207 protein-coding genes, 1 pseudogene and 1 riboswitch (2 of these 209 only partly in view) are annotated in these 224,492 nt (G+C 66.6%); of the genes and pseudogenes, 102 read left to right on the plus strand and 106 right to left on the minus strand.

The window, feature by feature from the left end; all coding sequences use genetic code 11:
• A protein-coding gene (locus AC3ANU_RS03940) for an FAD-binding monooxygenase (RefSeq protein WP_488315492.1) crosses the window boundary here: on the plus strand, positions 1-1,393 show its 3' portion. Its footprint begins 530 nt before the window's first position; only the last 1,393 of its 1,923 coding nucleotides appear in the window; its start codon lies beyond the left edge, outside the window; the stop codon is at positions 1,391-1,393.
• On the opposite strand, the gene AC3ANU_RS03945 is transcribed toward AC3ANU_RS03940, so the two are convergent.
• The 7 genes from AC3ANU_RS03945 to AC3ANU_RS03975 form a co-directional block, all read right to left on the minus strand.
• Positions 1,366-2,220 (minus strand): prephenate dehydratase, encoded by an 855-nt coding sequence (locus AC3ANU_RS03945; RefSeq protein ID WP_018770019.1) that lies wholly within the window; start codon positions 2,218-2,220, stop codon positions 1,366-1,368. The genes AC3ANU_RS03940 and AC3ANU_RS03945 overlap by 28 nt on opposite strands.
• A 53-nt stretch (positions 2,221-2,273) precedes the next feature.
• Complete coding sequence (locus tag AC3ANU_RS03950; RefSeq protein ID WP_377204805.1) at positions 2,274-4,187, minus strand: amylosucrase; 1,914 nt, start codon at positions 4,185-4,187, stop codon at positions 2,274-2,276.
• Between the two features lie 62 nt (positions 4,188-4,249).
• Entirely contained in the window at positions 4,250-5,068 is an 819-nt protein-coding gene (ppgK, locus tag AC3ANU_RS03955; RefSeq protein WP_478222774.1) for a polyphosphate--glucose phosphotransferase, read from the minus strand.
• The gene (locus tag AC3ANU_RS03960) at positions 5,056-6,771 is read right to left on the minus strand and encodes a glycoside hydrolase family 13 protein (RefSeq protein ID WP_488315493.1); all 1,716 of its coding nucleotides are present in this window, start codon (positions 6,769-6,771) and stop codon (positions 5,056-5,058) included. The genes ppgK and AC3ANU_RS03960 overlap by 13 nt, the downstream gene beginning before the upstream one ends.
• 46 nt (positions 6,772-6,817) lie before the next feature.
• On the minus strand, positions 6,818-7,708 hold the full coding sequence (locus AC3ANU_RS03965) for a carbohydrate ABC transporter permease (protein ID WP_018770023.1): 891 nt from the start codon (positions 7,706-7,708) through the stop codon (positions 6,818-6,820).
• Positions 7,705-8,643, minus strand: a complete 939-nt coding sequence (locus AC3ANU_RS03970; protein WP_166673104.1) for a carbohydrate ABC transporter permease — start codon at positions 8,641-8,643, stop codon at positions 7,705-7,707. Before AC3ANU_RS03970 ends, AC3ANU_RS03965 begins: the two co-directional genes overlap by 4 nt.
• 43 nt (positions 8,644-8,686) lie before the next feature.
• Positions 8,687-9,964, minus strand: coding sequence for an ABC transporter substrate-binding protein (locus AC3ANU_RS03975; protein ID WP_196804766.1), 1,278 nt, complete (start codon positions 9,962-9,964; stop codon positions 8,687-8,689).
• A gap of 194 nt (positions 9,965-10,158) precedes the next feature.
• Here AC3ANU_RS03975 and AC3ANU_RS03980 point away from each other — a divergent pair, with 194 nt between their 5' ends.
• Entirely contained in the window at positions 10,159-11,259 is a 1,101-nt protein-coding gene (locus tag AC3ANU_RS03980) for an ROK family protein (RefSeq protein ID WP_488315494.1), read from the plus strand.
• A gap of 20 nt (positions 11,260-11,279) precedes the next feature.
• On the opposite strand, the gene AC3ANU_RS03985 is transcribed toward AC3ANU_RS03980, so the two are convergent.
• Complete coding sequence (locus AC3ANU_RS03985; protein ID WP_082581758.1) at positions 11,280-11,939, minus strand: GntR family transcriptional regulator; 660 nt, start codon at positions 11,937-11,939, stop codon at positions 11,280-11,282.
• Between the two features lie 135 nt (positions 11,940-12,074).
• On the opposite strand from AC3ANU_RS03985, the gene glyA reads away from it, so the two are divergent.
• The 7 genes from glyA to purU (AC3ANU_RS04020) are packed head-to-tail and all read left to right on the plus strand — an operon-like array spanning position 12,075 to position 20,930.
• The gene (glyA, locus tag AC3ANU_RS03990) at positions 12,075-13,415 is read left to right on the plus strand and encodes a serine hydroxymethyltransferase (protein ID WP_018770028.1); all 1,341 of its coding nucleotides are present in this window, start codon (positions 12,075-12,077) and stop codon (positions 13,413-13,415) included.
• Positions 13,412-14,632, plus strand: a complete 1,221-nt coding sequence (locus AC3ANU_RS03995) for a sarcosine oxidase subunit beta family protein (protein ID WP_018770029.1) — start codon at positions 13,412-13,414, stop codon at positions 14,630-14,632. The genes glyA and AC3ANU_RS03995 overlap by 4 nt, the downstream gene beginning before the upstream one ends.
• A gap of 29 nt (positions 14,633-14,661) precedes the next feature.
• Positions 14,662-15,033: a sarcosine oxidase subunit delta gene (locus AC3ANU_RS04000; RefSeq protein ID WP_018770030.1), complete on the plus strand. Its 372-nt coding sequence runs from the start codon at positions 14,662-14,664 to the stop codon at positions 15,031-15,033.
• Positions 15,030-17,972 (plus strand): sarcosine oxidase subunit alpha family protein, encoded by a 2,943-nt coding sequence (locus AC3ANU_RS04005; RefSeq protein ID WP_488315495.1) that lies wholly within the window; start codon positions 15,030-15,032, stop codon positions 17,970-17,972. Before AC3ANU_RS04000 ends, AC3ANU_RS04005 begins: the two co-directional genes overlap by 4 nt.
• Positions 17,965-18,603 carry a sarcosine oxidase subunit gamma gene (locus AC3ANU_RS04010; RefSeq protein WP_144600129.1) on the plus strand — a complete coding sequence of 213 codons (639 nt, stop codon included), beginning with the start codon at positions 17,965-17,967 and terminating at the stop codon, positions 18,601-18,603. The genes AC3ANU_RS04005 and AC3ANU_RS04010 overlap by 8 nt, the downstream gene beginning before the upstream one ends.
• Positions 18,603-20,030: an L-serine ammonia-lyase gene (locus AC3ANU_RS04015; protein ID WP_488315496.1), complete on the plus strand. Its 1,428-nt coding sequence runs from the start codon at positions 18,603-18,605 to the stop codon at positions 20,028-20,030. Before AC3ANU_RS04010 ends, AC3ANU_RS04015 begins: the two co-directional genes overlap by 1 nt.
• Before the next feature lie 3 nt (positions 20,031-20,033).
• Positions 20,034-20,930, plus strand: coding sequence for a formyltetrahydrofolate deformylase (gene purU, locus AC3ANU_RS04020; protein ID WP_056391878.1), 897 nt, complete (start codon positions 20,034-20,036; stop codon positions 20,928-20,930).
• 87 nt (positions 20,931-21,017) lie between these two features.
• On the opposite strand, the gene AC3ANU_RS04025 is transcribed toward purU (AC3ANU_RS04020), so the two are convergent.
• A complete protein-coding gene (locus AC3ANU_RS04025) occupies positions 21,018-21,599 on the minus strand; it encodes a TetR/AcrR family transcriptional regulator (protein WP_056391876.1) in 582 nt (193 codons plus the stop codon).
• 168 nt (positions 21,600-21,767) lie between these two features.
• Between AC3ANU_RS04025 and AC3ANU_RS04030 the strand changes: the two genes are divergently transcribed.
• The 3 genes from AC3ANU_RS04030 to AC3ANU_RS04040 all read left to right on the plus strand — a co-directional run bounded on the left by AC3ANU_RS04030 (position 21,768) and on the right by AC3ANU_RS04040 (position 25,034).
• Positions 21,768-22,112 (plus strand): cupin domain-containing protein, encoded by a 345-nt coding sequence (locus AC3ANU_RS04030; RefSeq protein WP_056391874.1) that lies wholly within the window; start codon positions 21,768-21,770, stop codon positions 22,110-22,112.
• 8 nt (positions 22,113-22,120) lie between these two features.
• Positions 22,121-23,455, plus strand: coding sequence for a flavin monoamine oxidase family protein (locus tag AC3ANU_RS04035; RefSeq protein WP_488315497.1), 1,335 nt, complete (start codon positions 22,121-22,123; stop codon positions 23,453-23,455).
• A 103-nt stretch (positions 23,456-23,558) separates the two neighbouring features.
• Positions 23,559-25,034: an APC family permease gene (locus AC3ANU_RS04040; protein WP_018770038.1), complete on the plus strand. Its 1,476-nt coding sequence runs from the start codon at positions 23,559-23,561 to the stop codon at positions 25,032-25,034.
• Here the strand turns inward: AC3ANU_RS04040 and AC3ANU_RS04045 are convergent.
• Entirely contained in the window at positions 25,027-25,656 is a 630-nt protein-coding gene (locus AC3ANU_RS04045; RefSeq protein WP_488315498.1) for an AmiS/UreI family transporter, read from the minus strand. The genes AC3ANU_RS04040 and AC3ANU_RS04045 overlap by 8 nt on opposite strands.
• 203 nt (positions 25,657-25,859) lie before the next feature.
• Between AC3ANU_RS04045 and gdhA the strand changes: the two genes are divergently transcribed.
• Positions 25,860-27,197, plus strand: coding sequence for an NADP-specific glutamate dehydrogenase (gene gdhA / locus AC3ANU_RS04050; protein ID WP_018770040.1), 1,338 nt, complete (start codon positions 25,860-25,862; stop codon positions 27,195-27,197).
• A 41-nt stretch (positions 27,198-27,238) separates the two neighbouring features.
• On the opposite strand, the gene AC3ANU_RS04055 is transcribed toward gdhA, so the two are convergent.
• Positions 27,239-28,210: an AraC-like ligand-binding domain-containing protein gene (locus AC3ANU_RS04055; RefSeq protein ID WP_488315499.1), complete on the minus strand. Its 972-nt coding sequence runs from the start codon at positions 28,208-28,210 to the stop codon at positions 27,239-27,241.
• 185 nt (positions 28,211-28,395) lie between these two features.
• Between AC3ANU_RS04055 and AC3ANU_RS04060 the strand changes: the two genes are divergently transcribed.
• Together AC3ANU_RS04060 and AC3ANU_RS04065 are read left to right on the plus strand one after the other, a co-directional pair.
• Positions 28,396-29,070, plus strand: a complete 675-nt coding sequence (locus AC3ANU_RS04060) for a DUF1345 domain-containing protein (protein ID WP_223992878.1) — start codon at positions 28,396-28,398, stop codon at positions 29,068-29,070.
• 36 nt (positions 29,071-29,106) lie between these two features.
• A complete protein-coding gene (locus tag AC3ANU_RS04065; protein ID WP_018770043.1) occupies positions 29,107-29,544 on the plus strand; it encodes a DUF1003 domain-containing protein in 438 nt (145 codons plus the stop codon).
• 54 nt (positions 29,545-29,598) lie between these two features.
• On the opposite strand, the gene AC3ANU_RS04070 is transcribed toward AC3ANU_RS04065, so the two are convergent.
• Together AC3ANU_RS04070 and AC3ANU_RS04075 are read right to left on the minus strand one after the other, a co-directional pair.
• Positions 29,599-29,775, minus strand: a complete 177-nt coding sequence (locus AC3ANU_RS04070) for a CsbD family protein (RefSeq protein WP_018770044.1) — start codon at positions 29,773-29,775, stop codon at positions 29,599-29,601.
• Between the two features lie 85 nt (positions 29,776-29,860).
• Positions 29,861-30,466, minus strand: coding sequence for a TetR/AcrR family transcriptional regulator (locus AC3ANU_RS04075; RefSeq protein ID WP_056392088.1), 606 nt, complete (start codon positions 30,464-30,466; stop codon positions 29,861-29,863).
• 124 nt (positions 30,467-30,590) lie between these two features.
• Between AC3ANU_RS04075 and AC3ANU_RS04080 the strand changes: the two genes are divergently transcribed.
• Positions 30,591-32,534 carry a primary-amine oxidase gene (locus tag AC3ANU_RS04080; RefSeq protein WP_018770046.1) on the plus strand — a complete coding sequence of 648 codons (1,944 nt, stop codon included), beginning with the start codon at positions 30,591-30,593 and terminating at the stop codon, positions 32,532-32,534.
• Complete coding sequence (locus AC3ANU_RS04085; RefSeq protein ID WP_478222781.1) at positions 32,518-32,982, plus strand: hypothetical protein; 465 nt, start codon at positions 32,518-32,520, stop codon at positions 32,980-32,982. The genes AC3ANU_RS04080 and AC3ANU_RS04085 overlap by 17 nt, the downstream gene beginning before the upstream one ends.
• 20 nt (positions 32,983-33,002) lie before the next feature.
• On the opposite strand, the gene AC3ANU_RS04090 is transcribed toward AC3ANU_RS04085, so the two are convergent.
• The 8 genes from AC3ANU_RS04090 to AC3ANU_RS04125 form a co-directional block, all read right to left on the minus strand.
• Positions 33,003-33,989, minus strand: a complete 987-nt coding sequence (locus AC3ANU_RS04090; RefSeq protein WP_478222782.1) for an NAD-dependent epimerase/dehydratase family protein — start codon at positions 33,987-33,989, stop codon at positions 33,003-33,005.
• Between the two features lie 104 nt (positions 33,990-34,093).
• Positions 34,094-34,468, minus strand: a complete 375-nt coding sequence (locus tag AC3ANU_RS04095) for a cupin domain-containing protein (protein ID WP_018770049.1) — start codon at positions 34,466-34,468, stop codon at positions 34,094-34,096.
• Between the two features lie 171 nt (positions 34,469-34,639).
• Positions 34,640-36,391 carry a glycoside hydrolase family 35 protein gene (locus AC3ANU_RS04100; RefSeq protein WP_488315500.1) on the minus strand — a complete coding sequence of 584 codons (1,752 nt, stop codon included), beginning with the start codon at positions 36,389-36,391 and terminating at the stop codon, positions 34,640-34,642.
• Complete coding sequence (locus AC3ANU_RS04105) at positions 36,388-37,107, minus strand: hypothetical protein (protein ID WP_488315501.1); 720 nt, start codon at positions 37,105-37,107, stop codon at positions 36,388-36,390. The genes AC3ANU_RS04100 and AC3ANU_RS04105 overlap by 4 nt, the downstream gene beginning before the upstream one ends.
• Positions 37,108-37,112: 5 nt before the next feature.
• A complete protein-coding gene (locus tag AC3ANU_RS04110; protein ID WP_082581756.1) occupies positions 37,113-38,039 on the minus strand; it encodes a carbohydrate ABC transporter permease in 927 nt (308 codons plus the stop codon).
• Positions 38,039-38,965, minus strand: a complete 927-nt coding sequence (locus AC3ANU_RS04115; protein WP_056391847.1) for a carbohydrate ABC transporter permease — start codon at positions 38,963-38,965, stop codon at positions 38,039-38,041. The genes AC3ANU_RS04110 and AC3ANU_RS04115 overlap by 1 nt, the downstream gene beginning before the upstream one ends.
• A 7-nt stretch (positions 38,966-38,972) precedes the next feature.
• Complete coding sequence (locus AC3ANU_RS04120; protein WP_488315502.1) at positions 38,973-40,253, minus strand: ABC transporter substrate-binding protein; 1,281 nt, start codon at positions 40,251-40,253, stop codon at positions 38,973-38,975.
• Positions 40,254-40,307: 54 nt separating this feature from the next.
• Positions 40,308-41,321, minus strand: a complete 1,014-nt coding sequence (locus tag AC3ANU_RS04125) for a hydroxyacid dehydrogenase (RefSeq protein WP_488315503.1) — start codon at positions 41,319-41,321, stop codon at positions 40,308-40,310.
• A 160-nt stretch (positions 41,322-41,481) separates the two neighbouring features.
• Here AC3ANU_RS04125 and AC3ANU_RS04130 point away from each other — a divergent pair, with 160 nt between their 5' ends.
• From AC3ANU_RS04130 to AC3ANU_RS04145, 4 genes are read left to right on the plus strand one after another with little or no spacing between them, the layout of a single operon-like run.
• The gene (locus AC3ANU_RS04130) at positions 41,482-43,437 is read left to right on the plus strand and encodes a heparinase II/III family protein (protein WP_488315504.1); all 1,956 of its coding nucleotides are present in this window, start codon (positions 41,482-41,484) and stop codon (positions 43,435-43,437) included.
• Positions 43,434-44,582: a LacI family DNA-binding transcriptional regulator gene (locus AC3ANU_RS04135; RefSeq protein ID WP_056391843.1), complete on the plus strand. Its 1,149-nt coding sequence runs from the start codon at positions 43,434-43,436 to the stop codon at positions 44,580-44,582. Before AC3ANU_RS04130 ends, AC3ANU_RS04135 begins: the two co-directional genes overlap by 4 nt.
• Positions 44,579-45,292: a ThuA domain-containing protein gene (locus AC3ANU_RS04140; protein WP_478222784.1), complete on the plus strand. Its 714-nt coding sequence runs from the start codon at positions 44,579-44,581 to the stop codon at positions 45,290-45,292. The genes AC3ANU_RS04135 and AC3ANU_RS04140 overlap by 4 nt, the downstream gene beginning before the upstream one ends.
• Positions 45,293-45,309: 17 nt before the next feature.
• Entirely contained in the window at positions 45,310-47,223 is a 1,914-nt protein-coding gene (locus AC3ANU_RS04145) for a DUF2264 domain-containing protein (RefSeq protein WP_488315505.1), read from the plus strand.
• Between the two features lie 10 nt (positions 47,224-47,233).
• Here the strand turns inward: AC3ANU_RS04145 and AC3ANU_RS04150 are convergent, their stop codons facing one another.
• From AC3ANU_RS04150 to AC3ANU_RS04160, 3 genes are all read right to left on the minus strand, one after another.
• Positions 47,234-47,983, minus strand: coding sequence for a ThuA domain-containing protein (locus AC3ANU_RS04150; protein WP_488315506.1), 750 nt, complete (start codon positions 47,981-47,983; stop codon positions 47,234-47,236).
• Positions 47,983-49,152 carry a Gfo/Idh/MocA family protein gene (locus AC3ANU_RS04155; RefSeq protein WP_488315507.1) on the minus strand — a complete coding sequence of 390 codons (1,170 nt, stop codon included), beginning with the start codon at positions 49,150-49,152 and terminating at the stop codon, positions 47,983-47,985. Before AC3ANU_RS04155 ends, AC3ANU_RS04150 begins: the two co-directional genes overlap by 1 nt.
• A gap of 96 nt (positions 49,153-49,248) precedes the next feature.
• On the minus strand, positions 49,249-50,244 hold the full coding sequence (locus AC3ANU_RS04160) for a LacI family DNA-binding transcriptional regulator (protein ID WP_223992860.1): 996 nt from the start codon (positions 50,242-50,244) through the stop codon (positions 49,249-49,251).
• A 242-nt stretch (positions 50,245-50,486) separates the two neighbouring features.
• Between AC3ANU_RS04160 and glnT the strand changes: the two genes are divergently transcribed.
• From glnT to AC3ANU_RS04200, 8 genes are all read left to right on the plus strand, one after another.
• On the plus strand, positions 50,487-51,887 hold the full coding sequence (gene glnT, locus AC3ANU_RS04165; protein ID WP_488315508.1) for a type III glutamate--ammonia ligase: 1,401 nt from the start codon (positions 50,487-50,489) through the stop codon (positions 51,885-51,887).
• 30 nt (positions 51,888-51,917) lie between these two features.
• Positions 51,918-52,826: a class II glutamine amidotransferase domain-containing protein gene (locus AC3ANU_RS04170; protein WP_488315509.1), complete on the plus strand. Its 909-nt coding sequence runs from the start codon at positions 51,918-51,920 to the stop codon at positions 52,824-52,826.
• A complete protein-coding gene (locus AC3ANU_RS04175) occupies positions 52,814-53,545 on the plus strand; it encodes a GltB/FmdC/FwdC-like GXGXG domain-containing protein (RefSeq protein ID WP_134165052.1) in 732 nt (243 codons plus the stop codon). Before AC3ANU_RS04170 ends, AC3ANU_RS04175 begins: the two co-directional genes overlap by 13 nt.
• A gap of 24 nt (positions 53,546-53,569) precedes the next feature.
• Complete coding sequence (locus tag AC3ANU_RS04180) at positions 53,570-54,907, plus strand: FMN-binding glutamate synthase family protein (RefSeq protein WP_056392081.1); 1,338 nt, start codon at positions 53,570-53,572, stop codon at positions 54,905-54,907.
• A complete protein-coding gene (locus tag AC3ANU_RS04185; protein WP_488315510.1) occupies positions 54,907-56,067 on the plus strand; it encodes an FAD-dependent oxidoreductase in 1,161 nt (386 codons plus the stop codon). Before AC3ANU_RS04180 ends, AC3ANU_RS04185 begins: the two co-directional genes overlap by 1 nt.
• Before the next feature lie 10 nt (positions 56,068-56,077).
• Complete coding sequence (locus tag AC3ANU_RS04190) at positions 56,078-57,364, plus strand: allantoate amidohydrolase (RefSeq protein WP_488315511.1); 1,287 nt, start codon at positions 56,078-56,080, stop codon at positions 57,362-57,364.
• Positions 57,365-57,402: 38 nt separating this feature from the next.
• Entirely contained in the window at positions 57,403-58,026 is a 624-nt protein-coding gene (locus tag AC3ANU_RS04195; RefSeq protein WP_018770059.1) for a helix-turn-helix domain-containing protein, read from the plus strand.
• A 246-nt stretch (positions 58,027-58,272) separates the two neighbouring features.
• A complete protein-coding gene (locus AC3ANU_RS04200; protein ID WP_018770060.1) occupies positions 58,273-59,565 on the plus strand; it encodes an ammonium transporter in 1,293 nt (430 codons plus the stop codon).
• A gap of 150 nt (positions 59,566-59,715) precedes the next feature.
• Here the strand turns inward: AC3ANU_RS04200 and AC3ANU_RS04205 are convergent, their stop codons facing one another.
• Both AC3ANU_RS04205 and AC3ANU_RS04210 read right to left on the minus strand, forming a co-directional pair.
• Positions 59,716-60,762 (minus strand): family 43 glycosylhydrolase, encoded by a 1,047-nt coding sequence (locus AC3ANU_RS04205; protein WP_018770061.1) that lies wholly within the window; start codon positions 60,760-60,762, stop codon positions 59,716-59,718.
• Positions 60,763-60,886: 124 nt separating this feature from the next.
• Positions 60,887-64,372: a DEAD/DEAH box helicase gene (locus AC3ANU_RS04210; RefSeq protein ID WP_488315512.1), complete on the minus strand. Its 3,486-nt coding sequence runs from the start codon at positions 64,370-64,372 to the stop codon at positions 60,887-60,889.
• A gap of 213 nt (positions 64,373-64,585) precedes the next feature.
• Between AC3ANU_RS04210 and AC3ANU_RS04215 the strand changes: the two genes are divergently transcribed.
• The 4 genes from AC3ANU_RS04215 (at position 64,586) to AC3ANU_RS04230 (ending at position 67,456) form a co-directional block, all read left to right on the plus strand.
• Positions 64,586-65,167: a DMP19 family protein gene (locus AC3ANU_RS04215; RefSeq protein ID WP_488315513.1), complete on the plus strand. Its 582-nt coding sequence runs from the start codon at positions 64,586-64,588 to the stop codon at positions 65,165-65,167.
• Positions 65,168-65,254: 87 nt separating this feature from the next.
• Positions 65,255-65,950 carry a protein tyrosine phosphatase gene (locus AC3ANU_RS04220; RefSeq protein WP_488315514.1) on the plus strand — a complete coding sequence of 232 codons (696 nt, stop codon included), beginning with the start codon at positions 65,255-65,257 and terminating at the stop codon, positions 65,948-65,950.
• A 182-nt stretch (positions 65,951-66,132) separates the two neighbouring features.
• Positions 66,133-66,711 (plus strand): RNA polymerase sigma factor, encoded by a 579-nt coding sequence (locus AC3ANU_RS04225; RefSeq protein ID WP_018770065.1) that lies wholly within the window; start codon positions 66,133-66,135, stop codon positions 66,709-66,711.
• Complete coding sequence (locus AC3ANU_RS04230) at positions 66,704-67,456, plus strand: hypothetical protein (protein WP_488315515.1); 753 nt, start codon at positions 66,704-66,706, stop codon at positions 67,454-67,456. Before AC3ANU_RS04225 ends, AC3ANU_RS04230 begins: the two co-directional genes overlap by 8 nt.
• Before the next feature lie 23 nt (positions 67,457-67,479).
• Here the strand turns inward: AC3ANU_RS04230 and AC3ANU_RS04235 are convergent, their stop codons facing one another.
• Positions 67,480-68,037: a COG4315 family predicted lipoprotein gene (locus tag AC3ANU_RS04235; protein ID WP_488315516.1), complete on the minus strand. Its 558-nt coding sequence runs from the start codon at positions 68,035-68,037 to the stop codon at positions 67,480-67,482.
• 233 nt (positions 68,038-68,270) lie between these two features.
• Between AC3ANU_RS04235 and AC3ANU_RS04240 the strand changes: the two genes are divergently transcribed.
• Together AC3ANU_RS04240 and AC3ANU_RS04245 are read left to right on the plus strand one after the other, a co-directional pair.
• Positions 68,271-68,771: a sigma-70 family RNA polymerase sigma factor gene (locus AC3ANU_RS04240; RefSeq protein WP_134165059.1), complete on the plus strand. Its 501-nt coding sequence runs from the start codon at positions 68,271-68,273 to the stop codon at positions 68,769-68,771.
• Positions 68,768-69,421 (plus strand): anti-sigma factor family protein, encoded by a 654-nt coding sequence (locus AC3ANU_RS04245; protein WP_488315517.1) that lies wholly within the window; start codon positions 68,768-68,770, stop codon positions 69,419-69,421. The genes AC3ANU_RS04240 and AC3ANU_RS04245 overlap by 4 nt, the downstream gene beginning before the upstream one ends.
• Here AC3ANU_RS04245 and AC3ANU_RS04250 read toward each other — a convergent pair.
• Entirely contained in the window at positions 69,418-69,897 is a 480-nt protein-coding gene (locus tag AC3ANU_RS04250) for an SRPBCC family protein (RefSeq protein WP_144600144.1), read from the minus strand. The genes AC3ANU_RS04245 and AC3ANU_RS04250 overlap by 4 nt on opposite strands.
• Before the next feature lie 29 nt (positions 69,898-69,926).
• Entirely contained in the window at positions 69,927-70,745 is an 819-nt protein-coding gene (locus AC3ANU_RS04255; RefSeq protein ID WP_043425048.1) for a DUF1206 domain-containing protein, read from the minus strand.
• 285 nt (positions 70,746-71,030) lie between these two features.
• On the opposite strand from AC3ANU_RS04255, the gene AC3ANU_RS04260 reads away from it, so the two are divergent.
• Positions 71,031-72,605 carry a fimbrial protein gene (locus AC3ANU_RS04260; protein ID WP_018770072.1) on the plus strand — a complete coding sequence of 525 codons (1,575 nt, stop codon included), beginning with the start codon at positions 71,031-71,033 and terminating at the stop codon, positions 72,603-72,605.
• Positions 72,606-72,610: 5 nt separating this feature from the next.
• Entirely contained in the window at positions 72,611-73,057 is a 447-nt protein-coding gene (locus AC3ANU_RS04265; protein ID WP_018770073.1) for a hypothetical protein, read from the plus strand.
• A gap of 17 nt (positions 73,058-73,074) precedes the next feature.
• Here AC3ANU_RS04265 and trmB read toward each other — a convergent pair whose 3' ends face one another.
• Together trmB and AC3ANU_RS04275 are read right to left on the minus strand one after the other, a co-directional pair.
• On the minus strand, positions 73,075-73,998 hold the full coding sequence (trmB, locus tag AC3ANU_RS04270; protein WP_018770074.1) for a tRNA (guanosine(46)-N7)-methyltransferase TrmB: 924 nt from the start codon (positions 73,996-73,998) through the stop codon (positions 73,075-73,077).
• Between the two features lie 44 nt (positions 73,999-74,042).
• Entirely contained in the window at positions 74,043-74,477 is a 435-nt protein-coding gene (locus tag AC3ANU_RS04275; protein ID WP_488315518.1) for a hypothetical protein, read from the minus strand.
• 149 nt (positions 74,478-74,626) lie between these two features.
• Here AC3ANU_RS04275 and AC3ANU_RS04280 point away from each other — a divergent pair, with 149 nt between their 5' ends.
• Together AC3ANU_RS04280 and AC3ANU_RS04285 are read left to right on the plus strand one after the other, a co-directional pair.
• Complete coding sequence (locus tag AC3ANU_RS04280; protein ID WP_488315519.1) at positions 74,627-75,973, plus strand: MFS transporter; 1,347 nt, start codon at positions 74,627-74,629, stop codon at positions 75,971-75,973.
• An 8-nt stretch (positions 75,974-75,981) separates the two neighbouring features.
• Positions 75,982-77,388: an MFS transporter gene (locus AC3ANU_RS04285; RefSeq protein ID WP_018770077.1), complete on the plus strand. Its 1,407-nt coding sequence runs from the start codon at positions 75,982-75,984 to the stop codon at positions 77,386-77,388.
• Here AC3ANU_RS04285 and AC3ANU_RS04290 read toward each other — a convergent pair.
• Positions 77,385-78,143, minus strand: coding sequence for an SAM-dependent methyltransferase (locus AC3ANU_RS04290; protein WP_223992840.1), 759 nt, complete (start codon positions 78,141-78,143; stop codon positions 77,385-77,387). The genes AC3ANU_RS04285 and AC3ANU_RS04290 overlap by 4 nt on opposite strands.
• Before the next feature lie 316 nt (positions 78,144-78,459).
• Between AC3ANU_RS04290 and AC3ANU_RS04295 the strand changes: the two genes are divergently transcribed.
• Positions 78,460-80,352, plus strand: a complete 1,893-nt coding sequence (locus AC3ANU_RS04295; protein ID WP_018770079.1) for a DEAD/DEAH box helicase — start codon at positions 78,460-78,462, stop codon at positions 80,350-80,352.
• Positions 80,353-80,423: 71 nt separating this feature from the next.
• Here AC3ANU_RS04295 and AC3ANU_RS04300 read toward each other — a convergent pair whose 3' ends face one another.
• From AC3ANU_RS04300 to AC3ANU_RS04330, 7 genes are all read right to left on the minus strand, one after another.
• Positions 80,424-81,074, minus strand: coding sequence for an MBL fold metallo-hydrolase (locus tag AC3ANU_RS04300; protein WP_018770080.1), 651 nt, complete (start codon positions 81,072-81,074; stop codon positions 80,424-80,426).
• A 21-nt stretch (positions 81,075-81,095) separates the two neighbouring features.
• The gene (locus AC3ANU_RS04305) at positions 81,096-81,398 is read right to left on the minus strand and encodes a putative quinol monooxygenase (RefSeq protein ID WP_018770081.1); all 303 of its coding nucleotides are present in this window, start codon (positions 81,396-81,398) and stop codon (positions 81,096-81,098) included.
• Positions 81,399-81,443: 45 nt separating this feature from the next.
• A complete protein-coding gene (locus tag AC3ANU_RS04310; RefSeq protein ID WP_018770082.1) occupies positions 81,444-82,457 on the minus strand; it encodes an aldo/keto reductase in 1,014 nt (337 codons plus the stop codon).
• Positions 82,458-82,496: 39 nt separating this feature from the next.
• Positions 82,497-83,123, minus strand: a complete 627-nt coding sequence (locus tag AC3ANU_RS04315; protein ID WP_018770083.1) for a nucleoside/nucleotide kinase family protein — start codon at positions 83,121-83,123, stop codon at positions 82,497-82,499.
• 22 nt (positions 83,124-83,145) lie between these two features.
• The gene (locus AC3ANU_RS04320; RefSeq protein ID WP_056391787.1) at positions 83,146-83,523 is read right to left on the minus strand and encodes a DMT family transporter; all 378 of its coding nucleotides are present in this window, start codon (positions 83,521-83,523) and stop codon (positions 83,146-83,148) included.
• Positions 83,523-83,846, minus strand: a complete 324-nt coding sequence (locus AC3ANU_RS04325) for a DMT family transporter (protein ID WP_056391785.1) — start codon at positions 83,844-83,846, stop codon at positions 83,523-83,525. Before AC3ANU_RS04325 ends, AC3ANU_RS04320 begins: the two co-directional genes overlap by 1 nt.
• Positions 83,847-83,856: 10 nt before the next feature.
• Positions 83,857-83,922: riboswitch (guanidine-III (ykkC-III) riboswitch) on the minus strand.
• An 87-nt stretch (positions 83,923-84,009) separates the two neighbouring features.
• The gene (locus tag AC3ANU_RS04330) at positions 84,010-85,191 is read right to left on the minus strand and encodes an ROK family transcriptional regulator (RefSeq protein WP_056391782.1); all 1,182 of its coding nucleotides are present in this window, start codon (positions 85,189-85,191) and stop codon (positions 84,010-84,012) included.
• Between the two features lie 126 nt (positions 85,192-85,317).
• Between AC3ANU_RS04330 and AC3ANU_RS04335 the strand changes: the two genes are divergently transcribed.
• Genes AC3ANU_RS04335 through AC3ANU_RS04360 form a run of 6 tightly spaced genes read left to right on the plus strand, consistent with a single transcriptional unit; the run spans position 85,318 to position 92,225 of the window.
• Positions 85,318-86,646 (plus strand): ABC transporter substrate-binding protein, encoded by a 1,329-nt coding sequence (locus tag AC3ANU_RS04335; protein ID WP_144600152.1) that lies wholly within the window; start codon positions 85,318-85,320, stop codon positions 86,644-86,646.
• Entirely contained in the window at positions 86,646-87,560 is a 915-nt protein-coding gene (locus AC3ANU_RS04340) for a carbohydrate ABC transporter permease (protein WP_018772144.1), read from the plus strand. Before AC3ANU_RS04335 ends, AC3ANU_RS04340 begins: the two co-directional genes overlap by 1 nt.
• The gene (locus AC3ANU_RS04345) at positions 87,557-88,441 is read left to right on the plus strand and encodes a carbohydrate ABC transporter permease (RefSeq protein WP_018772143.1); all 885 of its coding nucleotides are present in this window, start codon (positions 87,557-87,559) and stop codon (positions 88,439-88,441) included. Before AC3ANU_RS04340 ends, AC3ANU_RS04345 begins: the two co-directional genes overlap by 4 nt.
• Before the next feature lie 23 nt (positions 88,442-88,464).
• Positions 88,465-89,553, plus strand: coding sequence for an ABC transporter ATP-binding protein (locus AC3ANU_RS04350; protein WP_144600155.1), 1,089 nt, complete (start codon positions 88,465-88,467; stop codon positions 89,551-89,553).
• Positions 89,550-90,905 carry a glucosylglycerate hydrolase gene (gene ggh / locus AC3ANU_RS04355; RefSeq protein WP_488315520.1) on the plus strand — a complete coding sequence of 452 codons (1,356 nt, stop codon included), beginning with the start codon at positions 89,550-89,552 and terminating at the stop codon, positions 90,903-90,905. Before AC3ANU_RS04350 ends, ggh begins: the two co-directional genes overlap by 4 nt.
• Before the next feature lie 3 nt (positions 90,906-90,908).
• Positions 90,909-92,225: a Gfo/Idh/MocA family protein gene (locus AC3ANU_RS04360; RefSeq protein WP_488315521.1), complete on the plus strand. Its 1,317-nt coding sequence runs from the start codon at positions 90,909-90,911 to the stop codon at positions 92,223-92,225.
• Here AC3ANU_RS04360 and AC3ANU_RS04365 read toward each other — a convergent pair.
• Complete coding sequence (locus tag AC3ANU_RS04365) at positions 92,209-92,778, minus strand: HutD/Ves family protein (RefSeq protein WP_488315522.1); 570 nt, start codon at positions 92,776-92,778, stop codon at positions 92,209-92,211. The two genes, AC3ANU_RS04360 and AC3ANU_RS04365, sit on opposite strands and share 17 nt — an antisense overlap.
• Before the next feature lie 105 nt (positions 92,779-92,883).
• Here AC3ANU_RS04365 and AC3ANU_RS04370 point away from each other — a divergent pair, with 105 nt between their 5' ends.
• Together AC3ANU_RS04370 and AC3ANU_RS04375 are read left to right on the plus strand one after the other, a co-directional pair.
• Positions 92,884-93,495, plus strand: a complete 612-nt coding sequence (locus AC3ANU_RS04370) for a phosphoribosylanthranilate isomerase (protein WP_018772138.1) — start codon at positions 92,884-92,886, stop codon at positions 93,493-93,495.
• 84 nt (positions 93,496-93,579) lie between these two features.
• On the plus strand, positions 93,580-93,996 hold the full coding sequence (locus AC3ANU_RS04375; protein WP_134165067.1) for a YccF domain-containing protein: 417 nt from the start codon (positions 93,580-93,582) through the stop codon (positions 93,994-93,996).
• Here the strand turns inward: AC3ANU_RS04375 and AC3ANU_RS04380 are convergent.
• From AC3ANU_RS04380 to AC3ANU_RS04390, 3 genes are read right to left on the minus strand one after another with little or no spacing between them, the layout of a single operon-like run.
• Positions 93,993-94,376 carry a VOC family protein gene (locus tag AC3ANU_RS04380; protein WP_488315523.1) on the minus strand — a complete coding sequence of 128 codons (384 nt, stop codon included), beginning with the start codon at positions 94,374-94,376 and terminating at the stop codon, positions 93,993-93,995. The two genes, AC3ANU_RS04375 and AC3ANU_RS04380, sit on opposite strands and share 4 nt — an antisense overlap.
• A 56-nt stretch (positions 94,377-94,432) precedes the next feature.
• The gene (locus AC3ANU_RS04385) at positions 94,433-95,242 is read right to left on the minus strand and encodes a 2-phosphosulfolactate phosphatase (RefSeq protein WP_134165068.1); all 810 of its coding nucleotides are present in this window, start codon (positions 95,240-95,242) and stop codon (positions 94,433-94,435) included.
• Positions 95,239-96,108, minus strand: a complete 870-nt coding sequence (locus tag AC3ANU_RS04390; RefSeq protein WP_134165069.1) for a DUF4031 domain-containing protein — start codon at positions 96,106-96,108, stop codon at positions 95,239-95,241. The genes AC3ANU_RS04385 and AC3ANU_RS04390 overlap by 4 nt, the downstream gene beginning before the upstream one ends.
• Positions 96,109-96,226: 118 nt before the next feature.
• Here AC3ANU_RS04390 and AC3ANU_RS04395 point away from each other — a divergent pair, with 118 nt between their 5' ends.
• The 5 genes from AC3ANU_RS04395 (at position 96,227) to clpB (ending at position 102,309) form a co-directional block, all read left to right on the plus strand.
• Positions 96,227-96,637, plus strand: a complete 411-nt coding sequence (locus tag AC3ANU_RS04395; protein ID WP_018772133.1) for a TOBE domain-containing protein — start codon at positions 96,227-96,229, stop codon at positions 96,635-96,637.
• Positions 96,634-97,524: a molybdate ABC transporter substrate-binding protein gene (gene modA / locus AC3ANU_RS04400; protein ID WP_134165070.1), complete on the plus strand. Its 891-nt coding sequence runs from the start codon at positions 96,634-96,636 to the stop codon at positions 97,522-97,524. The genes AC3ANU_RS04395 and modA overlap by 4 nt, the downstream gene beginning before the upstream one ends.
• A 38-nt stretch (positions 97,525-97,562) precedes the next feature.
• Positions 97,563-98,423, plus strand: a complete 861-nt coding sequence (locus AC3ANU_RS04405) for an ABC transporter permease (protein WP_134165119.1) — start codon at positions 97,563-97,565, stop codon at positions 98,421-98,423.
• The gene (locus AC3ANU_RS04410) at positions 98,420-99,505 is read left to right on the plus strand and encodes an ABC transporter ATP-binding protein (RefSeq protein ID WP_134165071.1); all 1,086 of its coding nucleotides are present in this window, start codon (positions 98,420-98,422) and stop codon (positions 99,503-99,505) included. The genes AC3ANU_RS04405 and AC3ANU_RS04410 overlap by 4 nt, the downstream gene beginning before the upstream one ends.
• A gap of 161 nt (positions 99,506-99,666) precedes the next feature.
• A complete protein-coding gene (gene clpB, locus AC3ANU_RS04415; RefSeq protein WP_018772129.1) occupies positions 99,667-102,309 on the plus strand; it encodes an ATP-dependent chaperone ClpB in 2,643 nt (880 codons plus the stop codon).
• Between the two features lie 46 nt (positions 102,310-102,355).
• Here the strand turns inward: clpB and AC3ANU_RS04420 are convergent, their stop codons facing one another.
• The gene (locus AC3ANU_RS04420) at positions 102,356-103,033 is read right to left on the minus strand and encodes a septum formation family protein (RefSeq protein WP_488315524.1); all 678 of its coding nucleotides are present in this window, start codon (positions 103,031-103,033) and stop codon (positions 102,356-102,358) included.
• 272 nt (positions 103,034-103,305) lie between these two features.
• Here AC3ANU_RS04420 and AC3ANU_RS04425 point away from each other — a divergent pair, with 272 nt between their 5' ends.
• Both AC3ANU_RS04425 and AC3ANU_RS04430 read left to right on the plus strand, forming a co-directional pair.
• On the plus strand, positions 103,306-103,539 hold the full coding sequence (locus AC3ANU_RS04425; RefSeq protein ID WP_018772127.1) for a DUF3073 domain-containing protein: 234 nt from the start codon (positions 103,306-103,308) through the stop codon (positions 103,537-103,539).
• Between the two features lie 126 nt (positions 103,540-103,665).
• Positions 103,666-104,439, plus strand: coding sequence for a VOC family protein (locus AC3ANU_RS04430; RefSeq protein ID WP_488315525.1), 774 nt, complete (start codon positions 103,666-103,668; stop codon positions 104,437-104,439).
• Between the two features lie 47 nt (positions 104,440-104,486).
• Here the strand turns inward: AC3ANU_RS04430 and purM are convergent, their stop codons facing one another.
• Genes purM through AC3ANU_RS04445 form a run of 3 tightly spaced genes read right to left on the minus strand, consistent with a single transcriptional unit; the run spans position 104,487 to position 107,671 of the window.
• Positions 104,487-105,632, minus strand: coding sequence for a phosphoribosylformylglycinamidine cyclo-ligase (gene purM, locus AC3ANU_RS04435; protein WP_018772125.1), 1,146 nt, complete (start codon positions 105,630-105,632; stop codon positions 104,487-104,489).
• The gene (purF, locus tag AC3ANU_RS04440) at positions 105,629-107,299 is read right to left on the minus strand and encodes an amidophosphoribosyltransferase (protein ID WP_018772124.1); all 1,671 of its coding nucleotides are present in this window, start codon (positions 107,297-107,299) and stop codon (positions 105,629-105,631) included. Before purF ends, purM begins: the two co-directional genes overlap by 4 nt.
• 57 nt (positions 107,300-107,356) lie before the next feature.
• The gene (locus AC3ANU_RS04445) at positions 107,357-107,671 is read right to left on the minus strand and encodes a hypothetical protein (protein WP_018772123.1); all 315 of its coding nucleotides are present in this window, start codon (positions 107,669-107,671) and stop codon (positions 107,357-107,359) included.
• 321 nt (positions 107,672-107,992) lie between these two features.
• Here AC3ANU_RS04445 and AC3ANU_RS04450 point away from each other — a divergent pair, with 321 nt between their 5' ends.
• From AC3ANU_RS04450 to AC3ANU_RS04460, 3 genes are all read left to right on the plus strand, one after another.
• Complete coding sequence (locus AC3ANU_RS04450) at positions 107,993-109,099, plus strand: S-(hydroxymethyl)mycothiol dehydrogenase (RefSeq protein ID WP_144600167.1); 1,107 nt, start codon at positions 107,993-107,995, stop codon at positions 109,097-109,099.
• Positions 109,096-109,716 carry an MBL fold metallo-hydrolase gene (locus tag AC3ANU_RS04455; RefSeq protein ID WP_488315526.1) on the plus strand — a complete coding sequence of 207 codons (621 nt, stop codon included), beginning with the start codon at positions 109,096-109,098 and terminating at the stop codon, positions 109,714-109,716. The genes AC3ANU_RS04450 and AC3ANU_RS04455 overlap by 4 nt, the downstream gene beginning before the upstream one ends.
• A gap of 140 nt (positions 109,717-109,856) precedes the next feature.
• Positions 109,857-112,205: an FdhF/YdeP family oxidoreductase gene (locus AC3ANU_RS04460; RefSeq protein WP_488315527.1), complete on the plus strand. Its 2,349-nt coding sequence runs from the start codon at positions 109,857-109,859 to the stop codon at positions 112,203-112,205.
• Between the two features lie 77 nt (positions 112,206-112,282).
• Here the strand turns inward: AC3ANU_RS04460 and AC3ANU_RS04465 are convergent, their stop codons facing one another.
• The 9 genes and pseudogenes from AC3ANU_RS04465 to purU (AC3ANU_RS04505) all read right to left on the minus strand — a co-directional run bounded on the left by AC3ANU_RS04465 (position 112,283) and on the right by purU (AC3ANU_RS04505) (position 125,687).
• Positions 112,283-112,501 (minus strand): hypothetical protein, encoded by a 219-nt coding sequence (locus AC3ANU_RS04465; RefSeq protein WP_056391747.1) that lies wholly within the window; start codon positions 112,499-112,501, stop codon positions 112,283-112,285.
• 134 nt (positions 112,502-112,635) lie between these two features.
• Positions 112,636-114,114, minus strand: coding sequence for an HNH endonuclease signature motif containing protein (locus AC3ANU_RS04470; RefSeq protein ID WP_488315528.1), 1,479 nt, complete (start codon positions 114,112-114,114; stop codon positions 112,636-112,638).
• A 499-nt stretch (positions 114,115-114,613) separates the two neighbouring features.
• A complete protein-coding gene (locus tag AC3ANU_RS04475) occupies positions 114,614-117,121 on the minus strand; it encodes a GcvT family protein (RefSeq protein WP_488315529.1) in 2,508 nt (835 codons plus the stop codon).
• Between the two features lie 256 nt (positions 117,122-117,377).
• Positions 117,378-118,790: an MFS transporter gene (locus tag AC3ANU_RS04480; protein ID WP_488315530.1), complete on the minus strand. Its 1,413-nt coding sequence runs from the start codon at positions 118,788-118,790 to the stop codon at positions 117,378-117,380.
• Positions 118,791-119,174: 384 nt separating this feature from the next.
• Positions 119,175-120,549: pseudogene (locus AC3ANU_RS04485) on the minus strand (molybdopterin molybdotransferase MoeA).
• A 157-nt stretch (positions 120,550-120,706) separates the two neighbouring features.
• Positions 120,707-121,612: a bifunctional 5,10-methylenetetrahydrofolate dehydrogenase/5,10-methenyltetrahydrofolate cyclohydrolase gene (locus AC3ANU_RS04490; protein WP_018771781.1), complete on the minus strand. Its 906-nt coding sequence runs from the start codon at positions 121,610-121,612 to the stop codon at positions 120,707-120,709.
• Positions 121,609-122,235: a cyclodeaminase/cyclohydrolase family protein gene (locus tag AC3ANU_RS04495; protein WP_018771780.1), complete on the minus strand. Its 627-nt coding sequence runs from the start codon at positions 122,233-122,235 to the stop codon at positions 121,609-121,611. The genes AC3ANU_RS04490 and AC3ANU_RS04495 overlap by 4 nt, the downstream gene beginning before the upstream one ends.
• A gap of 4 nt (positions 122,236-122,239) precedes the next feature.
• Complete coding sequence (locus AC3ANU_RS04500; RefSeq protein WP_018771779.1) at positions 122,240-124,732, minus strand: GcvT family protein; 2,493 nt, start codon at positions 124,730-124,732, stop codon at positions 122,240-122,242.
• Positions 124,733-124,781: 49 nt separating this feature from the next.
• Positions 124,782-125,687 (minus strand): formyltetrahydrofolate deformylase, encoded by a 906-nt coding sequence (purU, locus tag AC3ANU_RS04505; protein WP_018771778.1) that lies wholly within the window; start codon positions 125,685-125,687, stop codon positions 124,782-124,784.
• A gap of 122 nt (positions 125,688-125,809) precedes the next feature.
• On the opposite strand from purU (AC3ANU_RS04505), the gene AC3ANU_RS04510 reads away from it, so the two are divergent.
• Both AC3ANU_RS04510 and AC3ANU_RS04515 read left to right on the plus strand, forming a co-directional pair.
• Positions 125,810-126,490 (plus strand): GntR family transcriptional regulator, encoded by a 681-nt coding sequence (locus AC3ANU_RS04510; protein ID WP_018771777.1) that lies wholly within the window; start codon positions 125,810-125,812, stop codon positions 126,488-126,490.
• A gap of 132 nt (positions 126,491-126,622) precedes the next feature.
• Entirely contained in the window at positions 126,623-126,904 is a 282-nt protein-coding gene (locus tag AC3ANU_RS04515) for a hypothetical protein (protein ID WP_018771776.1), read from the plus strand.
• A 28-nt stretch (positions 126,905-126,932) separates the two neighbouring features.
• Here AC3ANU_RS04515 and AC3ANU_RS04520 read toward each other — a convergent pair whose 3' ends face one another.
• Positions 126,933-128,249, minus strand: coding sequence for a helix-turn-helix transcriptional regulator (locus AC3ANU_RS04520; protein WP_134165084.1), 1,317 nt, complete (start codon positions 128,247-128,249; stop codon positions 126,933-126,935).
• A gap of 130 nt (positions 128,250-128,379) precedes the next feature.
• Here AC3ANU_RS04520 and hxlB point away from each other — a divergent pair, with 130 nt between their 5' ends.
• The 3 genes from hxlB (at position 128,380) to AC3ANU_RS04535 (ending at position 130,737) form a co-directional block, all read left to right on the plus strand.
• Positions 128,380-128,979 carry a 6-phospho-3-hexuloisomerase gene (gene hxlB / locus AC3ANU_RS04525; protein WP_488315531.1) on the plus strand — a complete coding sequence of 200 codons (600 nt, stop codon included), beginning with the start codon at positions 128,380-128,382 and terminating at the stop codon, positions 128,977-128,979.
• A 54-nt stretch (positions 128,980-129,033) separates the two neighbouring features.
• A complete protein-coding gene (gene hxlA / locus AC3ANU_RS04530; RefSeq protein WP_018771773.1) occupies positions 129,034-129,657 on the plus strand; it encodes a 3-hexulose-6-phosphate synthase in 624 nt (207 codons plus the stop codon).
• 102 nt (positions 129,658-129,759) lie between these two features.
• Positions 129,760-130,737 (plus strand): glucose-6-phosphate dehydrogenase assembly protein OpcA, encoded by a 978-nt coding sequence (locus AC3ANU_RS04535; protein WP_488315532.1) that lies wholly within the window; start codon positions 129,760-129,762, stop codon positions 130,735-130,737.
• 65 nt (positions 130,738-130,802) lie between these two features.
• Here the strand turns inward: AC3ANU_RS04535 and AC3ANU_RS04540 are convergent, their stop codons facing one another.
• The 8 genes from AC3ANU_RS04540 to AC3ANU_RS04575 all read right to left on the minus strand — a co-directional run bounded on the left by AC3ANU_RS04540 (position 130,803) and on the right by AC3ANU_RS04575 (position 138,844).
• Complete coding sequence (locus tag AC3ANU_RS04540) at positions 130,803-132,722, minus strand: BCCT family transporter (protein ID WP_488315533.1); 1,920 nt, start codon at positions 132,720-132,722, stop codon at positions 130,803-130,805.
• 385 nt (positions 132,723-133,107) lie between these two features.
• Positions 133,108-133,917 (minus strand): IclR family transcriptional regulator, encoded by an 810-nt coding sequence (locus tag AC3ANU_RS04545; RefSeq protein WP_056391708.1) that lies wholly within the window; start codon positions 133,915-133,917, stop codon positions 133,108-133,110.
• Positions 133,918-133,998: 81 nt separating this feature from the next.
• Complete coding sequence (gene uraH, locus AC3ANU_RS04550; RefSeq protein WP_018771769.1) at positions 133,999-134,337, minus strand: hydroxyisourate hydrolase; 339 nt, start codon at positions 134,335-134,337, stop codon at positions 133,999-134,001.
• Positions 134,334-134,831, minus strand: coding sequence for a 2-oxo-4-hydroxy-4-carboxy-5-ureidoimidazoline decarboxylase (gene uraD, locus AC3ANU_RS04555; protein ID WP_056392068.1), 498 nt, complete (start codon positions 134,829-134,831; stop codon positions 134,334-134,336). Before uraD ends, uraH begins: the two co-directional genes overlap by 4 nt.
• Positions 134,832-135,026: 195 nt before the next feature.
• A complete protein-coding gene (locus tag AC3ANU_RS04560) occupies positions 135,027-135,452 on the minus strand; it encodes an ATP-binding protein (RefSeq protein WP_018771767.1) in 426 nt (141 codons plus the stop codon).
• A complete protein-coding gene (locus AC3ANU_RS04565) occupies positions 135,445-135,777 on the minus strand; it encodes an STAS domain-containing protein (RefSeq protein ID WP_018771766.1) in 333 nt (110 codons plus the stop codon). Before AC3ANU_RS04565 ends, AC3ANU_RS04560 begins: the two co-directional genes overlap by 8 nt.
• On the minus strand, positions 135,777-137,735 hold the full coding sequence (locus tag AC3ANU_RS04570; RefSeq protein WP_488315534.1) for a glycosyltransferase family 2 protein: 1,959 nt from the start codon (positions 137,733-137,735) through the stop codon (positions 135,777-135,779). The genes AC3ANU_RS04565 and AC3ANU_RS04570 overlap by 1 nt, the downstream gene beginning before the upstream one ends.
• Positions 137,732-138,844, minus strand: coding sequence for a PP2C family protein-serine/threonine phosphatase (locus AC3ANU_RS04575; RefSeq protein ID WP_488315535.1), 1,113 nt, complete (start codon positions 138,842-138,844; stop codon positions 137,732-137,734). Before AC3ANU_RS04575 ends, AC3ANU_RS04570 begins: the two co-directional genes overlap by 4 nt.
• Positions 138,845-139,088: 244 nt before the next feature.
• Here AC3ANU_RS04575 and AC3ANU_RS04580 point away from each other — a divergent pair, with 244 nt between their 5' ends.
• On the plus strand, positions 139,089-139,370 hold the full coding sequence (locus tag AC3ANU_RS04580) for a hypothetical protein (RefSeq protein WP_223992807.1): 282 nt from the start codon (positions 139,089-139,091) through the stop codon (positions 139,368-139,370).
• Between the two features lie 172 nt (positions 139,371-139,542).
• On the opposite strand, the gene AC3ANU_RS04585 is transcribed toward AC3ANU_RS04580, so the two are convergent.
• A complete protein-coding gene (locus tag AC3ANU_RS04585) occupies positions 139,543-140,115 on the minus strand; it encodes a GNAT family N-acetyltransferase (protein ID WP_018771761.1) in 573 nt (190 codons plus the stop codon).
• Positions 140,116-140,186: 71 nt separating this feature from the next.
• On the opposite strand from AC3ANU_RS04585, the gene AC3ANU_RS04590 reads away from it, so the two are divergent.
• Positions 140,187-141,581, plus strand: a complete 1,395-nt coding sequence (locus tag AC3ANU_RS04590) for an MFS transporter (protein WP_488315536.1) — start codon at positions 140,187-140,189, stop codon at positions 141,579-141,581.
• Positions 141,582-141,648: 67 nt separating this feature from the next.
• On the opposite strand, the gene bcp is transcribed toward AC3ANU_RS04590, so the two are convergent.
• The 7 genes from bcp to AC3ANU_RS04625 all read right to left on the minus strand — a co-directional run bounded on the left by bcp (position 141,649) and on the right by AC3ANU_RS04625 (position 149,144).
• Positions 141,649-142,128 (minus strand): thioredoxin-dependent thiol peroxidase, encoded by a 480-nt coding sequence (gene bcp / locus AC3ANU_RS04595; RefSeq protein WP_018771759.1) that lies wholly within the window; start codon positions 142,126-142,128, stop codon positions 141,649-141,651.
• 81 nt (positions 142,129-142,209) lie between these two features.
• Complete coding sequence (locus AC3ANU_RS04600) at positions 142,210-142,854, minus strand: winged helix-turn-helix domain-containing protein (RefSeq protein ID WP_223992806.1); 645 nt, start codon at positions 142,852-142,854, stop codon at positions 142,210-142,212.
• A gap of 9 nt (positions 142,855-142,863) precedes the next feature.
• Entirely contained in the window at positions 142,864-144,207 is a 1,344-nt protein-coding gene (allB, locus tag AC3ANU_RS04605; RefSeq protein ID WP_488315537.1) for an allantoinase AllB, read from the minus strand.
• Entirely contained in the window at positions 144,200-145,393 is a 1,194-nt protein-coding gene (locus AC3ANU_RS04610; RefSeq protein WP_488315538.1) for a glycerate kinase, read from the minus strand. Before AC3ANU_RS04610 ends, allB begins: the two co-directional genes overlap by 8 nt.
• 2 nt (positions 145,394-145,395) lie before the next feature.
• Positions 145,396-147,186 (minus strand): glyoxylate carboligase, encoded by a 1,791-nt coding sequence (gene gcl / locus AC3ANU_RS04615; protein WP_488315539.1) that lies wholly within the window; start codon positions 147,184-147,186, stop codon positions 145,396-145,398.
• A 166-nt stretch (positions 147,187-147,352) separates the two neighbouring features.
• On the minus strand, positions 147,353-148,231 hold the full coding sequence (locus AC3ANU_RS04620) for a 2-hydroxy-3-oxopropionate reductase (protein WP_488315540.1): 879 nt from the start codon (positions 148,229-148,231) through the stop codon (positions 147,353-147,355).
• A gap of 112 nt (positions 148,232-148,343) precedes the next feature.
• On the minus strand, positions 148,344-149,144 hold the full coding sequence (locus AC3ANU_RS04625; RefSeq protein ID WP_056391687.1) for a hydroxypyruvate isomerase family protein: 801 nt from the start codon (positions 149,142-149,144) through the stop codon (positions 148,344-148,346).
• Positions 149,145-149,333: 189 nt separating this feature from the next.
• Here AC3ANU_RS04625 and AC3ANU_RS04630 point away from each other — a divergent pair, with 189 nt between their 5' ends.
• From AC3ANU_RS04630 to AC3ANU_RS04665, 8 genes are all read left to right on the plus strand, one after another.
• Positions 149,334-150,206: a hypothetical protein gene (locus tag AC3ANU_RS04630; protein ID WP_488315541.1), complete on the plus strand. Its 873-nt coding sequence runs from the start codon at positions 149,334-149,336 to the stop codon at positions 150,204-150,206.
• 182 nt (positions 150,207-150,388) lie between these two features.
• Positions 150,389-151,672 (plus strand): ABC transporter substrate-binding protein, encoded by a 1,284-nt coding sequence (locus AC3ANU_RS04635; RefSeq protein ID WP_488315542.1) that lies wholly within the window; start codon positions 150,389-150,391, stop codon positions 151,670-151,672.
• Between the two features lie 66 nt (positions 151,673-151,738).
• The gene (locus tag AC3ANU_RS04640) at positions 151,739-152,626 is read left to right on the plus strand and encodes a carbohydrate ABC transporter permease (protein ID WP_026266149.1); all 888 of its coding nucleotides are present in this window, start codon (positions 151,739-151,741) and stop codon (positions 152,624-152,626) included.
• Entirely contained in the window at positions 152,626-153,576 is a 951-nt protein-coding gene (locus AC3ANU_RS04645; protein WP_018771750.1) for a carbohydrate ABC transporter permease, read from the plus strand. Before AC3ANU_RS04640 ends, AC3ANU_RS04645 begins: the two co-directional genes overlap by 1 nt.
• 68 nt (positions 153,577-153,644) lie before the next feature.
• On the plus strand, positions 153,645-154,688 hold the full coding sequence (locus AC3ANU_RS04650; RefSeq protein WP_018771749.1) for a LacI family DNA-binding transcriptional regulator: 1,044 nt from the start codon (positions 153,645-153,647) through the stop codon (positions 154,686-154,688).
• 39 nt (positions 154,689-154,727) lie between these two features.
• Entirely contained in the window at positions 154,728-156,311 is a 1,584-nt protein-coding gene (locus AC3ANU_RS04655; RefSeq protein ID WP_134165097.1) for a glycoside hydrolase family 32 protein, read from the plus strand.
• Positions 156,312-156,345: 34 nt separating this feature from the next.
• A complete protein-coding gene (locus AC3ANU_RS04660; protein ID WP_134165098.1) occupies positions 156,346-157,293 on the plus strand; it encodes a carbohydrate kinase family protein in 948 nt (315 codons plus the stop codon).
• A gap of 26 nt (positions 157,294-157,319) precedes the next feature.
• On the plus strand, positions 157,320-158,657 hold the full coding sequence (locus tag AC3ANU_RS04665) for a NosD domain-containing protein (RefSeq protein ID WP_134165099.1): 1,338 nt from the start codon (positions 157,320-157,322) through the stop codon (positions 158,655-158,657).
• A gap of 60 nt (positions 158,658-158,717) precedes the next feature.
• Here AC3ANU_RS04665 and AC3ANU_RS04670 read toward each other — a convergent pair whose 3' ends face one another.
• Complete coding sequence (locus AC3ANU_RS04670) at positions 158,718-160,007, minus strand: MFS transporter (RefSeq protein ID WP_026266147.1); 1,290 nt, start codon at positions 160,005-160,007, stop codon at positions 158,718-158,720.
• Between the two features lie 45 nt (positions 160,008-160,052).
• Entirely contained in the window at positions 160,053-161,321 is a 1,269-nt protein-coding gene (locus AC3ANU_RS04675; RefSeq protein WP_018771744.1) for a M20 metallopeptidase family protein, read from the minus strand.
• 137 nt (positions 161,322-161,458) lie between these two features.
• Between AC3ANU_RS04675 and AC3ANU_RS04680 the strand changes: the two genes are divergently transcribed.
• The 6 genes from AC3ANU_RS04680 (at position 161,459) to AC3ANU_RS04705 (ending at position 166,997) form a co-directional block, all read left to right on the plus strand.
• Positions 161,459-162,478 carry an Lrp/AsnC family transcriptional regulator gene (locus tag AC3ANU_RS04680; protein WP_134165100.1) on the plus strand — a complete coding sequence of 340 codons (1,020 nt, stop codon included), beginning with the start codon at positions 161,459-161,461 and terminating at the stop codon, positions 162,476-162,478.
• A 195-nt stretch (positions 162,479-162,673) separates the two neighbouring features.
• On the plus strand, positions 162,674-164,125 hold the full coding sequence (locus AC3ANU_RS04685) for a cation:dicarboxylate symporter family transporter (protein ID WP_488315942.1): 1,452 nt from the start codon (positions 162,674-162,676) through the stop codon (positions 164,123-164,125).
• A gap of 40 nt (positions 164,126-164,165) precedes the next feature.
• The gene (locus tag AC3ANU_RS04690; protein ID WP_488315543.1) at positions 164,166-164,465 is read left to right on the plus strand and encodes a putative quinol monooxygenase; all 300 of its coding nucleotides are present in this window, start codon (positions 164,166-164,168) and stop codon (positions 164,463-164,465) included.
• Positions 164,466-164,557: 92 nt separating this feature from the next.
• Positions 164,558-165,436 carry a Rieske (2Fe-2S) protein gene (locus AC3ANU_RS04695; RefSeq protein WP_134165102.1) on the plus strand — a complete coding sequence of 293 codons (879 nt, stop codon included), beginning with the start codon at positions 164,558-164,560 and terminating at the stop codon, positions 165,434-165,436.
• A gap of 88 nt (positions 165,437-165,524) precedes the next feature.
• Positions 165,525-166,160, plus strand: coding sequence for a GyrI-like domain-containing protein (locus AC3ANU_RS04700; RefSeq protein WP_488315544.1), 636 nt, complete (start codon positions 165,525-165,527; stop codon positions 166,158-166,160).
• A 3-nt stretch (positions 166,161-166,163) separates the two neighbouring features.
• Complete coding sequence (locus AC3ANU_RS04705) at positions 166,164-166,997, plus strand: MBL fold metallo-hydrolase (RefSeq protein ID WP_018771738.1); 834 nt, start codon at positions 166,164-166,166, stop codon at positions 166,995-166,997.
• Between the two features lie 86 nt (positions 166,998-167,083).
• Here the strand turns inward: AC3ANU_RS04705 and AC3ANU_RS04710 are convergent, their stop codons facing one another.
• From AC3ANU_RS04710 to AC3ANU_RS04730, 5 genes are all read right to left on the minus strand, one after another.
• A complete protein-coding gene (locus tag AC3ANU_RS04710) occupies positions 167,084-168,556 on the minus strand; it encodes an HNH endonuclease signature motif containing protein (RefSeq protein WP_488315545.1) in 1,473 nt (490 codons plus the stop codon).
• An 81-nt stretch (positions 168,557-168,637) separates the two neighbouring features.
• Positions 168,638-169,837 (minus strand): N-acetylglucosamine-6-phosphate deacetylase, encoded by a 1,200-nt coding sequence (locus tag AC3ANU_RS04715; protein ID WP_488315546.1) that lies wholly within the window; start codon positions 169,835-169,837, stop codon positions 168,638-168,640.
• A 3-nt stretch (positions 169,838-169,840) separates the two neighbouring features.
• A complete protein-coding gene (locus AC3ANU_RS04720) occupies positions 169,841-170,644 on the minus strand; it encodes a copper homeostasis protein CutC (protein ID WP_488315547.1) in 804 nt (267 codons plus the stop codon).
• A complete protein-coding gene (gene nagB / locus AC3ANU_RS04725; protein ID WP_268002043.1) occupies positions 170,629-171,408 on the minus strand; it encodes a glucosamine-6-phosphate deaminase in 780 nt (259 codons plus the stop codon). The genes AC3ANU_RS04720 and nagB overlap by 16 nt, the downstream gene beginning before the upstream one ends.
• Before the next feature lie 55 nt (positions 171,409-171,463).
• Positions 171,464-172,714, minus strand: a complete 1,251-nt coding sequence (locus AC3ANU_RS04730) for a PTS transporter subunit EIIC (RefSeq protein ID WP_018770723.1) — start codon at positions 172,712-172,714, stop codon at positions 171,464-171,466.
• Positions 172,715-172,945: 231 nt separating this feature from the next.
• Between AC3ANU_RS04730 and AC3ANU_RS04735 the strand changes: the two genes are divergently transcribed.
• Together AC3ANU_RS04735 and AC3ANU_RS04740 are read left to right on the plus strand one after the other, a co-directional pair.
• The gene (locus tag AC3ANU_RS04735; RefSeq protein WP_018770722.1) at positions 172,946-173,176 is read left to right on the plus strand and encodes a PTS sugar transporter subunit IIB; all 231 of its coding nucleotides are present in this window, start codon (positions 172,946-172,948) and stop codon (positions 173,174-173,176) included.
• Entirely contained in the window at positions 173,176-173,634 is a 459-nt protein-coding gene (locus tag AC3ANU_RS04740; RefSeq protein WP_018770721.1) for a PTS sugar transporter subunit IIA, read from the plus strand. The genes AC3ANU_RS04735 and AC3ANU_RS04740 overlap by 1 nt, the downstream gene beginning before the upstream one ends.
• 10 nt (positions 173,635-173,644) lie before the next feature.
• On the opposite strand, the gene AC3ANU_RS04745 is transcribed toward AC3ANU_RS04740, so the two are convergent.
• Positions 173,645-174,397: a GntR family transcriptional regulator gene (locus AC3ANU_RS04745; RefSeq protein WP_478222836.1), complete on the minus strand. Its 753-nt coding sequence runs from the start codon at positions 174,395-174,397 to the stop codon at positions 173,645-173,647.
• A gap of 111 nt (positions 174,398-174,508) precedes the next feature.
• Complete coding sequence (locus AC3ANU_RS04750) at positions 174,509-175,903, minus strand: MFS transporter (protein ID WP_478222837.1); 1,395 nt, start codon at positions 175,901-175,903, stop codon at positions 174,509-174,511.
• A 59-nt stretch (positions 175,904-175,962) separates the two neighbouring features.
• Between AC3ANU_RS04750 and AC3ANU_RS04755 the strand changes: the two genes are divergently transcribed.
• Both AC3ANU_RS04755 and AC3ANU_RS04760 read left to right on the plus strand, forming a co-directional pair.
• A complete protein-coding gene (locus AC3ANU_RS04755; RefSeq protein WP_488315548.1) occupies positions 175,963-176,844 on the plus strand; it encodes an IclR family transcriptional regulator in 882 nt (293 codons plus the stop codon).
• A gap of 127 nt (positions 176,845-176,971) precedes the next feature.
• Positions 176,972-177,850, plus strand: coding sequence for a hypothetical protein (locus AC3ANU_RS04760; protein ID WP_488315549.1), 879 nt, complete (start codon positions 176,972-176,974; stop codon positions 177,848-177,850).
• Between the two features lie 84 nt (positions 177,851-177,934).
• On the opposite strand, the gene AC3ANU_RS04765 is transcribed toward AC3ANU_RS04760, so the two are convergent.
• The 3 genes from AC3ANU_RS04765 to AC3ANU_RS04775 all read right to left on the minus strand — a co-directional run bounded on the left by AC3ANU_RS04765 (position 177,935) and on the right by AC3ANU_RS04775 (position 181,660).
• Positions 177,935-179,422, minus strand: a complete 1,488-nt coding sequence (locus AC3ANU_RS04765) for a cation:dicarboxylate symporter family transporter (RefSeq protein ID WP_488315550.1) — start codon at positions 179,420-179,422, stop codon at positions 177,935-177,937.
• The gene (locus AC3ANU_RS04770; protein ID WP_488315551.1) at positions 179,419-180,114 is read right to left on the minus strand and encodes a dTMP kinase; all 696 of its coding nucleotides are present in this window, start codon (positions 180,112-180,114) and stop codon (positions 179,419-179,421) included. The genes AC3ANU_RS04765 and AC3ANU_RS04770 overlap by 4 nt, the downstream gene beginning before the upstream one ends.
• Positions 180,115-180,277: 163 nt before the next feature.
• Positions 180,278-181,660: an SLC13 family permease gene (locus tag AC3ANU_RS04775; RefSeq protein ID WP_478222840.1), complete on the minus strand. Its 1,383-nt coding sequence runs from the start codon at positions 181,658-181,660 to the stop codon at positions 180,278-180,280.
• 116 nt (positions 181,661-181,776) lie between these two features.
• Here AC3ANU_RS04775 and AC3ANU_RS04780 point away from each other — a divergent pair, with 116 nt between their 5' ends.
• Both AC3ANU_RS04780 and AC3ANU_RS04785 read left to right on the plus strand, forming a co-directional pair.
• Positions 181,777-182,052 (plus strand): hypothetical protein, encoded by a 276-nt coding sequence (locus tag AC3ANU_RS04780; protein WP_488315552.1) that lies wholly within the window; start codon positions 181,777-181,779, stop codon positions 182,050-182,052.
• A 2-nt stretch (positions 182,053-182,054) separates the two neighbouring features.
• Positions 182,055-182,987 (plus strand): threonine/serine dehydratase, encoded by a 933-nt coding sequence (locus AC3ANU_RS04785; protein ID WP_478222841.1) that lies wholly within the window; start codon positions 182,055-182,057, stop codon positions 182,985-182,987.
• An 80-nt stretch (positions 182,988-183,067) separates the two neighbouring features.
• Here the strand turns inward: AC3ANU_RS04785 and AC3ANU_RS04790 are convergent, their stop codons facing one another.
• Positions 183,068-183,418, minus strand: coding sequence for a hypothetical protein (locus AC3ANU_RS04790; RefSeq protein WP_018770711.1), 351 nt, complete (start codon positions 183,416-183,418; stop codon positions 183,068-183,070).
• A gap of 156 nt (positions 183,419-183,574) precedes the next feature.
• Here AC3ANU_RS04790 and AC3ANU_RS04795 point away from each other — a divergent pair, with 156 nt between their 5' ends.
• The gene (locus AC3ANU_RS04795) at positions 183,575-184,492 is read left to right on the plus strand and encodes an SMP-30/gluconolactonase/LRE family protein (protein WP_488315553.1); all 918 of its coding nucleotides are present in this window, start codon (positions 183,575-183,577) and stop codon (positions 184,490-184,492) included.
• Positions 184,493-184,545: 53 nt separating this feature from the next.
• Here the strand turns inward: AC3ANU_RS04795 and AC3ANU_RS04800 are convergent, their stop codons facing one another.
• The 3 genes from AC3ANU_RS04800 to hisC form a co-directional block, all read right to left on the minus strand.
• Positions 184,546-185,187: an NADPH-dependent F420 reductase gene (locus tag AC3ANU_RS04800; protein WP_056391642.1), complete on the minus strand. Its 642-nt coding sequence runs from the start codon at positions 185,185-185,187 to the stop codon at positions 184,546-184,548.
• A gap of 70 nt (positions 185,188-185,257) precedes the next feature.
• Positions 185,258-185,890 carry a YitT family protein gene (locus tag AC3ANU_RS04805; protein WP_018770708.1) on the minus strand — a complete coding sequence of 211 codons (633 nt, stop codon included), beginning with the start codon at positions 185,888-185,890 and terminating at the stop codon, positions 185,258-185,260.
• Positions 185,891-185,940: 50 nt separating this feature from the next.
• Entirely contained in the window at positions 185,941-187,059 is a 1,119-nt protein-coding gene (gene hisC, locus AC3ANU_RS04810; RefSeq protein ID WP_478222843.1) for a histidinol-phosphate transaminase, read from the minus strand.
• A 92-nt stretch (positions 187,060-187,151) separates the two neighbouring features.
• Here hisC and AC3ANU_RS04815 point away from each other — a divergent pair, with 92 nt between their 5' ends.
• Entirely contained in the window at positions 187,152-187,625 is a 474-nt protein-coding gene (locus AC3ANU_RS04815) for an Lrp/AsnC family transcriptional regulator (RefSeq protein ID WP_018770706.1), read from the plus strand.
• A gap of 244 nt (positions 187,626-187,869) precedes the next feature.
• Positions 187,870-189,870, plus strand: a complete 2,001-nt coding sequence (locus AC3ANU_RS04820) for a rhamnogalacturonan lyase (protein WP_478223406.1) — start codon at positions 187,870-187,872, stop codon at positions 189,868-189,870.
• Between the two features lie 388 nt (positions 189,871-190,258).
• On the opposite strand, the gene AC3ANU_RS04825 is transcribed toward AC3ANU_RS04820, so the two are convergent.
• The 3 genes from AC3ANU_RS04825 to AC3ANU_RS04835 all read right to left on the minus strand — a co-directional run bounded on the left by AC3ANU_RS04825 (position 190,259) and on the right by AC3ANU_RS04835 (position 193,081).
• The gene (locus tag AC3ANU_RS04825; RefSeq protein ID WP_134165512.1) at positions 190,259-190,798 is read right to left on the minus strand and encodes a hypothetical protein; all 540 of its coding nucleotides are present in this window, start codon (positions 190,796-190,798) and stop codon (positions 190,259-190,261) included.
• A gap of 59 nt (positions 190,799-190,857) precedes the next feature.
• Complete coding sequence (locus AC3ANU_RS04830; RefSeq protein ID WP_224084126.1) at positions 190,858-191,679, minus strand: hypothetical protein; 822 nt, start codon at positions 191,677-191,679, stop codon at positions 190,858-190,860.
• A gap of 523 nt (positions 191,680-192,202) precedes the next feature.
• On the minus strand, positions 192,203-193,081 hold the full coding sequence (locus AC3ANU_RS04835) for a MurR/RpiR family transcriptional regulator (protein ID WP_488315554.1): 879 nt from the start codon (positions 193,079-193,081) through the stop codon (positions 192,203-192,205).
• A 101-nt stretch (positions 193,082-193,182) separates the two neighbouring features.
• Between AC3ANU_RS04835 and AC3ANU_RS04840 the strand changes: the two genes are divergently transcribed.
• From AC3ANU_RS04840 to AC3ANU_RS04850, 3 genes are read left to right on the plus strand one after another with little or no spacing between them, the layout of a single operon-like run.
• Positions 193,183-194,577 (plus strand): MFS transporter, encoded by a 1,395-nt coding sequence (locus tag AC3ANU_RS04840; RefSeq protein ID WP_026265988.1) that lies wholly within the window; start codon positions 193,183-193,185, stop codon positions 194,575-194,577.
• Positions 194,574-195,065 (plus strand): GAF domain-containing protein, encoded by a 492-nt coding sequence (locus tag AC3ANU_RS04845; protein ID WP_018770699.1) that lies wholly within the window; start codon positions 194,574-194,576, stop codon positions 195,063-195,065. The genes AC3ANU_RS04840 and AC3ANU_RS04845 overlap by 4 nt, the downstream gene beginning before the upstream one ends.
• Entirely contained in the window at positions 195,062-196,300 is a 1,239-nt protein-coding gene (locus tag AC3ANU_RS04850) for a metal-dependent hydrolase family protein (RefSeq protein ID WP_018770698.1), read from the plus strand. The genes AC3ANU_RS04845 and AC3ANU_RS04850 overlap by 4 nt, the downstream gene beginning before the upstream one ends.
• 70 nt (positions 196,301-196,370) lie before the next feature.
• Here the strand turns inward: AC3ANU_RS04850 and AC3ANU_RS04855 are convergent, their stop codons facing one another.
• The 3 genes from AC3ANU_RS04855 to AC3ANU_RS04865 form a co-directional block, all read right to left on the minus strand.
• Positions 196,371-197,339: an SRPBCC family protein gene (locus AC3ANU_RS04855; protein ID WP_056391636.1), complete on the minus strand. Its 969-nt coding sequence runs from the start codon at positions 197,337-197,339 to the stop codon at positions 196,371-196,373.
• Positions 197,340-197,516: 177 nt separating this feature from the next.
• Complete coding sequence (locus tag AC3ANU_RS04860) at positions 197,517-200,174, minus strand: exo-rhamnogalacturonan lyase family protein (protein ID WP_488315555.1); 2,658 nt, start codon at positions 200,172-200,174, stop codon at positions 197,517-197,519.
• A gap of 143 nt (positions 200,175-200,317) precedes the next feature.
• Complete coding sequence (locus AC3ANU_RS04865) at positions 200,318-200,473, minus strand: hypothetical protein (RefSeq protein WP_018770695.1); 156 nt, start codon at positions 200,471-200,473, stop codon at positions 200,318-200,320.
• 227 nt (positions 200,474-200,700) lie between these two features.
• Here AC3ANU_RS04865 and AC3ANU_RS04870 point away from each other — a divergent pair, with 227 nt between their 5' ends.
• A complete protein-coding gene (locus AC3ANU_RS04870; RefSeq protein ID WP_018770694.1) occupies positions 200,701-201,312 on the plus strand; it encodes an NADPH-dependent FMN reductase in 612 nt (203 codons plus the stop codon).
• 93 nt (positions 201,313-201,405) lie between these two features.
• Here the strand turns inward: AC3ANU_RS04870 and AC3ANU_RS04875 are convergent, their stop codons facing one another.
• Positions 201,406-201,882, minus strand: coding sequence for a sensor histidine kinase (locus AC3ANU_RS04875; RefSeq protein WP_018770693.1), 477 nt, complete (start codon positions 201,880-201,882; stop codon positions 201,406-201,408).
• A gap of 169 nt (positions 201,883-202,051) precedes the next feature.
• On the opposite strand from AC3ANU_RS04875, the gene AC3ANU_RS04880 reads away from it, so the two are divergent.
• On the plus strand, positions 202,052-202,804 hold the full coding sequence (locus AC3ANU_RS04880; protein ID WP_056391631.1) for a ZIP family metal transporter: 753 nt from the start codon (positions 202,052-202,054) through the stop codon (positions 202,802-202,804).
• 12 nt (positions 202,805-202,816) lie between these two features.
• On the opposite strand, the gene AC3ANU_RS04885 is transcribed toward AC3ANU_RS04880, so the two are convergent.
• Both AC3ANU_RS04885 and AC3ANU_RS04890 read right to left on the minus strand, forming a co-directional pair.
• Positions 202,817-203,521, minus strand: a complete 705-nt coding sequence (locus AC3ANU_RS04885) for an ABC transporter ATP-binding protein (RefSeq protein WP_488315556.1) — start codon at positions 203,519-203,521, stop codon at positions 202,817-202,819.
• A gap of 26 nt (positions 203,522-203,547) precedes the next feature.
• Positions 203,548-204,651 (minus strand): FtsX-like permease family protein, encoded by a 1,104-nt coding sequence (locus tag AC3ANU_RS04890; RefSeq protein WP_488315557.1) that lies wholly within the window; start codon positions 204,649-204,651, stop codon positions 203,548-203,550.
• Positions 204,652-204,817: 166 nt separating this feature from the next.
• Here AC3ANU_RS04890 and AC3ANU_RS04895 point away from each other — a divergent pair, with 166 nt between their 5' ends.
• The 4 genes from AC3ANU_RS04895 (at position 204,818) to AC3ANU_RS04910 (ending at position 208,754) form a co-directional block, all read left to right on the plus strand.
• Entirely contained in the window at positions 204,818-206,137 is a 1,320-nt protein-coding gene (locus AC3ANU_RS04895) for a sensor histidine kinase (protein WP_488315558.1), read from the plus strand.
• Positions 206,130-206,789, plus strand: coding sequence for a response regulator transcription factor (locus AC3ANU_RS04900; protein ID WP_018770688.1), 660 nt, complete (start codon positions 206,130-206,132; stop codon positions 206,787-206,789). The genes AC3ANU_RS04895 and AC3ANU_RS04900 overlap by 8 nt, the downstream gene beginning before the upstream one ends.
• 86 nt (positions 206,790-206,875) lie before the next feature.
• Positions 206,876-208,489: an AMP-binding protein gene (locus AC3ANU_RS04905; protein ID WP_488315559.1), complete on the plus strand. Its 1,614-nt coding sequence runs from the start codon at positions 206,876-206,878 to the stop codon at positions 208,487-208,489.
• Between the two features lie 79 nt (positions 208,490-208,568).
• Positions 208,569-208,754, plus strand: a complete 186-nt coding sequence (locus AC3ANU_RS04910) for a hypothetical protein (RefSeq protein ID WP_018770686.1) — start codon at positions 208,569-208,571, stop codon at positions 208,752-208,754.
• Between the two features lie 189 nt (positions 208,755-208,943).
• Here the strand turns inward: AC3ANU_RS04910 and AC3ANU_RS04915 are convergent, their stop codons facing one another.
• Positions 208,944-209,462 carry a GNAT family N-acetyltransferase gene (locus tag AC3ANU_RS04915; RefSeq protein ID WP_134165506.1) on the minus strand — a complete coding sequence of 173 codons (519 nt, stop codon included), beginning with the start codon at positions 209,460-209,462 and terminating at the stop codon, positions 208,944-208,946.
• Between the two features lie 127 nt (positions 209,463-209,589).
• Between AC3ANU_RS04915 and AC3ANU_RS04920 the strand changes: the two genes are divergently transcribed.
• Entirely contained in the window at positions 209,590-210,828 is a 1,239-nt protein-coding gene (locus AC3ANU_RS04920) for an ATP-binding protein (RefSeq protein WP_134165505.1), read from the plus strand.
• Between the two features lie 59 nt (positions 210,829-210,887).
• On the opposite strand, the gene katG is transcribed toward AC3ANU_RS04920, so the two are convergent.
• Positions 210,888-213,182, minus strand: a complete 2,295-nt coding sequence (gene katG, locus AC3ANU_RS04925) for a catalase/peroxidase HPI (RefSeq protein WP_488315560.1) — start codon at positions 213,180-213,182, stop codon at positions 210,888-210,890.
• Between the two features lie 273 nt (positions 213,183-213,455).
• Here katG and AC3ANU_RS04930 point away from each other — a divergent pair, with 273 nt between their 5' ends.
• The 4 genes from AC3ANU_RS04930 (at position 213,456) to AC3ANU_RS04945 (ending at position 218,803) form a co-directional block, all read left to right on the plus strand.
• A complete protein-coding gene (locus AC3ANU_RS04930; RefSeq protein WP_134165503.1) occupies positions 213,456-213,653 on the plus strand; it encodes a hypothetical protein in 198 nt (65 codons plus the stop codon).
• Between the two features lie 102 nt (positions 213,654-213,755).
• On the plus strand, positions 213,756-214,865 hold the full coding sequence (locus AC3ANU_RS04935; RefSeq protein WP_488315561.1) for an SDR family oxidoreductase: 1,110 nt from the start codon (positions 213,756-213,758) through the stop codon (positions 214,863-214,865).
• 156 nt (positions 214,866-215,021) lie between these two features.
• A complete protein-coding gene (locus AC3ANU_RS04940) occupies positions 215,022-216,770 on the plus strand; it encodes an ABC transporter ATP-binding protein (RefSeq protein WP_056391598.1) in 1,749 nt (582 codons plus the stop codon).
• On the plus strand, positions 216,767-218,803 hold the full coding sequence (locus AC3ANU_RS04945) for an ABC transporter ATP-binding protein (RefSeq protein WP_488315562.1): 2,037 nt from the start codon (positions 216,767-216,769) through the stop codon (positions 218,801-218,803). Before AC3ANU_RS04940 ends, AC3ANU_RS04945 begins: the two co-directional genes overlap by 4 nt.
• Before the next feature lie 114 nt (positions 218,804-218,917).
• On the opposite strand, the gene AC3ANU_RS04950 is transcribed toward AC3ANU_RS04945, so the two are convergent.
• From AC3ANU_RS04950 to AC3ANU_RS04975, 6 genes are all read right to left on the minus strand, one after another.
• Entirely contained in the window at positions 218,918-220,294 is a 1,377-nt protein-coding gene (locus AC3ANU_RS04950) for an MFS transporter (protein ID WP_223992760.1), read from the minus strand.
• Positions 220,295-220,381: 87 nt separating this feature from the next.
• A complete protein-coding gene (locus AC3ANU_RS04955; protein ID WP_488315563.1) occupies positions 220,382-220,834 on the minus strand; it encodes a MaoC family dehydratase in 453 nt (150 codons plus the stop codon).
• A complete protein-coding gene (locus AC3ANU_RS04960) occupies positions 220,835-222,028 on the minus strand; it encodes a thiolase family protein (RefSeq protein WP_488315564.1) in 1,194 nt (397 codons plus the stop codon).
• Positions 222,028-222,804 carry a 3-oxoacyl-ACP reductase FabG gene (gene fabG / locus AC3ANU_RS04965; RefSeq protein ID WP_018770673.1) on the minus strand — a complete coding sequence of 259 codons (777 nt, stop codon included), beginning with the start codon at positions 222,802-222,804 and terminating at the stop codon, positions 222,028-222,030. The genes AC3ANU_RS04960 and fabG overlap by 1 nt, the downstream gene beginning before the upstream one ends.
• A 63-nt stretch (positions 222,805-222,867) precedes the next feature.
• Complete coding sequence (locus tag AC3ANU_RS04970; protein ID WP_488315565.1) at positions 222,868-224,064, minus strand: acyl-CoA dehydrogenase family protein; 1,197 nt, start codon at positions 224,062-224,064, stop codon at positions 222,868-222,870.
• Positions 224,061-224,492 carry the 3' portion of an acyl-CoA thioesterase gene (locus AC3ANU_RS04975; RefSeq protein WP_488315566.1) on the minus strand. The gene runs 33 nt beyond the window's last position, so 432 of the gene's 465 nt are visible here — the last part of the coding sequence; the start codon falls outside the window, past its right edge; its stop codon occupies positions 224,061-224,063. The genes AC3ANU_RS04970 and AC3ANU_RS04975 overlap by 4 nt, the downstream gene beginning before the upstream one ends.

A 224,492-nucleotide genomic window follows, 5' to 3' on the forward strand; every position in this document is an offset into this window, starting at 1 on the left:
CCCGGTCACTGTGACGCTGCTTCACACCGCCGGACCCAATGAGGGCCAGGAGCGGATTGTCCGTGCAAAGTACGTGGTGGGGGCCGACGGCGCGCGCAGCAAGGTTCGCCAGGCGATCGGCTGCACGCTGGCAGGGGACCAGGCCAACCACGCCTGGGGCGTCATGGACGTCCTGGCCGTCACCGACTTCCCTGACATCCGCACCAAGTGCGCCATCCAGGCCGAGAAGGGCAGCATCCTGCTGATTCCGCGGGAAGGCGGCTACCTGTTCCGCATGTACGTGGACCTGGGCGAAGTGGATCCTGCCACCCACCACGCCGTCCGCAACACGAGCATCGAGCAGATCATCCACAAGGCAAACGAGATCCTGCACCCCTACACCCTGGATGTACGCAACGTGGCATGGCACAGCGTGTACGAGGTGGGCCACCGCCTCACGGACAGGTTCGACGACGTCCTGCCCGTGGACCGCGGCACCCGCACCCCGCGGGTGTTCATCACCGGCGATGCCTGCCACACCCACAGTGCCAAGGCCGGCCAGGGCATGAACGTCTCCATGCAGGACGGGTTCAACATCGCCTGGAAGCTGGGGCATGTGCTGGAGGGCCGCAGCCCCGAGAGCCTGCTGACCACCTACTCGGAGGAGCGGCAGGTGGTGGCCAGGAACCTGATCGACTTCGACAAGGAGTGGTCCACCATGATGGCCAAGAAGCCCGAGGAGTTCGAGCACCCCTCGGACCTTGAGGACTTCTACGTGCGGACCGCCGAGTTCCCGGCAGGTTTCATGACCCAGTACGCGCCGTCCCTGATTGTTGGCGGCACCGACCACCAGGACCTGGCCGCCGGCTTCCCCGTGGGCAAGCGTTTCAAGTCGGCACCGGTAGTCCGCGTGGGCGACACCAACCCCATCCACCTGGGCCACCACGCCACGGCTGACGGCCGCTGGCGGATCTATGTCTTCGCGGATGCGGCCCAGCCCGGAACGGACTCCACCACGGACAAGCTTGCCGAGTGGTTCGCGCACTCGCCGGAATCACCCCTGGCAGTAACACCCGCGGACGCCGACCCGGACGCGTGGTTCGATCTGAAGGTCATTTACCAGCAGCCGCACACCGCCGTCGACATCAATGCCGTCCCCTCCGTCTTCAAGCCGCAGGTGGGCCCGTTCAAGCTCACCGACTACGAGAAGGTGTACGCAACCGATCCCACGGCGGACATCTTCGACCTGCGCGGACTGGACCGCAACGGCGTCGTCGTGGTGGTCCGCCCGGACCAGTACGTGGCCAACGTCCTGCCGCTGACGGCAACCGCCGAGCTCGGCGCGTTCTTCGCGCCGCTGCTCAAGGCCGCGCCCGCACAGCCACGTCAGGCGGTGGCTGCCGCCGCCCGGTAGTCAGCCGCGGGGTACACGCCGAGGATCCGCACCTCGGTGGTGAAGAAGGCCAGTTCCTCGAGGGCCAGCTTCAGCGGCAGGTCCTCGGGGTGGCCCTCGACGTCGGCCATGAACATGGTGGCGGCAAACTCGTTGCCCACCATGTAACTCTCCAGCCGCGTCATGTTCACGCCGTTCGTGGCAAACCCGCCCAGCGCCTTGTACAGGGCGGAGGGGACGTTGCGGACGCGGAACACGAAACTGGTGACTGCCGGTCCGGGAAGATCCTGCCGGGCCGGCAGTGCCGTTTCCCGGGCAAGGACCACGAAGCGGGTGGTGTTGGAGGGGTCGTCCTCCACGCGCGAGGCCAGCACCTGGAGGCCGTAGATCTCCGCGGCCAGCGGAGGAGCCAGCGAGAGCTTGCGGGGGTCATTCCACTCGGCCACCTCCCGGGCGGACCCGGCGGTGTCACCGGCGATGACCGGCTTGAGGCCGTGGTCGCGGATCAGCTTCCGGCACTGGCCCAGGGCGTGGATGTGGCTGTGCACCTCGGTGGCGCCCTCAATGGTGCTGCCCGGAATGCCCAGCAGGTCGAAATGGATGGGCAGGAAGTATTCGCCCACGATCTGCAGGTTGGACTGCGGCAGCAGGATGTGGATGTCCGCCACCCGGCCCGCGATGGAATTCTCGATGGGGATCATGGCCAGGTCCGCTTCGCCGCCGGCCACCAGTTCGAAGGCGTCCTCGAAGCTGGCGCACGGGACGCTTTCCATGTCCGGGAACATCTGCTGACACGCGATATTGGAGTTGGCGCCGGGCTCACCCTGGTACGCAATCTTGGAGGCCATGGTCCGTATGCTTTCACGCGCGCGGGCCCGTTGCGAAAACGGGCCCGCGAGTGCTACGCGGGGGTGACGCGCAGCCAGAGGTACTGCCGGGGGAGGAGGGTGATGCCGTCGTCCAGTTGCAGGGTGGCTTCGGAGAGAAGGTCGACGGCGGCAGGGGAGTACCCGCCAAAGGTTTCCGCCGGGAGGGTCTGGGCGGAGTCGCTGAAATTGGCGAGGGCCAGGACGGTGCTGCCACCGTCCGGACCGCCCGGGCGCTGGTAGCCGAGCACCGAGCGGTTGTTCGTACTGAAATCCACCAGCGTGGTTCCGGCAAATTCAGGAGTGCCGGCCCGGACCTCGATCATGCGCTTCAATCCGGCGTAGACGGCCCCCTCGGGGGTGGAGGGATCGGCACGGCGGGCGTATTGTTCGGCGGGAAAGTGCGGCCGGTGCACCCAGCGGCTGTCCTCCTCGTGGCCGGGCTCGGACGCGTAGGAGTAGTCGTTGACCTGCCCCACTTCGTCACCCAGGTACAGCAGCGGGATGCCGCCGGTGCTGAAGGGCACCGAATGGGCCAGGAGGATCCGTTCCACCGCCTCCGCCGGGTCAACCTCCATCCCGCACAGGGACGCCGTCGTGCCGGAAATCCGGCAGTCACCCGTCTTGGGGTTGTCCTGGAAGGGGACGCCGCGGGCGAAGCTGCCCGGGAACCGGTTGACGTAGAAGGAGTTCAGGAAGCGGCGGTGGTCAAAGCCGTTGATGCCCAGCTCGGCCGCGTCCTCATCGGCGAAGGTCCAGCCGATGTCGTCATGGCTGCGGACGTAGTTCACCCATGCCGTACCGTCGGGGATGTTGTGCCTGCGCTCCAGCGCCTGTGACAGCAGGGACACGTCCCTGGTGGCCAGGGACTCCCAGATCAGGGCCATCTGCAGCGGGTTGTAGGAAAGCTGGCATTCCGCGGGGTCGATGTACAGTGCCACCTCGTCGGGGTGCACGATGGCCTCCGACTTGAACAGCAGCGACGGTGCCGCCAGGCGGCAGACCGCGTTGAACGCCCGGAGCAGCGTGTGCGCCTGGGGGAGGTTTTCGCAGGGCGTCCCCAGCTGCTTCCAGATGAAGGCGACAGCGTCCATGCGCAGGATATCCACCCCCTGGTTGGCCAGGAACAGCATCTCGGCGGCCATGGCCCGGAAGACGCCGGGGTTGGAGTAGTTCAGGTCCCACTGGTAGGTGTGGAACGTGGCCCACACCCACCGGCCGTCCGCCATCTGGATGAAGGACCCCGGATGGTTCTCCGGGAAGATCTCGCGGACATTCGCCTCAAAGGCGTCCGGCATGGTCCGGTCCGGGAAGATCCAGTAGTAGTCGCTGTACTCGGGATCGCCCGCGGCTGCCTTCCGGGCCCATTCGTGCTCGTCCGAGGTGTGGTTGAAGATGAAGTCCACCACCAGGCTGATCCCGTTGGCGCGCAGTTCGGCCGCGAGGGAGCGCAGCTGTTCCATGGTGCCCAGCTTGGGGTTGACCTCCCGGTAGCTCGACACGGCGTAGCCGCCGTCCGAATGCGGTTCGGGCGCCAGGAACAGCGGCATCAGGTGCAGGTAGGTGAGGCCCAGCTCCTTGAAATAGGGAATGCGGCTGCGCACTCCCTCCAGGCTTTCGGCGTAGCGGTCCACATAGCAGACGCCGCCCAGCATGCCGTTGGACTGGAACCAGTCCGGCGCCTCCTCGCGTTCGGCGTCCAGCGCCTTCAGCTCCGGGGAGCGCTCCTGCCACGACCGCGCGCTCTGCACCACCAGGGCGGACAGCTGCTCCAGCCAGTCCTGCCGGGCGCCGTAAAGCGAGTGGAACAGGCTGCGGAGGGTGGGGAAGTGCTCATCCAGCCGCCGGTCAAAGTCCGGATCCGCAGGGAGGCCGAGGTCCCGTTGCCGGGCGAGTGAAGCGATGACGGCCTGGCGCGCCTCTTCGTCCTCGTTAACGGTTTCCTGCATGCCACTGCCCCTTCCAGCCGCCGCCGAGATGTCCGGCCGCACATGTACTGAAGTATTCCATGTCACACATACTGAGCCTGTCCATCCTTGAGCCGCCTGCCGGCAAGGGCGGCGCCCACAACGCCCGCGGCGTTCTCGAGGCTGGCCGGAATGACCGGGGTGCGCAGTGAGAGGCGAGGGAGGTATTCGGTACTGCACGCTGAAATGCCCCCACCGATGATGATGAGGTCGGGCGAGAAGAGGAACTCCACGTGCGACAGGTACTGCTGCAGCCGGTCGGCGTACTCCACCCAGGTGAGGCCTTGGTTCTCCCTGACGACGGCCGATGCCCGGGACTCTGCTTTGCAGCCGCCGATTTCCAGGTGGCCCAGCTCGAAATTGGGAACGAGCCTGCCGTCCACCAGCAGTGCGGATCCGATGCCCGTCCCCAGGGTCAGGACCAGGACAACGCCGCGCTGGCCTTTCCCGGCGCCGTACAGGGCTTCCGCCGTACCGGCAGCGTCTGCGTCATTCACGACGCAAACGGATCGTCCAAGCCGGGACTCCAGGTAGGACTGGACATCAAGTCCCACCCAGCTGCCGTCCATGTTTGCTGCCGACAGCGCCACTCCGCGCTGGACAATCGAGGGGATGGCGACGCCGGCAGCCAGGTTCCCGTGCCCGGGGCTTTCGGATTCGAGCTCACTGATGAGCTGGTCCAGGGTGTCTGCCACGTCATCCACCCTGCCGCTGGACGGGGTCCGCAGGCGGCGGACACCGCCGGCCGGGATGCCGCTGCCCAGGTTGACGAGTGCACCCTTGATCCAGGTCCCGCCAACATCGATTCCTATTCCGAAATCCGGTCCGGAGCCGGCGTCGGCAGGGGCGCTCACCGCAGCCACGCCGTGGCAGCGCCGGGCAGCCGGCCGGCTTCGAGTGGCGAGCTGGAGACCAGCAGCTGGCCCGCGGGCAGCTCGAAGGGTTCGGTACCGAAGTTCGTTATGGAGGTCCAGCCGTTGGGGCGCCGGAAGGCCAGGACGTCATCCCGGCCGGTTTCCAGCAGCTCCAGCGCTTCTGTTGTTTGCAGCTGCGACCGCAGGGCGAGTGCCCGGCGGTAGAGGGACAGGGTTGAATCCCCCTGGCCCTCCTGGGCCTCCACTGAGCTGCCCGCGAACCATTCCGGCTGCGGCAGGTGGGAGCCGCCGGGGCCGAAACCGAATGAGCTGCCCGCCGAGGTCCACGGCAAGGGGACGCGGCAGCCGTCGCGGCCGATCTCCACGCCCTTGTTCCGGAAGAAGGCCGGATCCTGCCGGGCGGAGTCCGGGATTTCATTGCCGACTTCCTGCAGTCCCAGTTCCTCGCCTTGGTACAGGTACGCAGAACCCGGAAGGGCGAACATCAGCAGGGACGCGGCTCGGGCGCGGCGCAGGCCGAGTTCGGCGTCGACATCTGCCTGCCTGCCGCCGGCCAGAAGCCACCGCTTGCCCGCCTGCCCGGCCATGATGTCACCTCCGGCCGAAGGCTCGGACGCGGGGAGGCCGTAGCGCGTGGCATGCCGGACCACATCGTGGTTTGAGAACACCCAGGTGGACGACGCGCCGGATGCTTTGGCCTCTGCCAGGTTCTTGATGATCGTCTTCCGGAACTGGGCGGCGTCGAAGTCCGCCTGCAGCAGGTCGAAGTTGAAGGCCTGGCCCAGTCCCTCCGGGCTGGCGTAGCGGGCGCGGCGGTCGGTATGGACCCAGGCTTCGGCGACGGCGGTGCGCGGCGGGTTGTATTCATTGAACACGCGGCGCCACTCGGCGTAGATTTCGTGGACCTCGTCGCGGTCCCAGTACGGGTGCTGCCCCGTGAGGTACAGCGCCTCGCCCTGGGCCTCGAGGTCCGCCTTGGTGGGCAGGGTTTCTTCCAGGTTCTTCGTCAGGGCGTGGGCGACGTCGATGCGGAAGCCGTCCACGCCCCGGTCCGACCAGAAGCGCAGGGTTTTCAGGAAGTCTTCGCGGACTTCGGGGTTGTCCCAGTTGAAGTCGGGCTGTTCCTTGGCAAAGATGTGCATGTACCACTGCCCGGGGCTGCCGTCGGGTTCGGTGATGCGCTCCCAGGCGGGGCCGCCGAACACCGAGTCCCAGTCCGACGGCGGCAGCTCGCCTTTTTCGCCCAGCCCGTCGCGGAAGATGTACCGGTTGCGCGCCGCGGACCCCTTGGGCGAGGCGAGGGCTTCCCGGAACCACTGGTGCCGGTCCGACGAGTGGTTGGGCACGATGTCCACGATCAGCTTGAGGCCGGCGGCGTGCAGGGCGTTGGCCATCGCGTCGAAGTCCTCCAGCGTGCCCAGCAGCGGGTCCACGTTGCGGTAGTCGTCCACGTCGTAGCCCCCATCGGCGAGTGCGGAGGGGTAGAAGGGGCTCAGCCAGACGGCATCGATGCCCAGGTTTTTCAGGTACGGTACCTTGGCGGTGATGCCGTTGATGTCGCCGATGCCGTCGCCGTTCGAGTCCGCAAAGCTGCGGGGGTAGATCTGGTACACGGAGGCCTGGCGCCACCAGTTGGGGTCGGCCGTGGGGGCGGGATGGCTTTGGGTTGCCTGGGTGGCGGTGGTGGGCAAGATTGCTTCCTTCAGTTTCAGCTGTATCAGGTGTGTGGGTCCGGAGTTACTTGACGGCGCCCTGGGTGAGGCCGGACATGACCCAGCGCTGGGTAAACAGGTAGACGATGATGGCGGGGGCCATTGCCATCAGGTAGGAGGCGAAGGCCACGTTGTAGCTGTTGCTGAACTGCGTCTGGAAGATCTTTTGCAGCACGGGGATGGTCTGCAGTTCAGGATCGGAAATGATGAGTGACGGCATCATGAAGTCGTTCCATGACGCGATGAAGGCGAAGATGCCCACGGTTGCGCTCATGGGCCCCAGCAGGGGGAAGATGAGCTTCCAAAACACCTGCCACGTTCCCGCGCCGTCCATCCGCATACTTTCCTCCAACTCCAGGGGGATCGAGCGGAGGAAGGCGGTGAAGAGCATGGTGTTGAAGGCCAGGGCGAAAACGATGTGCAGGATGGCCACCCCGAGCGGGTTGTCGAGTCCGACGAGTCCCGTGAGCTGGATCTGCGGCAGCGCCACCACGGGGAACGGGATGAACATTGCCGCGAGCAGGTAAAAGAAGGACCAGCGGAAGAGCGGACGGTCCCAGTTGCGGACGATGGCGTAGGCGGCCAGGGCCGAAACGATGATCTCCCCTGCAACGGCGATCACCGACACGAACACGGAAATTCCAAAGCCGCGGGGGAAGTTTGTGAGCGTCCAGGCCTGGGCAAAGCTGTCGAAGGTCAGGGGGCTTGGCAGGGAGAAGGCGTTGCCGTCCACTGCCTGGCCAGTGGTTTTGAAGGCCATGCTGACCGTGACGTAGAGCGGGACGAGCACGCTGAGCGTGCAGACAATGAGGATGATGGTGGCGGGCCACTGGATGCGTTCGGGCCCGGCGGGTATCCGGCGGCCCTTGGCGGCCGCCGTGGGTTCTACCTGGATGATGCTGGGTGCGCTGCTCATGCTGCGATCCCTCCCTTGCCACGTGTGAAGCGAAGTTGGACGAGTGCGATGACGATGCTGATGAGGAAGAAGATCACGGCGTTGGCCATCTGGTAGGCATAGTCGCCGCCTTCGAAGCCGCGGAAGATCGACATCGCGACGCTTCGTGTGGCCACGCCGGGCCCGCCGTCGGTGAGGCCGATGATGATGTCGTAGGCGTTGAGGTAGTTCTTGAAGCCGAGGACCGTGTTGATCACGGCGTACCCCGCAATGAGCGGCAGGGTGATGTGCCGCAGGTTCTGCCAGGGCGATGCCCCGTCGATGGAACTCGCCTCGTAGACCTCGGCGGGGACCGTGAGGAGCCCCGCGATGTAGATCAGCATGGCACTCGGGATGGACTGCCACGCCGTGACGAAGACGATCGCAAGCCACGCGAGCTGGGGGTTTGCGAGAAGGCTGGTGGCCAGCGGCTCGATTCCCATGCTTTTGCCGGCAAGGGGCAGCGAGTTCGAGAAGAGGTACTGGAACACGAACGCGATGACGATGCCGGAGATCACCATGGGGATGACGAAGACGGTGCGAAGCGCGGCACGGAAACGGACGCGGGACGTGAGGCCCAGGGCCAGGAGGAAGGCCACGGCATTCACGACGATGACGGTGACCAGCGAGAAAACGAGTGTGAAGCCGTAGGCGCCGAGGACTCCTTCATCACGGAACACCGCGATGAAGTTCCGGATGCCGATGAAATCGAAGTCACCGAAGCCCACGGAGTTCGTGAAGCTGTAGATGAACCCGAGAACGGCGGGCAGCGTGACGGCCAGCGTGAAGATCACCAGCGAGGGCAGGAGGAAAACATAGTAGAGCGGATCAATGCGGCTTTTGCGCACGCGTGTGGTTCCAGTCGCTGCCGGGGCCGTCACCTCCACCCTGGTGGAAGGTCTCGTCATTGATGACATGGATGGTCCTCGTTTCGTGCTTTGAGAGATCGAAAGTGTGGGTCTAAGCGCGGAAAGCCAGGCGGGCCCAGTCGGCGTCCATCCTGCGCAGCGTGCTCTCGGCATCGGCGCCGCCGATGATCGACTGGATGTAGTTGGCGGCCGGAATCGAGTTCGGAATGAACTGTGAGGCGCCCATGTAGAAGCGGCCCTCGTCGTAGTACTTCTGCATCTCGACGATTCGTGGGTCGGTCACCGGTGGCGCGTCCTTGGTCGTCCCGAAACCCAGGAATTTGGCGTTGTAAGGGTTCTGGATCTCCGGCCGCATCAGGTACTGCAGGAAATCGCGGGCACCCTGCTGCCCGTTGGCGACCTCGGGAACCCAGAGCGAGAGGTCGATGTTGACGCGGACTTTGAGATCTGCAGGATCGCCGGTCATGGGCAGCGGGAAAGTTCCCAGATCCAGGTCTTTGCCGGCCTTTTCGATCTCGCCAAAGGCCCAGGGTCCCTGGAAGTACATGGCGGCCTGGCCCTGGGCCATTGCCGTGTTGCCGTCTCCGTAGCCGCGGCTTGCCGCATCGGGATTGACGTATTTGGTCAGTTGGACCATGCGCTTCACCGGCTCGAGCATCGTTTTCTGGAACGAAACTTCCGAATCCGGTCCGACGTTTTCGCCAATCCCATGCATTTTCTGATAGAAGTCGCGCACGTTGACCATGCCGCCCACCGTGTAGTCGAACAATCCCTGTGCCACGGTCCAGGGGTCGCGGAAAGTGCCGTAGATCGGCGTGATGCCTGCTGCCTTGAGCACCTCGCACACCTCGATCAGTTCATCCCAGGTTGTTGGGACGGCCACCCCGTTCTCTTCGAAGATGCGGCGGTTGTAGATGACCGAGGCCGCCATGACCGAGTAGGGGATGACGCTGGTGCGGCCGGCATAGGTTGGATACCAGTTGGTGAGGTCCAGTACGTCGTCCCGGATGGAGGCCGCTGCCGGGAGGTCGGAGAGATCCGAGAGCGCCCCGCGCTCCATGAACCGCGCCATCTCCAGGTTGTAGTTGAGGCATCCGAGGTCCGGGGGACTGCTGCGGACGAAGCTGGCAGAGAGATTTGTGGCCATGTCATGCAGGACGCGCACCCGGTCCTGCGAGTCGGTGAACTTCGCAGCCAGGTCCCGGAAGTATGGAACTGCCTCCGGCTTTGACTGGTGGAACGTGATGGTGGGCCTGGCACTGGCCGGGGCGCAGCCGGCCAACCCGAAAGCGGTGAGCGCACCTCCCGCAGCGGCAAGGAAAGTGCGCCGGGAAACGTGTCTCCCGGCGGACGTCAAAGGTGGCAACATCGGCTCCTCTTGGACTCTCGGATAATTTATATGGGTCTTATATTTAGGACCTATATGAGGATGGGGGACGCAGGGGCTATCGTCAAGGGGTGGACGGAAATACGGCGAGCTCGACACAACTGTTACGGCAGATCAACTCGGAGGCGCTGTTGCGCTTTGCCCTCCAGGAACAGGTGTTTACTGCCGGAGAAGCCATGGCTGCCACCGGGCTTACCCGCGCCACGGTGCTCGGGGTTTGTGACGGCCTGGTTGATGCGGGCTGGCTGGAGGAATTGACTGACGCCCGTACCGAGGCCGGCAGACTCAAGGGCAGGCCGGCGCGGCAGTACCAGCTGCGCGAAGCTGCGGGTGTGGTTGTGGGCCTGGATGCCGGGGAGGGCTACTTCACAACCATCGTTGCCGACCTGCGCGGCCGCGAGCTGGGCAAGCGCCGCCAAAGCATTGATTCGCACGCGCTGGGACGCGCCGGCCGCGTGGCGAATGCACGGGAGCTGATCCGCCTGACCCTTGAGGATGTTTCATGCACCCCGGAGGATGTCCTGCTCACGGCCGTCGGCGTCCCGGCGCCCATTGACGCGAACGGCGCGTCTCCCGCCGGAGGAGAATTCTGGAAGTTGATGAATTCCGGCTTCGCAGGGCACCTTTGGGGCACTGTCATCGTCGAAAATGACGCCAATCTCGCCGCCATCGCGGAGCAGGCACAGGAGCCGTCAGCCAACGTGGCCACCTTGCTGTCGGGTGAGCGGTTTGGTGCCGGCCTGATTGTCGATGGGCGCCTGCTGCGGGGTCGCCAGGGGGGCGCGGGGGAGATGCGGTTCCTGGATGAGCTGGACAGCAAGTTCGTGCCGGATGAGGGGAGCTCGGACGGGTTCGGAGCACTTGCGCGGAAGTGGGCGCGTGCCCGCATCCATTCCTACGATGGCGAGACGGTGCTGCGGCAAATACCCGAGGAGGACATCAACGCCGAAGATGTCTTCCAGGCGGCCCGCGCGGGAGACCCGCTGGCACAGGACATCATCGCCAGGCTCGGGGTGCGGCTGGCGCGAATCGCTGTGGTGCTCTCCAGCCTTCTTGACATTGAGCGGGTGGTCATCGCCGGCGCGATCTCACGCGCCATCGAACCGGTCCTGGAGCGCGCCCGCAGCCTGCTGCCCACGGATTCCGGCCTGCCGCTGCCGGATCTGGTTGCGAGCACTCTCGGGGCGGAATCCGTAGTCCGGGGTGCCATTGAGTCGGCGCTGATGCGGATCAGGCGTGAACCCTCAGCGTTCATTCCGCGGGCGCCCCGTTCCTGAAAGGCGGGCGGGCGGACAGCCTAAAGCACGCTGCGGATGGCCTGCTCGAAACTGGTCACGTGCTCAAGGGCCAGCTTGCCCGCCCGGTCCGAGTCGCCGTCGGCCACTGCCTCCAGCAGTTCCACGTGTTCGGCGATGTGCTCCGCCACTGACGGCACCTTTTCCAGCACCATGCACCAAATGCGGGTGGCCAGGTTGTCGTAACGGATCAGCACGTCCTCGAGGTGGGTGTTGGCGGCGGCCCGGTAGATGAGGCGGTGGACCTTGATGTCATACCGCATGAGGTCATAGGGATCGTCATCCGCCCCCATCCTGGCAATTGCCGCCGCGGTTTCCCGTATTTCCTTGCGCAGGGCAGGGGTTGCCAGCTTGGCGGCCCGGCGGGCTGCCAGGGGTTCCAATGACTCCCGGAGTTCGGAGACGTCCGCGAGTTCGGTGATGTCGACGACGGTGGCGAACGTTCCACGGCGGGGGTACGACACGACGAGGTGGTCACCTTCCAGGCGCTTGAGCGCTTCCCGGACCGGCGTGCGGCCGATCCCGAGCTCGGCGGCGAGCTTGCCGTCGTTGATGGCCTCACCCGGCCGGATGTCGAGCATGATGAGCCGGTCCCGAAGGTGCCGGTAGGCCTGCTCGGCGAGCGAGAGGTCGCCTTCTCCGGCCAGCTGGTTCTCTGTCATTACGCTCATTCCGAGCTCTCCCAAGGTAGCTATTGACTGCCGCGTGATCTACAACATACTATTACGTCAGTTCTAATATATCAGTTACAGATCAGTTATGGATCAGTAACTTCGAAGGGCCCCAGAAGGAGAACCATGCAGGATGTACTGAACGCCTCGCTCGCCACGGTTGACGCCGACGTCGCCGCCGCTGTGGCACGGGAACTGCACCGCCAGCAGTCCACCCTTGAAATGATCGCGTCGGAGAACTTCGCTCCGTCAGCCGTGATGGAAGCCCAGGGCTCGGTCCTGACCAACAAGTACGCCGAAGGCTACCCGGGCAAGCGCTACTACGGCGGCTGCGAGCACGTGGACGTCATTGAACAGCTCGCCATCGACCGCGTCAAAGCCCTCTTCGGCGCCGAATTCGCCAACGTCCAGCCGCACTCCGGCGCGCAGGCCAACGCCGCCGCAATGTTCGCCCTGCTGAACCCGGGTGACACCATCCTTGGCCTCTCCCTGGCCCACGGCGGCCACCTGACCCACGGGATGAAGATTAACTTCTCCGGCAAGCTCTACAACGTGGTCCCCTACCACGTCCGCGAATCAGACCTCCGCGTGGACATGGCCGAGGTGGAAGCGCTGGCCCTGGAACACAAGCCCAAACTGATCGTGGCCGGCTGGTCCGCCTACTCCCGCCAACTGGACTTCGCCGAATTCCGCCGTATCGCCGACCTCGTGGGCGCCTACCTCATGGTGGACATGGCCCACTTCGCCGGCCTGGTGGCTGCAGGCCTGCATCCCAACCCCGTCCCGTACGCCGACGTGGTCACCACCACCACCCACAAGACCCTTGGCGGACCCCGCGGCGGCGTCATCCTCGCCAAGGAGGAATACGCCAAGAAGATCAACAGCGCCGTGTTCCCCGGCCAGCAGGGCGGACCGCTGGAGCACGTGGTTGCCGCCAAGGCGGTGGCCTTCAAGCTTGCCGCTGCTCCTGAATTCAAGGAACGCCAGGAGCGCGTCCTGCAGGGAGCAAAGCTGCTGGCAGAGCGACTCCTCCAGCCGGACGTCCAGGCCGCAGGCATCTCCGTGGTGAACGGCGGCACCGACGTCCACCTGGTCCTGGTGGACCTGCGCCACTCCGAACTGGACGGCCAGCAGGGTGAAGACGCCCTCCACAAGATCGGCATCACCGTCAACCGCAACGCCGTCCCGTTCGATCCCCGCCCGCCGATGGTTTCCTCCGGCCTCCGGATCGGCACCCCCGCCCTGGCCGCCCGCGGATTCGGCGCCGCCGAGTTCACCGAAGTGGCCGACATCATCGCCTCCGCGCTGATTGCATCGGCCGGCACGGGCACCCTGCCCGGGGACACCGCCGTCGAACTCCGCGAACGCGTGACGGCCCTGGCCGAAAAGTTCCCCCTTTACCCGCACCTCACCGCCGACGCCGGCCTGGCCGACGCTGAAGCAGACCTGATTGGAGCCGCCCAGTGAGCACCCAGCACCTTCCGGAGCACCCGGACTTCCTCTGGCGGAACCCGGAACCCAAGTCCTCCTATGACGCCGTGATCGTGGGCGGCGGCGGGCACGGCCTGGCCACCGCCTACTTCCTGGCCAAGAACCACGGGATGACCAACATTGCCGTCCTGGAAAAAGGCTGGCTGGCCGGCGGCAACATGGCCCGCAACACCACCATCATCCGCTCCAACTACCTCTGGGATGAGAGTGCGGCCATCTACGAGCACGCCCTCAAGCTCTGGGAGATCCTGCCCGAGGAACTCGAGTACGACTTCCTGTTCAGCCAGCGCGGCGTGATGAACCTGGCCCACACCCTGGGCGACGTCCGCGAAAGCATCCGCCGCGTGGGCGCCAACAAGCTCAACGGCGTGGACGCCGAATGGCTGGACCCGCAGCAGGTCAAGGAACTCTGCCCCATCCTGAACATCCGCGACAACATCCGCTACCCCGTCATGGGCGCCACCTACCAGCCGCGCGCCGGCATCGCCAAGCACGACCACGTGGCCTGGGCCTTCGCCCGCAAATGCGACGAAATGGGCGTTGACATCATCCAGAACTGCGAGGTGACCGGCTTCCTGAAGGAGGGGGACCGCGTGGTGGGCGTCAAGACCAACCGCGGCACCATCAACACCGAAAAGGTGGGCCTCTGCGCCGCAGGCCACAGCTCGGTCCTGGCCGAAATGGCCGGCTTCCAGCTGCCCATCCAGTCCCACCCGCTGCAGGCGCTGGTGTCCGAACTGCACGAGCCCGTCCACCCCACGGTGGTCATGTCCAACCACGTCCACGTCTACGTCTCCCAGGCCCACAAGGGCGAACTGGTCATGGGCGCCGGCGTCGACTCCTACAACGGCTACGGCCAGCGCGGCTCCTTCCACGTCATCGAGCAGCAGATGGCGGCCGCCGTCGAGCTCTTCCCCATCTTCGCCCGGGCCCACGTGCTCCGGACCTGGGGCGGGATCGTGGACACCACCCTGGACGCTTCCCCGATCGTGGGCCTGACCCCGGTGGAGAACATGTTCGTGAACTGCGGCTGGGGTACCGGCGGGTTCAAGGGCACGCCCGCCGCCGGCCTCACCTTCGCGCACACCATCGCCACCGGCGCCCCGCACGCACTGAACAAGCCGTTCTCGCTGGAGCGCTTCGAAACCGGCGCCCTCATCGACGAACACGGCGCCGCCGCCGTGGCCCACTAGCCGCCGCCACCAGAAAAGGACTAACGCACATGCTGCTGATCCCATGCCCCAACTGCGGCCCGCGGGACGAAACCGAATTCCACTACGGTGGCCAGGCCCACGTTCCGTACCCGGAGAACCCGTACGAGCTGAGCGACACCGAATGGTCCCGCTACCTCTTCTACCGCGAGAACCCCAAGGGCATCTTCGCCGAACGCTGGGTCCACAGCACCGGCTGCCGCCAGTGGTTCAACATGCTCCGCGACACCGTGAGCTACGACATCCAGGCCGTGTACCCGATGGGCGTGCCGCGGCCGGCCGCGCCCGTCCCGCCTGCAGCCGATACCGGCACCGCAAGCACCGGCCCGGCGAGCACCACCCCCCTCAGCCCCAGCACCGCCCCGGAAGGAGCGACCAAGTGACTTCCCAGAACGCCCGCCTGGCAACCGGCGGCCGCATCGACCGCACCATTTCCTGGCGCTTCACCGTTGACGGCGAGGAGTTCACCGGGCACCCCGGCGACAACCTGGCCTCGGCACTGCTGGCCAACGGCCACATCGCCGCAGGCAACTCGCTCTACGAGGACCGCCCCCGCGGCATCATGTCCGCCGGCGTCGAGGAAGCCAACGCCCTGGTCCGCGTGGAGGCCCGGTTCCCCGGCCACGTCGCCGAGTCCATGCTCCCTGCCACCACCGTCTCGCTGGTGGACGGGCTGCAGGCCACCCTGCTGAACGGCCTGGGCAAGCTGGATCCGGAAGATGACCGCGCCGAGTACGACAAGAAGTACGTCCACACCGACATCCTGGTCATCGGCGGCGGCCCTGCCGGCCTGGCCGCGGCCCGCGAGGCAGTCCGCAGCGGTGCCCGCGTGATGCTCCTGGACGACCAGCCCGAGCTCGGCGGCTCCCTGCTCTCCGGCTCCACGGCCCCGGGCGTGGCAGAGACCATCGAGGGCAAGCCCGCCCTGGAATGGGTGGCCGACGTCGAAGCCGAGCTGGTGTCCGGCGCGGAATCCACCGTGCTGAACCGCACCACCGCGTTCGGCGCCTACGACGCCAACTACGTCATCGCCGTCCAGAACCGCACCGACCACCTGGGCAGCCCCGCGGCTCCCGGTGTGTCACGCCAGCGGATTTGGCACATCCGTGCCAACCAGGTGGTCCTGGCGCCCGGCGCCCACGAACGTCCCCTGGTGTTCGAGAACAACGACCGCCCCGGCATCATGCTGGCATCGGCCGTCCGCACCTACCTCAACCGGTACGGCGTGGCCGCCGGGAAGCGCGTGGTCATCAGCACCACCAACGACAGTGCCTACGCCGCCGCAGCCGATCTCGCCGCCGCCGGCGTCAAGGTTGCCGCGGTGGTGGACGCCCGCCCTGCGCTGACCGCCGTGGCAACTGCCGCCGTCGAATCCGGGATCCGGGTGCTGATCGGCAGCGCGGTGGCCAACACCTCTGCCGACGCATCCGGCCGGCTGGACGGCGTCACCGTCCGCAGCATCAACGACGACGGCGCGCTCACCTCCGGCATCGAGCAGATCGCCTGCGACCTGCTGGCGGTGTCCGGCGGCTGGAGCCCGCTGGTCCACCTGCACTCGCAGCGGCAGGGCAAGCTGCGCTGGGACGACGAGCTGGCAGCCTTCGTGCCCAGCACCGAAGTGCCCAACCAGCAGACCATCGGCTCCGGCCGCGGCTCCTTCGCCACCGCCGACTGCCTTGCCGAGGGCGTCTCCGCCGGCGCGCGGGCCGCCATCGCCGCGGGCTTCGAATCCGCCGTCGAGCCTTCCGTTTTCGCTGAGCCCAAGGCCGCCGCCCCCACCCGCCAGCTCTGGCTGGTGCCGGGGGAGAACGGCACCCCCGACGACTGGCACCACCACTTCGTGGACTTCCAGCGCGACCAGTCCGTGGCTGATGTGCTGCGCTCCACCGGGGCCGGCATGCGTTCCGTGGAGCACATCAAGCGGTACACCTCCATCAGCACCGCCAACGACCAGGGCAAGACCTCCGGCGTCAACGCCATCGGCGTGATCGCGGCGGCCCTCCGCACGGCCGGCGAGGCCTCGCGCGGCATCGGCGACATCGGCACCACCACCTACCGTGCACCGTTCACCCCGGTGGCCTTCGCGGCACTGGCCGGACGCCAGCGCGGTGAACTGTTCGACCCCGCCCGCATCACCTCCATCCACCCCTGGCACGTCGCCAAGGGCGCACTGTTCGAGGACGTTGGACAGTGGAAGCGGCCCTGGTACTACCCCCAGGGCGGGGAGGACATGGACGCTGCCGTGCTCCGCGAGTGCGCCGCCGTCCGCGAATCCGTGGGCTTCATGGACGCCACCACCCTGGGCAAGATCGAGATCCGCGGCAAGGACGCGGGGGAGTTCCTGAACCGGGTTTACACCAACGCGTTCAAGAAGCTCGCCCCGGGTTCGGCGCGTTACGGCGTCATGTGCACGCCGGACGGGATGATCTTCGACGACGGCGTGACCCTCCGCGTGGACGACGACACCTACTTCATGACCACCACCACCGGCGGCGCCGCGAAGGTCCTGGACTGGCTGGAGGAGTGGCTGCAGACCGAGTGGCCCGAACTGGACGTGCACTGCACCTCGGTGACGGAACAGTGGAGCACCATCGCCGTCGTGGGACCCAAGTCCCGCGAAGTCATCGCGAAGGTGGCTCCGGAACTGGCTGCCAACGGTGGCCTGGAGGCCGAGGCGTTCCCGTTCATGACCTTCCGCGAAACCATCCTTGCCTCCGGCGTGCGGGCCCGGATCTGCCGGATTTCGTTCTCCGGTGAACTGGCCTACGAAATCAACGTGCCGGCCTGGTACGGACTGAACACCTGGGAAGCCGTGGCCGCCGCAGGTGCTGAATTCAACATCACCCCCTACGGCACGGAAACCATGCACGTGCTGCGCGCCGAAAAGGGTTACCCGATCGTCGGCCAGGACACGGACGGCACCGTCACGCCGCAGGATGCCGGGATGGAATGGATTGTCTCCAAGGCCAAGGACTTCATCGGCAAGCGCTCCTACTCCCGGGCCGATGCCCAGCGCGAGGACCGCAAGCACCTGGTGAGCGTCCTGCCCGTCGACGGAACGCTCCGGCTGCCCGAAGGCACCCAGCTGGTGGAAAAGGGCCGCTCAACCAACCCGGCCTACGGCCCGGTGCCGATGGAAGGCTTCGTGACTTCCAGCTACCACAGCGCAGCGCTGGGCAGGTCCTTCGGCCTGGCCCTGATCAAGAACGGCCGCAACCGCATCGGTGAGACCCTGGTGGCCGCCGCCGGCGACCAGCTGGTTGACGTGGTTGTTGCAGAAACAGTGCTTTTTGACCCAGAAGGGACCCGTAAAGATGGCTGAAACAGCAGCATCCCCCACCGCCGCAGACAAGAATCTCGCAGCCCGCGTCAGCCCCGCCAGGCAGCTCGCGGAGGCCTTCGCGGCAGGCTCCCTGGCCGGCACCGTCGAACTTAAGGAGCTGCCCTTCCTCACCATGGTGGGTCTCCGGGCCCAGGCAGGATCGGACACCGCGCAGCGCCTGGCCGCCGTCACCGGCGGACTGCCGGCCGGCGTCGGCGCCGTGGACAGCTCCGGCGACACCTCGGTCCTCTGGCTGGGACCCGGTGAATTCCTGGTGGTGGCACCCACCGAGGCACACGAGTCCCTGGGCGGCGGCCTGATCCCCGCCCTCCGGGACGCGCTGGGCGACGGCGCGGGCCAGGTGGTGGACCTGTCCGCCAACCGGACCACGTTCGAACTGTCCGGCCCCCGTGCCCGGGCGGTCCTGGAAAAGGGCTGCTCGCTGGACCTGCACCCCCGGGTGTTCAAGGCCGGCACCGCCTACTCCACGGAGATCGCCAACATCCCCGCCATCCTGTGGAAGACCGGTGAGGACTCCTTCCGGATCTTCCCGCGGGCATCGTTCGCCGAGTTCCTGGGCCGGTGGCTGCTGGACGCCATGCGGGAGTACGCCTCGCCAGAGGTCCCCTGATGGCGCTCAGCGTCCTGGACCTGTTCTCTGTTGGCATCGGGCCCTCGTCATCACACACGGTGGGCCCGATGCGGGCGGCCAAGCTCTTCGCCGATGGCCTGAAGGGCGACGGCCAGCTGGCATCCACCGTGCGCGTCCAGTCGGAACTGTTCGGTTCCCTGGGCGCCACGGGGCGCGGCCACGGCTCCGACAAGGCGGTGGTCCTGGGACTGCAGGGCCTGGAACCCGAAACGGTGGATACGTTCACCGCGGACGACCAGGTGGCGGCCGCGGCCCTCAACGCTGAACTGCACGTCGCCGGCTCGCACCGCGTGGACTTCAACTGGGAAGAGGACGTGGTGCTCCACCGCCGCAAGTCCCTTCCCGCGCACCCCAACGGCATGACCTTCCGGGCTTTCGACCACACCGGAGCCGTGCTGAGCGAGCGGAGCTTCTACTCGATCGGCGGCGGGTTCGTGGTGGACGGCGACGCGGAAGGCGCGGACAAGGTGGTGGCGGACGACACCGTCCTGCCCTACCCGTTCTCCACGGCGGACGAGCTCCTGCAGATCTGCAGCCGCGAAGGCATGTCCATCTCCGACGTCATGCTGGCCAACGAGCTCACCTGGCACAGCGAAGCCGAACTGCGGGAGAAGCTGCTGGGCCTGTGGGCCGTGATGCGCGAATGCGTGGAGAACGGCTGCAACGCCGAGGGCATCCTGCCGGGCGGCCTCAAGGTACCCCGGCGCGCACCTGCGCTGTTCCGCACGCTGACTGCCTCCGCAGCATCGGCGGAGGCGTCCGCAAAGGCGGCGGCAGCAACGCCGTCGCCCGTCCAGGCGCCGGCGGACCCGCTGCTGGCGATGGAATGGGTCAACCTGTTCGCGCTCGCCGTCAATGAGGAGAATGCCGCCGGCGGGCGGATCGTCACCGCGCCAACCAATGGCGCTGCCGGGATCGTGCCTGCCGTGCTGCACTACTACGTGAAATTTGTTCCGGGAGCAGACGACGACGGCGTGGTCCGCTTCCTGCTGGCGGCTGCCGCCGTCGGAATCCTGTTCAAGACGAACGCTTCCATCTCCGGTGCCGAAGTGGGCTGCCAGGGGGAGGTGGGCTCCGCCTGCTCGATGGCGGCGGCCGGGCTCTGCGAAGTGCTCGCCGGAACGCCCGCCCAGGTTGAGAACGCCGCGGAGGTGGGGATCGAGCACAACCTGGGCCTCACCTGCGATCCGGTGGGCGGCCTGGTGCAGATCCCCTGCATCGAGCGGAACGCGATCGCCAGCGTGAAGGCGATCAACGCAGCCCGCCTGGCCCTGCACGGGGACGGCAGCCACAAGGTCTCGCTGGACAAGGCCATCAAGACCATGCGCGACACCGGAGCCGACATGAAAACCAAGTACAAGGAAACCTCCAGAGGAGGACTCGCCGTGAATGTGATCGAGTGCTGAGCCATGACTGTTACTGAAACCCAGATGCCCGCCCCGAAGGCGCCCACCACCGTGGAACACGTCCTGACCCTCGACTGCGCCGAGGGCCCCGGCATTGTGCACGCCGTCTCCGGCTTCCTGCTGGAACACGGGTGCGACATCATCGACAACAAGCAGTTCGGTGAGCGCTCCGAGGGCCACTTCTTCATGCGCGTCCACTTCGTGTCCGAGGGGGACGAGTCCACGCTGGATACCCTGCGGAAATCGTTTGCTCCCGTGGCGGACAAGTTCGGCATGCGGTGGCAGCTGGAACGCCACGGTTCAAAGCGCAGGGTGCTGATCATGGTGTCCAAGTTTGGGCACTGCCTCAACGACCTGCTGTTCCGGGCCCGCATCGGCGAACTTCCCGTTGACGTGGTGGCGGTGGTGTCCAACCACCGTGACCACCAGGCCCTGGTGGAGTGGCACGGCATCCCGTTCCACCACATCCCGGTCACGGCTGACACCAAGCCCGACGCCGAGGCCAGGCTCATGGAACTGGTTGATGGGCTGGAGGTGGAACTGGTGGTGCTGGCCCGCTACATGCAGGTGCTCAGTGACGACCTGACCCGGAAGCTGGACGGCCGCGCCATCAACATCCACCACTCGTTCCTGCCAAGCTTCAAGGGCGCCAAGCCGTACCACCAGGCCTATGCACGTGGCGTCAAGACCGTGGGCGCCACCGCCCACTACGTCAACGCCGAACTGGACGAGGGACCCATCATCGCCCAGCAGGTGGTGGAGGTGGACCACACCTACGGGCCCGAGGACCTGGTGGCCGCCGGCCGCGACACGGAATGCAAGGCCCTCTCCAACGCGGTGAAATGGCACTGCGAGGGCAGGGTCCTGCTGCAGGGCAACCGGACCGTGGTGCTGCGGTAGGCCGGTACAACTAAACATCACCGGCGCGGCCGGCTGCCCCCAAGGGCGGCCGGCCGCGCTTTGGCGTGCCCGGGCGGTGGCGGCCGCTCACGCCTCCCGCCGCGAAAGCACAACCCGGTGTACCTCCTCAAGGGCCGCGGCAATCTGGTCCCGCCCAACCCCGGCCAGGTACTGCAGCACCAGTCCGTCCAGGGCCGCGAAGAGCGTGCGGGCAACGATGCGGACGTCGCCCTGGACGCCAAAAGCCTGCAGCCCCTCGGCAAGTGCGTTGACGTAGTTTTCGTACAGTTCCGCCACCGGGCCGGCCAATTCGGGGCGCCTGCGTGCTTCCAGGATCATCTCGTACTGGAATACCTGCAGTCCGGGATCCTCCAGCAGCAGCTCCAGCAGTGCTTCGGTGAAGCTTCCCTCCTGCTCCGCTGCCTCCCGCAACCTGGACGCGGCGATGGATTGCTCCGAGGCCCATCGCAGCGCGGCGGCAATCAGCGCATCCCGGGACCCGAAGTGGTGTGCCACCAGGGAATTGTTCACGCCCGCGGCCTCCGCCACTGCCCGGTAGGTAAGCCCGCGCAGGCCCTTTTGCGCCACCACGTCCACCGCGGCCCGCAGCAGGGCTTCACGCCCTTTGCCGTACCCAGGTGTCGCCGCGGGGGCAGTTGAAGCAGTCATGACGACGAGTCTAGCCAGCACCAGGCCGGTTCAAATCCCCTATTGACTTAAAACTAAGCAATTGCTTAGATTGCTTCCATCGGGTGATGCCCATCACAGGCGAACCTCTTCCGTCCCGTTTTCCGGTGACCGCCCCGGCAACAAGCCGGCCCTTCCCTTGGAGCACTTATGACCACAACGACTGCATTCACCACCTCGTCCTCCTTTGACCCCGCCAGGAATGAGCCCTTTGAACTTGGCCGCGTCCAGTGGATCCGCCGCTTTGGCGAGGGCGGCCGGCCTGCCCTCGCCTGCGGCTACTGGCACGTCGACCCCACAGAGGCGCCCGAGCCTTTCGATCTCGTTATGGAGGCGGACGAGACCATCCACATCATCGAGGGCCACCTCCGCATCGAAGTGGAGGGCGGGGATGTGTATGAGCTCACCGCCGGCGGTGCCGCATCCTTCAACAAAGGGGCACGCACACGCTGGGCCGTGCTGGCGCCCACCGTCGAATTCTTCGTCTACTCCTAGGCCGCCCCATGGATCAGGAACGCAGCGCCGTGGAAAACGACGGCCTGGACGTCATTATCGTGGGGGCCGGGTTCGCCGGCCTGACCGCTGCCCGGGAACTGAGCCGGCAGGGGTTGTCCGTGCACATCGTGGAAGCCCGGGCCCGCATAGGAGGCAGGACCTGGCTGGACCACCGGCTGGGCCGGGACCTTGAGATCGGCGGAACATGGGTGCACTGGACCCAGCCTTACGTTTGGGCCGAACTGAAGCGCTACGGCATCGGCACGGTTCCGAGCCCGGAGCCGCAGCAGGCCTTGTGGTGGGCCGACGGCGCCCGCCGGGCAGGTGCCCCCGCCGACCTTCTGGAACTGATCGGCACCTGCAATGCGCAGTTCGTCCAGGACTCGTGCCGCTACTTCCCCGAGCCCTTCAGTCCGTTGGCCAGCGATGACTTCGAGGAGATCGACCACATCGCGGTCCAGGACCGGATCCGGGAGCAGTTCCCCGCGGGGACTGCGCGGGACATCCTGGAATCGTTCTGGGCATTGAACTTCAATGGTCCGCTGGAGGACGCCGCCCTGACCCAGGCGCTGCGTTGGGTGGCCCTGACCAACGGTGACTGGGCCGTCAACTTCGAAGCCTGCGCCACCTACAAGATCCAGGGTGGAACCGCGGCCCTGGCCAACGCCATCCTCCAGGACACGCAGGCGGGCATGGACTTCGGCTTCACGGCAGCGGGGATCGTCGACGACGGACATTCCGTGACCGTCCGCAGCACCGGCGGCCGGACGGTGACCGCAAAGACGGCCATTGTGACGGTGCCTATGCATGTCCTCCCGGGAATCGTGTTCGAGCCGCCGCTGCCACCGGCCAAAACAGACGGCGCCCGGCGCGGGCAGATCTCCAAAGGCGTCAAGGTATGGATCCGGCTCCGGGGCGAACGTGCACCCTTTGTCGCACTGGGGAACGCCGACTGGCCGTTGAACTTCTTCCAGGCTGAATACACGCTCGACGGCGACACGATCGTCGTCGGCTTCGGCCCGGACGCGTCGAAGATCGACGCCGCTGACAGGGCCGCAGTGCAGGCTCAGCTGGCCCGGCTGGTGCCCGGCGTTGAGGTGCTGGAGGTGGCCACCCACGACTGGGTGGCGGATCCGCTGGCAGGGGAGACATGGCCGATGCACAGGACAGGCTTCCTGGCCAACCACCTGGCCGCCCTGCAGGCGGGGCACGGAAACGTCCTCTTTGCCGGCTCTGACATCGCCAACGGCTGGGGCGGCTTCATTGATGGTGCCATCGAGAGCGGCATGGAGGCCGCGCTTGAAGCAGCATCGATTGTCAGCGGACGGCCGGCACTGCGCTGACGGACAACAACTCATCGCTGGTGGACAAAGCAGCAGCGGGCGCCGCTGCCAAGCTGGATCCCACAGCAATTTTCCCGAACTCATGACCGTTAAGAAGGATCCAATGAGTATTTCGAATTCCGAGGCCCGGACCACTGACGCTCCGGCAAAGGAGCATTCCACGGCCCTCCGCGCCGGCAGCATCGGCGTGCTGGGCATCCTGTTCTTCGTCCTGTCCGCCCAGGCACCACTGACGGGGATCGTCGGCGCAGCGCCGCTCGCCGCAGCGCTGGGCAACGGCGCCGGCGCCCCGGGTGCCTACCTGATCGTGGGCATCGTCATCGTGATCTTCGCCGTGGGTTTTGTGGCGATGAGCCGGAAGATCCAGGCCAACGGAGCCTTCTACGCCTACGTGACGGCGGCATTCGGCAGGCGGACCGGAGCCGGCGCGGCCTGGCTGGCACTGCTGGCCTACAGCACTGTCCAGGCTGCCATGTACGGGCTCTACGGTGCGGCCTTCTCCGGGCTCCTCGCCTCTGCCGGGCTGGACATTCCCTGGTGGTTGCTGGCCCTGGCCACCATGGCCGGCGTCCAGGTACTGGGCTCCCTCAACATCGAACTCGGCGCCCGCGTGCTGGCCGTGCTGGTGGGGCTGGAGGTGGCCATCCTCCTGATGTTCGGCTTCACCGTGCTGTTCCATGGCGGCGGCCCGGAAGGCATCAGCGTGGCCGCGTCCTTCTCCCCGGAAGCCATCGGCGCAGGAGCTCCCGGTGTTGCCATCATGTTCGCGGTGGCCTCCATGTTCGGCTTCGAGTCCACGGCCATCTACTCCGCCGAGGCCAAGGATCCGCACCGCACCGTGGCCCGGGCAACCTACCTGTCCGTCGGCGTGATCTCGGTGTTCTTCGCCTTTATTTCCTGGATGCTGGTCAGCTATTACGGCCCCTCGCAGGTGATGGACGCCGCGGGCGCCGCGCTCGAATCAGGGGATGCCACGTCCTTCGTCCTGGGCCCGCTCGTGGAACTGTTCGGCCCCTGGGCGGGCATCGTGGCCGGCATCCTGCTGGTCACCTCGCTGCTCGCCGGCATCATCGCCTTCCATAACGGCATCAACCGCTACCTCCACTCCCTGGCGCTGCGTGGTTCCATGCCCGCCGTCCTCGCCCGGACCAACCGGCACCGGGCACCTGCCGTGGCAGCCTGGGTCCAGTCCGCCACCGCCGTCGTGCTGGTGGTGCCCTTCGCCATCCTGGCCCTGGATCCTGTCCTGACGCTGTTTTCCTGGTTCAGCGGCCTGGCCGTGGCGGCACTGCTGGTGCTGTACATGCTGTGCTCCGCGGCCGTCGTCGCGTTCTTCCGCCGGGAAAGCGCCGGCGCCCAACTGTGGCAGACCCGCGTCGCTCCCGTCCTGGCGGCGGTCCTGCTGGCCTGGGTTTTGTCCCTGGTGGTCAGCAACTTCACCGCCCTCATCGGCGGCAGCGCCGAGACTGCGACGGCCCTGCTGGTGGCGGTCCCGGTGGTCTTCCTGGCCGGCGTCCTGGTGGAATCGGCCATCCAGCGCCGCCACCACATTGCCACCCTGGGCCACGCGCTCACTTAGCCGGCAGGGACTTCCCGGCACCGGCCCGGCGCGGAACATTCTGTCCGCGCCGGGCCAGTGTGCGTGCCGCCACGAACAGGCCCGCCAGGAGCAACGCGGCCAGCCACGCAACGGCGGCCGATCGCGGCCAGAGACCGGCCAGGCCAAGAAGCGCCGGAACCGTGGCCGACGCCTGGCTGGTGAGCACCAGGGCCCAGCCCGTGAAGGGTTCGAGCCGCACTGCGTCGAGGGCCATGCCGGCGAACAGCAGTGCCCAGAGCGCGGACCAGCACAGCCAAAGAACCGCGAGCAGCGGGTCAACGGTCAGCCAGGCGGCCGCCAGCACCAGCCCGCAGAATGCCACCATCCCGCAGAACCAGCCCAGGCCACGGCCCCCGAGTGCCAGCAGCAGGTCCAGTCCCGAGTACAGGTAGGTCACCGCGAACAGGAACATGCCGGCGGCCGTCAGGAGCATCGGCGGAGCGTCCCCGGACGAGGAAAGCTGGACGACGCCGAGCGCCAGTTGGGTGCCCCCGACGACGAGGCTGAGGACGGCGGCGTCGCGGCGGGGGAGGTGCCCAAGGGTGGCGAGGCCGTTGACCAGCAGGGCGGCGCCCGAAAGGAGGAGGCAGACGTACGGCATCAGGGCATCCTGTCCCGGCCACGCGGCTGATTGAATCTCATATAGCGGAAGGTTTCTGTCACAATGTGGAGATTAGCGCACGAGGGGGCGCCCGGCTAACGGCGCCCGGTCGCAATCCGATAGGTTGAAACGTAAACCTATCGGGGCGATGTTGCCTGCCTGGCGGCCGCTCCTGCCCCGGCGCAACGGTAAGGAAAAAGTTCATGGACGCACGGCTGGAAGCCATTAGGGACACCGTCCTGGCACGGAACCCGGGGGAAACAGAATTCCACCAGGCGGTGGTGGAGGTCTTTGAAAGCCTGGGCCCGGTGCACGACCGCCACCCCGAATTCCTGGAAGCCGCGATCCTGGAGCGCCTCTGCGAGCCCGAGCGCCAGATCATCTTCCGGGTCCCCTGGACGGACGACTCCGGCCGCGTGCGGATCAACCGCGGCTTCCGGGTGGAGTTCAACTCCGCCCTGGGCCCGTACAAGGGAGGCCTGCGCTTCCACCCTTCCGTATACCTCGGGATCGTCAAGTTCCTCGGCTTTGAGCAGATTTTCAAGAACGCCCTGACGGGAATGCCCATCGGCGGCGGCAAGGGCGGTTCCGACTTCGATCCCCGCGGCCGCAGCGACGCCGAAGTCATGAGGTTCTGCCAGTCCTTCATGACCGAGCTCTACCGCCATATCGGCGAATACACCGACGTCCCCGCCGGCGACATCGGTGTGGGCGGCCGCGAAATTGGCTACCTCTTCGGCCAGTACAAGCGGATCACCAACCGGTATGAGTCCGGCGTTCTCACCGGCAAGGGCATCTCCTGGGGCGGATCACTGGTGCGGCCGGAGGCCACCGGATTTGGCACTGTGATCTTCACAGAGCAGATGCTCCGGACCCGCGGGACGTCCTTTGATGGCCAGCGCGTGGTTGTCTCCGGATCCGGCAACGTGGCCATCAACGCCATCGCCAAGGCGCAGTCGCTCGGCGCCACCGTGGTGGCCTGCTCCGATTCCTCCGGTTATGTGGTGGATGAGGCGGGCATCGACGTCGGACTGCTCCGCGAGGTGAAGGAAGTGCAGCGGGCGCGGCTCAAGGACTACGCCGAGCGGCGGGCGGGCGTTGCCTACGTGGACGGCGGCTCGGTCTGGGACGTGGACGCTTCGGTGGCGCTGCCGTGCGCCACCCAGAATGAGCTCGACGGCGGTGCTGCCGCCCGGCTGGTGCGCGGCGGCCTGATGGCCGTCGGGGAAGGTGCCAACATGCCGTCCACGCGCGACGCCGTGGCGGTGTTCCAGGACGCCGGGGTGCTCTTCGGTCCCGGCAAAGCGGCGAATGCGGGAGGGGTAGCCACGTCGGCCCTGGAAATGCAGCAGAACGCCAGCCGGGACGCGTGGTCCTTCGAGCATACCGAGGCGCGGCTGACGGACATCATGGTGGGCATCCACGACCGGTGCGCGGCAACCGCCGAGGAATACGGCGAACCGGGCAACTACGTGCTCGGCGCGAACATCGGCGGCTTCATCAAGGTGGCCGACGCCATGTTGGCGCAGGGCTTGATCTAGCAGGGCTTGATCCGGGAGGGCTTTTTCCAGCAGGGCTTGATTTAGCCGCCGCGGCGCCACTGGGTGGGGGAGACCCCGAACGCGTCCCGGAACGTGCGGCTGAAGTGGGCGGCGTCCAGGAATCCCCAGGCGGCGGCCACGGCGCCCACGGACTTTCCGGCGTGCAGCGGGTCCCGAAGGTCCCGCCGGGCACCGTCCAGGCGCTGGCTCCGGATGAAGCCGGCAACTGTGCTGCCGGACTCGTGGAAGACGTTGTGCAGGTGCCGGGTGGAGATGAAGTGCGCCGCGGCGATTCCCGCCGGTGACAGCAGCGGCTCGGAGAGGTTGGCCTCGATGTACTCCCGGATCGACACGGCCAGGAGTGCCTGCGGCTTCATCCTGTCCGGGGAGATGTCCATTTCCGCATGCAGCATGGTGGACACCAGGTCCAGGGCATTCGTGGCCAGCCTGGATCCGCTGGGCCCGTTCAGGACATCCAGGTTCGACGACAGCTGCCGGATGAACTGGCCCACAATGCCGCTGAGGCCGCTGCTGCCCATCCGTACCGCCGCAAGCTGGCCGACGTAATCCGTGGGCAGGGACAGCGCGTCGCAGGGAAACATGAGCACCATGATCAGGGTATTTTCCTCGAAGGCGAGGGTATAGGGCCGGTTGGTGTCGTAGATGGCAAGGTCCCCGGGGTGAAGCACCGCTTCCCGGTTGTCCTGGATCAGCAGGCCCGTTCCCTCCAGCTGCAGGTTCAGCTTGAAGTAGCGCTCGTGGGCCTGGGCGATCAACGCCGGCGTGCGGTGGACCTCGTGGGAGCTGGCGGTGACTTCAACGATGGACATCCGGTCCAGCACCCGCGAACGCATCTGTCCCCGGAAGCCGTCCACGTCGTCGGTCCGCGCTGTGAGGGGCACGAAGGATTCGGCCACCAGGTGCTTCCAGTGGTCGAACGAGCCGGCCACCCTGGAAACAAGGTCCTGCGGTGCATATCCGGACGTTGCCCGGGTTGGAGCTGTTGCTGGCATGGTGTTCCTCGTTACGTATGCAGCGTGACGTTCCCCCGGCTGTGTCGTGGGACACAGTGAGTCCAGATTAACCCCGGCTCCGTCTTTTTTCAACAGTTGGCGAAAATAAAACTGCGGCTCCGCGCTGGGTAAATCCGGCGCGCGCTTCACAGGTGGGCTGCAGCCTCCCGTGGCAGGATCGAGCCATGGACGGAGCAGCTGCCCCCGGGGGCATCAAGCGGAACTTTAATTCCCCTGCGCACCACTCGCGGCTCAGGATGCTGGTGATGCTGGGCGTGGGCCTGGCTGCCGCCCTGCTGGTGGGCTTTTGGGGCAATTGGGCATACGCACCCGCTCTTGGCTGGGCTGCTGCGTCCGTGACGTACCTGCTGTGGGTGTGGATCGTCATTGGGCGCCTGGGGCCCGCCGCCACCGCGGCCCATGCGTTGCGTGAGGACCCGGGCCGGGTCTTTTCGGATGCGCTGGTGCTCACGGCCACGGTGGCCAGCTTTGCGGGCGTGGGGCTGATCCTGGCGGATGCCTCCAATGCCCAGGGCTACACCAAGGACGCAACCGTGGCCATGGCCCTGGGCAGCATTGCCTTGTCCTGGTTCCTGGTCCACACCCTGTTCACCCTGAGGTATGCGGCCATTTACTACCGGGACGGGACCGGCGTTGATTTCAACGAGGAGACCCCTCCCCGGTACGCGGACTTCGCCTACCTGGCCTTCACTGTGGGGATGACGTTCCAGGTGTCCGATACCGACCTCAAAACCAACGCCATCCGTTCCACCGTCCTGCGGCAGGCACTGCTGTCCTACCTCCTTGGTGCGATCGTGCTGGCCACCACCATCAACCTCGTGTCGGGTCTTATCCACTAGCCGCGCCGCCGGGCTGGCGGGACATAGTCTGGGTCCATGGCGGACATCAGAGTCAACTGGCACCGGCGGCACAAGGAAGGGCTCACCCCTGGCGAAAGGGCCGCGGACACCCTCCGGAACGGGATGGGCAGCTGGCCCTTCGTGGGCATCTTTTTGGCTTTCATGATGCTGTGGGCTGCCCTGAACTCCTACGTCCTGGCAACCAGTGCGTGGGACCCCTATCCCTACATCCTCCTGAACCTTTTCCTGTCCATGCTGGCCGGCCTGCAGGGGGCCATCCTGCTGATCGCGGCCAAGCGCCAGGATGCCATTGCCTCGGCGATGGCGCAGCATGACTATGAGACGGACGTGAGGGCGGCGGCGCAGATAGAAATGCTCATGAACATCAATGCCGAACAGTTGAAGCTGCTGCAGGAACTGCGGGACATGAGGAACGGGCCGCCCGCCGAAGGCGCCGGAGCCGAATTCCCCTGAAAACGACAATGGGTGCAGCTCCTGCTGGAGCTGCACCCATTACGCGAGCGTCGATTAATCCTTCTTGAACGCATCCTTGACGTGCTCGCCGGCCTGCTTGAGGTCCGACTTTGCCTGGTCTGTCTGGCCTTCGGCCTTCAGGCTTTCATCGCCTGTGGCGTTTCCGGCAGCTTCCTTGCCCTTGCCGCCGAGCTTCTCTGCTGCGTTGCCAATCTTGTCATCCAAACCCATGGAGATGCTCCTTACAGTTCGTGCTCGCTCCGGTGTGAACCAGAACCTGACCCCTCAATAGTAAGCATACTTTCGAGTATGGCGCTCATTTGCCCGCGGGATTTTTGCCGAGCAGCGCAAGGTAGCCCTCAAGCTGGGCGGCGTGTCCAAAGTCCGTCCTGCCCTCCGGCGCAAGGGCAGCCTCAATCTGCGCGCCGAGGAGCATGTTCAAAAGTTGGCCGGCCAGGACGTGGTCGTCGACGGCGGCGGTCACGTCCCCGCTGTCCCTCGCCTCCGCCAGGTAGCGCCGGATGGCAGCCAGCCATTCGTCCATGGAGCGCTGGTGGATCCCGGCTTTTTCGGCATCGTTGACCGCCCTCTGCCAGAACGGGATAACAATCCGTGCCTCGTTGACGCGCTCCTCATCCAGGGGGAGCACTTCAAGGCAAAAGGCCCGGAGTGCGGCGAGGCCGGACTTGCCCTGCGTGACCTCTGCAATCCGCTGGTTGGTGCGGTTGAACACATGGCTGAATGCGAACTCCAGCAGTGTGTCCTTGGTGGGGAAGTAGGGTTTCAGTGCGCCGTTGGCGAATCCTGCCTCCATGGCAATCTCCCGCATGGTGGCGCCTTCGAGACCCTGCCGGGCAATGATCCGCCAGGTGGCATCCACCAGTTCCAGGCGCCGCTCGTCATGGTCAACAATCTTGGGCACTGCGGCCACTCCCCGAAAAAATATTGGTCCAGCCTCTTGTGAGCCATGTTACGGACGTTTATTCTCTACAACTATAGAAAATAAACCCAGTGGCCGGAAACGGCCCGGACAAAGGTTCACCCCCATGACGCTTGCCCCAACCGAAACTGTCTCCGCCTTTGGCCTGGCAACCGCCGCCGAAATCCTGCAGGTTCGGGCCATCCTGCAGGCGGAAGGCCACCTGGGCCCGCAGCACAGGATCGCCTACCTTGGCCTGCTCGATCCCGCCCGCGGCGCGGCTCCGGAAACCGCGGACCGCCGCTTCCGTGTGTTCATCCACGACGTCTCCGGCGCGGCCCCACGCGACGTCATTGTCTCCGCCACGCACCAAAAGGTGGCCTCCGCCGTCGAACTCGACACCGCGGTGACCGGCGAACTGCCGGTCCTGGAGGAGGAATTCGAAGTGGTGGAGTCCCTGCTGGCCACCGATGAACGGTGGCTCAAGGCGCTGGCGGACCGCGGTCTCGCCGTGGAGAAAGTCCGCGTGGCTCCGCTGTCCGCCGGTGTCTTCGAATATGCCGGGGAGAAGGGCCGGCGCATCCTGCGCGGGCTGGCATTCGTCCAGGAGTTCCCGGAGGACAGCGCCTGGGCGCACCCCGTGGACGGCCTGGTGGCCTATGTGGACGTGGTCAGCAAGGAGGTCACCCAGGTGATCGACCTCGGCGTGATGCCCATCCCGGCCGAGCACGGCAACTACACGGACCCGGAACTGACCGGGCCGCTGCGGACCACCCAGAAACCCATCAGCATTACCCAGCCGGAGGGGCCCAGCTTCACGGTGACGGGCGGCAACCACGTGGAGTGGGAAAAGTGGAGCGTGGATGTGGGGTTCGATGTCCGCGAAGGCGTGGTCCTGCACAACCTTGCCTTCCAGGACGGCGGCCGGAAGCGGCCCATCATCAACCGGGCGTCCATCGCCGAGATGGTGGTCCCGTACGGTGACCCGTCACCGGTCCGGTCCTGGCAGAACTACTTCGACACCGGCGAATACCTGGTGGGCCAGTACGCCAACTCCCTGGAACTGGGCTGCGACTGCCTGGGCGAGATCACCTACCTGAGCCCCGTCATCTCCGATGCCTTTGGCAACCCCCGGGAAATCCGCAACGGCATCTGCATGCACGAGGAGGACTGGAGCATCCTCTCCAAGCACTCGGACCTCTGGAGCGGCGTCACCTACACCCGCCGCAACCGGCGCCTGGTCATTTCCTTCTTCACCACCATCGGCAACTACGACTACGGCTTCTACTGGTACCTCTACCTGGACGGCACCATCGAATTCGAGGCCAAGGCCACCGGCATTGTCTTCACGTCCGCCTTCCCCGAGGGCGGCTCGGATAACATTTCGCAGCTGGCACCCGGGCTGGGCGCGCCCTTCCATCAGCACCTCTTCAGTGCCCGGCTGGACATGGCCATCGACGGGTTCACCAACCGCGTGGAGGAGGAGGATGTGGTCCGCCAGGCCATGGGACCCGGCAATGAGCGGGGCAATGCCTTCTCCCGCAGGCGCACCGTCCTGGCCCGTGAATCACAGGGTGTCCGGGAGGCCGACGCGCGCACCGGCCGGACCTGGATCATCTCCAACCCGGACTCCCGGAACCGGCTGGGCGAACCCGTGGGCTACAAGCTGCATTCCCACAACCAGCCCACCCTGCTGGCGGATCCCGGTTCCTCCATCGCCCGCCGGGCCGCGTTCGCCACCAAGGACCTGTGGGTCACCCGCTACGCGGAGGACGAGCGCTACCCCACGGGCGACTTCGTGAACCAGCACGCCGGGGGAGCGGGCCTGCCGGCCTACGTGGCGCAGGACCGCGATATCGACGGGCAGGACATCGTGGTGTGGCACACCTTTGGCCTCACCCACTTCCCCCGCGTGGAGGACTGGCCCATCATGCCCGTGGACACCGTGGGCTTCAAGCTCCGTCCCGAGGGCTTCTTCGACCGCAGCCCGGTGCTGGATGTCCCGGCCAATCCGAACATGCAGGCTGCGGCCTGCCACACCGAGGGCGGCAGCGGTGGCTCCTGCCACTGACCTCCTTGCGCCGGCAGGGAGCACGACGGCGGCAGGACGGGCCGGTGCCAGGGGTCCGGTCCTGCATCCGCGGCTGGTGGCCGTGGTCACCGCCGTCTGCTGCGCGGCACACCTGTGGCTGGCCGCTGCCGGCCGTCATGGGGTGTGGCTGAGTGTACTCATGCTGGCACTCGCCGCCATCTGCATGCCGTGCGCGGTCCACATCTGGCGGCACAACCGCGTGGGCGCCCTGCACCAGGTCACCGCCGCTGCAGTGGCCATGGCCGCCGTGCACGCCGTCCTGCTGCTGGCCGCCGGCGGTGCGGGGCACGCCCATGCCGGCGCCCCGCCGTCGTCCGTTGCCCCTGCGGACGGCGCGGCGGAACTGCTGCTGGTCATCGCACTGGAATTGGCGACAGCCTTGCTGGCCGCCGCGCTGGTGGCACGGCTCCGGCGGGTGCCCGTTTAGCGGGTGCCGCCCGGCCGGAGTCAGCCCGCGGGGACGCCCAGGGGCCGGGCGACGTGCAGCCGCTCATGCTCCACCAGCCATTGGATGGATTCGAAGACGGCCTGCTCCGGCTCATACCGGGGCGCATAACCCAGCACGGACGCGGCCTTTTCAATGCTGAAGCAGTGGCTGCGGTAGAGGTGGCCCCAGCTGGACTCGGCGTAGTCCCGGGAGGTGTTTTCGCGGAAGCGGTCCCACGTCACCGTCTCCAGCACGGCGGCGTGCCCGAACCAGGCGGCCGCGATGTCCGCGTAGCCACGCACGGTCAGGGCCGTCGGGGCCACGATGTTGAAGTCCTCGCCGGCGGCCGCCTCCCGCTGCGCGATGGCCTTTTCGAAAGCCTGGGCGACGTCGTCGGCATGCACGTGGTGCATCAGTTCCGCGCCGCTGCCGGGGATCCGGAGGGGTTGGCCGGCGGAGAGCGTCTGCCAGACGGACGGATCCAGGTTTCCGAGCGGGCCAACGGGGTGCCACCCCGGACCGACGATGTGGCCGGGGTGCAGCGACGTGGTTGCCAGGCCTCCGCTGGCGGTCTCTTCCTTGAGCATCAACGCGATCCGGTTCTTCTGGATGCCGTAGTCGCCAAAGGGTGCTGCGGCGGAATCCGAACCTTCCCGGATGGGCAGCTTCAGGCTTTGCCCGTAGCGCCAGATGGAGCCGCAGTGCAGCAGGTGCCCCACCTCGCCGCGCAACCGGTGCACCAGCGCCGCCGCAGATTCGAGGGTGAAGCAGACCAGGTCCACCACGGCATCCGGCTTGAGCGCGGACACCCGCTCGGCGAACGTTCCGTCCCGGTCTTCCTCCTGCCGGTCCGCGGTGACCTGGTGGACCTGTTGCCATTCGGGCGTGTCCGTGTAGGGGGCGCTGGTGCCGCGGCTGATGTTGGTGACTTCGTGGCCTGCGCGGACCAGCCGGGGGACCAGGAACGAACCGATGTGGCCGCTGCCGCCGATGACGGTGACTTTCATTGCTCTCCGATCGTCGTGTTCCCCTCAACGGTAGGGCCCCGGCGGCAGGAAAGGGAGGTCTGGGGGACCTCCCTTTCCTGCCGGTTCGCCGTGCTTCCGCAGAATCAGGCGGGCTTGGCGTACTCGGCCGCGCTGATGACTTCATACCCAACGAACGTCTCGCCGCCCTCCACCCAGGCGTCGTGCCCGGCCGGGATGGAATAGGCGTCACCGGCGTGGATGGTCTTCTGCGTTCCATCGTTGAGCTGCACCGTCAAGGTGCCGCCGGTGCAGAAGCCCAGATGGTTGTTCTGGCAGCTGTCCGTCTTGACCACCGTCTTCACGGTTTCAGACCAGCGCCAGCCGGGCTCGAAGGTGAACCGGCCAAGGGTGGCGCCGCCAATGCTGACCACATCCACCTGGGTCTTGGGTGGGCGGCGCTTCTCATCGGGTTCGTCGAAAGATTTGGTTGCAAGGTCCGTGACCGTTACTGCGGGCATTTCTGGCTCCTTCATAAGGAGTGGTTATTGAGTTCGTCCGGGGCTGTGTGCGCCGGGAAAGGGGACCGGCAGGGCGGGATGTGCCCGTCCAGAACCTGCCGGCCCCGTGTGCGACGCTCCCAATGTGCTCCCGGACGGACCCGATGTCAATGACGCTTCTCGCAGATCAACCTACTTTTCGCCAGGGCCCAGGTCCGGGCCGCCGGCGAACCCCACCAGCCGTGTGGAGCTGCCGTGCAGTTCCAGGATGGCCAGCTCATTGAGCCCCTGCCGGACGAGCGGCCCGGGTATGTAGAGGGTGCGCTGCGGGCCGCGGCTCCAGTAGCGTCCCAGGTTGACCCCGTTGATAAAGGCGTTGCCCTTGGTCCAGCCGTCGAGCCGGAGGTATCGGTCGCCGGGACCGTCGGCAGCAAACGACCCGAAGGACACGGATGGGCCCGCAACGCCGCCGGAACCTTGGAGTTCCCCGGCTTCCTGCCGGAAGTCACCCAGCGGGGCAAGGTCCACCGGCCGGAGGGCCCAGTCCAGAACCTCTGCGCCATCCAGTAGCGCCGGTGCGATCAGGCCCTTCGCTTCGCCGAGCCTGGGCCCGTAGTTGACCCTGCCCTGGTCCTCTACAAGCACCTGCAACAGCCCTTCCCGGGGGATGACGATGGAGCCCTCGCCGAGTTCGCGGCTCAGCGTTCCCAGCGGAAAGCCGTCCAGGAAGAACTGCGCCCGGTCACGTACGTCGGTGAAGGAGAGTACACCGCTGCGGGCAAGGACCTTTTCGTAAAGGAAGAATCCGCGGTATTGGCCGGTGGCTTCGGCGGCTGGAACCGCTCCGGCCACCACCTGGGCCGGACTGCCCAGCCATGAGACATCCAGCAGCGGTACGCTTTCCGTCAATTCCACCCCGGCCTGGGCGGCAACAGGCCGGCGGCCTGGTACTTCGGCCGGAACCGGGAAGTGCTTGGCGATGACACTGCGGAACGCGAAGTACTTTTCCGTAGGGAAGCCGTCTTCGGCCAGGGGGGCGTCGTAGTCGTAGGACGTAATGGTGGGCTCGTAGATGCCCTTGTCATTGGCGCCGTTGGTGAAACCGAAATTGGTGCCGCCGTGGAACATGTAGATGTTTACCGATGCCCCGGCGGACAGCAGGGCGTCCAGTTCCGCTGCAGCGGCGGCAGCATCGGTGGTGTGGTGGTGGGTTCCCCAGTTGTCGAACCAGCCGTTCCAGAACTCGGCGCACATCAACGGCCCCGTGGGCTGCCGCTCCCGCAGGAAGGCCAGCCGTTCATCCGCCCTCGAGCCAAAGGTGCCGGTCTTGTGCAGCCCGGGGAGCGAACCGTCCTCGATCATGGTGCCGAAAGGCTGGTCACAGGTGAACAACGGCACCTCCACGCCCGCCCGCTTGGCAACGTCCACGAGGTGCTGGAGGTATTCCTTGTCCGCGCCGTAGGCTCCGTACTCGTTTTCTATCTGGAGCAGGATGACGGGACCGCCGGTGGTGACCTGCCGTTCCACCACGATGGGCAGCAGCTGGTCCATGAAGGCATCCACGGCGGCCAGGTAGCCGGGCTCACTGCTGCGCACGCCGATGGTGGGATCCGTGAACAGCCACGCCGGCAGCCCGCCGTTGTCCCATTCTGCACAGATATACGGGCCGGGCCGGACGATGGCACGCATGCCCTCGGCCGCCACGAGGTCCAGGAAGCGGCCAAGGTCCAGGCTGCCGTCAGTCCGGAAAACGCCTGGGCTGGGGGCGTGTTCATTCCAGGCCACATACGTTTCGATGGTGTTGAGCCCCATCAGCCGTGCCTTGCGGATCCGGTCTGCCCATGAATCCGGGTGCACCCGGAAGTAGTGGATGGCGCCGGAAAGGATTCGAAACGGCTCGCCGTCCAGGAGGAAGTCGCGCTCGCCGATGGCAAAAGAGGTCAATGGGTATCCTGGGGAGTGCGGAGTGCAGCGGAGAAGGCATAATCGGAGTTGCTCCACACCACGAACAGCAGCGGCGCCGGGGCCAGCGCCACGCCGAGGACCGGCTGGAGCAGGGCGGCGGCAGCGATGATTCCCAGAAGCACCAGCATGGCCAGGCTCAGGTACCAGCGCTGCACGGACACGTATAAAGCGGCCTTGACCAGGCCCTTGAGGCCGGCGGCCGGGAAGAGTGCGACGCCGGCAACCGCCATCACGGCAATGGCCACCGTTAGGGCTGCGGCCACCGCGATCACCGGCACCAGCAGCGCCGCGGCCGGCATGGACTGAACGATGGCCAGGTCCACGCCAAGGAACAGCAGTGCCGCCACGGCGGCCAGGCCCAGCAGGGCCGAGCGCCGGAAGCCGTGCCGGTAGCCCCGCAGGAAGGAGGCGACCGGCTTGACCGCAATACCGTCGTCGTTCAATGCCTTGAAGGCGGCGAACAGGCCGGAGAGAGACGGCGGGACGGTGGCCGAAAGTGCCAGGAAGAACGGCCATGCGGCAACAGGGTCCGCTACCAGGGCCAGGCACAGCACCAGCGGGGCGTTGGCCGCAGCCATCAGCACGTTCCCGGCCAGGAACGTATAAACGAACCCGAAGATGCTCCCAAAGGTGTCAAACCCGGGACTCGGAATCCGCCCGGCCAGTCCGCGCCGCGGTGCTGCTTGCTCCCGCAATGCACTCAACCCTTCATGCCGCTCGTTGCGATGCCTTGGATGAAGTACCGCTGGCCAACCAGGAAGATCGCCAGGATGGGGATCACCGAGATGACCGAGCCGGTCATGATCATTGCGTACTCCGCGTCGAACTGTCCTACGAATGAACGCAGTCCCAGCTGGACCGTCCAGAGCCGGTTGGACGTGAGGTAGATGAACGGCCCCATGTAGTCATTCCAGGTGTTCACGAACGTCAGCAGTGCCAGGCTGGCGAGCGCCGGCTTGGACAGCGGCAGGATCACCCGCGCCCAGATGCCGTACTCGCTCAGGCCGTCAATCCGGGCGGCCTCGCACAGTTCATCCGGGATGGTCATGTAGTACTGGCGCATCAGGAACACGCCGAACGCGCCGAACGCCTGCAGCAGGATCAGGGCGTTAAAGCTGTTGGTGAGCCCCAGGTTCTGCATCATGATGTACTGCGGCACCATGTAGGCCTGCCACGGCACAGCGATGGTGCCGATGTAGGCCAGGAACAGGACATCCCTGCCTGGGAAGCGGACCTTCGAGAACCCGTAGGCGGCCAGGGAACCCGTCAGCACCTGCAGGCACGTGATGATCACGGCCAGGTACAGCGAATTCTGCAAGTAGCCCATCATGGGAATGCGGGTCCAGATGTCCGTGTAGTTGCTCCACACGAATTCGCTGGGAATCCACTGGATGGGAACCGTGAGGACCTGGTTGTTCTCCTTCAGCGACGAGGAGACCATCCAGATAAACGGCACCATGAGTGCCACCACCAGGACGGCGAGGACGGAATAGATGACCAGGTCACTGGTGCGCTTTTCCCGCTCCCGGGTCGAGCGTCTGCGGTCAATCCGACGGCGGTCTTCCGTGGCAGGTGCCAGGCCGGCGAGGGGAGCTTCGGTCTTGAGGTCTTCGGCCATGTTGGTCATCAGCGTTCCCTCCGCTGTTGGATCTTGAACTGCAGGACGGTGACCGTCAGGACGATGAGGAACAGCACCAGGGAGATGGCGGACGAGTAGCCGAACTTTCCTTCACCGATGCCTTCCTGGTAGATGAGCTGGGACAGCACGGTGGTGGAGCGTCCCGGTCCGCCGTTGGTCATGACCACGATCAGGTCGAAGACCTTGAAGCTGGAGACTGTCAGCATGACCACCACGAAGAAGGTGGTGGGCCGCAGGGACGGGATGGTGACGTTCCAGAAGCGCTGCCACGCACTGGCGCCGTCCACCTCTGCCGCTTCATACAGTTCGGTAGGGATGGCCTGCAGCCCGGCCAGGTACAGGACCATGTAATAGCCCATATCCCGCCAGACGCTGGTGATGATGACTGCGGGCAGTGCCCAGTCGGAGCTGGAGGTCCAGCCCGGCGCATTGGCGATGCCAATGGCGTGCAGGAACTGGTTGATGGGGCCGTTGTCCGGGCTGAACAGCATGTTCCAGACCACTGCCACCGCCACCAGGGAGGTGATGTAGGGGAAGAAGATGGCCACCCGGAAGAAGCCAATGCCCTTGAGTTTGCGGTTCAGCAGCATGGCCAGCAGAAGGGCCAGGGCCATGGTGAGCGGAACGTGCCCGATGGCGTAGACCACGGTGTTCCGCAGTGCCACCCAGAAGGAATCGCTGGCGAACATCCGCTGGAAGTTGGCCAACCCCACCCATTTGGGGGCGGTGAAGGAGGTCCACTCCATGAAGGAGAGGGCGAATGCTGCCAGCACCGGAATGAGCGTGAAGGCCAGGAACCCCAGGAAGTTTGGCAGGATGAACGTCCAGCCGATCAGGGTGTTGCGCCTGGCCTGCTTCCGGTTGCCCCGGCCGGCGGCCGGGGCAACCTTCGAAGGAATGGTTTCAGTAGTCATGCTGCTGTTACTGACCGAGGACTTCGCTCTTGACGCGCTTGCCCATCTCGGCAATAGCGTCGTCCACCGGGCGTTCACCCACCATGATGAGGTCGTGCTCCTGGTTCAGGACCTTGTCTGTCGCAGCGGACTTGTCGCTGACCGGCATTTCCAGGGCAATCTGGTCCGGGGTGAAGGCCTTCTTGGACAGGTCGTCCGTGGGCATCCCCTCGAGCTTGAAGTAGGCGTCCTTGACGGCATCGTTCTGCAGGGCCGGAACAACGCCGATCCTGGAGATCGCCTTGGCGCCCTCCTCACCGGCTGCCCATTCAATGAACTTCCTTGCCTCGTCCGAGTGCGCAGCGTTCTTGTTTACGGCGAAAGCCGTGGGGGAGCCGAACGTGGTAACCTTCCCGCCCTCGCTCTTCTGGGGCATGGGAGCCAGGCCCCAGTTTACGTTCGTCTTTCCGTCCTTCTTAGCCTGCAAAATTCCTGCGATGTACCAGGTGCCCATGGGCATCATGGCAGCCTGCCCACTTTCAAACATGGTGCGGTAGCTGGTCTTCTGGCTCTTGGCCGTCCCGAAATCCAGTGTGGCGCCGCTCTTCTGGAGGTCCAGTGCCGTGTTGTACTGGTCCTTGAAGAAGCTGTAGTCGCCGCTGTTCTGGTCGGCGTTGTTCTGTGCGGCGGCGATGGCCTGCACCACGGAACGCCAAATGTGGTGGTAGGTGCCGTACACCTTCTTGCCGCCCGCTTCGGTGGTGAGTTTCTTGGCAAGCGCGGTGTACTCGTCCCAGGTCAGGTCCGCCGGGTTCTCCACGCCGGCGGCCTTGAGCAGGTCCTTGTTGTAGTACAGCAGCCAGAAGTCCCGCCGGTACGGCGCGGCGAAGTACTTGCCGTTGATATCGAACGCATCAATGCCGGCCAGGTTGTCCTTGCCCACCTTGTCCACCACAGTGTTTATTTCCTGCAGCTGGCCGTTGTTGGCGTAGCGCGCGTAATCAATGACGTTCTTCATGGTCAGGACGTCCGTGGTGTCGCCGCCGGCCAGCATGGTGGTGACCTTCTGGGGGTAGTCGTCCGCCAGGATGTCCACGGGTTCAATGTCCACCTTGGGGTTGGCGGCCTCGTAGCTGTCGAACAGTGCCTTGAATTCGGGGGTGCCTTCGTAGTTCCACACGGACACGGTAAGGCGGGTCTTTCCGTCCTGGCCTTGGGGTTCGGCCGGGCCGGCTGCCCCGGCGCAGCCGGTGAGTCCAAGGCCGGCAGTCACTGCCAGGGCGATGGCGGCGAGGGTTGTGCGCTTCATTGCGGTCTCCTTACTAGGTTTTCAAATGGGCCGCGGGCTGCGGCGGTTACGTTGTCAGGCGCTGAGTGAAAGGTCCGCGGACACCACTTGCGCGGCCAGCTGTTGTCCGGTGAGGTACCGTTCGAGGTCGTTCAGGGCGGCGTCGGACATGCGGCGGGTTTCGGTGCCCAGCGACCCTGCAATGTGGGGGGTGATCTGGACATTCGGGAGGTCGTACAGCACCGAATCCGCCGGCAGCGGTTCGGGCTCAGTCACGTCCAGCAGGGCCTGGATGCGCCCGGTAGCGCACTCGGCTTCGAGGGCCTTCGTGTCCACGAGTGAGCCCCTGGCCGTGTTGATCAGCGTTGCGTTGTCCTTCATGGCCCGTAGTTCGGCCGCGCCGATCATGTGTTTGGTCTCGGGTAGGGCAGGTGCATGCACCGTCACCACGTCCGATGCGGCCATCAACTCCGGGAGGGACACCAGCTGCCCTCCCTCCGCGGCCACGGCGGCGGGTTCCGCGTAGGGATCGCTGACTAGGCAACGGACATCCTGCAGTTGCTGGACCAGGTGCACTACCCGGCGTCCAATGCGGGAGAACCCGATGACGCCAATGACCCGTCCAATGTTGCCCAGCTCACCCCGTTTCGTGGTGTAGTTCCAGTCGTCCCGGAAGACCCGGGCATCATTGGCCAGCACGTGTGCCTTCTTTCCAGCCAGCACGATGGACGCAAAGGTGAACTCCGCTACCGGGATGGCATTGGCGTCTGCCCCGTTGGTCACCAGGATGCCCCGCTCCCACAGTTCCGGAGTGACAAAGCTGCGCACGGTGCCTGCGCAATGGAATATTGCACGAAGCTTTGGCATGCGTGCGAGGGCGGCACCGTCGAGCCGCGGCACGCCCCAGCTCGTCAGCAGGATTTCAACATCGGCCAGGCGCCCGGCAAGCGCAGGCCGGTCAAGGGACGCGGTCCAGGGTTCCGGGCCTAGATCTACCAGGCGCGCCAAACGGTCAAGCCGTGTGGAATCGAACTGGTCAGCAAATGTTTTCTGGTTCATGACCAGCAGGGCCTTGGGTTTCCGCGCCACTCGGGCCTCCTTTCCTCCGTGAAGTGAAATGCGGGAATCCGCGTTCCATGTCTTGCATCACATCTAACAATCAGTAGATACTCATGAACAAGACAGAACATTCAACGTGGTCATGGTCGTCCTAAAACGATCGTATTCGAACAAGAGAACCGGTTTCTGCATGACAACCACCACAGGCCATTCCGACGCGGAGCGTCCGGCACCGCTCATCTCCGCATGGTGCCAGGCCGCCACCGCTGCGGAGTTGGTCACGTCACTTCAGGGCGCAACTAAGCGACTGTCCGTCCCGCCCGCTGAGGCGTCCGCATGGAGTGCAGTTCCGGCTGACGCCCTACGCATGATCAGGGAGCAGGCCGGCACGGAACGGGGAACTCCGTGGCCGCAGCCCCTGGTGTCCCATTACGCGCGCTTCTTCCGCGACGGGAACCGTACCGCGTACGAAAGCCTGGTGCGTGCACGGCAGCAAAGGCTTACCCGCGCGGTGGTCATGGCCCTGACGTCAGCGGACCGTGAGGCCACCGACCTCTGGCTCGACGAATCTATCGACGGTGCCTATCTCCTGTGCGAACAGAGTTCCTGGAGCTGGGCGGCCCACGATGATGTCTACAGCCGCTCTGGAGAAGTTGTCCCGGACCTGGCCCGGCCCTTCCTGGACCTGGGCGCCGGCGAGGTGGCTGCCCAGCTGGGCTGGCTGGACCACGTGCTGGGCAGTGAACTCGACGCGCGAGCCCCTGGCCTGCGGCGGCGCCTGCGCGATGAGGCGGCTGCACGCGTCTTCCAGCCGTTCCTTGAACGGCTGGACTGGCACTGGCTGGGCCTGGACGGGGACGTCCACAACTGGAACCCGTGGATCCACTCGAACCTGGGCGCCGCCGCACTGTTCCTGGTGGAGGATCCCCACCTCCAGGCACGGATCATGGAACGGTGCATCGAGGGCCTGGACCGCTTCCTGGCCTCAATCCCGGTTGACGGCGCCATCGATGAAGGATTCGCCTACTGGTGGAACGGCGCGGGGCGGGCGCTGGAGGGGCTCAAGCTGCTGGAGGAGGCCACCGGAGGAGCCGTCGACGCCGGACTGCCAGTCGTCCGTGAACTGGTGGCCTTCCCGCACCGCATGCACATCGGAGGTTCCTGGTTCCTGAACGTGGCAGACGGGCCGGCGCGGGCGGCGGACGCCCTCCCCTGGGACATGCTGCACGGCTGGGCGGACCGGCTGGGGGACCAGGATGCAGCGAACCATGCCGCGTCGATGCTCGCCCGGGAGCCGGATGCCGCTGCCGGGCTGGGCCGCGTCCTGCACTCGCTCCTCGCCACCTCACCGAGGCCCGCAGGGACCCCGCCACTGGTTTCCTTCAGCTATCTCCCGTCCGTCGAGATCATGGTGGCCCGCCAGAAGGCCGGGTCTACGGAGGGGCTGCTCCTGGCAGCGAAGGGCGGCCACAATGGCGAGCACCATAACCACCAGGATGTGGGTTCTGTGGTGGTGGCGGTGGATGGTGTTCCCCTCCTGGTGGACGCCGGCCAGCCCACCTACACGGCGAAAACCTTCGGCCCGGAGCGCTACGGCATCCGCGCCATGCAGAGCGCATGGCATAGCGTCCCGGCGCCATGGGGGCTTGAGCAGGGCACGGGCAGCGAATTCACCGCCCAGGTCCTTCGGCAGCCCACGGTCCACCAGCCCCGCCTGGAACTTGCCCTCGGCGCAGCCTATGGCCTCGATCCCGGGCAGTGGGTTCGCACTTTCGATCTCGACAGAAACACCGGCCGCGTCACCATCGGGGACCGCTGGGAGCTTCCGGAGTCCGCGGCACCGGGGACGCCCGACGTCGACATCACCTACCTCACGGCCGGTACCCTGCGCCGTGGACCGGACGGGGCGGCCACTGTGCATCCCGCCGGAATCCCCACCGCCGCAATCCCGGGAAAACCATCGGGCCGCGGAGCCGTGCTGCGCTGGGAGCCGGCCACCGCCGTCGTGCTGGTGGATGAATGGCACCTGGATGATCCGCTGCTGGCGGACATCTGGGGACAGTCCCTGACCCGGCTTCGCTTCCGCATGCCCGCAACAACCGGTGCCGACGGCGCATTCACCCTCACCGTGGAGGCAGCATCATGAGTCCTGACCAACCCGCCGAGCCCGCAGGAAAATCCCTCTTCTCGCTTCAGCGCAGGGAGCGGCTCATGGAGGAGCTGCGCGCCCACGGCGCCATCACCGTCCGGGACATCGCCGGCAAGCTGGGCGTCAGTGAACTCACCATCCGCCGCGACGTTAATCTCCTGGCAGATGAGGGCCTGGTGTCCCGCGTGCACGGCGGGGCCACGCTTCCCAGCCCGCTGGACCGGACCGCCGCCGGGCGCGCAGTAACCCACAGCTACTCAATCGGCATGGTGGTGCCGTCCCTGGATTACTACTGGCCGCAGGTCATCAGCGGCGCCCGTGCCGAAGCGGAAGAGCAGAACCTGCGGATCATGGTCCGGGGTTCCACATATGACGCCGCGGACAACCGCCGCCAGGTACAGGCCCTGCTGGACACCCAGAACATTGACGGGCTGATCGTGGCACCTGACATGGGAGGGGAACGCGGCCAGGAACTGCTGCGGTGGCTGAACGCGCTTCCCATTCCCGTGGTGCTGGCCGAACGGCGCGCACCCGCAGAAGTCCCCGCCCACCGCCTGGAATGGGCGGCAACGGACCACGCGTTCGGTGCCGGCATGGCCGTGCGCCACTTGTGGCAGGAAGGGCACCGGCGGATCGGCTGCCTGACCGACTCGTCCAGCCCCACCAGCCCGCACGTGGTCCGCGGTTGGCAGCAGGCCCTGGCGGCGCTGAAAATCCCACTCCAGGAAACCGTCCACGAGGATTCGGTCAAGCAGGGGGACGGCGGGCGCAGCGCCCACTTCGATCATGTCCTGGAGCTCTGCCGCAAAACCGGCACCACGGCCATGCTGGTGCATTCAGACACCCAGGCGGTGGCGTTCGTGCAACATTGCGTGGACCGGGGGCTGGCAGTTCCGGGCGACATCGCGGTAGTGGGCTACGACGACGAGGTAGCCTACCTGGCAGAGCCGGCCATCTCTGCCGTCCGTCCGCCCAAGCACTACGTGGGCAAGGTGGCTGTGCAGCTCATGGCAGCTCGGCTTGCCGAGGGGCGCATGCGCCCGGTGCACCGTGTGGAACTCAACCCCGAACTGATCCTGCGGGACTCCTCAATAGGCGCTCCGCGGCTGCCTGCCATGGGCGTACTCGAGGATTCCCGGTGACCGCCCCGCTGGGCGGTGCGCCCACCGCCCTGCTCCTCACCGGCGAGGGACGGTATGCGGATCCGTGGCACCCGTTCGCTGACACCTCGCATGCGTTGGCAGGCCTGTTGCGGGACACGGGCTTCGACGTCGTCATTTCCGGCGATGTTGACGAAGCGCTGGCCGACCTTGCACATGCGGACGCCGCTGGCCTTCCTTCGGTACTGGCCGTGAACGTCGGCCTGCCCCGTGACGGCCGCCCGTCGCCGGGAACGCCGGATGCCTCGGCAGGGCTAGTGCGGTGGCTGGGCTCGGCCCGGCCAATGCTGGTGACCCATTCAAGCTCCACCAGCTTTGTTGACCTGCCTGCCTGGGAGGACGGGCTGGGCGGCCGCTGGGTCAGGGGCACGTCCATGCACCCGGATTATGGGCCGGCTGCCGTCCGTCTCCTTCATGACTCCGGGCCGGTGGTTGCCGGCATCCCGGATTTCGTGCTGCCGGATGAGCGCTACAGCTATCTCAGCACCTGCCCGGACATCACCGTTCACGCCACCCACAGGCACGACGGACGTGACCATCCGCTGATGTGGTCCCTGCACCGGGGGACCGGCACGGGCGGCAGGCGGGGCCGGACCTTCTATGACGCCCTGGGCCACGACGCCGCCTCGTATTCGTCCCCTGAACACCGTGCCATCCTGCTGCGGGCCATCGCCTGGCTCGGTGGCAACTGAGACAACCCAAGGAATCCATGACCACCTCTGCACTCCCTGCTGCCCTGGTCCTTCCGCCACTGGACCGCGAACTCTCCCCGTTCACCGGCTTGACCCGTGAGCACTGGTGCGCCTGCGCCGACCACCTGCTGCGGTCCGCTCACCGTTACTCCACCGGTGATCACGCCAACTTGTACCTGCCCGGCGCCACCAGCAACTATGGCCCTCGCAGCGACTCCCTGGAGGCCTTCGCCAGGACATTCCTGCTGGCGTCTTTCCGGATCGCCGGCAGCCCGGAGGACACCGGATGGCTTGTGGATTGGTACGCGCAGGGGCTTGACGCCGGAACCGACCCGGCCAACCCTGACCGCTGGCCCACGCCGGGGGAGCTGGGCCAGGCGAAGGTGGAAGCCGCCTCGCTCGCGGTGGGCCTGTCGCTTACCCGGGAGCTGCTGTGGGACAAGCTGCCGCAGCGGGTCCAGGAGCAGCTCATTGCCTGGTTCGAGACCGTGATCGGCGGCCAGTACCCGCCCATCAACTGGGTGTGGTTCCAGATCGTCGTGGAGATGTTCCTGGCCAGCGTGGGAGGCCAGTTCTCCAACGCCGACATCGACGCCGGCCTGGCCATCCACGACTCGCTGTACCGGGGCCATGGCTGGTTCGCCGACGGCCCGGAGCGGGCTTACGACCACTATGTGGGCTGGGCATTCCAGGTCTATCCGCAGCTGCTGCAGCTGATGGTACCGGAGGACCCGCGTGTCCAGGCCAGAACTGCTGTTGACGGGGAACGGCTTGCCGATTTCCTTGATGACGCCGTGCATCTGGTGGGGGCTGACGGCGCCCCGCTGGTCCAGGGCCGGAGCCTGATCTACCGGTTTGCGGCGGCTGCGCCCTTCTGGTCAGGGCAGCTCTTGGGCCATACCCGGCTCAGCCCTGGCCTCTCGCGGCGGGCCGCGTCCGGGATCCTGGGCTATTTCCTGGAACGCGGGGCAGTGAACCGCGACGGTTTGCTGACTATCGGGTTCCACGGCGAGTTTCCCGGCATGAAGCAAGCCTACTCCGGGGCCGGCTCGCCCTACTGGGCGGCCAAGGGGATGATGGGCCTGGCCCTGCCGGCGGACCATCCCGTTTGGACCGCGGTGGAGGAGCCGTTGCCGGTGGAGGTTGGAGACACGCAGCGCTTCATTGTTGCGCCGGGCTGGCAGGTGGACGGGACTGTGGCAGACGGCATCGTCCGGGTCCTCAACCATGGGACCGACCACGCCAACCCCGGCGTCCAGGTGGCCGATTCGCCGCTGTATGCCCGCTTGGGCTATTCCACGGCCACCTTTCCGGACTTGGAGCCGGAGTCGCTCGATAACGCGGTGGTCTTCGAAGATGCCGGCGGCCGGCTGACGCACCGCACGGGATTCGAATTCTTGGGGCACTTCACGCTGGACGGTATTCAGGTGGGAGCCTCCCGGACCGCCACCAGCTGGATCGCCATTGATCCCGACTGCGGTCCCGACCACGGCAGCGGCGCCGCCGGGACCGCAACTCCAGGCCCCGAGGCCACAGTGGTGTCCCTGACGCGCGGTGCCGTAGAGCTGCGGCTGGTCCGCGTCCGTGGCGGGTCCAGCCTTGCCGCCAGGATGAGGATCGGCGGGTGGCCCATCGAGGCAGGCTCCGCGCTTGCCTCCGAGGTCAGGCCCGTCCCCTGGGGAGGGAAGCTCGACGACGGCGGAACCTGGGGACGGCAGGCGCCGTACCCTATGGGATCACACCTGACCATCCCCTGGATCGGCACGTCGGGTGGGGTTGCAGACGGCGACTATGCCGCCGTCGTCGGACTGGGAGGGCAAGGCCTGCATGTGGAACTGGACGGCTCGCACGTCCTGCCGGACGGCCGTTTTGCCTTCGTCGACGGCAGCACAGTGGATCCCATCGACGTCTGGGCCCGGCTCGGGCTGTAGCCGTTTGCGCCTACTGCTCCTGGAACCACTCCCGGGCAGGGTTGGTCACCGCCGGGGCTGAACGGGCCAGCTCCGGCTGGGCGGCCCACTTCACGCCGTTGGCCAGGACCCGCTGGATCTGCGGGTGGTGGTACACCGGGTACTCCTGGTCGCCGGGGCTGAAGTAGAAGATGCGGCCCTTGCCCCGGGTGAACGTAACGCCGGAGCGGAACACCTCGCCGCCCGCGAAGGAACTGATGAAGATCAGGTCGTCCGGATCCGGGATGTCGAACAGTTCGCCGTACATCTCCTGTTCGGGAATGACGATGGGACTGTCCACGCCTTCGGCGATGGGATGGGACGGCTTGACGGTCCAGACCAGTTCCCGCCCGCCGTCGTTGCGCCAGGCGAGGGAGCAGCTGGTGCCCAGGAGTTTGGTGAAGATCTTCGCGAAGTGCCCCGAATGGAGCACAATCAGTCCCATGCCGCCAAGCACGTGCCGGTGGACGCGTTCGACGACGGCGTCGCCCACCTCGGCGTGGGCCATATGGCCCCACCAGAGCAGGACGTCCGTCTCCGCAAGCACCTCCTCGTCAAGGCCGTGCTGGTCGTCGGTAGCCAGGACCGCCGTCGTGATGTCAGCGTCCGGGAAGTAGGAACGAAGTCCTGCCGCAATGGCACCGTGGATGCCGTCAGGATAGATCTCCCCGATGTGCGACGGCTCGTTGATGGCCTCGTGGACGCCCTCGTTCCACACCCGGATCCTCAGTTTGCCGTTCATTAGAGACGAACCTCCCTCTGCTCAAGTGCGGACTGGTAGCACGCGTCGATGATCTGTGCACGGTAGAGCGCGAGGGAGCCGTCATGCCCGGCCCAAACGGCGTCGCCGCCGCGCACTGCCGTAACGAAGTCTTCCACCACTGCGTCATGCGCGCGGCCCGGGAGCACAGTTGGCACGTAGTCTGCGGATTCGCCGTCCTTGTCGGTAAACACCCGGAGCTGGCCGACCGGCGGGAAGGGTGCGCCGTGCACCTTGAGCTCCGCGCCGCCGTCGGTGCCGTAAACCGTGAAATCGAGCAGGTCGTCCTGTTCCCGGTAGGTGGCCCAGCCCGCCTCGATCAGCAGTGTGCCGCCGCCCTCAAGCCGGAGGAACGCTGACGCGAAGTCTTCCACCTCGAACGCGTGGCTGGTGGCCAGGGCCGTATACCGGCTGCCGCCACCCCTGCCCTGCGGGCCAAGCTCCGAGTGGGTGGCGGCGGAGACAGCCAGCACCTTCGGTTCGCCCAGGAGGTGGAGGGCGTAATCCAGCGCGTGCACCCCGATGTCCGCCAGCGGTCCGCCGCCGGCAAGTTCGGGGTTGGTGAACCAGCTTCCCAGCGTCGGGATGCCGGAGCGGCGCAGCCAGGAAGCCTTGGCGTAGTAGGGCCGGCCCAGCCCGCCGTCGTCGATCACTTCCTTCAACGCCTGGATGTCGCCGCGCCGGCGGTGGTTGAAGGCGACGTCCAGGACACGGCCTGCCTTGCGGGCGGCGTCCACCATGGCCTGGCCCTCGACGGCGTTGCGCGCGATGGGCTTCTCGCTCAGCACGTGGATTCCCCGCTCCAGGGCGGCGACGGCGATGGGTGCGTGGAGGAAGGTGGGCACTGCCACACTGATGGCGTCCAGGCCGCCGTGGTCCAGCATCTCTTCCCATCCGGCGAAACCGTTGGGAATGGCGTACTCGGCCTGCAGGGAGTCACGGAGCTCCTGCTCCATCCCGGCCAGCGACACGATGCGGACACCGTCCAGCTCGGAATAGGCCTTGAGGTGCTGCTGGCCGGCCCAGCCAATGCCCACCACACCCACGCGCAGTTCCGGGTTTCCTCCTGGCGCTGGCGGCTGCTGGACGGGGGTTTGCTGGTTGTTCACGAGGTTCTTTCCTTTTCCGGGCGGCGTTGGGGTGAGGGTCATGGAATCGATTCCAAAGTGGTTTGAATGGTGGATCGCAGAGGTTTTGGAATCGATTCCAAAATCCTTTCAGGAACTGCCCCGGGGAGTCAACCCCTGTCAGTTCTTTGTGGAATCCCGGATGACGAGCTCGTGCGGGAGGAATGTCCGGCCGCGGCGGTGGGCCGGGCCGGTCATCCGTTCGAGGAGTGCTTCGAAGGCCACGCGGCCCAGGTCGTAGGCCGGTTGCCGGATGGTGGTGAGCTCCGGGATGCACATCTCCGCCTGGATGGAATCATCGAAGCCGGCAACCGCCACATCGTCCGGCACCCGCAGGCCGGCGTCGATGATTTCCCGGACGCAGCCCGCCGCCACCGTGTCGCTGCCGCAGAACACGGCATCGGGCAGGCGGTCCATGGCCAGCAGTTCCCTGGTGAGGCGGCGGCCGGCGTGGAAATCGAAGTCACCGTTGGCGAACAGGCCCTGTTCCGCGGCCAGGCCCGCCTCGGACAGGGCCTCCCGGAACCCCTGTTCGCGCAGCCTGCCGGAGCGGGCAGCCCGGTTGCCGATGATGGCAAGCCGCCGGGCGCCTGTCCCGATGAGGTGCCGCGTAATGTCGTAAGCGGCCTGCCGGTCGTCAATGGATACACCGAACGCTGCCTCGGAATCGACGATCTCGCAGACCTGGACAACGCTCAGCTGCTCAGCCAGCGCTTCAACGTCGCCGTCCGGCATGGTGGGGGAAAACAGGATCAATCCGTCCACGGACCCGTTGCGCAGCATATCCACGAGCTGCTGTTCCCGCTCGAGGTCGCCGGACGTCGGGGCGATCAGGCTGACATAGCCGGACAAGGCCGCGGCGTCACCGAAGCCACGGAACGCTTCGCTGATGACGGGGGACTCGAGGTTTTTCGAGAGCGCCAGGATGCGCATGGTGCGGTCGCGGCGCAGGTCGCGTGCGGAGGCGAGCGGGCGGTAGTTGAGCTGCCGGATGGCACCGGCCACCTTTTCCCTGCTTGACGCGCTCACGGCCGGGCTTCCATTCAGCACGCGCGATACCGTGCCGACGGACACTCCCGCCGTTTTGGCGACGTCCTGCACAGTTGCTCGAGCCATTCCGATTCGTCCTTCCGCGGCCACTGGCCTAAGCCGCCCTCCACCCCGTGGTTGCGATTTTCAGCTTAGCCGCCGTTGCGGGTGCGGCGGGCCGGCTGCTGCGGCCACCATCATGCCCATCCCTTCCCGTCGGCTGAAACATGCATTTAACGTTCCTGTCCGACGCACGAAATCACCCCTTGGCTAATCTGGTGCAACAAGGTTTACTGATAGCTAACGCCAACCCTGACAGGAATGTTTCGATGACGAGTGTCGCAACCCCTGCTGTGACCCCAATGCCAGAAGGCGGCCTGAAGGCGCCCGCGCCGGCCGAAGAACCAACCATCTCCCTGGCCGATATTGCGCGGGCCCACAACGTCCGCTTCCTGCTGGCCACGTTCGTGGACATGACCGGGAAGCCCTGCGCCAAGCTGGTCCCGGTGGAGGCCGCGGCTGAACTCGAGGACGGCGCCATGGGGTTCGCGGGCTATGCCGCGGGCCTGATGGGGCAGAAGCCGCAGGACCCGGACCTGATCGCTGTTCCCGATCTGGCGTCCTTCACCCCGGTCCCCTTCATCAAGGAAGGCCTGGCCATCATCCACTGCGACCCGCATGTGGGCGGGAAGCCCTGGCCCTACGCCCCGCGCGTCATCCTGAAGAACACGTTGGCCGGCCTGGCGGAGAAAGGCATGCAGGCCAAGGTGGGCGCCGAGGTGGAGTACTTCCTGGTGAAGAAAAACGACGACGGGACGCTGAGTACCGCCGACGACAGGGACGATTCGCCCCGCCCCTGCTACGACGCCCGCGGCGTCACCCGGATGTACGACCACCTCACCTCCATTTCGGAGGCGATGAACTCCCTGGGCTGGGGCAACTATGCGAACGATCACGAGGACGCCGCCGGCCAGTTCGAGCAGAACTTCAACTTCACGGACGCGTTGACCACGGCGGACCGCGTGGTGTCCCTCCGCTACATCCTGAATATCCTGGCCGGGCAGCGCGGCATGACCGCCACCTTCATGCCCAAGCCGTTCACCGACCGCACCGGCACCGGCCTGCACTTCCACTTTTCGCTGTGGGCAGGTTCCGATCCGCTGTTCCCCAGTGAGGGAACGGACGACGGCGGCCGCGGCCTCGGGCTTTCCGGCCTGGCTTGTTCGTTCATCGCCGGGATCCTGGAACATGCTCCTGCGCTGCAGGCCTTCCTCGCCCCCACCGTGAACTCCTACAAGCGGACCGGCGCCACCACCAGCTCCTCGGGTGCCACCTGGTCGCCGCGGAAGGCATCCTTCGGCGGGAACGACCGCACCCACATGATCCGGGTGCCGGACAACAAACGGATCGAGCTCCGCTCCGGCGACGGCTCCGCCAACCCGTACCTGGCCATCGCCACCGCCCTTGCCGCCGGGCTGGACGGCGTGGAGAAGTCCCTGGATCCGGGTCGGCCGTCCGGGCCGGGAGAGTCCAAACCCGACGCGCATCTCCTTCCGGCCACGCTGCTCCACGCCGTGGAAGCACTGCGGAAGGACCCCGTGATCCTGGCCAGTCTCAGCGGGGATCCTGCCGTCGGCGGCTACTACGCGGACGCCAAGGAAGAGGAATTCCTCAGCTGGCACAACCAGGTCAGCGACTGGGAAATCCGCACGTACCTGACCTCGATTTAGCAACCCACACATCCAAGAAAAGGACTTTCCATGTGCGGAATCGCCGCGCTGCAGCTGCGCAATCCCTCGCTGCACCCCCAAATGGGCGCCCTGCTGTCCTCCATGCTCTGCCAGATCGTGGACCGCGGACCAGACTCGGCCGGCCTGGCCGTCTACAACACCCCGGGCCTAGTTTCCCCCGGAACCTCCACCCTCAGCCTCCTGGGCAAGGACCAGGGAATGACGCCGGCGGCCATCACCGCCGGCGTGGCCGTCCTCCTCCCGCTGGACGCGGCAGCAGCCGTCCGCGTGGTGGGTGACACCACCCTGGTGAGTGCCGGCGTCGGGACGGACCTCCTGGTGAAGGCCGTCGGCGAAACCCTGCCCGCCGCCACCATCATTGGCCGTGGCGAACACGTGGCCGTGATGAAGAGCGTGGGCCATCCCATGGAGATCGCCGCCGAGCACGGACTTGAGGCGATGGCCGGCAGCCAGGGCCTGTCCCACACCCGGATGGCCACCGAGTCAGCCGTCACCGCCGGGGGCTCGCACCCCTTTTCCGTGGCCGACGACCTCTGCCTGGTGCACAACGGCTCCTTCTCCAACCACGCCACCGTCCGCCGGGAACTCAAGCGCGAAGGCGTGGTGTTCGATTCCGAGAATGACACCGAGGTGGGCGCCCGATACGTAGCCTCCCGCCTGCAGCAGGGCGACACCCTCGAGGAAGCCCTGGTGAACCTGGGTAAGGTCCTGGACGGCTTCTACACGCTGGTGGTCACCACGGCGGACAGCATGGCCGTGGTCCGCGACCCCATCGCCTGCAAGCCGGCCATCATCGCCGAAACGGACGACTACGTGGCCATGGCCTCCGAATACCGTGCCCTGGCCGGGCTGCCCGGCATCGACAACGCCCGCATCTTTGAACCGGAACCCGGAAAGGTCTACACATGGTCACTCTGACGGCCCCCGAAACTTTCGCCCCGACGGCCGCCCCCGATGCCGGGCAGGTAGTGGTTGACCTGGCCATCAGCTCTGTCCGGGAACTGAACCAGGCCATCCACGACGCCGAAGACGGCCAGTCCTGGACCGTCACCAACCCCGGCGGGAAGCACAGCCTGGCCGTTGGCATCGACGCGGACATCGCGGTGGCCATCGACGGCCATGCCGGCTACTACGCAGCCGGGATGCACCAAAAGGGGAGCGTGGCCATCAACGGCAATGCCGGCGTCGGGCTGGCGGAAAACATCATGTCCGGGAAGGTCCATGTGACGGGGGATGCGTCCCAGTCCGCCGCGGCCACCGGGCACGGCGGCCTGGTGGTCATCGACGGCAACGCCGGAGCCCGCTGCGGGATCTCCATGAAAGGCGTGGACATCGTGGTGGGCGGCAACATCGGCCACATGTCCGCCTTTATGGCCCAGGCCGGCCGGCTGGTGGTCTGCGGCGACGCCGGTGACGCCCTGGGCGACTCCATCTACGAGGCACGGATCTACGTCAAAGGCACGGTGGCCTCCCTCGGCGCGGACTGCGTCGAAAAGCCGCTGCGAGATGAGCATCTGGCCGAGCTCGCGGAACTGCTCGCCGCCGCCGGGCGTACCGACAACCCGGCCGACTTCAAGCGCTACGGCTCAGCCCGGAACCTCTACCACTTCCACGTCGACAATTCGACTGCCTACTAGGAGGCTACCGTGACCATTACCTCCATGCCCGCCCCTGACATCGCTGAGCTTGGCCTGCGCGAGTCCGCCACCTTCGACCGCGCCACCATCGCCGACATCCAGCGCGCGGCCGCCACCGGCGTGTACGACATCCGCGGCTGGGGCGCCAAGCGCAAGGTCCCGCACTTTGACGACCTGCTCTTCCTCGGCGCCTCCATGTCCCGCTACCCGCTGGAGGGCTACCGCGAAAAGTGCGATACCGACGTCGTCCTCGGCGACCGGTACGCCAGCCGCCCGCTGCACCTGCAGACCCCGGTGACCATCGCCGGCATGAGCTTTGGCGCCCTCTCCGCCAACGCCAAGGAAGCGCTGGGGCGCGGCGCCTCCGAGGTGGGAACCTCCACAACCACGGGCGACGGCGGCATGACGCCCGAGGAGCGCGGCCAGTCCAGGCACCTGGTGTACCAGTACCTGCCGTCCCGGTACGGCATGAACCCTGACGACCTCCGCAAGGCGGACGCCATCGAGATCGTGCTGGGCCAAGGCGCCAAGCCCGGCGGCGGGGGCATGCTCCTGGGCCAGAAAATCACCGAACGCGTCGCCGGGATGCGCACCCTGCCGGTGGGCATCGACCAGCGCTCCGCCAGCCGCCACCCGGACTGGACCGGCCCGGACGACCTGGAAATCAAGATCGGCGAGCTGCGTGAAATCACCGACTGGAAAACCCCCATTTACGTCAAGATCGGCGCCTCCCGGCCGTACTACGACACCGCCCTGGCAGTGAAGTCCGGCGCGGATGTGGTGGTGGTGGACGGGATGCAGGGCGGGACCGCCGCCACGCAGCAGGTGTTCATCGAGAACGTGGGCATCCCCACCCTGGCCGCCATCCCGCAGGCCGTCCAGGCCCTCCAGGAACTCGGCGTCCACCGCAAGGTCCAGCTCATCGTCTCCGGCGGAATCCGGACGGGGGCCGACGTCGCCAAGGCCATGGCCCTGGGTGCCGACGCCGTGGCCATCGGCACCGCGGCGCTGATCGCGCTGGGCGACAACGATCCCCGCTACGCTGCCGAATACTCCGCGCTGGGTTCCGCCGCCGGCTTCTACGACGACTTCCAGGACGGCCGCGACCCCGCCGGCATCACCACCCAGGACCCCGAATTGTCCTCCCGGCTCGACCCGGTGGTTGCCGGCAAGCGCCTGGCCAACTACCTGCGCGTCCTGACCATGGAGGCCCAGACCATCGCCCGGGCCTGCGGAAAGTCGCACCTGCACAACCTGGAACCGGAGGACCTGGTGGCACTGACCATCGAGGCGGCCGCCATGGCCCGGGTGCCGCTGGCCGGGACCAGCTGGATCCCGGGGGCAGGCCAAGGGGGCTTCTGATGACCGAGGCTTCCGACTATGTGGTGGTGGGTGCCGGCCTGGCCGGCGCCGCCACCGCCTGGCAACTGGCATCCCGCGGCCACCAGGTCACCCTGCTGGAACGCGACATCCCCGCCGCGCACGACGGCAGTTCCCACGGATCCGCCCGGATCTTCCGCTACGCCTACCCGGACCCGTTCTACACGCAGGCGGTGCTGGACTCGAAAGTCCTGTGGGACAGGCTCGCCCTGGATGCCGGCACGGAGCTGATCACACCTTTCGGGGCGGTGGACCACGGGTCCAGGCGGCAACCGGACCTGCTCGCCAAGGTGCTCGCCGACGTCGGAATTGACCACGAACTCCTCTCCGCCGCGGACGCCCGGAAGCGGTGGCCGCAGATCGCCTTCGACACGGAGGTCCTCTGGCACCCCGGCGCCGGCGTGATCGACGCCGAAACCGCGGTCAACGCCATGGTGTCCCTCGCCGTCAGGAAGGGGGCGCGGCTACTGACGGGCTGGCACCTGGAGAGCATTGAGGGGGACGGCACCGGCTACCGCCTCTTCTCCTCCACCGAGGAAACGTTCGACGCGGGCCACGTGGTGGTCAGCGCGGGCGGCTGGCTGCCGGAGCTGCTGGGCTCCCTGTCACTTCCGGCGGGCTTCCTGGCCGCGCTCCCGGCGATCACCGTCCGGCAGGAGCAGGCGTTCCACTTCCGGTACAGGGACCACGACGGCGGCGCAGCCCCGGGTGCGGGCCCCTGGCCGACGTTCATCCACAAGGCGGCGGACATCCAGGCCTACGGTCTGCCCGGGGGCCGGGATGCCGGGTTCGCGGGCCAGAAAGTCGCCGAATACAACGGCGGCAGGCTCATTCCTTCCGCGGCAGGCCAGACGGGCCGGGTGGACCCGGCCAACCGCGCACGGGTGGTGGACTACGTGCGCCGCTGCCTGCCCGGCCTGGACCCGGAACCGTACGCCGAAACCACCTGCCTGTTCACCAACACTCCAAACGAGGACTTCCTCATCGACCGCGTGGACAACCTCACCGTCGTCTCGCCGTGCTCCGGGCACGGGGCAAAGTTCGCACCCCTGATCGGCCGGTGGGCAGCGGACGTGGCCACCGGCAGCGGGAATGTTCCGGACCGGTTCCGGAGCGCCTCTTCCACAGCATTCACCACCTAGAACGGACACCGTGAGCATTTCCCAGACAGCACCGGCGGCGGAGGCCCTGCCCTCCGCCGCAGCCGGCACATCCACTGTTACCGGCCTCCTGCAGGACATCTCCACCGTCGGCAGGGATGCCTCCCGCGGCGGCTACTCCCGCCCGGTATTCTCCACCGCCGAGACGGACCTCCGCAGTTGGTTCATTGAGCAGGCGGCCCGGCGCGGGCTGGACGTGCACACGGATGCCAACGGGATTATCTGGGCCTGGTGGGACACAGCAACGGGAGTGCGGAAAGACGCCGTCGCCACCGGAAGCCACCTCGATTCCGTCCCCGGCGGCGGGGCGTACGACGGCCCGCTGGGGGTCGCCTCGGCACTGGTCGCCGTCGACCTCCTCAAAGCGCGGAACTTCCGGCCGCGGCGGCCGCTGGCGATCGCCGTCTTCCCGGAAGAGGAGGGGTCGCGGTTCGGCGTGGCCTGCCTGGGCTCACGGCTCCTCACCGGGGAACTGGAGGCCAACAAGGCGCGCAACCTCAAAGACCCGGACGGCAACACGTATGCGGATGTCGCCGCGGCAAACGGCCAGGACCCGCGGCTTATCGGCGCGGACTACAAGACCCTGCAGCAGCTGGGGATGTTCGTGGAACTGCACGTCGAGCAGGGGCGGGGGCTGATCGACCTCAACCAGCCGGTGGCCATCGGCTCGTCGATCCTGGGCCACGGCCGCTGGAAGCTGAGCATCACGGGGGAGGGGAACCACGCCGGCACCACGCTGATGAAGGACCGCCGGGACCCGATGATCGCCGCGGCCAAGGTGATGGTTTCCATCCGGGACACTGCCCGCAAATACCGTGACGCCCGTGCCACCGTGGGCCGGCTGCAGCCCGTTCCCGGCGGCACCAACGTCATCGCCTCCCGCGTGGACCTGTGGATCGACGTCCGGCACCCGGAGGACTCGGTCACCGCGGCCCTGGTGGAAGCCATCGGGCTCAACGCCCAGGTCCTTGCCGCCGAGGAAAACTGCACGGCGAGCCTGGGCACGGAGTCCCTGAGCCCCACAGTGCATTTTGACGGCGGGCTGCGGGACCGGCTGCGGGAACTGCTGCCTTCCGCGCCGGTGCTGGACACCGGCGCCGGCCACGACGCCGGCGTGCTGGCCGCGCACCTGCCCACCGCCATGCTGTTCGTCCGGAATCCCACGGGCGTCTCGCATTCACCGGACGAACTGGTGGAGAACTGGGACGCCGAAGCCGGCGCGCTCGCCCTGGCGGACTCACTCTCCGGCCTGCTGGGTGAGGCACGGGCGATCGGCTAGCGCCGCCGTCGTCCGTCCACCCGCCTAAGATGGCTGACATGACCGAACAGGCCCGGGACCGCGCAGAAGACCAGCACGCCGGCGACGGATCTGCAGAGGTAGCCGGGCGCCTGGAACAGGTCATCGCGGCGCAGGTGCGGCACTACCGCACGGCCGCAGGCCTGTCGTCCGCTGAGCTTGCCGCCCGCACCGGCCTGTCCAAAGCCATGATTTCGCGGGTGGAAACAGCCACCACATCCTGCTCGCTCACCACTTTGCAGCGGCTGGCGGACGGACTGAAGGTTCCCGTGACCGCGCTGTTCCGCGGCGCGGACACGGACCGGGACGCCACCTTCACCAAGAGCGGCCAGGGAAGCCTCACCGTCCGCAGCGGAACCCAGCATGGCCACGAATACCGTGTCCTGGGCACGCTGAAAGGGCGCACCGACGCCATCGAACCCACGCTGGTCACCCTCACCGACGCCTCCGACGTGTTTCCCCTCTTCCAGCACCCGGGCACCGAGTTCATCTACATGCTCTCCGGCAGGATGGTGTACGGCCACGGCTCCTACGAATACGCCATGGAAGCGGGCGACTCGCTGCTGCTGGACGGCGAAGGCCCTCACGGACCGCTGGAGCTGCTGGACCTGCCCATCCAGTTCCTGGCGATTTCCGCCAAATAGCTTCCTGTTGCCGGCTGTTTCTGCAGCAACTCCTGCGTGCGGCGGGACGCCTGAAACTCGGTGGCGGATGACCGAAACGATCATTTAACACGCCGGAAACCCACCCAGAAACAGCCGCCATACAGTTGGAACCAGACGGCAACAGCCGCCCCTCCGCTGAACGTGGTCTCTCCATCCGCGTCCCTCCACGGAGCGGCTCTGACGGCAACTTACCGTTCTCTCTTCGCATCTTGAAAGGGGTTTCCCATGGATTCGGGAAATGTCGCTTGGATTTTGGCCAGCTCGGCGCTGGTTTGCATGATGATCCCCGCCCTGGCCCTGTTTTACGGGGGCATGGTGGGGTCGCGGCGCATCCTCAACATGATGATGATGTGCTTCGGCGGCGCCAGCCTGGTGGCCGTGCTCTGGGCATTGTTCGGGTACTCGATGGCGTTCGGCAACTCGGTTGGGGGGCTGGGGCTGATCGGTGACGTCACCGAGTTCCCCGGCATGGGGCAGATGCTGGCAAAGGATGACGCAGCGTCCATCCCGGTCATCCTGTTCGCCGCATTCCAGCTGTTCTTCGCCTGCGTCACCACGGCACTGGTTGCCGGCGCGGCGGCCGGGCGCATGAAGTTCGGCGCCTGGATGCTGTTCGCAGGCATCTGGGCCACCGTGGTCTACTTCCCCATCGCGCACTGGGTGTTCGCATTCGACTCGGCGGACGGCAGCACGGCTGGCGGCTGGATCGCCAACGGCATCAAGGCCATCGACTTCGCAGGCGGCACCGCGGTCCACATGAACGCCGGTGCGGCCGCCCTGGCCCTGGCCCTGGTCCTCGGCAAGAGCTCCGGCTGGCCCAAGGTGGAACACGCCAAGCCGCACAGCCGGCCGCTGGTCCTGGTGGGCGCAGGCCTGCTGTGGGTGGGCTGGTTCGGCTTCAACGCCGGTTCCGCCCTCTCCGCCGGCCAGTCGGCGTCGGTGGTCTTCCTCAACACCGCTGTGGCCGCATCCGCCGGTCTGCTCGCCTGGGCCCTGGTGGAGCGCGTCCGCCACGGTGCCGCCACCAGCATGGGCGCCGCCTCCGGCCTGATCTCCGCTCTCGTGGCCATCACCCCCGCCTGTGGTGCCGTCAGCCCATTGGGCGCGGTGGCCATCGGCGCCATCGCCGGCGCTGTCTGCTCCCTGGCCATCGAGCTGAAGTTCCGGCTCGGCTTCGACGATTCCCTCGACGTCGTCGGTGTCCACCTAGTGGGCGGCATCCTGGGCACCCTGCTCATCGGCCTCTTCGCCACCGACGCAGCACCCAACGCCGTCAGCGGCCTGTTCTACGGCGGCGGGGTTGAACTGCTGGGCGTCCAGGCCCTCGCCACCGTCACGGTCCTGGTCTACTCCTTCGGCATCACCTGGGTCCTGGCAAAGATCCTGGACAAGACCATTGGCCTGCGCATCAAGCCCGAGGACGAACTGCGCGGCATCGACCTCGCAGCCCACTCCGAGCTGGCGTACCTGACGGACGAGGACCCGGTGGAACTGGGCTCGCCGCAGCGCGTCTCATAAAAGCTGCCGGGCGCCCGCCTGCTGGGGGCGGCGCCCGGTGCAGTGTTCACACGGAGTGTCCCACGCGCCCCAGCGCACGAGTCAGGGCCAAACCTTGGACCGGTGCCGGCAGCCGCCGGCTTATAGTTCCGGGGTTTGGCCCTTCTGTGTTCAGTGTTCCGTGCAGACCAGGATGCCGTCGCGCACCTCAAGCATCGCGGCCCGTATGTGGCTCAGCCGGGTGCGCGGGTCCGGCGCCATGGTGCCGATGTCCTCGCCGTTCCAGTGCGGGTGCGTGAAGTAGACCAGCAGTGCCCGCTCCGCGCCGCCGTCGCCAGAGTCCCCACCCTCAAGCGAGACCACGTCCGCGTGGCGTCCGACGACGGCCCGCCCGTCCACCGATTCCGGCGCCGTGAGGATCAGCCCGTCCAGGTGCTCCTGCCGGGTCCAGTTTCCGGTAGCGTCGCGGGAGCGGTAGACGCCCTGGCCTCGCCATTCGTCCACGATCATCCAGTACCAGCCGCCCAGCCGGAAGACCTTGGGCCCTTCGTGCGGCCGGCCAGGGATCGCGACGCCCTCGCGGACCCAGGATGCTGGATCCGCCGGGGTCTCCGTCACGGCGCTGTAAGTATTTGAGCCTCGGGTTTCGTCCTTGTACCAGAGCCGGTACCGGCCGTCCCCGCACCGTGCCACGGCGGCGTCGATGACCCGCGGTGAGGCCAGGTCCACGGCGCCCAGGTACTCCCAGTGCTCCAAGTCGCGGCTGGCAAGCTGGACGATTCCGGCCGTCCCGGTCCAGTCGGTGCGCCTGCCGCCGAGGACCGAGAGGTACATGATCCACCGGTCGCCGATGCGTACGACGTCGGGCGCCCAGAGGGTTGCCGGAAGGTCCGTTCCGGGCGGGATAAGTCCCCCGGCGGTGCCTTCGTAGCGCCAGGTGGCGCCGCCGTCGGACGACCGTGCGACGCCGATCCCGGTGCCGTGCACCCATTCAACCCCCGTCAGCCCCGGAGCGGTGGCGCGGCGCTGCGTGTAGAAGAGGACCCACTCGTCCCGCAGGTGGTCCGCCACCAGGACGGGATCTGTGGGGCCGTCCCACACCGGGTCGCGGTACGGGTTGGCAAAGGCGTCAGGACGCAGGTGGGGGAGGGTCGGCGGTGCAGTCATGTGCTGGGACACAATTTCTCCAACGTTGTAGTTTGCGTTGGGCACCAGCATAGGCTGCGATTTTCGACGCGCAAACGCACTTGCGCTGCGCGGATTCCCTGGCGCTACCAAGATGTGGGCCGCGACAGTGAAGATGCGCGTCGAAAACCAGGATGCGCGTCGGTAACGACGGGACCTACTCCTTGAACAGGCCCGCCAGGTCCTCGGCCGTGATGGCCCCGCCGGCCAGGGCATCGCCCTCCATGACGTCGGCAAACAGCTGCGACTTCCGGGTCTTCAGCGCCATGACCTTCTCCTCGATAGTGTCCTTGGCCACCAGCCGGTACACCATCACGTTCCGGGCCTGGCCGATCCGGTGCGTCCGGTCAACAGCCTGCGCCTCGGACGCCGGGTTCCACCACGGATCGAGCAGGAACACGTAGTCGGCCTCCGTGAGGTTGAGCCCAAAACCGCCGGCCTTCAGCGATATCAGGAACACCGGCGCGCTGCCGTTCTTGAACTCACTGACCACGTCGGCGCGGTTCCGCGTGCTGCCGTCGAGGTAGCAGTACTCGATGTCCTCCTCGTCCAGGCGCTCCCGGACCTTGCCCAGGAACCCGGTGAACTGGCTGAAGATCAGCGCGCGGTGCCCCTCGGCCACCAGGTCCTCGAGCTGTTCGAACAACACATCCAGCTTGCTGGACCGCACCGCTGACAACGCCGGGTCCACCAGCGACACGTCCAGGCTCAACTGCCGCAGCAGGGTCAGCGACTGGAAGATGGTGAACCGGTTCTTGTTGACGTCCTCGATCAGTCCCAGGATCTTCTGCCGCTCGCGCTGCAGGTGCGTCTGGTACACCTTCTGGTGCCGCGGGTTCAGCACCACTTCAAGGATCTGTTCCTGCTTGGGCGGCAGGTCCTTGATCACCTGGTCCTTGGTTCGGCGCATCATCAGCGGGCGGACCCGGCGGCGGAGTTTTTCCAGCTGCCCCTTGTCGCCGTTCTTTTCCACCGGCTTCTGGTAGTACTCCGCGAAGCGCTTGGGGCTGGAGAACAGGCCCGGGGCCACGATGGAGGTCAGCGCCCAGAACTCCATGAGGTTGTTCTCCAGCGGAGTGCCCGTGATGGCGAGCTTGAACGCGGCCGGCAGCTTCCGTGCACACTGGTACGCCTTGGACTGGTGGTTCTTGACGAACTGCGCCTCATCCAGCACCAGCCCGTTCCAGGTGCGGGAGGCGTAGGCCTCGTAATCGATGCGGAACAAGGCATAGGAGGTGATGACGATGTCGGCACCGTCAAGGGCCTCCGCCACCTCCTGGCCGCTCTTGGCAAAGGTCTCGCCGACCGTCCGAACGGTCAGCCCCGGCGCAAACCGGGCCGCTTCGAGGGCCCAGTTGCCCACCACGCTGGTGGGCGCCACCACCAGGAAAGGCGCGACGGCGGCGGGCCGGCTTTCAGCGGCAGCGGCAGCACCGGCGTTGGTATTCCCGTCGTCGGTATTCCCAAGGGACGAAGCAGCCGCGGCGGCCAGCTCCTTGGCGGCGCACATCAAGGCCAGGGCCTGCACGGTCTTGCCCAGGCCCATGTCGTCGGCCAGGATGCCGCCCAACCCGTGCTTGTACAGGAAGCTGAGCCAGTTGTAGCCCTCCAGCTGGTACGGCCGCAGCTCCGCGTTCAAGGTGGGGGGCAGCGGCAGCCCGTCCGTGCCGCCCTCCAAGAGACCGCCCACGGCGGACCGCCAGGCCGCGGCCTGTTCGTCCACGATTCCCAGCTGTGCCAGTTCATCCCAGAGCCCCGCCTGGAACCGGCTGATCTGCAGCGGCGCATCCTTGTTGTCCTGCAGCGCCCTGGCTTCCTCGATCAGGGCCCGCAGCTGGTGCAGTTCCGGGAGGTCAAGGGAGAAGTAGGCGCCGCTGGGCAGCAGCATCTTGGTCTGTCCCGCGGCCAGGGCGGAGAACACGGCGGCGAAGGAAACAGGCTGGCCTTCCAGGGAAATCTGGATGCCCAGGTCGAACCAGTCGCGCTGTTCGGTTGCCTTGGTGGAGATGGACACCACCGGGGCTTCTTCAGCCTCGCGGTAGTCGGCGATGTCGCCCACCGTCTCCACGTCAACGTCCGGCGCCTCCCGCAGCCGCGGCAGCACTTCCTCGGTGAAGGCCAGCGTGTCCAGGCCCGTCAGTTCGGCCGACGCGGCCAGCCGGGGAGTGCCCCAGCCGCCCGTGGCGGACTCGCCCAGCGCGGGCACCACGTCCCACGGACGGCCAATGCCCTCAAGGATGCGGGACTCAGCCGTGTCATCGCGGTAGCCCGCATCGCCGGGGTGCCGCCACAGAGGTTGCGCGGTGACCAGCTTGCCGGTCTTGTAGTGCCACTCCCAGTGCAGCCGCACCCGGTGGTCCGCCCCGTAATTGGCCAGCAGCGACAGGGTGGGGACGGCCAGTTCGGGCAGTTCCACCGACTCGTCGCGGGCCGTCACCCGGGCCGCCTGCTTGAGCTTTGGATAAAAGCCCGTGAGGAAGCGTGACTCGTCCCTGGCCGGTATGAGCAGGGTGCTTGCCGCCGTGACGAACGCCAGCAGTTCCTCGCTGAGCCCGTTCTCCAGCGGCGCCAGGGTGATGGTTCCGTCGGGGTCGGGAACGCCGGGCAGCGCGGCCTCGCCGGATGTGAAGAACAGCCCGTGCGCCGGCCGGCCGATGGTGCCCACCGACGCCGGATCAACCTCAGCGCCCTCCACGGTGATGGTGGGCGACAGCTCCAGCCCGCCGTCGGAGGTCCCGGCGGTGGTGCCGGCCTCAGCGGCGTCCGCCACCGGAGTGCCGTACCGGCTCAGCGAAAGCCCGACGGCGGCAGGGGCTTCGGCCAGCCGGACCGGCCCGGTGCCGCGCGAGTGGACCAGGGCGAGCCCGATCTTCCCGGCCTCGGACAGCAGGCTCCACAGGTTCTTCCCCGAGTAGGAGTTCAGGCTCAGCCACAGTCCCGCGGAGTTGTGCATCCGGCTGGCGGTAGAGGAGTGGCCGGCGAGGAACTCCTGCAGCCATTCCACGTGCGCCTGGTTGGATTCGCGCCGGAAGTTCAGGTAGTTCAGGGTGTTCCAGGAAACGTCGCCGCGGATCCACTTGCCCTTGGCCCCCATGATGACGGGCCGCGCCTTGAGCTGCCGCACCCCGCGCACCGGGTCCCGGCGCCCCGTGTAGGAGAAATGCGGCGGCGGTTCCTCGATCTCGAATTGCAGGGCCAGGGGAACGCCGCTGGTGGAAGGGGCTGAACCGGGCTGGGAAATCAGCGGGCTGAGGGCCTGTTCCCAGTCGGACAGGACCGCCGAGGGTGCGCGGGATACCTGCGTGGAGGTGGACGGCGCCAGCAGCTGCACCCGGATGGACGGGTTGTCCTCCGCCGCGAACAGCAAGGCCGCCACGTGCTTGCAGTCCTTGCGGACCGGGCAGCTGCACACTCCCACGGTGCAGCTCCAGCCGCCCGCCTTCCGGACCAGCTTGGCCGTGGTGGAATAAGGGACCTCCGCACCGCCCCGGACCTTTCCCAGCATGAGGCCGGTGCCGCCGTCGAACGATATTCCCGAGACCCTGCTCGCCATGGCATAGGCCAGCCCGGCCGCCAGCGAGCGGTCGTTGATGGCGGGTGTCTGTATTGCCAGTTCCGCACTTTCGTCCGGTTGGGATGGCATGTACGCGCTACTTTCGGCAGGTCACGGCGGGGCCGGGTCCGGTGGGTGGTTATCTGATCCATCTTAGTTCGCCCCGCGGCACGCCCATGCCGGGCGCCTTCCCGGCCGGCCCCGAAAACTTCGCTTGACGTTCATTTGTCCGCCGATCCTGCCGTGGCCCGGCCGCCGTAGCGTGAAGGCGTCCGGCGTACCACCACCCCAGCAAGGAGTGCCATGACCACCAGCCAGCAGCCCGTCGTCCTGACCAGCAGCAGCATCGAAGGCAGGGACGAGGAGGTGGTGGAGGCCAACGTGGCCATCATCGATGCAATGCACAACGCCCTGCTGGCCGCGGAGGACATGTCCCCCGTGGCCGTCCGCAGCTATTTTGTGGACTTCTACCTTTGCCAGGCCCTGGAGGGCGGGTTCGCGCAATACGCCGTCGTGGCGGCCGCACGGTCCACCATGGACACGCTGGTCCGGGAGGGGATGGCCGGAATGGGCGCAGGCGCGCACCTGGACCTGTTCAACCGCGCCGTGGACGCCTACGACGCACTGACCGCCGAAACAGCTGCCGCCTACCTGGACGGCATCGATGGCATCGGTGCCGTGCCCGACGGCGTCTTCCGGATGGAGGAGCTCGACGGCGAGTTTGAAGAGCTGCTGGAACGCGAAAACATCACTGCCCTCAATGCCCGCTGGCTGCGCGGCCAGGCGGACCTTCTGGTGCTGGACGATGAGGAAGTGGGCCCGTATATCCAGCGCCTCGCGGCAACCCTGGTTCCCAGGGAGAAAGAAAATTCGAGGCGCCCGTAACCTTTCCGCAACCGGAGGCGATGTAGTCCGTGATGGGTCCGCCCGGCGGACCCGATCCGATGTGTTGTCTAGGTTTGGAGAAGTTAGATGTCTGTGTTCACCGTTCTCGCCACCAGCAAAGTCGCCGCCGGAGTCCTGGCTGCAGGGACCCTGGCAGTGGGAGGAACCGGCGCCGCCGCCGTCTCGGGCGTCCTTCCCACCCAGGCCCAGCAGACCGCCCACGAGCTCTTCGGCGCACCTGCCCCCAAGCTTGCAGCCGAAGCAGCGGCTGACGCCCAGGCCACCCCGGCGCCCACGGCGACCGAAGCTGTGACCGGTGCCCTGAAGACCGCCGACGCCGATGCTTCCGCCACGGCTTCCGGTTCGGCTGCGGCCTCCGACGACAAGGTCACCGCCGATGCGACTGCTTCCGCGGCAGCCAACACCGCCGTTGACGCCGCCGGTCCTGCGGCCCTGGGCCTGTGCACCGCCTACACCCACGGTGGCGTGGACGCTTCCTCCAAGGCGTTCTCCTCGCTGTCCATCGCAGCCCAGGGTGAGGCGAACATCGAGGGCTACTGCACCGACGTCGTGGCCAAGGCCGATGCCGCTGCCAAGGCTGCGGCCGAGGCCAAGGGCTCCGCTGCCGTCGAGGCTGAGAAGCCTGAGCTTCCGTCCGCTCCCGCCGTTCCGGCAGTTCCTGCCGTCCCGGGTGCCGACGGCGCAACCGCTGTTCCTGCCGTTCCTGCCGTTCCCGCCGTGGGCGGCGACACCGTGCACGCTCCGTCGGTTTCCACCCGCTAAGGCAGGTTGGCTAGTCTGGACTGCGGCCGCCGCTCCGGCTGCGGCCGCAGTCCAGGCAGCCGGCCGGGCGCGCACGCCTTTGGAAGTGCACCCCCGCCAGGCCTGCAAAGAGGCAGCTGGAAGGCCACGGAGACTGGCAGTCCGTACCGGAAACCGGGACAGGGCGCGGGCCGGATCCCGGGATGGAGGAGCCGCTGGTGCTAGACACTTTGGTCCAGGAAGAGATCGACATATTCGACAACGCGGCCGGAACCGATCCGGCCGTGTTGTTCGCGGCTGCCTATCGAACCTTCGCGGGGCCGGTGCACGGCTACCTCAAGGCCCGCGGCCTGGATGATCCCGAAGCCGTCACCCAGGACGTCTTCCTGGCCTTTTATCCCAAAATCGGCAGCCTCACCGGCGGTCTGGCGGGCGCCAAGTCCCTGCTCTTTTCCATCGCGCATGCCCGCATGGTGGACCACTACCGCCGGCTGGAGCGCAGGCCGCAGCTGACACCGTACGATCCCCAGCAGGACGGCCGCACCTCGCCGTCCGCGGAGGACCACGCCGTGGAACTGACCGCCGGGGCCGCGGCGATGCTGGAAGGCCTCAGCGCGGAACACCAGGAAGTGCTGGCCCTGCGCGTCGTGGCGGACCTGTCCATCGACCAGGTTGCCGACATCATGGGCAAGAGCGCCGGAGCCATCAAACAGCTCCAGCGCCGCGCCCTGCAGAACCTCAAGGCCCAAACGCTCAAGAGAAACCAGGCGAACCATGAGTGACACCGCAGGATCCCGCAACGACGGGACCGTTGACCAGCTACTGCTGGAGGCCGGCGTGGACGACGACGGCCAGCTCCGTGATGCCCTGGTCAACCTGCGCGCCCTCGCGGCAGGCGCCCCTGAGCCCTCCGCCGAAATCGCGGCCCTGATGGCGGGAACTTCCGCTGCCGGCCCCGCCCCCACCACGGTGCTCTCCGCCGCCGAACCTGCGGCACCGTCCCCGCGTCCGGCCGGCCGCCCGGCCGATGAACTCGCCGCGCGCCGCAAGGCCAAGCGCCGGGTCACGCTCACCACCTTGTCTGTTGCCGCTTCGCTCGCGGCAGGTGGTGCCGTTGCCGCTGCTTCGGACCAGGGGTTCCGGGAATCCTTCACCCAGCTGAACCACGCCGTCACGTCATTCGTGACAGGGTCCAGTGCGGCACCCACCGGCCACGACATGCCGCAGGTGCCCGCGCCACAGCCTGCGGCGCCTGCCCCGCAGGCAACCAGCGGCCCGGACGCCGTCCCGGCGGCACCGGCCCCGGCTTCGGCACCTGCCGGTGCGGCGCCGTCGGGTGTTCCGGCACACGGAAACACGCCGAGCCATGGGGCTGCCACGCAGCAGCCCGCGGCTACGGAGCCGTCACTGCCCGCCACCGTTACGGAGGATGTCAGGAAGGGCCTGGAACCAAGCTCCAAGCTGCCCGTTCCCGTGCCCACGGAAGTCCCCCTCCCGGGCAAGGTCCCGGACGTTCCCCTGAAGTAGGCCGGACCGGTGGGCCTGCAGGCCTAGTAACCCTGGCCGGCTGCCTTGATCATCGCGCCCGACGGGTCCGACAGGTACCAGACGCCGCCCACACCCTGGCCCAGGATGTGGCCCGGCTTGGTGTCCTTTGCGAAGTAATAGAGTGGCATGCCGTTCAGTGTCACCTGCTTCTTCCCGTCAGGGGTGCTGATGGTGCCCAGCTTGCCGGTCACGCCTTCGCCCGCGGGGGAGCCCGAGGTGGTGGTCAGCGGCGGCCACTGGACCAGGCAGGAGCCGGTGCAGGCGCTGGTGCCGGAGTCCTTGGTGTCCTTGGTGAAGAAGTAGAGGCTCATTCCCTTCGCATCCACCACAATGCTGCCTGCGGATGAGGATGCCGTTTTGAGGTCGACGGCGGCGCCCGCCTGGGTCGATGACGCGGAGGCTGAGGCGGTGCCGGACGAAGAAGCCGTGGCGGACGCGGTGCTGGAGGCACCCGTGGCCGGGCTGGTGGCCGACGGAGTGGTCCCGGTGCTGCTGCCGCAGCCGGTGAGGGCTGCCGCCAGGGCCAGGATGGCAAGGCCTGGCCCGACATGGTGCTTCATGATGTGCTCCTTGGCTGGTGTTTCCTGCTGATGCTGGTGCAGGCGCCCGGAGCTGAATTGCCGGACGCTAACCCCTACGACGCTTCCAGGTAAAGAATGGTTCACAGGCGCGCTCCGGAGCCACCCGGTTGAACCTTTTCCTGCTGCCCAACGTGGTAACAGCCGGGAGCGCAGGATGCCGTGGCGTTCCACGCTGTGCAGTGATGTGAACGGGCAGGGACGGGGGAAGCGGGATGCCGCTTGACGACAAGGTGGTGGAAGCCATCTACCGTGAACACGGCAGCGCCCTGCGCCGGTTCGTGCTCAGCGCTATCCGGGATCCGCAGCTCGCGGAGGACGTGGTGCAGGAAACCGTGCTGCGCGTCTGGCAGCATGCGCCGGACATCAACGGCAGCTTCCGCAGTTATCTGTACCGCACGGCCAGGAACATCATGATCGACAACTACCGCCGGAGCCAGCGCCGGCCGAACGAGGCGCTGGAGAGCAGCCTTACCGACCCCGCCGCAGTGATGGGCCGCGTTGACGAGATGCTCAACCGGGTCCTGATGGAGGAAGCGCTGCTGCGGCTGAGCAAGGAACACCGGGACGTCCTGGTGGCCCTGCACTACCGCAGGTTCACGGTCAACGAGGCGGCCGTCCAGCTCAACATCCCCAGCGGAACGGTCAAATCCCGCGCCTTCTACGCGCTTCGGGCACTGCGCACCATCCTGGACGAGATGGGGGTGGAGCGGTGAACACCGACCTCCACCACCTGCTGGGTGCTTACGTCCTGGGCGGCCTGGATCCCGACGACCTCGCACTCTTCGAGGCACACCTCCAGGACTGCGGCGCCTGCCGCAGGGAACTGGCGGTGCTGGAGAAGGTGCCCATGCTCCTTGACTCCCTTCCGGTCCCCGACGCCGTGGCGCTGACCGCCGTCCCCGGCGGCAGCGGGGGTGCCGGCGCCACCCCCGCCCGCCTGCTCGACGAACTGGGCCGCCGGCGTCGGACATTACGACGGCGGTGGGCGGCGCTGGCAGGTGCCCTTGCCGCCGCGTGCCTGGCCCTGGGACTTGCGGTGGGTCCCATGCTCGCCAGGCCGCCGCATCCGGACGCCACCTACTCGGTGGCATCCGGGGGAGGGCTGCAGGTCAACATCGACATGGCCCGGAAGACGTGGGGAACCGAGCTTGCGGTGAGCGGCAGCAGCCTCCCGGCGGAAGGGACCCTTTCACTGTGGGTGCGCGACCGCGCCGGCGGGGAGGACCGTGCCTGCGCCTGGACGGCCACCCCGAGCGGGAAGGTCAAGGTCACCGGGGCAACCCCCATCCAGCTGGGCAGCATCTCAAGCGTGGAACTGCGCGACGGCGCCCAGCACGCGGTGGCGGTCATTACCGTTCCCTAGGGTGTGAGTCCCCTGAACTCCGCGACCAGTGACTCGTCCTCGCAGGCGCGGGCGAAGGCCTCGATCCGCCGTTCGATCTCGTAGCCCAGCAGCCGGCTGCCGATCCGTTCCATGAGGGGCCGGAGCGCAGCCGGGCGGCACGAAAAGGTGTATTTCCAGACCGCCCGGGTGCCGCCGTCGTCCGCCGTGAAACGCCAGCCGCCGCCGAAGTTGGTGAAGAACCAGGGGCCGGAGACCATGGTCATGCCCACGTTGCGGGGCGGCGCATAGGAGACATACTGGCTCACCATCGCCAGGCCAAGCCGGGACCTGGTGCGGGTGCGGACGCCTTTTCCTGGCGCCCGGGCGCCGTCAAGGAAGCCCTGGGCGGAGATGAAAGGGTCCCACTTGAGCCGGAAGTCCCCGGTGGTTTGGGAGATGGCGAAGGCAGTCTCCGGATCGATGCGGATCAAGCGTTCGGCACGTACCTGGGGCATGCCTCTACCTAACCATGCTGATTGACGGCTTACTTGGTCATTTTGGCCAGCCGCGCGCGCATGATCATGTATGCGCCGTAGCAGACCAGTCCGGCTCCCACCGCGGCCAGCAGGTAGGGGCCCAGCGGCTGGTCGCGGAGGGCCCGCAGCCCGCCGTCCAGGCCGGTGGAATCCTCAGGGTGCTCCTTGAGCGTGGCGATGGCGATAAGCAGTCCGGCCAGCAGCAGCACGGTTCCCTTGGCCAGGTAGCCCGCCACCCCCAGGGCCGTCACCGCTGTCCTGGCCGGGCCGGGGGAAGGCATCCGCAACTGCTTCTCAAACGATTTCTTTGGTCCCCGGATGCCGTACGCCACGCCCGTGACTGCCACCGCCACGCCGATCAGGACGAGCAGCGCCACCCCGCCAGGGGCCTGCATCATGGAAATGGTGAAGTCGCTGGCGGCCTTCCGGTTGTCATCGCCCGTCCCCGTGCCCATGGCGAAGTGCCACAGGGTCAGGGCCAGGACGGCGTACACGATCGCCTGCAGGGCGGCCTTGGCCTTGTTCTTGATCTTCTTCCTGGTGGGCTGGTGGTTGAAGTCGAAGATGGCGTCGCCGGTCTGCCAGAGGGACAGTGCGGCGCAGGCGGCGAAGCTTCCCCACAGCAGGAACGGACCCACGGGCATGGTGGCAAGTTCGGCAACGGCGCCGCTGAAATCGGCGTGGCCCGTCCCGCCCATGGCCAGGCGGATGGCGATGGCACCCACCAGCAGGTGCAGGATGCCGCTGGCTGCGAATCCGGACCGTGCCAGGATCTCGAGGACGCGCGAATTGGTGACGTCCTCTGCCGTGTCGACGGCCTGTTTCAGTTCTTCTTTGATCGTCGTTCCTTTGGACAGGCGCGTTGTGCGCCGCTGTGCGTGCCCTTCTTACACGGGTAATCGTGCCATGCCGGCCGGGCCCCGAACAGCCGGCCCGGAACAGCCGGCCTCGAGCAGCCCGCCCGGCACGGCTCCACAGGAGACCGGCCACCCGATGCCCGGTTGCACAGGCAGCCGCGGGCGATGGGGAGGGATCCCCATCGCCGGGCCCCGGCAGCCTGTGCAACCATAAGGACCAGCGATTGACACGTACCGCACTTTCCCGGGGGAACCATGACTTTTTACGGCGCAGACACCAGCCAGTTGCGGGCGCTGGCCAAGGCGGCAGACCAGGCAGCGTCGCTGCTGAGCAGCCGGGCAGGGTCACTGCACAGCCAGATCCAGTCCGCGCCGTGGAGGGGCCGGGACGGGGACCGCTTCCGCCAGGAGTGGAGTGCCAGCCACCGGCCCGGCCTGGACAAGGTGGTGGCCAGCCTGCGGGAGAACTCGAAAATCCTGATGAAGCATGCCGACGAGCAGGAAAAGGCGTCGGCCGCCGGCGGGTCCGGCACCAGCGCTTGGGACCGGCTGACGTCGCTGGCCGCGCAGGCCAGGGAATGGCTCAGGGAAAAGGCCGAGGCAGCCAGGGCGGCGGCGGAACACCGCCGGGAGCTCGAGTCGGGGCTGGACCGGATGCTTAACGCCAGCCCGGAAGAGCAGGCGAAGTGGTGGGCCGCCCTCTCCGACGCGGACCGGAAATACCTGATTGAGGGCGAAGGCAGCGACGGCCCTTTCGCCGAGGACCTGATGCGCATGGATGGCGGCATTCCCGCCGCCGCCCAGCAGCTGGCCAAGCAGCACCTGCAGGAGCTGGCAAAGGCGGACATTCCGGTTTACTCGGAGACCGGGAAGGCCTCCATCGAGGCCCGGGTGGCCTGGGTCCATGGCGGTGCCGAGGTGGGGACCGAAGTGGTGGAGAACGCCGATGGTTCCGCCACGATGAAGGTTTACGGAAACATGGGCCTGGGCGTCAACGACACCACCGGTACGGCGGGGGCAACACTGACCGGGGAGGTCTCCCGCGAGTACACGTTCGCCAGCGTTGAGGAAGCGATGGCGGCGCGCCAACAGATGTACCGCGACCTCCCGCCGGACAGCATCGGCGAGATCAAGGACGTGGCGGGCAACCCGCCCGGATACATCCTGGACACCATCAATGATGCGGCGAAGGACAACGGCTCCACAGGGCAGACGGACAAGGCCAAGGGCACGTTTTCGCTGGCTGCCGAGGGTGAGGCCGGCACCGCGTCCGGCGGGGCAAAGCTTGACCTTGCGTACGAGCGGAACCTCACGGACGGTACCTCCACAGCCAGCGGCGAGGTCTCGGCGCAGGGCAAGCTCAACCTGGACGGCAGGGTCTTCGAGGCCTCCGGCAAGGGCGGGCTGCAGGTCACCATGGACAAGGGCAACAACATCGAGTCAGTCTCCGTATCCATGGACGGCACCGTGGCCCAGGGGGTGACCTCCGGCGTGAAATCCGAGGCCGCCAAGTTCGATTCCACCGTGACTGCCGGAACGCAGGGGACGGTGAAGATTGATGTGGACTACTCACCGGAGAACCGGCCCGTCATTGACAGCTACCTTCGCAACGTCGCCCTGGGGAATGAGGCGGGCGCCGCCCGCGACGCCGCCCGCCTGTACGAGGCCGGCTCCGCCACCATCCAGGTGAACTCCGTGCTGACGGCCACCAACGAGGCAGGGTTCGACGTCAAGGTGGGTGAGGTGGAGGTCAAGACCGAGAACCAGTCCACCACCAACGTGTCCACATACTACAAAGTCCCCAATGACACCAAGCTCGAGAGGCTCTGAAACCAATGTCAGTGCACATCGAATCCCCGCTGGGCTTCACCGCAGACTTTCCCGAGCACACCCAGGTCCTGGATGATTCCACGGCCGGGCCCAACAGCGAGCAGTACGGCCTGCTGGGCGGCGTCCTGGTCACGGTGATCAAGGACGATACCTCGGTGCAGGATGCACCGCAGGCCACCGGCTGGGCGCACCTGATGTCAGGGTTCTACCTTGAGGAACGCGGCGGCACCCTCCTGGCGGAGGGCGGGCTGAACCTGCCCGGCAAGGCCGCCTATGCGGTGGTTGTGGGATATGACGACGACGGCGGGCCGGCCAAGGTGGCGGCCACCGTGGGCGTGTGGGAAAGCGGGCGGTTCATTGGCGTGGTGGTCATCTGGCCCTACCTGAACCCGGAGGCCGAACCCCGGCTGGATATGCTCAAGGAGATCGTGGCCTCGATCAGCGTGGCCTGACTGCCGCCCGGCACCCCTCAGCGGCGGCGGTAGCAGAGATCGAAGATCAGGCGGCCTGCCTCGTGGGCCTTCGACTCGAAGCTGGTCCGGATCCTGCCCTCGAAGCGGGGAGCCCAGCCGCCCGTTTCATCCACGCCTTCGTTGGGACCGGTGTGCTCCGTGCTCACCGGTGCGCGTCCCTCGCGGACGGGGGCGCCGCCCACCACCGATTCGACGCCGGACTGCCATACCTGGGTGAGCGGGCTTTCGGGTCCGCGGCGCTCTCCGGTGTGCAGGTTCTCGAAGTCCGCTGAGCCTGCCATGACGTCCCGGACGTGGACGGCATAGTTGGACCAGTCGGTGGCGATCCGGAACAGGCCGCCGGGCTTCAGCGCCCGGGCCGCCAGCTTGGCGAACTCCGGCTGGATGAGCCGGCGTTTGTGATGCCGCGACTTATGCCAGGGATCGGGGAAAAAGACCCACAGTTCGCTGACCGAGCCTTCGGGCAGCATGGTGGCCAGCACCTCCGGGGCATTTGCCTCCACCACCCGGACGTTGTCCAGGCCGCGGCTGTTGATCTTGATGATCGTGTTGGCCAAGCCCGGGGTGTAGACCTCGACGGCCAGGAAGTTGGTGTCCGGGTTCTGTTCGGCCGCATGGCAGATGGCGTCGCCAAGGCCGGAGCCGATTTCGACGATAAGCGGGGCCTCCCGGCCGAACTCTGCGGCGGCGTCGAAGGTGTAGTCGGGGTGGACCGAGGTGTTGGCCACGTGACGTGGAACGTTGACGGCCCAGCGCTCGGCGTGCTCTGCCCAGGCAGCCTGCCGCCGCCCCTGCAGCCTGGTGCCGCGGCGCACGAAGCTGACAGGCCGGCCGCCGTAGGTGCCAAAGGAGGCCTGGGTCCCGGGCGTAACGGGCCTGGGGACATGCGGCTGCTGGGGGTTTTCAGGGGATTCGCTCATCCCTTCCAGAATAGCGCCGCGGGGGCAGCGGAAGATCAGGGCGGTCAGAACAGGCCAATAGCGTCGAGTGCCGGGCCCAAGGCCAGGGCGAAGACCAGGCCGCAGATGCAGAGGGAAACTGCCGCGGCAGACCAGTTGCCCGATCCCCGCGGGGACCCCTTCAGGGCAGGCAGTGCCAGCCGCAGCGCCAGTACGGCGAAGAGGAGAGGCAGGCTGAACAGCACCATGGGGGTTACCCACGGCCTTGGGGACGGCCCTTCGTCCGGGTAGGTCAGCAACATGGCGAACATGGACAGCGGCCCGGTGAGGAACATGCTCGCGGGGGCAAGAATCGCCAGGACCAGGCTGTTCGTTCCCTTGTTGCCTGGCCCTGCATTTCCTGTTCCTCCGTTGCCTGTTCCTCCGTTGCCTGGCCCTCCATTGCCGTGCACGCCCGGGGGCAGGGGAGGGTGGGGGTCCTGTGATGGCGTCGTTTCCATGATGCTCCCTCAAGTTGGTGCGGCTTGTTGGTCCAGCCATTTGCCGGCCTGCGGCTGCTTACAACCTATGAAGCTGCAGGGGGTGCGGGAAGGCGCCCGGCGTCGTATGTGGAAAACTCCCGGCGGCGCTTCCCTGCAAGAATGGGCGCATGACGGACGCAACGAATGCCGAAGCGAAGAAGCAGCGGCGGGGGGATGCCTCCGCCGACGCCCGGGGAAGGGCCCGGACAGGCAGCAGCGTGGTGGACACCAGCACCCTCGTGGACGCAGAAATCGATGAGCTTCCGGCAGCGGAGCCCACCCGGGTGGGCAGCCGCCGTGCCCTTGCCTACCTGGGGGTGTGCCTGGTCCTGATCGGGCTGAACCTGCGCAGCGTCTTTTCCAGCCTTTCCGCGGTCCTTCCGGAGGTGACCTCGCAGGCAGCGCTGCCGGGTTGGTCCGTGGTGGTGCTGACCACCGTTCCCGTCACCCTGCTGGGGGTGTTCGCGCCGCTTGCGCCGGTCCTGGCCCGCCGGTTCGGTGCGGAGCGGGTGCTGCTGGGGGCCATGGCCCTGCTGACCGCGGGGCTGCTGCTGCGGCCAGTGGGCACCGGTGCTGCCCTGGGCGGCGCCGGCCACCTGCCTGCCCTCCTGGTGGGCACGGCAGCCTGCGGCGCGGCCATCGCATTGTGCAACGTGCTTCTTCCGGGCCTGGTGAAGCGCGACTTCCCGCACCGGCTGGGACTTATGGGCGGCCTCTACACCACCGCGATTTGCGCCTCCGCCGCGCTCGGTGCCGGCTTTACCTACCCGGTCTACACCGCGACGGGGGAGTGGACCAGGGCGCTGTGGGTCTGGGCGGTGCCCGCCGCCGTCGTCCTTCTGTTGTTCCTTCCCGTGGCCGTTCGGCAGGGGACCGTCCGGCACCAGGCGGTCAGGGACGGGGTCAACGTGTGGCGCTCACCCGTCGCCTGGCAGGTGACCATCTTCATGGTGCTGCAGGCCATGATGTCCTTCAGCGGCTTCGCCTGGCTGGCCCCCATCCTCCGCGAGAGGGGTGTTGACGGGGCCACCGCGGGGCTGATCGTTGCCGTGTGCATCGTGCTGCAGATGCTGGGTTCCCTGTTCGCCCCCGCACTGGCCGCCAGGTTCCGGGACCAGCGCGCCATCAACACGGTGGTGGCGCTGATGACCGGCAGCGGGTTCGTGCTGAGCATCCTGGGCCCGCTGGACCTGGTCTGGGTGGGGGCCGGGCTGCTGGGGCTGGGGCAGGGAAGCCTTACCGCCTGCGCGCTGACCCTGATCATGCTCCGCACGCGCGACGGGCATACCGCCGCGCATCTTTCGGGCATGATGCAGGGTGTTGGCTACGGGGTGGGCTCCACGGGAACCCTCATGGTGGGCCAGCTGCACCAGGCCACCGGGTCCTTCATTCCCGCCGGAGTCCTGTTCATGGTGGTCGGCCTGCTCGCGGCGGTCTTCGGCTACCGCTCCGGCCGGGACCGGTACGTGGGCTAGGGAACGCTGTGCGCGACTCCACCCTCCCGGCCGCCCATCCCGCCACCGGGATCTTCCGGCCCCCGTACTTCTGGGTCACCATCGGCACCTGCGCCCTGGTGTTCCTGGCCGCCTTCGAATCCCTTGCCGTGACCACCATCATGCCCCTGGTCAGCCGGGAACTGAACGGCGGAAGCCTCTACGCCCTGGCCTTTGCGGGACCCCTGGCAACCGGCGTGATCGGCATGGTGGGCGCGGGCAACTGGTCCGACCGCCGCGGCCCGGCCATGCCGCTCTACACCTCCGTGGCACTGTTCGTGGCCGGCCTGCTGATCGCGGGCACCTCAAGCTCCATGCCCGTGCTGGTTGCCGGCCGGCTGGTCCAGGGGCTCGGCGGCGGCGCCCTCACCGTGGCGCTTTACGTGCTGGTGGCGCGGTTCTTTCCCGGGCCGCTGCACCCCAGGATCTTCGCCGCATTCTCGGCCGCCTGGGTGGTTCCCTCGCTGGTGGGGCCCTTCGCCGCCGGCGTCGTGGCCCAGGTCTTCAGCTGGCACTGGGTGTTTCTGGGTGTGGTTGGCCTGGTCATTCCGGCGCTGGCAATGATCGCCCCGGTACTGCGGGGGCTTGCAGAGCGCGAAAAAACAGGAGCGCCGGATAACACTGCTCCGCCCTGGGCCCCCGGACGCCTGGGGTGGGCGGCGCTGGCCGCGCTCGCCGTGCTGGGCCTGAACCTTTCCGCCGACGTCAGCATCCCCGCTTTTCCCGCCGCCACGGCACTCCTGGCGTCCGCCGCCGTCGTCCTTGCCTTGGTGGCTGTCCGGCCCCTGGTGCCCGCCGGTACCCTCACAGCCCGCCGCGGGCTGCCGAGCGTGATCCTGGCGCGGGGCCTCGCCTCGGCGTCGTTCTTCGGCGCCGAGGTCTATCTGCCCTACCTGCTGATCGACCGGTACGAATTCCCGCCCACCCTGGCGGGCCTGACCCTCACCGGGGGTGCGCTGGCCTGGGCCGGTGCCGCCGCTGTCCAGGGCCGGCTGGGCTCCCGGCTCCCGGATCTCCGCGCCGTCCGGGTGGGGTCGCTCATGGTCCTGGCGGCCGTGCTCCTGGCCCTGGCCACCACCGCGCTGCACTGGCCGGCCGCCGTCGCCATCGCCGGCTGGGTCCTGGCGGGCGGCGGCATGGGCCTGCTCTACCCGCGCCTGAGCGTGATGACCCTGGCGCTGTCCACCAAGGAGAACGAAGGCTTCAACAGCTCCGCCATGTCCATCTCCGATTCCCTCGGCGGGGCATTGTCGCTCGCCACCACAGGGCTCGTCTTCGCAGCCTTTACGACGGCGGCCCAGTCCTTCGCGGGCGTCTTCGCCTTCACCGCGGCCATCGGCGTCGCCGCGGCATTGGTGGCACCCCGCGTCACCGCCGGGAAGCCCGCGGGGAACTAGGGCAGGCGGGTGGCGCGCAGGACGACGTCGGCAATGGTCGCTTCCTGCCCCTCCGGCCCGGTCACCGGCCGCTCCCTGCTGGTGAGGACCTCGATCTGCCACCCGGGGCCGTTGAGCTTCAGTTCGCGGACCACGTCATCACCCGTGTAGAACATGTCCAGGTGCTGGTGGTGGTCGTTGCCCCAGGGCGGCAGCCGGTGCGGGTGGTGGCCCACCACCAGCAGGGTTCCGCCGGGCTTGACGGCGGAGGCAGCCGTGCGCAGCGGGATCCGCCAGTCCAGTTCCTGGGAATGCAGGAACTGGGACGTCACCAGGTCATAGGAAGTGCCGGGTTGCCACTGCGTCAGGTCCGCCAGTTGCCAGGTGATCCGGCTGGCGATGTCGCCATTGGACGCGCGTACGCTTTCCCGCGCCAGCTCCGCCAGTTCGTGGGAATGCGCCCGTTCCAGGGCGACGGCGGAAACGTCGACGGCGGTCACGGACCAGCCCTGCTGGGCAAGCCAAATGGCGTCGGCGCCTTCGCCGCATCCCAGTTCCAGCGCCTTGCCCGGACGCAGTCCGCCGGCTTCCCGGACCAGCTGCGGGTTCGGCTTTCCGCTCCAAAGCCGCGCCTTGGTGCGGTACCGCTCGTCCCATGCCGCTGCGGGATCGATGCCGCCGCCGCCCCCTTCCGGCGCGCCGCCGCCGTCGTTCCCGTGATGCCGGTGGGTCTCCTCGTGCTGCGTCTCCTGGCGTCGGCCCGGCTGTTCGCTCATGCCTCAACAGTGCCCCGCCGGAGCCCCGAAGGCAACGCCGGGGTCGGTTACAGGGCCGCGGGGTGCTAGACTGGAGGAACTTGATGTGCAGTGATGCCGCCTGCTCCTGATCTGGAGAACCTTTCCAGGGAGTGGGCTTTCTTCATGTGAGAGGCACATCCTGCGTCGATGAACGCGTTCCATTTGGTCCCTGCCGGCTGTCCTTATTTGCAGCGGCACGGTTGATCACCTGACTTTTCTTCGGCGAACCCCTGGTCCAACCGGCATCGGGGGCCGATATCCGCATGGATACCGCCTGAAAGACCGTAAAAACTACATGACAACTTTTGCTGCCCTCGGTACTCCCAAGGCCCTTGCAGACACCCTTTCCGCCCAGGGAATTGTTGAACCGTTCCCCATCCAGGTGAAGACCCTTCCGGACACGCTGTCCGGTCGTGACGTCCTGGGCCGCGGCCGGACCGGATCCGGCAAGACCATCGCTTTCGCCATCCCGCTTGTAGCAAGACTCGCTGAGCGGGAAGCCAAGCACTTCCGCAAACCCGGCCGCCCCATGGGCCTGGTCCTGGCACCCACCCGTGAACTGGCAACCCAGATCAACGCCACCATCGAGCCGCTGGCCAAGGCCGCCGGCCTGAACACCACCGTGATCTACGGCGGCATCTCCCAGGCCCGCCAGGAAAAGGCGCTGCGTGCCGGCGTCGACATCGTCATCGCCTGCCCAGGCCGCCTGGAGGACCTGATCCGCCAGCGCATCCTGACCCTGGAGGCAGTGGAGATCACGGTCCTGGACGAGGCCGACCACATGGCCGACCTCGGCTTCCTGCCCGTGGTCAAGAAGCTCATGGACATGACCCCCAGCCAGGGCCAGCGCCTGCTCTTCTCCGCCACCCTGGACAACGGCGTGGACAAGATCGTCCAGCGCTACCTGTCCAACCCGCTCACCCACTCTGTGGACGACCCGCAGGCCGCGGTGACCACCATGGAGCACCACGTGCTGGTGGTCAACGACCAGACCGTCAAGAAGCAGCTGATCGTTGAGCTCGCTTCGGGTGCCGGCCGCCGCGTCCTGTTCATGCGGACCAAGCACCACGCCCGCAAGCTGGCCAAGACCTTGACCGACGCCGGCATCCCCGCCGTCGACCTGCACGGCAACCTGTCGCAGAACGCCCGCGACCGCAACCTCGCCGAGTTCTCCAACGGCGACGTCCGCGTCCTGGTGGCCACCGACGTCGCTGCCCGCGGTGTCCACGTCGACGACGTCGAACTGGTCATCCACGTGGACCCGCCCACCGAGCACAAGGCGTACCTGCACCGTTCCGGCCGCACCGCGCGTGCCGGCTCCGACGGCACCGTGGTCACGCTGACCCTCCCGGAGCAGCAGTCCGACGTCAAGAAGCTCATGAAGGCTGCCGGCGTCGACGTGAACTTTGAGCGCGTCACGGCAAACTCCCCGCTCGTGGCCGACCTGGTGGGCGAGATCGCCGACAAGGTCGACCCCCGCACCCGCGCCGCTCTGATGGCCGCCAAGGCTCCCCGCCAGGGCGGCGGCACCTCCACCGGTGCCAATGCTGAGCGCAAGCGTGCACGCCGCCAGGCTGCACCGTCTGCCGGTGGGCGCGGCGGCCGGGGCGGACGCGGCAAGGTTTCGGCCGAACCGGCCCGCACCGATGTTCCCCGCGCCGAGCGCCGGGCCGTGGCCTTCGAGGGCCGCACGGAAGCCCGCGCGGCATTCGACCGCAATGCCGAGCAAAATGAGGACCGCGCGGTGGCAGCAGCCGCTGCCCGCCGCAACGCCCGTGGCCGTGGTACCGCTTCGACCCACCGCAACGACGTCCCCGCAGCAGGTGGCCGCTCATCGGCCGGCCGCGGTTCGGACGGCCGTGCAGCAGAGGGCCGGGGCGATTCCCGAATCACCCGCAGCGACGCACCGCGCGGCGGCACCGGCCGTCCGGCTTCAGGCGGACGCCCCGCCGGCGGCGGCCAGCGCAGCGGCCGCCCCGCAACCGGCCAGCGTGCAGCAGCGGGGGCATCCGGCCAGCGCTCAGGTGCGGGCGCAACCGGCGGCAGCAAGGCTGTCTGGTCCTCCAACACCGGTGGAACCTCAGGCGGCTCCTACAGTGCAGGCAATGGCGGCGGCTCCGGCCGTCCGGCCCGCAGCGGCCCGCGCCGCGCGTCCGCCCCGGCGTCGAACGAACGCCGCGGCCGCTAGCCAATGAACTAGCCAATGAAAATGGCGGGCTCAACCACACGGTTGAGCCCGCCTTTTTGTGTTTGACGTACCTACCAGCCGCGGGCGCGCCACTCTTCCAGATGCGGCCGCTCGGCGCCCAGCGTGGTGGGCTTGCCGTGCCCCGGGTGCACCACGGCGCTGTCCGGGTAGGCGTTGAACAGCCGCTCCGTGACATCGGACAGGAGCTGGGTGAACCGGCCGGGATCCTTCTGCGTGTTGCCCACTCCGCCCGGGAACAGCGAGTCGCCGGAGAAGATGTGGGCGGGGCCGTCCGGATCCTGGTAGACAAAAGCGATCGAGCCGGGCGTGTGCCCGCGCAGGTGCACGGCGGTCACGTCGAAGCCGTCGAAATTGCCGACGTCCCCGTGGCCAAGCCGCACGTCCACGGGAACCGGCAACGCATCGGCGTCGTCCGCTCCGGCGGCTGTCCGCGCGCCGGTGGCCTCCACCAGCCCCTTGAGCGCCCGGACATGGTCCCAGTGCTGGTGCGTGGTTGCGACCAGCGCCAGGCGCGGAGTGGCCGATGTGTCCGCAGCGCCGTCCGCGAGCAGCTGCTGGATGGCAGGGAGATCGTCAGCGGCGTCAATCAGCAGCTGTGCCCCGCTTTCCTTGGCGGTCAGCAGGTACACGTTGTTGTCCATCGCACTGACGGAGATGCTGCGGATGGTCAGGGCCGGCAGGTCGTAGCGAAGTGATTCCATGGGCTTTGTTCCAGCCACGGGCTACAGGTCGAGCGGCAGGGTGGTCGAGTAGACCTGCTTGGATGGCGGCGCGGCCAGGACCTCATGCAGCGCGCTCTTGCCTTCCGGTGTTCTCCGCCAGGCGGCGTAGTCGTCATGGTCCTGCGTGGTGGCCCAGGTTTCCACCACCAGGATGTGGCAGGGGTCGGCGTCATCCACCAGCGCTTCGATGCCCTGGTTGCCGGGCCACGCCCGGGTGGCGGCCAGCGTTTCGGACAGGTACTTCGCGGCGTTCTCGCGGTGGGCGGGGTCGATCTGGACTTCGAAGTGGACGATGGCAGGCATGGGGCTCCTTGGGTTGGGTGAGGGACGGGTTTTTGGAGAGCGGCTTTATTCCCGGCCTTCGGACACCCAGGCGGGGTCCGCTGAGCGGGAGCCGACGACGGCGTCCGACGCTGCGTCGAGGGCCTCCAGGTGCGCCGGGGTGAGGTCCAGGGCAAGCGCGCCAAGGTTTTCGTCGATGCGTGCGGCCTTGCGGGTGCCGGGAATGGGGACGACCGGCAGGCCGAGCCGCTTGCCCTGGGCGAGCAGCCAGGCCAGGGCCACCTGCGCCGGCGTGGCGGCCAGCTGGTCCGCCACGGCCCGGACGGCGTCCACCACGGCCTGGTTGGCGCTTGCGGCGTCCGGCGCAAAGCGGGGGATGTTCCGCCGGAAGTCCTTCTCGCCCAGGCTTGCGGTATCGACGGTTCCGGTGAGGAATCCGCGGCCCAGCGGCGAGTAGGGGACGAATCCCACTCCCAGGGCGGCTGCGGCGGGAACAACATTGCGTTCCACGTCCCGGCTCCAGATGGACCATTCGCTCTGGACCGCGGCGATCGGGTGGACCGCTGCCGCGTCCTGCAGCTCCTGCGCCGTCACTTCTGACAGGCCCAGGTGCTTGACCTTGCCCTGCTGGACCAGTTCCGCCATGGCGCCCACGGTTTCCTCGATGGGCACCCTGACGTCCCGGCGGTGCATGTAGTACAGGTCGATGGCGTCGGTGCCCAGCCGCTGCAGGCTCCGCTCAACCGCCTGGTGCACGTACCCGGCGTCGCCACGGATGTCCGTGTAGCCGTCAGTCGGCGTGCCCACCAGCGCGAACTTGGTGGCCAGCTGGACCTCGCCCCGTCGGTCCTTGAGCAGCCGGGAAATCAGTTCCTCGTTGCTGCCGCCGCCGTAGATGTCCGCGGTGTCGATGAAGCTGACGCCGGCGTCAACGGCGTGATGCAGTGTCCGCAGTGCCTCGGCGGGGTCAACCTCGCCGTATACGGGGGTAAGGGCCATGCCCCCGAATCCAAGGGGGCTGACGGCCAGGCCGTCGCCAAGCTGGACGGTGCCGCGGCGGTCGGTGGGTGCGTTTGCCATGGGTGCTCCTGTTCGTTTCCTGCTCTTGGAATTGGTTGTCTAAAGCCAGGGGATGATGCGGTCCGCGGCCGGGCGGGTGGCCTGGATCAGCCGGGCATTTGCTTCATCGGGTCCGCCGGCCCAGGCCACCGCAGCCTCCCGGTCCATCCCGAAGGATACGTGCCGGTCCACCAGCCGCTGCAGCCGCAGCGCGGGCGGGGTCTCGAGGAACCAGACCTGGTCCAGTTGCGCCCGTACCTCCTTCCACGGTTCCTGGTCCGCCAGCAGGTAGTTGCCCTCCGTGATGACCAGCGGGACGTCCGCCGGCACGGCAATGGAAGCCGCCACCGGCTCGTCCAGGGCGCGGCGGAACTCCGGTGCGTAGACGACGGCCTCGTCCCGGCGCACCAGGCGGCGCAGCAGCGAAAGGTATCCGCCGGCGTCGAACGTATCAATGGCGCCTTTACGCTGCCGCAGCGGGGTCCCCTCGATGATGGCGTTGCCCAGGTGGAAACCGTCCATGGGAACCACAACCGACATTCCCGGGCCGAACTGCTCCTGCAGCCAGGCGGCAAAGGTGGACTTCCCGGAGCCCGGCGCCCCGGCGATGCCCAGGATGGTCCGCGTTCCGGGCGCTACCCGGTGCCGCAGGGCGTCCAAGGCGTCAGTGATCTCGGGGGAGTCCATGGCAAAAGCCTAACCGCCGGGATCAGCGGCGGCTCGACTCCACGGGATAGTCAGCGGCGGCGTGGTCCCTGGCCGGCAGCGCCTTGAGGCCGGCCGCGCAGCCCACGATGCCTGCGATGAACAGCAGTTTCACCACGCTGAACGGTTCCACCCCGGTGGCCATCGCCCAGCCCACCGTCAATGCGGCGCCAATGCCCACCCAGATGGCGTAGGCGGTGCCGAGCGGAATGCTGCGGATGGACATGCCCAGGCCCAGCATGCTCAGGGCGGCCGTGACGGCGAAGACGAGCGTGGGCAGCGGCCTGCTGAAACCGTCGGACAAGCCCAGCGCCGTGGCCCACACGGCTTCCAGGACAGCGGAGGCCAGGAGCACCAGCCAGGGAAACGGGCGCTTCATCATCACGCCACCACCTTCAGGCCAACCACGCACGCGGCGATGCCGGACAGCAGCAGCAGGCGCGCCGCCGTCGGACGTTCAACCTTGCTGGCCATCGCATAGGCGGAGGTCAGGACCACGCCCACCCCCACCCAAACCGCGTAGGCAGTGCCGGTGGGAATGGACTGCATGGCCACGGCCAGTCCGCCGGTGCTGGCGGCAACGGCCACAAGGAACAGGGCGGCAGGGGCCACGCGCCGGCGGCCGGAAGCCCGGGAGGCGTTGTGCAGGGCGGCTGCCCAGACGGCCTCCAGCGCGCCGGAAAGAAGAAGGATTAACCACGCCATGACCAGATCCTTTGGCCAGTCTTGTCGCGTGCCGGGTACTGAACCGTCGTCCGGAGGCTCGGGGTGGAGCCTTGGATCCCAGCGTAGCAACGCACGACGGCGGGCGGCCACGTTGGTGCCCAACCTCACCACCCGCGGTGGCCGGCCGGATCAACCGGCGCTCTCAGCCGGCGCGTTGCGCCAGCAGCTGTTCCACCCGCTCCGGCGCGTAGAGGCTCTCCTCCACCAGCCGGCACAGGCCCACTGCGGTGGCCTTCCGGCTGTCAGCAGGGACGATCTCCAGATCCACCAGCGAGGGTTCGAAGGCATCGGCCAGGATTTGCTGCCGGCAGGCCTGCAGGAAACCAGGGAGGACCCCCACCAGCCCGCCCACCGCCACCCGGCCGGGGTTCAGCGTTCCCACGATGGCGGCGAGGACGCGTCCGAGCACCCTTCCGGCGTCTGCGACTGCGGCACGGACGTCCGGATCGTCGTCGGCCGCGTCAACGAGCCGCCGCAGCGACCCGTAATGCGCAAATTGCGGGGCGGCAAGCAGCGCGCGCCCGGAGGCCACCGCCGCCAGGCAGCCGTCCCTGCCGCACCGGCACCGGCAGCCGGCGGCTTCCGGGATGCGCACATGCCCGATGTCACCGGCGGCCCCGTGGGCGCCGCGCACCAACGAGCCCCGGACAATGATGCCGGAGCCGATCCCGGTGCTGACCTTCACCGCGACGAGGGAGTCGAGCGGGCCGCGGACCTCCCCCACCGCCATTGACCGGGTGTCGTTTTCCAGCAGGACCGGGCAGTCGAGCCTGGATTCCATGGCCTCCTGCAAAAGCTGCAGGTCCCAATGGGCAAGGACGGTCCGCTCCAGGCCCAGGCGGTGGAGGGGGTCAACGGGGGCGGGCAGTCCCACTCCTGCCCCTACGGGTTGCCGGCCGTCCAGCAGCCGCAGCGCCTCACCCACCACCTGGTCCACCACCACCTCCTGCGCATTCCCGATCTCCACAGGGATGCGGACGGAAGCCACCACCTCCCTGCTCAGGGACAGGAGATGGATTCCGGCGTGCGTATGGCCGATTTCCAGGCACACCACCAGCTTGTCGCGGTCATCGAACCGGAGGGAGCGGGGCGGCCGGCCCCGCTGGGCGCGCAGGGGAGTGGACTCGTAGACAAGGCCCGCCGCGAAAAGTGCATCGAGCCGCTCGTAGAGGGTGGATCGCGCCATTCCGGTGATCTCCAGCAGGTCCGCCCGGCTGTACCCCGCGGTGTTGGAGCGCAGGAGCTGGAGAAGATGCCCGGCGCTGGTGGCCGGCCCCGGCGACGGCTGGGCGGTCTCGCCCACCAGCGTCCTCTGCTCCGTCATGCGGCAGGCTTCCTTTCAACTGCGGGCGCGGGCGTGGCCCGTCCATCATTGACGCGATCTGTATCACACAATTATGATCGATCATCAGACAAAATACCTAGCAGCCCTTCACCCCAGGAGGCTCTAATGTCCGTTTCCGCCCACCACGACGTCAGCCGGCGAGCATTGCTGAAGGGGGGCCTGACGGTTTTGGCGGCCGGTCCGGTCCTTGCAGCCTGCGGGGTGAATACCAGCGGGAGCGGAGGCAAGGGTTCGGTCAGCTTCCTCTCCACGCAGTTCTCCCCGGTGGAGGAACGCCAGAAGTACGAGGCCACACTCAAGAAATTCGCGGGGGACATCAGCGTGGCCTACAACCCCGTTGACACGGGCGTATTCAACACCACGCTGAAATCCCAGCTGGCAGCGGGGAAAGTCGAGGTGGGAATCGCAGGCGGACTGCACGGTGACCTGGCCCCCTTCGCCTCGCAGCTTGAGGATCTCAGCTCGCTCATGAGCGACCTCTCCTCGGCGGGCTACTCCAAGGATGTGACCGAGCTGGCCAAGCTGGGCACCGACGTCCCCCGGTACATCCCCTGGATCCAGGCCACCTACGTGCTGGCCATCAACAAGAAGGCGCTGCAGTGGCTGCCGTCGGGAGCTGACGTCAACAAGCTCACCTACGACCAGTACCTTGCGTGGGCCAAGGCGGCCAAGGACGCCAACGGCCGGCCCGTCTTCGGCCTTCCCGCCGGCCCCAAGGGACTCCACCACCGCTTCTACCAGGGCTTCCTGCTGCCCAGCTTCACGGGCGGGCAAATCACCACCTTCCGCAACCAGGACGCCGTCAGCGCCTGGACGTACATGCGCGAGCTTTGGGCCAACACGAATCCGGCGTCCACCAACTACGACTTCATGCAGGAGCCGCTGGCCAACGGCGAGGTCCTGGTGGCCTGGGACCACGTGGCGCGCCTCATCACGGCCGTCAAGGACAAGCCGGACGACTGGCAGATGGTTCCGGCCCCGTCCGGGCCCAAGGGCAGGGGCTACCTCCTGATCGTGGGTGGCATGGCAGTGCCGAAGGGTTCCCCCGAGAAGGACAAAGCCTTTGAGCTCATCAAGGCCCTGTCCAAGCCCGAGGCGCAGATCGAGACACTGAAATCCAACGCATTCTTCCCTGTGGTGAAGACGGACATCGGCGGCGACCTGCCAGGCGGCATCGCCCTTGAAGCGAAGGCCGTCAAGGCGCAGCAGGAGGCTTCCGACGCCCTGCTCGCCCTGCCGCCCGTGGGCCTGGGCGACAAGGACCCCCAGGTCTCCCAGCTGTTCAAGAACTGCTTCCAGGAGATCTGCCTGAACAACTCGGACGTCAAGGCCACGCTGGACAAGCAGGGCGCGGAACTGGCCAAGATCATGGACACCCTCAACGTCCCGTGCTGGGCGCCGGATCCCAAGACATCCCCCTGCAAGGTCGCGTGATGGCCGCACCGGACGCGCCGGCGGCAGCCAGGCCGCACGTTCCCCCTGCGGGGCCCAAGGTCCGTGCCCCCAGGAGGAGGGGAAGCTCCGCGGCCCTGCTCCTGATTGCCCCGTCGATCGTGTTCATGACGCTGCTCTTTGGCTGGCCGATGGTCAGCGGCGTCCTGCAGGCATTCGGCGGCCCCGAAGGCTTGACGACGGCGAACTTTACCCGGATGTCCCAGGACCCGTACTTCTGGTCCTCGGTGGGCAACACCCTCCTGCTCATCGTGGTGATGATCCCCATCCAGTTCGTCCTCGCCCTGGCGATGGCCCTGCTGATCCGGGCCAAGCCCCGGGGGGCGTCTGCCTACTTCTACATCTGGGCCATCCCGCTCGCGGTCAGCGACCTCGCCGCCGGCCTGGTGTGGCTGACGGTCTTCACGGACCGCGGCTACCTCAACTCGCTCCTTGCATCCATGGGCCAGCAGCCCGTCTCCTGGCTCGCCTATGACAACTACCCCTCCATGTTCGCGGCGGTGCTCATTGCGGAGGTGTGGCGTGCCACGTCGCTGGTGTTCGTGATTGTCGTGGCCGGCCTGCAGTCCATTCCCAAGGATTACGAGGAAGCCGCCGGGGTCTTCGGGGCCAGCTTCTGGAACCGGCTGTGGCACGTGACCCTGCCGCTGCTGCGTCCCAGCCTGCAAACAGCGTTGATCCTGAGGACCATCCTGGCCTTCCAGACATTCGCCGTTGCCCTTGCCCTCACCGGCCAGAACTTTCCGCTGGTGGTGGGCGAGACCTACCGCTGGTACACAGGCCTGCAGGATCCCAACGTGGCATCGGCGCTGGCGCTGGTGGTCATGTTCGTCTCCATGGTCACGGCCGTGGGCTACCTGAAACTCCTGAGGGACCAGACGGAGGCGGCGCGATGAGCCATGCAACGACGGCCAGGACCACTGCCGGTGCCGACCGGCCCGAACCCGCGGTGGACCGCCGGCCCCTGGCCCGGCAGCGCCGCAACCGGGTGCTCCTCCAGGTGGCCTGCATCCTGATCACGCTCTTCATGGCACTGCCCATCTACCTGATCGCCCTGGCCGCGATGTCCAGCCGGCAATCGCTGCAGAAGTTCCCGCTCAGCTTCATCCCGGACAACTTCTCCACCGAGACCATGCAGACATTCCTGCAGTCCACCGGCATCCTGGGCGGCCTCATCAACTCCGTCCAGGTGGGCGTGTTCACGCTTGTGCTGTCGCTGCTCATCGGCGTTCCGGCAGGATACGCCGTGGCGCGCTTTGCCTTCCGGGGCAGGGAGCCGTACCAGCTCTTCCTGCTGTTCACCCGCGCCCTGCCGATCGTGGTGCTGTCCGTGCCGCTGGCCCAGCTCTTCCTGCAGACGGGGCTGTACGACAGTGCGCTCGCCGTCGTCCTGCTCCACTCGGCGCTGGCCCTGCCCACCACCATCCTGATTACGGCCTCGGTGTTCCTCGGTGTTCCGCGGGACGTGGAGGAAGCGGCGCGGATCTTCGGCTGCAGCCCGGTGCAGGCCTTCCTCAAAGTGGTGCTGCCCATGGCCATACCCGGCATCGCGGCGGCCTCGATCTTCACGTTCGTCATGTCCTGGAACGAGGTCCTGGGCGCGTCGATCCTGACCCTGAACCAGCGCACCCTCCCTGCCCAGGTCCTCAGCAGCCTCGCCGAATCGCCACTTGCCTACCGCTTCGCCGGCGGCTTCCTGCTGGTGGTCCCGGCCCTTGTCTTCATCTTCTTCATGCGCCGCTACCTCACCAACATGTGGGGCTCCACCATCCGCTGATTGCGTCCCAGAGAGGCCGTCCCATGGCTGACATCTCCATCAAGGGTCTGCACAAGACCTACCCGGGCAGCACCGAGCTGGCCACGAACAACGTCTCCCTCGAGGTTGCCGAGGGCGAGTTCATGGTGCTGCTGGGACCCTCCGGCTGCGGGAAGACCACCCTGCTGCGCATGGTGGCGGGCCTGGACTTCCCGGACCAGGGCAGCATCTCCATCGGCGGGAGGGACGTGACTTACCTGCCCCCGCAGGACCGCAACCTGTCCATGGTCTTCCAGTCCTACGCCGTCTTCCCGCACCGGAACGTCCGCACCAACATCGCGTTCGGGCTGATGATGAAGAAAGTCCCCCGGGAAGAGCTGGAACGGAAGGTGGAATGGGCGGCGGACCTGCTGCAGCTGAGCCCGTACCTGGACCGCTACCCCGCCAACCTCTCCGGCGGCCAGCGGCAGCGTGTCGCCGTTGCCCGGGCCATCGTCATGGACGCCGATGTGCTGCTGATGGATGAGCCCCTGTCCAACCTGGATGCCCTTCTTCGCCTCGACTTCCGCGCCGAGTTGAAGAAGATCGTCCAGCAGCTCGGTTCCACCACGCTGTACGTCACCCACGACCAGGTGGAGGCGATGAGCCTCTCGGACCGGGTGGCGGTGATGAAGAAGGGCCAGATCGCCCAGCTCGGCCACCCGATCACGGTGTACGAGGAGCCGGCCGACCGGTTTGTGGGCGGTTTCATCGGATCCCCGCCCATGAATTTCCTGGACGGCCGGATCACCCCGCAAGGAGGCCTGGAAGTGGGCGGCCAGAGCATCGCGGCGCCCGAATTCCTGGCCCGGGCAGCGGCCCGTACCGGCGGCACGGCGGTCATGGTGGGCATCCGGGCCGAGAACATTTCGCTGGAGCAGCGGGGCGCGGAGGGTTCCCTGGATGCGGCCGTGGAGGTAGTGGAACCGCTCGGACACGCCACCTTGCTGACCGTGGACCTGGGTGGGCAGACCGTCAAGGTCCAGGTTCCCTCAACAGCGCGGGTTTCGGCGGGGGACACGGTGGGACTGCGTTTCGAGCAAAGCGCCCTCCGCTTTTTCGACACGGAAACCCAGTTGGGGCTGACGGCGTGAGCGCCGAAGCGGACGCGACTGGTTTTCCGCTTCGGGACCTGGCGGACATGAGGCAGCGGGCCAGGGATGTCCTGGCCGCCAATGACCTGGGCACCATGGTCACCGCCGCGCCGAATCTCTACCCGCACATGTGGAGCTGGGACGCGGCCTTCGTGGCCACCGGCCTGTCCACGGTGAGCGTGGCCCGGGCGCTGCAGGAGCTGGACTACCTTCTCGCGGCGCAGTGGAAAAGCGGGATGATTCCGCACATCGTGTTCTCCGACGTCCCCGGCTACTTCCCGGACGTGGAGCGGTGGGGAACGCGCGGAGCATCGCCCGAGGGGGTGCAGTCCAGCGGCATCTGCCAGCCGCCCGTCCATGCGACGCTGCTGCGCCGCATCGTGGAGCGCGCGACGGCGGCGGGCGGCGAGGACGCCCGGCTCGCCGAAGAGTTCACCCGGCGGACGCTGCCCCAGTGGATCCGCTGGCATGCGTGGCTGCGCACCAGCCGCGGTGGCGACGGCTCGGGCCTGCTCACGATCTACCATGGCTGGGAGTCCGGCATGGATAACTCGCCGCGGTTCGACGGACCATACTCCAGGGTCCATCCCGGGCCGATGGAGCCCTTTGTCCGGACGGACACGCAAAAGGTCACCGACCGGAGCCAGCGGCCCAGCGACGAGGAATACAGCCGCTACCTCTGGCTGGTGCAGCAGATGGCCGACGTCCGGTTTGACGACGCCCGGCTGCCGGAAGTGATGGACTTCCAGGTCAAGGACGTCTTCATGTCGGCGATCTTCGCCGCGGCCAACAAGGACCTGGCCGTGTTGGCTGAACACATCGGCCTGCGCGGGGATGTGGCCCGGTTGCGGGAGTGGGCGGAGGAGTTCCGGGAGGGCGTGGACGCCACCGTGGATGACCAAACCGGGCTGGCGCGGGACCGCGATGTGCTGGCCGGTGAATGGATCGGGCTGCCCACGATGGCCGGGTTCGCCCCGCTCATCTCCACGGCGGATGACTCCCTGTTGCGGCGGCAGCTGGACATCTTCGAAGGACCGGACTGGACCGGCGACCCGCGCCTGGCCTTCCCGCTGCCGGCATCAACCTCCACCACCTATGAGGGCCTCAAACCCCGGCAGTACTGGCGCGGACCGGTCTGGCCGGTGATGAACTGGTTCCTGGCGGGCTGCCTGCGCAGGCGCGGTGACGGGGAACGGTACCTGCGGCTGCGGGACGCTTCCCTTGCCCAGCTGATGGAGGGCCACTTCGCCGAGTACTACGAACCGTTTACCGGCGAGCCGCTTGGCAGCATGGACCAGTCCTGGACGGCGGCCGTTGCCCTGGAATGGCTCGCCGATCCTGACGCCGGCTGACCCGTGGAGGCGCCGCCGTCGTCCATTCCAGTCACCGCACCACCGGTGCGCCTCCTCATTGCCGGCGCCGGTGCACGGGGTTCCGCCTATGCCCGTCTTGCCGTGGACACGGGCCGGGCCGCCGTGGTGGGGATCGCGGAGCCGCGACGGCACCTGCGCGAAGCCATCGCGGCGGAGCTCCACGTGCCGGCGGAGCGTGTCTTCGAGGACTGGCAGGCCATGCTCCGCACCCGGCTGCCTGCCGACGGCATCATCATTGCCACCCCGGACCGCGACCACGGAAGGCCTTTTGCGGCCGCCGCAGCCCACGGCTACCCGGTCCTCCTGGAGAAGCCCATCGCGCCCGACCCTGCCGGCTGCGCGGAGCTGGCGCGCCTGCAGCAGGAATCGGGAATCAGGGCAGCCGTCTGCCACGTCCTGCGCTACACGCCGCTGACCACCCTGCTGCGGCAACTTCTCTCCGCCGGGGCAGTGGGCCGGGTCATCTCCGTCCAACACCTGGAACCCGTGGGCTTCTGGCATTTCGCGCACTCCTACGTCCGCGGGAACTGGCGGCGTGAGGCAGAGTCCAGCCCCTTCCTGCTGGCCAAGTGCACGCACGACGTCGACTGGCTCTCCTTCATCATTGGAAGCCGGCCCCTTCGGGTGTCCTCCTTTGGCAGGCTGTCGCATTTCCGTCCGGAGGAAGCGCCGGAAGGCGCGTCAGGGCGCTGCACGGACTGCCCGGCGGAAGCCCGCTGCCCCTATTCGGCCCTGCGCATCTACGCGCCGGGCCGGCCGCCGGACGGTGCCCCTGCGGACCCCGGCAGGGCCTATTTTGCCGACGTGGTGGACCCGGGCGGCACACCGGAATCGCTGTGGAAGGCGTTGGCAACGGGGCCCTACGGGCGGTGCGTCTACTCAGGAGGCAACGACGTGGTGGACCACCAGGTGGTGAACATCGACTACGAGGACGGCACCACCGCCGCCTTCACCGCCACGGCCTTCACCGCCGCAGGCCCGCGCCGCACCAGGATATTCGGGAGCCACGGAGAAATCTCCATCGAGGCAGGCAGCATATCGGTCCATGACTTCCTGACCGGGACCACCACCGCCTACCCCGCCCCCGCCGCTGACCCCACGGTGCCCGGCGAAAAGCATGAAGGCGGCGACCGGGGACTCGTGCAGGCCTGGGTCGCTGCCCTGGCCGGCGGTGACTGGTCCGGAGTGGTGTCGGGGCTGGAGGAGTCATTGGTCAGCCATGCGGTGGTTTTCGCGGCTGAGGAGGCGCGCCGGAGGGGCGCCGTGGTACCGGTGGAAGGGTTCAGTTCCCGGCTGTAACCGGATCGAGCGACACCACGGCCAGGAAGCCGCGGCCCAGGACCTCGGGCGAGTCGGCGTCGGAACCCACCACGGCGTCGTACCTGCCCAGCTCCAGCGGCTCGGTTCCGCTGTCGCTGACCGTCGCCTGCCCCTGCAGCAGCACCGCAAGCTGGCCCTCAAACACTGGGTGGGCGCGCTTCTTGGACAGCTCGATGATGGACGTGTAGCCCTTGAAGGCGGCTGCTCGCGTGATGACGTTCAGGTCCCGGATGTCCCCGGTGGGCAGTTTGGCCGCGGTGGCGGCGCCGCCGTCGAACCTGAAGGGACGGTACTTCTCCAGGGGCTGTTCCGCCCCGTCCACGGTGAGCAGCAGCAATTCCCCCTCGATGACCGTCAGGACCCGCTCCATGCCGGGGAACGCGGAGAAGTCCCCGGCCTTGGCCACGTCTGCGATGCTCACACGCCAGTCCCAGCCGCCGTCGGCCGCGCCCTGGCGGGCGATTTCCCTGGTCACCCCGCCGCCGTTGCGCCATGGTTCGGCCTTGAGTTCAGCGAAGCGGATGATCTGCATCAGCCCAGCCTAGTTCGCTGCGGTGGTCACGCGTCGCAGCCCGTACCCTGTCCCTGCTACTCTCCTGCGGGGGGTCATCACGAAAACAGCCTGAAGGAGCCGGGAATGTTCGTTAAAGTGTGTGGTCTCAGCACGCCCGAATCGGTGCGTGAAGCGGTGGATGCCGGCGCGGACGCCGTGGGGTTCGTCCTCACCGCGAGCCCCCGCGTTGTCTCGCCGTCGCAGGTGGCCTCCCTGCTGTCAGGGGTCCCCAAGGGTGTTTCCCCGATCGGGGTCTTCCGGGATGAGCCCGTGGCGGACGCCATCGCCATTGCCCGGGCCGCAGGCCTGGAATGGATCCAGCTGCACGGCCAGCGGTCGCGTGCGGACGTGGCAACAGTGCACGACGCCGGCATGAAGCTGGTCAGGGCCGTCACCATGGGTGCCGGCCAGGATGAGTTCGACGACTGGGGCGAGGACCTGCTCCTGATTGACGCCGCGGTGCCGGGCTCAGGGGAATCCTGGGACTACGCCTCCGTGGCGGACCTGCCGGTGCTGCAGGGACGGAACTGGCTGCTCGCCGGCGGACTGGACGCTGCCAATGTTGGCCAGGCATCAGCGGCCGCGCATGCCTGGGGAGTGGATGTTTCCTCAGGCGTGGAGGCATCCCGGGGCGTGAAGGACCCTGCCAAGATCCGCGCCTTTGTCCACGCCGCAAAGTCGGCCGCCACGGTGTAGGCGCCGCAGCCCGGCCGGGGATCAGGGCAGGATCAGGGGAGTCCCCCAGCGCCGCGTGGCAGGGGCTGGGGGCAGAATGGGTGCATGAAGACACTTCTGAACATCATCTGGCTGGTTTTCGGCGGCCTGTGGCTGGCCCTGGGCTATTTCCTCGCGGGCGTGGTCTGCTGCCTGCTGATCGTCACCATCCCCTGGGGCATCGCCTCGTTCCGGATCGCCGCCTACACGTTGTGGCCGTTCGGCCGGATGGTGGTGGACAAGCCCGGCGGCACCGGTGTCTTCTCGCTGCTGGGCAACGTGATCTGGCTGCTCGTGGCCGGCATCTGGATCGCCATCGGCCACGTGGTGACCGCGTTCGCCATGGCCGTGACCATCATCGGGATCCCGCTGGCCATCGCCAACCTCAAGCTCATCCCGGTATCCCTTATGCCGCTGGGCAAGCAGATCGTGCCCACCAATACGCCGTTTGTGAGCAACTACCCCGTCAGCCGCTACCGCTAGGCGGATCCGTCCGGGCGCATCGCCCGCAGCACGCAGAACTCGTTGCCGTCGGGATCAGCCATGACAACCCAGGTTGCCGCTGCCCCCTGTCCCACCGAGATTTGCCGGGCGCCCAGCTCTTCCAGCCTGGCCACCTCCGCGTCCTGGTCCTCCGGGCGGAGGTCCAGGTGAAGGCGGTTCTTGAGTTCCTTCTGCTCCGGGACCCTGAGGAAAAGCAGGTCCGGCAACACGCCGTCCCCGGCGCTGCCTGCCGGCGGCTCCACCACGATCTCGTCGTCCTCTTCATGGGTGCGGCGCCAGCCAAGCGCTTTTTCCCAAAAGGCAGCAGGAACCCGGGGGTCGGTGGAATCAATGGCAAGGGCTTGGATGCGCAGGCTCATCCGTGCAGTTTTGCATCCGGTTCCGGCATCCGTAAACCCGTGGAAGCCGCAGCCCCTTAGAGCGGCCGGAACGCCCCGTTGCGCAGGAGGGCCACCGAATCGCTTTGGTCCAGTTCCGCGGCGATGTCCACGTCCTCTGGGTAGCCGGCCCCGGTCAACTCGCGGCCGCTGGAACACAACTGGAGCATCTCACGCAGCCGAGGTTCGGCGGCTTCGAAAACGGCCATGGCAGCTACGGCCTCCGGCGCGTAGCCGTGCCTGCCGTCCCCGGCTTCGTAGCCGCCCCTGCCGGCGGCCGCCAGCCCGGCGATGAACGCGCCCGCCCCGATCTGGTCCTCCACCGCAGGCCGCAGCGTGCCGTCCGGCCAGCGCTCCCCGGCAGCAACCACCGCCAGTACCGCGTCCTCCGGAAGGTTCGCCGCCACCCAGTCGGCCGTGGCTGCGGCGTTCCGGAGGCACACTGCGGCCACCAGCGGTACGTCCCCGGCCAGCGCGTGGCAAAGTTCCGACCCGTTGGGGGAGGGCAGGACCACTTTTCCCAGGGCTTCTGCCGCGCGGAGGCTTGCGGGGGAGAGGCTCAGCCCGCCACCGCCGCGCGGGCCGGCCAGCTGCGCCTGGTGGTGGGCGGCGAAGTCTTCGGCGCTGGTGTCCCGCCACGGGTAGGGAAACACCTCCGCGCCGCGGTCCAGCGCCACACTGACGCAGGTGCTGAAGGAAAAGACATCCACCACCACCGCAATGTCGGCGCCGGACGCCACGGTCCCGGCTCCATCAAGGCCCCAGTCCAGCCTGACCGTGAACGGAAGCTGGCGGTGCGCGGCATTGGCGGAGTGCGTGTGCCGTGAACCGGAGCCCGGAACGTTCATGCCAGTTCACCTTTCAGGTTCAGGTGCGCGGCGTCCTGCCACAGTTCCCGGGCCCGTGGGTGGTGAAAGAGCGGGTCCAGTTCCAGCAGGTGGCGCACGACGGCGGCCCTGCCGGCTGCGAAGTCGGCGTCACCGATGTGCGCGTAGTCTTTGCGGACAGCGGCAAGGTAGCGGGCGTATTCCTCAGGATCGCCGCCGAGGACCGAGAGGTCCGCGTCGCAGAGGAGGGCGCCGTCGTGGTCCCCTGGTTCGGGCCGGTGGTCCGACGTGAGGCGGACCAGCCGCGCCACTTCCGCCACCTCGTCCGGCGGCAGTCCGGTCCCGGCCAGCCGGCTTTCCGCCAGCCGGGCGGACTCCTCCTCGTCCCTGCCCGCCGCGCCGCGGTACACGGCATCGTGGAACCAGGCCGCCAGCAGCACGGTCCGCGGCGCCTCGCCCGGTTCGGTGAGCAGGTCCAGTGCCTCCAGGACGGAGAGCAGGTGGGTGCAGCCGTGGTAATGGCGGTGTGGTTCGCTCCATCGGTCCAGCAGGTCCAGGAAGAGTGCGTCACGGCCCGGCATGATGGCTTCCCAGCGGGACAGCAGTGGGACCTTCAGCGACTTGTTCCGCCGGCGTGCCGGGATCCGGAGCCCGCTGGCGATCAGTTTGCGGACCAGCACCCTGCCCTCCACCCGGACCGCGCCTGCCGCCACCAGCTCCTCAATGCGGCGTTCCGGCACATCGTAATGGTCGCCGTCGAACGCCCGCTCCGGGATCCCCGCGGCAGCTGCGAACGCATGCAGCTCATCCAGCGAAGAGTCCGAGACCAGGTGCGAGAAATGTGTTCCGTGTGCAGGCCACAGAGGCGGGTCAATGTAGATGGCCATGGAAGGAGTCTAGTGCCGCCCTTCGGGCAGGGGACGCGCAGCCACGGGGCACGCAGTCATTTTGCATATGCTCCCAGAAGCGGAGGCCTAATCCGCATCTGCGGACTAGAATCAAGAAATGACCCTTATCCGCGTTTCTGAAGCTGCCCGTCTCCTGGGCGTAAGTGACGATACCGTCCGCCGCTGGACGGAGCACGGAACACTTACCCCGCTCCGGGACGGTTCCGGCCGGCTCGCCGTCGATGGACTCGAGCTGGCGACGCATGCGCAAAAGCTGGCCCAGCTGCCCGATGACCCCAAGAGCGGGAGCAGCTCCGCCCGGAACCGGTTCGTGGGCCTGGTCACCAACGTCATCACGGACAAGGTGATGGCACAGGTGGAACTGCAGTGCGGGCCGTTCCGGGTGGTCTCGCTGATGAGCAGCGAGGCCGTGCGGGAACTGGGCCTGGAACCGGGCTCGGTGGCCACGGCGGTGGTCAAGGCAACAACGGTCATCATCGAATCCCCGAAGGGCAGGGCCGCCGCATGACCCGGACCTCCACGCGTACCGCGGCGTCCGCCTCCCTGGCGCGGCTCCTTTCGCTTGCTGTCCTGCCGGCCGCCGTGCTGCTGCTGGCCGTCCTCACCGGCTGCGCTGCGGGCGGAGCGGCCCAGGGCACAGGCCCTGGCGAGGAGAACAGCGCGGGCAACAGCGCAGCCGGCTCAGGCGCCAAGCCGGAAGGCACCATCACCGTTTTCGCGGCCGCCTCCCTCAAAGGCACCTTCACCGAACTCGCCCGCACCTTCGAGGCGGAAAACCCCGGCACCACGGTTGCCCTGAGCTTTGCAGGGTCCTCGGACCTGGCCAGCCAGATCAGCCAGGGGGCGCCGGCGGATGTCTTCGCGCCGGCGGACCTGGCCAACATGAAGAAGGTGCAGGACGCCGGGCTGGTGGACGGCGCCGCCAGGAACTTCGCCACCAACACCCTCGCCATCGCAGTAGCGCCGGGCAACCCGGCAGGAATCACCGCACTGAAGGACCTTGCCCGGCCGGGCCTCAAACTGGTCACCTGCGCAAGGCAGGTTCCCTGCGGGACTGCCGCGGCCACGGCCGCGGAGGCGGCCGGAGTGGCGCTGAATCCGGTCAGCGAGGAGAACGCGGTCACGGACGTCCTGGGCAAGGTGGCCTCCGGGGAGGCCGACGCCGGGCTGGTCTACGGCACGGACATCAAGTCCGCCGGGTCCAAGGTGGCCGGGATCCAGTTCCCGGAATCAGGGAGTGCGGTCAACACCTACCCGATCGCCGGCGTCGCCGGCGGCCGGAACAAGGCCGCCGCCCGGGCTTTCCTGGACCTGGTCACCGGTCCGGAAGGCCGGCGCGTCCTCGCTGCAGCGGGGTTTGGGCCGGCCGGCGCCGGTGACGGAAGCGTCAAGTGACCCGGAAGCAGGCAGCAAGGCGGCAGCCCTTTCTGCCCATGGTGCGGCCACGCACCCCAAGCCCGGCCTACTCCGGCATCCCCGGCTGGGTCCGCGCGCTGGCCGTCCTGGCCGCCGTCGTCGTCGTGCTTCCGCTGCTGGCGATGGTGCTCCGCGTGGACTGGCCACGGTTCCTCCCGCTGGTGACCTCCGGGCCGTCGCTGACCGCGCTGGGGCTGAGCCTGCGGACGTCGGCCGCCAGCACCCTGCTGTGCATTGTGCTGGGCGTGCCGCTGGCCCTGGTCCTTGCCCGGGACACCTTCCGCCTGCAGGGGCTGCTGCGCTCGCTGGTGCTCCTGCCGCTGGTCCTTCCTCCTGTGGTGGGCGGCATCGCGCTGCTCTACACGTTCGGCCGGCAGGGGCTGCTGGGGCAGGCGCTGAACGTGCTCGGCCTGCAGATCGCCTTCTCCACCACCGCGGTGGTCCTGGCGCAGACGTTCGTGGCGCTGCCGTTCCTGGTGGTGAGCCTTGAGGGTGCCCTGCGCACGTCGGGCTCCCGGTATGAGGCGGTGGCGGCGACACTGGGTGCCCGGCCCGGCACGGTGTTCCGGCGCGTCACGCTTCCGCTGGTGCTCCCGGGGCTGGCGTCCGGCGCGGTCCTCGCCTTCGCGCGGAGCCTGGGCGAGTTCGGCGCCACGCTGACGTTCGCGGGCAGCCTGCAGGGGGTGACCCGGACCCTGCCGCTGGAAATCTACCTGCAGCGCGAAACGGACCCGGACGCCGCTGTCGCCCTGTCCCTGGTACTCGTGGCCGTCGCCGTGGCGGTGGTTGCCCTTGCATACCGGCGCCCGGCACCGGGCCGTTCCGGGTCAGGCAAAAGGACGACGGCGCCGGCCCCGGCAGGAGGGGGTGTCCGGTGACATTGTCCTTCCGCGCAGTGGTGGCCGGGCGCAGCTTCGACGTGGCCCTGAGCGTCCGACCGGGCGAAACCGTGGCCGTCATGGGGCCCAACGGTGCCGGTAAATCAACCCTGCTGGCCGGCATCGCGGGCCTCCTGCGGCCGGACAGCGGCCGGGCCGAACTCAACGGCAGGACCCTCTTTGACCTCGACGGCGGAAAACGTACGTGGGCGGCTCCGCACCGCCGCGGCACCGCCCTGCTGGCCCAGGAACCGCTGCTCTTCCCCCACCTGAATGCCCTGGACAATGTCTCGTTCGGGCCCCGCAGCGCCGGAGTTTCCAAGCGGAATGCGGAGGAGCAGGCGCTGCACTGGCTGGCCGAGGTGGAGGCCGGAGAACTGGCCGGGCGGCGTCCCGCCCAGCTGTCCGGCGGCCAGGCCCAGCGCGTGGCCGTGGCCCGTGCGCTCGCCGCCGACCCCGCCCTCCTCCTGCTCGACGAGCCGCTGGCAGCCTTGGATATCCACTCCGCGCCGCTGCTGCGCCGCCTGTTCAAGCGCGTCCTCGCAGGCCGGCAGGCCATCATCGTGACCCACGACGTACTGGACGCGCTGGTGCTCGCGGACCGGGTGGTCATACTGGAAAACGGCCGGATCGCGGAGGAAGGCCCCACCCGGGCGGTGCTGGAGCGGCCGCGCAGCTCCTTTGCCGCCGGGCTCGCCGGGCTGAACTTCATTCCGGGCATCCTCGACGGGGCGGGGGTGCGGACCAGCCACGGCCTGCGGATTGCCGGCCACGACGAGGAAGCCGTCCCCGCCGCGGCGTCCGGGGAGCCTGGCCCGCTGCCCAGGGCGGGCGGTCCCGGCGTCGCCGTGTTCCCGCCGTCGGCCGTTTCCGTGTTCCTCGACGATGCGCACGGCAGCCCGCGGAACTCGTTTGCCGTCACCATCACGGACCTCGAGCCGCACGGCGACCAGATCCGCGTCCGGGCCGGCGGCCTGGCCGCGGACATCACCCCTGCCGCCTCCGCCGACCTGGGCCTTGTCCCCGGCATGACGGTGCACTTCGTGGTCAAGGCTGCGGCCGTGTCCGTGTACGGGACCTAGGCGGAGTATGTCCCGGCAGCCGATTGTCCAAGCAGGCCCGGCGGGACCTCCGGCTCTGGACAGCCGTTTCGCCGTGGGCAAACATGGCTAGTGGACGTCGCCGTCCAAAGTTGAGCGTAGTAGACTCAACTTAGTCAACAAGCCCCCGAAAGGAGCTCTCTTTGGACGTCAAATTCACCACCAAGAGCCAGGAGGCTCTTTCCGCCGCGGCAATGAACGCCTCGACGGCCGGCAACCCCCAGGTGGAACCGGCCCACCTCCTCAAGGCGCTGATGGACCAGCGTGAGGGCGTCGCCGTCGCGCTGCTTCGCGCAACCGGCGCCGATCCCGATGCCGTCAGCGTCCAGGCCAGCAGTGCCATCAAGGCACTGCCCGCCACGTCGGGCGGCTCCAGCCAGCAGGCGCAGCTGTCCCGGCCCGCACTGCAGGCCATCCAGCACGCCAAGGAGGAAGCGGACCGTCTGGGCGACAGCTTTGTCTCCACCGAGGTGCTCCTGGTGGGCCTCTCCACCGGCAACGATGCCGCCGCCCGCCTGCTGCGCGACGCCGGCGCCTCCCGCGAGGCACTCCTCGCCGCCCTGCCGGGCGTCCGCGGCGACCGCAAGGTGGACAGCCCGGACCCCGAAAACACCTTTCAGGCGCTCGAGAAGTACGGCACCGACCTCACCGCCATGGCCCGCGCCGGCAAGCTGGACCCCGTGATCGGCCGGGACGCCGAAATCCGGCGCGTTGTCCAGGTCCTGTCCCGCCGCACCAAGAACAACCCGGTGCTCATCGGCGAACCCGGCGTGGGCAAGACCGCCGTGGTGGAAGGCCTGGCCCAGCGGATGGTGGCCGGCGACGTCCCGGAGAGCCTGCGGGGCAAGACCCTCATCTCCCTTGACCTCGGCTCCATGGTGGCCGGCGCCAAGTACCGCGGCGAATTCGAGGAGCGGCTGAAGGCGGTCCTCGAGGAGATCAAGGGCTCAGACGGCCAGATTGTCACCTTCATCGACGAGATCCACACCGTGGTGGGCGCCGGCGCCACCGGCGATTCCTCCATGGACGCCGGCAACATGCTCAAGCCCATGCTGGCCCGTGGCGAGCTGCGGCTGATCGGCGCCACCACGCTGGACGAGTACCGGGAGAACATCGAGAAGGACGCAGCCCTGGAACGCCGCTTCCAGCAGGTGTACGTTGGCGAGCCCAGCGTGGAGGACACCATCGGCATCCTCCGTGGCCTGAAGGAGCGCTACGAGGCGCACCACAAGGTCTCCATCGCCGACTCCGCGCTGGTGGCGGCAGCCACGCTGTCCAACCGCTACATTTCGGGCCGCCAGCTGCCGGACAAGGCCATCGACCTGGTGGACGAGGCCGCGTCCCGGCTGCGCATGGAGATCGACTCCGCCCCGGAGGAGATCGACCAGCTGCGGCGCCAGGTGGACCGGCTCACCATGGAGGAGCTCGCGCTGGAGGGCGAGACCGACGCTGCCTCCGTGGAGCGGCTGGCTGCGCTCCGGGCCGACAAGGCGGACAAGGAGGAGGAGCTCTCCGCGCTCAACGCCCGCTGGGAGGCTGAAAAGGCCGGCCTGAACCGGGTGGGTGACCTGAAGGCCAAGCTCGATGAGCTGCGGTCCGCCGCGGACAAGGCCCAGCGCGAGGGTGATCTGGAGACCGCCTCGCGGATCCTCTACGGGGAAATTCCGGCGCTGGAACGCGAGCTGAACGCCGCTGCCGAAGCGGAGGCCGCCGTGACGGACAAGTCCGCGCAGATGGTGGCGGAGGAAGTGACGGCAGAAGACATCGCGGAGGTCATTTCCGCGTGGACCGGCATCCCGGCCGGCCGCATGCTGCAAGGTGAAAGCCAGAAGCTGCTGCACATGGAGGAGGAGCTCGGCAAGCGCCTCATCGGCCAGGGCAAGGCTGTAGCCGCAGTCTCAGACGCCGTCCGGCGCGCCAGGGCGGGCATCAGTGACCCCAACCGGCCCACGGGTTCCTTCCTGTTCCTGGGCCCCACCGGCGTAGGCAAGACCGAGCTGGCCAAGGCCCTGGCGGACTTCCTGTTCGACGACGAACGCGCCATGGTGCGGATCGACATGTCCGAGTACGGCGAGAAGCACAGCGTCGCCCGGCTGGTAGGGGCGCCTCCGGGATACGTGGGCTACGAGGAAGGCGGGCAGCTGACCGAGGCCGTGCGCCGTCGTCCCTACTCGGTGGTGCTGCTGGACGAAGTGGAGAAGGCGCACCCCGAGGTGTTCGACATCCTCCTGCAGGTGCTCGACGACGGCCGCCTCACCGACGGGCAGGGCCGTACCGTGGACTTCCGCAACGTGATCCTGGTGCTCACCTCCAACCTGGGCAGCCAGTTCCTGGTGGACCAGACGCTGGACGCCGAGGCCAAGCGCAATGCGGTCATGGCCACGGTGAACGCGTCCTTCAAGCCGGAGTTCCTCAACCGGCTCGATGAAGTGGTGCTGTTCGATGCCCTCACGGTGGAGGAGCTGGCGCACATTGTGGAACTGCACGTGGCGGAACTGGGCCGCAGGCTGCACGAGCGCCGGCTCACCCTCGATGTGACCGACAGCGCCAAGGCCTGGCTGGCGCTGTCCGGCTACGACCCCGCCTACGGCGCCCGGCCGCTGCGCCGCCTGGTGCAGCGCGAGATCGGCGACCGGCTGGCCAAGTCCATCCTCGCCGGTGAAATCAGCGACGGCGACACCGTCCTGGTTGATACCGCGCCGGACTTTGGGGAACTGACCGAAGGCAACGTGGACGCGTTGACGGGCGCCCCCAGTTCCGGACTGTCGGTGCGGCGGAAGGACTAGCCGCAGGGCCTCTGAAGCGGGCCGTGCTGCCCTGGCGGGCTGACCGTCAGGGCAGCACGCTCGCGTTAATCACATTGCCGGTGTCTGCCGTGACGTAGCAATCAACCCTGCGGTCGCCGGATTCCCAACTGGTGCTGCTGGGGAAGCTGCGCTGGTAGTTGAGCTGGAAGTTTTTCGCCGCCGGGCCGAGTTTCGCCGCCTGGCAGACTTCCAGTGCCTTGGCCTTGAGCGGCTCCGCCCCCGGGTACTTGGCGCTTTCCGGATATGTCAAGGTGGCCACCAGCTGGGCCGAATGGCCCGTATCGCAGGGCACCAGCGTGGACGTCAGGGCCTGGGGATCGAAATCCTTGAAGCAGTCACCCAGTGCGTACGCCGGGGGTGCGACCCCTTCGCGGGGAAGGGGTTGGGGAGTGGCCGGCGGCGTGACCGTGGTTTGCAGCACGCCCTGTGCGTCATTCTTTGCCGCATCGGTGCCGGGCGAGGAGTTCAACCAGACGGCAAGCCACACCAGTGAGCCGGCAACGGCGAGGATGACGACGACCAGAAACGCCTTCCACAGGGCAGGCTTCCTGTTGGTGTGTTTTTCCGGCGCAGGATCATGGCGCGGCTGGGACCAGGTAACGGATTCCGGGGCGGGGGCTGAACCGGTCCCACTGTGGATCTTCGGCAGGCTTCCGGTCCGCGGAGGCGAAGCGGGTTTCGGCGGGATGTCCTGGTGGTTCACGGGTGCGCATCCTCCTGGGTTTTGGTGCCACGGCTCGCCAACGGCCAGATAAAATCGGCAGTTCTTAAGCGACTCTACCGAAGAAAAATGCCGGAATCCCGCGGGAGGAGGTGCATCATGGTACCCCACCCGGCCGTCCGGGGCGCCGGGCGGCAAGCGGGGCCCGCCGAAAGCATGTAATCTAGGTGTACGACAAATTGACCAAACATTCCGGGGCCTCACCGATCGCCAAGGTGACCACCTCCGGTCCAAGTACAAAAGGGGGTCACGCCATGGGGCGCGGCCGTCAAAAGGCAAAAGCTACCAAGCAGGCTCGGGACATTAAGTACTACTCCCCGAACACTGACTACTCGGCACTTCAGCGTGAGCTGACGGGCCCTGGAAGTCGTTCAACGAGCCATTACTCGAATGAACCGGTCGAACCGGACTATTCGGCTTATGTGGATAAGTACGCGGATGATTTGGATGACGATGACGACGAGGTAGACAACCGTCGCATCGGCTAGTTGTCGCAAGCCTGCTGTGGCCCCTGGCCCGGCTGCTGTGGCGCCGCTTACGTCATGGAGCCCGCTGCCCCACCGAATTACCGGCAGGGCAGCGGGCTTTCCGTGTTTGGTTGGTAACCTGACCGCATGACTGTTCGGACCACGTACGCCAGCGGCGAGCCCTGCTGGGCGGATCTCCAGACCCCCGATGTTGATGCCGCCAAAGATTTCTACGGCCGTCTGTTCGGCTGGACCTACCAGGACTTCCCCACTCCGGACGGCCGCAGCGACGCGCAGGCCTTTGTCCGCGGGCAGTTGGTGGCCACCATTGCGCCGCAAAATCCCTTGCAGCTTGAGGCCGGCACCGCTGCCGAGTGGAACGTCTACTTTGCGGCCGCAAATGCCGCGGACCTGCTCCAGGAAGCGGGCCATGCCGGCGGAACCGCCCAGTTCGGGCCTGAGACGGTGGGCGACACCGGGGTGCTGGGCTTTTTGGCCCCTCCCGGCGGCGGAACCACCGGGATCTGGCAGGCGGGTACCCACTTCGGCAGCCGGCTCTTCAACGAGCCGGGCGCCTTGGCCTGGGCTGAGCTCTTTACACCCGAGCCGCAGGCCGCCATCGGCTTCTTCCAGCAGCTTTTCGGCCATGAAGTCACCGAGTACCCCCAGGACGACGGCGGCAGCTACAGCACGCTGCTCATCGACGGCAGCGAGGTGGCCGGCATCGTTCCTGCCGACGAAGGCGAGGAAGCGGACTGGCAGATCTACTTTGGCGCGGCAGATATTGCCGCGGCGGCAGCGGCCGCCCTGGCAGCAGGCGGCGAAGTCCTGGTGGAGCCGGATGACCGTCCCACGGTGGGATCACTGGCCACCATCGAGGACCCGCAGGGCGGTGTGCTGAACCTCATACAGGTCGCTTAAAAGTGGAGGCTCCCCACCGCGTGCAGTGGGGAGCCTCCAGCAGTTGGCTAGGCGTAGGCGTTGACCAGGCGGACAGCGCCGCCGTCCACGCCCTTGGCGCCCTGGACGTAATCCGGGCCGGACTTCAGGATGGAGTCCGAATCCTCGGTGACCGTGCCCATGATCCAGGACGGCAGGCCCCGGTCGTTCAGGCGGGCAACGGCGGCGTCGGCAGCTTGGGGCGACACGATGGCCACCATGCCCACGCCAAGGTTCAGGGTGCGCTCGAGGTCCGCAAGGGGCACGTTGCCCAGCTCCGAGACCAGCTTGAAGATGGCCGGCAGTTCCCAGGTGGCGCGGTCCACGGTGGCCACGAGGCCCTGGGGGAGGACGCGGGCCAGGTTGGCGGCCAGGCCGCCGCCGGTGACGTGGCTGAAGCCGTGAACAGCCGCTTCGGCGCTGACCGGGAAGGTGCGGGCCAGGTCCAGGCAATCGGCCGCGTAGACGCGGGTGGGTTCCAGGAGTTCCTCACCCAGGGTGCGGCCCAGTTCGGACACCTGGCGGTCCAGGGCCCAGCCGGCGTGGTTGATGACGCGGCGGACCAGCGAGTAGCCGTTGGAGTGGAGGCCGGAAGAGGCCATGCCGATCACGACGTCGCCCGCACGGACGCGGTCCGGTCCCAGCAGGGCATCGGCCTCGACCACGCCGGTGGCTGCGCCGGCAACGTCGTATTCGTGCTCGCCCAGCAGGCCCGGGTGCTCGGCAGTCTCGCCGCCCACCAGGGCGGTGCCGGCCACGGAGCAGGCGGCCGCGATGCCGCGGACAATGCCCGCGATGCGTTCCGGGACCACCTTGCCGCAGGCGATGTAGTCGGTCATGTAGAGCGGCTCGGCGCCTACCACCACGATGTCATCCACCACCATGCCCACAAGGTCGAACCCGATGGTGTCGTGGATGTCCATGGCCTGGGCGATGGCAACCTTGGTGCCCACGCCGTCGGTGGACGTGGCCAGCAGCGGCCTCTTGTAGGTCAGCAGCCGGGAAACGTCGTAAAGGCCGGCGAAGCCGCCCACCCCGCCGATCACCGAGGAGTTGTGGGTTGCCTTGACGGCATCCTTCATGAGCTCGACGGCGCGGTCCCCGGCTTCAACGTCCACGCCTGCGGAGGCGTAGGTGATGCCGGAGTTGTTTGCGGCGGGGCTAACGGAAGTCATACGGACTCTTTCTTATCGGCGCTGGTGGCGGCGGGTACGTCGGGCACAAGGTCGGCTTCGGTCAGCAGGTTCTCGAATTCTGAGTCCGGGCCCGGATCACAGCCGGTAGCCCCGGCCTTCTCAGCGGGGTCCTCGGTGGCGTCAACGGCCAGGGCGGCGGTTTGGCCGGGAAGCGCGGACGGGGAGGGCTTCAGGCCGCCCAGGTCGGTGCGTTCCAGGAGGTTCTTTCCCAGCTTGTCCGCATCCGGGAGCTTGATGGGGTACTTGCCGGTGAAGCAGGCGGTGCAGAGGCGTTCGCGCGGCTGGCGGGTGGCACCGATCATGCCGTCCTCGGAGATGTAGGCCAGCGAGTCTGCGCCGATGGCTTGGGAGATCTCCTCAATGGTGGCGCCGTTGGCAATCAGTTCGGCCCGGGAGGCGAAGTCGATGCCATAGAAGCACGGCCACTGCACAGGAGGGGAGGAAATCTTCACGTGCACTGCGGCGGCGCCGGCCTCCCGGAGCATCCGCACAATGGCGCGCTGGGTGTTGCCGCGGACGATCGAATCATCCACCACCACAACACGCTTGCCGCGGATCACGGATTCAAGGGCGTTGAGCTTGAGCCGGATGCCCAGCTGGCGCAGGGTCTGGGAGGGCTGGATGAAGGTACGGCCCACGTAGGAGTTCTTGACGAAGCCGTGCGCGAACGGGATACCGGATTCTTCGGCGTAGCCAACAGCCGCGGGGGTGCCGGATTCCGGCACGGGGATGACGATGTCCGCCTGCTGCGTGTTTTCGCGGGCCAGCTGGCGGCCCATCTCCACGCGGGACTCGTACACGGAGCGGCCGGCGATGGCCGCGTCCGGGCGCGCGAGGTAAACGTACTCGAAAACGCAACCTGCCGGCGTCGGCTCCGCGAACCGCTTGGACCGCACGCCTTCCTCGTCGATGGCAATGAACTCGCCCGGCTCGATCTCCCGGATGAAGCTGGCGCCCACGGTGGCCAGGGCGGACTGCTCGGAGGCAACCACCCAGCCGCGCTCCAACCGGCCCAGGACCAGCGGGCGGATGCCGAAGGTGTCACGTGCAGCGTAGAGCGTGCCCTCGTCCATGAACACGAAGCAGAAGCCGCCCTTGATCTTGGGCAGGAGTTCGGTGGCGGTTTCTTCCAGGGTCTTGCCGGGCTCGCCCTCCAGCAGGGCGGTGACCAAGGCAGTGTCAGAGGTGTTGCCCTGCTTCATTTCGCCGGTGAGGTGGCCGCCGTTGCGCTCGGTGATCATGGCATTGAGCTCGGCGGTGTTGGTCAGGTTGCCGTTGTGTGCCAGGGCCACCGTGCCGGTGGCGGTGGCGCCAAGGGTGGGCTGCGCATTGGCCCAGTGGCTGGCGCCGGTGGTGGAGTAGCGGCAGTGGCCCACGGCCAGGTGCCCGGTCAGGGTGTTCAGCGTGGTCTCGTCGAAGACCTGGGACACGAGGCCCATGTCCTTGTAGACGTTGATCCGCTTGCCGTCGCTGGTTGCTATGCCAGCCGACTCCTGACCGCGGTGCTGCAGTGCATACAGCCCGTAATAGGTAAGTTTTGCTACCTCTTCGCCTGGGGCCCAGACGCCGAAGACGCCGCAAGCGTCCTGCGGGCCTTTTTCGCCGGGGAGAAGATCATGGGAAAGTTTTCCATCGCCGCGTGCCACTGGTCGATTATCTCACGATATGGGGTATGACTTTTCCGGCCGCCCGTTTGTGACTTGCTACGCCTGGGGATCGGTGTCCGGCTCCGAGTCGGGAACGGCCTCCACGACGGCCCGGTCCTGCCGCTTCAGGCTGCGGCGGTCCAGGACCAGCGCCAGTGCGGCGCCCAGGATTGCGCCGCACGCGGCAAACATCACCAGGAAGAATCCGAAGACAGCGCCGGGGTCGAACGTTGCATCGCCCGGTACCGCGTAGGCAACCACTGCGGCTGCAGCAACACCCACCAGCGCACCCAGGACCAGGAAGGGAACGTACTTGGGTGCCCGGCGGACGGTTACTTCGCGCCGCTCGGCAGCGGATTCTTCAAAAGCCATGCCATCAAGCGTACTGCCGGAGATTTTGGGGACATAACGGGGCGGCCGCCGCCATTGAGCGCCCCGGGCGACCAAAAACGCCCAGGCGGCCAATGCCGGACGCCTATCGCCCCGCTGCCCTGCAACTGATATATCTATTGACACGAGGTGTGGCCGCTGTCATATTGCTAGGTAGCGCTATGTGCATTCTGTTGTGCATTACGCAATTGTTCAAGGGGTTGGTAGGCCCAAGACCCCGTCCTTGAACAGCTGCGTCAGCTAGATTGGCACACGTCGCCGACTTACCGGACTGCCAAGGTCCAGGAAAGGAACACAAGAACAATGGTCCACAAGGTTCAAGCTGTCATTGTCCGGGAGAAGGACGCTCCGGTGTCGTTGGAGACCATCCTGGTGCCGGATCCGGGGCCGGGGGAGGCGCTGGTGGACATCCTGACCTGCGGTGTCTGCCACACCGACCTGCACTACAAGCAGGGCGGTATCGGAAACGACTTCCCGTACCTGCTCGGGCACGAGGCCACGGGGGTTGTCAGTGCTGTCGGCCCGGATGTGACCTCGGTGGCCCCCGGCGACCGGGTGATCCTTAACTGGCGTGCCGTCTGCGGGGAGTGCCGTGCGTGTGCCAAGGGCCAGCCGCAGTACTGCTTCAATACGCACAATGCCACGCAGAAGATGACCCTGGAGGATGGAACCGTGCTTTCGCCGGCCCTGGGCATCGGCGCTTTCGCCGAGAAGACGCTGGTCGCCGCCGGGCAGTGCACCAAGGTGGACCCGGACGTTGACGCAGCCGCGGTGGGCCTGCTGGGTTGCGGCATCATGGCCGGCATCGGCGCCGCGATCAACACCGGCGAGGTCAAGCGCGGGGAATCCGTGGCCGTCATTGGCTGCGGCGGCGTGGGCATCGCTGCGGTCGCCGGGGCCAGGCTGGCCGGTGCGACGACGATCATCGCCGTGGACATCGACGACAACAAGATCGACATGGCCAAGTCGCTCGGTGCCACCCATGGCGTGAACTCGCGCCGGGAGGACGCCGTGGAAGCCATCCGTGCACTCACCGGAGGCCACGGAGCGGACGTGGTGATTGACGCCGTCGGCCGCCCTGAAACCTACAAGCAGGCCTTCTACGCCCGCGACCTTGCCGGCCGCGTGGTCCTTGTGGGTGTGCCGACGCCGGAGATGACGCTGGAACTGCCGCTGCTGGATGTTTTTGGCCGCGGCGGGTCGCTGAAGTCCTCCTGGTACGGCGACTGCCTTCCGTCCCGTGACTTCCCGATGCTCGTCTCGCACTACAAGCAGGGCAACCTGGACCTCGACGCGTTCGTGTCCGAGCGGATCACCATCGACCAGGTGGAGGAAGCGTTCGGCAAGATGCACGAGGGCAAGGTGCTGCGCTCCGTCGTCGAGGTCCAGCCGGCGGGGGCGTCCGCATGAGCGTCACCATCGAAAACCTGGTCACCTCCGGCACATTTTCGCTCGACGGCGGCACCTGGGACGTGGACAACAACGTCTGGATCGTGGGCAATGACGAGGAATGCATCATCATCGACGCGCCGCACGACGCCGCCGCGATCATCAACCAGGTCCGCAGCCGGAAGGTGAAGGCCATCCTGCTCACGCACGCGCACAACGACCACATCGGTGCCGCACGCGAGGTCGCCGATGCCCTGGGCGCACCGATCCACCTGAACAAGGAGGACCTGGTGCTCTGGGAGCAGGTCTACCCGGACGCCAAACCGGACCACTACCACTCCGATGGCGACGTGTTCCAGGTGGGCGGGGCAACCCTGAAGGCAATCCACACGCCCGGCCACTCGCCCGGGTCCACCTGCTTCTACCTGGAAAGCGAGGGGACGGTCTTCACCGGGGACACGCTGTTCAACGGCGGCCCAGGCGCCACCGGACGGTCCTACAGCGACTACCCCACCATCCTGACCTCCATCCGCGAACGGCTCCTGACCCTCCCGGCCGACACCGTGGTCCGCACCGGCCACGGCGGGAACACCACCATCGCCGCGGAGCAGGAAACGCTGGCGAAGGTAGCCCAGTAGCAAGCGACATTCAGTAAGGTGACGTGCCGGAGAAAGGCGCGCCGGGAGGCCCGGCGCGCTTTTCACTGGCCCTCGAACACCACTCGCCTTCGAACACCACTCACCTTCGAACAACACAGGCCGGTAAGGAAGTTGGAACGATGAAGTTCGGTAAGCAGCCCGCCCCCGTCGCGGACATCAATGAGGACAACCTTGAGGTCCACAAGCCCAAGACCGAGGCCGCCGGCGTCAAGGCCGTCATGGTTGCCCTGGAGCGTGCAGTCGCCCAGGCAGGGGTGGCCCGCACGGCGCAGTCACTGCTGCGGTTGAACCAGCGTGGCGGCTTCGACTGCCCGGGCTGCGCGTGGCCGGAATCGGACAAGAAGCGCAAGACGGCCGAGTTCTGCGAGAACGGCGCCAAAGCGGTGGCCGAGGAGAACACCCTGCGCACCGTAGGTGCGGAGTTCTGGGCCAGGCACTCCATTGCCGAGCTTTCCACCAAGACCGAGTACTGGCTGGGCAACCAGGGCCGGCTTTCCGAACCGGTGGTGATCCGGGAGGGCGAGACGCACTACTCGCCCATCTCCTGGAATGAGGCGTTCGAGCTGATCGGGGAGCACATCCGGGCCAGCACCCCGGACCGCTGCGTCTTCTACACCTCCGGACGCACCGCGAACGAGACTGCCTTCCTCTACCAGTTGTTCGCCCGGTCCATCGGGACGAACAACCTGCCCGACTGCTCCAACATGTGCCACGAGTCTTCCGGCTCGGCGCTGAACCCGACCATCGGCATCGGCAAGGGCACGGTGTCCCTGCACGACATCCACGACGCCGAACTGATCTTCGTCGTCGGCCAGAACCCGGGCACCAACCACCCCCGCATGCTGTCCGCGCTGAAGGAATGCAAGGACAAAGGCGGCAAGGTAGTGGCCGTGAACCCGCTGCCAGAGGCGGGCCTGTTCAACTTCAAGGACCCCCAGACCGTCTCCGGCGTGGTGGGCGGCGGCACCCCGCTCGCGGACGAATACCTGCAGATCAAGGTGGGCGGGGACCTGGCGCTGTTCCAGGCGCTCGGCCACCTGCTCCTGGCGGCTGAAGAAGCCAACCCGGGCACCGTCGTCGACCATTCCTTCATCGCCGCGCAGACGGACGGATTCGACGCCTACCGTGAAGCCCGCCGGACTCTGGACTGGGACGAGACCGAGCGGGCCACCGGCCTGTCCCGTGGGCAGATCGAGAAAGTGGCGTCGATGCTGGTGGCGTCCAAGGCGTCCATCTTCTGCTGGGCGCTGGGCGTGACGCAGCAGCCACACTCGGTGGACACCATCAAGGAGATGGTCAACGTGCTGCTGCTGCAGGGCAACTTCGGCAAGCCCGGCGCCGGCGCCTGCCCGGTCCGCGGGCACTCCAACGTCCAGGGCGACAGGACCATGGGCATCTGGGAGAAACCCAAGGAATGGCTCCTGCAGGCCCTGGACAGCGAGTTTGGAATCACCTCCCCCCGGCACCACGGCTACGACGCCGTGGAATCCATGGAGGCGTTCGAGCGCGACGAGGTGGACGTGTTCGTCTCGATGGGCGGCAACTTCTCGCTCGCCTGCTCGGACACCGAGGCCCTGGAAGCCGGGATGCAGCGGATCGGCCTGACCGTGCACATCAGCACCAAACCCAACCGCTCCCACATCGTGCACGGCCGCACCTCGCTGGTCCTGCCCACACTCGGCCGCACCGACAAGGACGACAAGCACCCCAACGGCGCACAGTTCCTGTCGGTAGAGGACTCCATGTCCGTGGTCCACTCCACCCAGGGCCGCCTGACCCCCGTCTCCGAACACCTGCTCGCCGAGCCCGTCATCGTGGCGCGGATGGCCGAGGCCACCTTCGGCCCGGACCACCCCGTCAACTGGAAGGCCATGGCCGAGGACTACGACGTGATCCGCGACCACATTGCCCGCGTGCTGCCCGGCTTCGAGGATTTCAACGCCCGGGTCCGGACCAAGAACGGCTTCGTGCTGCCCAACGCGCCCCGCGACACCCGCTCCTTCGCCACCGACATCGGCCGCGGCCGGTTCACCGTCAGCCCGCTGGAATACCTCACCCCGCCGCCGGGGCACCTGGTCCTGCAGACCATCCGCAGCCACGACCAGTACAACACCACGTTCTACGGCCTGGATGACCGCTACCGCGGCATCTCCGGCGGCCGCCGCGTGATCCTCATCCACCCCGAGGACCTTGCCGAATCCGGCTTCCAGGACCGGGAGCTCGTGGACGTAGTCAGCACCTTCCAGGGCGTGGACCGCCGCGCGGACAAGTTCCGGTTGGTGGCCTACCCGACTGCCAAGGGCTGCGCCGCGGCGTACTTCCCCGAGGCCAACGCCCTGGTCCATAAGGAGAACGTGGCCCGCATCTCCAACACCCCCGGCTTCAAGGCCATGTTCGTCCGCTTCGAACCCCACAAGGGCGAGGACGCGGTGGCCGAAGAGGCAGGATTGCTGCAGGCCAGCGTGTAGATGGCGCGACAGAGCGCCCCTGCGTCCCCGGCTGGATAACAGCGGGGAGGCGGGGGCGCTCTTCCGTCGTTTACGGCCTAAACAGGGTTGTTTCCGTGGGGCTCGGCCTCCGGATCCAGGTCCTTGCCATAACCGCTGGCCGAGGCAAGCCCCGACACCTGCTGGCCGGCGTTCGTTTGACCGGGGGCAAACTGCCCGTCCTGTGGGTCCTGGGCTTCCCCCTCCGACCCGGGTGCGACATCCTGCCGCAGGTGCTCGTCGGAAGGAACGTTCTTGGATACCTCTTCATCAGCCATGCCAACAACCAAACACTTGGGTCATAACGGCGGCAAGGGGTAAACGTGGGCCGCGTTCCGGCCATGCTCCCGGCATACAGTCCGCCCAGTAGAACCGTGGGGCACGTCCAAAGCAGACCGGGGTGCAGCAGTCCTCATACGGGGGCGTGGAGGAACCGTTCCAAGGCTTCTTCTCCCGGGGACAGCGGAATGAACGCAAGGTCCGGTGGGCCGCCGAGTGACCTTCCGGGGGGTCCCACTATCCGTTTGAGCCACTGGGGCCACCATGGTGGTTCCCAATCCTGGTGTTCGGACGTGTAATGGCGGCCGGTGGGTGAGGTCCAGCCGGGTGGTTCGTTCCTGGTGGCCGGGGTGGGTGTCCAGCCGGTGCTGTGCCGGAGTTTGTGGTGTTTTCGGCAGGGTTGTCCCAGGTTGGAGATCCCGGTGGTGCCGCCGTTGTTCCAGGCGAGGATGTGGTCGGCGTCGTTGTCGAGTGAATTGTTGCTGCAACCGGGGAACGGGCATTTTCCGTCCCGCAGCCGCAGCCAGGCCCGCATCGCGCCCGTGACCCTGTAGCTGGTCCGCCCGATCTCCAGCGGCGCCCCGTCCCGCGGATCCACCAACACCCGGTAGAACGAGCTGGCGCCGTTGGCGACGAGTTGCCTGGCCATGGACGGCGGGATGGGCCCGTAGCCGTCGAGCATGGCTGGTTCATCGGTCAATCCCATCAGCGAGGACACCGGGACGGTGACCAGCACCTGCGCTTGGATCCGTGGCGATGGGACATGTGCTGCTTCACCGACTTCAACATCCCCGGTTGCGGTGCCGCTGCCCAGAATCGCGTCGGCGAAGGTGTCGGCCCGGAGCTGGGGCATGCTGCGGGGCTCGTCGGGGCCCTGCATGCTCCGGGCGAGGGCGGTGAGCCGGTTCCAGCCGGCCAAGGCTTGGTGGGCGGGCAGGTGTGCGGAGAGCCAGGCCATGCTGTCCTGGTCCGGCCGGAACTCCACCCGCCGATCCGCCACGGACTTAGCGTGGCGTTTTCCGATGCTCTCGGCATGGTGGCGTTCCCGCCAAATCCTTGCCTTGGCCCTGAACCGGTGCGCGGGCATCTGCCCGGCCGGGCAGCCCCGTGCCGGGTCCGGGGCGCCCGGGTCCAGGAAGTGCCCTTCCAGTGCGGCGGCACCGGCGGCATCAAGGCTGGCCGTCTCGTCAACCATGGCCAGGGCATGCTGCCACGACAGGTCCCCGGCTTCCAGTGCCGACAGCGTCCGGGGCAGCGTGGTGGCCAGGGCGTGGGAGGCGGCCAGGAACGACGACGCGGCCCGCGGCCCCAGAGACAGCACACACCCGACCTCAGCCGCGACAGCCATCTCCTGCGCCTGCACCGAAGCATCCGGCCCGGCAACACGATGGGCGCTGTCCGAGTACGTCACCGCGGCCTTCGCCTTTAACGCCGCGAACCCTGCCTCCACTTGACGGGCCCCGGCAAGAATATCAAGGCAACCATCGGCGAGCCCCGCCAAGGGATCAGCCGGCGAGAACGGCTCGGGACCGTGCCCCTCCACCTCGGCATGAAGCACAGCAAGGGCACCACGGATATCCGCATATGCCTTGGCCACCGCTGCTTTCCCCATGAACTAATCATCGGGGGAGGGTCTGACATTAAGAGGAGCGGCCGGACCTTTCACCGGCAGGGGAGATCGGAGCTAAACGACGGCTCCGTCATGGCGCTGCACCCGGCGGGAACGGCGGGGGAGGCGCCAGGCCCAGTACGCAATCATGAGTCCTGCCGTCGCTGCCCCTCCCGCGTATGTCGACGGCGAGCGGGAGGACCCAGGGACGGGCCGAACAACAGGAGCGTCAGCGAGGTCACCATCACGCAGACCGCGGCGAACGTCCAAGGGCGGCGGCCCGGGCGCTGCTGAATCACGGCAGTGACGCCAGAATGTCATCTGGCCACACCCTGGTCAGCACGCTGTTCCCCCAAACACCTGTTCCCTCAAATTTGTTGTTGCTCCGGTGAGTCTACGACACGGTTTTGCCGCGCGAATCAGTGCCCTCCCCGAGGCACCAAAAAGGGTGGGTGGTCCTGCCGGTCTCAAGCAGGTCCACCCACCCTTTGGGCGGGGCTGGTCAGCCGCGGAGGCGTTCCATGCCCGGGTCAAAGAGCGGCTCCGCAGTGACGGTGGCGGCCACCCGCCGGCCGAAGTACTCGATCTCCACGGCGTCCCCTTCGGACACTGACGAGGGCAGCCAGGCGTAGGCGATGGGCTTGCGGATGGTGAAGCCGTACGCCGCGCTCGTGACGTACCCAACGGCTTCCCCAGCCACAAACACCGGTTCCTTGCCCAGCACCACGGACGTGCCGTCGTCGACCGTCAGGCAGCGCAGTGTCTTGGCCGCCGGCTGTTCGCGGAGCGACGCCAGGGCCTCGGCACCAACAAAGCCCGTCTTGTCCTTGGCCACGGAGAAGCCAAGGCCGGCCTGGTAGGGGTGGTGCTCGGACGTCATGTCCGTGCCCCACAGCCGGTAGCCCTTCTCAAGGCGCATGCTGTTGAAGGCACCGCGGCCGGCGGCGACGATGCCGTGCTCCTGGCCCGCCTCGAACAGCAGGTCCCAGAGCTTCAGCCCATATTCGGCCGTGGTGTAGAGCTCCCAGCCGAGCTCGCCCACGTAGGAGAGCCGCATGGCCGTAACGGGGATGCCCCCAACGGAGATTTCCTTGGTGCGGAAGTACTTGAGGCCGTCGTTGCTGAGGTCGTCCCCGCTGACCTTGCCGATGACCTCGCGGGCCAGCGGGCCCCAGAGCCCGATGCAGCAGGTGCTGCCCGTGATGTCGGTGACGTGGACCCACTGGGCAGGATCAGCGGCCGACTGCTTCCGGGCCTCCACCCGGAGGTAGTCGAAGTCAACGTTGCTGTTGACGCCCAGCTGGAACTCCTCCTCGGCGAGCCTGGCGACGGTCACGTCACTGCGGATGCCGCCGTCGTCCGCCAGCAGCAGGCAGTACGTCACGGCACCCGGCTTTTTGGCGATATTGCCCGTGCTCAGGCGGTGCAGCAGTGCTTGGGCGCCGGGGCCGGCGACGGAGAGGCGCTTCAGCGGCGTCATGTCGAAAAGTCCGACGGCGGTGCGCGTCTTCCACGCTTCGGCGGCGGAAATGGGAGAGTGGAACATGGCGGACCATTCGTCGCGCCCAGGAGCCCGCCATTCTTCCGGCAGTTCGGCCAGGAGTCCGCGGTTGGCTTCGAACCAGTGCGGGCGCTCCCAGGCGGCGGACTCCAGGAAGAAGGCCCCGAGTTCCTTCTGGCGGACGTTGAACGGGCTGACGCGCAGGTCGCGCGGGGATTCGCGGGGCTGCAGCGGGTGCAGGACGTCGTAGATCTCCACGAAGTTCTGCTGCGACGTCTCGCTGACGTACGCGTCGGAGGTCTGCACCTTCTCGAAGCGTGTCAGCTCGCAGCCGTGCAGGTCGGTCTGCGGCTGGCCGTCGACGAGCAGTTCGGCCATGGCCTTGGCGACGCCGGCCGAGTGCGTGACCCACACTGCCTCGGCCACGAAGAAGCCGTCGAGGTCCGGCGCCTCGCCCATGAGCGGGCCGCCGTCAGGGGTGAACGAGAAGATGCCGTTGAAGCCGTCCTGGATTCCGGTGCTGCGCAGTGCCGGCAGCAGGTCCTGGCTGTCCTCCCACGCGGGCACGAAGTCTTCAAGGGTGAAGTCCAGGCGGGAGGGCATGCGGTGGTCGGACATCTCCCCGGCCGGGACCTTGGGCAGTGCAGCCATGTCCACGGGCATGGGACGGTGGGCGTAGCTGCCGATGCCAATGCGGTCGCCCCACTCGCGGTAGTACAGGTCCTTGTCCTGGTAGCGCAGAATCGGCTTGCTGGCACCCTTCGGAAGCTCGTTGACGCCCTCAAGTTCGGCGAGGGGCGTGGTGACCACGTACTGGTGGGCCAGCGGCAGCAGCGGCACCTCCAGGCCCACCATCCGGCCGAGCTCACGGCCCCAGAACCCTGCGCAGGACACCACGATGTCGGCTGGGATCACACCGGAGGAGGTCTCGACGCCGGTGACCTTGCTGCCCTCCCGTGCGATGCCGGTGACGGTGGTGGAGCCGAGGTAGGTGACACCGAGTTCGCGCGTCCGCTCGATCAGCAGCTGCACGGCCCGGGCCGCCAGGGCGATACCGTCGGTGGGGATAAGCAGGCCGCCCAGGACCTCGCGCCCGCCGGTAAGCTTGCCGGTGTTCAGCAGCGGGTAGATCTTTTCGCATTCGTCGGCGTCCACGATCCGGCTTTCGACGCCCCAGGAGGTCATCAGGCCCATCTTGCGCTTGAGGTCGGCCAGGCGCTCTGGGGTGGTTGCCAGTTCCAGGCCGCCCACTTGGTTGAAGCAGGACTGGCCGTCCTTGGTCAGGGCGAGCAGCTTGTTAACGGTGTAGGTTGCGAATTCCGTCATGGTCCTGGACGGGTTGTTCTGGAACACGAGGCCAGGGGCGTGCGACGTGGAGCCGCCTGCGAGCTCCAGCGGGCCCTGGTCGACGACGGTGATGTCGTTCCAGCCGCGGCTTGCCAGCTCGTCGGCGAGGTTGGTGCCGACGATGCCGGCTCCGATAATGACGACGCGGGGTGATGCGCTCATAATTCTTGGTTCTCCTGGTTGGTGCTGAAATCCGCCTGGCCGGGGTGATGGAGTTCGCTTCGCTATGAGCAACGCGCATCACTATATGCAACAGGGTGTCTCAGCTCACATAGGATGTCAAGGGTTTCCTGCTTTGTTGCGGGGATGGGCGGTGCTGTGATCACAGGCGGCAAAGAGGCCCCCGCCGCTGGTGCGGCGAAGGCCTCTTTGGTGCAGCTCCGGTTATCCGGCGGCGTGTGTCCGTGCGGTCCCGGTGTCAGTGGGAGAAGTCTGCTGAAATCTCGGCGAGGGTGCGCCCTTTCGTCTCAGGCGCGAGCCATTGCGAGAGGACTGCGCCGAGTAATGCGACGGCGGCGGCTACGACCATGGTTGCGCCCATGCCGATATTGGCGATCGCCCATGGCAGGGCGAAGGTGCCGAGTGCGGCTCCGATCCGGCTGAAGGACGCGGCGAAGCCCATACCGACGCCGCGCAGGTGGCCGGGGAATACCTCGGCCGGATAGACCTGGGTCATCGTGGTGTAGCCGGCATTGAAGTAGGAGAAGGCGAGAAACAGGACGAGCACGAGGATCGCTGGTGCGTTCCCCCATACTCCGATGACCAGCAGGATGCCCGCGCAGAGCCACTGCCCGGGCACAGTGAGGATTCGGCGGCCGAGCTTATCAATCAGAAGTACGCTGGTGACAACGCCCGCGACCGCAAGTGCGGACAGGCCGACTCCACCGGCCCAGCCGCCGCCGAAGCCGAATTGGTTGAGTACCTCGTCGGCGAAGGTCGCGATCGCGAAGTACGGAGTGACCGCGCAGAACCAAAAACCTGCAGTGAAGATAGTGGCGCGCCAGTACTGCCTCGAGAACAGCATTCCGAAGGAGGCGTTCTTGATTTTGGTCCCACTCTCCGCGGCTTGGGCCTCCTGGAGCATCCTCAGATCCATCTCTCCGGTGATGCTGTCGTGCATCTGCGGCGATTCGACATATCGGTGTGCGATCTCGAGTGCTTCCTTGTGCCGGCCCTTCGTAATGAGCCAGCTCGGCGATTCGGGGAGGCCCATGCGGGCGAGGAACAGAACGAATGCCAGTATCGTGCTCGTGCCGAGTACTAGGCGCCATGGGGTGCCGGCGTCGTGCAGGAGCGTGCCGATGATGAATGCCATCATGAAACCGACGTACCAGGCGATCAGGGTCAGCCCGAGCAACCGCCCGCGGAGCTTGGGTGGGGAGAACTCTGACAGCAGTGGCCCACCGATTGAGTACTCGCCGCCGATCGCGACGCCCATCATGAATCGGATGATGGCCAACTGGATCACGGCGCCGTCTCCAGAGGTTACGAAGAATTGGGCTCCTGAGGCGACCAGGAACAGGCCCATGTCCACCAGGAACATTGGCTTGCGTCCGAACTTGTCAGTAGCCCAGCCAGCCAGCGGGGAGCCGATGAAGATACCAGCCAGCGGGCCTGCAGCGATCATGCCCAGCGATAGTGCGTCGAGCTGGAGATCTGACCGCATGGATCCGGTGACCGGGCCGATGATTCCGAGGATGTAACCGTCGAGGAACATCCCGCCTATGAAGACCGCTACAAGCCGCATCATGAAGCGGCGCTTGAACTTGGAGCTGGTCTCTTTTGATGAGGAGGTGTCGACGGGGGCCGTCGTCTTGGTTGGATTGATCATTGAGATTCGTTCCCTTCCGGCTTCAGCGCAAACCGCTGAAGGTGCCAGAGCGCTGTTTCCTGGACCCACGGACAGGCTTCGGCGTCGTTCCCCGGTTCCGGCGCCCCGCGCTGCTTTGATCGATGGTGCTGCCATCCCTGATAGTCATAGACAGTTTCCTTTGGTGATCTGGCGCTGCCGCATGGATACTGGCAGCGTTGTGCGGCCGATGCACGGGCCAGGGCCCCTTTCGGATCGGCCATCATGAATTCGTTCGTCTGTTCCCCAAAGTCATCACGGGTGGAGCCGGGGGACGGGAGGAGCGTATCCGGGCGTGCCTCGTTCCGTGATGATCAACAACCTTCGCTGTATGCAACAAAATCGTGCGCTAGCTCACATTCAATGTCAAGAGTGTGACCCCCTAAAGGCAAAGTGTGTAGGCGCTCCTGCTGGGGACTCCGGGTCACACCAAAGGCCCTGACCGCTGGGAGCTGGTGCTGCCCACGGAAGCGGGAGCACGGGAACGGGTCCCCCGGAATCTACACCCTGGGGTGGAACGGCCATGACCGCGTCCGCCCAGGCAAGCCCGCGCATCATGCCGGGCCCGGTGTGCTGGACTGGGAACGCAAGGCCGGACAGGAACCGGCAGGGGACCAGGCGTGTCCTTCCCGGATCGCCCTCGAGGTAGCAGCCGGACATCACGAGCTGCAACGGAGGCAGCTGCGCGCCCCCAAGCGAGGCCATCAGCGGTGCGCCCAGGGTGAGGAGGGCCATCATGGCCGCCAGGGGATTGCCGGGCAGGCCAATGACGAGCCGGCCGCCGGGAAGCGCGGCGAGCACTGCCGGGTGCCCGGGACGCATCGCGATGCCGTCCACCAGCAACTGCCCGCCCATGGCGTCGACGGCGGCACGGAAATGGTCGGTGCCGGATTTTCCGGTGCCGCCGGTGGTGATGAGCACGTCTGCGTGCCCGCCATGGGGCATCACCGGGTTCTCCAGGGCAGCCAGCCAATCGCTGAAAGAGTCACCGATTCTTTGCGGGCTGTCCGCAACACCGCCGAGCAGGGAAACCACGTGTCCGAGCTGCGGGCCAAAGGTGTCCCGGACCTGTCCCGGGCCCGGAATTCCCTGCGTCACCACTTCGGCGCCGGTGAGTACGACGGCGGCAGCGGGCCGGGCGCGGACCTGGACGGTGTCGTGCCCTGCCGCCGCAGCCAGGGCCACGTGCGCGGGATTAAGGACGGTGCCGGCAGGGATGAGTACGTCCCCTGACCGGGCTTCCTGCCCGGCAGGGCGGATGTGTTGGCCGCTGCACGGCTCACCGGGCTTCGCATCGGCACGCAGCGCCAGGATGTGGTTGCCGTTGGGGTCCCGCACGGCCAGGCCGCTTTCCTTCCGCAGGACGGCATCGGCACCGTGCGGTAACAGTGCCGCCGGTGGCAATCACGGCGGCACTGTTTGCAGGCAGGAATCTGTTGCCTGCAGGCACCGGGGAGGCGTGCTGGCCGGCTCCGGCCAGCAGCCATGGACCAGGCCCGTTCACGGCCCAACCGTCCATGGCGGACGAGGCATAATGCGGGAGGTCCTGGAGGGCGGTGACATCCCGGCTCAGCGTGCGTCCATTGGCTTCAGCGAGCGGGACTGCCACGGGCGGGAGCGGACCGGCGGAACCGAAGGCCACATGGCGCGCTTCGGACCACGGTATGCACCCGCGTTCCGGGACGGGACCCGGCGCAGCCGTGCTCCTGGAAACGGTGGCTGTCAATCCATTGGCAGGCATCCGGGGCCCCTCCTTTTTAAGTCACCGGCACCATGCCGGTTGCGGGGTCCCGTTTTCCGAAAACGGTGCTTCGATGAGGAATACCTCCCCAGGTCTTAGGCCCATCGAAGCACCTTTCACGGAAAACGGGACGCCCGTTGCTAACGCTGTGCCTTTCCTAGCCCGCGGCTTCCAGGACCTGGGACTCCAGGGGCCCGGCCGCCAGCGGCAGGGAAGACACTTGCCTGCGTGCAGCCTCCACGGTGTGAAGCAGCAGCAATGCCGTGGTCACTGAGCCCACGCCGCCGGGAACCGGGGTGAGCGCCGCTGCCGTCCCGGTGACGCCGGCTTCGTCCACGTCACCCACCAGCGAGCCGTCGGGAAGGACGTTCGTGCCGACGTCGACCACTACCGTCCGGGAGGAGACATGGCTACCGGTCAGCAGGCCGGCGCGTCCGGCGGCGACCACCACGACGTCGGCATCCTTCGTGTAGCGCTCAAGAGGGCCCGACCTGGAATGGCAGACCGTCACGGCGGCATCGCGTGCCAGCAGCAGGAGGGACAGTGGCTTGCCCACCACGGCGGACCGGCCCACGACCACCACGCCCTTGCCCGCCAGGGGAACCTGGTAATGATCCAGGATTTCGACGACGGAGCGCGCGGTGGCGGGCGCAAAGGCCGGCTGCCCCACGGCAAGGCGACCCAGGCTCAACGGATTTGCGCCGTCAATGTCCTTTTCCGGGGCGATAAGGCCCACCAGGTTGTCCGTCCGGACACCGGGCGGCAGTGGAGTTTGCAGGATGATGCCGTTCACGGACGGTTCGGCGCTCAGGTCCCGCAGGACGCTGGCCAGCACCGGTTCCGTTGCGTCATGGCCCAGGTCGATGATCCGGCAACCCACTCCTGCCCGCTCCGCTGCCCGCTCGATGGAGCGGACGTACCAGTGCGTTGACTCATCGGCGGTCGCCATGACCACCGCCACGACCGGGCGGACGCCGTCCAGTTCAAGCGACCGGACCTGCTCCTGCACTTCCTTGTGGAACAAACCGGCCAAAGGCTTTCCGGAAAGTACTGCGGTGCTCAACCAAGGATCCTTTCCCGCACGCGGGCCGAGAGGGCCTCAGCCGCCAGGACTACCTTTTCCTCAATACCGTCCGTCTGCCGAGCAAGCAGCGCGCGTGCCTCCGGGTCCTTGACCGCCACGACGTTGATGTCGATGTTGACGCGCGCGGTGGCGGCAGCTGCGCGGGCGGCATCGGCAGCCGCTGCCACGTCGCTGATGACGTTCGCGTTGGCCACGTCGAACAGCTCCGTGGCGAGGTCCACGATGTCGCCTGAGACCTTGATGAGCTTGGCGGGTGTCTGTGCAGCCTGGATGAGTGCCGACTGGATCCCGGCCGCGCGCGCGGCCTTGGACTCATCCGTGTCGGACGGCAGCCTGTAGGAGTCGATGACTGCCTGGAAGGCCTGTTCGTCCGCGTCGGCCAGGCGCAGTGCCTCGGTAATGAGATTGTCTGCTGCCTGGGTAATGCGCTGCACCTGGGGTGCGTGCTGTTCGTACCTGGCGCCTGTGGTGTAACGCGCCACCATGGCCACCAGGGCTGCACCCTGGGCCGCATGCAGGGCAGCGGCTGCACCGCCGCCCGGCGTGGGCTGTTTTGCGGCCAGGCGCGTGAGGTAGCTGCTGACTGTCTCTGAGCTGATCATGGCACTACCCGCGGAGCCGGGTCATGGTGGGGTCGTACAGCGGGTCCTGGGTCACCGTGGCAACGATCCGGCGTCCGAAGTACTCGATCTCCACGGAGTCGCCGATCGAAACTTCGGCGGGCAGGTAGGAATAGGCGATCGGTTTCCTGACCGTGTAGCCGTAGGCGCCGCTGGTCACGTAGCCAACTGCCTGGTCCTTGTAGAACACCGGTTCCTTGCCGAGCACCAGGCTGCGGCCGTCGTCGACAGTGAGGCAGCGCAGGCGCCGCGCGGAGTTCTCCTCCGTGCGGCCTTCCAGGGCCGCCTTGCCGACGAAGTTGTCCTTGGCCATCTTCACCGCGAAGCCCAGGCCGGCCTCGAAGGGGTCGTGCTCGGTGGTCATGTCCGTGCCCCAGGAGCGGTAGCCCTTTTCCAGGCGGAGCGAGCTGAACGCGGCCCGCCCGGCAGCGATGACGCCAAACGGCTGGCCGGCCTTCCACAGTGCATCCCAGAGCCGCTGTCCGTTGTCGGCGCTGGTGTACAGTTCCCAGCCCAGCTCACCGACGTAGGACAGGCGCATGGCGGTAACGGGGACGCCACCGATGACCACTTGCTTGGACCGGAAGTATTTCAGGCCATCGTTGGAGAAGTCATCGCTGCTGACGGTGCTGACGAGGTCGCGGGCGAGCGGGCCCCACAGGCCGATGCAGCAGGTGCCGCCGGTGGTGTCGCGGACCTGGACCCAGTCGTCGGCGCTGCCGCTTGCTGTCTGGTGCCGGGCTGCGCGTTCAAAGTAGGCGGTGTCGATGTTGCCGTTGGCGCCGAGCTGGAAGGTGTCCTCGCTGAGGCGGGCCACGGTGATGTCACTGCGGACCCCGCCCTGCTCGTCCAGCAGCAACGTGTAGGTGACGGCTCCGGGCTTCTTGTTCATTTCCGCGGTGGTCAGTTCCTGCAGCAGCTTCAGGGCGCCCGGTCCGGAGATTTCGAGGCGCTTGAGCGGGGTCATGTCGTACATGGCGACGGCGGTGCGCGTCTTCCATGCCTCGGCCGCGGCAATAGGCGAGCTGAACATGCCGGACCAGGAATCACGGGCCGGCGGCTGCCAGTCTGCGGGCATCTCCTTGAGGAGCTCGGCGTTGGCCTCGAACCAGTAGGGACGTTCCCAGCCGCCGCCTTCCAGGAAGTAGCCGCCCAGCTGCTTGTGCCTGGCATGGAAGGGGCTGACGCGCAGGTTGCGCGGGGAGAGCTTGGGCTGCAGCGGGTGCAGGACGTCGTAGATCTCCACGAAGTTCTGCTGCGAGGTTTCGCTGACGTATTCGGGGGTCAGCTGCACGTCCTCGAAGCGGTGGATGTCGCAGTCGCCCAGGTCGATGGAGGACTTGCCGTCCACCAGGAGTTCGGCCACAGCGCGCGCGATGCCGGCGGAGTGGGTGACCCAGACGGCTTCGGCCACGAAGAAGCCGTCGAGTTCCCTGGACTCGCCAACGAGGGATCCGCCGTCGGGGGTGAAGGAGAAGATGCCGTTGAAGCCGTCCTCGATCTCGCTTTCGCGCAGGGCAGGCAGGATCTGCTTGGTGGCTTCCCACGCGGGGAGGAAGTCCTCGAGGGTGAAGTCCAGCCGGGACGGCATGTTGTGCTCGCTGATCTCATGCGGCTTGAAGCTGCCGAGTTCGTCCAGGTCCACGGGCATGGGCTTGTGGGCGTAGGAGCCGATGCCGTAGCGGTCGCCGTGTTCGCGGTAGTAGAGGTCCTGGTCCTGGTGCCGGAGGATGGGCAGCCGGGCGCCGTTGGGCAGTTCGTTCTTGCCCTGCTGTGCCGGAACCGGGGTGGTCTTGACGTACTGGTGGGCCAGGGGCAGCAGCGGCACGGACATGCCGATCAGCTCGCCCACCTTTGCACCCCAGAAGCCGGCGCAGGAGACCACGATGTCTGCCGGGATCACGCCGTCGGGCGTCTGGACGCCGGTGACCTGCCTGCCGGACTGTTCGATGCCGGTCACAGTGGTGTTGCCCAAGTACTTGACGCCGGCCGCTTCGGTGCGCTTGATCAGCAGCTGCACCGCCCGCGCCGCGCTGGCCAGGCCGTCGCTCGGGACGTGCAGGCCGCCCAGGATGTCCTCATCGTTGATGAGCGGGTAAAGCTCCTTGCATTCTGCCGGGGAAAGAATGGAGCCTTCGATGCCCCATGCCTGCGCATAGCCGAGCTTGCGCTTCAGGTCCGCGAGGCGGGTCTCGGTGGTGGCAACCTCCAGGCCGCCCACCTGGTTGAAGCAGCTGACGCCGTCTTCGGTGAGGGACAGCAGTTTCTCCACGGTGTACTTGGCGAACAGCGCCATGGACTTGGAGGGGTTGGTCTGGAAGACCAGTCCCGGGGCGTGCGAGGTGGAGCCGCCGGGCATGTTGAGGGGTCCCTGGTCCAGGACGGTGATGTTGTTCCAGCCGCGCGCGACGAGTTCATCCGCGAGGTTGGTGCCGACGATGCCGGCTCCGATAATGACAATGCGTGGTGACGATTCCAAGGAAGTCTCTCCTGCTGCTTTACGGGTTGGGTCTGCGGACGAGGGCTGCTTACCGGAACACCACGGTGCTGGTCTGGTCCAGCAGCACGCGGTGCTGGCAGTGCCAGCGGACGGCGCGGGAGAGGGCCAGTGCCTCGGCGTCCTGGCCCACGGTGGACAGCTGCGCCGGGCCGTAGCTGTGGTCCACGCGGATGACTTCCTGCTCGATGATGGGACCCTCATCCAGGTCCGCCGTGACGTAGTGGGCGGTGGCGCCCACCAGCTTGACTCCGCGGTCGTAGGCCTGGTGGTAGGGGCGTGCGCCCTTGAAGCCAGGGAGGAAGGAGTGGTGGATGTTGATGGCCCGGCCCTCCAGCGCCCGGCAGAGATCGTCGGAGAGCACCTGCATGTAACGGGCCAGGACCACGAGGTCGGCCTCGTACTCCTCCACCAGCTCCAGCAGCCTGCGTTCGGCGTCGGCCTTCGTGTCCGGTGTGACGGGGACGTAGATGAAGGGGAGCCCTGCGGCTTCCGCCATTGCACGGTGGGTCTCGTGGTTGGAAACGACCGCTACCAGTTCGCCGCCAAGGCTGCCGCCGCGCCAGCGGAAGATCAGGTCATTCAGGCAGTGCCCGAACTTGGACACCATCACCAGAACGCGCGGCTGGGTCTTGTCGTGGAAGCTGAAACTCATGTCGAACCGGCCTGCAATGGACGCAAATTCTTCCTCGAGCATCGCCGGCGTGTAGTTGGGGGAGCCGGAGAACGCTGTGCGCAGGTGCAGGGTCTCACGCAGGCTGTCATCGAACTGCTGGTGTTCCTCGATGTTGAAGCCACGCTCGAAGAGGAACGTGGTCACGGCCTGCACAATCCCTGCCTGCTCGCGGCAGGACAAGGTCAGCACGAACTTCTGCGCCTGCTCTTCCTTGAGCGCCGGCAGGGTAGCGGTTGCTGAAGCTGTTTCAATGAGGGTCATGTCCCTCCTCCTTCTAGATATATTCAAAAGATGCGGACTGATATATTAGATTGGCTGTCAGCGTATACTGGTCTCGAGGCGAGGTCAATAGTTTTTTTCTGGTTGGGAAGAAGGGGCTCAGCATGGCATTCGAAGCTTTGGCGGTGGCGGACGACGCCGGCAGGAAGTCGCTGGCAGACGTCGCGTACGAGAGCATCCGCGACTGGTTGCTGACCCTTGAAATCAAGCCCGGCGAGCTGCTGAATGACGAGCTCCTTGCCAAGAACCTGGGCGTGGGGCGGACTCCGGTGCGCGAAGCGCTGAAGCGGCTGGAGCTGGACCGGCTGGTGAAGACCTACCCCCGGCGGGGTACCTTCGCCACCAGGGTGGACGTGACCGACCTTTCCTTCATCTCGGAAATCCGGGCCCAGCTCGAGCCCCTTGCTGCCGCACGTGCTGCCCGGGTGGCATCCCCGGCGGTTCGGGACGGGCTGCGTGCCACGCTCGAGAAGGTCGAGGCATTCGATGTTGCCGCAGCAACCGTAACCGAGACGCTGCAGCTGGATGCCCGGGTGCACCAGGGCATTTACGCCGCCGCTGCCAACCCTCACCTGGAGGACATCCTGATCCGCTATGACAACCTGGCAACGCGGATCTGGTGCATGGTCATCGACCGCCTGCCGGACCTGTCCCACCACGTGCGCGAACACCTCGATCTGCTCCGCGCCGTCATTGACGGGGATGAGGAGCGGGCCTCCGAGCTTGCCAAGGCCCACGTGAGTGGATTCGAGCATGCGGTCCGGGAGGCCCTCTTCAAGGCTTAGTCCCGGCCGGTCTGCGCGTCTGTTGACATCGGGTGTGACCTGCACCATACTCTGAATCCAGATTGATATATCAATCAAATATCAGAGTTGGATTCCCATGAGCGGCGATGGCGCCGGCGAACGGAGCGACCAGTGAATTCCCAGGCAACCCTTGAAGCCCCGCGGAGAGCCACCGGCCTTGACCTTCAACAACGTGGCCAGGGCGGCGGCACGTCGAAAAAGGCCCTTGGCCTCCGGACTGACTGGGCGCGCCTGCCTGGCCGCAATGTCGAGGTGTGGCTACTGGGGGAGCGCGTGGCCAGCGGGGTGGTGGACCAGGCTGCGGAGGATGGATCGGTGCTCTGGATAGCCGCCGAGGGCATCAGCACGCGGCGCATCTTCGACAAGCAATCGGGCTACCAGATCTGGGTGTGACTGTTCTTAGCCCTCGACGCTGCAGGTCCTAACGCAGTCCGTGGCTGTGGGCCAGCGCAATGGCTTCGGTCCGCGAAGCCACGCCCAGCTTCCTGAACAGGTTCCGCACGTGGAACTTGACCGTGTTCTCGCTGATGTTGAGCGCGGCGGCTATGCTTCGGTTGCGTTGGCCCGCAGCCAGCAGTTGGAGGACCTCGAGTTCCCGGGCCGCGAGGTTCCAGCCCGAGACGTCTGCCGGAGAAGCAGGCGGGTCCAGGGGCAGCGTGACGGAAATGTCCGCGCCCCACCCCGGCATGAGATCGACTTCCATGCGGCCGTCCAGTGCCTGGACCCTGCGCTGCAGCCGTTCCATGTTCGGGGCGTCAGCCGAGAGTCCGCCCCGTCCGTCGTCCCGGACATTGATCAGCAGGTTTTCGCCGTCGCAGTCCCACTGGGTCCGCACCCTGCGGACTTCCGGTTGCTCCATCATGGCCAACAGCAGCCCGCGCACGATGGCCCGCGCCGCGATGGCTACCTCGCCGGGCAGCGCCCGGCCATTCAAGGGGGGTTCGATGAATTGCACGTCGATCCCACTGAACCGGGTCAGCGGACGCAGATCCTCGCGAAGCCGTTCGAAGGCGGTGGCCACCGGTTCCTTCACCAGTTCTGCCGTCTGGTCATTGTGCGTGCGCAGTTCCACCAGCGCCTTGGCCGCGGCGTCACTGACGGTGGCCCGTGCCGTTGCGTCATCCAGGGAGCCTGACCGTGCGGCCGCCAGGATGGTTTCCAGGGTTGTGGAATGAAGGTCCACCAGCTCGCCCGTGACCCTGATCCGTTCCGCGGATGCTGCCCGTGACTCCAGCAGGTAGGACGGCGGCGCATCCTTCACCTTCTCCTGGATCCGGCGTGCTGCCATTACCCAGAGATAGGACACGAGGTCCAGGTTCTCCATGTCCCCGGCCTGCTGCCGGCCCCCGGCCGTCCCGGGATAGGTAATGACCAGCAAAGCGTTGCTGGGAGCGTACCTCAGGGCGAAGGCCTGCCGTTGCCTGCCTGCGATCTGTGCCGTTCCCGCCCAAGGCCCCTCAGCGGCCACCTGCTCGCGCAGCTGCTGGAGTTCGCTGATCGATACCCGGGCCACCACCTCCCCGTCGCCTGACTTCTTCTGCGGGCGTCCTGTGCATTCCTCGGTGAAGATCACCAGGGCGTCGCCGCCAGTGTAGGGGCGGACAGCTTCGTGCAGCCGTTCGGCAATGGCGGAGAGGGGCGCCTCCGCGATCCGGGCCACCGCGCGGAGCAGGGGCCAGGGAAGGGCGGTTTCGGGGAAGTCCGTAACCAGCCGAACGGGCGGGGTGCTCTCAATCATCTCGACAGATTACGCGAAGAATCCCGTCCTGAACTACCCGAACGGGTGGTTAAAACCATCCCGAATTGGCGTATCACCTACCCGCCCGTTTCGGCACGATGGATGCCAGGTACACGATGAAGGAGGAGATATGGACTCAACCGTTCTGACCGCTCCCGCGGTGGAAGCAACCGGCGGGGCCATCACGGGCAATATCTCCCTGGTGTTAAGGGAGATCGCAGACACCGCGGCCCGCATCAGCCCGGACAGGCTGCGCCAGGCGGGCTCGATGCTGGAGAACGCCGACCGCGTCTTTGTGGCCGGGGCAGGCCGCAGCGGCCTGGTGCTGAGGATGGCAGCGATGCGGCTGATGCACCTCGGCCTCGTGGTCCACGTGGCCGGGGACACCACCACCCCCGCCATCCGGAAGGGTGACCTTCTGCTCGTCGCATCGGGCTCCGGCAGCACGTCGGGGATCGTGAAGGCCGCCGAGACCGCCGCCAAGGCGGGGGCCCGGATCGTCGCCTTCACTGCCAACCCCGGTTCGGCACTCGCAGGACTGGCTGACGCCGTCGTGCTGCTCCCGGCCCAGCAAAAGACCGACCACGGCTCGGGCGTCTCCCGCCAGTACTCCGGGAGCCTCTTTGAACAGGTGCTCTTCGTGGCAACGGAGGCGGTGTTCCAAACACTCTGGGACAACGCCGACGTCCCCGCCGAGCAGTTGTGGCTGCGCCACGCCAACCTCGAATAGACCTTTCCCGACTTTCCAGTCCTTTGGACAAAACCCCAACAGAAAGAAGAAGCAATGAAACTTCAGGTAGCCATTGACCTCCTCACCGTCGAGGACGCCCTCGAGCTGGCCGGCAAGGTCGCTGAATACGTGGACATCATCGAACTGGGCACGCCCCTCATCAAGGCTGCGGGCCTCTCCGCCGTTACGGCCATCAAGGAAGCCCACCCGGACAAGCTGGTTTTCGCCGACATGAAGACCATGGACGCCGGCGAACTCGAAGCCGACATCGCCTTCAAGGCGGGCGCCGACCTGGTCACCGTGCTCGGCTCCGCCGATGACTCCACGATCGCGGGCGCCGTCAAGGCCGCAAAGGCACACAGCAAGGGCGTCGTCGTTGACCTGATCGGCATCGCGGACAAGGCCACCCGGGCCAGGGAAGTGCGCGCCCTGGGTGCGAAGTTCGTCGAGATGCACGCGGGCCTGGACGAGCAGGCAAAGCCCGGCTTCGACCTGACTGGACTGCTACGCGCGGGCGAAGAATCGCAGGTGCCCTTCTCCGTGGCAGGCGGCGTGAACGTCAGCACCATCGCAGCCGTCCAGGCCGCAGGAGCCGACGTAGCGGTGGCCGGCGGCGCCATCTACGGCGCCGCAGATCCGGCTCTGGCCGCCAAGGAACTCCAGGCTGCCATCAACTAGGCCCTGGCATACAGCGGCGGCTCCACCTGGACCGGGGTGGGGCCGCCGCTGTGCCATGCCCTCATCGAGCCCATTCCGTGGCGGACGAACCTGGAGAAGGCCATGATCGTTAACCTGCCCGACACCACCACCTCGAAGGTGTCCAAGAAACTCATGGCCCTGCGCGAGCAGGGCGGCGTGATCGCGCTGGGCCGGGTCCTGACCCTGGTGGTCGTGACCAAGTCCGGACTCGAGGAAGAAGCGATCGAGGCCGCGAACGACGCCAGCCGGGAACACCCCTGCCGGATCATCGTCCTCGCCGACGCCGGGAAGGACGCCGAAGACCGGCTCGACGCGCAGATCCGGGTGGGCGGGGACGCCGGCGCCTCGGAAGTGATCGTGCTGCGCGGCTACGGCCAACTGGCCCACGAGTCCGGGTCCCTGGTGGCCGCGCTGCTGCTTCCGGACGCCCCGATCGTGGCCTGGTGGCCGCACGGCGTCCCCGCGAACGCGTGCGAGACCTCCATCGGCGCGATCGCGCACCGCAGGATCACCGACTCCGCGAACGAACCCGACCCCCAGGCCGCACTGGAACGGATCCACCGCACCTACAAGGCCGGCGACACCGACCTCGCCTGGACCCGACTGACCAACTGGCGGATCCAGCTCGCAGCAGCCCTGGACCAGGTCGACCCATCCTTGGTGCTTGCCGCCGAGGTGGAGGGCGCCCCGGATTCCCCCAGCCCGCTGCTGATGGCTGCCTGGCTCAACGACGCGCTGGACGTACCTGTGAACAAGGTTGCAGGACCGGCAGGATCAGGCCTTGGCCGAGTGAGCCTCACGCTGGCCGACGGTCGGATTCAGCTTCTCCGCCCCGGAGGCTTCGTCGCCGAACTCACCCAACCCGGCCAACCTGCCCAGCGGATCCCGCTCCCACGCCGCAGCCTCAGCGAATGCCTCGCCGAAGAACTCCGCCGCCTCCAGCCGGACCCTGTTTTCGGTGAGGTGCTGGCCACCGTGGGGCGTTTGTGCGCGGACAGGCAAGTGCAGCCGGTGCCTGAGGCCGGTTACCAGCTGCAGGGTTGCATGGTGGTGGCCTAGCCGCAGGGCCATTAAAGGATTTGGCCCCGGCGCATGATGCGCCGGGGCCAAATTCGGGTGTTTACCTAACGTGTGGCTGCCTTCTCCAGATCCTGCCCCTTGCCCGGGCACCTCTGGCCATCGGCGCACTCTTCTGCGCACTCGTGCTTTGTCACAAGGTCGAACTGCGCGCCCCGGTGTTGCTCCACGCCCGCCCGGATAGCCCGTTCCACCACAGAGTCCGCCAGCCGGCGGCGCAGGGAAAGGGGGTCCCTGCGCAGGTCCTTGGTGATGGCGAAACAAAGCAACAGCATGACGATCACGAAGGGCAGGGCCGCGACAATGGTGATCCGCTGCAGGCCCGACAACGCTTCGGAGGGCTGGTCACCGCCGGCCAAAAGCATGACGGCGGCCACGGCGCCGGTGAGGGCGCCCCAGAAGATGACCAGGGCACGCTTGGGGTCGGAGCTGCCGTTGGAGCTCAGCGACGCCATGATCAGGGAGGCGGAGTCGGCGCCGGTAATGAAGAAGATTGCCACCAGGACCATGGCCAGGACAATCACGGCCGCAACCATCCACTCCGGCAGGGGGAGGTTCTTCACCAGGTTGAACAGGGCGCCGTCAAAATCGATGGTTGCCTTGCCGTCGGTGACGGTCATCAGGCCCGGCGTGCCGGCTTTGTCAGCTTCCTGCTGGATGTGGAAGGCCGTACCGCCGAAGATGCCAAACCAGATGACGCTGACAATGCTGGGGACCAGCAGTACGCCGGTGACGAACTGCCGGATGGTCCGGCCGCGGCTGATCCTGGCGATGAACATGCCCACGAAGGGCGTCCAGGAAATCCACCAGGCCCAATAGAAGATGGTCCAGCCGGACATCCAGGTCCGCAGCGCCTCGTCGCCAACGGCCTCGGTGCGGGAGGACATTTCGGCCAGGTCGCGCAGATAGTCGCCCACCGCCGAGGGGATGAGGTTGAGGATGAAAAGAGTGGGGCCCGCCACGAAGACGATGGCGGCGAGGACCACTGCAAGGACCATGTTGACGTTGGACAGCCACTGGATTCCACGGCTGATGCCGGACACGGCGGAGGCGATGAAGCACGCTGTCAGGATGGCCACGATGGCCACGAGCACGGGTGTTCCGATCTCGCCTGTCCAGCCGTTCGAGGTGAAGCCGCTCCCGATCTGCAGGGCGCCAAGACCCAGTGACGCGGCGGTACCGAAGAGGGTGGCGAAGATGGCCAGGATGTTGATGACCTTGCCCACCGGCCCCTCAACGGTCCTGATGCCGAACAACGAGGTGAAGGCGGCGGAGATCAGTTGCCTGCGTCCCAGCCGGTAGGTGCCATAGGCCATGGCAATGCCCACCACCGCATACATGGCCCAGGGGTGCAGGGTCCAGTGGAAAATCGAGGTGGCCATGGCAGTCTGGATGGCTGCCGGGGTGCGCCCGTCAACCGTTCCGGGCGGGGGAGAAACGAAGTGGTACAGCGGCTCGGCCACCCCATAGAACATCAGGCCGATGCCCATTCCGGCGGCGAACATCATGGCGATCCATGACACCGTGCGGAATTCGGGTTTTTCGCCGTCCTTGCCCAGCGGAATGTTGCCGAACTTGCCCATGGCCAGCCACAGGACAAACACGACGAACAGGGACGCCAGGACCATGAAGAGCCAGCCGGTGTATTCCATGACCCAGTCCAGGGCGTCCTTGGAAGTGGTGGCCAGGCTGTCCTTGTCGGCAAATCCCCACACCACGAAGGCAAGGGCAATGGCGCCGGTGATGCCGAACGTGGCCTTGTCCAGCGTCAGCTTCCGGTCGCGGCGCTGGGAGACGGCCTGCTCCCTGTTACTCAGCCGCAGTTCGGCCAGAATCTGCTTGTGTTCGTTGACGGCGGGAAGGGCGGCTGTCGATTCCTCTTGGTCGGTGTCCAGAGGCTCGGGGGGAGCGCCATCTGAAGGCGGCACTTTTGGCTTGGCGGAGGTTAGATCACTATTAATGGCCATGAAAGCGGGTCCTTTGGCTAGTCCATGGGCTTGCGTTTAGTGCTGGGAATCGGGCAGAGCAATCCGGGGGTGAATTGCCGCGTGGCCGTTCGCCAGCGGTGGCAGGGCCTTGAGCCCCATGGGGAGGTGTTCCGCAAAGATCAACAGAGTTCGCGCTAAGCAACAAGAGTGCTGTACGTCACTTTGAAAGTCAAGGATGCCAGGCAGCGTGAACCTCTTGGGGCGCATTGTGTCGCCGGACCGAGCTGTTGCATAGTGCGCTTGTTGTTGCACTCCAGCGTCCGGGTTCAGTGCGCCGGCAGCGGCTCCCGCATAGGCGAAAGGGCAGGCCAACCGTTTGGGGACACAACAATGGCCCCGGGCACTGCCCGGGGCCATTGTTGTGTCATTTCCGCGTGTACCCCATATTGCCGCTGACCTGGAGCCCGGCTTCCTTGAGCGATTCGAGCAGGCCGGGAATCTTCTCGGGGTCGAACCGGAAGGCCGGGCCGGAGATGCTGAGGGCGCCAATCACGGTGCCCTGGTGGTTGTAGACCGGCACCGCCACGGCATTCAGGCCGATCTCGAACTCCTCGTGCACCACGGCGTACCCCTTGGCGGCTACCTCGAGCAGCTGTGCGTCCAGTTCCTTGCGGCTGGTGATGGTGCGGGCAGTCCGGGCAGCAAGGCCCGTCTCCTTGAGGATACGGTCCCGGTCGTCCGCCTCCAGGGCAGCCAGGAGGACTTTGCCGCTGGACGTGGCGTGCAGCGGGGTGAGGCTCCCCACCCAGTCGTAGGTGGCCAGGGTGGACGGGCCCATGGCCTGGTCCACATTCACCGCGTAGTTCGAGCGCAGGACCGCGAGGTTGACGGTTTCCTTGAATTCGTCGGCCAGGCTTTCCAGGACGGGCCGTGCCTCGCGGACCAGGCTGAGTCGCCCGGGGATGGAACTGGCCAGGCGCAGGATTCCAAAACCGAGCTGGTACTTGCCCCGCTCGCTGTTCTGGTGCACCATCTCGCGGGTCACCAGCGATCCCATCAGCCGGGAGACGGTGGACTTGTGGATCCCCATTTCCTCGGCTATTTCGCTCACGCCCGCGTGCCCTTCCCGGGCGAGGATCTCCAGGACGGTCAGGGCGCGCTCCACGGACTGCACGCCGCCGGACTGGCCGCCTTCGGCATCGGTATCGGATTCAGGGTCTCTATTCGAAGCCATACTTCCTGATCCTATGCCGGAAACTGTGACGGCGGTGACATTGGGTTAACGCGCTTGACACCCGGGCGCCCCCAGGCCGGCCTAGCTGCCGCGGTAGGTGGAGTACGCGAACGGGCTCAGGAGCAAAGGAACGTGGTAATGCTCCGGGCCGGTGACTTCGAAGACCAGGTCCACTTCAGGGAAGAACGTCGCGGTCTGCAGGCCGGCGTAGTACGTGCCCGTGGCGAAGTTCAACTTGTAGTGCCCGGGCTCCAGCTGTTCAGGCCCCAGGTCCTTCGCCCGGCCGTCGGCGTCCGTGCTGGAGGTGGCCAGCTCGCGCCAGGTACCGCCGTCGTTCTTCAAAAGGACGACGGCGACCCCCGCCGCCGGGCGCCCGGCGCCGGTGTCGAGGATGTGGGTGGTCACGTGGGAAACGCTCATTCGCTGATCAGTCCTTCAAGCCGCAGTACGGCGATTTCGCGCAGCTGCTGGGCCACGATGGTGTCTTCCTCCTGCGGGGAATTGCCGAGCCGCTGGTTCAGGGCCTGCAGGATTTCCGGAGCGGTGCGTCCGGCGGCCCGGATCAGGAAGACGCGGCCGAACTTCTCCTCGTACTCGCGGTTCCCCCGGGCCAGGGCTTCTGCTGCCGCAGCATCGGCCGGATCCACCCCGGCCTGCTCGGAACGGGACATGGACGCCTCGGTGCTGGCCGCCGTCGGACGTTCCCCGATCCTGGGGTGGTGGGCCATGGCGGCGTCAACCTCCGCAGGAGTGAAGGGGTTGGCTGCCTGGGCGGCGAACTCCAGCAGCTGGTCCCGGCTGGCGAACGGCCGGGCTGCTGCCACCGCCTCCACCCAGCGGCTGACGTCGATGCAGGGCCGGAGGGTGGCCTGGGCCGCGGCGGAGCCGGCGGCGTTGAATTCGGCAAGCTTCATGCTGGCGTATTCCTCGATGGTCATGCTGGCATCCATGGTGACGGCTATGCGGATGCCGGAGAACCCGGCGCCTGTTCGGGGATTTCCCCAAACAAGGCTTCCGCATCATGGAACTGTTATTTCAGCATACGTAATATTCAAGAACAGCCGCGTGGCCGTGTCAAGCGGCGGCGCGCAGCTCCAGCAGGGGCAGTCCTAATCCTGGGAGGACGTCCTGGAAAGGACCCAGGTGTTGGTGGCACCCTGGCGCTCGAAGGTCACCGTGGTGACCAGCGCCTCGATCAGCGCCAGGCCGCGGCCTGACTCGGCGTCGTCGCCGGGCGTGGCCGGCTCCATGGGGCCGTACGGTGGCTTGGCGTTGTAGGCACTCACCCGGGCCTGCAGCAGCGTGGGCTGCACGGTGGTCTCCACCCCCAGTTCCACCTCCCGGTCCCCGGCGGGCCTTGCGTGCTGGACGATGTTGGAGGCGGACTCGATGACTGCGGTGGTAAACGTCATCTGGTCCATGTCGTTGACGAACGGAACGTCCAGCCAGAGGCTGTCCAGGTCGTTGTGGACCGCTTCGATGGCGTCCTCGGCAGCAGGCCCCCGGAAGCTGCGCGAGGCCAGGACCTCAGTCATTGCCGAACGCCTCTTCGGCTGTGGCATACGCCGTAAGGACCTTGTCCATGCTGGTGAGCTTCAGGACCATGTTCACCTGGGGCTGCACCGCCGCGATCCGCAGGTCGCCGCCGGCCTGGCGGGCCGCCTTGAGGCAGCCGATCAGCGCGCCCAGCCCGGAGGAATCCATGAAGGCGGTGTTTTCCAGGTTCACCACGATCCGGTTGGACCCGCCGGCAATGACATCCGTGACGAACTCGCGCAGCTTGGGCGCGGAGACCATGTTGAGCCGCCCGTCCGCCTTGACTTCCGCGTACGAATCTTTGACCTCGTAACTGAACTCCATCAGGGTTCCTCTCTGTTTGCAGGTTCTGCGGCCGGTTCGTACCCCTTGTAGAGCACGGCGCGGACCAGGATGCTCATGACCACCAGGTCGAAAACCACCCAGACAACATTGACCAGGGTGCCCAGCGGTTCCGCCAGCCCGGTGGCAAGGCGGATGATTCCGACGACGGCGGCGACGGCAAGCAGGATGGACACCACGATCTGGGGCCGGATGAGGCTCCAGCTCGGTCCGCCGCTTTGGCGCGCCTTGGGGGTGACCGCGAACCCAAGGGGACGGCCGAACCACACGTTACGGGCCGCCGTCGTGCATGCCTTGATCCAGGTGGGGAACAGCGCCAGGCTGTACTGCTGCCCGCGCCAGGTGGGGATTCCGCGGCCGGCCACGGCGAACAGCAGCTGGTTGACCACCATGAACGGGATGAAGCGGATGAAGAAGTCCCAGCTCAGGCTGCTGACCGGCAGGATGCCCAGCAGCAGGTAGATGATGGGGGCCGCGAAGTAGATGACCGCGGCGAACCCGCTGAGGTAGGTCCACATGGTGGCGAAGTACATCAGGCGCTGGCCGAGCTTGAGGCCCTTCTGGACCAGCGGGTTTTCGCGGAGCAGCACCTGGATGGTGCCCTGCGCCCAGCGGAGGCGCTGGGTGAGCATGGTCTTCAGGTCCTCCGGCGCCAGGCCGTAGGCCAGGATCTCGTGGTGGTAGACGCTCTCCCAGCCCATGGCGTGCATGCGCATGGCGGTGGCCATGTCCTCGGTGACGGAGATGGTGGCCAGCGGCATTACCGGCTGGGCCTCGTCGCTGCGCTCCACGGTCAGCGCGTCCAGGACGGCCTGGACGGATTCCAGGGCGCCCAGCGGCGACCAGTCACGGGCGGACATGCGCTGGACGGCGTCGTCGGCCACCACCGGGACGCCGGACTCGCCCACGTGGGCCAGTTCCATGGCGGCGATCTCTTCGAGGTCGGCCTGCAGGGCGGCGACGTCGGCCTGGACCAGGGTCTGGACGGCGGCATCCACGCGGCGGCGGACGCGGTACGTGACCTCGCTGAGGGGCCTGCCGGCGTCCACTTCCTCCTGGGCCTCGCGGGTGGCTGCCTCCACCTCGTCGAGGACCTCGGCCACCAGGGGAGAGTCCACGTCCGCCGACTTGCGGGCCTGCTTGATGGCTGCCCGGGATGCGGCCAGGGCACGGCGGATACTCTTCTCGGTCTCCTTGACGTAGCCCACCAGGCCCAGCTGCATCAGGGCCTCGCGGCGAAGGATGGCGTTGGAGCCGCAGAAGAAGGCAGCGTTCCAGCCGTCCTTGCCCTGCTGGATGGGACCGTAAAACAGGGGCGCCTGGCTGCCTAGCGGATCATCGGCCGGCACATTGCTGAAGTATTGGGGGGTTTGGACCAGGGCCACCCGGCGGTTGTTGAAGTAGCCCAGGGTCTTTTCCAGGATGTCCGGCTCCGGGATCTGGTCCGCGTCCAGGATCAGCAGGAACTCGCCGTGGGTCACCATGAGGGCGTTGTTCAGGTTCCCGGCCTTGGCGTGGCGGGGGAGGTCCTTGGTCCAGTCCTCGCTGCGGGTGACGTAGCCCAGGCCATGCTGTTCGGCCAGGGCCTTGAGCTCGGGCCGGGCGCCGTCGTCCAGGATCCAGGTGCTGTGCGGGTGCCGGATCTTCTGGGCCGCCAGTGCGGTGGTGAGGACCATGTCCAGGTCTTCGTTGTAGGTGGTGATGAAGACGTCCACGGTTGCATCGTGCGGCGGCGCGGGAGCGCCTTTGCGGATCCTCAGTTTCCACACGGTCATGCCGAAGAGCATGACGTCGATGAGGCTGTAGGTTTCGGCCACCACCAACGGCAGGGCGATCCACCAGGCGTCCCAGTTGAGGGACGCCATCCAGCGCCACGCGATGTAGTTCAGGCCGGTCAGGACGGTCAGGACAACCACCACGCGGGTCCAGAAGCGGGTCAAGCCGGCACCTCCACGGGCAGGCGGCGGACCACAACCACCGTGACGTCGTCTTCGGCGGTTTCTGCGGGGGCCAGGGCCAGGATGGAGTTGCTGGCTTCCTGCGCCGTACCTGCGGACTGCGTTGCGTGCTGCACTGCCTCGGTGAATTCCTCCACTGACCCGAACACATCCAGCACTCCGTCGCTGACCACAACCAGCGAGTCGCCCGGGGCCAGCTCCAGGCCCGCCTGCGGCCACTGGGTCCCCGGCCAGGCGCCAACCGGTGGTCCGCCGGAGGGGAGGCGGTCCGCCGGTCCGGCCGGCTGGACATGCAGCGCAAGGCCGTGCCCGGCGTCTACATAGCTGACCTTGCCTGATGCCGCGTCCAGGCGGGCATGGAACAGGGTGACAAATGAGTTGGAGGAGTCCAGGTCGGCGGCGATCGCCTTGCTGGCGGCGCCGAACCCGGCGTCGAGGTCCTGCCGCAGGCCCGTGGAACGCATCACTGCGCGGACTGTTGCCGCGATCAGCGCCGCCCCCATGCCTTTGCCCATGGCATCGGCGAAAGTGAGGTGGAGCCCGTCCGGCGTCTGGTACCAATCGTAGAAGTCGCCGCCCACGCTTTGGGACGGGCGGAAGAGGCCCGCCACGTCGTAACCGTCAACCCGGATGTCTTCCTTGGGCAGGAGGCTTTGCTGCACTTCGGTGGCGCGTTCCAGCTCGCCCCGGGCAGCGGACTCCGCCGCGGCTGAGGGCCGGCGCCGGAACAGTGCATTGATCCGGGACTGCAGTTCCCGGGGGCTGAACGGCTTGCTGATGTATTCGTCGGCGCCGTTGTCCAGGCCGGTCAGCTTGTCGAGTTCGTCCGCACGGGCGGTGAGCATCACGATGAACGCGTCCGAGAACTCGCGAAGGAGCTTGCAGACCTCCAGCCCGTCAAGGTCCGGCAGGTTCAGGTCCAGGGTTACCAGGTCCGGCCTGGTGCGGCGGACTTCCTCCACCCCCGGGAGCCCTGCCCCGGCCTGGGTGACGTCGAAACCCTGCTTCACCAGGACGCGGACCAGGAGCCCGCGGATGTCGGGGTCGTCTTCGATGACCACGGCACGGCGGGTTTCGGGGGGAGAGACCATAGCTCTACTTCTACAGTATTAAGGCGCACGGGGCATGTCTTAGGCTCCACAGTTTCCGGTGACTTCGCTGACAGAAACGTTGTATGCGGCCCCCTCAGCAGATCTTGCGGAAATCTTGGCATCTGCTTGCCGGGACGTTGAGGAACGGACGTCACACTCGAAGGAACGCAGCAGCGTGCAGGCGGAAAAGCCCGACGACGGGCCGCGCGGCGGGCTGCATGGTTGCGGAGAGCGGGGAAGCAGCATGGAACAAGTCAAAAAGAGGGGAGCGGACAAGGCCAAGGCATTGCTTCGCCTCTATTTCCACTCACGAAAAGTGCGGGCAGCGGCCAGGGAACTGGAGAACGCGCTGGCCGAATCGCGGGAAGTTTCCAGCTGGCCCGGAGACCGGCTCCCCGTGGGGGAGGAGATGTCCCGGCACGTGGAGAAACTGACCCGCCGGCTCAAGCTCGAGACCGAGGCGCACCACAGGCTGGGAATCCTTTTCAAGACTGCGGGTGGAGGGCATTCCGTAGCGGCGCTCTAGGTGCCACACTTAGCAGCAATCGATTGGCTGGGGATAGTCAGGAGATTGCTGTGAGTTTGTTTGTCGGTTGGTCGTACCTGATGGCTGGACTCATGACCATGGACGCGATGCTGCTGGCGCTGTGGGCCATGGAAGTCGATTGGCGAAAGTACTGGCACCGGAAGTAGCGAAGTTATTCCAGTTGCAGCCGCATCAGCACCCGGGGGAAGCCGTTGAGCACCGAGGTGGTGTCCGCAGCCTTGGTGAAGCCAGTATCCTCGAACAGCTTCCGGGTGCCCACGTAGGCCATGGTGAGGTCCACCTTGCGGCCGTTGTTGTCCACCGGATAACCCTCGATGGCCGGGGCCCCATAGGAGCGGGCCATCTCCACGGCGCCTGCCAGCAGAACGTGCGAGATGCCTTTGCCGCGGTGGCCGGGACGGACGCGCAGGCACCACACCGACCACACGTCCTGGTTGTCCACATGCGGGATCTTCCTGTTGCGGGCAAAGGCCGTGTCCGCCCGCGGATGGACCGCTGCCCACCCAACGGGTTCGCCGCCGTCGTACGCCACAATGCCGGGCGGGGGATCCTGGGCCACCAACTGGCGGACCAGCTCCCCGCGTTCCCCGCCACGGAGGGAGACGTTCTGGCGGGACGGGATGCGGTAGCTCAGGCACCAGCAGACGGTGGCATCCGGCCGTTTGGGCCCCACCAGTGTCTTCACGTCCTCGAAAATTGTTGCCGGACGAACCTCGATCGCCATGGAACTATCCTGACACCCTTGCGCGAAACAGGGGGGACCAAAAGGCGGGCGCCGTCACTACACTGGGACGCATGACCGAGCAGGACCCGGGCAGGGCGGCTGCGGATTCCGACTCCACCGGCACCTTCCTGCGGAGCCCGGCAGAGCGCTCCCGCACCTTCACCGGCATCCTGGTGAACACAGCCCTGGCCAACATCACCACCAGCTATTTGTGGTTCGCGCTGACTTTTTGGTTGTACCTGGAGACGCGGAACGTGATTGCCACCGGGGTGGTGGGCGGCGCGTACATGCTGCTGATTGCCCTCTCCAGCATCAGCTTCGGCACCTTCGTGGACCGCTGCCGCAAGCTGGCCGTGATGCGCTTCGCTGCCTGCTTCACGCTGGTCATGTTCGTGCTGTCCGGGGTGATGTTCCTGCTGGTGCCTGCCGCGTCACTGCTGGACCTGGGGCAGGCATGGTTCTGGATCTTCACTCTGGTCATCCTGGTCGGCGCCGTGGTGGAGAACCTGCGGAACATTGCCCTGTCCACCACCGTCACCATCCTGATCGAACCGGAGCGCCGTGCCAATGCCAACGGGCTGGTGGGGATGGTGCAGGGGCTGATGTTCATTGTCACCTCCCTGCTGTCCGGATTGTCCGTCGGTCTGCTGGGCATGGGCTGGACCATCGCCGTCGCGCTGGTGCTCACGGCGCTGGCCTTCGCCCACCTGCTGACCCTGCGGATGCCCGAGGAGGTGCGGCCCGCGGCAACGGACGCCCGCGGCGGGTTCGACCTGAGGGGCTCGATCGCGGCAGTGCTGGCCATTTCGGGGCTGTTCGCGCTGATCCTGTTCTCCACGTTCAACAACTTCATCGGCGGCGTGTACATGGCGCTGATGGATCCGTACGGGCTGGAAATGTTCTCAGTGCAGATGTGGGGTGCTGTCTTTGCGGTCGGATCCACCGGGTTCATCATCGGCGGCGCCTTGATCGGCAAGTTCGGGCTCGGCGCCAACCCCCTGCGCACCCTGCTGGTTGCGGTGGCGGCCATGGGAGTGCTGGGTGCGGTCTTCACGCTGCGGGAGTGGGCGTGGCTCTACATCCTGGGGATCTGGCTGTACCTGGTGCTGGTCCCGTTCGTGGAGGCGGCCGAGCAGACCGTCATCCAACGGGTGGTGCCGTTGGAGCGGCAGGGGCGCGTTTTTGGCTTCGCCATGGCATTCGAGTCCGCTGCCGCACCGGTCACCGCGTTCGTCATCGCGCCCATTGCCCAGTTCTGGATCATCCCGTACGCACGGTCAGCGGAAGGTGCAGCCCGACTGGACCCGCTGCTTGGCGGGGGCACCTCCCGCGGAATCGCCCTGGTTTTCCTGGTGGCCGGCATCATCATGATCGCGGCCGCCCTGCTGGCCTTCCTGACTCCCGTTTACCGCCGGGTTTCGGCTTCGTATGCCCACGTGGCGGCGGAGGCGAAGGCAGGTGGTTAAACGCCCGGACGCTCCCGCAGCACGTGCGGAAGCGTCCGGGAAAACCCGCAGCAGGTGATGGATCGTCCTAGACGCCCAGGGCCTCCTTGAGGCGGGCGACGTGGCCGTCGGCCTGCACCTGGTACTGGGCCAGGGTGACTTTGCCTTCGGGGTCCACCACAACGGTGGAGCGGACAATGCCTTCGTGGATTTCGCCCTTGACCAGCTTCTCGCCCCAGGCGCCATAGGCCAGGGCAACGGCATGGTCGGGGTCCGAGAGCAGGGGGAAGGTCAGGGAGAAGTCGCCGCTGAAGCCGGCCAGGGCTTCCTGGGCATCCGGGGAAACCCCGATGACTTCGTAGCCCTTGCCCTGGAGGGAGGCGAGGCTGTCGCGGAAGTCGCAGGCCTCGGTGGTGCAGCCGGGGGTGGCGGCCTTCGGGTAGAAGTAGACAATGACGTTCTTGCCACGGTAATCGGCCAAGGAGGTCTCCCGGCCCTGGGCGTCCCGGAGGGTGAATTCAGGAGCCGGGGTGCCGGGCTGAAGCTTGGTGGTCAGGGTGGGGCTCATGGCGTTCCTTTGTAAGACTCGGTCAGTGATGGCCAAACATCAAGTGAAGCGGGTTGCCGCTTACTGATACAAACCAGCGCGTCATATGCAGTATTCCGCCGGTCCACGAACTGCAGCGTGCGGACCCGGCACAAACTGGTACCCGCCGCCGCGGACAGTTGCCACGGCATGGCGGGCGTTGCCCAGTTTCTTGCGGATCCTGCCCACGTAGACGTCGATGGAGCGTGCCGTGGCGCCGGGGAAATCGAGGGACTCCAGGAACTCCTGCAGTTCCTCGCGGCCCACCGTCCGTGACAGGTGGGTCACCAGGTAGCGCAGCACTTTGTATTCGACGCCGGTCAGGGCCACGGGCCTGCCGTCCAGCAGGACGGTGTCGGCGGCGAGGTCCACGGCGACCCGGCTGACGGGGCCGGCCGACGGCGGCAGGCGGGTGCCGCCGTCGTCATCAGTTGCGCCGGGGTTCTCCGCCGCGGAGGGAACCGGAGAGGAGTCGGCTGCGGCTCCTTCCGCGGCGGACGTGGGGGCTCCGGCGGCAGGCCAATGGACTTCCGCCTCCGGAGCAGTTTCGAGGGCCCTTGCCAGGACCATTTGGGCGGCGTGGCGCAGGAGTTCCGGGCTGGTTCCTTCGGCCGGAACCACCCACACGGCGAGACCGCGGGCGGCGGCCTTGCGTGAAGGAAATCCCGGCCGCGCCCCCGCCCCCGGATAGTGCGCTTCCACTGCCATGGCGTCTCCCTAGACGCCGCCGCGGCGGATCAGCCTGCCCGTGGGGGTCTGGCCGTCCACTACGGCGCCGCGGAGGAAGGTCTTGCGCACCACGCCGGACAGGGCTTTGCCGTCGTACGGGGTGATGGGGTTCTTGTGCTTGAGCTTGGACACGTCCACCACGAAGGCCTCGTCGGGCGCAAAGACGGCGAAGTCGGCGTCGTAGCCCAGCGCCAGCTGGCCCTTGTTGGTGAGGCGGGCCAGTCCGGCGGGCTTCTCCGCCATCCAGGACACCACCTGTTCCAGCGGGATGCCGCGGTGCCGAGCCTCGGTCCAGATCAGGGACAGGCCCAGCTGCAGCGAGGAGACGCCGCCCCAGGCCACGGCGAAGTCCCCGTTTTCCAGATCCTTCAGGTCCAGCGTGGAGGGGGAGTGGTCCGAGACGATGCAGTCGATGGTGCCGTCCAGGAGGCCCTGCCACAGCAGCTCCCGGTTGGAGGCCTCCCGGATGGGTGGGCAGCACTTGTAGGCGGTGGCACCGTCCGGGATCTCTTCCGCCATCAGGGTCAGGTAGTGCGGGCACGTCTCCACGGTGAGCTTGACGCCGTCGCGCTTTGCGCTGGCGATCATGGGCAGCGCGTCCGACGACGACAGGTGCAGGATGTGCGCACGCGCACCGGTCCAGCGGGCCCGTTCGATGACCTCGGCGATGGCCTTGTTCTCGGCGCCACGGGGGCGGGAGGCAAGGAACGTGGAGTAGTGGTCGCCGCCGGGGTGCGGGGCGCGGTCAATCGCGTGCGAGTCCTCGGCGTGGACGATCATGAGGGAGTCGAAGGACTTGAGCTCGGCCATGTCCTCCTCCATCTCGTCCGCGTCCAGGTGCGGGAACTCGTCCACGCCGGAGTGCAGGAGGAAGCACTTGAAGCCGAAGACGCCCTCATCATGCAGGGGGCGGAGGTCGGCCTTGTTGCCGGGGATGGCACCGCCCCAGAACCCGACGTCGATGAACGCCTGGTCTTCGGCCACCTCGCGCTTGAGCTTGAGGTTTTCCACCGTGGTGGTGGGCGGAACGGAGTTCAGGGGCATGTCGATGATGGTGGTCACGCCGCCCGCTGCCGCGGCCCGGGTGGCAGACGCGAAGCCCTCCCACTCGGTGCGGCCGGGCTCGTTGACGTGGACGTGGGTGTCCACCAGGCCCGGGAGCAGCGTCTCGTCGTCGGCGAGGTCGATGACTTCGGCGCCGGCCAGGCTGTTGCCGAGCGGTTCGAGGGCCACGATCTTGCCGTTGCGGACGCCCACCTCGCGTGGCGCGATGCCGGCGGTGGTCAGGATGCGCCGGCCCCGGATGACGAGGTCGAAACGTTCTTCAGACACGGAGGTCCTCCTTGGTACTTGCGGCGGCAGGCCTGTTGGCTGCCAGCCCCGCACTGATTTGGGTGCCCAGCTGCTCCAGCAGCGGCCCTGCCTCTGCTATGCACCTGTTTACATCGGTTTCGAGCGCTGTCAAAGCGTAAACATCCTCGAATCCTGCGGCCGCTGCCTGGCCCTGGTCCAGTGTGGTCCGGCCGCAGACGGCGATGACCGGAACGCCCTGCGCCGCAGCAGCCCGGGCAACACCCATGGGGGTCTTGCCCAGCAGGCTTTGCTCATCCAGGCTGCCTTCGCCGGTGATCACCAGGTCGGCGCCGGCCAGCCGCTGCTCCAGTTCCGTGAATTCAAGGACGACGTCGATCCCCGGCCGCCGCGTGGCGGCCAGGACGGCGATGGCGGCGTAGCCCACGCCGCCGGCTGCCCCGGCTCCGGGAGCCTCGGCAGCCTTGACGGCGCGGAATCCGATTTCCCTGGCCAGGACTTCGACAAACCTGGCCAGGGCGGCGTCGAGCATGCCGACGTCCTGTTGTGTGGCTCCCTTTTGCGGGCCGAAAACCGCCGGGGCGCCCTGGGCGCCCAGCAGCGGGTTGTCGACGTCGGATGCCAGCACAAAGCGGGTGTCCACCAGCCGGGGCTCGAAATCGGTGAAGTCGATGCTGTGCAGGTTTGCCAGCGCAGCCCCGCCCGGTGGAAGTTCGTTGTTCCTGCTGTCCAGGAACCTGGCACCAAGCCCCTGCAGGAGCCCCGCGCCGCCGTCGGTGTTGGCGCTGCCGCCCACGCCCAGGACGATCCGCCGGCAGCCGGCGTCCAGGGCGGCCCTGATGAGCTGGCCCGTGCCCAGGCTGGTGGCTGTGGTGGCGTCAGCCGAGCCCGGCCTGCCGCCGTTCCGGACGCACGGCATCAGCGCGAGCCCGGATGCCGTGGCCATCTCGATGACGGCTTCGTGCCCGCGGACGGCGAAGTCCGCATCCACGGGCTGCCCGCTGGGACCGGTGACCGTTGCGCTCCGGCGGGTGAAGCCGGAGCCGACGGCGGCGTCGAGGGTGCCCTCGCCGCCGTCGGCCACCGGAATCCGGACCACGTCAAGGTTCCCGCCGGCCCCGCGCTGAAGGCCCCGCTCCAGGTGGCTGCAGACCTCCGGCGCGGACAGCGAACCCTTGAACTTGTCCGGGGCGATAACCACGCGCATGGTTATGCCTGCAGGGCCAGGATGGCGGTGGGTGCGTCTGCGGCGGTCTCGGCCAGGGCCTCGAACTCGTTGACGGCGTTGATTTCCACGCCCATGGAGATGTTGGTGACCTTTTCCAGGATCACTTCCACCACCACGGGAACCTGGAATTCGCCCATAAGCGCCTTGGCCTTGTCGAAAGCGGCGGCGAGGTCGTTGGGGTCCTCCACGCGCACGGCCTTGCAGCCCAGGCCTTCAGCAACCTTGAGGTGGTCCACGCCGTAGCCGCGGGTGTCCTCGGACAGGTGTGCGCTGTTGATGTTCTCGAACGCCAGGGACACGTTCTGCTCCATGTTGAACCCGCGCTGGGACTGGCGGATCAGGCCCAGGTAGGAGTTGTTCACCACCACGTGGATGTAGGGGAGGTTGAACTGGGCGCCCACGGCCAGTTCCTCGATCATGAACTGGAAGTCGTAGTCGCCGGAGAGGGCCACCACGGTCTCATCCGGCTTGCCGCGGACCACGCCAAGCGCTGCCGGGGCGGTCCAGCCCAGCGGGCCCGCCTGGCCGGCGTTGATCCATTTGCGGGGACCGAACACGTGGAGCATCTGGGCCCCGGCGATCTGGGACAGGCCGATGGTGGACACGTAGATGGTGTCGCGGCCGAAGGACTTGTTCATCTCCTCGTACACGCGCTGCGGCTTGATGGGGATGTTCTCGAAGTGCGTCTTGCGGTGCAGGGAGGCTTTGCGGTCCTGGCACTCGGCAACCCAGGCGCTGTAGTCCGCCAGGGACCCTGCCGCCTTGCGCTCCCGGGCGAGCTCAACCAGCCCTGCCAGCGCCGCGCCGGCGTCGGACGCGATGCCCAGGTCGGGGGAGAACACGCGGCCGATCTGGGTGGGCTCGATGTCGATGTGCACGAACTTGCGGCCGGCGGTGTAGGTTTCCAGGCCGCCGGTGTGGCGGTTGGCCCAGCGGTTGCCGATGCCGATCACGAAGTCGCTCTGCAAATAGTTCTCGTTGCCGTAGCGGTGGCTGGTCTGCAGGCCCACCATGCCGGCCATCAGGCGGTGGTCGTCCGGGATGGTGCCCCAGCCCATCAGGGTGGGAATGACCGGAATGTTGAGGGTTTCGGCCAGTTCCACCAGCTGCGCGGAGGCGCCGGCGTTGATGATGCCGCCGCCGGCCACGATCAGCGGGTGCTTGGCGGCGAGGAGCATGTCCAGGGCCTTTTCCAGCTGCTTGCGCGAGGCTTTGGGCTTTTCAACGGGCAGGGGCTCGTAGGTATCGATGTCGAACTCGATCTCGGCCATTTGAACGTCGATGGGCAGGTCCAGGAGAACCGGGCCGGGGCGGCCGGAGCGCATCAGCTGGAAGGCCTTCTGGAAGGCGCCCGGAACCTGGCCCGGCTCCAGGATGGTCATGGCCATCTTGGTGACGGGCTTGGCGATGGATTCGATGTCCACGGCCTGGAAGTCTTCCTTGTGCAGCTTGGCAACCGGGGCCTGGCCGGTGATGCAGAGCATGGGGATGGAGTCTGCCCAGGCGGCGTAGAGGCCGGTGATCATGTCGGTGCCGGCAGGGCCGGAGGTGCCGATGCAGATGCCGATGTTGCCGTCCTTGGCGCGGCTGAAGCCGTCGGCCATGTGGCTGGCGCCTTCAACGTGGCGGGCCAGGGTGTGGCGGATGCCGCCGTGGGCGCGCATTGCGGAATAGAAGGGGTTGATCGCGGCGCCTGGCAGGCCGAACGCCTCGATGGCGCCTTCCTTTTCCAGGATGGCCACCGCTGCATCAACGGTACGCATCTTGCTCATGGGGTGCTCCTTGAAAGCTTGGGAAGTCTGTTTTTGGGTGTGCTGAAGGAAGGCCCGGCGGTCGCGGGGCACTTTGGGAGTGTCGGCGTCGTAAATTACGACGGCGGCCGGCGTGTCCGTGTCAATGTGCCCCGTTTTCGGGGCGGCCGGCTGGGCTGCGTGAGGGTTACTTGCGGCCGCTGAGCTGGAGGACCTGCTTGAAGAGTCCGGAGTGGTCCAGTGCGCCGTCACCCTGGTTGACGGTGGCGGCGACGAGCTGGGCGACGACGGCGCCGAGCGGGATGGCCACGTTGGCCTCGCGGGCGGCGGAGGTGACGATGCCCAGGTCCTTGTGGTGCAGGGCCAGGCGGAAGCCGGGATCGAAGTTGCGGTCCAGCATCTTCTGGCCCTTCTGCTCCAGGACCTTGGAACCGGCCAGGCCGCCGCCGAGGACCTTGAGGGCGGCGTCGGTGTCCACGCCGTAGGCCTCGAGGAAGGCGATGGCCTCGCCGAGGACTTCGATGTTGACCGCAACGATCAGCTGGTTGGCTGCCTTGACGGTCTGGCCGGATCCGGAGGGGCCTACGTGGACGATGGTTTTGCCGACGGCATTCAGGACGTCCTGGGCGTCGTCAAAGTCAGCCTTGTCCCCGCCCACCATGATGGAAAGGACGGCGTCGATGGCGCCCTGTTCGCCGCCGGAAACCGGGGCGTCGAGGGGGCGGATGCCTGCTTCCCTGGCCTCCGCCGCGAGGCGGACGGCGACGTCGGGGCGAATGCTGGAGGCGTCGATCCAGAGGGCGCCCTGCTTGGCGTTGGCGAAGACACCATCCTTGCCGCTGACCACGCCCTCGACGTCGGGGGAGTCCGGCACCATGGTGATGACGACGTCGGCATCCTTGACGGCGCCCGCGATGCTGGTGGCGCCCTTGCCGCCTTCGGAGACCAGCTTGTCGATCTTGTCCTGGCTGCGGTTGAAGCCGGTGACGGTGTGGCCGGCCTTGACCAGGTTGATGGCCATTGGCAGGCCCATGATTCCGAGTCCGATGACTGCAACGTTGCTCATGATGGTTCTCTTTCCTGAAAAGTCTGTTCGTGGTTTCCCAACTGACTCGCATTTGTTGTCGTTTTGAACGCTCATAACGACAACTACTGCGAGTTAGTTGGGCGGGTGGGGACTACTTGGCGATGCGTTCGCGGATGGCCCAGCTGAAGGCCGTCTCCTGCGGTTCCTTGTACTCGAGGCCGATGTAGCCCTCGTAGCCGAGTTCGCGGCTGCGGGCGATCCATTCGCCGAGCGGGAGGGTGCCGGTGCCGGGGGCGCCGCGGCCGGGGTTGTCGGCGATCTGGATGTGGCCGAAGTCCTTGGCGTGGTTTTCGATCACGGCCGGGACGTCGTCGCCGTTGACGGCCAGGTGGTAGAAGTCGGCGAGGAGCTTGATGTTGCCGGCGCCGGCCTCGGCCTTGACGCGGGCAATGACCCTGAGTGCGTCGTCGGCGGTGAGGAGCGGGTACCTGGGTGCGCCGCTGACCGGTTCCAGGAGGACGGTGCCGCCGATGCGGGCAACCCCTTCTGCCGCTGCCGCCAGGTTCCTGACAGCCAGTTCGTCCTGTTCTTCAGGGGTGAATTCGTCCTGCCTGTTGCCGTAGAGGGCGTTGAAGGCCTTGCAGCCCAGGCGCCCGCCGATGCCGGCAACAACGTCCACGTTGTCCTTGAACTCCGAGCAGCGTCCCTTCCAGGAGACCAGGCCCCGGTCGCCGCCGGGCATGTTGCCGGCGTTGAAGTTCAGCCCGGTGAGCTGGACGCCGGCGTCCGTGATGGCGTTCTCGAACTTGGTGATCTCGCTGTCCGCCGGAACGGAGGTCTCGAAAGGCCACCAGAACTCGACGGCGTCAAAGCCGGCTGCCTTTGCCGCGGCAGGGCGCTCGAGCAGGGGAAGCTCCGTGAGGAGGATGGAGCAGTTCACTGTGTACGTCATCGTAGGTCCTTCCGAGGAGGGGCTTTGATCTATCTTCCCTTGCTTCCGGCTCCCTTGCGGTTTCCGCTTTGTGGAATTTAGATTCTGCTTTATGAAAAGTGTAGGGAAGGTGGGGTGGGGTAGTCAAGGGGAGCCGGGGGCAGGAGACTGGTATGAGGTAAGCCCGCTCAACAGGAATGGACTCGAGCGATGACCACCGGTGCCCGCCTGCGTCTCCTGGCCTGGCTCGTTGCCCTGGCCGGATTCCTTGCGGCCTGTGTTCCCGTGGCGGGCCTGCAGGAGGCCGCCACGGCTCCCGCTCCGGCTTCGGCCTCCGCGGAGACTGGCCTGCCGGGGGGCGCTGCAGGTGGTGCGGCCTTTACTGCCCCGCCTGTTTCCAGTGATCCGGCGGCTCCGGTCCAGGCTTCCCTCCCCACCTCGGAGCCTTCGCCGGCACCGGCACCCGTCCCTGCCCCGGTGCCGCAGCCGTTCGCCCTGAACCTCTACCGGGAGGGTGACTTCGTTCCGCAGTACACCTTTGACTGGTGCGTTGCCGCGAGCATCCAGATGGCGCACAACCTTATTGACGATACGGGCGGGGGCACCTGGGCTGACCGTGCGCAGCAGAATGAACTGTGGGAGATGGCGCGCGCCCGTTCCTCTGATTCGTTCAACGGTGCCAACCCCTTTGGCTGGGCCCAGGTGCTCACCGAATCGGGAATGGGACCGTACCGGGTGGTAAGCATTCCCGACTATCCGGAAGCGGTGAGGACGGCGGCCCGGGCCATTACCGACACGGGCCGGCCGGTGGGACTGGTCATGTGGAGCGGCAGGCACGCCTGGGTGATGAGCGGGTTCGAATCCCTCGGCGACCCCCGGCAATTCTCCGACTTCGCCGTGACCGGCATCCGCGTCCTGGATCCGCTGTACCCGTACGGCAGTGGACAGTGGGGCCCGTCGCCTGTTCCCAACAGCCTGCTGACCCCCGAGGAGCTGGCCACCCAGTTCGTGGTGCGGGAGCCGCGCCGCTGGAGCAGCGGGCTCCCCGCCGGCTATCTCCTGGTGCTGCCGGTCACTGCCTGAACCTGCAGGCGGCTTCCCGGGACTTCTTTCTTGGGACTTCTTTCCCCGGACGGTTCTTCCGCTGTGACACTTGACACCTTTCCCTGGTGAAACCTAAAGTAAGTGCCAAGTCGTTTTGGCAAAACGATTTTTCACCCCGATAGTCTCTCCGTTTCCGTTCAAGAGAAAGTGAGTCGACAGCGATGTCCACTCGTAAAAACATCAACAGGCTCGCCACCATCGGCGGTATCTGCACCGTCGTTGCCCTGGCTGCCTCCGGGTGCGGCGCAGGGGGCCCGGCATCATCGTCCGGGAGCGCCGGCACCAGCACCGTAAACGTCCTGGTGGAAGCCGGCGGCCACGCCGAGCTGACGGGCGTCGCGGAACAATGCAAGAAGGAAACCGGCGTCGACGTCAACTTCGTCGAACTGCCCTACGACGGCATGTTCAACCGTCTCTCCAGCGAATTTTCCTCCGGCACCGTCTCCTTCGACGTCGCCGCCCTGGACTCCGTCTGGCTGCCCAGCTTCAAGGACGCCGTCCAGCCCATTGACGAACTCTTTACCGATGAGGCAAAGAAGGACATCTTCCCGGCGTTGGTCAAGGAAGCCAACGTGGACGGCCATTTCATCGGGATGCCCGCCTGGACCAACGCGGAAATCATCCTGTACCGCAAGGATCTGTTCGAGGACGCCAAGAACAAGGCTGACTTCCAGGCCAAGTACGGCTACGGGCTCGCCGCCCCTACAACATGGAAGCAGTACCAGGACATTTCCGCGTTCTTCACCAAGGACGGCATGTACGGAACCGACGTCAAGGGCGGTGTGGAAACCGAATGGCTTGCCCACGTCCTGCAGGCCGGCTCGCCCATGGTCCTGGATGCGAACAACAAGGTGGTCATCGACAACGCCGCCCACAAGGAAGCCCTGGACTTCTACACCAGCCTCGTCAAGGACGCGCCCTCGGGTGCCGCACAGGTTGACTGGGCTGCCGCGCAGAACCTGTTCAACCAGGGCAAGACGGCCATGACCCGTTTCTGGGCCCACGCTTACCGCCAGATCCCCAAGGACTCGGCAGTGGCCGGCAAGGTTGGTGCTGCACCCATGATCGCCGGTTCAGCCGGCGTCGGCGGCGTGCCAGGCCCCTGGTACCTGTCCGTACCGAAAGCAACCAAGAACGCGGACGCCGCCAGGAAGTTCGTCAAGTGCGCCTACGACTACAACGACAAGGGCATCGAGTCGAATCTTGGCCTGGCCGCACGCATCTCCGCCTTCGAGAAATACCAGGACAAGCCAGGCTATGAGAGCTTCAAGCCCCTGATCCAGACCCTCAACGGCAAGGCCACGGCCACGCGCCCCGCTACCGAAAAGTGGCAGCAGATCGTGGACACCGTGCTGGTGCCCATGCTCCAGAAGGCTGTCGCCGGCGGTGACTCCGCAACTCTCCTCGCCGATGCCAAAAAGCAGATCGAGGACCTCCTTAAGTAAGACCCCCGCGGCCGGCGCCTGACTCACCGGCGCCGGCCGCGGCCCCAACCAGCGGAAGAGAAAACCGTGCGTATCTCCGATCGCCGCTTCGCATTGTTCCTGATGACACCAGCGGCGCTGTTCCTGGCAGTTTTTGTGGCCTTTCCGCTGTTCCGCCTGGTGGCGGACAGCTTCTTCAAGATTTCCCCGATTGCCGGCGGCTCCCGCGAGTTCGTAGGCCTGGACAACTACGTCAGGGCCTTCGCCTCGGAGGCCTTCACCGGCGCAGGGTGGCGGACACTTGCCTACACCCTGGTGGTGGTCACGCTGGAATTCGCGCTGGGCCTGGGCATGGCGCTGCTGTTCACCATGCTGGGCAAGAGCTCCCAGATCTGGCGGACCGTCTTCATGTATCCGCTGATGATCGCCCCCATCGTGGCCGGCCTGCTGTGGAAATTCCTGATGATCGACAACTTCGGCCTGATCGGAACCCTCCTGCACCAGGCGGGGATCCTGTCCGACCCCAACCAGATCGGCTGGCTGTCTGACCCGGGCATCGTGCTCTACTCGGTGGCCGTCCCTGACATCTGGCTGACCACATCGTTCATGTGCCTGGTGCTCTTCGCAGGCCTGCAGAACATCCCCGGCGACCTGATCGAGGCAGCACGGCTGGACGGTGCACGCGCACCGGCACTGCTGTTCCGGATCATCCTGCCCCTGCTGCGGCCGGTCATCGCCGTCGCCCTGGTGGTCCGCGGCATCGACGCAGCCCGCGCCTTTGACACCATCCTCATCCAAACCAATGGCGGACCGCAGTCCGCGTCGGAAACCATGAGCCTGCTGATCTACCGGACCATGATCCGGTTCGGAGACCCCGGGCTGGCAAGCGCCATGGGCACCCTCTACCTGCTGGCGATGCTTGCCGTCGCCTTCGTGGCGGTATCCACCATTTGGCGGCCAGGGAAGGACAACTGATGAGAACCGCAGAAAGAGTCAGGCACGACGGCGGGGCCACGGCCATGGCGCCCGGGGCACCTTCGGCGCCGGTCGCCACAGGCAAGGAACGCAAGCGCCGCGGTGTGAACCGGGAAGGCCTGGAAGCAGGCCGGCGCGGCACCCGCACGCTGCTGTGGGTCCTCCTGGCGGCAGCGATGGTGCTGTACGGGTTCCCGTTCCTGTACCTGCTGTTCACGTCCTTTAAGACGCCGATCGACACCATCGCGGTGCCGCCCACCATCCTTCCCCGGGAGTGGACGCTGGAGAACTACGCCAATGCGCTGGGCCGCAGCGGCGTGCCGGCGTCGTTCATCAACAGCATCCAGACTGCCATCATCAGTACCGTGCTTTCGCTGGTGCTGGCGGTGCCGGCGGCATACGGCATCACCCGGTACAAGACCCTCAGCGGCCGGATCTTCATCATGGCCGCGCTGGTGACCCGGATGGTGCCGCCGGTGGCCATCGGAATCCCGCTGGCGTCCATGATGGCCTCAATGGGGTTGGCCGACACTCCCATTGCACTGTCCATCGCCCACACCACCATTTCCTTGCCGCTCTCGATCTGGCTCATGTCCAGCTTCTTCGAAGCGGTGCCGAAGGACCTGGAGGAAGCGGCCACCGTGGACGGGTGCAGCCGGCTGGGAGCCCTGTGGCGCGTGGTGATCCCGGTGGTGTCCGGCGGCATCGCGGTCACAGCCATCTTCGCCTTCCTGGCCTCCTGGAACGAGTTCCTGTTCGCGCTACTGATGACGGCCATCCGCTCCCAGACAACGCCCGTGGTGATCGCGAACTTCCAGACGCAGTTTGGCCTGGACTGGGGATCCATGACGGCCCTCGCCGCCGTGTATTCCATCCCCGTCATCCTCCTCACGCTGCTCCTGCAGCGCAGGATCGTGGCGGGCATGACCCTCGGCGCCGTCAAGGGCTAGATCACCAGCAACGAGTAGCCTACTGGTAGCCCCAGGGGCATCACTGACCATAAGGACGTGGGAGACAGATGAGCAACAAGAACATCGGCATCAAGGACGTGGCCGTGGCCGCCGGCGTGTCCGTCACCACCGTCTCCCATGTCCTCAATGACGTCTCATACGCCAGGGTGAGTCCGGAAACCCGGAACAAGGTGCGGTCCGCCGCCGAGCAGTTGGGGTACGGGCCAAACCGCCTGGCCCAGGCGCTGCGCACGCAGAGGACCGGCATGCTGGGCCTGGTCAGCGAGGATATCGCCACCACGCCGCACGCCGGGCGGATCATCCTCGGCGCCGACGAGGCCGCCAAAGCACGCGGGTACAACCTGATGATCATCAACACCTCCGGCTCGGCCAGCCTGGAGTCCCGGGAGGCCGACGTCGAGGCCCTCCTGGACCGCCGGGTGGACGGAATCCTCTACGCCACCATGTACCACCGCAACGTGGAACTGCCGCCCAACCTCGGCAGCGTGCCCTCCGTGCTGGTGGACTCCGTGGCCACCGGCGGAAACATCACCGCAGTGATCCCGGATGAGGAAGGTGGTGCCCGCGCGGCCGTGACCGCGCTCCTCGAAGCGGGCCACACCCGGGTGGGATTCATCAACAACACTGACGACGTCCCCGCGACCCGTCAGCGGCTCCGGGCCTTCCGGGCCACGCTGACGGAAGCAGGGCTCGACGGCGACGCGGCACCTGTCGAGTCCGAGGTTTCCGAGGTGCATGGCGGCTATGAAGCGGCCCGGCGCATCCTGGCAGGCGCCCACCGGCCGACGGGCCTGTTCTGCTACAACGACCGGATGGCCATGGGCGCCTATCGCGCCGCTGCCGAACTGGGCCTGTCCATCCCGGCCGACCTTTCGATTGTCGGCTTCGATGACCAGGAACTGATCGCCGCCAACCTTTATCCGGGCCTCACCACCGTGGCCCTGCCGCACTACGAGATGGGTGCCTGGGCCACCGAGCACCTGATCGACGCCGTCGAGGGGAAGACGGACCTTTCCCTCATGGCCCTTCACCCGACCATCCTGAGTTGCCCCCTGGTGCGCCGCGACTCCATCGCGGCGCCCCGCCAGTAGGCAGCCAGCTCCTTCCACTTCCCAAGGGGAACACCAGACATGTCCAGTTGCCTTGATGCCGCCCGCCCGGAAACAGCTCCGGCAGAAATCTCCAGGTTCCGGCCTGCCATCCACTTCACGGCAAGGGATACCTGGCTGAACGATCCCAACGGCCTGGTGTTCCACGACGGCCTGTACCACCTCTTCTACCAAAACAACCCCTATGGCAGCGTCTGGGGCAACATGTCCTGGGGCCACGCCACCTCCCGTGACCTGCTGCACTGGACGGAACACCCGGTGGCGATTGCGTGCGACGAGACAGAGGACATCTTCTCCGGCAGCGTCGTGGTGGACCGCGGCAACACGGCCGGCTTTGGCTCTGCGGAGCAACCCGCCCTGGTGGCCATCTACACCAGTGCCTTCAAAGCCGCGTCAGAACTGAACGGCACGCAGGCCCAGTCCCTCGCGTACAGCACCGACGGCGGCATGACGTGGCAGAAATACGACGGAAACCCTGTCCTCACCAGGAATTCGGCGAACTTCAGGGATCCCAAGGTGTTCCGCTACCAAGGGGAGCTGGGCGCGTACTGGGTCATGGTCGCGGTCGAAGCGCATCACCAGCAGGTGGTCTTCTACCGTTCGGATGACCTCAAGTCGTGGGATTTCCTGAGTGATTTCGGCCCGGCCAACGCCGACGCCGGTGACTGGGAGTGCCCCGATCTTTTTCCCCTCGCAGTGGACGGGGACCCGGCCAACACCAAATGGGTCCTGATCGTCAACGTCAACCCCGGCGCAGTGGCTGGGGGATCCGGCGGCCAGTACTTCGTGGGCCAGTTCGACGGCGCCCGGTTCGTTCCGGACGCAGGTTCCCTCGTGGCTCCGGCCGGGCTGCGTACCGTCCCGGACCCCTCGGAGGCTTCGGCCGCGCTGCGGCAGTGCCTGTGGCTTGACTGGGGACGCGACTGCTACGCCTCCGTTTCGTTCAGCAACGCCCCGGATAACCGGCGCATCATCATCGGCTGGATGAACAACTGGGACTACGCCAACGAACTGCCCACAGCCCCATGGCGCTCTTCCATGACCCTGGCCCGCGAACTGCGTCTCACCGCAGTCGATGGCTGCGCCCGCCTGGTCCAACAGCCGGTCCTGCCGGAACCCGGCACAGGGGGAGCACTGCCCGCCGCAGGGGAGCACCTGACCGTGGAAACGGTTGAGCTGCGGAACGAAGCCCTCCGCCTGCCGGACCCCGTACCCGGCAGTGCCCAGGTCATCGAGGCTGACATACTGCCCGGCACGGCGGACCGGATCGGGTTCCAATTCTTCGGAAACAGCGACGGCACCGCCGGCGCCATCCTCAGTTACGACCCAGCAACTGCCCAACTCATCCTTGACCGCAGGCAGTCGGGAAACACTGGCTTTCACGGGAAATTCGCTTCGGTTGAGTCCGCGCCGGTCCACCTTGAAAACGGTGTCCTGAAGCTGCTGATTGTCGTGGACCACTGCTCGGTCGAAGTCTTCGCCCAGGGCGGCAGGACGGTCCTGACCGATCTCATCTTCCCAGGCCCCGGCAACACGGAGAACCGGCTGACGGTCGACGGAGGCCCGGCAACAATACTCAAGCTCGCCGTCAGTGAACTTGCTTAACGGTTCGCCCTCGCCCAACGAAAGGTCCAAAAAGATGCCAACAGTCCAGCAGGCTGCCGACCCAAGGCAGGGCATCGACGTGGTTGTTGTCGGTGAAGCCCTCATGGACATCGTGGTCACGCCGCGGGGCACCGTGGAGCACCCCGGCGGGTCGCCGGCCAACGTGGCCTATGGGCTCGGGCGGCTGGGGGCAAGCACGGCATTGTTCACCTCGATCGGCGACGACCACCACGGCTCCGCCATCGAACAGCACCTCCAAAGCGCGGGAGTCCAACTCCTGCCGGGTTCCCGGGTCCGCGGCGCAACCTCTACGGCCACCGCGGTTCTGGCGTCCGACGGTTCCGCCCAGTACGACTTCAACATACGGTGGGACCTCCCACGGACCGCCCCGGCGGTCCTTCCCAAAATCCTGCACACCGGTTCGATCGCCTCCTTCCTGGCACCGGGAGCGCAAGGAGTCAGGGAGCTCCTTGAGCAGTCCCACGAGCGCTGCGTGGTCACCTACGATCCCAACATCCGCCCTGCCCTGCTCGGCAGCCATTTTGAGGCAAAGACCGTCTTCGAGGAACTTGTTCCGTTCACGGAGGTGGTGAAACTCAGCGATGAGGACGCCCGCTGGCTCTATCCGCGGCTGGCCGTGGATGACATCGCACAGCGAATCGTTGGGCTTGGGGCCGGTCTCGTCGCCGTCACCATGGGCGCGGAAGGATCCCTGCTCACAACAGGTGGCGCACGGGTGGAAGTACCGTCCGTCAGGTCGGCCGTGGTGGACACCATCGGGGCCGGCGACTCGTACATGGCTGCCCTCATCTACGGACTGCTTATGCGCGGAGCAGACGGGCTGGCACCGTCGGTGCTGGAGTCCCTGGGCCGCATGGCATCAAAGGCAGCGGCCATCACGGTGCGCCGCCCAGGGGCCCACCCTCCAACACTGGAGGAACTGCGGGAGGACCTTCCCGAGCATCAGCCGGTGGCCCCATGAACACCACGACACAAAGGGAAGAAGCCATGTCCAGCAACAACTACTACGACGTGACGACGTGGCCTGCCGGCGACCCGTTCGAGGACGTCGGTGAAGTCATCAACAGCATCATCGATGACATCAAGCACCGGCAGGCCGCCACCGATGCGAACAGCGGCGGAAAACCCGGCGCGGTGATCTACATACCGCCGGGGGACTACCGGCTGCGTACCCAGGTGCTGATCGACATCAGCTTCCTCAAGATCCAGGGATCGGGACACGGGTTTACGTCCTCCAGCATCCGGTTCAACGTTCCCGAAGACGAATGGCCCAACCTGCACGAGCTGTGGCCCGGCGGCAGCCGCATCCTGGTGGACATTCCCCTCAGCGGCGGCAGCGGGGAATCCCAAGGCGCCGCCTTCTACGTGGAGCGAACCGGGAGCCCGCGGATCAGCTCGGTGGAGTTCTCCAATTTCTGCATTGACGGGTTGCACTTCAGCCCGGACGGCTCGGGGATGCATCCGGAGAACACGTACGTCAACGGCAAGACTGGCATCCATGTGGCGAACGCGAATGACTCGTTCCGCGTCAACGGCATGGGATTCGTGTACCTCGAGAACGCCCTGACCATCTACAACGCTGATGCGCTTTCCATCCACGACAATTTCATCGCCGAATGCGGAAGCTGCATTGAACTGCGCGGGTGGGGGCAGGCGTCAAAGATCACTGACAACCTGATCGGGGCAGGCTTCAAGGGCCACTCGATCTACGCGGAGAAGCATGGCGGCCTCCTGGTCACCGCAAACAACGTCTTCCCCCGGGGTGCCAGCAGCATCCGTTTCAACGGCGTCACGCGCTCAAGCGTCACCAACAACCGCCTGCATTCGTTCTACCCCGGCATGGTGGTGCTCGAAGCGAACAGTTCGGAAAACCTCGTGGCCACGAACCACTTCCTGCGCGACCATGAGCCATGGACCCCGTTCCAGGGAGTCGGGAACGGACTGGACGACCTCACAGGGCTTCTCTGCGTCAGCGGCAACAGCAACTCGGTGATCGGGAACCACTTTTCCGAGGTCATCGACGCGCACAGCGTCCGGCCGGCCGGGGCCACGCCGGTCATCATCCGGCTGATGGAGGGGGCGGGCAACTTCGTTTCCAACAACCATGTGGTGGCCCTTGACGTTAATGCCTCGTCGAGTAACTCCTGCTTCGAGGCCCAGGTGGGCGCCCTGCTGGCCACTGGCGCTGCCGACGGCCTCGCCGTGACGGCCGTCGTGGTCGATTCCGCGTCAACGCGGAACACCATCCTTGATTCCGGAACTGACGCCCAAATCAGCGCTGACAGGGCCGCGAATGCCGTCAGGGCCACCCCAACGGCCGGCTGACAACGACAAGAGGTCCCCGGCGCCGGAATGCTCGCCGGGGACCTCTTGGCAGCGGGACGGTCAGTGCGTCAGGTCCTTGCCCTTGGTCTCAGGGATGGTGAACACAAACGCCGCGCTGACCACCAGCAGCAGCACTGCGTACGCATTGAACACCTGCGGCGCGCCAAGCGAGGAACCCAGCCACTGCTGCAGGTAAGGGGCGGTGCCACCGAACAGGGCCACGCAGATGGAGTAGGGGACGCCCACGCCTACGGTGCGGATGGACGTTGGGAACAGCTCGGCGTACACGGCGGGGACGATGGCTGCGCTCGCGGCGATGAACACCAGCATCACGGACATGGACACCGCCAGCTGCCAGGCCGAATCCTTCAGGAGCCAGGTCATGGGGAAGTGCAGCACTGCCGAGCCGATGGCGCCGGCCCAGAGGACTTTCTTGCGGCCGATGCGGTCGGACAGCTTGCCCCATACCGGCAGCGCGGCGATGAAGACGATATTCGCGATGACGCCGGCCCACAATGCCTCGCCGCGGTCGATCTTCAGGGCGGTGGTGGCGTAGCTCGGTGCCACGACGCCCCAGATGTAGTAAATCACCGTGAGGCCCACGGTCAGACCGATGACCTGCAGCGCCTGCTTGCGGTAGCGGACAATCTGCGGCCAGATCCGCGCGCGCTTTTCGGTGACGGCTTCGCCCTGGAAGGCCTCGGTTTCGTGCAGCCGCGACCGCATGATCAGCGCGTACAGGCCCATGGCGGCACCGATGAGGAACGGCACTCGCCAGCCCCACGCGTTCATCGCCTCGGTGCTCAGGGCCATGTTCAGCACGGCTCCCAGCAGCGTGCCGAAGAGGATGCCCACCGTCCCCGACGTGTAGATCAGGGTGGCCCAGAAGCCGCGGTGCTCCTTGGGAGCCATCTCGGACAGATACGTTTGCGACGACGGCAGCTCACCGCCGTGCGCCAGGCCCTGCACCAGCCGGGCCACCAGCAGCATCAGGGAAGCGAACGCCCCGACGCTGGCAAAGGTGGGGGCGACGCCGATCATCAGGCTGCCCAGCGACGCGAGGCCGACGGCGAGCGTCATCGACGTCTTGCGGCCCACCCGGTCGCCGATCCAGCCGAAGAGGAAGCCGCCGAAGGGCCGGGCCACGAAGCCCACGGCGAAGATCGCCAGCGTGGACAGGACGGCCGATGCCGGGTCCGCTTTGCTGAACAGCTGGCTGGCAATGAACGGGGTAAACGTGGCGTAGATGGCCCAGTCGTACCACTCAACGGCGTTGCCGATGCCGGTGCCGACGACGGTCTTGGCGGTGGACATGCGTCCAGTCTGTGGCTTGGTTGCTGCAACGGACATGGTCTTCTTCCTGGTGGGTTGGGGCATGGTGGCGGTGCTGCCGGGCTAGGAGGCCTGCGAAAGGGCGGCCAGCCGGGAGATGGCGAGTTCCGCATAGAGGGCGGCCCCGTCAGCCAGCACGCCGTCGTGGAACGTTGCGTAGGGTGAATGGTTGAACGGCGAGGTTGCCGGATCGCCGCCCGGGGCCACGGCGCTGAGCCCCACAAAGGTGCCCGGTACCTCTTCGAGGACCCGGGAGAAGTCCTCCGAGCCGCTGAGGGGGGTGGCCCAGCGCGAGAGGCGGCGCTCGCCGAAGAGTTCGGTGATCACCTTTTCGGCGGTGTGGGTTTCGTCCTCGCTGGTGATGGTGAGGGGATACTCCTGCAGGTAGTCGACGGCGACCTCCACCCCGTGCGCGGCGGCGATTCCCTTGAGCAGGCGCGGCACGGCGTCCATCATCTTCAGGCGCGATGCTTCGGAGAACGTTCGGATGGTGGCCTCGATGCGGGCCGATTCGGGGATAACGTTCCGTTTGGTGCCGGCATGGAGCACGCCCACGGACAGGACCACGGGATCGAACATGTTGAACTGCCGGGTGACCATGACCTGCAGGGCAGTCACCATCTCTGCCGCCACGGTCACCGGATCCTTCGCCGAGTGCGGGGCCGAGCCGTGGCCGCCGGCGCCCAGCACCGTGACTTCCAGCCCGTCGGAGGCGCTGAGCATGACGCCGGGCTTGGTGCAGAAAGTGCCATGCGGTTCCAGTGAGGAGAACACGTGCATGCCGTAGGCCGCCTGGACGCGCGTGCCCGCGGCGTCCAGGACACCTTCCCGGAGCATGTAGCTGGCGCCGTCGAACCCTTCCTCACCCGGCTGGAACATGAGGACGACGTCGCCACGGAGTTGGTGCCTCTTCTCGGCCAAAAGGGTGGCGGCACCGGCGAGCATGGAGGTGTGCAGGTCGTGGCCACACGCGTGCATGGCACCGTCAGCCTGGGAGGTGAAGTCCACGCCGGTCTTCTCCTGGACAGGCAACCCGTCCATGTCGGCGCGAAGCAGGACGGCGGGGCGGACCGCGCTGTCCCCGGCATGGCTGTCCCCGGCACTGCTGCCGCCGTTCCCCTGCTCCCCGCCCGGGTGCCCGCCGCGCAGGACCGCGGTGACCGACGTCGTGTCCTTGCCCAGCGTGATCTCGTAGGGAAGTCCGTCCAGCGCCTGAAGGACCCGCTCCTGGGTGCGGGGGAGGTGCAGGCCAATTTCCGGCTGCCGGTGCAGGTCGTGGCGGAGCCGGATGAGGTCTTCCTGCAGGTCCTTGGCGTCGTCGGTTATGGGCACGTGTCACTCCTTGGAAATAGGCATCAGGGCTTGTGGACTATTCTGAAGTGGCGTGGTTCACATCAGACGAAAGCGCTGGAATTATTCGTGGAATGTCGTCTGCGGGCAGGATTCGCGCATCAAAGAAAGGTGGTCCGATGGAGCTCAGTGAGGATGACCTTGCCCTGATCCAGGTCCTGCAGGCCGCGCCGCGCCTGGGGTGGACGGACGCTGCCAAGGTACTGGACGAGCATGCCACCACGCTGGCGGCCCGCTGGGAGCGCCTTACGGAAAGCGGGGCGGCGTGGGTGACGGCGCACCTGGCGGGTGACCCGAAGCAGATGCTCCTGGCCTACGTGGCGGTGGACTGCGAAATGAACCGCCGGGACAGTGTCACGGCGGAACTGGCTGCTGTTCCCGAGATCGTGACGGTGGAGGAGGCGGCCAGCAACCGCGACCTGATGCTGACCGTCATCACACGTTCACTTGAGGAGTTCAGCGACAAGATCATTACGCGCCTCAAAGCGGTTGAGGGGCTCACAAAATACCAGGTGGCCCTGTGCACCCGGCTGCACAGCAGTGGCGACGACTGGCGGTTGAATGTCCTGAGCCGTTCACAGTTGGCCACGCTGCGGACGCTTGGCTCCCCGGCTGTTCCGGATTCCGCTCGGCCCGGCCACCTTCCGCAGAGCCACCTCGACCTGCTGCCGTTCCTCGCCAGGGACGGCCGCGCGACGGCGGCTGGGATGGCCCGCTCCCTCGGACGGCACCCGGCAACCGTGCAGCGTCAGTTGAACCGCGTGCTGGCAAGCGGCATCCTGTCGTTCCGCTGCGAAATCGCCCAGCGGTATTCGTCGTTTCCGGTGACCTGCCAGTGGTTTGTCAACGTACCGGCAGGCCAGCATGAGGCGGCTGCCGCCGGGATCCGCACCATCAGCAATGTCCGGTTGAGTGCCTCCACCACCGGGCCCACCAACTTTGTCATCATCATGTGGCTCCACACGCTGGCGGATGTCATGTCCGCCGAACTGGCGCTGCAGCAGAAGGTGCCGGGCATCGAGATCGTGGAAAGTGCGGTGATGCTGCGCACCGTCAAGCGGGTGGGCTGGATGCTGAAGGAAGACACGACGGCGAGTGGCGCCGTCGTTCATGCCGGAAGCCTGGGTGCGGGGGAGTGAGCGGGCATTGCGCCGCACCAGCGCACACGTCCCCTGGATAGCACGCTTCATCTTTAATAGTTCCGCATTACGGATTTATCTTTCCGGAAACATCCGTTTCCTACCGTTGGGGTGATCCTGCGGCGTCCGATGGCGCCGCCGTCCGAAGCAGGCGTCCTCCTGGATGACGTCCTCCCTAACGAACAGGCACCCCGCATGAAGACCACCGCGCCCGCACCGCAGCCGCAAGTTCCGGCATCCGCGCCACGCACGAAACCGCTGTACAGGTCCCTCTTCGTCCAGATCCTCGCGGCGGTGGTGGCGGGCATCCTGGTGGGCCACTTCTGGCCGGACCTCGGCGCAGGGCTCCGTCCGCTGGGCGACGGCTTCATCCAGCTGATCAAGATGATCATCGCGCCGCTGATCTTCCTGGTCATCGTCACCGGCATCGCCGCGGTCAGCGACGTGAAGGCCGTGGGCCGGGTGGGTATCAAGGCCCTGGCCTACTTCACGGGTGCCACCCTGTTCGCGCTGGTCTTCGGGCTGGTGGTGGGGAACCTGGTGCAGCCGGGAGCCGGGCTCAACATCGACCCCGCAACCCTGTCCCAGGATGCCCTCAATGCCAAAACCGCCACCGCCCCGCCCAAGGATGCCGGAGCCTTCCTGCTGGGCATCATCCCCACCAGCGTCATTGGCGCCTTCGCCGGCAACAACCTCCTGCAGGTCCTGTGCTTCTCCGTGTTCTTCGGGGCGGCGATCGTCGTCGTCGGACGTGAACGCTGCCTGCCGGTGATCACCCTGATGGAAACGGTGCTGGAACTGTTCTTCAAGATCATGGCCTGGGTGATGCGGGCAGCGCCGGTGGGTGCCTTCGGTGCCATGGCCTTCATCATCGGCCAGTACGGCCTCGATTCCCTGGGGACGTACGCTGTGCTGATTGCGGCCTGTTACGGCGCCGCGGTGGCATTCATCGGGCTGCTGTTCGTGGTGGCGTGGGCCTACCCGCGGGTGCCGCTGTGGCAGTTCATGAAATATACGCGCGAGGAGTTCCTCCTGGCGCTGGGGACGGCGTCCACGGAGTCCGTACTGCCCCGGATCATGACCAAGCTGACCAACGCCGGCTGCTCGCGTGCCACCACCGGGCTGGTGGTTCCCACCGGCTACTCCTTCAACCTTGACGGGGCCGCCCTGTACCTCTCCATCTCGCTGCTCTTCCTGGCGCAGGCATTTGGCTACAACCTGGACCTGGGCCAGCAGTTGGCGGCCCTGGGAGTCCTGATGCTGACATCCAAGGGCATGGCGGGCGTTCCCGGTTCCGCCTTTCTGGCCCTTTCCGCCACCGCCGGGGCGCTGGGTATCTTCCCGGTGGCCGGCGTCGCGCTGCTGCTGGGCGCCGACCGGCTGATGGACTCCATGCGCGTCGTGGTGAACCTGCTGGGAAACTGCGTGGCCACCTTTGTCGTGGCCAAGTGGGAAGGGCAGTTCGACCGCGCCGCCATGCTGCGTGCATTTGCCGGTGAAGGTACGACGGCGGAAGCGGCCGGGCAGCCAGCCCCCACCAAGGTGCCGGAAGAGGAAGCGCCGCGCTCCGCCGTCGGGCCTGCCCAGCAAAGCGCCGTGTCAGGCGCCGTCCCTGCGGAGCCCGCCGCGCCGGCGGCGGTCCCGTAGGTTCACCACCTCCTTCAGCCCCATGCTGCACAATGTCCCCATGACGTTTGCCAATGTGGGACTTCTTGGAACCAAGCCAGGCCAGCGCGACGCCCTCGTGGCCATCCTGCTCCGGCCCAAGCCCGGGATGAAGGAAGCCGGCTGCCTTCTCTATGAGGTGGGCATCAACGATGACCTGCCGGACACTGTCTTTGTTTCCGAACTCTGGGAATCCGCGGAAGCGCACCGGGCGTCGCTGGAACTGGCCAGCACGCGCGCCGCAATCGCCGAGGCGATGCCGCTGCTCTCAGGGGAGATGGGAGGCCACCGGTTTGCCGTTGTGGGGTCACCCCTGCGCTGACGGCGCCGGAGGCAGCCTGCCCAATAAACGGGTCTCCTGGACAGGGTGTTCTGTGATGAGTGGATTGCGGCGATTGGGGTAAGGGAGGACACATGAAACCGTTGCCCGCACTTGAGCTTGTCACCCGTTTCGAAGATGCCGAATGGCTTGACCCGTTGGCCAGGACTGTCCGGAAAGCCGTCAAGAAAGTCATCAAGCCCCAGTGGGCCCGGGACATCCTGCACGGCGTCCCCATCGGCCACCCGGTCCACCCCCTCGCTGTCCAGGTGCCGATTGGCGCCTGGGTCTCGGCGGGCGTGCTTGATGCCGTTCCCGGTGGCGAAAAAGCTGCCAGGTTGTTGATCGGTGTGGGCACCGCAAGCGTGCTTCCGTCCGCGCTGGCCGGGCTCATGGACTGGTCGCAGCTGCACCCGCAGCAGCAGCGGGTGGGCCTGGTGCACGCGGCGGCCAACGTCACGGCAACCGGCCTCTACATTGCATCACTCGTCCAGCGGGCCAGGGGCGGCCAGGGCGGCGGCAAGGTGCTTGCGTACCTGGGGCTCGCCACCGTGGGCGCCGGCGGGTTCCTTGGCGGGCACCTGACCTACCGCCAAGCCGCAGGGGTCAACCACAGCGAGGAGATTCCGCACCGCTTTCCCTCCGGCTGGCATCCGCTGTCCCCGCTGGCCGAACTGCCGGAGGGCGGCCTCCATAAGCGCGTCGTGGCCGGTATTCCGCTGCTGGTCCACCGCGAGGGCACCACCATCAATGTGCTGTCCGATGTCTGCAGCCACCTTTCCGGACCGCTTCACGAAGGCAAGATCAAGGACGTCGGCGGGGACGCATGCGTGGTCTGCCCCTGGCACCGGAGCACGTTCGCACTGCGCACGGGTGAAGTGAAGGCCGGTCCCGCCACGTCCAGGCAGCCGGTCTTCGAAACGCGCGTCACCGGGGACACCGTGGAAGTGTGCCTGCCCGGGGCCGACGGGTAGTGCGGGCGGACGGGTAGTAAGGACATTCGGCCCTACTGGCTGCTGTCACGCCGGGGAAAACTGGCTCCATGGGTTGGCTGCGTGTACGGTGAGTGACCTCCGGCAGGACATTGCGTCTCTCTACAAAACCCGCAAAGGAACTGTCGACTTCGTGGACGTTCCTCCGCTGCTCTTCGCTGTCGTCCAGGGTCAAGGGGACCCTGATGGGCCAGCATTCGCCGGGGCGGTGCAGGCGTTGTTTACCGTCAGCTACGCGGCACACTTTGGTCTTAAGAAGCAGTCCGGTGAGGTGACAAAAGTGATGCCCCTCGAAGCCTTGTGGTGGTTCGAGGACCCGGACCACACGGAGCCGCCGGAAGCCGTGAGCGCAGGCTTCACGGGACTCGGGGGCTTTGCCCGGGAGTCATGGCGCTGGCAGGCCATGATGGTGCAGCCTGAACCGATCGATGAAGCCCTTCTTGAGCGGGCCGTGGAAGAATCCCGTCCCAAAGGGCTTCCCGGTTTGGAGTTGGTCCGCTTCGAGCGTTGGGAAGAGGGCCGCTGCGCGCAGGCGCTCCATATCGGTCCCTACGCGGATGAAGGCCAGACCATCGCCCTTCTGGACGCGGCCATCACGGCCGCCGGATTGAAGGTCCGGGGGCGGCACCATGAGATCTACCTCGGCGATCCGCGACGCAGCGCACCGGAAAAGCTGCGCACTTTGCTTCGCCACCCAGTGGTGTGATTCATGATGGTGCGGATTTCAGAACCACGGGAGATTGCCTCCGGAGTGGTCCTCATGACCACCGGTTCAGGGCCCATGGCCTCAAATCTCTACCTTGTGAGGTCAGGTTCCGCGTGGGTGATGGTTGACTGCGGATGGGCGGCCAGTGCGGAGCCGGTCCGCAAGGCTGTGGAAGACATGCTCGGATCCGGGACTGCGCCCGCAGCCATCTTCCTGACGCACATCCATCCCGACCACTCGGGCGCTGCCGGGGCCCTGGCACGGCGGTGGGACATCCCGGTGTTCGTCCACCAGGCTGAATTGCCCATGGCTGCCGGGCGGTACATCCCTGAGTTCTCCATGCCGTTGGACCGGTGGCTCATCGCCCCGTTCCTGTGGTCCCTGCCGGCCCGTGCACGCCGGCGGGTTGAAGCCGCAGGCGACATCACCGACGTGGTGCAGAGCCTGCCCCGGGACGGAAAAATGCCAGGTCTACCCGAGTGGGTCGCCGTCCCAACGCCCGGCCACACCGCCGGACACGTGGCCTACTGGCGATCCCGCGACGGTGTCCTGATCACTGGTGATGCTGTTGTGACGGTCAACTTGAACTCGATTCGCGGGCTCCTGCCGGGAAGACAGGATCTGTCCGGGCCTCCCTGGTACACCACGTGGAACTGGAAGCTGGCCATGGAATCAGCCAGGCGCCTGGCGGAGCTGGGCCCACGGTTGCTGGCACCCGGGCACGGACCGCCCCTGGCCATGGGGGTGGTGCCCCGGCTCCGGGCCCTGGCCGCCAGGGAGCGTGCCTTGCGGATTCCACTTCGTCGCCGCCTTGGGGGAGCGCCCGAGGCTGCATAGCCACATGGGCGTCGGCAGTAAACCAGGCATGCGTAACCGCTGCTCCGCCGCAGCCTGACGGTCAGTCTCAACCTACGTGGCCAGTCTTAGACGGCGAGGCGCTCCAGGAGCGCTTCCTCTAGGAGGCTTCGTTGCCCCGGGAGGGTGCCTGGCGGCCAGTGGGTTGGTTGGGGGTCTTGGTGTTCGGGGTTGTAGTGGCGGCCTGTGGGTGAGGTCCAGCCGGGTGGTCCGTTGTTGGTGGCGGGGTCGGGGGTCCAGGCGCGGGCGTGCTTCAAACGGTGATGTTTGGGGCAAAGCTGCGCCAGGTTCCGGACGGCTGTTCTGCCGCCGTGTTCCCAGGCGGTGAGGTGGTCGGTGTGGTTGTCGGGGGTGTGGTTGGTGCAGCCGGGGAAGGTGCATTTTCCGTCCCGCATGCGGATCCATTGTTTGATGGTTTCGGGGAGCCGGTAGCGGGTGCGTCCGATCTCCAGGGGTGCCCCGTCGCGGGGGTCGACCAGGACGCGGTAGAACGACTCCGCCCCGTCCGCGACAAGCCTCCGCGCCATCGACGCCGGGATCTGGCCAAGGCCGTCCAGCACGGCCGGCTCATCGGTGAGGCCGAGCAGGGCGAAGACCGGCACGGTGACCAGGACATCGGCCCGCGGGGTGGGAACCTTTCCAACACCACCGCTACTCCCGGTAGTTGTTCCCGCAGGATCACCCGTGGCCGTGGCGTTTCCGGTGCCGAGGAGGAGTGCTGCTGCGATGTCGGGGCGGAGTTGGGTGAGGGTGCGGGGCTCGTTAGGGCCTTGGAGGCCGCGGGCGGTGGCGGTGGTGCGGTTCCAGATGGCGCAGGCGGTGTCACCGGGGAGGTAGAGCGAGAGCCAGGCCATGCCGTCGCGGTCCGGGGTGTATTCCATCCGCCGGTCCGCGACGCCTTTGGCGTGGCGTTTTTCGAGGGTTTCGGGGTGGTGGCGTTCCCGCCAGGCGCGGACCTTGGCGCGGAACCGGGCGGGGACGAGTTCGCCGGGCGCGGCGCCGCGGGCGGGGTTGGGGGCGTCGGGGTCGAAGAAGTGCGCCACCAAGGCAGCAGCCCCGTCGGGGGTGAGGCCTTCGGTTTCATCGGCGACAATCCTGGCATGCTGCCACGACACCGACCCAGACGACAATGCACCCATCACCCGCGGCAATGAACACATCCGCCGGGACTGCTCCACCAAAGCACCCGCCGCCCCAGAACTCACTGTCAGGACTCCGGCGATCTCCTCCACCGCGGACATCTCCGAAAACATGCGCTCATCCACCGGGGCGTCAGGGGCAAGCAGTGCCTGCTGGAAACCGACGCACTCCGCCGCATCGCGCGCCTTGACCGCCGCGAGCTGAGCCTCCAACCGCCACACGGCCGCCAACCGCTCCAGACACAACTCGTACCGCCGCTGCAACACATCAACAGCGGCACCTGCGACGGCCCCCAAACCAGCTGAGTCGAGGGAAGCGTCTTCCAGAACCAGTACATCCAACGCAGCAACTGAGGCACGAACGCCCTCCATCACCGCCGCCAGGTCAGTACTGATTTCCATAAAAACATCGTCCTACGAGGCACTGACAATAATAGGTCGTGGGTAGGCCACGGCAGCAGACGCCCATCGCCGCAATGCAGCTCAGCCGGGTGCGGTGACCCATTCGCCGCTTCGCAGCACTGCCTTCAGGTTCAGGTCCTGGTCAAGAACGACGACGTCGGCCTGCATTCCGGCGCGCAGGTCGCCCGCATGCGCCGAGAGACCCAGCAACGATGCCGGGACTGCCGACGCGGAGGTGACGGCATCCCGCAACGGAACTCCGGCAGCAACGCAGGAGCGGATGACGTCCAGCAACGTGCTGGTGCCGCCGGCAATGGCGCCAGTGGCGTCAACCCGGGCTACGCCGCCGGCAACTGTGACGGAGAGGGACCCCAGCCTGTACTGTCCGTCCTCCAGCCCGGTGGCGGCCATCGAATCGGTCACCAGCGTGATGTTGTGCGGCCCCACAAGGTCAAACACCAACTTCACGGTTTCCGGTGCCAGATGCACGCCATCGGCAATCAGCTCCACCACAGCCTGCCCGGCCTTGGCTGCGCTGAGGCTCGCCGATACTGGCCCGGGGGAGCGGTGGTGAAGCGGAGGCATGGCATTGAACAGGTGGGTTACCGTTGGGCGGTTCCTGCCGGTGGAATTGCCGGCCGAGTCCAAAGCCGCGGCCGCGCGCGCCAGGAAGGCTGCCGCCGTCGCATGGTCCGCGGCGGTGTGGCCCAGGGATGGGATGATGCCGCGGGCCGCAAGCTGGGCGGCGAGTTCGGAGGCGCCGGGCAGCTCGGCCGCCAAGGTCATGGAGGCCAGGGTTGGCCCTGCCGCGGCCAGCATGCGGGCCACCACCTCAGGATCCGGTTCCAGGAGCAGGACGGGATCGTGCGCGCCACACTGCTGGCCTGAGAGGAACGGACCTTCCAGGTGCGATCCGGCAATCAGCCCCAGGCCTGCCAGCTCCCGCAGTATCTCCAGGTTCCGGACCAGGTCCCCGGGCTCTCCGGTAACCAGGCTGGCCAGCAGCGTGGTGGTCCCGCGGCTGTGCAGGTAGCGTGCCGCCCGCTCGGCGCCGTCGGGATCGCCCTCCGAGAAATCCGAACCGTAGGCGCCATGGCAGTGCACGTCCACCAGTCCGGGCACCAGGATGCGTCCGCCGGGTGCGTCCGGCGGAAGTACCCCGGGGAAGTCCTGCGCCGGGCCCGCGAAAGTGACCAGGCCGCCGTCGGCCGCCACCACCCCGTCCGCAATATCCAGCGAGGCGGTGACGATGCGGCCGCGAAGAAACAGTTCCTTGCCCATCGTTTACCGTCCTTCGTTCGTCGGTTGGGGCAGCGGCACGGCCGCCACGGCGGCAGCCATGCGGGCGGCCAGTCCGTGGTCCGCGGCGCCGGCGCGGTCCCCGCCCGCCCCGCCCCCTTGCCGGGGCCGCGCCGACGTGTGCACGGCATGGACTCCCGCTTCAAGGAGCGACGGTACCAGCGCCAGGGTGACACCCCCACCGGCCATGATCTGGACCGAGGGAGCACTCCGGCGTCCCTGCCGCACAATCCTGCGCAGCATCTCCAGCCCCGCGGCGCAGTCGGGGGCCCCACCACTGGTGAGGACCCGGTCCACCCCTGCGTGCTCCAGCCGGGAGAGCGCCCCGGCAGGGTCCAGGCCGGCGGCCAGGGCTGCGTCGAACGCGCGGTGGAACGTGACTTCGGCATCCGGCCTCACGGCCCGCGCTGCTGCCACAATGTGCCGGATTGCCTGGACATCCGGGCCGCCGTCGGATGCCAGGACACCAACCACCACGCCCGCGGCTCCGGCACCCAAAGCCGCAGCGGCATCGCGCTCAATGACATCAAGCTCGCCGGGCGAATAGGTGAAGTTGCCCGGCCGCGGACGCACCAGGACATGGACGGGAAGGCCCAGGCCGCACGCCTGCCCGATGGTGCCGATGCTTGGCGTGACGCCCTCTGTCTCCGCCAGGGCGGCGCACAGTTCAACCCGGGCCGCGCCCACGGCGGCGGCCAGCCGGACGCCGTCGGCATTCTCCACGGCCAGCTCAAACTGCGGCGCGGTGCATTCCACGGACACCAGCCCGCGGCTCAGAGTCCCTGCCATGCCGGCTTCCGGCCGAAGGTGTCCTGGTAATACTCGCGGTGGGCGAGCCGGGAGGCTGCGGCCTCGTCCACCAGTACCGAGACGTGCGGGTGCAGCTGGAGGGCCGACGCCGGGCAGATGGCCGCTACGGGACCTTCGACGGCGGCAGCCACAGCCTCTGCCTTGGCCTCCCCCATGGCCAGCAGCAGCAGGTGCCGGGCCTCACGGATGGTTCCCAGGCCCTGGGTCAGCACATGGTCCGGCACCTCCTCCGGTGCATCAAAGAAGCGGGCGTTGTCCAGGCGCGTCTGCCGGGTGAGCGTCTTGATCCGCGTACGGGAGGCCAGCGAGGACATAGGTTCATTGAAGCCCACATGGCCATCCGTCCCGATGCCCAGAATCTGGATATCCACGCCGCCCGCGGCGGCGATCCGGGCCTCGTAAGCGGCGGCCTCCGCCTGCGGATCCCGGGCCATGCCGTCCAGTCCGTGGACCGCGCCGTCGCCGAAGTCCACGCTGGTCGTGAATTCTTCCCGGATGACCGAGTGGTATGACTGCGGATGCCCGGCAGGCAGTCCCACGTACTCGTCCAGCAGGAACGCCTGGGCCTGCGCGAAGCTCAGGCCGCCGCTGCGGTGCCGTTCGATAAGTTCCTGGTAGGTGCCCAGCGGGGTGGACCCGGTGGCCAATCCCAGGACGGACGGGCCGCGGCGGACCTGGTCCTCGATGGCATCAGCGGCCGTGCGGGCCACGTCGTCAGGGGTGGGAAGGATGATGATTTCCATGCGCTCTGGGTGCTTCCGGTTGCAGTTGCGGGAGATGGGGATGAAATAGGTGGCGCTACTTGGCGGCGTCGGTCTCCACGGTGACTTCGTCGTCCTCGCGGCCGGGGGTGCGCAGATTCCAGCGCTTGATGACGAAGGAGAAGAGGAAGTAGTAGATCGCCGCGTAGCCAAGTCCTATGGGGATGAGCAGCCAGCCGTTCTGTGATTTGCCGAAGTTGAGGACAAAGTCGATCAGGCCTGCAGAGAATGTGAACCCGTGATGGATTCCCAGCGCGTTGACCAGGGCCATGGACGTTCCGGTCAGGACGGCGTGGACGATGTAGAGCGGGAAGGCCACGAACATGAAGGAGTACTCAAGCGGTTCGGTGATGCCGGTGAAGAAGGCGGTCAGTGCGGTGGAGAGCATGATGCCGCCGACGATCTTCTTCTGCGAGGGCTTGGCGTGGCGCCAGATGGCAAGCGCTGCTGCAGGCAGGCCGAACATCATGATGGGGAAGAAGCCGGTCATGAAGATGCCTGCGCTGGGGTCTCCGGCGAAGAAGCGGTTGAGGTCACCGCGGACCAGGTGGCCCGAGGCGTCGGTGTAGTCGCCGATGAGGAACCAGACGCCGGAGTTCAGGATGTGGTGCAGTCCCGCGGGGATCAACATGCGGTTGGCGAAGCCGTAGATGCCGCCGCCGGCAACAGCATTGCTGGCCACGGCCTGGCCCACCGCGGAAAGGCCGGCGTTGAAGAGCGGGTAGGCCAAGGCAAGGACGACGCCGGCTACCAGGCTGGAAACGGAGGTCAGGATGGGCACCAGGCGGCGGCCGCTGAAGAATCCAAGGAAGTCCGGCAGTTTTGTGCGGTAGAAGCGCTGCCACAGCGATGCGGAAAGCAGGCCCACCACAATGCCGGCCAGGACGCCGTAATTGATCATCGCCTGCTTGCCGGCCGGGTCAACCTGTCCTGCCAGGACCAGCGGGGACATGGCCTTGAAGACGCCGTCGATCACCATGTAGCCAACGACGGCGGCCAAAGCAGTGGAACCATCGGCCTTCTTGGCCCAGCCGATGGCAATGCCCACCGCAAAAATGAGCGGCAGCCAGGTGAAGACCGCATTGCCGGCTGCGGAGATGACGGCGGCGCCGCCTTCGAATCCAGGAATGGCGCCAAGCAGGTCGGCCTGGCCAATGCGCAGCAGGATGCCTGCGGCGGGAAGAACGGCGATGGGCAGCATCAGGGTGCGGCCAAGGCGCTGCAGTGTGGCAAACGCCTTGTTTGGCTTCTTTTCGGGAGCCAAGGCGGCGGTCTCGGATGTTGACATGGTTGCACCTCTGCGGGTTCGGGTGGGGCTTGTAAAGGAGGGGTTCCAGCCGGTACTGTCTGGTTATGACCAGTTCAGTGTGATTCATCCCACGAGTACCTGTCAAGGCAATGGGAAATCCCGCCGGGCCATTCAAAAGGCCGGTGGTGGAAGCCATAATTGGTCGCACTTGGGCCGCCGGCCCCGGTGAGGAAGCAGTGCTCCCAGCGGGCACCATCAGAAAGGGCAACCATGTCCAAAGCAGAAAAGATCATTGAAGGACTGGGCGGCGCCGGCAACATCGTGGAGATTGAAGCCTGCATTACCCGCCTTCGCACGGAGGTTAAAGATGGTTCCCTCGTGAACGAGGCCTCCTTGAAGGCCGCCGGAGCCCACGGCGTGCTGACCTCCGGCACGGCTGTCCAGGTCATTGTTGGCCCGGAGGCCGACAACCTGGCCGAAGACATCGAGGACCTCCTCTAGTGGGTCAGTCCCTGGTGGTGCTGGCACCCATCGCGGGTACGGTAATTCGCCTTGCCGAAGTCCCGGACCCTGTGTTCGCCGGCCAGATGGTGGGTTCCGGCGCCGCAGTGGAACCGCCGGCGGGCGAGATGTTCGACGTCGTGTCCCCCGTGGCGGGAAAGGTGGTCAAGCTGCTGCCGCACGCCTTTGTTGTGGTTGAGTCCTCGGGGCGCGGCGTCCTCACCCATGTGGGCATCGATACGGTCAAGCTCAAAGGCGAAGGCTTTAAGCTTCTGATTGCCCAAGGCGACACTGTCGACGCCGGCGCTGCCGTCATGCGTGTCGATCCCACCGCCGCCCTTGCGGCAGGTTACTCGATGGTGAGTCCCGTCGTCGTCCTCGATACCAAGCCGGACGTGGCAACGCTTACTGGAGCCGGCACCGTCACCGCCGGCCAGGAGCTGTTCTCGCTGGACTAGGGATTTGCTTCTAGAGCCGGACTTCCATGTTCAGCGAGTAGCGGTCGGAGCGGTACCACGAACGTGAATGTTCGATGGCAAGGGGGCCTGAATAGGACACCCGGTCGAAGGCCAGCACCGGCGCCCCCGTGCCGGTTCCGAGGAGCGCCCCCACATCCGCGGGGGCGCCCTCGGACCGCACGCTCTGCCGTGCCCTGTCGATCTGGTGCCCGAACTGCGCGGCGAGGGCTTTGTAAACCGAGCCGGTCAGGTCGATGTCCAGAAGGCCGCGGGCATGTTCGGGGTTGTACCAGGCGTCATCCACGCTGACCGGCCGGCCGTCTGCCAGGCGGAGGCGCTTCAAGTGGATGGCCTCGGAGCCCGGCGGCAGGCTGAGCGCCTCTGCCGTATCCGTGGGGGCAGCGCCCGCTTCGGCCACCAGCACCACCGTACTGGGCACGTGTCCCATCGCCTCCATTTCCTGCGTGAACGAGGCCAGGTGGAGTGTTGACTGCACTGGGGAATCCGCCACGAAGGTACCCTTCGCCGGAACCCGGACCAGGTGCCCCTCGTTGACCAGGCGGCCGATGGCGGCGCGGACTGTAATGCGGCTGACACCGTAGGAGTCCATGAGCGTCCGCTCGCTGGGAAGCCGGGCGCCGGGCTCCAGTTCCTCTTTGGCGAGCTTGAGTATGATCAACCGCAGCTGCTCGTGCTTGGGGACCTGGGTGTTATTGATGGCCTTGGCCGCCGCTCCGGCGGTGCTCCTTGATGTGGCGGACAATTGAGGCCCCTCCTGCTGCTGGATAAGTCCGGTCCGGACCACCTGCTTGGATTATTCCACAGGCGCGGGCCGCGGGGGGCCGCCCGGCCACCTTTGTTGCCGGGCCGGGCGTTAGCGCACCAGTTCCGCATCGCGGGGCGCGGCAGGCTGCCGCACTGCCCTGGTGCGCAGTGCGAGCATGAGCACCGCACCCAGCAGGGCGGGCGCCGCGAAGGCAATGGCGGCTACGGGGACGCCGCCGCCTAAGCCCACCAGCAGTGCGCCGTAGGTTGGGCCCGCGATGGCTCCGATGCGTCCCACAGCAAGTGCCCAGCCAAGGCCGGTGGCGCGGGTGGCGGCAGGGTAGAACTGGGCGATGTAGTCGTTGATCATGTTCTGCGTGCCCAGGCCGCCGAAACCTGCGACGGCGGCGAGCACCGTCATGAGCGCGGCCGGCGGGTTGGCGGACATCAGGAGCAGGGCTGCCGCTGCACCGGCGAACCCCACCACCACCAGCGGCCCGGGCCCGAACTTCTGGCTGGCCACAGATGCGAGGACGGTGCCGACCACGGCACCCACCGAGTAGGCCAGTAGGAATGACACAGAGGATCCGACGCCGAACCCGGCAGTGCGCATGATCTGCGGCAGCCACGTGCTGACGCCAAAGATGGTCAGCAGGCTCAGGAGAGTGATGCCCCACAGCAGGACTGTGGTCTTGCCGGTGCCGTTGGCGAATAGGGCGCGCGTGGGAGAGACCCGCACGGCTGTGGCCGGGACTTCCGTGGTGCGGGGCAGCCCGTAGGCGGCCTCGATGCTGTCGGCCTCTGCGGTGCGGGACCGGGTCCGCAGGAACGACGGTGACTCCGGCAGCAGGAACCAGGCGAAGGGAACGATCAGCAGCCCTGCGGCACCGATCGCGTACACCGGGCGGAAACCACTGGACTCCAGGACAGCGAGGGACGTCAGCGAAGCGGCAACAGTACCCGTTGCCGGCCCGGTCAGCACCGCACCGAGGACCAGTGACTTCTTCCCGGGCGGAGCGAATTCATTGGTGAGAGCTACCGCCGTCGGCAGCAGGCCGCCCACGCCGAAGCAGGCGATGAAGCGGAACGCTGCGAAGAGCTCCCAGCTGGGTGCCATGGCGCAGGCGAGTATGGCCAGCGAGAACAACGCCAGGGCGGACACAAAGATCCGGCGGCGGCCAAGCCGGTCCGTGAGCGTACCCACGATGAGTGAACCGAGCAGCATCCCCACCAGCGCCAACGAGCCCACCGCGCCTGCCGCGGCGGGCGTGACATTGAAGGGCGGCTGCCCGATAAGGGCGGGGAGGGTGGCGCCGTAGACGTAGAGGTCGTAGCCGTCGGCGAGCAGGCCAAGCCAGCACAGCACGAAGATACCGGCCAGGGATTTGCTGGGGGCATTGGAGTTCATCATTGATTCCAATCGGGTCAAGGGACGCTGGCTGTATGCCTGCGGGACGTCCATCAGCTTGGCCTGCTGCAGCAGCCCTGCGAACGGTCTTTTCACTGGGTGAAAAGCCACTTTGTGGCGGGGCCCACACAGCCCAGGCTTGAAGGACGCAACGGATGGAGGCGGAGATGGCGGGAGCGGGCAGGACGGCAGCCGCCGTGCCCACAGAGGCCGCCGCCGGTCTTCCGGGCACGCCCGTACTGGTGCGGGCTCTGAGCCTGCTTGCCCAGTTTACGGAACAGCGCCGTGCCCTGAATCTGTCCGAACTGTCCCGCCAGGCCGGACTTGCCCCTGCCACGGCCCTGCGGCTGGTGCGGCACCTGACGGAGTGGGGCGCGCTGGAACGCCTCGAGGACGGCCGCTACGTGGTGGGTGTGCGCCTCTGGGAAATTGCCTCGCTCTCGCCGCGGGGCCACGGGGTGCGGCAAATCGCCCTGCCTTACCTTGAGGATCTGTACGAGGTCACCCGGCATCACGTGCTGCTTGCCGTCCGCGAAGGCACGGACGCAGTCCTGATCGATCGGCTCTCTTCCCGGACCGCGACGGAGGTGGCCTACCGGGTTGGCGGACGCATGCCGCTGGGGACCACCGCCGTCGGGCAGGTCCTGCTGGCCCACGCCGCTCCGGAGCTGCTGCAGGAACTGCTTTCGCAGCCGGCGCCCCCAGGGGTGCCGGGCAGTGTTTCGGATGCCGGGAGTCTCCCGGTGGCCCGGCTTCGCGGTGTCCTGGCAAACGTAAGGCAATCCGGGGTCGCAGTGGTTCGGCGGGACCACCCCTCCCGCACTGTCTCCCTCGCCGCACCCATTCATGGGGCTGCCGGCGATGTAGTGGCTGCATTGTCCATTGTGGTCCCGGATGCCCAGACGCCGGCGCATGAGCTGGTGCCGCTGGTCAGGGCCGCCGCGCGGGCCATCTCGCGAAGCCTCGGCCACCAGGCGAAGGCCAGCGGAGCATGGCGGCACCCGCAGCTCCAGGAGCCGGGCCACCCCCCGGCCTGACACTTGGCGTCCTCCCGGCGCTCGCCAGTCCCGCCGGTTTTGAGACCGTTCCGTTATTTGCGTCCCGCCTTTCACCCTTTACGCTTGAAACTACTAAGCATGCTGTCTATTTCGGAGGTTAACCCTGATGCGAAAAGTTTCTGCGCTTGGAGTGGTAACTGCGGCGATGCTGGCCTTGGCCGGCTGTTCGGGAGGAGGCGGCGGAACTGCCAGCCCGTCAGGCACGGCAACGACGTCGGCATCCGCCTCTGCCAGCCAAACCGCCAACGCCAAGGTGTACTCGGAGGACGAGCTCCGCGACCTCATTTCGGGCATGAAGGACGCTGACGGCAACGAACTCAAGCTCTACTCCAAGGAGCAGGTTGACCAGGGCGGAAACATTGCCAACCTGCTCATGAGCACGGCAACCATTGACCCCAAGGACTGCAAGGACATCGCCACCGCCGGCTTGCTGGACAAGGTGGAAAGCGGCGACGTAGCCGTGGCGCTTTCCGAGGGCAACCAGCCGCGCACGCTGTCAGCACAGTCCGGCAGCCAGGGCCCCGACGCCGTCAAGACACTGAGTGACATCAGCGGCAAGATGAACCAGTGCGCCAAATTCTCGGTCTCCGCCCTTGGCCAGAAGTACGACGTTTCCAGCCAGGAGCTGAAGGCGGACACTGACGCTGATGAGACCTTCGCAACCGTCAGCACCCGCAGCGGCGACAACCAGCAGAAGCTGATGCAGGTTTCCGCTGCCCAGGGGCGCCTGTTGGTGGTTGCCACCAAGGGCGGCACCGATCTGGGCGACAAGGACCAGAAGGAGCTTGAGGAGCTCATTAACGACGTGTTGAAGAAGGCCGAAGGCGGCGCAATGTCCAGCCCCACCTCCACCAGCTCGTCCGGTTCTTCCGGCACGTCATCGCCGGGCAGCTCGGCGTCGTCCACTGCCTCGTCCACCTCGTCGGCGACGATGACCTCGGGCAGCGGTTCCTCGTCGTCGGCCTCCCCAACGGCGTCGCGGTAGCGGCACCAACTCCGCAATATTGAAACGGGGCGGGCCAGGACAATTATTGTCCTGGCCCGCCCCGTTCTCTCGTTGCCCGGCGCCCTACTTGGCTTTGCCGCTCAAGCCGACGCTGGCGCTTGTGTTTTCCGGCAACTCGGAGACGACCTCCCGTGTTGGTGCGCCCCGGAACTTCGGTGATGGGTCCTGTCCCGCTGTAAGCCGCTGCAGCTCCTGCCCCTCAAAATCCTCTTCCTTGCCCAGCAGGATCGCAGAGTCGTGGTTGGTGATCTCACCCTTGAAGGCGCGCAGCATGACGCTGTGGTCAAACTGGCCTTCCCACTTCGAGACAACGAAGGTGGCAACACAGTTGCCCAGCAGGTTGACTACGACGCGCATTGAGTCCATGAGCCGGTCTGCGCCAAGGAGCAGTGCCACGCCGGCCACCGGGAAGATACCCAGTGCTGCAGCAGTGGCGGAAAGCGCGAGGAATGAGGAGCCGGGAACCCCCGCCATGCCCTTGGATGTCAGCAGCAGTACGCCAAGGGCGGCCAGCTGTTGGCCAAGGTCAAGGTGGTGGCCGAAGGCCTGGGCCAGGAACAGCAGGGAGATCGAAAGGTAGATCGCGGCGCCATCGAGGTTGAAGGAGTAACCGGTGGGCACCACAAGGCCGGTGGTGGCACGGGAACAGCCCGCGTTGGTCAGTTTGGTCATGATCCTGGGCATCACCGCTTCGGTTGATGCGGTGCCCAGGGCCAGGAGGAACTCCTCCCGCGTGTACTTCAGGAACTGCCAGAGCGGCACCCGGGCAAACCCCCAGGCCACGACGAACAGCAGGCCGATGAAGACCAAAGCGGCGCCGTAGCAGGCTGCGATCAGGACCGCGTAGGTGCTCAGGGTATCCAGCCCGTACTGGCCGATGATGAATGCCATGGCGCCGAAGGCGCCCAGTGGGGCGACCTTCATGATCCATGCCATGATCTTGAAGATCAGTTCCAGGATGGTTTCCATGACGTTGATGACCGGCAGGCACTTTTCACGCCCGATCACTACGATGGCAGCACCAAAAAACACTGAGAAGAAGAGCACTTGCAGGAGGCTGTTGCTGGCAAATGCGCCGATGACGCTGGCCGGGATGATGTCCAGAATGAAGGACGCTGCATCCTTGGGTGCCGCGGACCCGGTCTTTGCGTCCAGGTCTGCCTGGGAGAGCGTCGACGGGTCGATGTTCAGGCCGGCTCCGGGCTGGACGATGTTTCCCACAATGAGTCCGAAGACCAGGGCGAACAGGGTTGCTCCCGTGAAGTAGAGCAGGGCCTTTACCCCAACCCTTCCGACCGCCTTGACGTCGCCTACGGCTGAAATTCCGGTAACGATCACCAGGAAGATCAGCGGCGCGATGATCATTTTGATGAGTTTGATGAAGCCATCTCCGAGCGGCCTCAGTTGTGATCCAAGGTCCGGCCAGAAATGCCCGATGAGGACACCTGCCACGACGGCGATCAGAATCTGGAAGAAGAGCGACTTGTACAGCGGCTTCCTCTTCGCGGGCACCGAACTCGCCTTCAGTGCCTCAGGGTTTGGGATCTTCATTGACCTTTGCCTATCAATCGGGAACAGCCCGTTTTCGGGGCCGTTTCCAACGTAATCCTCGTCACACTAATTCCGCAAGAGGAAAACCAGATTCCGCTATGTGGAATGTTAAATAGTGTTTGTGACTGCGCCCCGTCGAGTCGTGAGCGCAACTCGGCCATCAACTGCTGTGCGGGGACGGAGGCGTCCAGCTTCACGAAGCGCGCGTACTCCGGCAGGTCCCGGTATCCCGACTGGAATGCGGCGAGGTCATCAAGGCTCTCTGAGTCAGTGCCCCGGACAATGATGCGGTGGTGCGCCTCGACGGGGTCGATGTCCAGATGGAAGATGGCGTCCGGTTCCGGCAGGCGGGCCAGCAGCCACGGAAGGAACCGGCCGCGTGGCAATCCGTTGGCGGTCCGCAGTGCCAGCTGGCAGTGGAGGTGCCGGTCCATGATTACCAGGCCGTCGAACCGGCTGGCGCGCAGGTGCGATACCAGTACGTTGCCCACCCGGAGGGCGGTTTCGACGGCGTCGGCCAGTTTGGCGGGCAGGCGCACTCCCAGCCTGGCGGACAGCAGGGACATGACCCGCCGGCCCGCGTGGTTGCTCAGGAGCAGCGCACGGCCGCCCTCCGCCCGCACCGACGACGCCAAGGCGCGGGCCGCCGTCGACTTCCCTGATCCGTCGATACCCGTCAGCACAATGATCATCCGGCCTCCTCCCGCCGCCTTGTTCAACGCCGGGGGAGGGCGCAACGTCCCGGGTGAGCTGCAATTCACAGCTGGGGGACAGAGTCCGGGGCGGCAGGTCAAGGAAGTGAACAGCAAAGCGGGCCGCTAGATGCTGACGGGCCGCCTGATGGTGGAAAAGGACCTACATGATGCCGGTGGGTACCAGCAGGGCCCACGCCAGTGCCGGTGCCACCAGCACCACGCCGCCTGCGTAGAACATCAGCTGCTTGTAGACGCGCTGCCGGTCGTCGTCGCGGGCGTTGGCCACTACGAGTGCTCCGTCCGTGGAGAAGGGGGATACGTCGACGACGGTGGCTGCGATGGCCAGCGCGGCCACGGTTCCGGAGGCGCTGAGCGAGCTGGTGGCCAGGAGTGGGCCGGCCAGCGGGATGAAAGCGGTCAGCAGGGCGGTGGAGGACGCGAAGGCCGAGCCGACACCGATCACGTAGCAGAGGACCAGGGCGATCAGCAGCGGAGCCCCCAGGGCCAGGGCGTGCTCGGCAAGCGTGTCGATGACGCCCACGTGCGCCAGCAGGGATACGTACGTGATCATGCCTGCCACCAGCAGGACGGTGGACCAGGAGATGCCGCCGATGAAGGTCTTGTGTTCCTTGATGTTGATGAACGCGAGCAGGAGGCCGGCGGAGAGGGCCACGAAGCCGATGGGCATGTGGAAGCCGAGGGTGCACACCAGCATTGCCGCGATCAGCGCCAGCGTCAGAATCTGCTGGCCGTGCGGGCGTCCGGCGGAGGAAGTGTCGATGTCCACGTGCAGCCCGCTGGCACCGTCGCGCAGTTTGCCGATCAGGGCGAACAGGACGATGGTCAGCACCGAGAGGATGAGGTTCAGGGCGAAGCTGGCAATGAACAGGCCGCCCTGGGAAATCGGGAAGTCGTTCTTCAGTGCGATGTTGTGGACCAGCACGCCGGCCACTGACAGCGGGGAGAATCCGCCGGCGTGTGCGCCGTTGATGATGAAGGCGCCCATGACCACGGGGTGGATGCGCGATTCGTAAGCGAACCCGATCGCGGCCGGTGCCAGCAGCGCGATGGCGGCCGGGGAGAACGTTCCGAGCGAGGTCAGCGCGGCGGCGACCAGGAAGAACACCCACGGCAGCAGCATCGTCTTGCCGCGGACAATCCGCACACATCCCTTGACGATGATCTCGACGGTGCCGTTGCGCTGGGCCATGCTGAAGAAGTAGGTGACGCCGATGATGGTGAGGACGATGGTGGCCGGGAACTCCTCGAGGATCTGCTTGTCAGACATCCCGAGCATGAAATAGCCGACGCCGAATGACGCGACTAGTCCCATCACCCCGATGTTCAGCGGCCATTTGGTGGCCACGACGAACATCACCACGAGGATCACCAGCGGGATGATCTGGACAGCGGTCATGGTCGGCTCCGGGTCCGTGGCGGCCGCCTGGTTGAACATGCCGCCGGCAACGAGGGCAATCACGCCCAGGATGGCCAGGCCGGCCACCACCCACAGCAGGATACGACGGCGGAGGTTGCCTTCCACTCAACACTGCTGGAAATCGCGCGGGAACGGGCCGGCGACTACCTCCAGACCGTAGGCTGGAAGCCGGTCGGGGGTTCCCCGGCCGGTACAGCAGTTCCCAGGTGAAAGGCAGGACCATGACCGTTTCCAGCGACGATCCCCAGAACACCGCAGACCTCCGCGGGCCGGGCGACCCGGACGGGGCCAAGGACGAAACCAAGGACAACGTCACCAAGGCCCCGCAGTCCGGCCAGCACCTGGAACAGCCGGGAGCATCCAACATCCGCGAGGAACAGCAGGGCCATGCTGCCGGAACGGTCCCGGCATCGTATGTGGGCGGCGAAGAGGCCGACCCGGAACAGAAGCCCGAAGAGGCGCTGGCGGAGCCGGGCACCTGGGATGACGAAGTCTGACAATGATCACCCGCGCTGACATCGACCAGGCCGCGCAGCGGACAGCGGGCCTTGTCCGCAGGACCCCCGTCCTGCAGGCGGATGCGGGCACCGCCGCCGGCCCGGTCTGGTTCAAATGCGAGTTCATGCAGCACACGGGCACGTTCAAGGCCCGGGGCGCGCTGAACCGGATCCTGGCCAGCAAGGAACGGGGTGAACTGCAGGCGGACGTGGGGGTGGTTGTTGCATCCGGCGGGAACGCGGGCCTGGCCAACGCCTATGCGGCGGCCCAGCTCGGGGTGCCTGCAACGGTCTTCGTTCCTGAAGCGGCACCGGCCGTCAAAGTCGGCAAGCTCAGGGCCATCGGTGCCACCGTGGTCCAGGGCGGTTCAGAGTACGCGGCCGCCTACCAGGCCGCCATTGCGCACGCAGAGAAGACCGGCGCCATCTACTGCCATGCCTACGACCAGCCGGAAATTGCCGCCGGCGCCGGGACGGTGGGCTCCGAATTGCTGGAACAGGTGCCGGACGTGGACACCGTCCTGGTGGCCGTGGGCGGTGGCGGCCTGATGGCGGGAGTAGCCGCCGCCGTCGAAGGCTTTGCCAAAGTGGTGGCTGTGGAACCGGAAACTGCGCCCACCCTCCACGCCGCCCTGGCGGCAGGGGAACCGGTGGACGTCCCGGTATCGGGCGTCGCCGCGGACTCCCTGGGTGCCCGTAGCGTTGGTGACATCGGCTTCTCCGTCGCGGTCCGCTGCGGCGTCGGGAGCGTCCTGGTCTCCGATGAACAGATCATCGCCGCCCGCTCCGCGCTGTGGAACGACTACCGGATCGTGGTGGAGCACGGTGCCGCAGCCGCCTACGCCGCGCTCGCCTCCGGCGCCTACGTGCCCGGAAAGGACGAACGCGTTGCCGTCATCCTTTGCGGCGCCAACACGGATCCGGCCACGCTCTAGGCCGGAGACAGAGATAGGCCGGAGACAGAGAAAGGACCGGCCGCCTGTCCCGCAGGCGGCCGGTCCCTTCAGAAGATTGTCTAGCCGCCGGCCTGGCCGCAGAACTTGCTGTAGGTGCTGCCGGCTTCCTGGTAGCCCGACTGCAGATCGGCCAGCTTGTCCTTGTCCGGGTTTTCCTTGGCCTGCTCGTCCGTGTACGCCAGGATCGAGGCCAGGGCGGGCTTGAGATCGTCCGAAGCAACGGCGTGGATGGGTCGGATCTGGTTGGCGAGGTTGTTCATCCCCGTCTTGCCGGCGTTGTTGGCGGGGTTCGACACAACGGCCTGGATCCGCTCGCAGGTTTCAGCGGTGGACAGTTGGTGCGTGGCGGAGCAGGCCGTGGCGGAGGCAACGAGGCCGGCGGCAAACAGGGCTGTGGCGAATTTCTTCATGGGTCCCTCAGTAGTGGTCAGAGGTTTCGATTGTAAGCAGATTGGGTAGGCCGATGCCTTCGCAAGCCCAATACATGCGCTTAAACTGGCAGCACCAATCGTGCGGAGCTTCCGCAGATGGGCCCCGCGCGCATCGACCCAGACTAAGGAACCAGCATGCGCCATCCAGTACGCCACGGTGCCGCCGCAGGGCTCGTGGCCTCTTTTTCATTGCTTCTTCCCACTGCCCTTCCGGCGTCGGCTGCTCCACCGTCCGGGGAGATAGTGCTCGACGGCGCCACCTCCGCCGAAGGCATCGCGGCAGGGGAGGGCAGGACTTTCTATGCAGGGGAACTCACCACGGGCGATATTTTCCGCGGCGACATCCGCAAGGGCACGGCAACCCGCTTCATCGATGCACCGGCCGGCCGCGCCGCCGCCGGGATGAAGGCCGATCCCTGCCACCACCTGCTGTTTGTGGCGGGAGCCAACACCGGCAAGGCATTCGTCTACAACACCGACACGGGCAAGCCGGTTGCCGATATCCGCCTGGCCCAGGGATTCATCAACGACGTCACCCTCACCAGTGACGGGGCCTGGTTCACCAACTCAGCCGCCGCGGAGCTCTACTTCCTGCCGGTCGGCGGGGACGGGGAACTGGGCAAAGTGAAGACCCTCAAGCTCAGTGGCCCGGCGGCGGACGTCAAACAGGGGTTCAACCTCAACGGCATTGCGGCCGTGCGGGACGGCAAAATGCTCATCGTGGCCCACTCCCTCAACGGAGCCCTCTACACGGTGGACCCCAGGACCGGGGATAGCGCTGCGATCAAGGGCGTCAAAGTTCCTTATGTTGACGGCATCCTGGTGCGCGGCGACAACCTTTGGGCCGTCCAGAACCAGCTGAACCAGATAGCGCGCATCGACCTCTCCGGCGACCTGGCTTCCGGCGAGGTACGGGACACGATCAAGAGCAGCGACTTCAATGTGCCTACAACGGTCGCCTTGTTCGGGAATACGCTCGCCGCGGTCAACGCCCAGTTCAACCAGCCGCCCAGCCCGTTCGAAGTGGTGCTGGTACCGGCCTGGAACCGTTAAACACAGAACTGGCTGGCAGTAGGCACTGCCAGCCAGTTGTCGGACGGGACGAATCAGAGAGTCCGAGTAGCCTTTTCCAGGTTGTCCTTCAGCTCAACGGCGTTCTGCCTCTTCACGTAGGCAGGACGGTCCCGCTCCACGCGCCAGCTCTCGGACAGCGGCCCCACGTTAACCGTGTCGAAACCGAATTCGTCGTACAGCCGGGTCACCAGGTCCGCGGCTTCCTGGTAGTCGCTGGCGGTGGCCAGGGCGCGCCGGTTTTCCGTGCCGTCCGGAGTTCCGTCCGTGGTGATGTCCTTTGCCATGATGTGGTTGAAGCCCTTGGCCACCTTTGACTGCGGGAGGTGCTCCTGCAGCAGACCGGAGGTGGTGGCTTCGCCGTTGTCCAGGGCGGGGATCCTGCCGTCCCGCTCCCAGTAGTAGTTGTTGGTATCGATCACGATCTTGCCGGCCAGCGGCTCCACCGGGATGTCCTTGTAGTTCTTCAGCGGCACCGTGACCACGGCGAAGTCGCCGGCCGCTGCTGCTTCAGCCGGCGTGGCGGCCCGCGCCCTGGGGCCAAGTTCCGAAACCAGCTCCTGGAGGGTTTCGGGCCCACGGGAGTTGCTGATGACTACGTCGTAGCCCAGCTCCACGGCCTTCCGTGCAACCTGGCTGCCAATATGTCCTGCACCGATGATTCCGATTGTTGTCATATGGGCGGCAACGCAGGTCCCCGCGCAGATATTTCAGCGGCCTGCAGGGAATAAAAAGCCGGTAAGCCGCCTACTTTCCCAGGTACCGGCCCGGCCGGTGGTTCAGGGCGAGGACCAGGTTCAGGAGGGTGGCGCCGGCCGCGGACAGCAGCACCATCAGGGGCGGAACGAGTGCCAGGGCCGCCAGGACGATGGCCACGTCCAGCACCATCTGCACGTACCCTGCGCGCCATTTCAGCTTTTCCTGCAGCAGCAGGGCCAGGATGTTGAAGCCGCCCAGGCTTGACTGGTGCCGGAACAGGATCAGGAGGCCGACGCCGGCGAGCAGGTTTCCGCCCAGCACGCCATACACGGGGTCAATGTGCAGGGACCCCAGGGCCGCCGGGTGCAGGCTGGCCATCACGGACACCAGGGAGATCGCGGCGCCGGTGCGGAGGGCGAAGTTCCAGCCCTTCTTCCACACTGCCAGGGCGAAGAACGGCAGGTTCACTGCGAAGAAGATGACGCCAAACGGCAGTGCGACCGAATAGCTGAGCAGCAGTGCGAGGCCGGCGGTGCCGCCCGTCACGGCCCCGCTCGACTTGAGCAGGAACAGCCCCAGCGACGCCGCGAAGGTGCCGGTCAGGATGCCCAGGACGTCCTCAACCACGGAATGACGGACGGCCGACGGCGGCGCTGAAGGTGCCGCCGTCGGCCCTTCCATGTGCCGGGCTGGGGCAGGGGTTGCGGCAGCCGGTGTTTCTGTTGTGGTGCTCACTGGGCCGCGGCCGCCTCACGCAGGAACCGCCCGCGGTTGGCCAGGACAGCAAGGACCCTGTCGTTGGTGGCCCGGTCCGCCAGCGTGATGCGGACCCCGTCCACGGCGTAGCCGCGCACCAGGATGTCGGCGTCGGCCAACGCGTCCAGGAGCTGCACACGCAAATCATCGTCGGCACGCAGCCAGTAGAAGTTGGCCTGGCTGTCCGGCACATCCCAGCCATAGTCCCGTAGCGCGCCGATGACCCGGGTGCGTTCCCGGGCCACCGCCTCGGTCCGCTCAAGAATTTCGTCCCCGGCGGCCAGCGAAGCAACCGCGGCCGCCTGCGCCATCCTGTTCACGCCGAAGGGGACGGCCGTCCGGCGGAGGCCCTCAGCAATTTCCGGCCGGGCAATGGCGTATCCGATCCGCAGGCCCGCCAGCCCGTATGCCTTGGAGAAGGTGCGCAGAATGCACAGGTTGGGGTGGCGGCGGTAGAAATCGAGCGAGTCGACGCCTGGTCCGCGCTGGAATTCGACGTAGGCCTCGTCCAGTACCACCAGCACCCGCGGCGGAACGGAGCGGAGGAACTCCTCAAGGTCCGCGGGGCTGATGGACACACCCGTGGGGTTGTTGGGCGAGCACAGGATGACCAGGCGAGTGCGGTCCGTGATCGCGGCGGCCATGGAGTGGAGATCGTGCTGCTCGGTGGCCAGCAGCGGCACGGGGACCGAAACGGCGCCCGCCACTGCCACCAGGATGGGGTAGGCCTCGAAGGAGCGCCACGCGTACACCACTTCGTCGCCGTGGCCGCAGACTGCGGAAATGATCTGCTGCAGGACGCCGGAGCTCCCCGGTCCGGCGGCGACTTCCCCGGCGCTGACGCCGAACTGCTGGGCAATGGCGTCCCGCGCCTCCACCGCACCCATGCTTGGGTAACGGTGGATCCTGCCCGCCTCGGCCGACATTGCCTCAATGACGGACGGCAGGGGAGCAAAGTGGCTTTCATTCGAGGCCAGGGCGGCGGTCAGGTCAGACTGCGCGCTCTTGCCGGCCACGTAGGCGGGAAGTTGGGCGACGGCGGTACGGACCTCGGGTGCCTGGGTTTCGGGAAGGGTGCTGGTCATGGAGAGCATGCTCCCGGAGCGCAGGACGTTTGCGCAACACAACTGTGTGCAGGAGGACAGATCCGGTGCTCAGGGACTGCAGGGGTGGCAAAATGCTCAGTATGCACCGCATTGATGCCCTTGACGCTGAGATCCTCCTCACACTTGACCGGGATCCGCAGGCCACGGTCCTGTCCCTCTCCAGGACGCTGGGCGTTGCCCGCAATACGGTGCACGCCCGGCTCCGCCGGCTTGTCAACGACGGCAGCCTGGCGCCCTTCAGCCAGCGGGTGCGAACGGAAGCGCTGGGCCTGCCGCTGATTGCCTTCATCTCGATCTCCATCAGCCAGTCCGCCAGCGACATTGCCGTGGCGGCGCTGCAGACCATTCCGGAAATCATCGAGATGCATGCCACCACCGGGGACGCGGACCTGCTCGCCAAGGTGGCCGCAAGGGACCCCGCCGACCTGCACAGGATCACCAACGCGATGCTGGCGATTGACGGCGTCGTCCGCACCAGCACGGCCATGTCCCTGGTGGAAGTCATGCCCACCCGCACCCTGCCGCTGCTGCAGGCGGCGACGGGGAAGCAGTGAATCCAACGAGATGGGAAGCAAACGCAATGAAACAAAATCTCCCAATTACTTACGTCACACTATTGACCATATTTGTCATGCGCTGATAAACCTAAAGGGCAGAAAGCGTTTCCCCGCAGCTTCCATCCCTCCTCCACATCACTCGGGAGGGAGATCCTTGGCGTGAATGAAACGTTCCAAACTGACGTGCGGCAGACTCAGCTGCCGCCGCATCAAAGGAGATGTTCTTTTGGCACAACCCTCAATGTGTTCCCCGCAATCCCCAGCGGGCAGGGCCTGGAAGGCCGCGCCGGCCGCAGCGGCGGCAACGCTCGCCGCAGCACTGGCCTTCACTGGCGTCCCGCTTGCTGCTGCTGATCCCGGCCAGGCCGGGCCGGCCGCCCAGGCCAGCCCCGCCGCCCCGGCACCGTCCGGGCCCACCCGCCAGGTGGAAACCCTGGACCGTGCCCCCGTGGCTGTGCTCACGGACCGGGGCGTCACCCTGGGTTGGCGGATGCTCGGCCTGGACAAGGACAGCGTGGGCTTCCACGTCATCCGTGACGGCGTCCAGATCACCGACGAGCCCATCCGCAGCACCACCACCTATGTGGATCCTGCGGGAACGGCGGCCTCGAAGTACGTCATCAAGACGGTCGGGAACGGCAACGGGCAGGACAAGCTCAGTGCCGAATTCAGTCCGCTGGCGCAGAACTACCTGCCCATCAAACTGGACAAGCCCGCCGACGGCGTCAGCAGGGACGGCAAGCCGTACACCTATACGGCCAACGATTCGAGTGTGGCGGACCTGGACGGCGATGGGGCCTACGAAATCATCCAGCTCTGGAACCCGTCCAACGCCCAGGACAACTCCAAGTCCGGCTACACCGGCAATGTGTACGTGGACGCCTACAAGATGGACGGCACCAAGCTTTGGCGAATCGACCTTGGCCGCAACATCCGTGCCGGCGCCCATTACACCCAGATGCTGACCTATGACTTCGACGGCGACGGCACAGGCGAAGTGGCCTTCAAAACTGCGGACGGCACCACCGATGCGGCAGGGACCGTCATTGGCGATGCTGCGGCTGACTACCGCAACAGCGCCGGCTACGTCCTGTCAGGGCCGGAATTCCTCACTGTGTTCAACGGTGCCAGCGGCACCATTATGGATACGGTTCCCTATGATCCGCCGCGCGGGAGCGTAGCCGCCTGGGGTGATAGTTACGGCAACCGCGTGGACCGTTTCCTTGCCGGAGTGGCGTACCTCGATGGTGAGCACCCGTCCATGATGTTCAGCCGCGGCTACTACACCCGCACGGTCCTGGTCACCTACGACCTGGTCAACGGCAAACTGGTCAAGCGGTGGAAGTTCGATTCCGACGTGGCCGGGGCCGAATACAAGGGCCAGGGCAATCACAACCTGTCTGTGGCGGACGTGGACCAGGATGGCAAGGATGAGTTCGTCTTCGGCTCCATGACGATCGACGACGACGGCACGCCGCTGTACAACACCAAGCTGGGCCACGGCGACGCCATCCACACCGGCGACCTTGACCCCTCGCGGCCGGGCTTTGAGACGTTCGCCGTACACGAGAGCATGTCCGCGAGCGGCAATCGCGGTGCCACCTTCCGCGACTCCGCCACCGGTGAAGTGCTCTGGAGCATTCCCGCTGTCAAGGACACCGGCCGAGGCGCCACCGGCGACATCGACCCCCGGTTCCCAGGCTCGGAAAGCTGGGCCGTGGGCGGTGACGCTGCCTGGAACTCACCGGCGGGGTTCCTGATGTCGGCCAAGGGCGAGCGGGTTTCGGACAAGATCCCGGCGGCCAACTTCATGGCCTGGTGGGACGGCGACCTGCTGCGGGAAATCGTTGACCACGACTTCAATGCCGAGGCAGGCGTGGGCGTACCCACCATCTCCAAGTGGAACTGGGAAACCGAAACCAGCGACCGGCTCCTGACAGCCACCGGCGCTAGGACCAACAACGGCACCAAGGGCAACCCGTCACTGCAGGCCGACTTGCTGGGTGACTGGCGCGAGGAACTGGTGTTCCCCTCCGCCGACAGCACCGAGCTGCGGATCTACACCACCACCTCTCCCACCGAGGTCCGGCTCCGCACCCTGATGCACGACCCCATGTACCGGACCGGCGTGGCCCGCGAGACGGTCGGCTACAACCAGCCTCCGCACCCCAGCTTCTTCATCGGTGAGGGCATGCAGACGCCGGCCTCACCGGCTGTCTTCTACGCAGGCAAGGCCAGGTAAGCCGCCGGACTCCGGCGAAGTCATCATGCAGATGCAGCCTGATTAAGGGCTATATGGAGGATCGGGAAGGGCGCGCTCAGCTACTCGGGGCGCGCCTTTTTCATGTCGTCGATCGGGAGGCCAGAGCCCAAAGATTTGGCGCTGCCATAGGTGCGGAGGGGTGCTGTGGGACGACGACGGGCCCCCGTTCCGACGCAGTGCGCTGGAACGCGGCGCGTGCTTAAGCGTCTGCCCGTCTGGCGGCGGGGGGCGCAGTTGTTCCCGGCTCGCGGCAAGGCGGCCACGGCGGGGCACCAATAGCCGCCGGAATGCTTCACGCTAGTGAGGATTCTTCATCTCGTCGACAAACTCCTGCGCTATCTGCGACATCAGGGTCAGTGCCTCTTCCTCAGTTATCGCCGCACCTGTGTTGGCACCCATGTCCAGAGACACCGTTCCGGCAAGGACGCGGAGCCCCGACCCCAACAGCGTTGCCGTCGAAGGATTCCTTGGTCAGGTACGCCTTCTCACCAATGTCCGGACCAGGGAGAAGTTGAATGGTGAACCTCTGGGGTCCATTGGCTGAGGAAAGTGTCTGGTCAAACATGGCGCAGCGAGCCATCAGCTCCGGGCTGTAGTCAAAGTCCGCTTTGGCGAGCGTCTCCCGAGGCGCGCTCCGCACATCAAAGAGAACCATGCCCATGCCTCGATTGCCGGCGTTGAAGATCTCGGCCAGCGCGAAGCCCATGGAGGGATCCAATTGCGCCTCGTGCTGCCACGACCTGTGGAAGACGTTGCATTCACCTGGCTCGGTCGGACCGAGGATCGGCGGAGTCGATCCAGACGCCGGTGGTTGGGTGATCAAGGCATAGGACTTGCGGACCATGGCTGTGTCTTCGGCCCTTCCGCCGTAAGGCTCCAGCACTTTGCTGCTGGCTTCTGGATGCATCGGGGTCCTCCTCCTGTTGGTTTCCGTCCCAGAGCTTGTTGGGGCGGGCAGGGGCTGTCTCAGAAGTCGATCCCCTTGACCAAGGTGACGAACTGTTCCTTAACCTGCTCTTCGGTGGGTCCAGCTGGTGAGATCAGGATCTCTGCGACGAATATGGCCATGTTCTGGCCGCGGGCCACCATCAGTGACATGTAGGTAACCGGTACATCACTTGGCGGCCGGAGAGCCTTGGGTCCGCCCGGGTCTGATCGGATTAGCAGGATTGCTTTGTCTCCAACGCCTTCGATGCTTTGGCCATCAGGCGGCATAGGCCCCGAGAGCGCGGACGCACCGCCTTGATGGAGCTCGATGGCGAATTTGAGCGAGTCCGCCCCGGGCGTACCCAGAGCACCAAATTGGTACCGACAGTTACCCTCACCCGGGAGAACCTGCGCCTGCGTTGTGGTGCCAAAGGCCTGCTTGAGCGCGTCTACGCTTACCAAGGCACATACGGGATTGTTCGTCTCAGTCTGGGGACCGACGGGCGGGGCGGGCGGTACACGGAGTTCAGCCCCGTTGCCCCACCCGCCCTCGACAAGGGCCTGGGCAAGTGCGCGCGCCGCGGCGTCGCCGTCCGGTCCCGGGGTGTCCGGTGACATTGGCGGCATGGCCACGATCCGCAGGTCGAGCGACTCGTTGCCGCGGACAGCCTTGAGCACCGTGTTTGCCGACGCCCCGCCGGACTCGCCGCGGAACCAGCCCGACCACTGCATGCATGCGAAATCACCGATGCCCTCAATGACCGAGCAGTCCGGTGTCTTTTTCGTTTCGGCGATCTCCGCCGCCGACGCGGGTGAGGTCAGTGAAACGGTGAGCGCAAGGACCTTCTCCGCCTTGCTCATGTAACTGCACACATACCCCTGGCTCCCCGCCGGTTTGCCCCCTGGGCCCATTTGGGCCAAACCAGGATCGATCTTTACGGCGATCTCGGGTGTGATCAGGTCACAGGCCGGACTGCCCGACTTGGCTGAAGCTGACCGCGTTGGTCCGGACAAGGGGGACTGCATTGGTTCGGATGAGGGCGACGCTGTTGGTGACGGAGGCGCACCGCCTTGCGCGCACCCTCCGAGGAGAAGGGCCTGTGCCGCGACAAGCGCAAGACCTTTCCACGGGGAAAGTTTCCGGTCAGCGCTCATTGCTTTCCCCTCCACCTCCAAAAAGCTGCCAAGCATCCGGCTGTTCTAATGCGCTGATGCTATGGGTGTGAAGGGCGGGTCGAAAGAGGCTAAGGACCCGCTGAAAAGAGAAGACGTGAACCGCTGAACATCACCGTGAGTTGTTCCGATGAAGCCGCGCGCACATCAGTACCGATACACCGGCCACCCACCTGAACGACTACCTCTGCCGGTCCTATCATTGGGCAGCTTATGAACTGGGCCGCGGGTGCATGATCCGCATCTGGTCCCAGGTGCGTTCCGAAGCCGCGATACTCCGCGTCGACCGATCGCGATCCAAGGAAGCGAGCTCAACAGCCACAGCCTGCACCGCCGCCACTGCGCCCGTCAGGGAGGGGAAGAAGCCCGCACTTTCGGCAGGCACCACAATCCGGTCCGTTGCATGTTCCGCAACCGGTGAGCTGGCGGTGTCCGTGATGGTAACGATCCTGGTGCCGAGACTGTGTGCGATGTCCACGGCCCGGACGGTGCTGTCATAGACGCGCCAAAGGCTGATGGCAATGACCAGATCGTCCGTCGTCAGGCGAGCCACAGCATTGGTCAGTGCCGCCACGTCGGCGTCGAACAGCCTGACGTCGTACCCGGCAATGATGGCGTTGTGTTCCAGCGCCTTACCCGGAATGGCATAACTGCCGGCAGCAATAATGAGGGTTTGCCGCGCACCTGCGATGGCCTCGGCAACCGCATGGACCACGCCCGGATCCACGGTCCGCTCCAGGTGCGCCAGGTTGGACCGATCGGTGGTCAGCGAGGCCTGCGCCGGGCTGCTGACGTGGCCGTTGTGTTCGGCGGCGATTTCGACTGCGCTCAGCGATGCGAGGAACCGGGAGCGGAGCTCGAATTGAAACTCAGCCCACCCCTTGAAACCAAGCGTTTGGGCGGTGCGGGTCACGGTCGACGCGTTCGACGATGCCGCGGCCGCTATGTCGCTGACTGAACCGTAGGAGGCCAGCCGGGGCTGGGATCGAAGGACACCCAGTACCTGCAGCTGCCGGGCTGCAAGCTTGCGTCCCTGGGCCTGGCCGTCGAGCCATTCGGTCAAGGTGGCGCTGTTAACTTCTTGTTTCACCTATTGACCTCCGCAAGTGATCCACGTAACTTCAATCTACATGCACGGATCTGTGCAAATTCTAAAAACTGTACAACTTGGCCCACTTCGGCAGGATTCCCATGTCTCTAACAGCTCGCCTGGACCGGCTCCCACTCAGTCGTCCACACTACAAGCTTCTCCTTATCGGAGGGCTTGGATACTCCTTTGACGGCATGGACGGCGCGGTCGTGGCTTTCCTGCTGCCCCGCATCCAGGAACTCTGGGGCCTCAGCACGGCGTCCCTGGGCCTGGTTGGCTCCGCTGCGCCGCTGGGCTTCTTCTTTGGCGCTATTCTTTCCGGCTGGATGGGGGACCGGTTCGGGCGCAAGAAGGTCATGCTGTGGGCCCTTGCCTTCTACTGCGCCATGTCCGTGGTTGCTGCCATGGCGCCCAATTTTGAAGTCTTCCTCGTTGCACGTGTCCTTGCAGGGCTCGGCGCTGGAGCGGAAAGCGTCATCATCGCCCCGTTCCTCTCAGAGTTCATCCCGCCCAAGCGGCGTGGCTGGTTCATCGGGACGCTGGCCGGGTTCTTCTCCTTCGGCTTCGTTGCCGCCGCATTCATCGGACGGTTCGTCGTCCCCGTGGGCGACGACGGATGGCGGTGGGCGCAGGTCATCACGGCAGTTCCCATCCTGCTGCTCCTCTGGTGGCGCCGCAGCCTGCCTGAATCACCCCGCTTCCTCATGAGTCAAGGCCGTGCGGCGGAAGCCCAACGCGTGGTTGAAGGCTTCGAGCAGAAGGTCCTCCGCGCAACAGGCAAGGAGTTGCCGGCAGCGGAGGAAGGCGTCGAGGATATTGCCAAGCATGGGCAAAAAATCAGCATTTGGAACGCCCTGAAGGTCATGTGGTCGCCTGCCCTCCGTCGCAGGACCGCCGTGATCTGGCTGATTTGGTTCGTCATCACCTTCTCCTACTACGGATTCTTCTCCTGGATCCCCACCCTTCTTGTGGGGCGCGGAATCACGGTCACCAAGAGCTTCGAATACTCCATCATCATTTACCTGGCCCAAATCCCCGGCTACTTCTCCGCCGCCTGGCTCTGCGACCGCATCGACCGCAAGAACACCATCGCCCTGTACCTGGCGGGCTCGGCCCTCAGCGCGTTCTGGCTCAGCCAATCCAGCGATGCCGGGATGATCCTGGTGGCGGCAGCAACGCTTTCCTTCTTCCTCAACGGCACCTACGCCGGCGTTTACGCATACACGCCGGAACTTTTCCCCACGTGGATGCGGGCTACCGGCGTAGGGCTGGCAAGTGCCGTTGGCAGGGTGGGAAGCATCCTGGCCCCGTCCATCATCGGTGTGTTCGCCGCAACCCTGGGCTTCGGCGGTGTCTTCACCATGACCACGGTGGTCCTGGCAGTCGGCGTTCTGGGTGTGGTCATCTTTGGAACGTCGACAGCGGGCAAGTCCTTGGAAGATATCAACGCCCGCACTGAACCGGAGCGCCCGGCCGCAGTGGGAGGCGGCAAATGAACGGATCGAAAGTCGACGCAGCACTCCAGGCCGTCTACGGAGAATTGCGCCAGGATCCTGGAGTCATCCTGTTCACCGCACTCCGTTGGCTGCAGGCAGACTCCGTATTGCGGCGTGTGTTCACCAGCCATCCAGAGGAGTACCCGCTGGGTGCTGAAAAGTCAGTGGAAATCTCTGCAGGCTGGCTGGAAACCGTCATAGCTAAGCAGCAGCCATTCCTGGCACCCGATCTGGAGTCGCTGGCCGAAGTGTTTACTGATGTTGCCCTGATTCAGTCCCTCGGATGCGGTGCGGTCATCAATATTCCCGTGGTCTCCGGCGGTGCGGTGGTGGGTGTGTTGGCACTGCTTGATGCCGAAGGAAAGTACACCGATCGGAGCCTCAGCACCGCATCAGCAGTTGTGTCCGCTGCGACCGAAGAGATCGCATCGGCCTTTATCAATTCAGACCAAACCGTCTTTACCGGAAAGGAAGCAGTCCGCCCGTGACTCAATCCACCCAACCACTTGTCATTAGGAACGCCAGTGTCCTGGACGTTCACGGCGGCACCTTCTCGGTCGCCGACGTAGTCACAGCAGGCGGAAAAATCAGGAGCGTAGAGAAGGGTGCGGATGCTCCGGAAGAAGCGCAGATCATCGACGGAACGGGCAAATATGTCATCCCGGGCCTCATTGACGCCCACGTGCACGTCGTGGCCTCGAGCGCGGACTTCCGTTCGCTGACCTGGACTCCGCCCTCCTATGTGTATGCGCAGACCGCCCGAATCATGCAGGGTATGCTGCGGCGGGGCTTCACCACCGTCCGTGACCTTTCAGGTGCAGATTTCGGCCTGGCGAAGGCGCAGGCCGAAGGGCTTCTTGAGGGTCCCAAGCTTCACTTCTGCGGGCGGGCCCTCAGCCAGACGGGTGGCCACGGCGATATGCGCCTTCCCGGCGAGGACCATGAGCCCAACCGCAAAGGCTGCTGCGGGATCGGCCGGGTTGCCGATGGTGTGGACGCCGTGCGCGCCGCGGCCCGTGACGAGCTCCGCAAGGGAGCCCACCACATCAAAATCATGGCCTCAGGAGGGGTATCGTCCCCCACCGATCGCATCGACTCCACCCAGTACTCGCGCGATGAAATGCGGGCCGCCGTGGAGGAAGCGGAGGCGGCCAACCGGTACGTCGCCGCGCACGCCTACACTGCCCGCGCCATCAACCGGGCCCTGGAGGCAGGAGTCAGGTCGATCGAACACGGCAACCTTCTTGATGACGAGAGCCTTCGTCTCTTCCTGGAAAAGGACGCCTTCCTGGTGCCCACCCTGGTGACATATTGGGCCCTGAAGGAAGAAGGCCGGGAGTCCGGGCTGACGGAGGAGATGTGGGCCAAAGTGGATTCTGTCCTAAACAGTGGACTTGAAGCCATTGCCCAGGCCCACGAAGCAGGCGTGAAGCTGGTCTACGGTTCAGACCTGCTGGGCGGCATGCATCGTCACCAGAACGAACAGTTCAGGCTGCTGGGAAAGGTCCAGCCGGCCATCGACGCTATCCGTGCCGCGACCACCACGGCCGCCGAGTTGCTGGGAAGGCCCGGTGAAATTGGAATTATCGCGCCCGGAGCGGACGCCGACATGCTCGTCCTGACGGCTGATCCGGTACAGGACATTGCTGTGCTTGCCGACATGGCTGACCATCTTGAGTTCGTCATCCAGGACGGCGCCGTCATCCCGGGGGCCGCAAACTAAGCAGTGACGGCAAAGCGCCGCCCGCCTTTGGGGGAAAGGCGGGCGGCGCTGGTTCTTCGGTTGGGACGGGTCAGTGGCCGCCGAGGTTGCCACCCACAGGCGGAAGGCCGCCGTCGGCGTTGCGGTCGTCCTCGCGCCGTTCGCCGGCGCTCAGGTTTTCGCCGGCAACCGTGTCATCGGACTCGCCGGTGGTGTCCACGAGGCCGTTGGTCTGGTCAAAAGCGTGGCCGATCCTGTCATCGCCCAGGTCGGCGACCGAGCCGGTGGAGCCGGCCCCCGACGTCGTGCCTGGGGTTGTGGTGTCAGTTGTCCCCGTGCCCGGGTAGGCGCTGCCGGTGGTGGCGCCGGTGGTGAGGGGCTCCGCGGGCACAACCGGTTCTGCCGGGACCGCGGGAGTGGTCTGCGTAACCGTCACGTCACGCGTTTCGGTGTCTTCCTTGTTGCCGCTGGCAGCCATGGCCGCTGCTGCGCCCGCAGCCGCTGCGATGCCGACGCCGGCCGCAACCTTGCCGGAGACGCCGGCCTTGCCGGAATCGCCGCGGGAGCCCCCTGCATGTTCAACACCGGGCGTGCCCACAGCTGAGCCGGCATTGACGGATCCGCGCCAGGCGCCGCTGGCGTAGCCTTCGTCCTCAATAAATTCCTTGAACTTCTGCAGGTCCGATTCCGCCTGCCGGTCCACGACGTTGAGCTTGTCGCCCACCTTCTCGATCAGGCCTTCGGGCTCGTATTCGAGGCTCAGCCGGATGGAGGTCTGGCCGCCTCCCACGTCCTCGAACTCCACAGCGCCGGCGTTCGTGGCACCTTCGGTCGCGGCCCACGCAACTTTGCGGTCCGGGACCTGCTCCAAAATCTTGGCTTCCCATTGCCTGCGGACGCCGCCGATCTCGGCCACCCATTCCAGCCGGTCGTCACTGAGCTGGGTCACGCTCTTGACGCCGCCCATGAAGTGCGGGAATTCCTCGAACTGGGTCCACTGGTTATAAGCGGTGCTCACCGGTACGTTCACCAGAATGCGTTTTTCCACCTTCGTGCTCATAACGTCTCCTTCGCTTTGCTACCGGAAACCAATGACTCGGGAAGAATCATCAGCATGCTTACTAACATACCTTTTGATCTTGGATGTTTCCAGAGTCCAACTTGGTCATGGGGGAAAACGGACGACGGCGGCACCCGGCCAGGTGCCGCCGTCGCGGTTTTGTGCCACGCAGGAGTGTCAGTCCAGGTACCGGCCCACGAGCGCCAGGTTCTGGATGACTGCCAGCCCGAACTGGGCGGTGTCATTGGTGGACACCGTCGGCGCCTCGTCCACGGGCGCCAACACGTGGGGCGGCTCGATTTTCCGCAGGGTGAAGGCCGATTCGTGGTTCAGGTGCTCCCCGCCTTCGGCAAAGCTTTCCCATGCCCGGGCTGCCAGTTCTGGGTCCTGCAACCTTGCCGCCGCGTAGGCCGTCAGCCTGCTGTGGGCCTGGGTGAGATGGATGCCGTCGAGCGGCTGGCCCACGGCTTCCACCTGTTCCTCCTTCGATGCCAGAAAGAGCCGGCAGTACTGCAGCCAGGACCGCTCGAACTCCGGGTCCGGCACCAGGTCCACCAGCTCGCTGCAGATTTCCACCAAGCCGAACACCGCGCTGAGGTGTGAGACCTGGATCTGCTCGCGGCCGGAGTCGAACCGGCCCTTGTCCAGGTCATACAGCGCTTCACCGGTGAGGAAGCCGTACTTGAGCGCCCCGATGTCCGCCATGGTGCCCAGCAGCCGGTCGCGGGAACGCGGGTTGCCGGTGCGTTCCCAGTCCGTCAGCCAGGTTGCGGCGAGGGAACCCCAGTCCGTCCCCAGCCCCACGCCAAGTGCGCCGCGGTTGGGGCGGTAGGTGTCGGCATCCGTGCGGACCTTGCGCACGGGGTCAAGACCCAGGAAGTTCTGGTCGCTGTCCACCAGTTCGGTCAGCAGGTCCCCGGTGCGCTCGTCCGCCGTCAGGTAGTAGTAGAAACGCCGGTAGGCCGGCGTGCTGATCCGCAGCTGCTTGGCGCTGCAGCCCCAGTGCTGGACGTTGTGCCGTGAGCCGAGCCCCTTCCAGGGACCCAGGTGGTAAACGTCCACTTCTCCCGTGTGCCGGGTCATGGCCTCGGCAAAGCGGAAGACTTCCGCCCGGCCGGAGCGCAGGTAGGAGTACCAGAGCCACAGGTCGGGGGACAGTTCCGAATTGTCCCAGGCGTAGCCGCCCACGTCGTACCGCCACACGTGCCGGTCAAAGTCGTAGGTGTGCATCACGTCGCCGTAGTTCCAGAAGCCGTACCAGCGCCGCTGTTCCACCTGGCCGGCGTAGAAATCGAACAGGAAGTCCAACCGGTCTTCAAGCACGGCCCGCGCGGGAGTGCTCCGGTCCACCGGATCCCAGTCGCCAAAGACGCCCGCCGAGTGCAGATACTCCGGTGTGGCCTGCAGCAGGGCCGGGGTGGCGGCGGAGGCGGCGTCGGCCGCGAGGGTTTCGGTGGGCGGGGTGGCATCGTAGGCGAACAGGGTCAACTCGTGGGTGCGGGCAATTCCCGTGGGGTTGCCGAAGCCCGGCTCATAGTCCTCATACGTGATTTCCAGGCCGTCGAGCTGTTCCTCGAACGTTTCCTGGCCCAGGCCGTCGTGGTAGAAACGCAGGTCCATGGGCTGGGCCTCGGGGGAGAACAGCCACGCCGTGAGCGAGGCCTCGCCGGTGGCGGCGCCGCGGATGTCCAGCTGGCCCGGGTGGGACTGCCAGAAGTCCTTGATGCCCACCCCGAGTCCGCCGTGGGTATCGCTCAGGGAGCAGAAGCCGCCGGCGCGGGTGCCGCCGGTGATTCCCACCCAGCCGTGGCCGGCGGCGGTGCGCTTGCGCAGCTCGAATCCGTCGGCGCTGAGCTGGCTGAGGGTGTAGTCGCCCCACGTGGGAACCAGGTGGAGGCGGGTCGAGACGTCAGGATTCCAGGTATCCGGCGGGGGAGTGGGGCGGCCGTTAACCTGCGCCTCCCGTACGTCCCCGCCCGGGTCGCGGCGGAGTCCGGTGAGGCCGCGGACTGCCTCGGCGAGGAACCCGCCGTCGGCTCCGGCGATGCGGATGTGCCGGTTGTGCAGCTCCGCCGCCAGTGGCACCGTGAACCGCACGCCCAGTCCTGCCAGGAAGTCCTGGTCCGCGTCTCCGTCCCAAATGAAAGAGTGCACCATCCGCACGCTGCGGGCGTTGGCATGGAAGTAGAAGCGGACCACAAACGGCAGCCAGTCCCGCTTTCCGCTTTCTGGAGTGTCCGGACGGTGGTTGCCTTCCAGCCGCACCACCGCCCGCACGGGGCCGCTTTGTTCCAGGACGACGGCGGTGACCCCGCCGGTGAAGGCGTCCCGGCCAACCGTTCCCGCGCCCTCGGGGACGCTGTCCTGCAGCAGGCTGACCAGCCGGGCGTCCCGGGCAACTTCCCGCCCGTTCCGGGAAAGGGTGCTGAACAGGGTGGAACCGCCGCGGTTGATCACCATCTGCAGGACGCCGGTGTCCACGGTGAGGGTGTCGGCACTTTCGGTGACCGTGACGGACGCGCCGGCCGACGACGGCTGGCTGGGTTCGGCGGCCGTGCCGCCGTCGGCCCTCACCTGATAGGTGTCCGAGGGCGTGTCCGTTGCCGGCAGCGCAATGCCCGCCCACTTCAGGGACCCGTCCGGCCAGGTGGCCAGGGGCCAGGCCTGGCTGGGGACCGGCGTGCCGCTGCCGTCCGCAACTGACAACGCCTCCACACCTTGCGCGGTGCCGCGCGGGAACGGCATCCCCCACGTGGTTCCGCCGCTGATTTCTGCGGGTGCCTGCCCGTCGATCCACCTGATGAGGGTGTTGTCCGTCATGTCATCCAATTCCACTGGTGATTGCTGCGCGCGGAAGTCCCGATAGTGGGAAAGCGCTTTCTCGATGACCTACAACGTAGTAGACAGGTGGCGTGCGTGCAAGGGGATTTTGCCAGGCGGGACGGTCGGCTGCTGGGCCGGGGCTGGCGTCCGGGCGGCTATTTCCTGGCGGGGTCCCCGTCGTCGTCTGCTCCCTCGGCGGGGTCCTGGGAGTGGACGCGGATGTCGGCAGGGTCGGCGTCCGGATCGCCTTCGGCGGGCGATTCAGCGTGGACCCGGTCGTCGTCGTCGTTCCGTGAGCGATCTTCAGTCATGGCTGCTCCTCGTGGCGCTGGTTCGCGGTACCCCTCATTCAGCGCTCCGCTCCATGACGTGTCAAGGACCTCCCACGCACTCTGGCCGCAGCAGGGCTTGTGTGCTGGACTGGTGAAGCAGTGAGCACCAACCGCCGTTTCTTCGCCCCTCCGGGCTGCTGGGACGGCGCCATTTCCAACCCAAACCGACCCAGCCGGCGCGGCCCGGCTGTTGGAAAGGACCACTCATGGCAACGTACAAGATCGGATATTTCGTGGGCAGCCTGGCCAGCGGTTCCATCAACCGGGTTCTGGCCAAGGCCCTGATCAAACTCGCGCCCGGGGAACTGGAATTCACGGAGATCCCCATCAAGGACCTCCCGCTGTACAGCTACGACTATGACGCCGACTTCCCGCCGGAGGGCCGGGCCCTCAAGGAAGCCATCGAGGCCGCGGACGGGATCCTCTTCGTGTCCCCGGAATACAACCGCTCCATCCCGGGAGCCCTCAAGAACGCCATCGACTGGGGATCCCGGCCCTGGGGCACCAACTCCTTTGCCCGCAAGCCCACCGGCATCATCGGCGCCTCACCTGGCAGCATCGGGACGGCCGTGATGCAGTCCTCCATGCGGGCCGTCCTGAGCTTCCTGGACGCACCGCAGCTGAATGCGCCGGAGGCCTACGTCAAGTACGATCCCAAGGTTTTCGGCGACGACGGCGAGGTCAAGGACGGGTCCACCGCCAAGTTCCTCAGCCACTACATGGAAGAGTATGCGGCCTTCGTGGCACGGGTCCTGGCCGCCAACGCGCCCGGTCACATCGGCGACCTGGAACCGGACGCCGCCAAGCTTTCCCGCTGATTCCCTGGCGGGTCTTCATAAGGCATACGGATGCCCGCCGTCCCAGCAACGGCGGGCATCCGAGTCTTTATGCCGGCATCGCGAGCCGGCGGGTCAGTCCAGCGGCAGCGTCACCGTCACGCTGGTGCCCTGGCCGGGGCTGGAACTGATCTCCACTGCGCCGCCCGCTTCCTGCACGGCGACCGCCATGAGCCGCAGGCCGTAGCCGTGGTGCCGCCCGCTCTTGGCGAGGATGCTGTCGAAGCCCGTGCCGTCGTCGGCCACTACCAAGCGGATGCCGTGGTCAACAGCCGCCAGCTGGATGCTGAGCGTGGACGCGGACGAGAATTTGAACGCGTTGCTGAGCGCCTCCCGGGCCGACTGGTACAGGAGGGACGCGCAGTCCGCCGGGATCTCGACGCCCCAGTGCGGAGTATCCCAGTGGACCGAGGTCCCGCGCTGCCTCAGGGGGGCGGTAAGCCGGTCAATGCACCCGGCCAGTCCCAACGTGTGGAAATCCAGCGGCTGCTTGTCCGTCAGCACGCCTCCCACGGTTGTGACCTCGTTGTCCAACGCTGTTCTGCTTCCCATGACTTCCTGCTCCCCACAAGCTGGTTTGGTCCTATGGCTAAAGCGTGGACCTGCAATGTCTAGGGATGGCAAGGTTTGCCTCAAGATCCCATCAATTCTGCGCGTGGAGGGTGACCGGGTGCACTGCTGCCCCTTGTTTCATTGCCGCCGCGCTGGGGACGGAAGAGGTATGCCTACCTGGTTGATGTCACTTGTATGGGGCACCGGTGCCGGTGCTGCCCTGGTCCTGGGAGCTGCCGTGTCCTGGCGGTGGTCCATCCCCTCCAAAATCGTCTCGACGGTCATGGCTTTCGGCGCAGGCGTGCTGATCTCGGCCCTTGCCTTTGAACTGGTGGACGAGGCGGTCAAGGGCGGTGGCCTTTGGCCCACGGTGGCGGGCTTCCTGGCGGGGGCAGTGGTTTACGTGGGCGCCAACGTGCTCCTGGCCAGGGCCGGCGCCAAGCACCGCAAGCGGTCCGGGGACCAGCAGCCCTCCGAAAAGGACAATCCGGGCAGCGGCACCGCCATCGCCGTCGGTGCACTGCTGGACGGCGTCCCGGAATCGGTGGTCCTGGGCGTCGGCCTGCTGGCCGGCGGAGCGGTGAGTCCTGCCATGCTGGCAGCCGTCTTCATCTCCAACGTGCCGGAGGGCCTGTCCGGCACCGCCGGCATGAAGAAGGCGGGCCGGAGCAGGGGGTACGTGTTCGGGCTCTGGGGCGGCATTGCGCTCCTGAGCGGAGTGGCAGCGCTGCTGGGATATGTGGCGCTGGAGGACGCCCCGGATGAGCTGGTCGCATTCATCACCTCCGTTGCCGCCGGCGGCATCCTGGCCATGCTGGCGGACACGATGATTCCCGAGGCCTTCGAGGAGCACCACAACCTGACCGGACTCACCGCGGCCGTGGGGTTCCTGACGGCGTTTACGGTGCACCACCTGGGGTGAGGACAGGGGCCCCTACGCCCCCGTCAGCACCGGCGCCGTCAGCCTGCCGTCCCGCATGGTGGCCACCACGTCCGTCAGCGGCACGAACTCGGTGTCATGGGTGACCATCACGGTGGCCACCCCGAACCCGGTGGTCACCTGGCGGAGGAGCCCGATGATCGAGGCGCTGCGTTCATGGTCCAGAGCGGCGGTTGGCTCGTCCACCAGCAGCACCTTGGGGCTGCCCATGAGTGCCCGGGCGATGTTCACCCGCTGGCGCTGGCCGCCGGAGAGCTGGTGCGGCAGTTTCCTGGCGCTCGCGGAGAGGCCAACGACGTCCAGCAGTTCCGCGGCCTTCGTCCGAGCCGCCTTGGCAGGCTTTCCGCGCAGGTGGTCGCTGATGATGAGCTGTTCGACGGCGGTGAGCGCGGGCAGCAGGTTGGGCTGCTGGAAGATGATGCCCACCTTGTGCCGGCGCAGCGCGGTGAGCTCCTTGTCCCTGAGGCCACCGGTATCGGTGCCGTCAATCATGACCTGCCCGTGGGAGGGCCGGACCAGGGTGGCGGCGACGGCCAGGAGGCTTGATTTGCCGGAGCCCGAAGGGCCCACGAGCGCAACCAGCTGGCCGGCGGGGGCCGTGAGGCTGACCCGGTCCAGGGCGGTGGTGGTTCCGCCGCCGTCCGGATATTCGAGGGTGACGTTGACCAGGCTCAGGGGAGCGGGGGTGGGGGAGGGCATGATGGCGTTCCTTTCGTAAGGGTGGATTAGTTGCCGCCGAGCGCCAGGAGCGCGTCGACCTTGGTCACGCGGCGGACCGCCAGTGCGGCGCCGGCCAGGCCCAGGGCAACAATCCCGACGACGGGAAGCACCGTGGTGCCCGCGTTCAGCAGGAACGGGGCAGCCTGGGCGGCAAGGGAACCGGCCGCGACGCCCACGGCTCCACCTACGGCGGCACCGGCGGTGAGGACGATCGCGGCCTGGGTCAGGGCGTCCCGGAGGATGTAGGCACCGGGCGCGCCCATGGCTTTCAGCACGGCAATGTCCCGGGTCCGCTGGATGGTCCATACGGTCAGGAATGCCACGATCACCAGTGACGAGATCCCGTACAGGAACGCCTGCATCAGGGTCAGGGACCCGTTCTCGCTCTTGAAGGAGCCCAGCGCCTGGAAGGACCCGGTGCGTGAGGCGCTGACCGTATGCGCGGCTGCGTCGACGGCGGCGCCGTCCACCGTGGCCCCCGGGGCGTAGCTGACGGCGACGACGGTCGCCAGCTGTCCGCCGTCGGACACGTGCGCTGCCCTGGCCCACGCCGGCAGGGCCGTCCACACCACGCTGGTATGTGCGTACCACTGATCCGGCACCACCGCGGCGACGGAAAGCTCCACGCCGCCCAGGGAGACTTTGTCGCCTTGGCTGGCCGACAGAGCCTGCGCAACCGAGGTACCCAGCACCGCGGTGCCGGCGGACACCTCAACGGGTGCCAGCGGGCTTCCCGGGGAAACGCCGAAAACCGCCACGTTGGCCGTGCCCGACCCCTTGACGGTCTGGGCCCGGGTCTGGGTAATGCCCAGCGGCTCTGCGGACCTGACGCCGGGCTGGTTCTTCCAGCGCTCCACCTGGGCGGCCGTCACGGAGCTTTCCGTGTAGGACGCCTTGGGGGTGGCGGAACCGGGAGCGCCGAAGACGATGGTATCCACCGGCCTGGTGCCGGCCGCGCCCAGCTTGTCGATGGCCGACGTCGACTGCTCGGCCAGGCCCGCCGTCAGGCCTGACAGCATGACCAGCAGGAGGGTGATCAGGGCTACGACGCCGCCCATCATGGCGAACCGGCCTTTGGCGAAGCGGATATCGCGGATTGCCAGGAACACGTTGTTTCTTCTCTCAGCAGGGGTGGATTCTTGTGTCCTTCCACTCTCCCGGGGGCTGCCCCCGGCGGCATCGCGGGGACGGTTGATCCTCCGGGATGGAAGGGTTGAGCCGGGAGTCAACCGTTCGGTTGATCCCCTGCAGGCGGTCCCGGCATAAGCTGGGGAAATGCCTGCCACGCCCCTGCCGCAACCACCGGAGAAGGCCGGCGGCATCCCCGCGAAGGGGCCGTTGAATGCGCTGGAAAACGCATCGTCGGCGGCAATCCTTCGGGTCCTGCGTGTCACCCTGCACACGGGGTTCGCGGTGCTGCTGGCCGTGGCCCTGGTCCGGATGCTGATGTCCGGTGGTTCCCTGCACTGGCTGTGGGCGGGCGCCGCCGTGGTCCTCGCTGCTGTGTACCTGGCCGGAACGGTCCTCGAAAAGCGCCACGCGGAAGCCCGGATCGGCTTCAACCCCCGCCGTTACGGCCTGCTCTGGCTGGCCCTGGTCACGGGGTTGTGGGCGTTGCTGCTTGCCGGGAGTGCGGACTTTGCGTGGCTGGCGTTCCCCATCTTCTTCCTGCACCTGCACCTGCTGCCCCGGCGGGCTGCGCTGCCGACCATCGCGCTGATGACGGTTGCGGTGGTTGCCTCCCAGTGGGCTGCCAGTGGCGCCCCGGTGCCGCACGCCGCGGCCGTGGTGGGCCCTGTGCTGGGTGCGGTCTTCTCGGTAATCACCGGGCTGGCGTACGCGGCCCTGTACCGCGAGGCCGAAAACCAGCGGCGTGCGGCCGACGAACTGCGCCGGACGCGGCAGGAGCTGGCCAGGTCCCAGCACGACGCCGGGATGCTGGCGGAGCGGGAGCGGCTGGCCCGGGAAATCCACGACACCCTGGCCCAGGGGCTGTCCAGCATCGTGCTCCTGGGACGGGCGGCGGAACAGTCCCTTGCCGATGGTGATGCCGCGACCGCATCCTCACGGCTGGCGCTGGTGCAGCAGACCGCCGCCGACAACCTTGCGGAGGCGCGCAGCTTCGTCCGCGGTCTGGCCTCACCACAGCTGGAGGGGACCACTTTGGTGGAGGCCCTGCGCCGGTTGTGCGGCAAGACGGAGGCGGGCGCCGCGGCCGCTGGGGTGGCGCTGCGGTGCCGGCTGGAAGTGGACGGTGAGCCGCAGGATCTGTCCCAGCCGGTCCGCGTGACCCTGCTCAGGGCGGCGCAGGCGAGCCTCGCGAATGTCCGCGAACACTCCCGGGCAGCGAACGCCGTCGTCACCCTTGCCTTCCTGGGCACCGAGGTGACCATGGACATTTACGACGACGGCACGGGCTTTGATCCCGCCGCTGCGGCCGGTGCCGCGGACCCAGCGGACGGCAGCGGGTTCGGGCTGCGCTCGCTGCGGGAGCGGGTCGCCGGATTGAACGGGACGCTGGCACTGGAGGCCGCGCCCGGCGAGGGCACCGTGGTGGCCATCCGGCTGCCGCTGGACGGTGGTCCCCGTGGGTGAGGTGCACGTCCTGCTGGTGGACGACCACCCCGTGGTCCGTGCCGGGCTGCGTGCCATGCTCACCGGAATCGAGGGCATCTCCATCGCCGCCGAGGCCGCTGACGGGGCCGCTGCGCTGAAGGAACTGGCCCGGCTGACGGCGCTGGGCGAGGCGCCGGATGTGGTCCTCATGGACCTGCAAATGGGCGAGGGGATGGACGGTGTCACGGCCACTGCCGAGATCCGCAAACTTCACGCCGCTCCGCCGGTACTCATCCTCACCACGTACGACACCGACGCGGACATCCTGGCGGCCGTCGAGGCGGGAGCCAGCGGGTACATGCTGAAGGACGCGCCGCCGGACCAGCTCCGGCAGGCGGTTTTGCAGGCGGCTGCTGGCGGGACGGCCCTGGCGCCGCGGGCGGCTGCGCTGCTGATGGACCGGATCAGCAACCCCGGCACTTCGCTGACCCCCCGGGAGGTGCAGCTGTTGGAGCTGCTGGCCACGGGCCTGTCCAACCGCGCCATCGCCAGGCAAGTCTTCATTTCCGAGGCGACGGTGAAGACCCACCTGGTGCACATCTACGGCAAGCTCGGCGTGGACAACCGCACCGCCGCCATCGCGGCCGCTGCCCAGCGGCGCATCATCAGGCCGCCGGGCGCCAGGGGCTGAACTGCAGTACGTTTATTCCACTGCGTTACAGAGGCTGCTGTTTCCAGGTGCCGCTGTTCCAGGTCACATTGTTCAAAGGAGAATGAATGTCCCGTCCGGTCCCAGCCGTTGATGCCCTTCTTTCCACCTACGGTGCGGCCGACGCCTGCGCGGCCGAACTCCTGTGTGACAGCCACGATCCCAACGCCGTTGCCTTTACGGTGGTTGCTGCCGACCTCTCCGCCGAGGACATCACCTACGGCGAGCTCCGGGAACGCTCGGAACGGGGAGCCGCCGCCTTGGCGGAGTTGGGAATAGGTCCGGGAGATGCGGTGGCCACCCTGATGGGAAAGTCGGCGGACCTGGTGGTGATGCTCCTGGCTATTTGGCGCCGCGGCGCCGTCCACGTGCCGCTGTTCACCGCCTTCGCGTGGCCGGCCATCGAGCTTCGCCTCACAGCCTCCGGCGCAAAGGCTGTGATCACCGACGCCGACCAGCGTGCGAAGATCCAGGAAACCGCCGCCGCCGTCGTGGTTGCCGGCGCAGAAGCATCCCTGCCGGACCTGGCGCTCACGCCGCTCCTTGCCAGGCAGCAACCGGGGATCGCGGCCGAAGCTGTGGGAGGTGACGGTGATTTGGTGCTGATCTTCACGTCCGGAACCACCGGTGCACCCAAGGGCGTACCGGTGCCCGTCCGGGCGTTGGCCGCGTTCCGCCAGTACGTCGAGCTGGGCCTGGACGTCAGTGACGAGGATGTTTTTTGGAATGCCGCAGATCCCGGCTGGGCCTACGGCCTGTACTACGGGATCCTCGGTCCCATGGCGGCAGGGCGGCGGAACCTCCTGCTGCGCCCGGGTTTCTCGCCGGAACTCAGCTTCAAAGTGCTGGAGGCGTTTTCCGTCACCAACTTCGCGGCTGCCCCCACCGTGTACCGCACCATGCGCGCGAAAGCCGGCGCCGGAATCAGTCCTTTCCACCTTCGGCGCGCCTCGTCCGCCGGCGAACCGCTGACCCCGGAGGTGATCAGCTGGGCCCGGGAAGTGCTGGGGGTTCCGGTACGGGACCATTACGGACAGACCGAACACGGGATGATGATCATCAATGCCTGGCATGACGGCGTGCGGACGGAACTCAGGCCGGGTTCCATGGGCCGGCCCCTGCCGGGGTGGAGCTGTGCGGTCCTCAAGGACAACGCCGACGAGCCGGCCGCGCCGGGTGAACTGGGCCGGGTTGCCGTCAATGTGGCAGACAGCCCCATGATGTGGTTCAAGGGGTACCAGGACGCACCGGAAAAGACGGCGGAAAGATTCAGCGCGGACGCCAAGTGGTACCTGACCGGCGACGCGGGCACGGTGGACGCGGACGGCTACTATTTCTTCTCCTCCCGTGATGACGACGTGATCATCATGGCCGGCTACCGGATTGGCCCTTTCGATGTGGAGAGCGTCCTGGCCACCCATCCGGCGGTCCTGGAAACTGCCGTGGTGGGCGCTCCCGACGAACTGCGCGGAGAAGTCCTGGAGGCTTATATAGTCCTGGCGGAAGGGACCACCGGCAGTGATGCCCTGGTGGCCGAACTGCAGACCATGGTCAAGACGCAGTTCGCCGCACACGCCTACCCGCGCCGCATCCACTTCGTTGAGGACCTGCCAAAGACGCCGTCGGGCAAGCTGCAGCGCTACATCCTGAGGCAGCAGCGGGCCGCGGAACTGGGCAGCTGACTTCAGGAGATGGCCGCCTTCCGGCGCCTTTTGGGTCGGGGGCTGTTAGCGTGGAGGCCCAGCCACAGAAGGAGGATCGATGTCCATCAATTCACCTGATTCACTGCCCGGGGATGAGCCGCAGGAAGGCTCGGCGGCCGGCAAAGGCAATGCCGACGGCGGGATCCCCGGTGGTAAGGACGGCGTCGGGATTTCCGACGGCGCCGAGCCCAACACCTTTGAACCGGAAGAGGATCCGGATGCCGCGGCGGGGCCAACGGACTGAGTTCCGATGAGATCGCGCAGTGAGCTCCGCTCAAGGTTGGCTCAAGATTGGCCGAAGGTGCCGGTTTTGGACATGTAGGCAGGCTACCGACCGGTAATTTCTTAACTGCTTCCACGTCAGTTCCCCGGCAGGAAGCATTGGAGGCCCCTGCGCTGGAGCTAGACTCGCGCGGGGGCTTCCCCCCATGGGCTAGGCGTTCTCTATCCAATAGCGGCGCTTGCCGTTGCGCGTGTCTTCGTACTGCCCGCCATTCTTTTCAATGGTGGCCCTCGAGCCGGCATTGGCCTCGTCGCAGGTCAGGAGCACCCGTTCGATCCCCAGCGCCCGCGCCACGGGAAGCGCGTCTGCCAACGCTTTCGCTGCATGGCCGCGCCGCCTCGCGGACGGCCTGACGCTGTAGCCGATGTGCCCGCCTTCGTTGAGGAGGTAGTCGTTCAAGCTGTGCCTGATGGCCAGCGAGCCGAGGAACGTGCCGCCGTCGACAATCCACAGGTAGGTGCAGGGCACGTAGCCGGGCTTCCGCACCGTTTCCGGCCTGGCGTCTTTGATGAGGACGTCAACGAACCGGCTGAACGCCTGTGCAGCGATGAGATCGTCCGGGGACCAGCTGTCTGCGCCCGCACCGTCCTGCCGGGCACCGGCAAACTCTGCCGCTGCCTCAAGCCACGATGAGTGGAGGCTGACGTCTGGTGCGATGAGCTGGGCCATGAGAAGATCCTATGCTGCGGGTGTGCCTGCGTTCCGGCCGTGCACGGTGAGCGCGTTCCCGGGAAATCGCTGCTGGCCTGTACTATCGGCCCCGGACCCAAATTTGCGGTCTGAAAGGGGACAATTCATGGCGCGCACTCAGACGGTAACTGCAGCTCCCGCGGATCCGGCCGGGCGGGACGAACTGCTGCAGGAATACGGGTTCGCCTTTGCCGCTGACGAAGGATCCACGCACACCCCTGACGAGCTGTCTACGGAACCCCTGAAGAACCTGGTTCAGTTGGCCGCCAAACTTTGCGGCGTCCCCTTCGGCGTGATCAATGTTGTCACCTCCGATCAGCAACAGCAGGTGGCGGCCGTCGGCTTTGAGGCCGCCGTCTGCGCCCGCGAAGATTCCATGTGTTCACAAGTCTTCCTTTCGGGGAAGCCAACCGTTGTCCCCGACGCATCCCTGGACCCCCGCCTCGCATCGAATCCGTTTGTGACAGGGGAGATCGCCTCCGTGCGGTACTACGCGTCGGTGCCCCTGGAGACCGCGTCCGGGTTCGTGCTGGGCTCCCTCTGCGTCTTCGCCAATACCCCGGGCACCCCTGGGAAGGACCACCTGGGCATGCTGGAGATCCTGGCCCGCCAGGCCGTCCAGCTCCTGGAACTCCAGCGGCGAACCCTCCAGCTGAACAGCGCCCTCAGCGAGGTGCGCGAAAGCAATGCCAAACTGGCGGAGTTCGCGGGACGTGTCAGCCACGACCTGCGCGGACCCCTCACCACCATGCTGGGCTACGTGGAGATGGCCGGGGACGAGGTGGACGGCGACCACCCTGCGGCCGAGTACCTGCAGATCATCGATGCCAGCGGGCACCGGATGCTCGCCATGCTTGAAGACGTCCTGACCTACTCCCGGATGGGCGGTGCCCTCCAGCGGCAACGGGTCTCCCTCCAGACGGTGGCAGCAGAGGTCGCCAAGGATCTGGGCCTGTCCTTCGGCAGTGGCGCCGTCCTGGACGCCGAGGCTATGAAGCTCCATGTGGATCCCGGCCAGCTGCGCACGCTCCTGCAGAACCTGGTGGCCAACGCAGTGAATTACCGGAGCCCGGACCGGGACCTCAAGGTCCGCATCAGCGGTATTTCCAACTACCACGGAACCACGGTGTTTGTGGCGGACAACGGCAAGGGGATCGCCCCGGAGGACCGGCAGCGCGTCCTGGAACCCCTCGTCCGGCTCCACAGGGACGGTGACGGACACGGCTCGGGTCTGGGCCTGGCAATCGCCCGGCGCGTTGTGGAAGCCCACGGTGGAGAGCTGAGCCTGAAAGAGACGCCGGGCGGCGGCACCACCGCGGTGATCAGCTTTCCCGCCGGACCCTGACAATCGCTTCAAAGGAGTCAGGGCCGGCTGCGGTATGCAGCCGGCCCTGACTTAGGGGTCTAGTTCAGGTCGAAGCGGTCCAGCTCCATGACCTTGGTCCAGGCGGCCACGAAGTCGTTGACGAACTTCTCCCGGGCGTCGTCGCTGGCGTAGACCTCGGCGAGGGCGCGCAGTTGCGAGTTGGAGCCGAAGACCAGGTCCACGGGGGTGGCCGTCCACTTCAGCTCACCGGTGGCGGCATCGGTAATTTCGTAGACATTTTCCTCCGACTCGGACGCCTTCCATTTGGTGCCTGGTGAGAGAAGGTTGACGAAGAAATCGTTCGTCAGGACCTGCGGCCTGTCCGTAAGCACGCCGTGGCCGGCGCCGCCCACGTTGGTGCCCAGGGCACGCATGCCGCCCACCAGCGCCGTCATTTCCGGCGCGGAGAGGTCCAGCATGTAGGCCTTGTCCAGCAGGAGGGTCTCTGGCTGGAGCTTCAGGCCGGCCCGCAGGTAGTTGCGGAACCCGTCAGCCCGCGGCTGCAGGTACTGGAATGATTCGACGTCGGTCTGCTCCTGGGTGGCGTCCGTGCGGCCGGGCCGGAACGGCACAGTCACGGGGAACCCTGCGTCGGCAGCGGCCTTTTCCACCGCAGCCGCGCCGCCCAGGACGATCAGGTCGGCGAGGGACACGTTCTTGCCGCCTGCCTGGGCTGAATTGAACTCATCCTGGACACGCTCAAGGGCCTGGAGCACGGTGGACAGCTGCTCCGGTTCGGAGACGTCCCAGCTGCGCTGCGGCTCCAGCCGGATCCGGGCACCGTTGGCGCCGCCACGGCGGTCCGTCTTGCGGTAGGTGGCAGCCGAGGCCCAGGCCGTGCCGGCCAGTTGCGGGATGGTCAGGCCGGAATCCAGCAGCTTGGCCTTCAGGGAGGCGACGTCCTGGTCGTCAATCAGTTCATGGTCGACGGCGGGAACAGGGTCCTGCCACAGTTGCGGCTCCGGGACCCACGGGCCCAGCATGTGGGGCCCCACCGGGCCCATGTCGCGGTGCAGCAGCTTGTACCAGGCCTTGGAGAACGCCAGGGCGAACTCGTCCGGGTTCTTGAGGAAGTGCCGTCCGATCGCCTCATAGACGGGGTCGAAGCGCAGCGACAGGTCCGTTGTCAGCATGGTGGGCCGGTGCTTCTTAGCGGGATCGTGGGCGTCCGGGATGATCTCGGGGGCGTCCTTGGCCACCCACTGGTGGGCGCCACCCGGGCTCTTGACCAGTTCCCACTCGTACTCGAACAGGATCTCCAGGAAGCGGTTGCTCCATTGCGTAGGCCTGTCCGTCCAGGTGACCTCAAGGCCCGAGGTGATGGTGTCGCCACCCTTGCCGCTGCCGTAGGTGCTGAGCCAGCCCAGGCCCTGTGCCTCAAGGTTGGCGGCTTCCGGTTCGGGACCCACATGAGCATCGGCGGGGCCGGCGCCATGGGTCTTGCCGAAGGTGTGGCCGCCGGCGATCAGCGCGAAGGTTTCTTCGTCGTTCATTGCCATCCGCTTGAAGGTCTCGCGGATGAACGCGGCAGCGGCCGCCGGGTCCGGGTTGCCCTTGGGGCCTTCGGGGTTGACGTAAATCAGGCCCATTTCGGTGGAGCCGACCTCTTCGGACATCTGCCCTTCGCCGACGTAGCGCTCGTCGCCGAGCCAGGCATCCTCCGGGCCCCAGAAGATCTGCTCGGGCTCCCACACGTCCTCCCGGCCAAAGGCAAAGCCGAAGGTCTTGAAGCCCATCGATTCCAAGGCAACGTTTCCGGCCAGGACCAGCAGGTCGGCCCAGGAGAGCTTCTGGCCGTACTTCTGCTTGACCGGCCACAGCAGGCGCCGGGCCTTGTCCAGGTTGGCGTTGTCCGGCCAGCTGTTCAGCGGGGCAAACCGCTGGCTGCCGTCACCTGCTCCGCCGCGGCCGTCCTGGACGCGGTAGGTGCCTGCGGCGTGCCAGCTCAGCCGAATCATGAGGCCGCCGTAGTGGCCGAAGTCCGCCGGCCACCAATCCTGCGAGGTGGTCAGGACCTCGGTGATGTCACGCTTGAGTGCCTCCACGTCCAGCTTCTGGAATTCCTCGCGGTAGCTGAATGACGGGCCCAGCGGGTTGCTCGCCTGGCTGTGCGCATGAAGCACGGAAAGGTCCAGCTGGTTGGGCCACCAGTCCTGGTTGGTCCGTGGCCGGTGCCCCTTGGGCTGCGGCGTGTCAATCGCCGGGTTTTCACTTTCGCTGCCCTGGGCCGTGGCGCTGCCATGGGCTACGGGGCACCCACCCTCAACCTTCTGGTCCAGGCCCTGTGCGCTCCCGGGCGTGGGGACCGGGGGATGGTCTTGGGGTTCGGTCATGTGCTTCTTCCTTCCGTTGGGCCGAGGCCGCGGTTGGACTCGGGCAGCCGGTGCAACCCTCCTATTGGAACATAGACGAGGGGGAGGGAAACCCCTCTTTTCCAGGAGGGATCCGTTCTCCAAGTGAGGGAACGTAACAGTTGGTCAACCGGTTGGGAGGCTGCCGCTGCCCCCAGCCATAATCAAAGTGCGGGTCCTCTCTCAGTCAGTCCGCACTCTCCATTTCTTCCCACCCTTTTGCGTGGGACTTTCGAAATTTCAGGAAACAACTTCATGGACGGTTCAAGCCTTGTAGCCCTCTTCCTTGCGAGGAGCGACGACACTGCCACCAGCGCGCTGCCGCGTGCGCCCAAGAGGGTTCGGGTAAAGAAGCCCGGCCTGTCACCCTGGTCAATCCTGCGGGGCCGGACGGCAAGTGTGCTGCACCGCCTTGCGTGGGCGATTGAGCCTGACACGGAGGGCAGCTTCTAGCCCCCTCCGCCTACACCTCGACTGAGCGGCGGAATATCTGCCTGACGCTGGGGCTTGTCGCAAGGGGGCGTCGTCGGACAACCCTGCAGCAGAAGGAGCACTATGACCATCGGTTCAGGAACAGCAGCGGGTTCAGGATCAGCAGCGGGCAACGGGCGGACTGCCCTGGTGGTGGGTGCCACCGGCATCGCGGGGTCCGCGCTGGTGGATACTTTGGTTGGCGAAGGCTGGGCTGTCCTTGCCTTGTCCCGCAGGCCCGGAGCTGAGCGCCCTGGCGTCCGGTGGCTCTCGGCGGACCTGACCTCAGCTTCCTCCCTGGCGGCTGTGCTTGGTCCGGAGAACCCCTCCCATGTCTACTTCACCGCGTGGTCGCGCCGGGCCACCGAGGAAGAGAACATCGCCGTCAATTCGGGCATGGTTCGTGATCTCCTCTCAGCACTGCAGGGCAAGGCCGTGGCCCACGTTGCCCTGATGACCGGACTCAAGCATTACCTGGGACCGTTCGAGGCGTACGCCGCCGGGGAAATGCCGGACACCCCCTTCCATGAGGAAGAACCGCGCCTTCCGGTGCCGAACTTCTATTACGCCCAGGAGGACGAGCTGTGGGCGGCAGCGGCCCGGCAGGGGTTCACCTGGTCCGTGCACCGCGCCCACACCGTCATTGGGCATGCGGTGGGCAACGCCATGAACATGGGCCTCACGCTCGCTGCGCAGGCCACCCTGTGCCGGGACAGCGGGCAGCCGTTCGTGTTCCCGGGATCCGAGACGCAATGGAACGGCCTCACTGACATGACGGATGCAGGCCTGCTGGCCGAGCACATGCTCTGGGCCTCCACCACCCCGGAAGCCGCAAACCAGGCCTTCAACATCGTCAACGGTGACGTGTTCCGCTGGAGGTGGATGTGGCCGAAACTCGCCGCCTACTTCGGCGTGGAGTGGGAGGGTTATCAGGGAGAGCCCCGTCCCCTGGAGCAGTCCATGGCGGGGCGCGGGGACCAGTGGCGGCAGCTCGCCGCCCACCACAACCTCAGCGAGCCGGAGCTGGACCGGGTGGCATCCTGGTGGCACACGGACGGTGACCTGGGACGCGGCATCGAGGTGGTGACGGACATGGGCAAGAGCCGGGACGCCGGCTTCATGGGATACCGGCGGACGCTGGATTCCTTCACGGCCCTGTTCGACCGCTACCGCGCCGATAGCCTGATTCCCTGATCAATGAGGCCCAAAGAGCTGTTCGGAGGGCCCGCGTACGCCGTCAGTGAACCCTGAAAGTTCTGGCTCGAACCCCCGGTTAAGTCCCAGCCTCCGGACGTACACTGACCTTCGCACCACGTTTGTGGACACTCCGTCAGGTGAGGGCTTGTACGTATGCTCTGGAAGTTGCTTGTCGAATACCTGCGGCCGCACCGGCCGCTGCTGGTCGCCGTCGTGGTTTTCCAGCTGGCGCAGTCCATCGCGTCGCTGTACCTGCCAACGCTGAACGCGGACATCATTGACCAGGGTGTGGCCCGCGGCGACACCGCCTACATCATGTCCACGGGCAGCGTCATGCTGCTCATCACCCTCGCGCAGATCGCCTGCGCCGTGGTGGCCGTGTACTTCGGTGCCAAGGCCGCGATGGGCCTGGGCCGGGACCTGCGCGGCGCCATCTTTGACCGCGTGGGCGAGTTTTCCGAGCAGGAGGTCACCCGCTTCGGCGCCCCGAGCCTGATCACCAGGTCCACCAATGACGTCCAGCAGGTCCAGCAGCTGGTGCTGATGTCCGCCACGCTCATGGTGGCCGCGCCCATGCTCAGCATCGGCGGCGTGATCATGGCCATCCGGCAGGACGCCCAGCTGTCCTGGCTCATTGCCGTGTGTGTCCCGGTGCTGCTGATCGCCGTCGGGCTCATTGTCACGCGGATGGTGCCGCTGTTCCGCAAGATGCAGGCCCGGATCGACACCGTGAACCGCGTATTGCGCGAGCAGCTCGCGGGCATCCGCGTGGTGCGGGCATTCGTGCGGGAGGACATGGAAACGGCGCGTTTCGCCCAGGCCAACACGGACGTCACGGACGTTGCCCTCCGCGCCGGACGCCTGATGGCGCTGATGTTCCCCACCGTCATGCTGATCCTGAACGTATCCAGCGTGGCGGTTATCTGGTTCGGCGCCTTCCGGATCGAGGACGGGTCCATGCAGGTGGGCACCCTGATCGCGTTCCTGAGCTACCTGATGCAGATCCTCATGTCCGTCATGATGGCTACCTTCATGGCGGTGATGATCCCGCGCGCGTCGGTGTCCGCGGACCGGATCGGCGAGGTGCTGGGCACCAGCTCCAGCGTCCTGCCGCCGGAGAACCCGGTCACCAGCGCGGCGTTCGCCGGCAGGCAGCGGCGCGGCGAGCTGGAGATGCGCGACGTCGGATTCGCCTACCCGGGTGCCGACCAGCCGGTCCTGTCAGGCATCAGCTTCACCGCCCGCGCTGGGCAGACGACCGCGATCATCGGCAGCACCGGCTCCGGCAAGACCACCCTGGTGAACTTGATGCCGAGGCTCTTCGACGTCACCTCCGGCGCGGTGCTGATGGACGGAGTGGACGTCAGGGACCTGGACCCGGACCTGCTCTGGGGGCACATCGGCCTGGTGCCACAACGGCCATACCTGTTTTCCGGCACCGTGCGCAGCAACCTCCTGTACGGCAACCCGGACGCCACCGAGGACGAGCTGTGGACCGCGCTGGAGATCGCCCAGGCCCGGGACTTCGTGGAGCAGATGGAGGATGGGCTGGACGCGGCGATCTCGCAGGGCGGCACCAACGTCTCCGGCGGGCAGCGGCAGCGGCTGGCCATCGCCCGGGCCCTGGTGAAGCGGCCCGAGCTCTACATCTTTGACGACTCGTTCTCGTCCCTGGACACCGGCACCGACGCCCGGCTGCGCCAGGCGCTCAAGCGCAGCACTGCCGGTGCCACCATGGTCATCATCGCCCAGCGCGTGTCCAGCATCGTTGATGCGGACCAGATTATGGTGCTCGACGACGGCAGGATCGTTGCGCACGGCACGCACCATGAGTTGCTGGAGACATCCGAGACGTACCGTGAGATTGTTTCGTCCCAGCTGGCAGCGGAGGAAACAGTATGAGCACCCAACACCCGGGGACCCGTCCCGCTCGCGGCGCCAAAGCCGGGCCCGGCTCCGGAGCCGGCCAGGCCGACGTCGTACGCATTCCCCGGCCGCGCGGCGGCCCAGGGCACGGCGGACCGTTTGCCGGGATGAACGTCCCGGCAGAGAAGGCGATGAACTTCAGCGGTTCGGCCAAACGGCTGCTGGGCACCCTGCGGCCGGAACGGCTCTGGCTGGTGCTGGTGCTGGTAATGGCCGTGGCGGGCGTAGTGCTGCAGGTGATTGGGCCGCGGCTGCTCGGCGAGGGCACCAACCTGATTTTCGCCGGTGTGGTGTCCAAGCAGCTGCCGCCGGGGATGACGCAGGCGCAACTGATTGCGCAGCTGCGGGCGGCGGGGGAGAACCAGAAGGCGGACATGCTGGGCGCCATGACGCTGACGCCGGGTGCGGGGATCGACTTTGCGGCGCTGGCCAGCGTGCTGACGTGGGCGCTGGTGCTGTACGTGCTGGGGTCGGCGTTCATGTGGGGGCAGGCGTATGTTCTGAACGGCGTGGTGCAGCGGACGGTATTTGGGCTGCGCGAGAAGATCGAGGCGAAGATCAACCGGCTGCCGCTGCGGTATTTCGACTCGATCCAGCGCGGTGAGCTGCTCAGCCGGGTGACCAACGACGTGGACAACATTTCGCAGAGCCTGCAGCAGTCCATCAGCCAGGCGGTGACGTCGTTGCTGACGGTGGTGGGCGTATTGGTGATGATGTTCATCCTGTCCCCGACGCTGGCGCTGATCGCGCTGGTGACCATTCCGCTGACGCTGGGGATCACGGCGCTGATTGCCAAGCGCTCGCAGAAGCTGTTTGTGCAGCAGTGGAAGAACACCGGTGAGCTGAATGGGCAGATTGAGGAGACCTACACCGGGCATGCACTGGTAAAGGTGTTCGGCCGGCAGCGCGAGGTGGGGGAGCGGTTCCGGCAGAAGAACGTGGAGCTGTATGAGGCGAGTTTCGGGGCGCAGTTCATTTCCGGGCTGATCATGCCGGCCATGACCTTCATCGGGAACCTGGTGTACGTGGGGATTGCCGTGGTGGGCGGCCTGCAGGTTGCGTCCGGGGCCATGCAGTTGGGTGACGTGCAGGCGTTCATCCAGTACTCGCGGCAGTTCACCCAGCCGCTGGCGCAGCTCGGCTCGATGGCCAACCTGCTGCAGTCCGGCGTTGCGTCGGCTGAGCGGGTGTTCGAGTTGTTGGATACGGAGGAACAGTCTGCCGATCCTGTGGGTGCTTCTTTGCAGAGTCCTGATGGTGCCGGGCGCGGGCGGCTGGTGTTCGAGGACGTGTCCTTCTCGTATTCGCCGGACAAGCCTCTGATTTCCAGGTTGTCTTTGGTGGCGGAGCCGGGGCAGACGGTGGCCATTGTGGGGCCGACGGGGGCGGGCAAGACCACGCTGGTGAACCTGATGATGCGGTTCTACGAGCTGGATGCCGGCCGGATCACGTTGGACGGCGTGGACATCACCACCATGACCCGGAACGACCTGCGCTCGCGGATGGGGATGGTGCTGCAGGACACGTGGCTGTTCGGTGGGACCATCCGGGACAACATTGCCTACGGCCGGCCCGCTGCGTCTTCTTCGGAGGTGCTTGAGGCCGCGCGGGCGACGTACGTTGATCGCTTTGTGAAGTCCCTGCCCGAGGGATACGACACCGTGCTGGACGACGAAGGGTCCAACGTGTCAGCGGGTGAGAAGCAGCTGCTGACCATCGCGCGGGCCTTCCTGGCGCGGCCCTCTGTTTTGATCCTGGACGAGGCGACGTCTTCGGTGGACACCCGGACCGAGGTGCTGGTGCAGAAGGCGATGAGCGCCCTGCGGTCAGACCGGACGTCATTTGTGATCGCGCACCGCCTGTCCACGATCCGCGACGCCGACCTCATCCTGGTGATGGAGGCCGGCCAGATCGTGGAGCAGGGGACCCACTCATCACTGCTGGCCGCCGGCGGGGCTTACGCACGGCTGTACGAGGCCCAGTTCGCTGCGCCGGTTGCGGAGGTTTAGGACCTGGGGTCACCGCAGGCCTCACAGGCGGGCGACGACGGGAAGTCCCGTCCCGTCGTCGTCCGCCTTCCCCAACGGAAGAAGGCCAGGTTCACGCTGGCCCGGCTCCTGGGCTTAGAAAGCGTCGGCCTCCGCATTGAGGTCCCGGCCCCTGGTTTCCGGCGCAAAAAACCCTGCCACAATACCGATCGCAGCGTAGGCCATGAGGATTCCGGCTACCGGGATCCACCCCGGCCCGGTCGCAGCAACGACGCTGGCTGCAATGATGGGGCCGAGACCGCCGGACAGGACGGCGCCGATTTCCTTGACCGTGGTCATGAAGGAAAAGCGGCGTTTGGACCCGAACATTTCCACCAGCCAGGTTGACTCCACGCCGTACAGATTCGGCAGTGGACCGCCAACGAAGATGACGAAGACCAGGGCCACCAGCACAGGGTTACGCGTTTCGATCATCAGCATCGCGGGAATCGTAAAGGCAAACTGGAATCCGGAGAGCCAGAGCCAGACCCTGCGGCGGCCGAATCGGTCAGTGAGCTTCCCGGTCAGCAAGACTGTGGCCACGCCCAGGACGGAGCCGAGTGTTACACCGGTGGTGACGAGGTTTGCGTCCATTTTCACCACCGATACCGTCCAGCCGATAAGGAAGCCCTTGACGAGGTAGACCGAACCGTTTTCGCCGAGTTTGATCCCCAGTGAGACGAGGAAGGCCTTTTTGGCATCCGCGGCGTCACGCCAGATGCTTTGCTGCCTGGCTTCCAGACGTGCTGCGGCACGCCGCGCCTTGACCGCCTCGAAGACCGGTGATTCGCTCACGCTGCGACGAAGGTAGAGCGCCACTAGGGTGGTACCGACGCTGAGCAGGAAGGGAATACGCCATCCCCAGGCAAGGAAATCGTCCTTGGGCATCTGCGAGAGCAGCAGCCACAGTCCGCTGGCCAACAGCACACCGGTCGCAGTTCCCAGTGCCACCACGGCGCCGTAAAAGCCGCGCTTACCGGAAGGAGCGGATTCCACCAGCAGCAGCGAGGCCCCGGATAGCTCCGCGCCCGCGCCGAAGCCCTGGATAAGCCGCAGGAGCACAAGGAGGATTGGGGCCGCGACCCCGATCTGGGCAAATGTGGGCAACAGACCCATTCCCAAGGTGGCGATACCCATCATCCCCACGGTGATGACCAGGACGGATTTCCGCCCATACTTGTCGCCAAGGTAGCCAAAGTAGATCCCGCCCAGGGGCCGGACGAGAAACCCTGAACCGAAGGCGGCAAAGCTCGCCATCAATGCCATCGCCGGGTCCGTGTTGGGGAAGAAGAGCGGCCCGAAGACCAGCGCTGCCGCCAGGGTGTAGAGCGTAAAGTCCATGTATTCCAAGGCGGAACCAAGGAACGACGAAATGGAGGTGCGGCGCAGTTCAGCCGGCGCCACCTCCAGCTCCGATACCAGGCCCTGCGGCTCAGCGGCGGCATATTTCAGGTTTGGGTTTTCTGTGACCATGGGGTTTCTCCCTTGTGTAGAGCCTGTCGGCAGGCCCGGAGGCAAACGTCATTGTTCGGATGGTGGTGCAAGGTCTTCAAGGGCAGTTCAGTTCGGGAGCAGGGAGACAGTCTCCGCTATGCAGGCAGGCTTTTGCGAGCCTTCCAGTTCGATCAGGTGATTGAACTGCAGCTGCCGCCCATTGGCCGTCTCGCTCACCGAGGCCAGCGTCAGCCGGTCCCTGATGCGTGAGTTGACCCTGGCCGGCGCCGGGAACCTTACCTTATTCAGGCCGTAGTTGATGATCATCGCGGCCCCGTCGACCCGGTATACCTGGCCGGCCAGGTATGGCAGCAGCGACAAGCTGAGGTAGCCGTGGGCGACAGTGGCCCCGAAGGGCCCGCCTGCTGCCCGCTCCAGGTCCGTGTGTATCCACTGTTGGTCCAGGGTGGCATCGGCGAAAGCCTGGATCTGGGATTGGTCCAGGGTATGCCATCCACTCACCCCGATTTCCTGGCCAGCCATGGTGGCGAGCTCGGCGGCGTCCTTGAACAGTTTCATTTAGACCCTCTCCAGCAGCATGGCGACGCCCTGGCCCAGGCCCACGCACATGGTGGCCAGGCCGCGGTTTGCGTCTTCGCGTTCCATCCGGCCCAGTAGCGTGACGACGATCCGTGATCCGGAGGAGCCCAGGGGATGGCCCAGGGCGATCGCACCGCCGTCGTTGTTGACGGTTCCCTCATCCATTCCGAGCAGCCGAATGCAGGCCAGAGCCTGCGCTGCGAACGCCTCGTTGAGTTCGACGGCCCCCACCTCGGCCAAGTCCCAGCGCGCCTTGGCCAGGGCCTTTTGTGTCGCAGGCACCGGGCCGATGCCCATTACATCCGGCGCCACACCGGCCGCTTGGCTGGTCACGATGCGGGCCCGGGGCGTGAGCCCGTAGCGCTCCACGGCCTCCCCGCTGGCGACCAATACAGCTGATGCGCCGTCGTTGAGGGAACTGGAGTTGCCAGCGGTGACCACTCCGCGGGGCGCCACGATCGGCCGGAGGGCGGCCAGGGCATCAGCGGTTGACCCGCGTCTGGGTCCCTCATCGGTGACTAGCAGCGAGACTTCCCCCCGCCTGCCCGTGACCGGAACAGGGACTATCTCGTCGCTGAAGCGGCCGGCGTCGATCGCCGCCACTGCCAGGTTGTGGGAGCGCAGTGCAAAGCTGTCCGCGTCGGCACGGGAAATCCCCTCCCGCTTCGCTACCTCTTCTGCCGTTTCGGGCATGGAAAACAGTGCCCCCGACTCCATCCGCGGGTTAACAAACCGCGCACCGATTGAGGTGTCCGCGAGTTCACCCGGTTTGGAGTAGGGCTTCTCCGGCTTTGCCATCACCCACGGCGCGCGGGTCATGGACTCTACGCCGCCGGCCACCACAAGGTCGGCGTCACCGTTGCGCACCGACTGCGCCGCCATGCTGATGGCTGTTAGCCCGGAGGCACAGAGCCGGTTGACGGTCACGGCCGGTACGGCGTGCGGGAACCCGGCCAGCAGTGCGGCCATCCGGGCAACGTTACGGTTGTCCTCACCGGCCTGATTAACACAGCCAAAGATGACCTCGTCAACGGTGGCAGGATCGACGCCGGCCCTGTCTACTGCGGCCTGGAGCACAAGCGCGGCCATGTCGTCGGGACGGACAGTGGCGAGCACGCCGCCGTGACGGCCCACCGGGGTACGGACGCCCCCGACGAGGAATGCCTCGGGCATCAGCGGGCCCCGCCGTTGATGTAAAGGGTCTGGCCGGAGATGTAAGAGGAGTCGTCACCGGCGAAGAAAGCCACGGCCGCTGCCACTTCCTCCGGCTGGCCTACACGTCCCAGTGGGGTTCGCTCCGCCACCGCCTGCTGGTGCTCGGCCGGGCTGGCCCCCACCCGCTCTGCCGTTGCGGCAGTCATTGAGGTGGCGATGTAACCCGGCGCCACCGCATTGACCGTGATGTTGAACGGACCAAGTTCGATGGCGAGCGTCGCGGTCAGGCCCTGGATACCGGCCTTTGCAGCCGCGTAGTTGGCCTGGCCGCGGTTGCCCAGCGCGCTGCGGCTGCTGAGCGAGACGATCTTGCCGTACTTGGCCGGAACCATGTAGCGCTGGGCAGCGCGCGTGCAGAGGTAGGCGCTGGTGAGGTTCGTGGCCAGGACCGAATCCCAATCCTGCCGCTCCATCTTGAAGAACATGTTGTCGCGGGTGATCCCGGCGTTGTTTACCAGGATGTCCAGCCGGCCGAACTCCCGGTGGATGTCATCGAATACCCGGTCTACTGCTGCCTCATCCGTGACGTCGCAGCAGGCGGCAAGGGCCTTTCCGCCCGCCGCCACGACGTCCGGGTGGTCCGAGATACGCTGCGCGGTGTCCTTGGCGCGGTCCTCGTTGAGGTCCAGGACGGCGACAGTGGCGCCGCCATTGGCCAGTTTCAGCGCGGTGGCTGCGCCGATTCCCTGCGCCCCTCCAGTGACTACTGCCACCCGGTTGGTGAAATTGCTCATGACATTTCCTTTGCTGGTGTTTGGAGCGTGCTTTGGCAAGCCCGGGTCGGGCCCGCCCGGGAGCTAGCTGAAGGCGGAGAGGCCGGTGATCTCGCGGCCAACGAGAAGGGATTGGATCGAGTCCGTGCCCTCATAGGTGGAGACGACCTCCATGTCGGTCATGTGCCTCGCCACGTGGTTCTCCAGCAGCATTCCGTTGCCGCCGAGCATGTCCCGTGCCTCTGAACAGATCCAGCGGGCTTTCCGGGCCGTGTGCATCTTGGCCATGGAGGCCATGGGCCCGGTCATCCGGCCGTCCTCGGCCAACACGGCAAGGCGAAAGCAGATCAGCTGCATGGCTGTCAGTTCTGCAAGCATGTTGGCCAGCTTGTTTTGCACCAGCTGGAAACTGCCGATTGGTTTGCCGAACTGCTGGCGGGTCTTGGCATAGTCCACTGCGATCTCGTAAGCGGCCATTGCGTGGCCGTAGGACTCCCAGGAGGCGCCGCTGCGTGTGGAAGTGAGTACCTTGGTGACGTCCTTGAACGAATGGCATTCCGTGAGCCGGTTGGCCGCCGGGACCCGGAGGTTCTCAAGGGTGATGTCCGGTTGGAGGATCGCCCGCTTGCCAATCTTGCCGGTGATGACTTCGGTGGTATACCCCTCTGGAAAGCTGCCGTCCTCGTTACGCTCCATCACGAACGCCTTGACCTTGGCATCCGCTTCGTCGCGGGCAAAGATGATGACGACGTCGGCCATGCTGGCGTTGCCGATCCAGCGTTTGCGCCCGTTGATGATGTAGCTGTCCCCCTCGCGCCGTGCGCTGGTTTCGAGCGCCACGGAGTCAGACCCGTGCTCGGGTTCGGTCAGGGCGAAGGCGCCGATCTTGCCGAGGGCGGCCATGGCAGGGAGCCAGCGCTGCTTTTGCTCCTCGCTGCCGAGCATGTTGATGGTTCCCATCGCCAGTCCGGACTGGACGCCGAGGAAGGTGTTGACGGAACCGTCGCCGCGGGAGACCTCGGCGGCGACAATCCCCGCGGCAAGCCGGCTTAGCCCAGGGCATCCGTAGCCCTGAATGGTTGTTCCGACGATGCCGAGCCCGGCAAGTTTGGGTACAAGTTCGAAGGGGAACTCGGCACGTTCCCAATAGCCGTTGATGACCGGCAGCAGGTCTTTGTCGACGAAGGCGCGGACTTTCAGCCGGAGCGCCCGGTCCTCAGCGCTGAGGAAATCGTCCATGAGGTAAAAATCGGTGCCGTTCGCGGCCGTTTCGGGTGTCATTGAGTGAGCTCCAGTGGTGTGTGATCGGGGACCCATTTGCCCTGCGGGTCTGTAGTTCCATGTGAAGGCTGGAAAAGGGTGAGCCAGTGGCGCTCGTGTTCCGCCAGGGGCCGGGATTTGCCAGTGTCCGGCTGGACTGAAACCAGCACGGTACGGCCGTCTACGGCGACCGCCCCGAATTGGCTGCCCTTGAATTCCAGGCTGAACGAACTCCTGCCGATCCTGGTCACCGCGAGTTCAACCTCCAGGTCTTCGCCGTGGTGGACTGGCCGCCGATAGTTCACTTCGAGGCTGGCTACCACCGTGGGGGTCGCTTCGGCTCGGCATATGCCCGGCATCGAAGACCGCCATTTGATTCTTGACTCCTCCAGGAGCGTGACGACGGCGGCGTGGTTGACGTGCCCGTTGAGGTCCTGGTCGGACCATCG

The sequence above is a fragment of the Arthrobacter sp. SDR-2R genome, assembly GCF_057747955.1.

Excerpts from the sequence above, each read along its gene's own strand:
- AC3ANU_RS03945 (WP_018770019.1), bottom strand. The coding sequence starts at position 2,220 with ATGGCCTCCAAGATTGCGTACCAGGGTGAGCCCGGCGCCAACTCCAAT.
- AC3ANU_RS03950 (WP_377204805.1), bottom strand. The coding sequence starts at position 4,187 with ATGCAGGAAACCGTTAACGAGGACGAAGAGGCGCGCCAGGCCGTCATC.
- AC3ANU_RS03965 (WP_018770023.1), bottom strand. The coding sequence starts at position 7,708 with ATGAGCAGCGCACCCAGCATCATCCAGGTAGAACCCACGGCGGCCGCC.
- AC3ANU_RS03970 (WP_166673104.1), bottom strand. The coding sequence starts at position 8,643 with ATGTCATCAATGACGAGACCTTCCACCAGGGTGGAGGTGACGGCCCCG.
- AC3ANU_RS03975 (WP_196804766.1), bottom strand. The coding sequence starts at position 9,964 with ATGTTGCCACCTTTGACGTCCGCCGGGAGACACGTTTCCCGGCGCACT.
- AC3ANU_RS03980 (WP_488315494.1), top strand. The coding sequence starts at position 10,159 with ATGGCTGCCACCGGGCTTACCCGCGCCACGGTGCTCGGGGTTTGTGAC.
- AC3ANU_RS03985 (WP_082581758.1), bottom strand. The coding sequence starts at position 11,939 with ATGACAGAGAACCAGCTGGCCGGAGAAGGCGACCTCTCGCTCGCCGAG.
- glyA (WP_018770028.1), top strand. The coding sequence starts at position 12,075 with ATGCAGGATGTACTGAACGCCTCGCTCGCCACGGTTGACGCCGACGTC.
- AC3ANU_RS04000 (WP_018770030.1), top strand. The coding sequence starts at position 14,662 with ATGCTGCTGATCCCATGCCCCAACTGCGGCCCGCGGGACGAAACCGAA.
- AC3ANU_RS04010 (WP_144600129.1), top strand. The coding sequence starts at position 17,965 with ATGGCTGAAACAGCAGCATCCCCCACCGCCGCAGACAAGAATCTCGCA.
- AC3ANU_RS04015 (WP_488315496.1), top strand. The coding sequence starts at position 18,603 with ATGGCGCTCAGCGTCCTGGACCTGTTCTCTGTTGGCATCGGGCCCTCG.
- purU (WP_056391878.1), top strand. The coding sequence starts at position 20,034 with ATGACTGTTACTGAAACCCAGATGCCCGCCCCGAAGGCGCCCACCACC.
- AC3ANU_RS04025 (WP_056391876.1), bottom strand. The coding sequence starts at position 21,599 with ATGACTGCTTCAACTGCCCCCGCGGCGACACCTGGGTACGGCAAAGGG.
- AC3ANU_RS04030 (WP_056391874.1), top strand. The coding sequence starts at position 21,768 with ATGACCACAACGACTGCATTCACCACCTCGTCCTCCTTTGACCCCGCC.
- AC3ANU_RS04035 (WP_488315497.1), top strand. The coding sequence starts at position 22,121 with ATGGATCAGGAACGCAGCGCCGTGGAAAACGACGGCCTGGACGTCATT.
- AC3ANU_RS04040 (WP_018770038.1), top strand. The coding sequence starts at position 23,559 with ATGAGTATTTCGAATTCCGAGGCCCGGACCACTGACGCTCCGGCAAAG.
- AC3ANU_RS04045 (WP_488315498.1), bottom strand. The coding sequence starts at position 25,656 with ATGCCGTACGTCTGCCTCCTCCTTTCGGGCGCCGCCCTGCTGGTCAAC.
- gdhA (WP_018770040.1), top strand. The coding sequence starts at position 25,860 with ATGGACGCACGGCTGGAAGCCATTAGGGACACCGTCCTGGCACGGAAC.
- AC3ANU_RS04055 (WP_488315499.1), bottom strand. The coding sequence starts at position 28,210 with ATGCCAGCAACAGCTCCAACCCGGGCAACGTCCGGATATGCACCGCAG.
- AC3ANU_RS04060 (WP_223992878.1), top strand. The coding sequence starts at position 28,396 with ATGGACGGAGCAGCTGCCCCCGGGGGCATCAAGCGGAACTTTAATTCC.
- AC3ANU_RS04065 (WP_018770043.1), top strand. The coding sequence starts at position 29,107 with ATGGCGGACATCAGAGTCAACTGGCACCGGCGGCACAAGGAAGGGCTC.
- AC3ANU_RS04070 (WP_018770044.1), bottom strand. The coding sequence starts at position 29,775 with ATGGGTTTGGATGACAAGATTGGCAACGCAGCAGAGAAGCTCGGCGGC.
- AC3ANU_RS04080 (WP_018770046.1), top strand. The coding sequence starts at position 30,591 with ATGACGCTTGCCCCAACCGAAACTGTCTCCGCCTTTGGCCTGGCAACC.
- AC3ANU_RS04090 (WP_478222782.1), bottom strand. The coding sequence starts at position 33,989 with ATGAAAGTCACCGTCATCGGCGGCAGCGGCCACATCGGTTCGTTCCTG.
- AC3ANU_RS04095 (WP_018770049.1), bottom strand. The coding sequence starts at position 34,468 with ATGCCCGCAGTAACGGTCACGGACCTTGCAACCAAATCTTTCGACGAA.
- AC3ANU_RS04110 (WP_082581756.1), bottom strand. The coding sequence starts at position 38,039 with ATGACCAACATGGCCGAAGACCTCAAGACCGAAGCTCCCCTCGCCGGC.
- AC3ANU_RS04115 (WP_056391847.1), bottom strand. The coding sequence starts at position 38,965 with ATGACTACTGAAACCATTCCTTCGAAGGTTGCCCCGGCCGCCGGCCGG.
- AC3ANU_RS04120 (WP_488315502.1), bottom strand. The coding sequence starts at position 40,253 with ATGAAGCGCACAACCCTCGCCGCCATCGCCCTGGCAGTGACTGCCGGC.
- AC3ANU_RS04130 (WP_488315504.1), top strand. The coding sequence starts at position 41,482 with ATGACAACCACCACAGGCCATTCCGACGCGGAGCGTCCGGCACCGCTC.
- AC3ANU_RS04135 (WP_056391843.1), top strand. The coding sequence starts at position 43,434 with ATGAGTCCTGACCAACCCGCCGAGCCCGCAGGAAAATCCCTCTTCTCG.
- AC3ANU_RS04145 (WP_488315505.1), top strand. The coding sequence starts at position 45,310 with ATGACCACCTCTGCACTCCCTGCTGCCCTGGTCCTTCCGCCACTGGAC.
- AC3ANU_RS04150 (WP_488315506.1), bottom strand. The coding sequence starts at position 47,983 with ATGAACGGCAAACTGAGGATCCGGGTGTGGAACGAGGGCGTCCACGAG.
- AC3ANU_RS04155 (WP_488315507.1), bottom strand. The coding sequence starts at position 49,152 with ATGACCCTCACCCCAACGCCGCCCGGAAAAGGAAAGAACCTCGTGAAC.
- AC3ANU_RS04160 (WP_223992860.1), bottom strand. The coding sequence starts at position 50,244 with ATGGCTCGAGCAACTGTGCAGGACGTCGCCAAAACGGCGGGAGTGTCC.
- glnT (WP_488315508.1), top strand. The coding sequence starts at position 50,487 with ATGACGAGTGTCGCAACCCCTGCTGTGACCCCAATGCCAGAAGGCGGC.
- AC3ANU_RS04170 (WP_488315509.1), top strand. The coding sequence starts at position 51,918 with ATGTGCGGAATCGCCGCGCTGCAGCTGCGCAATCCCTCGCTGCACCCC.
- AC3ANU_RS04175 (WP_134165052.1), top strand. The coding sequence starts at position 52,814 with ATGGTCACTCTGACGGCCCCCGAAACTTTCGCCCCGACGGCCGCCCCC.
- AC3ANU_RS04180 (WP_056392081.1), top strand. The coding sequence starts at position 53,570 with ATGCCCGCCCCTGACATCGCTGAGCTTGGCCTGCGCGAGTCCGCCACC.
- AC3ANU_RS04185 (WP_488315510.1), top strand. The coding sequence starts at position 54,907 with ATGACCGAGGCTTCCGACTATGTGGTGGTGGGTGCCGGCCTGGCCGGC.
- AC3ANU_RS04195 (WP_018770059.1), top strand. The coding sequence starts at position 57,403 with ATGACCGAACAGGCCCGGGACCGCGCAGAAGACCAGCACGCCGGCGAC.
- AC3ANU_RS04200 (WP_018770060.1), top strand. The coding sequence starts at position 58,273 with ATGGATTCGGGAAATGTCGCTTGGATTTTGGCCAGCTCGGCGCTGGTT.
- AC3ANU_RS04205 (WP_018770061.1), bottom strand. The coding sequence starts at position 60,762 with ATGCTGGTGCCCAACGCAAACTACAACGTTGGAGAAATTGTGTCCCAG.
- AC3ANU_RS04210 (WP_488315512.1), bottom strand. The coding sequence starts at position 64,372 with ATGCCATCCCAACCGGACGAAAGTGCGGAACTGGCAATACAGACACCC.
- AC3ANU_RS04215 (WP_488315513.1), top strand. The coding sequence starts at position 64,586 with ATGACCACCAGCCAGCAGCCCGTCGTCCTGACCAGCAGCAGCATCGAA.
- AC3ANU_RS04220 (WP_488315514.1), top strand. The coding sequence starts at position 65,255 with ATGTCTGTGTTCACCGTTCTCGCCACCAGCAAAGTCGCCGCCGGAGTC.
- AC3ANU_RS04225 (WP_018770065.1), top strand. The coding sequence starts at position 66,133 with ATGGAGGAGCCGCTGGTGCTAGACACTTTGGTCCAGGAAGAGATCGAC.
- AC3ANU_RS04230 (WP_488315515.1), top strand. The coding sequence starts at position 66,704 with ATGAGTGACACCGCAGGATCCCGCAACGACGGGACCGTTGACCAGCTA.
- AC3ANU_RS04235 (WP_488315516.1), bottom strand. The coding sequence starts at position 68,037 with ATGAAGCACCATGTCGGGCCAGGCCTTGCCATCCTGGCCCTGGCGGCA.
- AC3ANU_RS04240 (WP_134165059.1), top strand. The coding sequence starts at position 68,271 with ATGCCGCTTGACGACAAGGTGGTGGAAGCCATCTACCGTGAACACGGC.
- AC3ANU_RS04250 (WP_144600144.1), bottom strand. The coding sequence starts at position 69,897 with ATGCCCCAGGTACGTGCCGAACGCTTGATCCGCATCGATCCGGAGACT.
- AC3ANU_RS04260 (WP_018770072.1), top strand. The coding sequence starts at position 71,031 with ATGACTTTTTACGGCGCAGACACCAGCCAGTTGCGGGCGCTGGCCAAG.
- AC3ANU_RS04265 (WP_018770073.1), top strand. The coding sequence starts at position 72,611 with ATGTCAGTGCACATCGAATCCCCGCTGGGCTTCACCGCAGACTTTCCC.
- trmB (WP_018770074.1), bottom strand. The coding sequence starts at position 73,998 with ATGAGCGAATCCCCTGAAAACCCCCAGCAGCCGCATGTCCCCAGGCCC.
- AC3ANU_RS04275 (WP_488315518.1), bottom strand. The coding sequence starts at position 74,477 with ATGGAAACGACGCCATCACAGGACCCCCACCCTCCCCTGCCCCCGGGC.
- AC3ANU_RS04280 (WP_488315519.1), top strand. The coding sequence starts at position 74,627 with ATGACGGACGCAACGAATGCCGAAGCGAAGAAGCAGCGGCGGGGGGAT.
- AC3ANU_RS04290 (WP_223992840.1), bottom strand. The coding sequence starts at position 78,143 with ATGAGCGAACAGCCGGGCCGACGCCAGGAGACGCAGCACGAGGAGACC.
- AC3ANU_RS04295 (WP_018770079.1), top strand. The coding sequence starts at position 78,460 with ATGACAACTTTTGCTGCCCTCGGTACTCCCAAGGCCCTTGCAGACACC.
- AC3ANU_RS04300 (WP_018770080.1), bottom strand. The coding sequence starts at position 81,074 with ATGGAATCACTTCGCTACGACCTGCCGGCCCTGACCATCCGCAGCATC.
- AC3ANU_RS04305 (WP_018770081.1), bottom strand. The coding sequence starts at position 81,398 with ATGCCTGCCATCGTCCACTTCGAAGTCCAGATCGACCCCGCCCACCGC.
- AC3ANU_RS04310 (WP_018770082.1), bottom strand. The coding sequence starts at position 82,457 with ATGGCAAACGCACCCACCGACCGCCGCGGCACCGTCCAGCTTGGCGAC.
- AC3ANU_RS04315 (WP_018770083.1), bottom strand. The coding sequence starts at position 83,123 with ATGGACTCCCCCGAGATCACTGACGCCTTGGACGCCCTGCGGCACCGG.
- AC3ANU_RS04320 (WP_056391787.1), bottom strand. The coding sequence starts at position 83,523 with ATGATGAAGCGCCCGTTTCCCTGGCTGGTGCTCCTGGCCTCCGCTGTC.
- AC3ANU_RS04325 (WP_056391785.1), bottom strand. The coding sequence starts at position 83,846 with ATGGCGTGGTTAATCCTTCTTCTTTCCGGCGCGCTGGAGGCCGTCTGG.
- AC3ANU_RS04330 (WP_056391782.1), bottom strand. The coding sequence starts at position 85,191 with ATGACGGAGCAGAGGACGCTGGTGGGCGAGACCGCCCAGCCGTCGCCG.
- AC3ANU_RS04335 (WP_144600152.1), top strand. The coding sequence starts at position 85,318 with ATGTCCGTTTCCGCCCACCACGACGTCAGCCGGCGAGCATTGCTGAAG.
- AC3ANU_RS04340 (WP_018772144.1), top strand. The coding sequence starts at position 86,646 with ATGGCCGCACCGGACGCGCCGGCGGCAGCCAGGCCGCACGTTCCCCCT.
- AC3ANU_RS04345 (WP_018772143.1), top strand. The coding sequence starts at position 87,557 with ATGAGCCATGCAACGACGGCCAGGACCACTGCCGGTGCCGACCGGCCC.
- AC3ANU_RS04350 (WP_144600155.1), top strand. The coding sequence starts at position 88,465 with ATGGCTGACATCTCCATCAAGGGTCTGCACAAGACCTACCCGGGCAGC.
- AC3ANU_RS04365 (WP_488315522.1), bottom strand. The coding sequence starts at position 92,778 with ATGCAGATCATCCGCTTCGCTGAACTCAAGGCCGAACCATGGCGCAAC.
- AC3ANU_RS04370 (WP_018772138.1), top strand. The coding sequence starts at position 92,884 with ATGTTCGTTAAAGTGTGTGGTCTCAGCACGCCCGAATCGGTGCGTGAA.
- AC3ANU_RS04375 (WP_134165067.1), top strand. The coding sequence starts at position 93,580 with ATGAAGACACTTCTGAACATCATCTGGCTGGTTTTCGGCGGCCTGTGG.
- AC3ANU_RS04380 (WP_488315523.1), bottom strand. The coding sequence starts at position 94,376 with ATGAGCCTGCGCATCCAAGCCCTTGCCATTGATTCCACCGACCCCCGG.
- AC3ANU_RS04385 (WP_134165068.1), bottom strand. The coding sequence starts at position 95,242 with ATGAACGTTCCGGGCTCCGGTTCACGGCACACGCACTCCGCCAATGCC.
- AC3ANU_RS04390 (WP_134165069.1), bottom strand. The coding sequence starts at position 96,108 with ATGGCCATCTACATTGACCCGCCTCTGTGGCCTGCACACGGAACACAT.
- AC3ANU_RS04395 (WP_018772133.1), top strand. The coding sequence starts at position 96,227 with ATGACCCTTATCCGCGTTTCTGAAGCTGCCCGTCTCCTGGGCGTAAGT.
- modA (WP_134165070.1), top strand. The coding sequence starts at position 96,634 with ATGACCCGGACCTCCACGCGTACCGCGGCGTCCGCCTCCCTGGCGCGG.
- AC3ANU_RS04405 (WP_134165119.1), top strand. The coding sequence starts at position 97,563 with ATGGTGCGGCCACGCACCCCAAGCCCGGCCTACTCCGGCATCCCCGGC.
- AC3ANU_RS04425 (WP_018772127.1), top strand. The coding sequence starts at position 103,306 with ATGGGGCGCGGCCGTCAAAAGGCAAAAGCTACCAAGCAGGCTCGGGAC.
- AC3ANU_RS04430 (WP_488315525.1), top strand. The coding sequence starts at position 103,666 with ATGACTGTTCGGACCACGTACGCCAGCGGCGAGCCCTGCTGGGCGGAT.
- purM (WP_018772125.1), bottom strand. The coding sequence starts at position 105,632 with ATGACTTCCGTTAGCCCCGCCGCAAACAACTCCGGCATCACCTACGCC.
- AC3ANU_RS04445 (WP_018772123.1), bottom strand. The coding sequence starts at position 107,671 with ATGGCTTTTGAAGAATCCGCTGCCGAGCGGCGCGAAGTAACCGTCCGC.
- AC3ANU_RS04450 (WP_144600167.1), top strand. The coding sequence starts at position 107,993 with ATGGTCCACAAGGTTCAAGCTGTCATTGTCCGGGAGAAGGACGCTCCG.
- AC3ANU_RS04455 (WP_488315526.1), top strand. The coding sequence starts at position 109,096 with ATGAGCGTCACCATCGAAAACCTGGTCACCTCCGGCACATTTTCGCTC.
- AC3ANU_RS04460 (WP_488315527.1), top strand. The coding sequence starts at position 109,857 with ATGAAGTTCGGTAAGCAGCCCGCCCCCGTCGCGGACATCAATGAGGAC.
- AC3ANU_RS04465 (WP_056391747.1), bottom strand. The coding sequence starts at position 112,501 with ATGGCTGATGAAGAGGTATCCAAGAACGTTCCTTCCGACGAGCACCTG.
- AC3ANU_RS04470 (WP_488315528.1), bottom strand. The coding sequence starts at position 114,114 with ATGGGGAAAGCAGCGGTGGCCAAGGCATATGCGGATATCCGTGGTGCC.
- AC3ANU_RS04475 (WP_488315529.1), bottom strand. The coding sequence starts at position 117,121 with ATGAGCGCATCACCCCGCGTCGTCATTATCGGAGCCGGCATCGTCGGC.
- AC3ANU_RS04480 (WP_488315530.1), bottom strand. The coding sequence starts at position 118,790 with ATGATCAATCCAACCAAGACGACGGCCCCCGTCGACACCTCCTCATCA.
- AC3ANU_RS04495 (WP_018771780.1), bottom strand. The coding sequence starts at position 122,235 with ATGATCAGCTCAGAGACAGTCAGCAGCTACCTCACGCGCCTGGCCGCA.
- purU (WP_018771778.1), bottom strand. The coding sequence starts at position 125,687 with ATGACCCTCATTGAAACAGCTTCAGCAACCGCTACCCTGCCGGCGCTC.
- AC3ANU_RS04510 (WP_018771777.1), top strand. The coding sequence starts at position 125,810 with ATGGCATTCGAAGCTTTGGCGGTGGCGGACGACGCCGGCAGGAAGTCG.
- AC3ANU_RS04520 (WP_134165084.1), bottom strand. The coding sequence starts at position 128,249 with ATGATTGAGAGCACCCCGCCCGTTCGGCTGGTTACGGACTTCCCCGAA.
- hxlB (WP_488315531.1), top strand. The coding sequence starts at position 128,380 with ATGGACTCAACCGTTCTGACCGCTCCCGCGGTGGAAGCAACCGGCGGG.
- hxlA (WP_018771773.1), top strand. The coding sequence starts at position 129,034 with ATGAAACTTCAGGTAGCCATTGACCTCCTCACCGTCGAGGACGCCCTC.
- AC3ANU_RS04535 (WP_488315532.1), top strand. The coding sequence starts at position 129,760 with ATGATCGTTAACCTGCCCGACACCACCACCTCGAAGGTGTCCAAGAAA.
- AC3ANU_RS04540 (WP_488315533.1), bottom strand. The coding sequence starts at position 132,722 with ATGGCCATTAATAGTGATCTAACCTCCGCCAAGCCAAAAGTGCCGCCT.
- AC3ANU_RS04545 (WP_056391708.1), bottom strand. The coding sequence starts at position 133,917 with ATGGCTTCGAATAGAGACCCTGAATCCGATACCGATGCCGAAGGCGGC.
- uraH (WP_018771769.1), bottom strand. The coding sequence starts at position 134,337 with ATGAGCGTTTCCCACGTGACCACCCACATCCTCGACACCGGCGCCGGG.
- uraD (WP_056392068.1), bottom strand. The coding sequence starts at position 134,831 with ATGAAGCTTGCCGAATTCAACGCCGCCGGCTCCGCCGCGGCCCAGGCC.
- AC3ANU_RS04560 (WP_018771767.1), bottom strand. The coding sequence starts at position 135,452 with ATGACTGAGGTCCTGGCCTCGCGCAGCTTCCGGGGGCCTGCTGCCGAG.
- AC3ANU_RS04565 (WP_018771766.1), bottom strand. The coding sequence starts at position 135,777 with ATGGAGTTCAGTTACGAGGTCAAAGATTCGTACGCGGAAGTCAAGGCG.
- AC3ANU_RS04575 (WP_488315535.1), bottom strand. The coding sequence starts at position 138,844 with ATGGTCTCTCCCCCCGAAACCCGCCGTGCCGTGGTCATCGAAGACGAC.
- AC3ANU_RS04580 (WP_223992807.1), top strand. The coding sequence starts at position 139,089 with ATGGAACAAGTCAAAAAGAGGGGAGCGGACAAGGCCAAGGCATTGCTT.
- AC3ANU_RS04585 (WP_018771761.1), bottom strand. The coding sequence starts at position 140,115 with ATGGCGATCGAGGTTCGTCCGGCAACAATTTTCGAGGACGTGAAGACA.
- AC3ANU_RS04590 (WP_488315536.1), top strand. The coding sequence starts at position 140,187 with ATGACCGAGCAGGACCCGGGCAGGGCGGCTGCGGATTCCGACTCCACC.
- bcp (WP_018771759.1), bottom strand. The coding sequence starts at position 142,128 with ATGAGCCCCACCCTGACCACCAAGCTTCAGCCCGGCACCCCGGCTCCT.
- AC3ANU_RS04600 (WP_223992806.1), bottom strand. The coding sequence starts at position 142,854 with ATGGCAGTGGAAGCGCACTATCCGGGGGCGGGGGCGCGGCCGGGATTT.
- AC3ANU_RS04610 (WP_488315538.1), bottom strand. The coding sequence starts at position 145,393 with ATGCGCGTGGTTATCGCCCCGGACAAGTTCAAGGGTTCGCTGTCCGCG.
- gcl (WP_488315539.1), bottom strand. The coding sequence starts at position 147,186 with ATGAGCAAGATGCGTACCGTTGATGCAGCGGTGGCCATCCTGGAAAAG.
- AC3ANU_RS04620 (WP_488315540.1), bottom strand. The coding sequence starts at position 148,231 with ATGAGCAACGTTGCAGTCATCGGACTCGGAATCATGGGCCTGCCAATG.
- AC3ANU_RS04625 (WP_056391687.1), bottom strand. The coding sequence starts at position 149,144 with ATGACGTACACAGTGAACTGCTCCATCCTCCTCACGGAGCTTCCCCTG.
- AC3ANU_RS04630 (WP_488315541.1), top strand. The coding sequence starts at position 149,334 with ATGACCACCGGTGCCCGCCTGCGTCTCCTGGCCTGGCTCGTTGCCCTG.
- AC3ANU_RS04635 (WP_488315542.1), top strand. The coding sequence starts at position 150,389 with ATGTCCACTCGTAAAAACATCAACAGGCTCGCCACCATCGGCGGTATC.
- AC3ANU_RS04645 (WP_018771750.1), top strand. The coding sequence starts at position 152,626 with ATGAGAACCGCAGAAAGAGTCAGGCACGACGGCGGGGCCACGGCCATG.
- AC3ANU_RS04650 (WP_018771749.1), top strand. The coding sequence starts at position 153,645 with ATGAGCAACAAGAACATCGGCATCAAGGACGTGGCCGTGGCCGCCGGC.
- AC3ANU_RS04655 (WP_134165097.1), top strand. The coding sequence starts at position 154,728 with ATGTCCAGTTGCCTTGATGCCGCCCGCCCGGAAACAGCTCCGGCAGAA.
- AC3ANU_RS04660 (WP_134165098.1), top strand. The coding sequence starts at position 156,346 with ATGCCAACAGTCCAGCAGGCTGCCGACCCAAGGCAGGGCATCGACGTG.
- AC3ANU_RS04665 (WP_134165099.1), top strand. The coding sequence starts at position 157,320 with ATGTCCAGCAACAACTACTACGACGTGACGACGTGGCCTGCCGGCGAC.
- AC3ANU_RS04670 (WP_026266147.1), bottom strand. The coding sequence starts at position 160,007 with ATGTCCGTTGCAGCAACCAAGCCACAGACTGGACGCATGTCCACCGCC.
- AC3ANU_RS04680 (WP_134165100.1), top strand. The coding sequence starts at position 161,459 with ATGGAGCTCAGTGAGGATGACCTTGCCCTGATCCAGGTCCTGCAGGCC.
- AC3ANU_RS04685 (WP_488315942.1), top strand. The coding sequence starts at position 162,674 with ATGAAGACCACCGCGCCCGCACCGCAGCCGCAAGTTCCGGCATCCGCG.
- AC3ANU_RS04690 (WP_488315543.1), top strand. The coding sequence starts at position 164,166 with ATGACGTTTGCCAATGTGGGACTTCTTGGAACCAAGCCAGGCCAGCGC.
- AC3ANU_RS04695 (WP_134165102.1), top strand. The coding sequence starts at position 164,558 with ATGAAACCGTTGCCCGCACTTGAGCTTGTCACCCGTTTCGAAGATGCC.
- AC3ANU_RS04705 (WP_018771738.1), top strand. The coding sequence starts at position 166,164 with ATGATGGTGCGGATTTCAGAACCACGGGAGATTGCCTCCGGAGTGGTC.
- AC3ANU_RS04710 (WP_488315545.1), bottom strand. The coding sequence starts at position 168,556 with ATGGAAATCAGTACTGACCTGGCGGCGGTGATGGAGGGCGTTCGTGCC.
- AC3ANU_RS04715 (WP_488315546.1), bottom strand. The coding sequence starts at position 169,837 with ATGGGCAAGGAACTGTTTCTTCGCGGCCGCATCGTCACCGCCTCGCTG.
- AC3ANU_RS04720 (WP_488315547.1), bottom strand. The coding sequence starts at position 170,644 with ATGGCAGGGACTCTGAGCCGCGGGCTGGTGTCCGTGGAATGCACCGCG.
- nagB (WP_268002043.1), bottom strand. The coding sequence starts at position 171,408 with ATGGAAATCATCATCCTTCCCACCCCTGACGACGTGGCCCGCACGGCC.
- AC3ANU_RS04730 (WP_018770723.1), bottom strand. The coding sequence starts at position 172,714 with ATGTCAACATCCGAGACCGCCGCCTTGGCTCCCGAAAAGAAGCCAAAC.
- AC3ANU_RS04735 (WP_018770722.1), top strand. The coding sequence starts at position 172,946 with ATGTCCAAAGCAGAAAAGATCATTGAAGGACTGGGCGGCGCCGGCAAC.
- AC3ANU_RS04755 (WP_488315548.1), top strand. The coding sequence starts at position 175,963 with ATGGAGGCGGAGATGGCGGGAGCGGGCAGGACGGCAGCCGCCGTGCCC.
- AC3ANU_RS04760 (WP_488315549.1), top strand. The coding sequence starts at position 176,972 with ATGCGAAAAGTTTCTGCGCTTGGAGTGGTAACTGCGGCGATGCTGGCC.
- AC3ANU_RS04765 (WP_488315550.1), bottom strand. The coding sequence starts at position 179,422 with ATGAAGATCCCAAACCCTGAGGCACTGAAGGCGAGTTCGGTGCCCGCG.
- AC3ANU_RS04770 (WP_488315551.1), bottom strand. The coding sequence starts at position 180,114 with ATGATCATTGTGCTGACGGGTATCGACGGATCAGGGAAGTCGACGGCG.
- AC3ANU_RS04780 (WP_488315552.1), top strand. The coding sequence starts at position 181,777 with ATGACCGTTTCCAGCGACGATCCCCAGAACACCGCAGACCTCCGCGGG.
- AC3ANU_RS04785 (WP_478222841.1), top strand. The coding sequence starts at position 182,055 with ATGATCACCCGCGCTGACATCGACCAGGCCGCGCAGCGGACAGCGGGC.
- AC3ANU_RS04790 (WP_018770711.1), bottom strand. The coding sequence starts at position 183,418 with ATGAAGAAATTCGCCACAGCCCTGTTTGCCGCCGGCCTCGTTGCCTCC.
- AC3ANU_RS04795 (WP_488315553.1), top strand. The coding sequence starts at position 183,575 with ATGCGCCATCCAGTACGCCACGGTGCCGCCGCAGGGCTCGTGGCCTCT.
- AC3ANU_RS04800 (WP_056391642.1), bottom strand. The coding sequence starts at position 185,187 with ATGACAACAATCGGAATCATCGGTGCAGGACATATTGGCAGCCAGGTT.
- AC3ANU_RS04805 (WP_018770708.1), bottom strand. The coding sequence starts at position 185,890 with ATGGAAGGGCCGACGGCGGCACCTTCAGCGCCGCCGTCGGCCGTCCGT.
- hisC (WP_478222843.1), bottom strand. The coding sequence starts at position 187,059 with ATGCTCTCCATGACCAGCACCCTTCCCGAAACCCAGGCACCCGAGGTC.
- AC3ANU_RS04815 (WP_018770706.1), top strand. The coding sequence starts at position 187,152 with ATGCACCGCATTGATGCCCTTGACGCTGAGATCCTCCTCACACTTGAC.
- AC3ANU_RS04820 (WP_478223406.1), top strand. The coding sequence starts at position 187,870 with ATGTGTTCCCCGCAATCCCCAGCGGGCAGGGCCTGGAAGGCCGCGCCG.
- AC3ANU_RS04825 (WP_134165512.1), bottom strand. The coding sequence starts at position 190,798 with ATGCATCCAGAAGCCAGCAGCAAAGTGCTGGAGCCTTACGGCGGAAGG.
- AC3ANU_RS04830 (WP_224084126.1), bottom strand. The coding sequence starts at position 191,679 with ATGAGCAAGGCGGAGAAGGTCCTTGCGCTCACCGTTTCACTGACCTCA.
- AC3ANU_RS04840 (WP_026265988.1), top strand. The coding sequence starts at position 193,183 with ATGTCTCTAACAGCTCGCCTGGACCGGCTCCCACTCAGTCGTCCACAC.
- AC3ANU_RS04845 (WP_018770699.1), top strand. The coding sequence starts at position 194,574 with ATGAACGGATCGAAAGTCGACGCAGCACTCCAGGCCGTCTACGGAGAA.
- AC3ANU_RS04855 (WP_056391636.1), bottom strand. The coding sequence starts at position 197,339 with ATGAGCACGAAGGTGGAAAAACGCATTCTGGTGAACGTACCGGTGAGC.
- AC3ANU_RS04865 (WP_018770695.1), bottom strand. The coding sequence starts at position 200,473 with ATGACTGAAGATCGCTCACGGAACGACGACGACGACCGGGTCCACGCT.
- AC3ANU_RS04870 (WP_018770694.1), top strand. The coding sequence starts at position 200,701 with ATGGCAACGTACAAGATCGGATATTTCGTGGGCAGCCTGGCCAGCGGT.
- AC3ANU_RS04875 (WP_018770693.1), bottom strand. The coding sequence starts at position 201,882 with ATGGGAAGCAGAACAGCGTTGGACAACGAGGTCACAACCGTGGGAGGC.
- AC3ANU_RS04880 (WP_056391631.1), top strand. The coding sequence starts at position 202,052 with ATGCCTACCTGGTTGATGTCACTTGTATGGGGCACCGGTGCCGGTGCT.
- AC3ANU_RS04885 (WP_488315556.1), bottom strand. The coding sequence starts at position 203,521 with ATGCCCTCCCCCACCCCCGCTCCCCTGAGCCTGGTCAACGTCACCCTC.
- AC3ANU_RS04895 (WP_488315558.1), top strand. The coding sequence starts at position 204,818 with ATGCCTGCCACGCCCCTGCCGCAACCACCGGAGAAGGCCGGCGGCATC.
- AC3ANU_RS04905 (WP_488315559.1), top strand. The coding sequence starts at position 206,876 with ATGTCCCGTCCGGTCCCAGCCGTTGATGCCCTTCTTTCCACCTACGGT.
- AC3ANU_RS04910 (WP_018770686.1), top strand. The coding sequence starts at position 208,569 with ATGTCCATCAATTCACCTGATTCACTGCCCGGGGATGAGCCGCAGGAA.
- AC3ANU_RS04915 (WP_134165506.1), bottom strand. The coding sequence starts at position 209,462 with ATGGCCCAGCTCATCGCACCAGACGTCAGCCTCCACTCATCGTGGCTT.
- AC3ANU_RS04920 (WP_134165505.1), top strand. The coding sequence starts at position 209,590 with ATGGCGCGCACTCAGACGGTAACTGCAGCTCCCGCGGATCCGGCCGGG.
- katG (WP_488315560.1), bottom strand. The coding sequence starts at position 213,182 with ATGACCGAACCCCAAGACCATCCCCCGGTCCCCACGCCCGGGAGCGCA.
- AC3ANU_RS04930 (WP_134165503.1), top strand. The coding sequence starts at position 213,456 with ATGGACGGTTCAAGCCTTGTAGCCCTCTTCCTTGCGAGGAGCGACGAC.
- AC3ANU_RS04935 (WP_488315561.1), top strand. The coding sequence starts at position 213,756 with ATGACCATCGGTTCAGGAACAGCAGCGGGTTCAGGATCAGCAGCGGGC.
- AC3ANU_RS04940 (WP_056391598.1), top strand. The coding sequence starts at position 215,022 with ATGCTCTGGAAGTTGCTTGTCGAATACCTGCGGCCGCACCGGCCGCTG.
- AC3ANU_RS04945 (WP_488315562.1), top strand. The coding sequence starts at position 216,767 with ATGAGCACCCAACACCCGGGGACCCGTCCCGCTCGCGGCGCCAAAGCC.
- AC3ANU_RS04950 (WP_223992760.1), bottom strand. The coding sequence starts at position 220,294 with ATGGTCACAGAAAACCCAAACCTGAAATATGCCGCCGCTGAGCCGCAG.
- AC3ANU_RS04955 (WP_488315563.1), bottom strand. The coding sequence starts at position 220,834 with ATGAAACTGTTCAAGGACGCCGCCGAGCTCGCCACCATGGCTGGCCAG.
- AC3ANU_RS04960 (WP_488315564.1), bottom strand. The coding sequence starts at position 222,028 with ATGCCCGAGGCATTCCTCGTCGGGGGCGTCCGTACCCCGGTGGGCCGT.
- fabG (WP_018770673.1), bottom strand. The coding sequence starts at position 222,804 with ATGAGCAATTTCACCAACCGGGTGGCAGTAGTCACTGGAGGGGCGCAG.
- AC3ANU_RS04970 (WP_488315565.1), bottom strand. The coding sequence starts at position 224,064 with ATGACACCCGAAACGGCCGCGAACGGCACCGATTTTTACCTCATGGAC.